226 protein-coding genes, 1 tRNA gene and 5 pseudogenes (2 of these 232 running past the window's edge) are annotated in these 228541 nt (G+C 58.9%); 99 read left to right on the forward strand and 133 right to left on the reverse strand.

The window, feature by feature from the left end; translation table 11 throughout:
• The 3 genes in view from ACOERD_RS21205 to ACOERD_RS21215 are tightly spaced (at most 10 nt apart) and all read right to left on the reverse strand, a layout consistent with a single transcriptional unit that may run on beyond the window.
• Positions 1–770, reverse strand: the 5' portion of a protein-coding gene (locus ACOERD_RS21205; protein WP_419740356.1) for a hypothetical protein. It extends 322 nt beyond the left edge of the window; 770 of the gene's 1092 nt are visible here — the first part of the coding sequence; the start codon lies at positions 768–770; its stop codon lies beyond the left edge, outside the window.
• Between the two features lie 10 nt (positions 771–780).
• The gene (locus ACOERD_RS21210; RefSeq protein WP_419740357.1) at positions 781–1350 is read right to left on the reverse strand and encodes a hypothetical protein; all 570 of its coding nucleotides are present in this window, start codon (positions 1348–1350) and stop codon (positions 781–783) included.
• Complete coding sequence (locus ACOERD_RS21215; RefSeq protein ID WP_419740358.1) at positions 1347–2765, reverse strand: hypothetical protein; 1419 nt, start codon at positions 2763–2765, stop codon at positions 1347–1349. The genes ACOERD_RS21210 and ACOERD_RS21215 overlap by 4 nt, the downstream gene beginning before the upstream one ends.
• Before the next feature lie 192 nt (positions 2766–2957).
• On the opposite strand from ACOERD_RS21215, the gene ACOERD_RS21220 reads away from it, so the two are divergent.
• The 8 genes from ACOERD_RS21220 (at position 2958) to ACOERD_RS21255 (ending at position 8201) form a co-directional block, all read left to right on the forward strand.
• The gene (locus ACOERD_RS21220; RefSeq protein ID WP_419740359.1) at positions 2958–3602 is read left to right on the forward strand and encodes a holin-associated N-acetylmuramidase; all 645 of its coding nucleotides are present in this window, start codon (positions 2958–2960) and stop codon (positions 3600–3602) included.
• Between the two features lie 11 nt (positions 3603–3613).
• Positions 3614–3997: a 3TM-type holin gene (locus tag ACOERD_RS21225; RefSeq protein WP_419740360.1), complete on the forward strand. Its 384-nt coding sequence runs from the start codon at positions 3614–3616 to the stop codon at positions 3995–3997.
• Positions 3998–4046: 49 nt separating this feature from the next.
• Positions 4047–5015, forward strand: coding sequence for an IS1595 family transposase (locus tag ACOERD_RS21230; protein ID WP_419737678.1), 969 nt, complete (start codon positions 4047–4049; stop codon positions 5013–5015).
• Entirely contained in the window at positions 5012–5734 is a 723-nt protein-coding gene (locus ACOERD_RS21235; protein ID WP_419737677.1) for a DNA methyltransferase, read from the forward strand. Before ACOERD_RS21230 ends, ACOERD_RS21235 begins: the two co-directional genes overlap by 4 nt.
• Before the next feature lie 3 nt (positions 5735–5737).
• Positions 5738–6406, forward strand: a complete 669-nt coding sequence (locus ACOERD_RS21240) for a hypothetical protein (protein WP_419737676.1) — start codon at positions 5738–5740, stop codon at positions 6404–6406.
• Between the two features lie 28 nt (positions 6407–6434).
• Positions 6435–6611, forward strand: a complete 177-nt coding sequence (locus tag ACOERD_RS21245) for a hypothetical protein (RefSeq protein ID WP_419737675.1) — start codon at positions 6435–6437, stop codon at positions 6609–6611.
• A gap of 138 nt (positions 6612–6749) precedes the next feature.
• Positions 6750–6932, forward strand: coding sequence for a hypothetical protein (locus tag ACOERD_RS21250; protein WP_419740361.1), 183 nt, complete (start codon positions 6750–6752; stop codon positions 6930–6932).
• Between the two features lie 111 nt (positions 6933–7043).
• Positions 7044–8201: an adenylate/guanylate cyclase domain-containing protein gene (locus tag ACOERD_RS21255; protein ID WP_419740362.1), complete on the forward strand. Its 1158-nt coding sequence runs from the start codon at positions 7044–7046 to the stop codon at positions 8199–8201.
• A gap of 609 nt (positions 8202–8810) precedes the next feature.
• On the opposite strand, the gene ACOERD_RS21260 is transcribed toward ACOERD_RS21255, so the two are convergent.
• The 5 genes from ACOERD_RS21260 to ACOERD_RS21280 form a co-directional block, all read right to left on the reverse strand.
• Entirely contained in the window at positions 8811–9623 is an 813-nt protein-coding gene (locus ACOERD_RS21260) for an IclR family transcriptional regulator (protein ID WP_419740363.1), read from the reverse strand.
• A gap of 113 nt (positions 9624–9736) precedes the next feature.
• On the reverse strand, positions 9737–10693 hold the full coding sequence (locus tag ACOERD_RS21265; protein ID WP_419740364.1) for a substrate-binding domain-containing protein: 957 nt from the start codon (positions 10691–10693) through the stop codon (positions 9737–9739).
• Between the two features lie 193 nt (positions 10694–10886).
• Positions 10887–12062 (reverse strand): ABC transporter permease, encoded by a 1176-nt coding sequence (locus ACOERD_RS21270; RefSeq protein WP_419740365.1) that lies wholly within the window; start codon positions 12060–12062, stop codon positions 10887–10889.
• 28 nt (positions 12063–12090) lie between these two features.
• The gene (locus ACOERD_RS21275) at positions 12091–12369 is read right to left on the reverse strand and encodes a hypothetical protein (protein WP_419740366.1); all 279 of its coding nucleotides are present in this window, start codon (positions 12367–12369) and stop codon (positions 12091–12093) included.
• Positions 12370–12489: 120 nt separating this feature from the next.
• Positions 12490–14232 carry an IS1634 family transposase gene (locus tag ACOERD_RS21280; RefSeq protein WP_419737624.1) on the reverse strand — a complete coding sequence of 581 codons (1743 nt, stop codon included), beginning with the start codon at positions 14230–14232 and terminating at the stop codon, positions 12490–12492.
• Here ACOERD_RS21280 and ACOERD_RS21285 point away from each other — a divergent pair.
• Positions 14225–14464 carry a hypothetical protein gene (locus tag ACOERD_RS21285; RefSeq protein WP_419740367.1) on the forward strand — a complete coding sequence of 80 codons (240 nt, stop codon included), beginning with the start codon at positions 14225–14227 and terminating at the stop codon, positions 14462–14464. The two genes, ACOERD_RS21280 and ACOERD_RS21285, sit on opposite strands and share 8 nt — an antisense overlap.
• On the opposite strand, the gene ACOERD_RS21290 is transcribed toward ACOERD_RS21285, so the two are convergent.
• Entirely contained in the window at positions 14365–15084 is a 720-nt protein-coding gene (locus ACOERD_RS21290; RefSeq protein WP_419740368.1) for an ABC transporter permease, read from the reverse strand. The two genes, ACOERD_RS21285 and ACOERD_RS21290, sit on opposite strands and share 100 nt — an antisense overlap.
• Before the next feature lie 28 nt (positions 15085–15112).
• The gene (locus ACOERD_RS21295) at positions 15113–16714 is read right to left on the reverse strand and encodes a sugar ABC transporter ATP-binding protein (protein WP_419740369.1); all 1602 of its coding nucleotides are present in this window, start codon (positions 16712–16714) and stop codon (positions 15113–15115) included.
• A 696-nt stretch (positions 16715–17410) separates the two neighbouring features.
• Here ACOERD_RS21295 and ACOERD_RS21300 point away from each other — a divergent pair.
• The 6 genes from ACOERD_RS21300 to hemF all read left to right on the forward strand — a co-directional run bounded on the left by ACOERD_RS21300 (position 17411) and on the right by hemF (position 22973).
• The gene (locus tag ACOERD_RS21300) at positions 17411–17866 is read left to right on the forward strand and encodes an aldehyde dehydrogenase family protein (RefSeq protein ID WP_419740370.1); all 456 of its coding nucleotides are present in this window, start codon (positions 17411–17413) and stop codon (positions 17864–17866) included.
• 111 nt (positions 17867–17977) lie between these two features.
• Positions 17978–19486, forward strand: a complete 1509-nt coding sequence (istA, locus tag ACOERD_RS21305) for an IS21 family transposase (protein ID WP_419737605.1) — start codon at positions 17978–17980, stop codon at positions 19484–19486.
• A complete protein-coding gene (gene istB, locus ACOERD_RS21310) occupies positions 19473–20204 on the forward strand; it encodes an IS21-like element helper ATPase IstB (RefSeq protein WP_419737606.1) in 732 nt (243 codons plus the stop codon). The genes istA (ACOERD_RS21305) and istB (ACOERD_RS21310) overlap by 14 nt, the downstream gene beginning before the upstream one ends.
• A gap of 182 nt (positions 20205–20386) precedes the next feature.
• Complete coding sequence (locus ACOERD_RS21315; protein WP_419740371.1) at positions 20387–21250, forward strand: methyltransferase; 864 nt, start codon at positions 20387–20389, stop codon at positions 21248–21250.
• A 35-nt stretch (positions 21251–21285) separates the two neighbouring features.
• Entirely contained in the window at positions 21286–22086 is an 801-nt protein-coding gene (locus ACOERD_RS21320) for an SDR family NAD(P)-dependent oxidoreductase (RefSeq protein ID WP_419740372.1), read from the forward strand.
• Between the two features lie 2 nt (positions 22087–22088).
• Positions 22089–22973, forward strand: coding sequence for an oxygen-dependent coproporphyrinogen oxidase (hemF, locus tag ACOERD_RS21325; protein ID WP_419740373.1), 885 nt, complete (start codon positions 22089–22091; stop codon positions 22971–22973).
• Positions 22974–22976: 3 nt separating this feature from the next.
• Here hemF and ACOERD_RS21330 read toward each other — a convergent pair whose 3' ends face one another.
• Entirely contained in the window at positions 22977–23387 is a 411-nt protein-coding gene (locus tag ACOERD_RS21330; RefSeq protein ID WP_419740374.1) for a hypothetical protein, read from the reverse strand.
• A 226-nt stretch (positions 23388–23613) separates the two neighbouring features.
• Between ACOERD_RS21330 and ACOERD_RS21335 the strand changes: the two genes are divergently transcribed.
• Both ACOERD_RS21335 and ACOERD_RS21340 read left to right on the forward strand, forming a co-directional pair.
• Positions 23614–24060: a toxin-activating lysine-acyltransferase gene (locus tag ACOERD_RS21335; protein ID WP_419740563.1), complete on the forward strand. Its 447-nt coding sequence runs from the start codon at positions 23614–23616 to the stop codon at positions 24058–24060.
• Between the two features lies 1 nt (position 24061).
• A complete protein-coding gene (locus ACOERD_RS21340; protein ID WP_419740375.1) occupies positions 24062–24955 on the forward strand; it encodes a Hint domain-containing protein in 894 nt (297 codons plus the stop codon).
• A 2-nt stretch (positions 24956–24957) separates the two neighbouring features.
• Here the strand turns inward: ACOERD_RS21340 and modC are convergent.
• The 3 genes and pseudogenes from modC to modA form a co-directional block, all read right to left on the reverse strand.
• Positions 24958–26056, reverse strand: a pseudogene (gene modC, locus ACOERD_RS21345) (molybdenum ABC transporter ATP-binding protein).
• Entirely contained in the window at positions 26053–26745 is a 693-nt protein-coding gene (modB, locus tag ACOERD_RS21350) for a molybdate ABC transporter permease subunit (RefSeq protein ID WP_419740376.1), read from the reverse strand. Before modB ends, modC begins: the two are co-directional and overlap by 4 nt.
• A gap of 5 nt (positions 26746–26750) precedes the next feature.
• Complete coding sequence (gene modA / locus ACOERD_RS21355) at positions 26751–27530, reverse strand: molybdate ABC transporter substrate-binding protein (RefSeq protein WP_419740377.1); 780 nt, start codon at positions 27528–27530, stop codon at positions 26751–26753.
• 214 nt (positions 27531–27744) lie between these two features.
• Here modA and ACOERD_RS21360 point away from each other — a divergent pair.
• Positions 27745–27820: transfer RNA gene (locus ACOERD_RS21360), tRNA-Val, on the forward strand.
• Between the two features lie 253 nt (positions 27821–28073).
• Here the strand turns inward: ACOERD_RS21360 and ACOERD_RS21365 are convergent.
• On the reverse strand, positions 28074–29816 hold the full coding sequence (locus tag ACOERD_RS21365; RefSeq protein ID WP_419737624.1) for an IS1634 family transposase: 1743 nt from the start codon (positions 29814–29816) through the stop codon (positions 28074–28076).
• Here ACOERD_RS21365 and ACOERD_RS21370 point away from each other — a divergent pair.
• A complete protein-coding gene (locus ACOERD_RS21370; RefSeq protein WP_419740378.1) occupies positions 29809–30018 on the forward strand; it encodes a hypothetical protein in 210 nt (69 codons plus the stop codon). The two genes, ACOERD_RS21365 and ACOERD_RS21370, sit on opposite strands and share 8 nt — an antisense overlap.
• A gap of 497 nt (positions 30019–30515) precedes the next feature.
• On the opposite strand, the gene ACOERD_RS21375 is transcribed toward ACOERD_RS21370, so the two are convergent.
• Positions 30516–30725: a hypothetical protein gene (locus ACOERD_RS21375; protein WP_419740379.1), complete on the reverse strand. Its 210-nt coding sequence runs from the start codon at positions 30723–30725 to the stop codon at positions 30516–30518.
• Between ACOERD_RS21375 and ACOERD_RS21380 the strand changes: the two genes are divergently transcribed.
• On the forward strand, positions 30718–32460 hold the full coding sequence (locus tag ACOERD_RS21380) for an IS1634 family transposase (RefSeq protein WP_419737624.1): 1743 nt from the start codon (positions 30718–30720) through the stop codon (positions 32458–32460). The genes ACOERD_RS21375 and ACOERD_RS21380 overlap by 8 nt on opposite strands.
• 85 nt (positions 32461–32545) lie before the next feature.
• On the opposite strand, the gene ACOERD_RS21385 is transcribed toward ACOERD_RS21380, so the two are convergent.
• The 4 genes from ACOERD_RS21385 to ACOERD_RS21400 all read right to left on the reverse strand — a co-directional run bounded on the left by ACOERD_RS21385 (position 32546) and on the right by ACOERD_RS21400 (position 37711).
• Positions 32546–34279: an amidohydrolase family protein gene (locus ACOERD_RS21385; protein WP_419740380.1), complete on the reverse strand. Its 1734-nt coding sequence runs from the start codon at positions 34277–34279 to the stop codon at positions 32546–32548.
• 69 nt (positions 34280–34348) lie between these two features.
• Positions 34349–35527: a carbohydrate porin gene (locus tag ACOERD_RS21390; RefSeq protein WP_419740381.1), complete on the reverse strand. Its 1179-nt coding sequence runs from the start codon at positions 35525–35527 to the stop codon at positions 34349–34351.
• Entirely contained in the window at positions 35524–36201 is a 678-nt protein-coding gene (locus ACOERD_RS21395) for a DUF3299 domain-containing protein (RefSeq protein WP_419740382.1), read from the reverse strand. Before ACOERD_RS21395 ends, ACOERD_RS21390 begins: the two co-directional genes overlap by 4 nt.
• 112 nt (positions 36202–36313) lie before the next feature.
• Positions 36314–37711, reverse strand: coding sequence for an amidohydrolase family protein (locus tag ACOERD_RS21400; protein WP_419740564.1), 1398 nt, complete (start codon positions 37709–37711; stop codon positions 36314–36316).
• 98 nt (positions 37712–37809) lie between these two features.
• On the opposite strand from ACOERD_RS21400, the gene ACOERD_RS21405 reads away from it, so the two are divergent.
• From ACOERD_RS21405 to ACOERD_RS21420, 4 genes are all read left to right on the forward strand, one after another.
• Positions 37810–38538 (forward strand): AraC family transcriptional regulator ligand-binding domain-containing protein, encoded by a 729-nt coding sequence (locus ACOERD_RS21405; protein ID WP_419740383.1) that lies wholly within the window; start codon positions 37810–37812, stop codon positions 38536–38538.
• A 59-nt stretch (positions 38539–38597) separates the two neighbouring features.
• Positions 38598–40106: an IS21 family transposase gene (gene istA / locus ACOERD_RS21410; RefSeq protein ID WP_419737605.1), complete on the forward strand. Its 1509-nt coding sequence runs from the start codon at positions 38598–38600 to the stop codon at positions 40104–40106.
• The gene (gene istB, locus ACOERD_RS21415; protein ID WP_419737606.1) at positions 40093–40824 is read left to right on the forward strand and encodes an IS21-like element helper ATPase IstB; all 732 of its coding nucleotides are present in this window, start codon (positions 40093–40095) and stop codon (positions 40822–40824) included. The genes istA (ACOERD_RS21410) and istB (ACOERD_RS21415) overlap by 14 nt, the downstream gene beginning before the upstream one ends.
• A 195-nt stretch (positions 40825–41019) precedes the next feature.
• A complete protein-coding gene (locus ACOERD_RS21420; RefSeq protein ID WP_419740384.1) occupies positions 41020–41400 on the forward strand; it encodes a helix-turn-helix transcriptional regulator in 381 nt (126 codons plus the stop codon).
• A gap of 304 nt (positions 41401–41704) precedes the next feature.
• Here ACOERD_RS21420 and ACOERD_RS21425 read toward each other — a convergent pair whose 3' ends face one another.
• Both ACOERD_RS21425 and ACOERD_RS21430 read right to left on the reverse strand, forming a co-directional pair.
• The gene (locus ACOERD_RS21425; protein ID WP_419737631.1) at positions 41705–42886 is read right to left on the reverse strand and encodes an ISNCY family transposase; all 1182 of its coding nucleotides are present in this window, start codon (positions 42884–42886) and stop codon (positions 41705–41707) included.
• 273 nt (positions 42887–43159) lie between these two features.
• Positions 43160–44443 carry a cytochrome-c peroxidase gene (locus ACOERD_RS21430; RefSeq protein WP_419740385.1) on the reverse strand — a complete coding sequence of 428 codons (1284 nt, stop codon included), beginning with the start codon at positions 44441–44443 and terminating at the stop codon, positions 43160–43162.
• Positions 44444–44446: 3 nt separating this feature from the next.
• Between ACOERD_RS21430 and ACOERD_RS21435 the strand changes: the two genes are divergently transcribed.
• A complete protein-coding gene (locus ACOERD_RS21435; protein ID WP_419740386.1) occupies positions 44447–44917 on the forward strand; it encodes a tetratricopeptide repeat protein in 471 nt (156 codons plus the stop codon).
• Between the two features lie 29 nt (positions 44918–44946).
• Here ACOERD_RS21435 and dctP read toward each other — a convergent pair whose 3' ends face one another.
• Genes dctP through ACOERD_RS21465 form a run of 6 tightly spaced genes read right to left on the reverse strand, consistent with a single transcriptional unit; the run spans position 44947 to position 50523 of the window.
• Positions 44947–46008, reverse strand: a complete 1062-nt coding sequence (gene dctP, locus ACOERD_RS21440) for a TRAP transporter substrate-binding protein DctP (protein ID WP_419740387.1) — start codon at positions 46006–46008, stop codon at positions 44947–44949.
• 24 nt (positions 46009–46032) lie between these two features.
• Positions 46033–47322 (reverse strand): TRAP transporter large permease, encoded by a 1290-nt coding sequence (locus tag ACOERD_RS21445; RefSeq protein ID WP_170378746.1) that lies wholly within the window; start codon positions 47320–47322, stop codon positions 46033–46035.
• Complete coding sequence (locus ACOERD_RS21450) at positions 47323–47910, reverse strand: TRAP transporter small permease (RefSeq protein WP_419740388.1); 588 nt, start codon at positions 47908–47910, stop codon at positions 47323–47325.
• Between the two features lie 53 nt (positions 47911–47963).
• The gene (locus tag ACOERD_RS21455) at positions 47964–48479 is read right to left on the reverse strand and encodes a flavin reductase family protein (RefSeq protein WP_419740565.1); all 516 of its coding nucleotides are present in this window, start codon (positions 48477–48479) and stop codon (positions 47964–47966) included.
• Positions 48479–49369, reverse strand: coding sequence for an aldo/keto reductase (locus ACOERD_RS21460; RefSeq protein ID WP_419740389.1), 891 nt, complete (start codon positions 49367–49369; stop codon positions 48479–48481). Before ACOERD_RS21460 ends, ACOERD_RS21455 begins: the two co-directional genes overlap by 1 nt.
• Positions 49369–50523, reverse strand: coding sequence for an LLM class flavin-dependent oxidoreductase (locus ACOERD_RS21465; protein ID WP_419740390.1), 1155 nt, complete (start codon positions 50521–50523; stop codon positions 49369–49371). Before ACOERD_RS21465 ends, ACOERD_RS21460 begins: the two co-directional genes overlap by 1 nt.
• 105 nt (positions 50524–50628) lie before the next feature.
• On the opposite strand from ACOERD_RS21465, the gene ACOERD_RS21470 reads away from it, so the two are divergent.
• A complete protein-coding gene (locus tag ACOERD_RS21470; protein ID WP_419740391.1) occupies positions 50629–51339 on the forward strand; it encodes a GntR family transcriptional regulator in 711 nt (236 codons plus the stop codon).
• Between the two features lie 12 nt (positions 51340–51351).
• Positions 51352–52449, forward strand: a complete 1098-nt coding sequence (locus ACOERD_RS21475; RefSeq protein WP_419740392.1) for a Gfo/Idh/MocA family protein — start codon at positions 51352–51354, stop codon at positions 52447–52449.
• 149 nt (positions 52450–52598) lie between these two features.
• Here the strand turns inward: ACOERD_RS21475 and ACOERD_RS21480 are convergent, their stop codons facing one another.
• Positions 52599–52787 (reverse strand): hypothetical protein, encoded by a 189-nt coding sequence (locus ACOERD_RS21480; RefSeq protein ID WP_419740393.1) that lies wholly within the window; start codon positions 52785–52787, stop codon positions 52599–52601.
• On the opposite strand from ACOERD_RS21480, the gene ACOERD_RS21485 reads away from it, so the two are divergent.
• Positions 52780–54522 carry an IS1634 family transposase gene (locus tag ACOERD_RS21485; RefSeq protein ID WP_419737624.1) on the forward strand — a complete coding sequence of 581 codons (1743 nt, stop codon included), beginning with the start codon at positions 52780–52782 and terminating at the stop codon, positions 54520–54522. The genes ACOERD_RS21480 and ACOERD_RS21485 overlap by 8 nt on opposite strands.
• Positions 54523–55268: 746 nt before the next feature.
• A complete protein-coding gene (locus ACOERD_RS21490; protein WP_419740394.1) occupies positions 55269–56267 on the forward strand; it encodes a LacI family DNA-binding transcriptional regulator in 999 nt (332 codons plus the stop codon).
• On the opposite strand, the gene ACOERD_RS21495 is transcribed toward ACOERD_RS21490, so the two are convergent.
• Both ACOERD_RS21495 and ACOERD_RS21500 read right to left on the reverse strand, forming a co-directional pair.
• Positions 56268–57401: a Gfo/Idh/MocA family protein gene (locus tag ACOERD_RS21495; protein WP_419740395.1), complete on the reverse strand. Its 1134-nt coding sequence runs from the start codon at positions 57399–57401 to the stop codon at positions 56268–56270.
• 38 nt (positions 57402–57439) lie between these two features.
• Positions 57440–58543, reverse strand: coding sequence for a Gfo/Idh/MocA family protein (locus ACOERD_RS21500; RefSeq protein WP_419740396.1), 1104 nt, complete (start codon positions 58541–58543; stop codon positions 57440–57442).
• Between the two features lie 113 nt (positions 58544–58656).
• Here ACOERD_RS21500 and iolC point away from each other — a divergent pair, with 113 nt between their 5' ends.
• The 4 genes from iolC to ACOERD_RS21520 all read left to right on the forward strand — a co-directional run bounded on the left by iolC (position 58657) and on the right by ACOERD_RS21520 (position 62006).
• Positions 58657–59637 (forward strand): 5-dehydro-2-deoxygluconokinase, encoded by a 981-nt coding sequence (gene iolC, locus ACOERD_RS21505; RefSeq protein ID WP_419740397.1) that lies wholly within the window; start codon positions 58657–58659, stop codon positions 59635–59637.
• A gap of 9 nt (positions 59638–59646) precedes the next feature.
• Positions 59647–60483, forward strand: a complete 837-nt coding sequence (locus ACOERD_RS21510; RefSeq protein ID WP_419740398.1) for a 5-deoxy-glucuronate isomerase — start codon at positions 59647–59649, stop codon at positions 60481–60483.
• The gene (locus ACOERD_RS21515) at positions 60480–61319 is read left to right on the forward strand and encodes a class II fructose-bisphosphate aldolase (protein ID WP_419740399.1); all 840 of its coding nucleotides are present in this window, start codon (positions 60480–60482) and stop codon (positions 61317–61319) included. Before ACOERD_RS21510 ends, ACOERD_RS21515 begins: the two co-directional genes overlap by 4 nt.
• A gap of 72 nt (positions 61320–61391) precedes the next feature.
• Positions 61392–62006: a GNAT family N-acetyltransferase gene (locus tag ACOERD_RS21520; protein WP_419740400.1), complete on the forward strand. Its 615-nt coding sequence runs from the start codon at positions 61392–61394 to the stop codon at positions 62004–62006.
• A gap of 79 nt (positions 62007–62085) precedes the next feature.
• Here ACOERD_RS21520 and ACOERD_RS21525 read toward each other — a convergent pair whose 3' ends face one another.
• Positions 62086–63267, reverse strand: a complete 1182-nt coding sequence (locus ACOERD_RS21525; RefSeq protein WP_419737631.1) for an ISNCY family transposase — start codon at positions 63265–63267, stop codon at positions 62086–62088.
• A gap of 226 nt (positions 63268–63493) precedes the next feature.
• Positions 63494–64675 (reverse strand): ISNCY family transposase, encoded by a 1182-nt coding sequence (locus ACOERD_RS21530; RefSeq protein WP_419737631.1) that lies wholly within the window; start codon positions 64673–64675, stop codon positions 63494–63496.
• Between the two features lie 562 nt (positions 64676–65237).
• On the opposite strand from ACOERD_RS21530, the gene ACOERD_RS21535 reads away from it, so the two are divergent.
• The 3 genes from ACOERD_RS21535 to istB (ACOERD_RS21545) all read left to right on the forward strand — a co-directional run bounded on the left by ACOERD_RS21535 (position 65238) and on the right by istB (ACOERD_RS21545) (position 67774).
• Positions 65238–65462, forward strand: a complete 225-nt coding sequence (locus ACOERD_RS21535; RefSeq protein WP_419740401.1) for a hypothetical protein — start codon at positions 65238–65240, stop codon at positions 65460–65462.
• Positions 65463–65547: 85 nt separating this feature from the next.
• Complete coding sequence (istA, locus tag ACOERD_RS21540) at positions 65548–67056, forward strand: IS21 family transposase (protein WP_419738436.1); 1509 nt, start codon at positions 65548–65550, stop codon at positions 67054–67056.
• Entirely contained in the window at positions 67043–67774 is a 732-nt protein-coding gene (istB, locus tag ACOERD_RS21545) for an IS21-like element helper ATPase IstB (RefSeq protein WP_419737606.1), read from the forward strand. Before istA (ACOERD_RS21540) ends, istB (ACOERD_RS21545) begins: the two co-directional genes overlap by 14 nt.
• A gap of 265 nt (positions 67775–68039) precedes the next feature.
• On the opposite strand, the gene ACOERD_RS21550 is transcribed toward istB (ACOERD_RS21545), so the two are convergent.
• The 8 genes from ACOERD_RS21550 to ACOERD_RS21585 form a co-directional block, all read right to left on the reverse strand.
• The gene (locus ACOERD_RS21550) at positions 68040–68186 is read right to left on the reverse strand and encodes a hypothetical protein (RefSeq protein ID WP_419740402.1); all 147 of its coding nucleotides are present in this window, start codon (positions 68184–68186) and stop codon (positions 68040–68042) included.
• Positions 68187–68310: 124 nt separating this feature from the next.
• Entirely contained in the window at positions 68311–69090 is a 780-nt protein-coding gene (locus tag ACOERD_RS21555; protein ID WP_170462678.1) for a succinate dehydrogenase iron-sulfur subunit, read from the reverse strand.
• A gap of 13 nt (positions 69091–69103) precedes the next feature.
• Positions 69104–69730 (reverse strand): sulfotransferase, encoded by a 627-nt coding sequence (locus tag ACOERD_RS21560; RefSeq protein ID WP_419740403.1) that lies wholly within the window; start codon positions 69728–69730, stop codon positions 69104–69106.
• Between the two features lie 91 nt (positions 69731–69821).
• Positions 69822–71630 (reverse strand): succinate dehydrogenase flavoprotein subunit, encoded by a 1809-nt coding sequence (gene sdhA, locus ACOERD_RS21565; RefSeq protein WP_170691492.1) that lies wholly within the window; start codon positions 71628–71630, stop codon positions 69822–69824.
• Positions 71631–71652: 22 nt separating this feature from the next.
• Positions 71653–72024, reverse strand: coding sequence for a succinate dehydrogenase, hydrophobic membrane anchor protein (locus ACOERD_RS21570; RefSeq protein WP_170468973.1), 372 nt, complete (start codon positions 72022–72024; stop codon positions 71653–71655).
• 10 nt (positions 72025–72034) lie between these two features.
• Entirely contained in the window at positions 72035–72418 is a 384-nt protein-coding gene (sdhC, locus tag ACOERD_RS21575) for a succinate dehydrogenase, cytochrome b556 subunit (protein WP_170378960.1), read from the reverse strand.
• 213 nt (positions 72419–72631) lie between these two features.
• On the reverse strand, positions 72632–73291 hold the full coding sequence (locus ACOERD_RS21580; RefSeq protein ID WP_419740404.1) for a DUF1194 domain-containing protein: 660 nt from the start codon (positions 73289–73291) through the stop codon (positions 72632–72634).
• A 39-nt stretch (positions 73292–73330) separates the two neighbouring features.
• The gene (locus ACOERD_RS21585; protein ID WP_419740405.1) at positions 73331–73492 is read right to left on the reverse strand and encodes a hypothetical protein; all 162 of its coding nucleotides are present in this window, start codon (positions 73490–73492) and stop codon (positions 73331–73333) included.
• On the opposite strand from ACOERD_RS21585, the gene ACOERD_RS21590 reads away from it, so the two are divergent.
• The gene (locus ACOERD_RS21590; RefSeq protein ID WP_419737624.1) at positions 73485–75227 is read left to right on the forward strand and encodes an IS1634 family transposase; all 1743 of its coding nucleotides are present in this window, start codon (positions 73485–73487) and stop codon (positions 75225–75227) included. The genes ACOERD_RS21585 and ACOERD_RS21590 overlap by 8 nt on opposite strands.
• A 289-nt stretch (positions 75228–75516) precedes the next feature.
• On the opposite strand, the gene ACOERD_RS21595 is transcribed toward ACOERD_RS21590, so the two are convergent.
• The 4 genes from ACOERD_RS21595 to ACOERD_RS21610 are packed head-to-tail and all read right to left on the reverse strand — an operon-like array spanning position 75517 to position 78182.
• Positions 75517–76545 carry a MaoC family dehydratase gene (locus tag ACOERD_RS21595; protein WP_419740406.1) on the reverse strand — a complete coding sequence of 343 codons (1029 nt, stop codon included), beginning with the start codon at positions 76543–76545 and terminating at the stop codon, positions 75517–75519.
• Positions 76545–76751 carry a DUF1737 domain-containing protein gene (locus ACOERD_RS21600; protein ID WP_419740407.1) on the reverse strand — a complete coding sequence of 69 codons (207 nt, stop codon included), beginning with the start codon at positions 76749–76751 and terminating at the stop codon, positions 76545–76547. The genes ACOERD_RS21595 and ACOERD_RS21600 overlap by 1 nt, the downstream gene beginning before the upstream one ends.
• A gap of 15 nt (positions 76752–76766) precedes the next feature.
• On the reverse strand, positions 76767–77318 hold the full coding sequence (locus ACOERD_RS21605) for an NnrU family protein (protein ID WP_419740408.1): 552 nt from the start codon (positions 77316–77318) through the stop codon (positions 76767–76769).
• Between the two features lie 6 nt (positions 77319–77324).
• Positions 77325–78182, reverse strand: a complete 858-nt coding sequence (locus tag ACOERD_RS21610) for an HpcH/HpaI aldolase/citrate lyase family protein (RefSeq protein ID WP_419740409.1) — start codon at positions 78180–78182, stop codon at positions 77325–77327.
• A gap of 169 nt (positions 78183–78351) precedes the next feature.
• Here ACOERD_RS21610 and ACOERD_RS21615 point away from each other — a divergent pair, with 169 nt between their 5' ends.
• Positions 78352–78657 carry a hypothetical protein gene (locus ACOERD_RS21615; RefSeq protein WP_419740410.1) on the forward strand — a complete coding sequence of 102 codons (306 nt, stop codon included), beginning with the start codon at positions 78352–78354 and terminating at the stop codon, positions 78655–78657.
• On the opposite strand, the gene ACOERD_RS21620 is transcribed toward ACOERD_RS21615, so the two are convergent.
• Positions 78654–79409, reverse strand: a complete 756-nt coding sequence (locus tag ACOERD_RS21620) for a sulfite exporter TauE/SafE family protein (RefSeq protein WP_170661187.1) — start codon at positions 79407–79409, stop codon at positions 78654–78656. The genes ACOERD_RS21615 and ACOERD_RS21620 overlap by 4 nt on opposite strands.
• A gap of 161 nt (positions 79410–79570) precedes the next feature.
• On the opposite strand from ACOERD_RS21620, the gene mdh reads away from it, so the two are divergent.
• Entirely contained in the window at positions 79571–80533 is a 963-nt protein-coding gene (gene mdh, locus ACOERD_RS21625; RefSeq protein ID WP_170378975.1) for a malate dehydrogenase, read from the forward strand.
• A gap of 58 nt (positions 80534–80591) precedes the next feature.
• Here mdh and ACOERD_RS21630 read toward each other — a convergent pair whose 3' ends face one another.
• Entirely contained in the window at positions 80592–82172 is a 1581-nt protein-coding gene (locus ACOERD_RS21630; protein WP_419740411.1) for a hypothetical protein, read from the reverse strand.
• Positions 82173–82437: 265 nt separating this feature from the next.
• On the opposite strand from ACOERD_RS21630, the gene sucC reads away from it, so the two are divergent.
• From sucC to lpdA, 9 genes are all read left to right on the forward strand, one after another.
• Complete coding sequence (gene sucC / locus ACOERD_RS21635) at positions 82438–83631, forward strand: ADP-forming succinate--CoA ligase subunit beta (RefSeq protein WP_170378977.1); 1194 nt, start codon at positions 82438–82440, stop codon at positions 83629–83631.
• Positions 83632–83715: 84 nt separating this feature from the next.
• Positions 83716–84597 carry a succinate--CoA ligase subunit alpha gene (gene sucD, locus ACOERD_RS21640; protein WP_419740412.1) on the forward strand — a complete coding sequence of 294 codons (882 nt, stop codon included), beginning with the start codon at positions 83716–83718 and terminating at the stop codon, positions 84595–84597.
• Positions 84598–84708: 111 nt separating this feature from the next.
• Positions 84709–85038: a hypothetical protein gene (locus tag ACOERD_RS21645; RefSeq protein WP_419740413.1), complete on the forward strand. Its 330-nt coding sequence runs from the start codon at positions 84709–84711 to the stop codon at positions 85036–85038.
• A gap of 10 nt (positions 85039–85048) precedes the next feature.
• A complete protein-coding gene (locus ACOERD_RS21650) occupies positions 85049–85591 on the forward strand; it encodes a DUF805 domain-containing protein (RefSeq protein WP_419740414.1) in 543 nt (180 codons plus the stop codon).
• The gene (locus tag ACOERD_RS21655) at positions 85588–88545 is read left to right on the forward strand and encodes a 2-oxoglutarate dehydrogenase E1 component (protein WP_419740415.1); all 2958 of its coding nucleotides are present in this window, start codon (positions 85588–85590) and stop codon (positions 88543–88545) included. Before ACOERD_RS21650 ends, ACOERD_RS21655 begins: the two co-directional genes overlap by 4 nt.
• A 3-nt stretch (positions 88546–88548) precedes the next feature.
• A complete protein-coding gene (gene odhB / locus ACOERD_RS21660; RefSeq protein ID WP_419740416.1) occupies positions 88549–90054 on the forward strand; it encodes a 2-oxoglutarate dehydrogenase complex dihydrolipoyllysine-residue succinyltransferase in 1506 nt (501 codons plus the stop codon).
• A gap of 2 nt (positions 90055–90056) precedes the next feature.
• Positions 90057–90332 carry a hypothetical protein gene (locus tag ACOERD_RS21665; RefSeq protein ID WP_419740417.1) on the forward strand — a complete coding sequence of 92 codons (276 nt, stop codon included), beginning with the start codon at positions 90057–90059 and terminating at the stop codon, positions 90330–90332.
• Between the two features lie 123 nt (positions 90333–90455).
• Entirely contained in the window at positions 90456–90848 is a 393-nt protein-coding gene (locus tag ACOERD_RS21670) for an MAPEG family protein (protein ID WP_419740418.1), read from the forward strand.
• 51 nt (positions 90849–90899) lie between these two features.
• Positions 90900–92288, forward strand: coding sequence for a dihydrolipoyl dehydrogenase (gene lpdA / locus ACOERD_RS21675; protein ID WP_419740419.1), 1389 nt, complete (start codon positions 90900–90902; stop codon positions 92286–92288).
• A 22-nt stretch (positions 92289–92310) separates the two neighbouring features.
• Here lpdA and ACOERD_RS21680 read toward each other — a convergent pair whose 3' ends face one another.
• Complete coding sequence (locus tag ACOERD_RS21680; protein ID WP_419740420.1) at positions 92311–92889, reverse strand: TetR/AcrR family transcriptional regulator; 579 nt, start codon at positions 92887–92889, stop codon at positions 92311–92313.
• A 72-nt stretch (positions 92890–92961) separates the two neighbouring features.
• Here ACOERD_RS21680 and ACOERD_RS21685 point away from each other — a divergent pair, with 72 nt between their 5' ends.
• A complete protein-coding gene (locus tag ACOERD_RS21685) occupies positions 92962–93555 on the forward strand; it encodes an NAD(P)H-dependent oxidoreductase (RefSeq protein WP_419740421.1) in 594 nt (197 codons plus the stop codon).
• 9 nt (positions 93556–93564) lie between these two features.
• On the opposite strand, the gene ACOERD_RS21690 is transcribed toward ACOERD_RS21685, so the two are convergent.
• Genes ACOERD_RS21690 through ACOERD_RS21705 form a run of 4 tightly spaced genes read right to left on the reverse strand, consistent with a single transcriptional unit; the run spans position 93565 to position 96470 of the window.
• Positions 93565–94170 (reverse strand): pyridoxamine 5'-phosphate oxidase family protein, encoded by a 606-nt coding sequence (locus ACOERD_RS21690; protein ID WP_170379255.1) that lies wholly within the window; start codon positions 94168–94170, stop codon positions 93565–93567.
• Positions 94157–94897 (reverse strand): lysophospholipid acyltransferase family protein, encoded by a 741-nt coding sequence (locus tag ACOERD_RS21695; protein WP_419740422.1) that lies wholly within the window; start codon positions 94895–94897, stop codon positions 94157–94159. The genes ACOERD_RS21690 and ACOERD_RS21695 overlap by 14 nt, the downstream gene beginning before the upstream one ends.
• Positions 94897–95796 (reverse strand): FtsX-like permease family protein, encoded by a 900-nt coding sequence (locus ACOERD_RS21700; RefSeq protein ID WP_170661201.1) that lies wholly within the window; start codon positions 95794–95796, stop codon positions 94897–94899. The genes ACOERD_RS21695 and ACOERD_RS21700 overlap by 1 nt, the downstream gene beginning before the upstream one ends.
• Positions 95793–96470 carry a cell division ATP-binding protein FtsE gene (locus ACOERD_RS21705; protein ID WP_419740423.1) on the reverse strand — a complete coding sequence of 226 codons (678 nt, stop codon included), beginning with the start codon at positions 96468–96470 and terminating at the stop codon, positions 95793–95795. The genes ACOERD_RS21700 and ACOERD_RS21705 overlap by 4 nt, the downstream gene beginning before the upstream one ends.
• Positions 96471–96654: 184 nt before the next feature.
• On the opposite strand from ACOERD_RS21705, the gene ACOERD_RS21710 reads away from it, so the two are divergent.
• Entirely contained in the window at positions 96655–97365 is a 711-nt protein-coding gene (locus ACOERD_RS21710) for a zinc-ribbon domain-containing protein (protein ID WP_419740424.1), read from the forward strand.
• A 107-nt stretch (positions 97366–97472) separates the two neighbouring features.
• Here ACOERD_RS21710 and ACOERD_RS21715 read toward each other — a convergent pair whose 3' ends face one another.
• From ACOERD_RS21715 to ACOERD_RS21730, 4 genes are all read right to left on the reverse strand, one after another.
• Positions 97473–100016 carry a TIGR02302 family protein gene (locus tag ACOERD_RS21715; RefSeq protein WP_419740425.1) on the reverse strand — a complete coding sequence of 848 codons (2544 nt, stop codon included), beginning with the start codon at positions 100014–100016 and terminating at the stop codon, positions 97473–97475.
• Between the two features lie 36 nt (positions 100017–100052).
• Positions 100053–101318, reverse strand: coding sequence for a diaminopimelate decarboxylase (lysA, locus tag ACOERD_RS21720; RefSeq protein ID WP_419740426.1), 1266 nt, complete (start codon positions 101316–101318; stop codon positions 100053–100055).
• A 316-nt stretch (positions 101319–101634) separates the two neighbouring features.
• Positions 101635–101817, reverse strand: coding sequence for an argininosuccinate lyase (locus ACOERD_RS21725; RefSeq protein ID WP_170379008.1), 183 nt, complete (start codon positions 101815–101817; stop codon positions 101635–101637).
• Positions 101818–101951: 134 nt separating this feature from the next.
• A complete protein-coding gene (locus tag ACOERD_RS21730; protein ID WP_419737624.1) occupies positions 101952–103694 on the reverse strand; it encodes an IS1634 family transposase in 1743 nt (580 codons plus the stop codon).
• On the opposite strand from ACOERD_RS21730, the gene ACOERD_RS21735 reads away from it, so the two are divergent.
• Entirely contained in the window at positions 103687–103854 is a 168-nt protein-coding gene (locus ACOERD_RS21735; protein ID WP_419740427.1) for a hypothetical protein, read from the forward strand. The genes ACOERD_RS21730 and ACOERD_RS21735 overlap by 8 nt on opposite strands.
• Before the next feature lie 92 nt (positions 103855–103946).
• Here the strand turns inward: ACOERD_RS21735 and ACOERD_RS21740 are convergent, their stop codons facing one another.
• Positions 103947–104129, reverse strand: a complete 183-nt coding sequence (locus tag ACOERD_RS21740; RefSeq protein WP_170379008.1) for an argininosuccinate lyase — start codon at positions 104127–104129, stop codon at positions 103947–103949.
• A complete protein-coding gene (argH, locus tag ACOERD_RS21745; RefSeq protein ID WP_419740428.1) occupies positions 104129–105517 on the reverse strand; it encodes an argininosuccinate lyase in 1389 nt (462 codons plus the stop codon). Before argH ends, ACOERD_RS21740 begins: the two co-directional genes overlap by 1 nt.
• Before the next feature lie 21 nt (positions 105518–105538).
• Between argH and ACOERD_RS21750 the strand changes: the two genes are divergently transcribed.
• The 9 genes from ACOERD_RS21750 (at position 105539) to ACOERD_RS21790 (ending at position 113109) form a co-directional block, all read left to right on the forward strand.
• Entirely contained in the window at positions 105539–106105 is a 567-nt protein-coding gene (locus ACOERD_RS21750; protein WP_170462648.1) for a TlpA disulfide reductase family protein, read from the forward strand.
• A 64-nt stretch (positions 106106–106169) separates the two neighbouring features.
• The gene (locus ACOERD_RS21755) at positions 106170–106556 is read left to right on the forward strand and encodes a hypothetical protein (RefSeq protein ID WP_419740429.1); all 387 of its coding nucleotides are present in this window, start codon (positions 106170–106172) and stop codon (positions 106554–106556) included.
• Positions 106553–107524 carry a sterol desaturase family protein gene (locus ACOERD_RS21760; RefSeq protein WP_419740430.1) on the forward strand — a complete coding sequence of 324 codons (972 nt, stop codon included), beginning with the start codon at positions 106553–106555 and terminating at the stop codon, positions 107522–107524. The genes ACOERD_RS21755 and ACOERD_RS21760 overlap by 4 nt, the downstream gene beginning before the upstream one ends.
• A gap of 94 nt (positions 107525–107618) precedes the next feature.
• On the forward strand, positions 107619–107807 hold the full coding sequence (locus ACOERD_RS21765; RefSeq protein ID WP_170639893.1) for a hypothetical protein: 189 nt from the start codon (positions 107619–107621) through the stop codon (positions 107805–107807).
• A 76-nt stretch (positions 107808–107883) separates the two neighbouring features.
• Positions 107884–108717 carry an EAL domain-containing protein gene (locus ACOERD_RS21770; RefSeq protein WP_419740431.1) on the forward strand — a complete coding sequence of 278 codons (834 nt, stop codon included), beginning with the start codon at positions 107884–107886 and terminating at the stop codon, positions 108715–108717.
• 195 nt (positions 108718–108912) lie between these two features.
• On the forward strand, positions 108913–110088 hold the full coding sequence (locus ACOERD_RS21775) for an acetyl-CoA C-acetyltransferase (RefSeq protein ID WP_419740432.1): 1176 nt from the start codon (positions 108913–108915) through the stop codon (positions 110086–110088).
• A 187-nt stretch (positions 110089–110275) separates the two neighbouring features.
• Positions 110276–110998: an acetoacetyl-CoA reductase gene (gene phbB / locus ACOERD_RS21780; protein ID WP_419740433.1), complete on the forward strand. Its 723-nt coding sequence runs from the start codon at positions 110276–110278 to the stop codon at positions 110996–110998.
• 300 nt (positions 110999–111298) lie between these two features.
• Entirely contained in the window at positions 111299–112246 is a 948-nt protein-coding gene (locus ACOERD_RS21785) for a transcriptional regulator GcvA (protein WP_419740434.1), read from the forward strand.
• Entirely contained in the window at positions 112243–113109 is an 867-nt protein-coding gene (locus ACOERD_RS21790) for a DMT family transporter (RefSeq protein WP_419740435.1), read from the forward strand. Before ACOERD_RS21785 ends, ACOERD_RS21790 begins: the two co-directional genes overlap by 4 nt.
• Here the strand turns inward: ACOERD_RS21790 and ACOERD_RS21795 are convergent.
• From ACOERD_RS21795 to ACOERD_RS21805, 3 genes are all read right to left on the reverse strand, one after another.
• On the reverse strand, positions 113106–113270 hold the full coding sequence (locus tag ACOERD_RS21795) for a YdcH family protein (protein ID WP_170379030.1): 165 nt from the start codon (positions 113268–113270) through the stop codon (positions 113106–113108). The two genes, ACOERD_RS21790 and ACOERD_RS21795, sit on opposite strands and share 4 nt — an antisense overlap.
• Positions 113271–113385: 115 nt before the next feature.
• Positions 113386–114165, reverse strand: a complete 780-nt coding sequence (locus tag ACOERD_RS21800) for a tRNA1(Val) (adenine(37)-N6)-methyltransferase (protein WP_419740436.1) — start codon at positions 114163–114165, stop codon at positions 113386–113388.
• Entirely contained in the window at positions 114162–114377 is a 216-nt protein-coding gene (locus ACOERD_RS21805; protein WP_419740437.1) for a DUF2007 domain-containing protein, read from the reverse strand. The genes ACOERD_RS21800 and ACOERD_RS21805 overlap by 4 nt, the downstream gene beginning before the upstream one ends.
• 56 nt (positions 114378–114433) lie before the next feature.
• On the opposite strand from ACOERD_RS21805, the gene ACOERD_RS21810 reads away from it, so the two are divergent.
• Positions 114434–115432 (forward strand): polyprenyl synthetase family protein, encoded by a 999-nt coding sequence (locus tag ACOERD_RS21810; protein ID WP_170462638.1) that lies wholly within the window; start codon positions 114434–114436, stop codon positions 115430–115432.
• Here ACOERD_RS21810 and ACOERD_RS21815 read toward each other — a convergent pair.
• The 5 genes and pseudogenes from ACOERD_RS21815 to ACOERD_RS21835 form a co-directional block, all read right to left on the reverse strand.
• Positions 115425–115601: pseudogene (locus ACOERD_RS21815) on the reverse strand (4-(cytidine 5'-diphospho)-2-C-methyl-D-erythritol kinase); the annotation flags it as partial. The gene ACOERD_RS21810 and the pseudogene ACOERD_RS21815 sit on opposite strands and share 8 nt — an antisense overlap.
• Before the next feature lie 196 nt (positions 115602–115797).
• Entirely contained in the window at positions 115798–116529 is a 732-nt protein-coding gene (istB, locus tag ACOERD_RS21820) for an IS21-like element helper ATPase IstB (RefSeq protein WP_419737606.1), read from the reverse strand.
• Positions 116516–118024: an IS21 family transposase gene (gene istA, locus ACOERD_RS21825; RefSeq protein WP_419737605.1), complete on the reverse strand. Its 1509-nt coding sequence runs from the start codon at positions 118022–118024 to the stop codon at positions 116516–116518. Before istA (ACOERD_RS21825) ends, istB (ACOERD_RS21820) begins: the two co-directional genes overlap by 14 nt.
• Before the next feature lie 116 nt (positions 118025–118140).
• A pseudogene (locus tag ACOERD_RS21830) lies at positions 118141–118260 on the reverse strand (4-(cytidine 5'-diphospho)-2-C-methyl-D-erythritol kinase); the annotation flags it as partial.
• Positions 118206–118406: a hypothetical protein gene (locus ACOERD_RS21835; protein WP_419740438.1), complete on the reverse strand. Its 201-nt coding sequence runs from the start codon at positions 118404–118406 to the stop codon at positions 118206–118208. The pseudogene ACOERD_RS21830 and the gene ACOERD_RS21835, both read right to left, overlap by 55 nt.
• Here ACOERD_RS21835 and ACOERD_RS21840 point away from each other — a divergent pair.
• Complete coding sequence (locus ACOERD_RS21840; protein ID WP_419737624.1) at positions 118399–120141, forward strand: IS1634 family transposase; 1743 nt, start codon at positions 118399–118401, stop codon at positions 120139–120141. The two genes, ACOERD_RS21835 and ACOERD_RS21840, sit on opposite strands and share 8 nt — an antisense overlap.
• Positions 120142–120243: 102 nt before the next feature.
• Positions 120244–120672 (forward strand): annotated as a pseudogene (locus ACOERD_RS21845) (polyprenyl synthetase family protein); the annotation flags it as partial.
• On the opposite strand, the gene ACOERD_RS21850 reads toward ACOERD_RS21845, so the two are convergent.
• A complete protein-coding gene (locus ACOERD_RS21850) occupies positions 120665–121486 on the reverse strand; it encodes a 4-(cytidine 5'-diphospho)-2-C-methyl-D-erythritol kinase (protein ID WP_419740439.1) in 822 nt (273 codons plus the stop codon). The pseudogene ACOERD_RS21845 and the gene ACOERD_RS21850 overlap by 8 nt on opposite strands.
• On the reverse strand, positions 121476–123191 hold the full coding sequence (locus ACOERD_RS21855; protein WP_419740440.1) for a tetratricopeptide repeat protein: 1716 nt from the start codon (positions 123189–123191) through the stop codon (positions 121476–121478). The genes ACOERD_RS21850 and ACOERD_RS21855 overlap by 11 nt, the downstream gene beginning before the upstream one ends.
• A gap of 155 nt (positions 123192–123346) precedes the next feature.
• On the opposite strand from ACOERD_RS21855, the gene ACOERD_RS21860 reads away from it, so the two are divergent.
• The 3 genes from ACOERD_RS21860 to ACOERD_RS21870 all read left to right on the forward strand — a co-directional run bounded on the left by ACOERD_RS21860 (position 123347) and on the right by ACOERD_RS21870 (position 128489).
• Positions 123347–124528, forward strand: a complete 1182-nt coding sequence (locus tag ACOERD_RS21860) for an ISNCY family transposase (RefSeq protein WP_419737631.1) — start codon at positions 123347–123349, stop codon at positions 124526–124528.
• A 436-nt stretch (positions 124529–124964) separates the two neighbouring features.
• Entirely contained in the window at positions 124965–127418 is a 2454-nt protein-coding gene (locus ACOERD_RS21865; protein ID WP_419740441.1) for a GcvT family protein, read from the forward strand.
• Between the two features lie 57 nt (positions 127419–127475).
• Positions 127476–128489, forward strand: coding sequence for an Ldh family oxidoreductase (locus ACOERD_RS21870; protein ID WP_419740442.1), 1014 nt, complete (start codon positions 127476–127478; stop codon positions 128487–128489).
• A gap of 61 nt (positions 128490–128550) precedes the next feature.
• Here ACOERD_RS21870 and ACOERD_RS21875 read toward each other — a convergent pair whose 3' ends face one another.
• The 10 genes from ACOERD_RS21875 to soxR form a co-directional block, all read right to left on the reverse strand.
• The gene (locus ACOERD_RS21875) at positions 128551–129285 is read right to left on the reverse strand and encodes an SDR family NAD(P)-dependent oxidoreductase (RefSeq protein ID WP_419740443.1); all 735 of its coding nucleotides are present in this window, start codon (positions 129283–129285) and stop codon (positions 128551–128553) included.
• Positions 129282–130013, reverse strand: a complete 732-nt coding sequence (locus ACOERD_RS21880) for an SDR family NAD(P)-dependent oxidoreductase (protein WP_419740444.1) — start codon at positions 130011–130013, stop codon at positions 129282–129284. Before ACOERD_RS21880 ends, ACOERD_RS21875 begins: the two co-directional genes overlap by 4 nt.
• Before the next feature lie 2 nt (positions 130014–130015).
• Complete coding sequence (locus ACOERD_RS21885) at positions 130016–130273, reverse strand: hypothetical protein (RefSeq protein ID WP_419740445.1); 258 nt, start codon at positions 130271–130273, stop codon at positions 130016–130018.
• A 96-nt stretch (positions 130274–130369) separates the two neighbouring features.
• Positions 130370–131551, reverse strand: coding sequence for an ISNCY family transposase (locus tag ACOERD_RS21890; protein ID WP_419737631.1), 1182 nt, complete (start codon positions 131549–131551; stop codon positions 130370–130372).
• Between the two features lie 44 nt (positions 131552–131595).
• The gene (locus tag ACOERD_RS21895; protein ID WP_419740446.1) at positions 131596–132555 is read right to left on the reverse strand and encodes a mandelate racemase/muconate lactonizing enzyme family protein; all 960 of its coding nucleotides are present in this window, start codon (positions 132553–132555) and stop codon (positions 131596–131598) included.
• Positions 132552–133646 (reverse strand): alcohol dehydrogenase family protein, encoded by a 1095-nt coding sequence (locus ACOERD_RS21900; RefSeq protein WP_419740447.1) that lies wholly within the window; start codon positions 133644–133646, stop codon positions 132552–132554. The genes ACOERD_RS21895 and ACOERD_RS21900 overlap by 4 nt, the downstream gene beginning before the upstream one ends.
• Before the next feature lie 10 nt (positions 133647–133656).
• Positions 133657–134760 (reverse strand): mandelate racemase/muconate lactonizing enzyme family protein, encoded by a 1104-nt coding sequence (locus tag ACOERD_RS21905; protein WP_419740448.1) that lies wholly within the window; start codon positions 134758–134760, stop codon positions 133657–133659.
• A 34-nt stretch (positions 134761–134794) separates the two neighbouring features.
• Positions 134795–135346, reverse strand: a complete 552-nt coding sequence (locus ACOERD_RS21910; RefSeq protein ID WP_419740449.1) for a TetR/AcrR family transcriptional regulator — start codon at positions 135344–135346, stop codon at positions 134795–134797.
• Positions 135347–135498: 152 nt separating this feature from the next.
• A complete protein-coding gene (locus ACOERD_RS21915) occupies positions 135499–137145 on the reverse strand; it encodes a 4Fe-4S dicluster domain-containing protein (RefSeq protein WP_419740450.1) in 1647 nt (548 codons plus the stop codon).
• Positions 137146–137281: 136 nt separating this feature from the next.
• Positions 137282–137737 (reverse strand): redox-sensitive transcriptional activator SoxR, encoded by a 456-nt coding sequence (gene soxR, locus ACOERD_RS21920; protein ID WP_170379057.1) that lies wholly within the window; start codon positions 137735–137737, stop codon positions 137282–137284.
• 88 nt (positions 137738–137825) lie between these two features.
• On the opposite strand from soxR, the gene ACOERD_RS21925 reads away from it, so the two are divergent.
• From ACOERD_RS21925 to ACOERD_RS21935, 3 genes are all read left to right on the forward strand, one after another.
• Positions 137826–138206: a VOC family protein gene (locus ACOERD_RS21925; RefSeq protein WP_170480896.1), complete on the forward strand. Its 381-nt coding sequence runs from the start codon at positions 137826–137828 to the stop codon at positions 138204–138206.
• A 234-nt stretch (positions 138207–138440) separates the two neighbouring features.
• Complete coding sequence (gene greA / locus ACOERD_RS21930) at positions 138441–138911, forward strand: transcription elongation factor GreA (RefSeq protein ID WP_170379061.1); 471 nt, start codon at positions 138441–138443, stop codon at positions 138909–138911.
• A gap of 15 nt (positions 138912–138926) precedes the next feature.
• Positions 138927–139916: a hypothetical protein gene (locus tag ACOERD_RS21935; protein WP_419740451.1), complete on the forward strand. Its 990-nt coding sequence runs from the start codon at positions 138927–138929 to the stop codon at positions 139914–139916.
• On the opposite strand, the gene ACOERD_RS21940 is transcribed toward ACOERD_RS21935, so the two are convergent.
• The 5 genes from ACOERD_RS21940 to ACOERD_RS21960 are packed head-to-tail and all read right to left on the reverse strand — an operon-like array spanning position 139913 to position 144644.
• Positions 139913–140506 (reverse strand): GNAT family N-acetyltransferase, encoded by a 594-nt coding sequence (locus ACOERD_RS21940; RefSeq protein WP_419740452.1) that lies wholly within the window; start codon positions 140504–140506, stop codon positions 139913–139915. The genes ACOERD_RS21935 and ACOERD_RS21940 overlap by 4 nt on opposite strands.
• Positions 140503–142572 (reverse strand): gephyrin-like molybdotransferase Glp, encoded by a 2070-nt coding sequence (gene glp, locus ACOERD_RS21945; RefSeq protein WP_419740453.1) that lies wholly within the window; start codon positions 142570–142572, stop codon positions 140503–140505. Before glp ends, ACOERD_RS21940 begins: the two co-directional genes overlap by 4 nt.
• Complete coding sequence (gene mobB, locus ACOERD_RS21950; protein ID WP_419740454.1) at positions 142569–143060, reverse strand: molybdopterin-guanine dinucleotide biosynthesis protein B; 492 nt, start codon at positions 143058–143060, stop codon at positions 142569–142571. Before mobB ends, glp begins: the two co-directional genes overlap by 4 nt.
• Positions 143057–143698, reverse strand: coding sequence for a molybdenum cofactor guanylyltransferase MobA (gene mobA / locus ACOERD_RS21955; RefSeq protein WP_419740566.1), 642 nt, complete (start codon positions 143696–143698; stop codon positions 143057–143059). Before mobA ends, mobB begins: the two co-directional genes overlap by 4 nt.
• Positions 143699–143702: 4 nt before the next feature.
• The gene (locus tag ACOERD_RS21960; protein WP_419740455.1) at positions 143703–144644 is read right to left on the reverse strand and encodes a formate dehydrogenase accessory sulfurtransferase FdhD; all 942 of its coding nucleotides are present in this window, start codon (positions 144642–144644) and stop codon (positions 143703–143705) included.
• Between ACOERD_RS21960 and ACOERD_RS21965 the strand changes: the two genes are divergently transcribed.
• Together ACOERD_RS21965 and ACOERD_RS21970 are read left to right on the forward strand one after the other, a co-directional pair.
• On the forward strand, positions 144643–145359 hold the full coding sequence (locus ACOERD_RS21965) for an AzlC family ABC transporter permease (RefSeq protein WP_419740456.1): 717 nt from the start codon (positions 144643–144645) through the stop codon (positions 145357–145359). The genes ACOERD_RS21960 and ACOERD_RS21965 overlap by 2 nt on opposite strands.
• Positions 145356–145688 (forward strand): AzlD domain-containing protein, encoded by a 333-nt coding sequence (locus tag ACOERD_RS21970; protein WP_419740457.1) that lies wholly within the window; start codon positions 145356–145358, stop codon positions 145686–145688. The genes ACOERD_RS21965 and ACOERD_RS21970 overlap by 4 nt, the downstream gene beginning before the upstream one ends.
• On the opposite strand, the gene ACOERD_RS21975 is transcribed toward ACOERD_RS21970, so the two are convergent.
• From ACOERD_RS21975 to ACOERD_RS22005, 7 genes are all read right to left on the reverse strand, one after another.
• On the reverse strand, positions 145677–146309 hold the full coding sequence (locus ACOERD_RS21975) for a hypothetical protein (RefSeq protein WP_170379075.1): 633 nt from the start codon (positions 146307–146309) through the stop codon (positions 145677–145679). The two genes, ACOERD_RS21970 and ACOERD_RS21975, sit on opposite strands and share 12 nt — an antisense overlap.
• A gap of 17 nt (positions 146310–146326) precedes the next feature.
• On the reverse strand, positions 146327–146461 hold the full coding sequence (locus tag ACOERD_RS21980) for an aa3-type cytochrome c oxidase subunit IV (RefSeq protein WP_170379077.1): 135 nt from the start codon (positions 146459–146461) through the stop codon (positions 146327–146329).
• A gap of 67 nt (positions 146462–146528) precedes the next feature.
• Positions 146529–147089, reverse strand: coding sequence for a hypothetical protein (locus ACOERD_RS21985; protein WP_419740458.1), 561 nt, complete (start codon positions 147087–147089; stop codon positions 146529–146531).
• On the reverse strand, positions 147076–148914 hold the full coding sequence (locus ACOERD_RS21990; RefSeq protein WP_419740459.1) for a glycerophosphodiester phosphodiesterase family protein: 1839 nt from the start codon (positions 148912–148914) through the stop codon (positions 147076–147078). Before ACOERD_RS21990 ends, ACOERD_RS21985 begins: the two co-directional genes overlap by 14 nt.
• Positions 148915–148969: 55 nt before the next feature.
• On the reverse strand, positions 148970–149422 hold the full coding sequence (locus tag ACOERD_RS21995) for a DUF6173 family protein (protein ID WP_170379083.1): 453 nt from the start codon (positions 149420–149422) through the stop codon (positions 148970–148972).
• 3 nt (positions 149423–149425) lie between these two features.
• Positions 149426–150472, reverse strand: a complete 1047-nt coding sequence (locus tag ACOERD_RS22000) for an MBL fold metallo-hydrolase (RefSeq protein ID WP_419740567.1) — start codon at positions 150470–150472, stop codon at positions 149426–149428.
• Positions 150472–152175, reverse strand: a complete 1704-nt coding sequence (locus ACOERD_RS22005) for an acyl-CoA dehydrogenase (RefSeq protein WP_419740460.1) — start codon at positions 152173–152175, stop codon at positions 150472–150474. The genes ACOERD_RS22000 and ACOERD_RS22005 overlap by 1 nt, the downstream gene beginning before the upstream one ends.
• A 129-nt stretch (positions 152176–152304) precedes the next feature.
• Between ACOERD_RS22005 and ACOERD_RS22010 the strand changes: the two genes are divergently transcribed.
• Complete coding sequence (locus ACOERD_RS22010) at positions 152305–153252, forward strand: L-threonylcarbamoyladenylate synthase (RefSeq protein ID WP_419740461.1); 948 nt, start codon at positions 152305–152307, stop codon at positions 153250–153252.
• On the opposite strand, the gene ACOERD_RS22015 is transcribed toward ACOERD_RS22010, so the two are convergent.
• Positions 153253–153807 carry a YqgE/AlgH family protein gene (locus ACOERD_RS22015; protein WP_170379089.1) on the reverse strand — a complete coding sequence of 185 codons (555 nt, stop codon included), beginning with the start codon at positions 153805–153807 and terminating at the stop codon, positions 153253–153255.
• 145 nt (positions 153808–153952) lie between these two features.
• On the opposite strand from ACOERD_RS22015, the gene ACOERD_RS22020 reads away from it, so the two are divergent.
• Both ACOERD_RS22020 and ACOERD_RS22025 read left to right on the forward strand, forming a co-directional pair.
• A complete protein-coding gene (locus ACOERD_RS22020) occupies positions 153953–154765 on the forward strand; it encodes a protein-disulfide reductase DsbD domain-containing protein (RefSeq protein WP_419740462.1) in 813 nt (270 codons plus the stop codon).
• A 4-nt stretch (positions 154766–154769) separates the two neighbouring features.
• Positions 154770–155189 carry an NUDIX hydrolase gene (locus ACOERD_RS22025; protein WP_419740463.1) on the forward strand — a complete coding sequence of 140 codons (420 nt, stop codon included), beginning with the start codon at positions 154770–154772 and terminating at the stop codon, positions 155187–155189.
• On the opposite strand, the gene ACOERD_RS22030 is transcribed toward ACOERD_RS22025, so the two are convergent.
• The 6 genes from ACOERD_RS22030 to ACOERD_RS22055 form a co-directional block, all read right to left on the reverse strand.
• Complete coding sequence (locus ACOERD_RS22030) at positions 155186–158587, reverse strand: efflux RND transporter permease subunit (protein WP_419740464.1); 3402 nt, start codon at positions 158585–158587, stop codon at positions 155186–155188. The genes ACOERD_RS22025 and ACOERD_RS22030 overlap by 4 nt on opposite strands.
• A gap of 5 nt (positions 158588–158592) precedes the next feature.
• The gene (locus ACOERD_RS22035; RefSeq protein ID WP_419740465.1) at positions 158593–160041 is read right to left on the reverse strand and encodes an efflux RND transporter periplasmic adaptor subunit; all 1449 of its coding nucleotides are present in this window, start codon (positions 160039–160041) and stop codon (positions 158593–158595) included.
• A gap of 107 nt (positions 160042–160148) precedes the next feature.
• Positions 160149–160691, reverse strand: coding sequence for a molybdenum cofactor biosynthesis protein B (gene moaB / locus ACOERD_RS22040; protein ID WP_419740466.1), 543 nt, complete (start codon positions 160689–160691; stop codon positions 160149–160151).
• Between the two features lie 6 nt (positions 160692–160697).
• Positions 160698–161318: a LysE family translocator gene (locus ACOERD_RS22045; RefSeq protein ID WP_419740467.1), complete on the reverse strand. Its 621-nt coding sequence runs from the start codon at positions 161316–161318 to the stop codon at positions 160698–160700.
• The gene (locus ACOERD_RS22050; protein ID WP_419740468.1) at positions 161315–161914 is read right to left on the reverse strand and encodes a metallophosphoesterase family protein; all 600 of its coding nucleotides are present in this window, start codon (positions 161912–161914) and stop codon (positions 161315–161317) included. Before ACOERD_RS22050 ends, ACOERD_RS22045 begins: the two co-directional genes overlap by 4 nt.
• Positions 161914–162678, reverse strand: coding sequence for a uracil-DNA glycosylase (locus tag ACOERD_RS22055; RefSeq protein ID WP_419740568.1), 765 nt, complete (start codon positions 162676–162678; stop codon positions 161914–161916). The genes ACOERD_RS22050 and ACOERD_RS22055 overlap by 1 nt, the downstream gene beginning before the upstream one ends.
• An 880-nt stretch (positions 162679–163558) precedes the next feature.
• Between ACOERD_RS22055 and ACOERD_RS22060 the strand changes: the two genes are divergently transcribed.
• From ACOERD_RS22060 to ACOERD_RS22110, 11 genes are all read left to right on the forward strand, one after another.
• Positions 163559–164494, forward strand: a complete 936-nt coding sequence (locus tag ACOERD_RS22060; protein ID WP_170491099.1) for an aspartate carbamoyltransferase catalytic subunit — start codon at positions 163559–163561, stop codon at positions 164492–164494.
• Complete coding sequence (locus ACOERD_RS22065) at positions 164491–165009, forward strand: hypothetical protein (RefSeq protein ID WP_419740469.1); 519 nt, start codon at positions 164491–164493, stop codon at positions 165007–165009. The genes ACOERD_RS22060 and ACOERD_RS22065 overlap by 4 nt, the downstream gene beginning before the upstream one ends.
• Entirely contained in the window at positions 164994–165380 is a 387-nt protein-coding gene (locus ACOERD_RS22070; RefSeq protein ID WP_419740470.1) for a hypothetical protein, read from the forward strand. Before ACOERD_RS22065 ends, ACOERD_RS22070 begins: the two co-directional genes overlap by 16 nt.
• Complete coding sequence (locus tag ACOERD_RS22075; RefSeq protein ID WP_419740471.1) at positions 165377–165829, forward strand: hypothetical protein; 453 nt, start codon at positions 165377–165379, stop codon at positions 165827–165829. Before ACOERD_RS22070 ends, ACOERD_RS22075 begins: the two co-directional genes overlap by 4 nt.
• Complete coding sequence (pyrC, locus tag ACOERD_RS22080) at positions 165826–167106, forward strand: dihydroorotase (RefSeq protein WP_419740472.1); 1281 nt, start codon at positions 165826–165828, stop codon at positions 167104–167106. The genes ACOERD_RS22075 and pyrC overlap by 4 nt, the downstream gene beginning before the upstream one ends.
• Positions 167106–167711, forward strand: a complete 606-nt coding sequence (gene plsY, locus ACOERD_RS22085) for a glycerol-3-phosphate 1-O-acyltransferase PlsY (protein WP_170553752.1) — start codon at positions 167106–167108, stop codon at positions 167709–167711. Before pyrC ends, plsY begins: the two co-directional genes overlap by 1 nt.
• On the forward strand, positions 167708–167977 hold the full coding sequence (locus tag ACOERD_RS22090) for a hypothetical protein (protein ID WP_419740473.1): 270 nt from the start codon (positions 167708–167710) through the stop codon (positions 167975–167977). Before plsY ends, ACOERD_RS22090 begins: the two co-directional genes overlap by 4 nt.
• A gap of 191 nt (positions 167978–168168) precedes the next feature.
• Entirely contained in the window at positions 168169–168642 is a 474-nt protein-coding gene (locus ACOERD_RS22095; RefSeq protein WP_170553758.1) for a YHS domain-containing (seleno)protein, read from the forward strand.
• 227 nt (positions 168643–168869) lie between these two features.
• Positions 168870–170378: an IS21 family transposase gene (istA, locus tag ACOERD_RS22100; protein WP_419737605.1), complete on the forward strand. Its 1509-nt coding sequence runs from the start codon at positions 168870–168872 to the stop codon at positions 170376–170378.
• Positions 170365–171096 (forward strand): IS21-like element helper ATPase IstB, encoded by a 732-nt coding sequence (gene istB / locus ACOERD_RS22105; RefSeq protein ID WP_419737606.1) that lies wholly within the window; start codon positions 170365–170367, stop codon positions 171094–171096. The genes istA (ACOERD_RS22100) and istB (ACOERD_RS22105) overlap by 14 nt, the downstream gene beginning before the upstream one ends.
• Positions 171097–171453: 357 nt before the next feature.
• Positions 171454–171984, forward strand: a complete 531-nt coding sequence (locus tag ACOERD_RS22110; protein ID WP_170553761.1) for a porin family protein — start codon at positions 171454–171456, stop codon at positions 171982–171984.
• Between the two features lie 54 nt (positions 171985–172038).
• Here ACOERD_RS22110 and ACOERD_RS22115 read toward each other — a convergent pair whose 3' ends face one another.
• Positions 172039–173022: a quinone oxidoreductase family protein gene (locus tag ACOERD_RS22115; RefSeq protein WP_419740474.1), complete on the reverse strand. Its 984-nt coding sequence runs from the start codon at positions 173020–173022 to the stop codon at positions 172039–172041.
• A gap of 193 nt (positions 173023–173215) precedes the next feature.
• Here ACOERD_RS22115 and ACOERD_RS22120 point away from each other — a divergent pair, with 193 nt between their 5' ends.
• Entirely contained in the window at positions 173216–174073 is an 858-nt protein-coding gene (locus ACOERD_RS22120; protein WP_170379128.1) for a DUF2189 domain-containing protein, read from the forward strand.
• Between the two features lie 12 nt (positions 174074–174085).
• On the opposite strand, the gene ACOERD_RS22125 is transcribed toward ACOERD_RS22120, so the two are convergent.
• Both ACOERD_RS22125 and ACOERD_RS22130 read right to left on the reverse strand, forming a co-directional pair.
• A complete protein-coding gene (locus ACOERD_RS22125) occupies positions 174086–175084 on the reverse strand; it encodes an NAD(P)H-quinone oxidoreductase (protein ID WP_419740475.1) in 999 nt (332 codons plus the stop codon).
• Between the two features lie 55 nt (positions 175085–175139).
• Positions 175140–175832 carry a COQ9 family protein gene (locus tag ACOERD_RS22130; RefSeq protein ID WP_419740476.1) on the reverse strand — a complete coding sequence of 231 codons (693 nt, stop codon included), beginning with the start codon at positions 175830–175832 and terminating at the stop codon, positions 175140–175142.
• A 111-nt stretch (positions 175833–175943) separates the two neighbouring features.
• On the opposite strand from ACOERD_RS22130, the gene rpsU reads away from it, so the two are divergent.
• The 4 genes from rpsU to ACOERD_RS22150 all read left to right on the forward strand — a co-directional run bounded on the left by rpsU (position 175944) and on the right by ACOERD_RS22150 (position 179832).
• A complete protein-coding gene (rpsU, locus tag ACOERD_RS22135; protein WP_005614280.1) occupies positions 175944–176150 on the forward strand; it encodes a 30S ribosomal protein S21 in 207 nt (68 codons plus the stop codon).
• Between the two features lie 291 nt (positions 176151–176441).
• Entirely contained in the window at positions 176442–177437 is a 996-nt protein-coding gene (locus tag ACOERD_RS22140; protein ID WP_419740477.1) for a CAP domain-containing protein, read from the forward strand.
• A 58-nt stretch (positions 177438–177495) separates the two neighbouring features.
• A complete protein-coding gene (locus ACOERD_RS22145; RefSeq protein ID WP_419737624.1) occupies positions 177496–179238 on the forward strand; it encodes an IS1634 family transposase in 1743 nt (580 codons plus the stop codon).
• Positions 179239–179670: 432 nt separating this feature from the next.
• Positions 179671–179832, forward strand: a complete 162-nt coding sequence (locus tag ACOERD_RS22150) for a hypothetical protein (RefSeq protein WP_419740478.1) — start codon at positions 179671–179673, stop codon at positions 179830–179832.
• Between the two features lie 51 nt (positions 179833–179883).
• Here ACOERD_RS22150 and ppk2 read toward each other — a convergent pair whose 3' ends face one another.
• The gene (gene ppk2, locus ACOERD_RS22155) at positions 179884–180801 is read right to left on the reverse strand and encodes a polyphosphate kinase 2 (protein ID WP_170379135.1); all 918 of its coding nucleotides are present in this window, start codon (positions 180799–180801) and stop codon (positions 179884–179886) included.
• 220 nt (positions 180802–181021) lie between these two features.
• Positions 181022–181480: an Lrp/AsnC family transcriptional regulator gene (locus tag ACOERD_RS22160; protein ID WP_170553779.1), complete on the reverse strand. Its 459-nt coding sequence runs from the start codon at positions 181478–181480 to the stop codon at positions 181022–181024.
• Positions 181481–181618: 138 nt separating this feature from the next.
• Here ACOERD_RS22160 and ald point away from each other — a divergent pair, with 138 nt between their 5' ends.
• Entirely contained in the window at positions 181619–182737 is a 1119-nt protein-coding gene (ald, locus tag ACOERD_RS22165) for an alanine dehydrogenase (RefSeq protein ID WP_170469192.1), read from the forward strand.
• A gap of 195 nt (positions 182738–182932) precedes the next feature.
• On the opposite strand, the gene ACOERD_RS22170 is transcribed toward ald, so the two are convergent.
• Entirely contained in the window at positions 182933–183694 is a 762-nt protein-coding gene (locus ACOERD_RS22170; RefSeq protein WP_419740569.1) for a mechanosensitive ion channel family protein, read from the reverse strand.
• Positions 183695–183956: 262 nt separating this feature from the next.
• Here ACOERD_RS22170 and ACOERD_RS22175 point away from each other — a divergent pair, with 262 nt between their 5' ends.
• Positions 183957–184655, forward strand: coding sequence for a glutathione S-transferase N-terminal domain-containing protein (locus ACOERD_RS22175; protein WP_419740479.1), 699 nt, complete (start codon positions 183957–183959; stop codon positions 184653–184655).
• A 47-nt stretch (positions 184656–184702) separates the two neighbouring features.
• Here ACOERD_RS22175 and ACOERD_RS22180 read toward each other — a convergent pair whose 3' ends face one another.
• From ACOERD_RS22180 to ACOERD_RS22275, 20 genes and pseudogenes are all read right to left on the reverse strand, one after another.
• Complete coding sequence (locus ACOERD_RS22180; RefSeq protein WP_170379140.1) at positions 184703–185149, reverse strand: YtoQ family protein; 447 nt, start codon at positions 185147–185149, stop codon at positions 184703–184705.
• Positions 185150–185229: 80 nt separating this feature from the next.
• Positions 185230–187626: a phenylalanine--tRNA ligase subunit beta gene (pheT, locus tag ACOERD_RS22185; RefSeq protein WP_419740480.1), complete on the reverse strand. Its 2397-nt coding sequence runs from the start codon at positions 187624–187626 to the stop codon at positions 185230–185232.
• A gap of 78 nt (positions 187627–187704) precedes the next feature.
• Entirely contained in the window at positions 187705–188508 is an 804-nt protein-coding gene (locus tag ACOERD_RS22190) for an alpha/beta hydrolase family esterase (protein WP_419740481.1), read from the reverse strand.
• A gap of 208 nt (positions 188509–188716) precedes the next feature.
• Positions 188717–189031 carry a hypothetical protein gene (locus ACOERD_RS22195; protein ID WP_419740482.1) on the reverse strand — a complete coding sequence of 105 codons (315 nt, stop codon included), beginning with the start codon at positions 189029–189031 and terminating at the stop codon, positions 188717–188719.
• A complete protein-coding gene (gene pheS, locus ACOERD_RS22200) occupies positions 189032–190105 on the reverse strand; it encodes a phenylalanine--tRNA ligase subunit alpha (protein ID WP_419740483.1) in 1074 nt (357 codons plus the stop codon).
• Positions 190106–190175: 70 nt separating this feature from the next.
• Positions 190176–191546 (reverse strand): glutamate--cysteine ligase, encoded by a 1371-nt coding sequence (locus tag ACOERD_RS22205; RefSeq protein WP_419740484.1) that lies wholly within the window; start codon positions 191544–191546, stop codon positions 190176–190178.
• Positions 191547–191611: 65 nt separating this feature from the next.
• On the reverse strand, positions 191612–192139 hold the full coding sequence (locus ACOERD_RS22210; RefSeq protein ID WP_170661260.1) for a hypothetical protein: 528 nt from the start codon (positions 192137–192139) through the stop codon (positions 191612–191614).
• A 103-nt stretch (positions 192140–192242) separates the two neighbouring features.
• On the reverse strand, positions 192243–193544 hold the full coding sequence (locus ACOERD_RS22215; protein ID WP_419740485.1) for an HlyD family type I secretion periplasmic adaptor subunit: 1302 nt from the start codon (positions 193542–193544) through the stop codon (positions 192243–192245).
• A gap of 2 nt (positions 193545–193546) precedes the next feature.
• Positions 193547–195667, reverse strand: a pseudogene (locus ACOERD_RS22220) (type I secretion system permease/ATPase).
• Positions 195668–195674: 7 nt separating this feature from the next.
• Positions 195675–196991, reverse strand: a complete 1317-nt coding sequence (locus tag ACOERD_RS22225; RefSeq protein WP_419740486.1) for a TolC family protein — start codon at positions 196989–196991, stop codon at positions 195675–195677.
• Entirely contained in the window at positions 196988–197746 is a 759-nt protein-coding gene (locus ACOERD_RS22230; RefSeq protein WP_419740487.1) for a SapC family protein, read from the reverse strand. The genes ACOERD_RS22225 and ACOERD_RS22230 overlap by 4 nt, the downstream gene beginning before the upstream one ends.
• A gap of 17 nt (positions 197747–197763) precedes the next feature.
• Positions 197764–199575 (reverse strand): calcium-binding protein, encoded by a 1812-nt coding sequence (locus ACOERD_RS22235; RefSeq protein WP_419740488.1) that lies wholly within the window; start codon positions 199573–199575, stop codon positions 197764–197766.
• A 155-nt stretch (positions 199576–199730) separates the two neighbouring features.
• Positions 199731–200912: an ISNCY family transposase gene (locus ACOERD_RS22240; RefSeq protein ID WP_419737631.1), complete on the reverse strand. Its 1182-nt coding sequence runs from the start codon at positions 200910–200912 to the stop codon at positions 199731–199733.
• On the reverse strand, positions 200866–204276 hold the full coding sequence (locus ACOERD_RS22245) for an Ig-like domain-containing protein (protein ID WP_419740489.1): 3411 nt from the start codon (positions 204274–204276) through the stop codon (positions 200866–200868). Before ACOERD_RS22245 ends, ACOERD_RS22240 begins: the two co-directional genes overlap by 47 nt.
• A gap of 251 nt (positions 204277–204527) precedes the next feature.
• Entirely contained in the window at positions 204528–205709 is a 1182-nt protein-coding gene (locus ACOERD_RS22250; protein ID WP_419737631.1) for an ISNCY family transposase, read from the reverse strand.
• A 44-nt stretch (positions 205710–205753) separates the two neighbouring features.
• Complete coding sequence (locus tag ACOERD_RS22255) at positions 205754–206752, reverse strand: IS110 family transposase (RefSeq protein ID WP_419740490.1); 999 nt, start codon at positions 206750–206752, stop codon at positions 205754–205756.
• A gap of 233 nt (positions 206753–206985) precedes the next feature.
• Positions 206986–210348, reverse strand: a complete 3363-nt coding sequence (locus ACOERD_RS22260) for an Ig-like domain-containing protein (protein WP_419740491.1) — start codon at positions 210346–210348, stop codon at positions 206986–206988.
• Between the two features lie 96 nt (positions 210349–210444).
• A complete protein-coding gene (locus tag ACOERD_RS22265) occupies positions 210445–210627 on the reverse strand; it encodes a hypothetical protein (protein WP_419740492.1) in 183 nt (60 codons plus the stop codon).
• Positions 210628–210759: 132 nt separating this feature from the next.
• A complete protein-coding gene (locus ACOERD_RS22270) occupies positions 210760–211494 on the reverse strand; it encodes a response regulator transcription factor (protein ID WP_419740493.1) in 735 nt (244 codons plus the stop codon).
• 320 nt (positions 211495–211814) lie between these two features.
• Positions 211815–212540 carry a 16S rRNA (uracil(1498)-N(3))-methyltransferase gene (locus ACOERD_RS22275; RefSeq protein WP_419740494.1) on the reverse strand — a complete coding sequence of 242 codons (726 nt, stop codon included), beginning with the start codon at positions 212538–212540 and terminating at the stop codon, positions 211815–211817.
• Between the two features lie 12 nt (positions 212541–212552).
• Between ACOERD_RS22275 and ubiA the strand changes: the two genes are divergently transcribed.
• The 4 genes from ubiA (at position 212553) to ACOERD_RS22295 (ending at position 216680) form a co-directional block, all read left to right on the forward strand.
• A complete protein-coding gene (ubiA, locus tag ACOERD_RS22280; RefSeq protein ID WP_419740495.1) occupies positions 212553–213515 on the forward strand; it encodes a 4-hydroxybenzoate octaprenyltransferase in 963 nt (320 codons plus the stop codon).
• 64 nt (positions 213516–213579) lie between these two features.
• Positions 213580–215514 carry an OmpA family protein gene (locus tag ACOERD_RS22285; protein ID WP_419740496.1) on the forward strand — a complete coding sequence of 645 codons (1935 nt, stop codon included), beginning with the start codon at positions 213580–213582 and terminating at the stop codon, positions 215512–215514.
• Position 215515: 1 nt separating this feature from the next.
• Positions 215516–215836, forward strand: coding sequence for a hypothetical protein (locus ACOERD_RS22290; RefSeq protein ID WP_170379160.1), 321 nt, complete (start codon positions 215516–215518; stop codon positions 215834–215836).
• A 313-nt stretch (positions 215837–216149) separates the two neighbouring features.
• Positions 216150–216680 carry a hypothetical protein gene (locus ACOERD_RS22295; RefSeq protein WP_170462571.1) on the forward strand — a complete coding sequence of 177 codons (531 nt, stop codon included), beginning with the start codon at positions 216150–216152 and terminating at the stop codon, positions 216678–216680.
• A 48-nt stretch (positions 216681–216728) separates the two neighbouring features.
• Here the strand turns inward: ACOERD_RS22295 and ACOERD_RS22300 are convergent, their stop codons facing one another.
• Genes ACOERD_RS22300 through pgsA form a run of 3 tightly spaced genes read right to left on the reverse strand, consistent with a single transcriptional unit; the run spans position 216729 to position 218091 of the window.
• Positions 216729–217172 (reverse strand): molybdenum cofactor biosynthesis protein MoaE, encoded by a 444-nt coding sequence (locus tag ACOERD_RS22300; protein ID WP_419740497.1) that lies wholly within the window; start codon positions 217170–217172, stop codon positions 216729–216731.
• 1 nt (position 217173) lies between these two features.
• Positions 217174–217419, reverse strand: coding sequence for a molybdopterin converting factor subunit 1 (gene moaD / locus ACOERD_RS22305; protein WP_170379166.1), 246 nt, complete (start codon positions 217417–217419; stop codon positions 217174–217176).
• Between the two features lie 3 nt (positions 217420–217422).
• A complete protein-coding gene (gene pgsA / locus ACOERD_RS22310) occupies positions 217423–218091 on the reverse strand; it encodes a CDP-diacylglycerol--glycerol-3-phosphate 3-phosphatidyltransferase (protein WP_170379168.1) in 669 nt (222 codons plus the stop codon).
• Positions 218092–218274: 183 nt separating this feature from the next.
• On the opposite strand from pgsA, the gene ACOERD_RS22315 reads away from it, so the two are divergent.
• Entirely contained in the window at positions 218275–219159 is an 885-nt protein-coding gene (locus tag ACOERD_RS22315) for a DMT family transporter (protein ID WP_419740498.1), read from the forward strand.
• Here ACOERD_RS22315 and uvrC read toward each other — a convergent pair.
• From uvrC to ACOERD_RS22345, 6 genes are all read right to left on the reverse strand, one after another.
• Positions 219156–221030: an excinuclease ABC subunit UvrC gene (uvrC, locus tag ACOERD_RS22320; protein WP_419740499.1), complete on the reverse strand. Its 1875-nt coding sequence runs from the start codon at positions 221028–221030 to the stop codon at positions 219156–219158. The two genes, ACOERD_RS22315 and uvrC, sit on opposite strands and share 4 nt — an antisense overlap.
• 290 nt (positions 221031–221320) lie before the next feature.
• On the reverse strand, positions 221321–222100 hold the full coding sequence (locus tag ACOERD_RS22325) for an SDR family oxidoreductase (RefSeq protein ID WP_419740500.1): 780 nt from the start codon (positions 222098–222100) through the stop codon (positions 221321–221323).
• A gap of 20 nt (positions 222101–222120) precedes the next feature.
• On the reverse strand, positions 222121–223092 hold the full coding sequence (locus ACOERD_RS22330) for a calcium/sodium antiporter (protein ID WP_170681587.1): 972 nt from the start codon (positions 223090–223092) through the stop codon (positions 222121–222123).
• A 168-nt stretch (positions 223093–223260) separates the two neighbouring features.
• Positions 223261–224058 (reverse strand): S49 family peptidase, encoded by a 798-nt coding sequence (locus tag ACOERD_RS22335; RefSeq protein ID WP_419740501.1) that lies wholly within the window; start codon positions 224056–224058, stop codon positions 223261–223263.
• 104 nt (positions 224059–224162) lie between these two features.
• Entirely contained in the window at positions 224163–224924 is a 762-nt protein-coding gene (locus ACOERD_RS22340; protein WP_170379180.1) for an ABC transporter permease, read from the reverse strand.
• On the reverse strand, positions 224921–225850 hold the full coding sequence (locus ACOERD_RS22345; protein WP_170462560.1) for an ABC transporter ATP-binding protein: 930 nt from the start codon (positions 225848–225850) through the stop codon (positions 224921–224923). The genes ACOERD_RS22340 and ACOERD_RS22345 overlap by 4 nt, the downstream gene beginning before the upstream one ends.
• 126 nt (positions 225851–225976) lie before the next feature.
• Here ACOERD_RS22345 and ACOERD_RS22350 point away from each other — a divergent pair, with 126 nt between their 5' ends.
• Positions 225977–227086 carry a CaiB/BaiF CoA transferase family protein gene (locus tag ACOERD_RS22350; RefSeq protein WP_419740502.1) on the forward strand — a complete coding sequence of 370 codons (1110 nt, stop codon included), beginning with the start codon at positions 225977–225979 and terminating at the stop codon, positions 227084–227086.
• A 57-nt stretch (positions 227087–227143) separates the two neighbouring features.
• On the opposite strand, the gene hemE is transcribed toward ACOERD_RS22350, so the two are convergent.
• Complete coding sequence (hemE, locus tag ACOERD_RS22355; protein ID WP_419740503.1) at positions 227144–228178, reverse strand: uroporphyrinogen decarboxylase; 1035 nt, start codon at positions 228176–228178, stop codon at positions 227144–227146.
• 106 nt (positions 228179–228284) lie between these two features.
• Between hemE and hemC the strand changes: the two genes are divergently transcribed.
• Positions 228285–228541, forward strand: the 5' end (the start) of a protein-coding gene (hemC, locus tag ACOERD_RS22360; RefSeq protein ID WP_419740504.1) for a hydroxymethylbilane synthase. 721 nt of this gene lie beyond the right edge of the window; only the first 257 of its 978 coding nucleotides appear in the window; the start codon lies at positions 228285–228287; its stop codon lies beyond the right edge, outside the window.

The raw sequence follows: 228541 nt of genomic DNA on the forward strand, positions 1-228541 counted from the left end.
CTGGCAATGCCGGAATCCCCGTCATTGGCATGGGTGGCCTTGAGCATGCGCGGATGGGTGCGCAGGGCGGCAAAGACCTCCTCGCCCATGGCGATATCGGTGGGCTTGACGATCATGCCGGTCTGCGCCGCAACGATATCCCTGAGCGGGTTGCTGTCGGCATGGGTCCATTGCGAGCTGCCCGACAGGGTGATCTTGTTGGTGTCGGGGTAATGGGCCGGATTGAACACCAGTTCCGCCACGCGCAATTCGCGCGCGATCATCAGAAGATCGGTCAGCACCATCGACGCGCGGTCGATCGGGTTCATCGCGGTGGGGGCTGTGTTGGTCACGTCATCGGCCGGGATCGCGTCATCCAGCCCGTAATCCTCCACGGACCGGGTGTCCTCGGCCGAGCTCAGATGCACCATGGCAGGCGCGGAGCGGCGCCCCACCCGGGTGGGCGGCACCGTGAAATGCTCCTCAATGGGATAGCGGTTGAACCGGTATTCGCGGCGCATCAGGGCCGCGAGGCGCGGCAGGATCAGATCGGCGATATATTCATCATTGGCATAGCCCACGGCAATGCCCGAGCGATGAAAATCCACCGGATAGGGGCTGGGCGCGGGACCGGCGGCAAAGCGCGCGCCGGGCGGCAGGTTGCCCTGACCGGGCGGGGTCGCAAAGAGCGCGGGGCCCGGAAGGCCCCCGCCCTGAATGGGCTGCCCCTGCGCGCCCCCGGCCGCAACCGGCATCAGCTGCGCCGGATCGGGATGTTGAAACTGGAACATGACTGCCTCCTCAGATCTGTTGCGGCGCGATCAGAACCCGGACCAGGTCCCCCGGCGCGTGCGCGGCTTGCAGGGCGATGCCCACCGCATGCGCGCGGGCCTGCCAGCTCACCAGGAGCCGCTCCCCGGTGGTCGCCACCGATATGCTCAGGCCCGCATCATCCGTGAGGCTGGCCTGGCCCAGGCGGTCGGCATAGCCGTCTGCCAGTTCGATCACACCGACAAGCCTGTCAGAGGCCCCCAGACCCGGAACCGCAAGGGCTGCATTCGCCGCACCCCCGTCCACGACACGCTGATGCAGACCGCCGCGCGGGGCGCGAATGCCCCGGCCTTTCGCATCGCCGCTCACCAGGGTGCCGGCGCTGAACGCGCCCCCCGCCTCCAGCATCGCAATGCCCGCAAGATGAATGTCCACCGCCCCGCCGGCGCTTGCACCAAGATCGGCGCTGATCCCGAGCGGCAGGACAGCCGGACCGGCCGCCTGAACCGCTTCCGTGCCGGGATCGGTGATCCGGCAGACCCGGCGCGCGGCAACACCGGCACCGGCCTTGAAGCTCTTTGTGAGCAGATACTCCATCATTGCGCCGTCTCCCCGTTTGCGGCCCGGTGGATCGCTGTGGGCAGATCAAGCGCACCGCTCTTGTCCGCCGCCATCAGCGCCCGCGCCCGGTTGGCCAGATCCTGGGTGGCCGCCGTGAACTGTGCCTCCGGTGAAACCTGTGCACCCGGCCCGCCCACCTGCGCGAATGCGGGGGCAGGGACATGCGCGGGGTGCAGGGCTGTGCCCTGCCCCAGCGGCACCCGTTGCGGCAGGGCCGAGATCAGCCCATCCAGCACCTGGGACGGGCTGAGCGCCATCGGCCGCCCGTCCACACCCGCCATAGTGATCTGGCCGCCGCCCTGATCGAGCGCGCAGAACAGCGCCGCATAGGCCTGCGCTTCCGCCGGCAATACACGCCCGGCCTGCACATGCGCCGCCACACGCGCGCTTGCGCCCCGCTCGCGATCCATGCCTTCGCGCGCCAGGCGTTCGGCCGCGATCTGCTGGCGCTCGGCAAAAAGCAGCTGGCGTTCCGAGGCCAGCTCGGCCACTTCCGCCGCATCCCGGGTCTGGGGCCCCGTCACACCACTGGCCCCCGGCGGCAGCGCCCCGGCGGGCGGCGCGGCCGCAAAAAGCGGCGGGACCGCACCCTGCGGCTGTGAGACAGGCACAAACTGTAGAGCCGGCTGCCGGGCTTGCTGAGGGGTTTGTTGGGGGAGCTGGGCCGCCTGCACCGCAAATTGCGGCGCCACATCCTGTGAAAGGGGATGGGCCTCAAGCGCACCACCCGGCTGTGCTGGCATCTGTCCTGCGGGCTGTACTTGCATCTGTTCTGCAGGCTGGGCCGTGAACCGGGCCGCCCCCGGGTCCATCACGGGCTGCATCACGGGGCTGGGTTGCGCGTCAAGCGGCAGGGCCGCAGCCTGCGGCGGCACCCTTGCGCTGGTGAAAACGGGTTGGTTCATCACACCCTCCGGTTGGGGACAGGAAAAGACAAGCACGCCATCGGCGCGCGCGGAAAACTGCGAAGGTGACAGACCTTCAATGGCCGGGCGCGATGCGCCCAGAAAGCCCAGATGCCGCAGGCGCCAGCCCGTGGACAGGGGCGCAAGCGCCACCGAGCGCGGCCCATAACGCCCCGCCTCCACCGCCGCCCGAAACCCCGCATCCAGGCGGCTCAGACGCGCCTGCAGACGATCGCCTGTCACCCGCAACCCGCTGACCCAGCCCATGGCAGGCCCGTCCGTGTCCGGATGGCCCAGCACCACAGGGGCCGGGTCGGCCCCGGCATAATCACCCACGATCGCGGCCAGATCGCCTTGCGTCCAGGTCGCGCGCCGCCCATGGGCATCGGTATGGGTGCCCGCCCGGAAAATATCGATCCACCCGTCCAGCGCGGAAAAGGCGGCAGAGGTAGCGGCAGGGGCTGCGGCAGGGGCGGCGGAAACTCTCATGAGGCCCAGGCTATCAGCCACAGCCCTGCGCGTCAGCGGACCATGGTCCGCTGACGCAAGAGCCCAAACCGCGCTACCCTGAAGCGCAGACACATATACCCCGAGCGCGCCCGCCGACAGGCGCGACCATATCGGGGGGGGGGGCCGCTCGCGGCGGGGCGGCCCCTCCCTCCCATGTGACGAAAGCGCGCCATGCAACACCCGGAGCAACACCCGGAGCAGAGCACAGAGCAGACCCCGGAGGCCATCGCCCGCGAGATCGTGGCCCGCGAGGGCGGCTATGTGGATGACCCGGACGATCCCGGCGGGCCCACCAAATGGGGCGTGACGATCCACACCATGCGCACCCTCATGCTTGATCTTGACGGCGACGGCGATGTGGATGGCGAAGATGTCAGGTGCCTCACCCAGGAGATGGCCGTCGATATCTTCCTGCGGCACTATTTTCGCGCGCCCCGCATCGACTGGCTGCCGCAGGCGCTGCACGCCAGCGTCTTCGACATGCAGGTCAACGCGGGCTCAAACGCCATCAAGATCCTCCAGCGCCTGCTGCGGCTCTGCGGCCAGGACGTCAGCGTCGATGGCGCCATCGGACCCCAGACCGCGCGGGCAGCAGACGCGCTGGCCGCACAGGGCGCGCCGCTCGCGGACGCCTATGGCATCGCCCGGCGCGATTATTACTTCCGCCTCGCCGAGCGCCGGGCGCAGTTCCGCAAATACGTGCGCCGCCGCGATGGCGGCAAGGGCGGCTGGATCCGCCGCGCGGAAGACTTCATCGCCCCGCGCTTCCATCTCTCGCAGCGCCAGTTCGAAACCCGCATTGCCACCTGGACCTGAGGAGGCCCCACATGTTCCTGCGCATCCTCTCCGGCCTCTTCGGCGGCACCCGCAATGTCGCCACCGAGGTGATCGAAACCTTCCGCCCCAATGCGGAAAGTTCCGCACAGCGCGCCGCCGATGCCAAAGCCGCCGCCCTGGCGCAGTTTGCCGCCGAGTTCGCAAGCCCGCCCGCCGGAGCCTTCGACCGCGTCGTCAACGCGCTCAACCGCCTGCCACGCCCGGTCATGGCGCTCGGCACCATCGCGCTTTTTGCCTTCGCCATGTGGGACCCCCAGGGCTTTGCCATCCGCATGACCGCGCTCGAGCTTGTTCCCGACAATCTCTGGATCATCCTGGGCATGATCATGAGCTTTTATTTGGGAATTATATACTTAAGTAACATTTATGATTGACGGACTCCGACGCATTTGTTACATTTTAATAACATTCAGGAGTGTAAAAATGACAAAAGCACCGGGAAAATCAAACCGCAAGGGCCTGACCTTCCTACAGGTTGCTGCAATGTTCGGTAATGAAGAAAAGTCGCGTAAGTGGATTGAGGAACTACATTGGCCAGATGGTCCGTTTTGCCCGCATTGCGGTTCTTTCAACGTGCAGTCAGGCATCAGGCATCCAAGCATGACGCACAGGTGTCGTGAGTGCTCCAAAAAACCCATGTTTACGGTTCGGGTCGGCACGATCCTTGAGAATACCCGGCTACCATATCGCACATGGGCCATTGGTATTTACTTGTTCACAACTAACCTTAAGGGCGTATCTTCGATGAAGTTGCACCGTGAGCTTGGTGTTACGCAGAAGTCCGCGTGGTTCATGCTGCATCGTCTTCGGGCTGCAATGGAGGCAAACATGCCTTGGTTTAATGGCCCAGTCGAAGCAGATGAAACCTACATAGGCGGCAAGGAAGGCAACAAACACGCGAAGAAGAAACTCAAGGCTGGACGTGGCGCTGTTGGCAAGGCTGCTGTTGCTGGTATCAGGGATCGCGAAACGGGTCAGGTTGTTGCCAAAGTGGTAGAGAGCACAGACAAAGAGACCTTGCAGGGGTTTGTGAACGAGCATGCCGTCGAAGGAGCAACACTCTATACCGATGAGGCTAGTGCCTACAAGGGCATTGACAGGCCGCATGAGGTGGTAAAGCACTCAGTGGGTGAATATGTCCGCGATCAGGCGCACACCAACGGGCTGGAAAGCTTTTGGGCTCCTATGAAGCGGGGTTATAATGGCGTCTATCACAAGATGTCGCCCAAGCATCTGCAACGCTATGTGGACGAGTTTCAGCACCGTCACAACAACAGGCCAAAGGATACAATCGACCAAATGGGCGGCGTTGTGCATGGGATGGCTGGAAAGAACCTGCCTTACAAGAAGCTAATCGAGGATAACGGATTGAATAGCGGAGCGCGGTCATGAGCGTCGGAACTTCGCAAAGTACTGCCGGGGTATTTTCCAACACGCGCACGGTGACCGTGCCAAAGCTGGTGCTTCCCGATGTCCTTAAGCCCAACACGCGCCTTAAGATGGACGGTCTTGAGTTCCTTTCCGCTATACCTGCGGACGCAGTTCCAGTCGCATTCTTCGATCCCCAATACCGTGGCGTGCTTGAAAAGCTGGCATATGGGAACGAAGGCAAAGTTCGTGGAAAACGCCGCAGCGCCCTACAGCAAATGCCGGAGGAGGCCATCGCCAATTTTATTCGCGGAATAGATCGTACGCTTATCCCATCAGGCCATCTCTTTTTATGGGTGGATAAGTTTCACCTTTGCCAAGGTATTCACCCGTGGCTGGACGGAACGAGGCTGGACATTGTGGATCTTTTAACGTGGAACAAGGGTACATTTGGTATGGGCTATCGCACTCGGCGCAGAGGAGAATACTGCATAGTACTACAGAAACAGCCGCGTAAGGCAAAAGGCGTGTGGAAAATACATAACATTCCAGATGTAATTCAAGAACAAGTATCCCAGCGGGATCACCCACATTCCAAACCAATAGACATACAAGGTCAACTCATGGCCGCCGTGAGCCACGAAGGCGATTTTGTAATTGATCCGGCTGCCGGGTCGTTTTCGGTTCTGCAAGCGGCACGAAACCATGGCCGCACCTTCCTTGGTTGCGACTTGAACGGTTAGATTATGGCACGATTACGGGATGCCAAACCAAAGAACACATCTGGTTCTTACGCCCGGTTGTTTGGGAATGAAGCGTTAGGTGAATTGGCCAGCAAGATACAGTCAGCTGTAATCTCATCGGGGTCAGAACTGGAATCGATGATCGTGGAAGCTGTTCCCAACATCCCTAATCTGGACACCTTTTTGGAACAAGAAATCATGCCTGAGGGCGTGTTGCTTGCCCGAAAACGTGAAATTAAACGAAGTCGGACCTTGGATTTTTCGGGATCAGAGCCTGACTTTATGGTTTTCAAGCGCCGAAAAGGCGAGCAAAACTGCCATATAGTTGAGTTGAAGGACGGTCATGTGTTCGACACAAAAAAAGCTAGCGCAGAGAGGCAGTCAATGCACGGGTTCATTCAACGCAACGCCCAGCATATTCAATATCGGTTCCAGGCACACTTTTGTGCTTTCAATCAAGAAGACAAGCAAGCGATCTGGGAAGGATTCAAGAAGAGAATTTCAATCGATGAGGCAATGACAGGTCGGGAGTTTTGTGATTTGTTGGAAATTGATTACGACAGTATTGTGCGGGCGCGTCAGGCCGACGGCCCCGACAACGTAGAGTTTTTGTTGACCGAACTGGCTAAAATTGAACCAATCCAAACCCGCTTGCGAGAACTTCTCGGCTAAAACCAATGTATTCAATTTAGGAATTCGCATGACAAACCAACGTTACAATGCAGACCTGCCTGAACCCGCCGATCTGCACATCAGATCGAACAAATATCAACCGACCAAGGCTGAGTTGGAAGAAGAAATCGACATGCCTGAAATGTCATTGGATGAAATCAGGGCTGCATTCATGCGGCCAATGAGTATCAAGAAGCCTGATTAAAGAGAGCGCAGAGTGCTAAAATACCTTGCGCGGTTTTCGTTTTTATCGCGTCAATATGCGACAGTCCACTATAAAAATGTTACTTAAGTATATAATTCCCTTCTGAAACCGTTCCAACAGACGGCGAACCTGGCCGGAATGACGTATCTAAGGCCTTTCGTGGCCCATGGCATGGCGGTGGCAACTCGAGAGCAGAGTGAAGAGAACGTGCCCCATATGCTGGCCTATTTGAGCGATCCCGAATTGGACCCCAAGGTGAGACAGGCCCGTTTGCTCAAACAATTGGAAGACGACCCCTCACTGGCAGCGGCGGTAAGCTGAGGTCGACCGATCCTGCGCTGGACAGAAAACACAGGTTTTTCAGCCGGCGCGGGTTCTCCGATGCCCAATGAAAGGTAGACTATCAGCGCGGAACAAGAGTGTGAGACAACGATGGCCGAGACTGATCACCAGAACCACTGGTTGATTCCCGACGGTCGCCTGTTGGGCGACGAGAGGCTTATCGTCAAAGGCTATTGCGAAGGATTGGCCGCGCTTGGCGTCCCCCTCGCCCGCGCAAGGATCGCGCAGAATTATTCGAACCCTTTGCTCAGCGCTTGGGGGATCATCTGGACACCCGAGGAAACCCGCCGCTATACCGTACCGACCACGGTTTTATCCACCAGCGCGTGGCACGGCAGCCCGTTCGAATATGTCGTCACCCAGCGGCGCCCACTACGCAAACGCCTGACCGATCCGGACGTTCTGGCAGAGCATCCGGTCTATGCCGAGCTGGCCGAAGCAGGCGCCACCGATTTTCTGGCCATCCCGCTGGAGCACGGCAACGGCTCGGTTCAGGGCACCAGCTTTACTTCAAACGCAGATACTGGGTTTTCGGACGCACATATCCACTACATCGAAGACACGCGATACGCACCTGCCGCGGCTTTGGAACCCATTGCGATGCGCCAGTCGCACAAGAGCCTTCTTCAAACCTATCTGGGGCACGGCCCCGCCGAAGAAATTGATCAGGGGCACATAAAGCGCGGAGAACACAGAACAGTTTCTGCCGCAATCCTGTTTGCGGACCTGCGGGGCTTTACCCAAAAGGCCTCAACCTGGTCCGAGGGCGATTTGCTTGCCATGATGGGTAAGTATTTCGAGATGGTTGTGTCGCCCATCCAGGAAGAGGGCGGTGACGTTCTCAAATTCATGGGGGACGGCATACTAGCCGTTTTCAACATTGATGATGACGCAGAAGCCTCGTGCCGATCTGCGGTGCGGGCGGCAGAACACGCCCTGACCAACCTGCGCGACTACAACGAGACAGCCGCCGAAAAGGGAAACGAGCCCATCGAGTTCGTCGTCGGCATTGATTTCGGTCGCGTCACCTTTGGCAACATCGGCAGCCCTGATCGCTTGGATTTTACGGTCGTTGGTCAGGCTGTGAACGTGGCCAGTCGCGTTCAGGAACTGTGCAAGAAACTGGACGAAAAGATACTGGTGACTCGGAGCGTCGCAGAACATGTGACAGGCTACAAACACGCAGCTGGCTATCATGCTATCCGCGGCTTGCCGAAGAAAATCGAGGCTTTTGCGATCCGCGCATAGCTCTTCGAAGTCAACTTTTCGCCGAATAAAGTTGTTTGTGTCGAATCTATCGCAAGGATTTTTCGCTTATACAGCGCATATGGGGCACATGCCTATTGGCTTGGACAAAACGAGAATAGTTGTTGGTGAGGAATATAGCTGGGGTGGTAGGATTTTTTGTCAACATATTGAAAATTAACAAAATAAAGGAAATTGGGGTCAATGGGTAGTGTTAGGAAATTGGTTTGAGTCCAGCATTGTGCCTCACTTTCTGCTTTTGACTTTTTAGATGTTAGAGAGTTCGCGGGTCATACGACTTGCGCGGGATTTGGGAGGCCAGCCGAACTTCGCTGCTCTCGGCATCAAGGTCTGCTTAGCGGGTGTATGTTCAGGCATAACTTTGCACGCCGGCGCGAACGCTTGGAGTTCCAAGGCCATGGCAAAACTCAGGTTTATAGGAGCAGCAGGCGCAGCAGTGGCGAGTTTGGGCGGCAAAGCTGACTTTCGCTGCGCCTACAAAGAACAGGAGCCGTCGATCCGAAAATCTCGGCTGCTCTGTACGACTAAGTAGAACGATGTACTTTTTCCGGCCTGCCTTTTAGGTGGCCGGATAGTTTCATCTGAAGGTCGTCAGGTGAATTGATACCAAGGCGTGCGAGGCAGTGGCATTCGGGTCGCAACGCTGGCTTGCAACTGAGCCGCCGTAGTTTTTAGCGCATCGATAACAAATTCGCGCCGGTTGTCGATCAAAGCGGATGCGAAATGCGGAATCGTCAGCGACGCGATCACGGACTGCCCCATGCCATGACGGATAGGTGTTGAAATCTCGCTGATAGCATTGCTCTCCGGACTGCCAAGAGAGACATAGTTCTGGTCAGCGCAGACTGCCGCTTGATCAGAAAACTCTTGCAGAGACTCCGGGCTTTCACCCGATGCTATTTTGCGAAGATAGGCCAGCCGATCTTCGCGTGAGGCAATCTCTGAAAGAAAACACGCCCCGGCCGACGTCGGAAACACGGGCGTTGTGTAACCGACCTGCACCGTGACGCCGTAGTTCTGGGACGACGAGACACTGTTGATCACAATCAACTCGTCTTTGCCATTGGGCACCCAAAGGTGGTTGGACAGTTCGATCTCTTCAGCCAAACGGTTCATGTAGGGTTCAGCCAATTCTGCCAGTTTGCTGTTGTCTGAGCGGTTTCCACCCAGCAGAGCAAGTTTTCCGGTCAGTTTAAACAGGTCACCTTCCTGGCGGTCGATGTACCCGCGCTCCTCCAGCACGATCATCATGCGGAAGATTTCGTTCTTCGAACGGCCAATTCCCTGCGCAAGCTGAGACAGGGTCGGGGCAGTATCCGACAAAGACAGAAACTCAAGAATATCCAATCCCTTCTCCAAAGCGGGAGCGGAGTATTTTTGGAGTTTCGTTTTTTGCTCGGACATTAGCGGCACCTTTTTTCGAAGCTTTCTCAAAAAAGACCGCAGGGGCGCAAGCCCCTGCGTGTCCGACCGGCCACCCCGACAGGGAGGAGAAAGGAAACCGGCCTGATTGGTCCTTACAGGCCGTTCTTCTTCAGGATTTCTCCTGCGTTATCGGCAGTGATTGCCTCGGTGCCCATGACGACCGACTTTGGCACCTCTTCGCCTTTCAGGTGTTTCAGTGCCTGACGAAGACCTTCGGCACCAGGAGTTGGATACAAGAATGTGGCCGACAGTTCGCCATTGGCGACCCAGGTCACGCCTTCACCTGGCAGAGCGTCAACACCGATGAAGATGATATTATCCGCGCGGCCAGCGTCCTTGGCGGCCAGATATGCACCATAAGCCATCGGATCGTTGTGGCCGTAAACCATGGTGATATCTTCATAGTTGCGCAGGGCGGTCGACATGATGTCGTAAGCCTGATCCTGTTTCCAATCGCCCGACTGCTGATCAAGCAGGAAGGTCACGCCTTCTTCGCCTTCAAACGCCTCGTGGAAACCATTTGCGCGGTCATGGGCAGCTTGTGTTCCCAGGCCTCCCCAGATCTCAACGATGGTGCCTTTTGCTGCACCCGCACCGCCCAGCTGGTCCAGCGCAAACTTACCGGCTTCGCGGCCGATCAGTTCGTTGTCGCCGCCGACCCACTGAACGAACTTTTCGGTGTCCACGTTGCGGTCCAGAACAAAGACAGGGATGCCAGCGTCTGTTGCCTGCTCGACTACACCGGTCAGACCGGCAGATTCCTTGGGCGAGATCAGGATCGCGTCAACTTCCTGACGGATAAAGTTCTCCACATCCGCCACCTGCTTTTCGGTGCGGTCGTTGGCGTCCGCGATGATCAGCTCGACATTGTCGTGCTGGTCTGCTTCCGCACGCAGATCCTTGTTGAACTGGACACGCCAGGGCTCAACTGTGGTTACCTGCGAAAATCCGATCACATAGTTGTCAGCCGCCAGTACCATCGAGGCCGAAAACGAGGTTACGAGCGCGGTGGCGGCCATCAGGCCCTTGCCAAATACTCTTCTTTTCATAGTCTACTCCTTAGTCATGATGCGGGTTTCTCCAAATTCCCGCGTTCTGATTGCTCTGACCTTGGTCCGCCAAGATTTGAGGTCAGAGCCTCCTCCCTCTGCCGAGGCGCTCTTTCGCCATGACAAAGATCTCTTCCAATCGCCCTTCCTGAAGCAGGACGGCGACCACGATGATGATGCCTTTCAGCACCAGCTACGTGTTGCTGTCGATGTTGTTGAGTTGCAGGATGTTGCTGAGGAAGCCGAAGATCAGCACCCCGACGAATGTGCCCATGATCGCGCCACGACCGCCCATAAGGCTGGTGCCACCAATAACAACGGCTGCAATCGCATCCAGTTCCAGTCCCAATCCGGCATCCGGTTTGCCCTGCCGGAATTGCGCGACATAAAGGACGCCAGCCAGCGCTGAGAGGCCGCCGGCCAGCGCGTAGGTGATGATCTTGTTGCGCCCCACATTGATACCCGCCAGACGCGCGGCCTCTTCATTACCGCCGATGGCCATCAGGTAGCTGCCAAAGGTGGTGAACCGCGTGATCAGGAAAAAGACCAACAGGACACCAAGGAAGAAAAGCCCAGGTACGGGCAGGACGCCCCACAGCAATTCACGCAACATTTCGAAATTCTCGGTCGCGTTGCTTCCGGTGTAGACCGGATAAACAGCCGTATCTTGCCCGGCAATGACCCGCGCCAAACCCAGCGCACCCACCATCATCGCCAGCGTCACGATAAAGGGTTGCAGGCGGCCGTAGACGATCAGAGCGCCGTTCACCGTGCCCATGACAGCGCCGATGCAAGGCACCACGATCAGCACGGCCAGAACTCCGAATTTCGGCATGACCTGACCAGCCAACCAGACCATCACACCAATTGCGATTGCAGCAGCGACCAGACGGCTCAGCATCCGCGACGGCGCGCTCGTTGTAGCGGCTCTTTCTGAGGTTCGGTTCAGGTTACTTTGTACGAAGTAGATCAAGGCCGCGATGGTCACAAAAAGGACAATACCGGTTGCAGGCACGCCAAAGTAACTTGCAGCTGTCCAGCCTTCCTGTGTGAGCAGCATGGCACAAATCACCGTGCCCAGAGCCATGACAGACCCCACTGACAGATCAATGCCTGCGATGAAAATCACCATCGTCATCCCGACCGCGACAATTCCAGTCACCGACACCTGACGCAGGATGTCCGTCAGGTTACCCAGTGACAGAAAGATGTTGTTGCCCTTTGAAGAAAGGGGAGAGGTCAGCGCACCAAACAGGATCAGGGCGAACAGTCCCCAATATAGTTTGGTCTTGCTCAATAGCAGCATGAACATTGCCGCACCTGGGCGATCTTGTTTCACTGTCGGGCTGTTGGGTTCCATAACGGTCATGTCTTTTCTCATTTGTGGGCCGGGGCAGTTAGCGGAACTGCATCGCCAGGGCCTTGATTGAATCCACGGACATTTCTTTTCGGGAAAGTTCTCTGGCCATCTGGCCTTCGCACAGCACAATCATGCGGTCGCAGACGGCCATGAACTCAGACAACTCAGAACTTGCGAACAAAACCGAGATACCCTGATCCGCCAATCGTCCTACGAGGTCATAAATTTCGTCCTTGGCGCCGATGTCGATACCGCGTGTGGGCTCATCCAGCAGAAGGACACGGGGCTGCGTTGCCAGCCATTTGCCCAGAACCACCTTCTGCTCCTGACTTCCGACATTTTTTCGTATAAGTCATTGATATTATTATGCCTTGGTTGCCAAAAGGCACTACACGGACTTTTTTCGCCAGCGATTGTTTCGGAGTGTTGAGGGAGCTCAGGCTTTGGTCTGGCCAGTTTTTCGGGTGCGCCCGGGGGGTATCTTGAAAGGGGCTTCGTTCCAGGTCAGGCCGACGCAGGTGAGGATGCGTCTGGCATCGACCGTGGCATGGCTTGGCATGCCGTAGCGGTCAGGGGTGCCTTTGTGGCGCAGGATCGAGAGCTGCAATGCGTTCAACTCGTTGCGGATACGAGCCGGGCTCATCGGGTGTCCGAGCAGGTCCAGATGCTTGCGCAGGTGCTGCAGGCAGCAGAAGGCCATGTAGCAGATGGCGATATGGGCCCGGACCCGACGCGGCGACCAGTGATAGATGGGCCGGATTTTCAGATCGTGCTTGTTGGTGCGGAAGCAGGCTTCGATCTCCCACAACTGGTGATAGCGGGCAATGACGTCCTGTGCCTCCAGTTCGTCCGCACCATGAACAACAATGGCATGCAGCCCGTCCCATTGTGCCGCTGCCTTGATCTTTGCATCATCCAGCGTGACGTCCCCGCTGTCGGGGAAGGCCAGGAAGCGGCCATATCCCCGGCTGCTGAAGCTGCCGGGTTTGCGAGAGCGCTTGAGCTTCTTGTGCAGCTTTTCGATTGCCTTGTCGCGCTTGTGGGCATCATTGCGTGCCCGGGTGGGTGACCAGGTCACAATGACCCGCGCTCCCTCCTGGTCGATCACCTTGTACCAGCCCTTCTCGGTTGCCTCTTCAGAACCGTGTCCAGCCCAAGGCTGGCGTCCCTCCGGGCTCAAAATGTTCGCCTTCACGGCGGCCGGGGCGGACTTCATGCGATAGCCGAGGATGTAGGGCAGACCCTTGTTCTGCAACATCTGCTGGTTGTCCTTGCTGAGCATGGCGGCATCGGCCACGAACGTGACCCTGGCCACGTCGAAGCGTCCCTCCAACGCCTTCAGCGCAGCTTCCAGCGTATGACCTTCCCAGGTGTTTCCCGGGAAGAGTTCATAGCCCACAGGCAGCCCATCGGAGGTGACGATCAGCGCCAGCATGACCTGAGCGCGGTGATGCTTGCCATCCTTGCTGAAGCCCTTGGCCAGAAGATGATCCTGCTCGACCCCGTCCGCATCCTCGGCCGGGTCCTCGCGCTCGGTGTCAAAGGCCAGGGTCGTGCAATCGTAGAACAGCACGGTCACTGGCCCGCCCAGCAACTTCTCTGCCGCCGCGTGAGAGGTTTTGCAAATCCCGTCTATCACCGGCGTATTGATGTAATCCATGCTCCGATAGACCACGTCCAGATTGAGCGTGATGCCTGCCTGGTTCTCCAACGCCTCCACGGTCGCGCGCTTGCTCTCGGGCTGTGCGATCCGCGCCATAACCAGCTCTTTCACAATGCGATTGGCACTTTTACGCGCCGCCCCCAGAAGGGCCCCCCAACCCAGTTGGTCATACATCGTCCCCATGACATCCCGCAGACCCAGAGAGACCCGCGCCTCCTCACGGCACTCGGCAAGATCAACGCCAAGCTTGTCCGGCCGCGGAGCGCGGCGCACCAGCGCCTGCAGATCGGCATATTCCGTGGGCGTGAACAGTTCCATTTGCGGCGAGCGATCAATGCGTAATTGCTCCATCAAGCGGCCCGCCAGACGCTTGATATCCTCAATCTCGCTGTCGTTATGGGCCACACCCACATGGCGCAGGATCTTCTGGCGTACCTTGGAGCCGGTGCGGACGGATTCAACGATCTGGATCCGTGTGCGGTTGAGCTTTGCGTCATGTTTGGTGCGGATGAACATGGGCGAAGAGGTTAGCCATCTGAAGGCCCATGTCAATACTTTTTATAATAATGGGGCACTACAACGCGCCTCTGAGCAACCACACCTGAAAACAAACCAAAAACCCAGTCAGATCAACAAAAAGGTCGGAAGTCAGGAAACAGCCGTATCTTGCCCGGCAATGACCCGCGCCAAACCCAGCGCACCCACCATCATCGCCAGCGTCACGATAAAGGGTTGCAGGCGGCCGTAGACGATCAGAGCGCCGTTCACCGTGCCCATGACAGCGCCGATGCAAGGCACCACGATCAGCACGGCCAGAACTCCGAATTTCGGCATGACCTGACCAGCCAACCAGACCATCACACCAATTGCGATTGCAGCAGCGACCAGACGGCTCAGCATCCGCGACGGCGCGCTCGTTGTAGCGGCTCTTTCTGAGGTTCGGTTCAGGTTACTTTGTACGAAGTAGATCAAGGCCGCGATGGTCACAAAAAGGACAATACCGGTTGCAGGCACGCCAAAGTAACTTGCAGCTGTCCAGCCTTCCTGTGTGAGCAGCATGGCACAAATCACCGTGCCCAGAGCCATGACAGACCCCACTGACAGATCAATGCCTGCGATGAAAATCACCATCGTCATCCCGACCGCGACAATTCCAGTCACCGACACCTGACGCAGGATGTCCGTCAGGTTACCCAGTGACAGAAAGATGTTGTTGCCCTTTGAAGAAAGGGGAGAGGTCAGCGCACCAAACAGGATCAGGGCGAACAGTCCCCAATATAGTTTGGTCTTGCTCAATAGCAGCATGAACATTGCCGCACCTGGGCGATCTTGTTTCACTGTCGGGCTGTTGGGTTCCATAACGGTCATGTCTTTTCTCATTTGTGGGCCGGGGCAGTTAGCGGAACTGCATCGCCAGGGCCTTGATTGAATCCACGGACATTTCTTTTCGGGAAAGTTCTCTGGCCATCTGGCCTTCGCACAGCACAATCATGCGGTCGCAGACGGCCATGAACTCAGACAACTCAGAACTTGCGAACAAAACCGAGATACCCTGATCCGCCAATCGTCCTACGAGGTCATAAATTTCGTCCTTGGCGCCGATGTCGATACCGCGTGTGGGCTCATCCAGCAGAAGGACACGGGGCTGCGTTGCCAGCCATTTGCCCAGAACCACCTTCTGCTGATTGCCCCCGCTGAGCTTGCCAACCGGATGCTCGGGGCCGGTTGCCGCGACCTTGAGTGTTTCGATGGCCTTAAGCGCTTGTTTGCGCTGCTCGGCCTCGGAAAACCGCCCAAAACGGGACTGTAAAGGCATCAACGGCAATGCCACGTTTGATGAGATCGAGCGATCAAGGATCAGGCCGTTGCCCTTGCGATCTTCTGTGATCAGGGCCAGCCCACTGCGCACACCGTCCTGAGGCTTGACGGGTCGCATTTGTTTACCTTCCAACGTTATCTCACCCTGATAACTGGCACCTCTCGCGCCGAACAATGTCTCCAGCAACTCAGTCCGGCCCGCCCCCAAAAGGCCGCCGATACCCAGAATCTCTCCGCGCTTGAGATCGAATGAAACGTCGTCCAGCACTTTGCGTTTGCCGTCCCAGGCCGATAGGTTGGCGACCTGCAATACGGTTTCATCGGTCGCCGGGTTCTGACGTTCAACGGCGTTGATCTCGACGGTGCGACCGACCATCATACGGATCAGTTCGGCTGACGTCGTTTCGGTGGCCAGCCGCGTGCCGATCAGGTTGCCATCACGCAAAACCGTAACCCGGTCTGAGATTTCAAACACTTCATCCAATCGGTGCGAGATGTAGACTACGGCAACCCCCTGTAGGGCCAGATCGCGCACAACTTCCATCAGAATGTCAGCTTCAGCTTGCGACAGGGCTGAGGTAGGTTCGTCCATGATTAGCAGCCGCGCATTCATCAACAAAGCGCGAGCGATTTCGACAAGTTGCTGTTCGCCTACACGCAAATCTTTGACCGGGGTGTCGATGTCCAGCGTGAAGCCAAATCGAGCCAACGCCTTCTTTGCCTTCTCCCTCAGCGCTTTGCGGTCGATGAACGCGCCGAACTTCCGGGGCTCATGCCCAAGCAGGACATTTTCGGCCACTGTCATTTCCGGGATCAGGCTGAGTTCTTGATGCATGATGACGATGCCGTGTTTTTCGGCATCGCGCGGGGCATCGAATTCTACAGTTTCACCATCAATCTGGAATTTTCCAAATGTGGGTTTCTGTACGCCAGAGATGATTTTGACCAGCGTGCTTTTCCCGGCGCCATTCTCGCCCATCAAAGTATGGATTTCGTCACCGTCGAAAACGAGGTCGACATCCCTCAGAACAGATACGCCTGAAAATGACATGCCAATCCCGCTGAGGGACACTGTGATCTGGCTTTCGGTTCCTTGTTGCGCACGCAGTGCGGATTCTTGTTTCGCCATCACAGCGCCTCCCTTCGCCGATCTAAACGATTCTCTGTAAAACGGTTTCATATACGAAACAATAAGCGCTGGTGGAGCGTCAATAGGTTTTTTCCCTAGAGTAAAAGAGGAACTGCTTAAGTGCTTGATCCGACCTTGAAGTCGGCAAACATAGTGCGGGGTTCAGCCTTTGCAAAATCACGTAGTACATTGGTAATTAACAAAAATATTGAATCTTTGCGCTTGACCTTGCTAATTCAATGAGAGAACGGCCATCACTGAAATCCTACCCGCTTGCTTTGATCGTTCGACAGGCATTGCCCATTTTGAGTGTTTCACCAGTGAAAGTATATTGGGTGTCTTTATCAATGGCGCGAAGTTTGCCGAAAACACTGCAGTAGAGCTCGAAGGGAGCTTTCTTGCGTAATACTTTGCACTTCGGCGCGAACGCCTGGAGTCCCAAGGCAATGGCAAAACTCAGGTAGTACAAGCGGACGGCGCAGCGTTTGCGAGTAGGACGGACAGCGGAACTTCGCTGCAATCGGCATCAAGATCTGCCTAGCGGACCAAGTCGCAATTTGAAGCAGATACCTCAAAGTCCGCTTCAGCTCCATGATTGAGAGCGTGCCCATGAGCCTACTGGGCCAGCGCGTTGTCCGAAATTGTCAGGACCTTGTCCGGTGCGAACATGTCGGAATGGCCGTTCGGGCACCAAACTCTCTGCATCACGCGGCGGGTTCTCACCGCCAAGAAACAGAGGATGTAACAATGAACGCTCAAACAGAATTCACCGCCGTCGAAGATGAAATCCGCAGCATTGTAGACAAACAGAAAGCCTATTTCCGCTCCAAGGTGACGCTGCCCATCGAATTTCGACTGGAGCAGCTGAAAAAGTTCGAAGGCCTGCTGCGTGCCCATGAGCCAGAGCTATACGACGCCATTTACAACGACTGCGGCAAGTCGAAGCATCACACGCAGCTGACCGAGATGTTCCCTCTTTTCGAAGAGCTGGAGCTCGCCATCAAACACTTGAAACACTGGGCCAAGCCACGCAAGGTTTCGACAAACCTGCTGAACCAGCCCGGCAAAAGCTACATCGTCGCCGAACCGCTCGGCACCACGCTTGTCATCGGTGCGTGGAACTTCCCTTTCAACCTGTCCCTGATCCCGGTCGTAGGCTCCATGATGGCCGGTAACACCACCGTTCTGAAACCATCCGTGTAGAAAAGCGTGCAATTTTGACCCCCTAAGCGGGGAAATCGGCGTCCAAATTTGACCCCTCCCTATGGTTGTAGACATCCTTTTCATTGAGCAGTCGATGGAGAGGCAAGCGGGATGATTTGCGTGGAAACTATTAGAAAAGTGCGTCGCTTACACCTGATCGAAAAAAAGAGCATCAAGGAAATTTGCCGTTCGCTCAATTTGAGCCGTGCAACGGTTCGAAAGATAATCCGATCGGGAGTGACGGAGTTCAAATATGAGCGCAAATCGCAGCCATACCCGGTGCTCGGGCCTTGGCGCGCGCGTCTGGATGAAACGCTTGAGGAGAACGAGGCGCTTCCGAAGAAACACCGCAAGCGGATGACCAAAATCTGGAAGGAACTCTCCGATGATGGTTTTGGCGGCGGGTATGACAGTGTTCGACGCTACACAAAGAATTGGCGCATTGCGCACGGCCGACAACAGGCGCAGGCGTTCATCCCGCTGATCTTTGATCCTGGGGAGGCGTACCAGTTCGACTGGAGTGTGGAGACGGTTTTGATGGACGGTGCACTCACGACCGTGAAGGTTGCCCATTTCAAACTTTGCCATAGCCGCATGCCATTCTCCATTGCCTATCCGCGCGAGACGCAGGAGATGGTCTTTGATGCCCACGACGAGGCCTTCAAATTCTTTGGTGGAGGCTGCATCAACGGGATCTACGATAACATGACGACCGCCGTCGATGCGATCCTGTCGGGCAAGGAAAGAAAGTTCAACAAGGCATTCTCCCGGATGTGTTCTCATCATCTGGTGAACCCGATCGCCTGTACGCGCGCGGCCGGTTGGGAGAAGGGTCAGGTTGAGAATCTGGTCAAGGAGAGCCGCGCCTATAGTTTTACACCGCGTCTGGAGGTGGCCGACTTCGATGAATTGAATGCCCGGCTGCAAAAAGACGCGATCAAACGCGCAAAAGAACTGCGGCATCCGGAAAACCTGGAGGTGACGGTCTGGGAGGAGTTCCAGCAGGAAAAGCCGCTGCTGACGCATCTGCAGAAGCCCTTCGTCGGGTTCCGTGAAAAGACGGTCGCCGTGAGCCGAACCTGCCTGATCAACTTCGAAAGAAACAAATACAGCGTTGAGGCAAGAGCTGTTGGACGTCAGGTCCAGTTGCAGGTCTACGCCACGCGGATTGTCCTGCGCCAAGACGGTGAGATTGTCGGAGAGCACGAACGGTGCTTCGGCCGAGGAAAAACGATCTTCAACCCTTGGCACTATGTGCCCGTCCTCAAGCGCAAGCCTGGCGCTCTGCGCAATGGAGCACCGTTCCGTGACTGGGACCTACCACCGGCAATGACGCAGATCTGGACCCATCTGCGGGGCACATCCGACGGAGACCGGCAACTTGCCGATATTCTTTTCGCTGCTTACCAGCACGACATTGATGTGGTCGAGGCTGCCTGCGAAGAAGCTCTAAAATCTGGCCTGCGCAAGGCCGATGCGATCCTGAACATTGTCTCTCGGCGCACCAATCCCCCGCCGCCAAAGGCGATTGAGCCGCCTGCCCACCTGCAGCTGAAAATGGCACCGATCGCGGATTGCGCTCGCTATGACAGGCTTGGAGGCTCCCATGCAACTGCGTAAGGAAATTCTCGAACTTGCCCGTCAACTGAAGTTGCCAGGCATCGTCAACTGCTTTGACGAAGTGATGCAGGCCGCAGCCAAAAACAACTGGCGGCCCCAACAGGTCGTGGCCGAACTCCTCACGGCCGAACTGGCCGAAAAGACTGCGCGCTCGATCCGGTATCAGATGGGTGCCGCAAAGTTCCCGGTCTGCAAGTCCTTACCTGAGTTCGACTTCACGGTCAGCCCCGTCAACGAGGAAGTCGTGCGCAATCTTCATGACGGCGATTTTATGGACCAGGCCAGGAATGGCGTGCTGGTCGGTGGAACCGGATCGGGCAAAACGCATCTCGCAACAGCGATCGGGGGCCACGCGGTCAATAACCGCCGGCGGGTCAGGTTCTTCAGCGCTGTGGATCTCGCGAACAAGCTGGAGGCTGAACATCGCGAAGGCAACGCCGGGCGGCTCAGCGAGCAGCTGATCCGCGTCGACCTCGTGATTATAGACGAACTCGGTTATCTGCCGTTCGCAGAGTCTGGTGGACGATTACTCTTCCATCTCATCAGCAAACTGTACGAGCGAACGTCTATTCTGCTAACAACCAACCTCGCATTTGCTGAATGGCCGAGTGTGTTCACAGATGCCAAAATGACCACTGCTCTCCTGGATCGACTGACACACCATTGCGATATCATCGAAACCGGGAACGAAAGCTGGCGAATTAACCACCGCGACTAACCTCGAAATCGGGGAATAAATTCAAAACAGACAGCAGGTCAAACCTTCAGTCGAGCTACGCTCTCTTTTCGGTTTCACCTGCTGTCCACCCCCTCCTGAATCAACCTAAACACGACCCCCTCAACGCCCCTCTTAGCTCCAAGGGGGGTCAAATTTGGACGCCGATGGGGGGTCATTATTCAATGCCGATTGACATGATTCAGCCGTTCAAACCTTTCCATGCTCATTTCGCTGGTCAGGGCTTTGCCACCAAACCGGTGCTTGACGCCGCTTGCAGCGACGCGCTGGTGTTTCTGCCCCGCGCCAAGGCGCTGGCCCGGTCGCTGGTGCAGCAGGCGTGCAGCCATGCCAGCGGGACAATCGTTGTTGACGGTGCCAAAACCAACGGTGTTGACAGCATTCTGAAAGACATCCGCAAGCGTGTTGCCATCGAAGGCCCTATTTCCAAGGCCCATGGCAAGATCTTCTGGTTTCAGGCCGACGCCGAAGCCTTTACCGATTGGGCAGCACCCGAGAAGCAAAGCGTGGATGGTTACGTGACCGCTCCGGGTGTGTTTTCTGCCGATGGGATCGACCCGGCCTCGGCCCTTCTGGCACAGTCCTTGCCGGACAAGATTGGCCCCCGCGTGGCTGATTTGGGCGCAGGTTGGGGGTATCTGTCGGCGGGTCTGCTGCAGAGTGACCGCCTCAAAGCCCTTCATCTGGTTGAGGCGGATCACGCCGCGCTGACATGCGCGCAAGCAAACGTCCCCGATGCGCGTGCTCAGTTTCACTGGGCGGATGCGGTGACCTGGACCGCGCCCGAGCCTATCGACACCGTCATCATGAACCCGCCCTTTCACACCTCACGCAGTGCCGATCCGGCGTTGGGGCAGGGCTTCATCAAGTCCGCCGCGAAGAACCTGACCCGCAACGGCACCCTGTGGATGGTTGCCAACCGCCACCTGCCCTATGAGGCAACACTGGCCGAATCCTTCGCCCAAGTTCAGGAAGTGGCAGGCGACAATCGGTTCAAGGTATTTCAAGCCTCTCGCCCCCGGGCCTAAGCCCGGCTAACCTGCCCCAAATCAGGAGGATTCGGATGTCCTTTTCCATAGCTGGCAAGACAGCGATTGTAACCGGCGGGGCCAACGGGATTGGGTTGGCCATCGGGCGGCATTTTGCAGATGCCGGGGCCAATGTCGTCTTTGCAGATATGGATGAAAAACGGCTGGCCGAGGAATTGGGTGAGCAGGCCGACGATAGCAACATCCGCTATTTCGCCGGTGATCTGCGCGAAAAGCTGACCATCGCCAACCTGCTGTCGGCGACACTGGATGCGTTCGATCAGGTCGACATTCTGATCAACGGTGCGCGTCAGGTGATCCCGTCCGATCCGCTGGACCCCGATGACGACTCGGTCCGGACCTTGCTGAACCAGAACCTGATGCCCGCCCTGCGCCTCAGCCAGTTGGCGGCCAAGCGGATGATCAAACAATCCGGCGAGGAAGAGGAAAACCCGGCGGGCTCAATCATCAACCTGTCCTCGATCGCCGCGCGGCGCACCCATCCGGACCTGATGGCCTATTCCGTCTCGACCGCTGCATTGGATCAGATGACCCGCTCGCTGGCGGTTGCACTGGCCCCCAACCGTATCCGCGTGAACTCGATCGCGCTGGGGTCGGTGATGAGCGCATCTCTGCAATCGACACTGAAAGAAAACCGCGATTTCCGCAACGATATCGAGAAACACACCCCTCTGGCCCGGATCGCGGCCCCGACCGAACTGACGGAAACAGCGCAGTTTCTGGCCTCGGACGCGGCAGGGTTTATCACTGGCCAGATCCTGACAATTGACGGCGGCCGCACCTTGCTGGACCCCGTTGCAGCCCCGGCGCATTGACCATGTTTGATACCGAAAAGACCACCGCCTCAGCCTGGTTCCGACAATTGCGCGACGATATCGTTGCTGCTTTTGAAGCGCTGGAGGACAGCCACGACACCGGTCCGTTTGCTGACGCAACTCCCGGTCGTTTCGAAGTAAAAGAAACCAAACGCCAGTCCGAGGACGGCTCGGACGCGGGCGGCGGGCTGATGTCTGTGATGCGGGGCGGGCGCGTGTTCGAAAAGGTCGGCGTCAATGTCTCGACCGTCTACGGCACGTTGGGCGAACGCGCACAACAGGCCATGGCGGCACGAAAGGGCATCCCTGGCATGACCGAGGATCCACGGTTCTGGGCCTCCGGCATTTCTCTGGTCGCCCATATGCAAAACCCGCATGCCCCCGCCGTTCACATGAACACGCGCATGTTCTGGACACCGCATGCCTGGTGGTTTGGCGGCGGGTCAGACCTGAACCCTTGCATCGAATATGACGACGATACCGCCCACTTCCACGCGACCCAGAAGGCGCATCTGGACCCGCACGGACCAAGCCACTATCCGCGCCTTAAGGACTGGGCGGATGAGTATTTCTACATCCCCCACCGCAAACGCGCGCGCGGCGTTGGCGGTATCTTCATGGATGACTACTGCACCGATGACTGGCAGGCGGATTTCGCCCTGACGCAGGATATCGGTAGAGCCTTCTTGCCCGCTTTCCTGCCGCTGGTCGAAAAACGCCGGGTTCAGAGCTTCTCAGACGCTGACAAAGACACCCAGCTGGTGCATCGGGGCCTCTACGCCGAATACAATCTGGTCTATGATCGGGGCACCAAGTTCGGGCTTGAGACAGGCCACGATCCGGATGCGGTGCTGATGAGCTTGCCGCCCATGGCGAAATGGGTCTGAGGCTCAGAACCCAAAATCCATGAAGTTGTCAAAGCAATAGGCCTGTGCCGAGGTCGCCGACATATTCTCTCCGACCTTTCTGACCGTGATGGAATAGCCCGGATCGGTATCCGCGCCCGGAGGTGGGGTCAGTGAGAATTGCACCGTGCGTACGCCCGGCTCATAGGCACGGTAGATATAAATGCGCGTCGGGCCGGGTACGCCCAGCGTACGTATCGCGAAATCGCCGATCCCGCACCAGTAGTTCACTGGCGCCGATGATCCGATAGCCTTGACCTCATAGATGCCACCCTCCAACGGCGTTATCTGGGTCCGGTTTTGTGGCCCTACCCGGACACCGAAGCCGACAGCCTGCGCAAGCTGGGGTGCGAAAACAAAGGCTGAGACCGCAATGAGTTTGGCAACGCGCATCATCTGAACATCCTGAAATAAACTCTGTTCCATGAGAGTAACACAATTGGAGGTTGGGTCGAGAGGGCGCACGGCAACAGACCGCAAACACATCAAAATATTTATATGAAACCGGCACGGCGGCGCATATCATCATGATATTCATCGCAAGTCTGGTGTCCCCGTGAGCCAAACATTTCCAAAGGACTGGTTTGACCTCTCGCCCGAGAAATACGCTGATTTCGGGGCAATGTTCTATTTGGCAGGCCTAACCCCAACGCATCAGAAACGCAGTTTGGCGCAGGTTCTCTATGCCTTTGAAACGCCGTTGCGGCTGGGGCAATACCACATCTTCCGCCAGAACGGCTTTCCCCGAGGGTTCGTAACCTTTGCCGGCCTCAGCCGTGAGGCTGAAAATAGATATGCCATTCAGGAAAAGCCCCTGAAGGATGCGGATTTCACTAGCGGGTCCTCGTTCTGGATCGTCGATCTGGTTGCGCCGTTCGGGCAGACGAATGAAATTGTCGACATTCTCAAGGCAGAAATACCACACCCCCGCGTCCGAACGAACCGTCTGGTTGGTGACATGGGCCAGAACCGGATCGTAGAATGGAGCCGTGATGCCGCGGGCGAGGTCCATATGAAGCTCTATCGTAAGAAGGATTTCAAACGCCTGCTGGAAAAAGGCGAGGGCTAGCATGGTCTCGGTTCCGGTCACGGGTGATTTGACAGGGGATGTCACGGGCTCACCGCCAAACGTTGCCACCGGGCAGGTCATTCTCGGCACTACCCCGGGAACGTTTGATGTCGACAATTGGGCAATCGCGACCCCTCCGGCCAATGGGACAGCTACGATAGACGCAGATACCGGCGAATGGACCTATACGGTCGATCCCACGTTCTTTGACAGCCTCGACTTTAACCAGATTGCGACCGACACGTTCGTCATTCAGGGGTCCGATGGGATTTTCGTTGGTCAGGCGACCATCACCATTTCCATTCAGGGCGTCTGCTTCACCGCCGGAACGTTGATCGAAACCGGAACTGGACCAGAGCTCGTCGAGGCCCTGACAGTCGGCGATCTGGTCCAGACCAAAGATCACGGGCTGCAGCCTATTCGGTGGATTGAGGCCAGCCCGATCCCACCCGAGCGATTGCGTCGTGACCCTGATCTGCGGCCCGTGCGTATCCTGCGCGGCAGCCTTGGGCCCGACATACCCTCGCGCGATCTTCTGGTGTCGCAGCAACATCGCGTCCTGATTCAAGGACCGAAAGTCGAGCTGCTATTTGGCGCCGCCGAGGTTCTGGTCGCCGCAAAACACCTGTGTTCATGGCCGGGTATCTTCGTCGACACCTCAGACCAGCCGGTCGAATACCTGCATATCCTGCTGGATCAGCATGAGATTCTGACCGCCGAAGGCGCATTGGCAGAGAGCCTGTTTCTGGGCAACGAAGCGTTGCATTCCCTGTCCTCGGACGGGCTGCAGGAGCTGGCCTCGATCTTTCCCGATCGCACCCCGGATAAATCCACCGGCTTCGGACGCGCTGCTCGTATGATCCTGCGCGAGCATGAGGCCCGCGCCTTGGCCTAACTCTAACCTGTCGGGCCGATCCGCCCGCCCACATCCTGCGGCGCCAACGCAACCGTTTTGATCACGGCATAGCATCGCGCACCCGGTTGCAGGCCAAGCCCCGCGACAGAACGACGGGTGATCCGCGCCAGCACGATACCTGCCGAAGTGTCCATCGAGATAATCGCACCTGGCCCGTCCCCGGCGCGGATCGTCTCGACCGTGCCCGACAGAACGTTCAGCGCCGACAGTCCCGCCGGAGGCTGGTTGGACAAGATCACCTCTTGCGCGGGTATACGAATGCGAAGCTCTGCGCCGATCTGATGCGGGATACGCGGCAGAAACAGCGACTCTCCACCCGCGTCCAACTCGGTCAAACCGTCCCCGTGATGGGCCCGAACACGCACTTGCAGCACCGCGCCAACTGCGCGAACGCCCGCGGGTGTCACGGACGGATCGGCCAGAACCTCAGAGGCTGGGCCATGGCGCGCCACCTTGCCATCCTGCAGTGCAACAACCGAGGTCGCAAGTCGCGCGACCTCAGCCGCGGAATGCGTGACATAGAGAATTGGAACTGAGACCTCATCCCGAAGACGCTCAAAGTAAGGCAGGATCTCAGCCTTCCGGCCTTCATCTAACGCAGCCAGAGGTTCGTCAGCCAGAATTAGGCGTGGGCTGGCTAGCAAGGCGCGTCCGATCGCGACCCGCTGCTTCTCCCCCCCGGACAAACCAGCCGGACGACGGTCAAGCAAGTCCAATGCCCAGCATCTCGATCACTTTGTCCGGGTCCTCACGCTTTGCAGACCGCGGAGCAAACCAGCGCCCGAAAGACAGGTTCTGGCGCACGGTCAGGTGAGGGAACAGACGTCCTTCCTGAAAGATATAGCCGAGCCTGCGTTTGTGCGGCGGCAGCCAAAGCTTGGTGTCCGTGTCGAAAAGGACCCAATCATCCACGGCGACGCGCCCGGCCTCGGGTCGCAACAGACCCGCCACGGCGTTTACCACCGTTGTCTTGCCCGACCCTGAGCGCCCGAACAGAACCGTCACACCCGGCGGAGCCTCAAAGTTGAGGTCCAGATCCAGCCCCTCAAGGCTGTGACGCAGTCGAACGGACAGGCTCATGACCCGGCCACCCGTGCCGCCGCACGGCGCCCTACGTATTCTGACAACAATAAAGCCCCCATCGCAATGATGATCGAGATGACGACCAACCGGGTCGCCGCTGCCTCACCCCCCGGCACCTGCAGGAAGGCGTAGACGGCTGATGGCAGCGTTTGGGTCTGGCCCGGAATGTTCGACACAAAGGTGATCGTGGCACCGAATTCACCCATCGCCTTGGCAAAGGCCAGAATGGCCCCCGCGATGACGCCCGGCAGGATCATTGGTAATGTCACCGTCGCAAACACCCAAGGGCGCGAAGCCCCCAGCGTAGCCCCAGCCTGTTCAAGCCGAGGGTCGACGGCCTCGATTGACAGACGGATGGCCCGCACCATCAAAGGGAACGCCATAATCCCAGCCGCCATCGCAGCACCCGTCCACCGGAAAGCAACAACGATCCCGAACTCGCCCAATATGCGCTCGATAGGACCCTGAATGCCGAAAGTCAACAGCAGCAGGTAGCCAGTGACCACGGGCGGTAGGATCAGGGGCAAATGCACTAGACCATTCAACACCTGCCGTCCCGGAAAACGCCAGCGCGCCAAAGCGTAGGCCACGAGTATCCCAAATGGCAAAGTCGCCAGCGTTGCCCAAAACGACACCCGCAAGGATAGTTTCAACGCCTCAATCTCGGCAGGGCCCAACCAATCCATAAGGCTCACCGTTCAGGCAGAGAGAACCCCTGCCCCTTGAACACATCTGACGCGAATTCGCTCTGAAGAAAGGTCAGAAAATCCTGCGCCTCTGGCTTGGCAAAGGACGTCTCGGCGACCGGGTAAATGATGGGCGGGTGGCTGTCTTCTGTGAAGCTGCCAACAACACCAACCCGCGCGTCAGCCTGAGCGTCCGTCCGGTAGACAATGCCCATAGGTGCCGCGCCGGTCGCGACCAAAGCCAGTGCCGCACGCACATTGTCGGTTTGCGCGACCTGACGCTGCACCGCGTCCCACAGGCCAAGGCTCTGCAACGCGGCCTTTCCGTAGATCCCTGCGGGAACGGCATCGACCAACGCCATGGCAAGAAAGCCGCCCTCAAGATGTTCGGCCAGATCATAACCCGCTGAGACTTCGCCAATATGTGTCTGCGGCGCGGCTCCGATCAGTACCAATCCATTGCCCAAGAGGGCGACTCGGGTTTCGGGCTTGATCACGTCATCCTTCTGCAACACATCCATCCAATCCTTATTCGCGGAAATGAACAGATCAGCCGGAGCGCCTTGCTGCAACTGACGCGCAAGAACCGAGGACGCGGCATATGAAATCGTGACATCGTTGCCGGTTTCGCGCTGATACACGGTCGAGACCTCATCCAAAGCGGTTTTCAGACTGGCCGCCGCAAACACCAAAATCCCATCTGCCCCGGCCCGAAGCGGAGCCAGAAAACACGCGCCAAGCACCAGCGCTGCCACAAGAAAACGGCGAGGGGAGTGTCGGGCCATGTCCTCTCCAGCCTGAGGGGTTTCGGTCCCTAACGGAGATATCGGAGGCAACAGGCGTCGCGCAAGCGCCTTTCAGACTTTGCCTTCAATCGGGTGTGCAGTGATGCCTTTGGCGGAACAGGCAGCCATCGCTGACGCGACACCTGAAGAAAGGCAAGAAATTCGTGCGAACCCTCTTGCACCCGTCCTCAGGCTTGGCTACATGCAGCGTCACGGGTGATTAGCTCAGTTGGTAGAGCGCTTCGTTTACACCGAAGATGTCGGGAGTTCGAGTCTCTCATCACCCACCATCCTTTCCCCACGATGCATCAAGGTCTTACGCGACAAGCGCCTCTTGATACGTTGCGCATGAAACTATGTCCGCTGCGTCTCAGCTGAGCTTAAACGGAAAACAATACCTCCAACACTGGAGATAAACGCAGTACAACGCTCCTGACTTCCGACATTTTTTCGTATAAGTCATTGATATTATTATGCCTTGGTTGCCAAAAGGCACTACACGGACTTTTTTCGCCAGCGATTGTTTCGGAGTGTTGAGGGAGCTCAGGCTTTGGTCTGGCCAGTTTTTCGGGTGCGCCCGGGGGGTATCTTGAAAGGGGCTTCGTTCCAGGTCAGGCCGACGCAGGTGAGGATGCGTCTGGCATCGACCGTGGCATGGCTTGGCATGCCGTAGCGGTCAGGGGTGCCTTTGTGGCGCAGGATCGAGAGCTGCAATGCGTTCAACTCGTTGCGGATACGAGCCGGGCTCATCGGGTGTCCGAGCAGGTCCAGATGCTTGCGCAGGTGCTGCAGGCAGCAGAAGGCCATGTAGCAGATGGCGATATGGGCCCGGACCCGACGCGGCGACCAGTGATAGATGGGCCGGATTTTCAGATCGTGCTTGTTGGTGCGGAAGCAGGCTTCGATCTCCCACAACTGGTGATAGCGGGCAATGACGTCCTGTGCCTCCAGTTCGTCCGCACCATGAACAACAATGGCATGCAGCCCGTCCCATTGTGCCGCTGCCTTGATCTTTGCATCATCCAGCGTGACGTCCCCGCTGTCGGGGAAGGCCAGGAAGCGGCCATATCCCCGGCTGCTGAAGCTGCCGGGTTTGCGAGAGCGCTTGAGCTTCTTGTGCAGCTTTTCGATTGCCTTGTCGCGCTTGTGGGCATCATTGCGTGCCCGGGTGGGTGACCAGGTCACAATGACCCGCGCTCCCTCCTGGTCGATCACCTTGTACCAGCCCTTCTCGGTTGCCTCTTCAGAACCGTGTCCAGCCCAAGGCTGGCGTCCCTCCGGGCTCAAAATGTTCGCCTTCACGGCGGCCGGGGCGGACTTCATGCGATAGCCGAGGATGTAGGGCAGACCCTTGTTCTGCAACATCTGCTGGTTGTCCTTGCTGAGCATGGCGGCATCGGCCACGAACGTGACCCTGGCCACGTCGAAGCGTCCCTCCAACGCCTTCAGCGCAGCTTCCAGCGTATGACCTTCCCAGGTGTTTCCCGGGAAGAGTTCATAGCCCACAGGCAGCCCATCGGAGGTGACGATCAGCGCCAGCATGACCTGAGCGCGGTGATGCTTGCCATCCTTGCTGAAGCCCTTGGCCAGAAGATGATCCTGCTCGACCCCGTCCGCATCCTCGGCCGGGTCCTCGCGCTCGGTGTCAAAGGCCAGGGTCGTGCAATCGTAGAACAGCACGGTCACTGGCCCGCCCAGCAACTTCTCTGCCGCCGCGTGAGAGGTTTTGCAAATCCCGTCTATCACCGGCGTATTGATGTAATCCATGCTCCGATAGACCACGTCCAGATTGAGCGTGATGCCTGCCTGGTTCTCCAACGCCTCCACGGTCGCGCGCTTGCTCTCGGGCTGTGCGATCCGCGCCATAACCAGCTCTTTCACAATGCGATTGGCACTTTTACGCGCCGCCCCCAGAAGGGCCCCCCAACCCAGTTGGTCATACATCGTCCCCATGACATCCCGCAGACCCAGAGAGACCCGCGCCTCCTCACGGCACTCGGCAAGATCAACGCCAAGCTTGTCCGGCCGCGGAGCGCGGCGCACCAGCGCCTGCAGATCGGCATATTCCGTGGGCGTGAACAGTTCCATTTGCGGCGAGCGATCAATGCGTAATTGCTCCATCAAGCGGCCCGCCAGACGCTTGATATCCTCAATCTCGCTGTCGTTATGGGCCACACCCACATGGCGCAGGATCTTCTGGCGTACCTTGGAGCCGGTGCGGACGGATTCAACGATCTGGATCCGTGTGCGGTTGAGCTTTGCGTCATGTTTGGTGCGGATGAACATGGGCGAAGAGGTTAGCCATCTGAAGGCCCATGTCAATACTTTTTATAATAATGGGGCACTACAACGCGCCTCTGAGCAACCACACCTGAAAACAAACCAAAAACCCAGTCAGATCAACAAAAAGGTCGGAAGTCAGGAAACTATGTCCGCTGCGTCTCAGCTGAGCTTAAACGGAAAACAATACCTCCAACACTGGAGATAAACGCAGTACAACGCTCTACATGCCATCTCAGCTAATGCGGAGCCTACTGCAAAACTGGTTGCTGACGGGTCAGGTCAACTATGGACCGGTCATTGCAAAGTGGCCGCGTGAGACTGAGTTGCGCGACAAGGAGAGCGATTCGTGGAGACAAGCAAAGCTATCATTTAGCCTCGGCTCAGCTTTTAGCACTTTGAGGCTCGAAGGGGTCATTCTGATCCGATCTAAAGAACAGCTGCGATGCGGGCAAAGCAGCCCTAGGCTGACTGGTTGCTGATGATCGACCTCAGCCTAAAGAAGGCTTTCGATTTTCACTGCTCCAAGACTCTGCGTATTAGTTTGCTCTGCGTTGTTCCGACTGATTAGGCCTAGACCCTCCCATTTTTGACATCATGGCCTTCGCATAGTCGCGTTTTGCCTGCGCAGGGTCCTCGAAGCGAGCATGCACGACGCAAAAGAAAAGGGCACCGTCATCTAGACCGTTGCGAGGCGTAAACCAATCAAACGGGTCGGTTGGCTTTACCGATGCAAACTGATTTGTTGATGGCGCAGCGGGTGCGATATTCCTGACTTCCGACCTTTTTGTTGATCTGACTGGGTTTTTGGTTTGTTTTCAGGTGTGGTTGCTCAGAGGCGCGTTGTAGTGCCCCATTATTATAAAAAGTATTGACATGGGCCTTCAGATGGCTAACCTCTTCGCCCATGTTCATCCGCACCAAACATGACGCAAAGCTCAACCGCACACGGATCCAGATCGTTGAATCCGTCCGCACCGGCTCCAAGGTACGCCAGAAGATCCTGCGCCATGTGGGTGTGGCCCATAACGACAGCGAGATTGAGGATATCAAGCGTCTGGCGGGCCGCTTGATGGAGCAATTACGCATTGATCGCTCGCCGCAAATGGAACTGTTCACGCCCACGGAATATGCCGATCTGCAGGCGCTGGTGCGCCGCGCTCCGCGGCCGGACAAGCTTGGCGTTGATCTTGCCGAGTGCCGTGAGGAGGCGCGGGTCTCTCTGGGTCTGCGGGATGTCATGGGGACGATGTATGACCAACTGGGTTGGGGGGCCCTTCTGGGGGCGGCGCGTAAAAGTGCCAATCGCATTGTGAAAGAGCTGGTTATGGCGCGGATCGCACAGCCCGAGAGCAAGCGCGCGACCGTGGAGGCGTTGGAGAACCAGGCAGGCATCACGCTCAATCTGGACGTGGTCTATCGGAGCATGGATTACATCAATACGCCGGTGATAGACGGGATTTGCAAAACCTCTCACGCGGCGGCAGAGAAGTTGCTGGGCGGGCCAGTGACCGTGCTGTTCTACGATTGCACGACCCTGGCCTTTGACACCGAGCGCGAGGACCCGGCCGAGGATGCGGACGGGGTCGAGCAGGATCATCTTCTGGCCAAGGGCTTCAGCAAGGATGGCAAGCATCACCGCGCTCAGGTCATGCTGGCGCTGATCGTCACCTCCGATGGGCTGCCTGTGGGCTATGAACTCTTCCCGGGAAACACCTGGGAAGGTCATACGCTGGAAGCTGCGCTGAAGGCGTTGGAGGGACGCTTCGACGTGGCCAGGGTCACGTTCGTGGCCGATGCCGCCATGCTCAGCAAGGACAACCAGCAGATGTTGCAGAACAAGGGTCTGCCCTACATCCTCGGCTATCGCATGAAGTCCGCCCCGGCCGCCGTGAAGGCGAACATTTTGAGCCCGGAGGGACGCCAGCCTTGGGCTGGACACGGTTCTGAAGAGGCAACCGAGAAGGGCTGGTACAAGGTGATCGACCAGGAGGGAGCGCGGGTCATTGTGACCTGGTCACCCACCCGGGCACGCAATGATGCCCACAAGCGCGACAAGGCAATCGAAAAGCTGCACAAGAAGCTCAAGCGCTCTCGCAAACCCGGCAGCTTCAGCAGCCGGGGATATGGCCGCTTCCTGGCCTTCCCCGACAGCGGGGACGTCACGCTGGATGATGCAAAGATCAAGGCAGCGGCACAATGGGACGGGCTGCATGCCATTGTTGTTCATGGTGCGGACGAACTGGAGGCACAGGACGTCATTGCCCGCTATCACCAGTTGTGGGAGATCGAAGCCTGCTTCCGCACCAACAAGCACGATCTGAAAATCCGGCCCATCTATCACTGGTCGCCGCGTCGGGTCCGGGCCCATATCGCCATCTGCTACATGGCCTTCTGCTGCCTGCAGCACCTGCGCAAGCATCTGGACCTGCTCGGACACCCGATGAGCCCGGCTCGTATCCGCAACGAGTTGAACGCATTGCAGCTCTCGATCCTGCGCCACAAAGGCACCCCTGACCGCTACGGCATGCCAAGCCATGCCACGGTCGATGCCAGACGCATCCTCACCTGCGTCGGCCTGACCTGGAACGAAGCCCCTTTCAAGATACCCCCCGGGCGCACCCGAAAAACTGGCCAGACCAAAGCCTGAGCTCCCTCAACACTCCGAAACAATCGCTGGCGAAAAAAGTCCGTGTAGTGCCTTTTGGCAACCAAGGCATAATAATATCAATGACTTATACGAAAAAATGTCGGAAGTCAGGGGTTGGCTTTACCGATGCAAACTGATTTGTTGATGGCGCAGCGGGTGCGATATTGGCTTCATTGTCTGTTATATCGTCAAGCAGTGTTGGACGGGCCGTGCCGGTGTCCGGTGTGAGGATACCCATGATCTGCTCGCGACCAGCCGGAACAAAACGCCCACTTTCTTCGACTGGAAACCGGATCGGCCGCCCGGCATAAACATCCCGCTGCACTTCGCTGTTCCGGACAACAATCGTGCCATTAACCAGCACATACGGAATGCCTTCTGACGGCAGACCTTGCTGACCAAGGGTATAGTTTGCCTTTTCGGTCACAGTCTCCGGATCAAAAATCGTGATATCCGCGACCATGCCTTCTTGCATGCGCCCACGCACCTGCATTGCACGCAAGCCAGTGTCACCCAATCGCTTCGCATGTATGTAACTCAGCTGAGTGAGTGTGAGCATCAGCGGCACATCCGCTTCACGGGCCAGTCTCAGGACAAGCGCGTGACTGCCTGCGGACCGAGGGTGCCCGGCATAGTCTTCGTAAGGGGCATCCCAACTCATCAAGTTGCCCTCAATATCTAACCCGGCCATACCGTCGCCCGAGATGCCATAGCCCGCGATGGTGATCCAATCATTCAACCACTGCTCTCTTGGCGGGCTGAAAACAATGGCCGTCCGTCCCGGTTCATTCTCAGCGAAACTCAAAAACTCGTCTTTGGTCACAAAGCGATCAAGCTGGGGGTCAAAGATGGTGTCTTCGTATTTGTACCCCATCGACCCTTCCCAGTTTTCGGGGGCGATGATCGAAGCGCCGTAGTTTCCCGAACCGGCGGTCCAAGGATAGTAGCTGGACCAGACGTTGTAGCCTTGGTCGCGGGCCATCTGGAGTTTTTCCTGATTTTCCCACCATCCATAGTCATTGTCGTGGTGTATGTGCAGCGGGGCGTCCAGCACCATCGCGTTGACCAGGATTTCGTTGACCCCGGTCTGTGTCTCAGTAGGTGTGGAAGCACTTGGATGAAACCGGTGATGCACCGAAGTTAACCGCCCATAACGCGCAGCGGCCCGCTGTGCTTCGAACATCTCATAGGTTGTGATTCCTTCGCGGGCGTAGCCAATGGTAGATCCCACGCCGAGGGCTCCGAGACGTAGCCCTTCATCCAGTTGGGCGGTGATTTCGTTCATCTGCTCGCGGTTGCTTGGAACCGACGACCAACCCTCGACCCCGTCTTCCACGGATTGTGCCCGAAGTGCGAAGAAGTTCCGGAAGTCAATGTCGCCACCTTCCAGAACAAGGCCGTCATGCACCCGCATCCGTGCGAATTCTTGTCCAATGACTGTGCCGTAGTTCGCCTGCGTCACGCCTTGGCGCGCAGCGTACCACTCGTCGATATTCGCGGCTCCGACCTCAAAATCCATTTGAGTCGTAACCCCATCGCGAAGGTTAACCTTGATACCCCAAGGATCCAGCCCGTGTTGTTCAAGGTCGATAAACCCGGGCGCCACAACGTGCCCTGTCGCGTCGATTGCCTCTCTGCCGTCAATATCTTTGTCGGTAATCGCGGTGATCCAGCCGTTGCTTATTCCTACATTGGCGATCTGATCGAACCCGGTTTCCGGATCCATTACCCGACCGTTGAGGATGACCACATCGTATGTTTGCGCGACGCAGAAAGTGGAACACACGGACAACGTGCCAGCCAGAAACAGGGTACGCATGGATAGATTCTCCCTTTGATCAGCAGAATTGCATGTTTCAACGCTTTTGACGTCTGCTTTCGACCCACACTAGAAAACGATCCGGGTTCGTAGGCCGAACAGCGTAATGCTATCCTGAGAGGGGTTCAGCAGCGGGTTCGAAATGTATTGCAGGGACGGCGTGATCTGCAGCCCGGGTGAGATTGAAAACCGGTAGAAGGCTTCCAGAGTGAATTGATCGCCATCTATGCCTCGGGCCTCGGCCCAGTTCAGGCCGAGACCTGCCAGATCGGTATTGCGGCCATAGTAACCCAAACCAGCAGAAACCGACCGGTCATACAGCGCTGCGGTCCCTTTTGAGGCCCCTGCCCGAAAGAACGGCATCCACTTATTATCAACAAACCATGCGGCAGAAAACGCAGCACCGTAGTCTTCCGCCCGGCTGCCGTCTTCGGCCGCATCCGCATGCCAGAGGGTCAAATGGACATTGTCGAAATAGATGCGATCAAAGCCCGACGTGTACCCAAGTTCGAGTGACTTGAAGAGATTGCCATCGCTGAACACATCAAAGTTTGGATCAGACGGATCTGCATTTGCGTCTGCAACGCTCGCGACGGCGTAGAAGTTTTCGCTCAGCTTGATCCCACCGGCAATACCAAGGCCCGGGTTGGGCGCGTTGAGTGTCGGGTTGGTGTTGAATGACAGGTTTTGGAAGCCACTATAAGGGCTTACCAACCCATAGATATCTACAAAGTCCGTTACATCAATCTGGCCGAATTGCAGCGTCCACGAACCGTTTTCGGCCCTTTGGGTCCAGAACAGGTTGGTCAGCAGCAAACCGTTGTCATTGAAGGCTGTCCCGGTGATCGAAAGCGCTCCGCCATCCAGCCCAAGGAACTGCGGGGCGACATCGGTATAGCTATGCCGGTTTTCAATCTTGAATGTCAGGGAACCCCGTTCCGTTGCCTGCCAACTCCCGTAGAAACGTGCAATTCCGCTGGCCGCTTCGCCGGTTCCCAGATCAGCATTCGTGGTTTGGCCCAGCGCCAGGTAATCAATATTGAACCGAAACCCACCCTCAGCCAGCCGGTCTTTCCACTCAAACCAACCCGGTGCGATGTTGCGTGGAAAATCTGAACGGTATTGTGGGTCGGTGAGCCCATCTCCGGGGGTAAGATCAGCTTCGACCGAAGAGGGCCCGGACAGTCCTTGCGCCGAGGCAGCGCCAGCGACGGTAATACTCAATGTAGCAGCCAGAAGTCTTATCATTCAGACGCCCTTGCCCCACCGGTCTTGCGATTTCCCGCCGCACGGATGCGATCAGCGGCACGCTGCTTCCATTCCAGCCTGTCTGCCGTGGTTTCGAGCGTTTCGACACGTTCCGTTTCCAACTGGAAAGTCGCGTTCATCGGCATCTGGCCATCCACAACCATCATATTCTGAACAGACGGATCGATGGTCAGCATGCCCGTCAGCCGAACGGGTTCATGAAAATAGCTGGGCGCCCAGTCCCCGTTCAACCGCACACGGATCATCTGGTTGGGCGGAGGGGGAGGCATGTGACTGCACATCCCGCGTTCCGGAACCAAATACGCCACAGCCCGACCGTCTGGATCATTCGGAGCAGGAATGGCGAAACCAGCCAGTGTGATTGTTTGACCATCGAATTGCGGATTTCCGTTTGTCCCCGCCTTTCTCCGACGTTCCATCACAACTTCGCGCTGATCGAGCAGCCAGTCGATATCAATTCCATCAGCAGCCAAGGTATCCTCAGTCTCGGTCAAAAGTACTTGCCACTTTTGCCGCTCTTCTTCGCTGCCACCATCCTGCTGCAGCCTGCCGCGCAATCGAACGACGTAAAGAACATCGTCGAATTGTTCAGGGCTGAGCTCGCGATAGGGGTCTTCGAAGACCTGCGCAGATGGGTCTGGCAGGTCGCCCAATCTAATGCGGTTTCAGGCGCCGCCAGCGCAGAATGCCCACACCAAAATAACCCTGCGAATACTACCCAGCGGAACCAATGGTGCATAAATTCTCTCCGGCTACTTAGACAGGTCAATTCAGTGTGTTTTTGTAGATAACGCCATCTTTCATGATCAGTCGAATCGTATCAGGGCTTTCAGGCCTCGGGTCGGCGCCGAACCATTGATCACCCGTACCAACAACCGAGAAATCTTCGAGCGGGTTACCGTCGATCAACAGGATATCCGCATAGGCGCCTTCTTCGATCACACCGAGTTTTCCAGCGGTATACGGGTTCATGAAGTCACCTGACAAAGCGACCACCTCGCCACCTGTCGATGTCAACGTGACCATGGACGTGTAGGGCCCGAAAAACTCATTGTTCAGGTGCTTTTCATAGGCAATCTGGATATTGCACGCCTCAACCGAACCAACGCAGTCGGTCTGGAACCCTCGTTTCACCGGGCATTCCTTCATGTTGTCGATATAGCCTGCAAATGTGGCCGAGGCAGATTTGGCTTTGGCAAGGCTTGCGGGCACGCTGGCCACCGCCGGAATATCAAGCAAGCCGGGATCGAATGCCGTCAGGTTGGTGGTGATATACGCCCCTTTTTCGTTCATGACTTGGGCAATTTCACAGTCAAACGAGAAGCCGTGTTCGATCGACATCACACCTGCATCAAGCGCACTCAGGATCGCTTCCTTGCGATAGGAATGCGCCATGACATAGCTGCCATACTCATTGGCCACTTGTACGGCGGCCCTGATTTCCTCGGGCGATCCGGCCAGTAGTTGCCATGGGTCAAAGGCCGAAACGACACCGCCGGACTGCATGAACTTCAACTGGGTCGCACCCATGCGGAAATTGTTGCGCGCGAACCTGTAGACGTCGTCGACACCGCTCACCTCCTGCGCCAAATTCAGACGGCTCATGTTGGTCTCTGAGCCCGGTGGAGCGGTGAAATTCGCGAAATCAGCATGACCGCCGCGCGTTCCGATAAATGCACCGGAAGGAAAGTAACGCGGTCCTTCAATTTGGCCTGCGTCAATTGCGCGGCGCAGCCCGCCATTGGCGCCACCTGCATCCCTGACTGTGGTGAAGCCCTGCATCAAATACATCTCGGCCATCCGCGCACCGTGTATGGCAAAGTCTTCCCACGTTGTGTTGGCCTCCATCGCAGGCAGGGTCGGGCCCATCAGCATCAGGTGCGCGTGCAGTTCGATAAACCCGGGGGACAGTGTGCGTCCCTCTCCGTCAATGACCGTGGCATTTGGGGCATCAATCGCATCGGTTGAGACAGCCTTGATCAGGTTGCCCTCAACCAGAACGCTGGCATTTTCGATACGCTGTTCATTCACACCGTCGAAGACATGCACGTTGGTAAACAGCGTTTGGGGTTCTTCCTGATCCTGAGCTTGTGCGGGCGCTGAAACAGAGAAACCTGCGGCGACAATTGCCGCCGAGCAAAGAGACGTTCGCAGACCGGACATAAGTACTCCCTTCATATTCGTGTTTTGCTAACTGTAGCCCGGAAAGTTTTGCCTCGGTTGCCAGTTTCGCATTAGGATGTTCGAATGTGACTTAAAAAATGGCCACTGATCACAGCATTGGTCCTGAAAGGGTGACGAGATTGCCGTTCAACTCCACCTCTCAAGAGCATAGCGAAGGGTTCATTCGCCTCGCATTGGCGGCTCCGTTTCTGCAGTATCTCACCGACCGCGAGATCGATCCGCAACCCGCTTTGGATCAGGTCGGCTTGAAGCCCGAACTGTTGTCTGACCCTTCTGTCTATGTCCACTCAGAGCTGGTTTACGGTCTGCTAAATGCCTTCTCAGACGTGTCCGGGGACCGATACCTTGGCCTGAATGTAGGAGAAACTTTTGAACTGCAGGAATGGCCTCCGTTCGCTCAGGCGCTGCAATCAACAAACTCGCTGTTCGAGTTTTTTACCCGCTTTGTTGGGCTTGTCCCGCAGGAATCCAATTCCGTGCGGCACAGCCTTGTCATTGAAGCAGACAAAGCAACCTATCGTATCGAGAGGCAACAGGAACCCGCTGTCCCACCCATTCAAGTGACCGGTTTTGGTGCCGCGATCTATGTACGACTCCTAGAGACAGTCGTTGGAGAATCTTGGGATTCTTCGCGTGTGCGGTGGGAAAGCAGGTATATTACGGGTCTACCGGTCAACTACAAAGGTATCGAGGTTGGCTTGGGACCCGATCCCGGAATGCAAATCAGTTTTCCTGTGGAATGGTTGTTTTGTAGAAAAGCGTGCAATTTTGACCCCCTAAGCGGGGAAATCGGCGTCCAAATTTGACCCCTCCCTATGGTTGTAGACATCCTTTTCATTGAGCAGTCGATGGAGAGGCAAGCGGGATGATTTGCGTGGAAACTATTAGAAAAGTGCGTCGCTTACACCTGATCGAAAAAAAGAGCATCAAGGAAATTTGCCGTTCGCTCAATTTGAGCCGTGCAACGGTTCGAAAGATAATCCGATCGGGAGTGACGGAGTTCAAATATGAGCGCAAATCGCAGCCATACCCGGTGCTCGGGCCTTGGCGCGCGCGTCTGGATGAAACGCTTGAGGAGAACGAGGCGCTTCCGAAGAAACACCGCAAGCGGATGACCAAAATCTGGAAGGAACTCTCCGATGATGGTTTTGGCGGCGGGTATGACAGTGTTCGACGCTACACAAAGAATTGGCGCATTGCGCACGGCCGACAACAGGCGCAGGCGTTCATCCCGCTGATCTTTGATCCTGGGGAGGCGTACCAGTTCGACTGGAGTGTGGAGACGGTTTTGATGGACGGTGCACTCACGACCGTGAAGGTTGCCCATTTCAAACTTTGCCATAGCCGCATGCCATTCTCCATTGCCTATCCGCGCGAGACGCAGGAGATGGTCTTTGATGCCCACGACGAGGCCTTCAAATTCTTTGGTGGAGGCTGCATCAACGGGATCTACGATAACATGACGACCGCCGTCGATGCGATCCTGTCGGGCAAGGAAAGAAAGTTCAACAAGGCATTCTCCCGGATGTGTTCTCATCATCTGGTGAACCCGATCGCCTGTACGCGCGCGGCCGGTTGGGAGAAGGGTCAGGTTGAGAATCTGGTCAAGGAGAGCCGCGCCTATAGTTTTACACCGCGTCTGGAGGTGGCCGACTTCGATGAATTGAATGCCCGGCTGCAAAAAGACGCGATCAAACGCGCAAAAGAACTGCGGCATCCGGAAAACCTGGAGGTGACGGTCTGGGAGGAGTTCCAGCAGGAAAAGCCGCTGCTGACGCATCTGCAGAAGCCCTTCGTCGGGTTCCGTGAAAAGACGGTCGCCGTGAGCCGAACCTGCCTGATCAACTTCGAAAGAAACAAATACAGCGTTGAGGCAAGAGCTGTTGGACGTCAGGTCCAGTTGCAGGTCTACGCCACGCGGATTGTCCTGCGCCAAGACGGTGAGATTGTCGGAGAGCACGAACGGTGCTTCGGCCGAGGAAAAACGATCTTCAACCCTTGGCACTATGTGCCCGTCCTCAAGCGCAAGCCTGGCGCTCTGCGCAATGGAGCACCGTTCCGTGACTGGGACCTACCACCGGCAATGACGCAGATCTGGACCCATCTGCGGGGCACATCCGACGGAGACCGGCAACTTGCCGATATTCTTTTCGCTGCTTACCAGCACGACATTGATGTGGTCGAGGCTGCCTGCGAAGAAGCTCTAAAATCTGGCCTGCGCAAGGCCGATGCGATCCTGAACATTGTCTCTCGGCGCACCAATCCCCCGCCGCCAAAGGCGATTGAGCCGCCTGCCCACCTGCAGCTGAAAATGGCACCGATCGCGGATTGCGCTCGCTATGACAGGCTTGGAGGCTCCCATGCAACTGCGTAAGGAAATTCTCGAACTTGCCCGTCAACTGAAGTTGCCAGGCATCGTCAACTGCTTTGACGAAGTGATGCAGGCCGCAGCCAAAAACAACTGGCGGCCCCAACAGGTCGTGGCCGAACTCCTCACGGCCGAACTGGCCGAAAAGACTGCGCGCTCGATCCGGTATCAGATGGGTGCCGCAAAGTTCCCGGTCTGCAAGTCCTTACCTGAGTTCGACTTCACGGTCAGCCCCGTCAACGAGGAAGTCGTGCGCAATCTTCATGACGGCGATTTTATGGACCAGGCCAGGAATGGCGTGCTGGTCGGTGGAACCGGATCGGGCAAAACGCATCTCGCAACAGCGATCGGGGGCCACGCGGTCAATAACCGCCGGCGGGTCAGGTTCTTCAGCGCTGTGGATCTCGCGAACAAGCTGGAGGCTGAACATCGCGAAGGCAACGCCGGGCGGCTCAGCGAGCAGCTGATCCGCGTCGACCTCGTGATTATAGACGAACTCGGTTATCTGCCGTTCGCAGAGTCTGGTGGACGATTACTCTTCCATCTCATCAGCAAACTGTACGAGCGAACGTCTATTCTGCTAACAACCAACCTCGCATTTGCTGAATGGCCGAGTGTGTTCACAGATGCCAAAATGACCACTGCTCTCCTGGATCGACTGACACACCATTGCGATATCATCGAAACCGGGAACGAAAGCTGGCGAATTAACCACCGCGACTAACCTCGAAATCGGGGAATAAATTCAAAACAGACAGCAGGTCAAACCTTCAGTCGAGCTACGCTCTCTTTTCGGTTTGACCTGCTGTCCACCCCCTCCTGAATCAACCTAAACACGACCCCCTCAACGCCCCTCTTAGCTCCAAGGGGGGTCAAATTTGGACGCCGATGGGGGGTCATTATTCAATGCCGATTGACATTGTTTCTGCACCATGCCTCCGAGGGTTCTGCTAAACACATAGCCTCAGCTCGACAAAACGAAGAAGTAACGGTGGTGGCCGCTTTGCGATCCGTCTTACGCGACAAACTGGATGAAACCGATCTGGGACCAGAGGTTGTGGCTGGACTACTGGGAATACAGCCGGAACGGTTTCTGAAAGCGCTTCAAAGACAAGGCACAACACTCCCCCGCGAAATCAAACGGCTGCGTGTCGATGTCGCCAAAGAGCACCTCAGAGATGACAAGATGACAATTGCTGAGATCGGTCTACTCCTTGGCTACTCAGACAAGTCCCATTTCACGCGCTTTTTCCGTGGTCAAACCGGAATGACACCGACCAAGTTCCGTCTTGGTGCGTAGTTGCGTTGTAACTACTGGGACTGCTTGCCCCTTCATAGAAAGTGCGGATCGACAAGAATTTGCGACAGAATTTTGGAACCCTATTCAAGGATCGCAGTGGGACAATTGCCGTCGTACCGGAAGTATGTCACCCACAAGCACGGTGCGTCAGACTCTATGCAGGTCTGTCGAGAACATTCTGAATTGTCCGGTGTAGGTAACATGCCAATTGTCCGCTTCAGTTGATTGCGCGGTGGCCCAATTCGGAGGGAGCCGTAGGCGACCGTAGATTTGGGCCACCGCGTTCGCGCCACGTCGAAGCGGGTCACGCGACTTTGTGTTTGCTATCCTCCTGTGTGATGGGTGATCCGTCAGGCTGGTAGCGGCCAATGCATCTCGGGCCGTGGAAGATGACCAGTTGACCATCGGGGTATTCGTGGACCCTGACCTTCGCCTTGACGAAATGATGACGGTGCCTGTCTGCCGCGATCTGCATGACCAGGCCCTTGTAGCGCACCGTATTGTCGTTGCCGACGACGCGGTCTTCCTGCACACACAGGGTGTCGCGCACATTGCCTGTAAACGGCACGAAGGCCGAGGTCGTATCCTCCGGCTCCTTTGCAAACAGGGCATTGTGTTCGGGAAGATAGACCTCTTTCAGGAACTGATTGGCCTCTTCAATGGTTGTGATCCCATGGGACCGCAGTTCCTGCGGCAATCGGTTCTGGAACGTGCCAAACATGCGTTCAGACCGTCCACGGGCCTGCGGTGAATAGGCCGGGATCAGCTCAATGCCGAGTTGCTGCAAGGCGCGCCCGACCTGGGTCAGATTGTCCTTGTCCACTTTGCCGCCCGCTTCGGGCGTATGCCAGTAATGAGAGCCCCGATCGGCATAGAGCGAGCAAAACAGACCTTGCGCCTCGATCACCTCTGTCAGCCCCTGAAAACTGCTCATCGTCCCTTCTTCCTCGACAAAGAATGCCGAATAAACCCGGTTGGTGGCATCGTCCATGGTGACGATCAGATCCCACCACTGACCCGGAACCCATTCATGGCTGGAGCCGTCCTGATGCAACATCATGCCAACCATCGGACGGCGGGGCCGCTTGCGCCGATGGGCACCTCGTCGGGGTGCTGCCTGAACCCGGCCGTGGCGCTGCAGTGTAAGCCGCACCCAGTTGTAGCTCTGTGTGAAACCATGGTGGGCCACCAGCTTCTCGTGGAAATGCTTCGGCGTGTAATCCCAGTACTTGGTATCAAACAGTTCAAGCATCTCCATGACCTTATCCGTGGCAACACGATTGTTGGCCAGTTTGCCAAGCCGACGGTCGTACAGACCTTCTGCACCATCCGCCTCAAATCGATCCTCCCAACGCCTGACGGTGCGCACGGATACACCCAGTATCTCAGCCGCCTGTTCTTGCGTCAGCTTGTTCGCGCTTCGCCGCGAATACACATCTTCAAACTTCATCAGTCGAACTTCCTGTAACACTTCTGCTCGGTTCATAACGCCTCCTCTCAGAGACAGAATAGAACCGGACAGATCGCATGTTACATACACCGGACATATCGCGTGTTAGCGACACAGACTCTATGCAGGTCTTGTGAGGTTAAGTTGGTTTGATATCCTTTTAGGTGCCTGGATTGTTTTGTTTCGCGCCGCTCGTCAGAGTCTTTTTCCCTGCAGATCATTTCGGCCCAAGATCTCCTCGGAAGGGACAACCAAGAAGGACGGCAAAGTATGACTTCTCTGACAGTGCATTGCCGATGTGAGGTATGGCTAAGGCATAAATCCTTTCGGCACTCCGAACTTCAATGAACCTACGCTGATACCTGTCAACGAATGCAGAAAAGCAATCAGGTTTTGCACTTCCAACTCCGTGAGTTGGATCGGAACAATGTCGCTTTTATTGCGTTGACGCTCCATTTCATAATCGTCCTCCCAAACTATGAAATCGGTTTTTTGGAGCCATGGCACCTCGGGCAATGCAGCCATTTCAGGACTCCAGTTGTCCAGACTAGCCTGCGGATTCAAGTGATGGCGAATGACGCTTTCCAGATCGGGGAAGGCGCCATTGTGACCGTAAGGCGCGGTCAGGGCAACGTTGCGCAACATAGGGGTGCGGAACCTATAGGCATCCTCTAGGCGGTTGCTTTCTCCCATGCGGCCTACATCCCGAACGAAGGGATCCCACTGCCGGGTGCGGCCGGGCCCAAAGGGCGGTAGACCCAAAGCATGGAACTTCTGATCAGACATGAGAGGTCCGGCGTGGCAGCTGGAACAGCGGGCTTTGCCGTAGAAAAGCTCCATCCCATCCAATTGGGCCGGTGAAAGGGCATTCGTGTCACCCGCGAGGTAGTGGTCAAACGGGCTGTCGGTGCTACGCCACTCGATCGCCATGAAAGCGGCCAGAGCGTTGGCGACTTGCGTGATCGTTATGTCTTCGGCAATTTCGACCTCATCAAAGGCGGCGACGATGGCAGGGCCATAGCGTGGATCGGTGCGAACGCGCTTCGCTAGAATTGGCCAGCCTTTGTCTATCCGATCATGCACCGCGCCTGTAACCTCATTCTCGGCCACATTGCCCGCCATCTCGAATTGTGACGTCAGGGGAAACAGAGCCTGCGCCGCCAGCAGGGAATTCAGGCCCTCGGGCAGCCACTCCTGCGCTGGGGAATTGAAGCCGTTGCCGTAGACGTCTGAAATACTCAGCCTGCCGTCGTGAAAGACTGTGTGAATCTCCCTAGCCCCAAGGTTCCACAGGCCCGGAGAGTTGCGAGGGACGCGTTTGCGTATTATATCTGCCCCAGTGCCGGGTGTGCGGTCCGGTCCCAACCCTTGCCCGCCTTCTCCTATGCCCAGTGACAACCCGTCAGAGGTGCCGAAATCCGGGTGATGACAATGGGCGCAGCTGATGTTCTGGTTGCCCGACAGGATCGGGTCGTAAAACAGTTGATGACCAACGGCGGCCTGTTCCATATCAAATGGGATAAAGTCATCATCGGTGAGCGGGCGCGGCAAATCCTGTGCCGCAGCAGCCCCAACCCAGAAGAGAGCAACCAACCCATGCGTCAGCTTGTTTTCGCCCTTTGCATATTTGCGTCTCCGGCTCTGGCGGAACTGGAGCAAGCGCGCGACATGATGGAAGCCGGACAGTTTGAAGCCGCGCGCGAGGAGCTTCTTCCAGCCGCGCGATCCGGCAACGCCGAGGCTGAGGAGTTGATCGGCGTGATGTACTGGCTGGGCCTTGGGGTTGAGCAGGATTACGAGCGGGCCTTTGAATGGTATCTGCGCGCCTCGATGAAAGGCCACCCGGGGGCTCAGTCGGGCGTCGGCTGGTACTATGAATTGGGTCTGGGCATGCCCGCGCCCGATCTGGTGCGTGCCTATATGTGGTACACGCTCAGCGCCATTGGCGGCGACCCCGACGCGGCGATCAGCCTTGAGGAAGTGGTCAAGAAAATGTCGCCAGAGCAAATCGAAAGGGCGCATGTGCTGGTCAACGACTACAAAGGGTGGATGTACCCGTTTCGGTGAGGGCCGGGCCAAAAGCCCGGCCTACTTACTTAGTTCAAGTCCGCATCGCGCGAGGCGTTTACATCGGCCTCAGCGGCAGCAACCGCTTCGGTCAGCGCGCCAAAGATTTCGTCCCCACGGGCAACGTTGGACTGGAACCAGTCATACACCGGGGTTGCGGCCTCTTTGAACGCAGCCTTCTGATCTGGCGTCAGCACGTAGAGGTCTCCGCCACCGGCGACGAAATCCTCATAGGCCCGGATCGACTTGCGCTTGGGCGAGGCAAAGGTGGCCTGCTGCAGCGCATAGAAGCCGTCGACAACGACGCGGCGCATATCCTCAGGCATCTCCTGGAACTTGGCGTTATTCATCCACCACAGCGCTCCCATATAGGCATGGCCATCCAGCGTGACATATTGCAGACCCGCGTCGGGGAATTTCATGCCCATGATGTCGGTGATGCCGTTCTTGGAGCCTTCGACCACGCCGGTCTGAAAGCTTGTGAACAGTTCCGGCCACGGGATCGGAGTCGGCGACGCGCCCAGAGCTTTGACCAGTTCCTGCGGCAGGTCGGCGACCACGGTGCGGATTTTCAGACCTTCCATGTCCGCAGGCTCGGCAATGCGGCGTTGAGTGTTGGCGAAGTTGCGCCAGCCGCCGGTGTTACCGATGGTCATCAGACGGATCGCGCCGCCAGAGTCCTCTAGCGCCATATTGCGCATGGTGCGGGTGAAGTCTCCAGACAGGACATGCTCGGCGATGCGGTCATCGGCCATCAGGTAAGGCAGGTCAAGAACCTGCACGTAAGGGAAGATGCCCGAGGCCCCGCCCGAGGTGGAGATATAGATGTCGATGGTGCCATCAGCCACGCCCTGCAGGCATTCCGCGCCGTTCGAACACAGTTGCGTACCGATGAACAGCTCGACCTCGATCGCGCCGTTCGAGGCAGCCTCGACATAGTTCTTGAAGACGATCAGACCATCATAGTCTTCGTCATTTTCGTTCGAGTTTGCGGTAGCGCGTAGCGTGTAGTCAGCGGCCGTAGCAGCCATGGCGGATGCTGCCACAAGCGATGTGGCCACCGCTGCGGTTTTGATGAATTCTCTGAGCATGCGTTTCCTCCCTGTGGAACTCAGTTAGTTGGCAAATCCCGTTATCCTCGGGATCGTCATGGATAGTGCGGGGATATAGGTGATCAGGAAGATCACTATGATTTCAACGGCCAGGAACGGCAGGATCGCTTTGGCGATGGTTTCGACCCGCTCGCGCGATACGGCGGCGGCCACGAACAGCACCAAGCCCATTGGCGGTGTAGCAAGGCCTACGGTCAGGTTGACGCTCATGATGATGGCGAAGTGGATCGGGTCGACGCCGAGGCTGGTGAAGATCGGACCAAGGATCGGACCAAGGATGATGATCGCGGGTCCTGCATCCAAAAACATGCCGACGATGAACAGTAGCAGGTTGATCAGGAACAGCAGGATCAGCGGGTTCTCCGACAGGCTGAGAATCAGCGAGGCCAGTTGTTCCGGCGCATGGCTGAGGCTGACAACTGTCTTGAACGCCATCGCCGCGCCGACCAGCAGAAGGACGACGGCGGAGGTCATGCCTGCGTTGCTGAGCACTTCGGGCACCTCTTTCCACGTCAGCGTGCGCAGGACGAAGAAGCCGATGATAAAGGCGTAGCCCACGGCGACGGCGGCGGCTTCGGTTGGTGTGAAAATGCCGCCCAGAATACCGCCCAGAATGATCACCGGGGTCATCAGCGGGAAGAAGGCCTTCAGGCTGGCCTGACGCCGTTCGGGCCATGTGTATTTGCGGCTGGCGACGGGGAAGTCATAGCGGTCGGCCATGAGTTTGATCATCAGCATAAGGCCCACACCCACCATCACGCCCGGCACGATGCCCGCTAGGAACAGCGCGGCGACGCTTTCACCCATGACGTAGGCGTAAATGATCATGATGCCCGAAGGTGGGATAATCGGTCCGATCACAGAACTCGCCGCTGTGATCGCGGCAGCGAATTTGCGGGTGTAGCCTTGTTTCTCCATCGCCGGGATCAGCATCGACCCAAGCGCCGAAGTGTCCGCAACAGCGGACCCCGAGAGGCCCGCGAAGAGGATTGAACTCAGCACGTTCACATGCGCAAGGCCGCCCCGCAGGTGGCCCATCAGGGCCTGGCTGAACTCGACCAGACGGATGGTGATGCCGCCCCGGTTCATCAGCTCTCCGGCGAGCATGAAGAAGGGGATCGCCATCAGAGGGAAGCTGTCCATGCCATTATAGACATTGCGATAGAGCAGTGTGATGTCGTTGGTCTGTCCGTTCAGCCACAGCAGAATGCCGGGCGCGGCCAGAAGGGCGAAAAAGACAGGCAGGCCGATCAGCAGGAAAATCAGGAAGGTGGGCAGAAACCAGATCAGCATTTATTCGGCCCCCACTGCCGCATCAGGAATTTCAGGCAATAGGTGACCCCCGCCCAGCAGAGTGATGAAGGATCGCAGGATCAGTTCGATATTCACCGAAATCAGCAGAATGATCCCCACCAACAATGAGGCCATCATCCAACTGCGTGGGATGCGGTACCATTCGTCGAACCCGAGTGAGGTGGGTAGGTATAGCGCAGCGGTGGCGAATCTACCTCCAAAGCCAGTGACCTCGGACCAGCCGATATTGACGGCAACCAGCAAGACAGCGAGCGAAATCAGCAGCAGGAACAGGTTTAGCGTTTGGCCGATTATGCGAGGTAGGAAACGTTCCAGCATGTCGATGGCCACAAAGCCGCCTCGCCGGAACGCGGTGGGGGCCATAAGCCCGGTCATCCAGAGCATGCAAAACCGGGCAGCCTCATCCGGCCAAGGCAAAGCATTGCCTAGCACGTATCGGAAGAACACCTGTATCAGGATTGCTATCACCATGAGTGCAATCGCAACGACGCCAACCGCGCGGCCCAGACGCAGCACGGTTTCGTTCACGAATGCAATCGGCGCAAGCACCGATGCCAGTCCGCTCATGCGGATCCTCCCTTGTTCAGCCGCGGGTATGTCCCGCGGTCGTCAAATCGCGCTTAGTGCTGCGCGAATTGGCCGAGTTTCCCGGCGTAAAAGGTCAGCGCGTCTCCGTCCGCCATGCTGGCCTTAAGAACCTTTCCCACCACAATAACGTGATCGCCCGCATCGTGATACGCGTGTTGTTCACATTCGAACCGCGCCAGGCAGTCCGCCAACAGCGGCGTCCCGTTCTCACAACGCTCATGCTCGATGTCGCGCAGCGCAAAAGCATCTTTGGAACAGCCAAAGCACAGCTCGGCCTGTTCCGAGGACAGCACATGCACGCTGAAATGGCGGGCTTTGTGAAAATACGGGAAACGGCGCGAGTTGCGGTCGCCAGCCCACATGATCAATGGCGGGTCCAATGAAAGCGACGAAAAGCTGTTGGCTGTAATGCAAACAGGGCCATCGGCGCTGTCGCATGTGACGATGGTGACGCCGGTCGCAAAGCGCCCGAAGGCGTCGCGCAGGGTGCGGGTGTCATCCTTGTGCGGAACGAAAGTGTGGGTCATGTCCTTTGAGATTGCATTCATCATGGTACCTCATGCCCCAGTGCCGCCTCATAAAGGCGGTACCAGCTTTCGCGATCCAGTTTGACTTTCAACGCGTCCGAGGCGCGTTTGATCCGGTCCAGATTGTTGGTGCCCAAAACCGGCAGGATGTTGGCCGGATGCGCCAACAAGAAGGCCACGGCAACCGCGGCGCGATCCACGCCGAACTCGGCTGCGATTTCATCCGCGACAACGCCGGCCGGCGGGTTTCCGGCCATCAACAAACCGCCGCCCAGCGGCGACCACGCCATGATCGGGTGCCCATGCTGCTGATGAAATGCCAGATCGCCGTTGGTGAAGGGGCTGATCTCACCCAGAGACACCTCGATCTGGTTGGTGACCAGTTGGGTTTTCATCGCCGATTGTAGCAGGGACCAATCCCAAGGCCGGAAGTTCGACACGCCGACCGCGCCGACCTTGCCGCTCGCGACGACCTCGTCCAGAGCCGCTCCGGTCTCATGGTGGTCCATCATGGGATCAGGGCGGTGAATCAGCAGCAGGTCAATATGGTCAATCGCCATTTCGGACAGGGACGTGTCCACCGATTTCACGATATGCGCGCGCGAGGTGTCATAGTATTTCACCTTGGCGTCCGCGTAACGGCCACAGGGCGCGACGATGTCACATTTGGTGACGATTTCCATCCGCTGACGCAGACCGGGATTGGCGCGCAGGGCATTGCCCAGAACCGCCTCGGCCCCGTAGTCACCATAGATATCGGCCTGATCGAAGGTGGTGATACCCTGATCCAGACAGGCACGAATCTTGGCTTCGACATGCGCCGCCGATGTGTCTGCATCGTCGCCCAAGCGCCACATGCCATAGACAAGGCGGCTCATTTCCAGCGAGTCAGAAAGTTTCACACGTTGCATCAGCGACGAACTCCGTTGCCCAGCGGGGTCGCCGGGGTAGTTGCAGGCACGCGCCCATAAGCTTCGGGCAGCGAACAAGTTTTCAAGTTGGGCAGCACGCGGGCGCCGAAATGTTTGGCTTCATCCATGTGCGGATAGCCCGAAAAGATGAATGCTCGGATGCCCATCTTCTGATACTCTTCGATCTTGGACATAACCTGATCGGTCGAACCGACCAAAGCGGCTCCGCAGCCCGATCGCGCACGGCCAACGCCGGTCCAGAGACCGGGTTCAACATAGCAATATTCATCCGCCAGATCGCGGTTCTTGGCCTGATGCGCAACGCCCAGCGAAGTCGAGTCCAGCGCCCGTTCCCGGATTGCACGACCATATTCGTCATCCAGCTTCGAGACGATGTAATCCGCATATTCCTGCGCCTCGGCCTCGGTATCGCGAACGATCATGTGAACACGCAAACCGTAGTCCAGCGTGCGGTTGTAGTTCTCGGCGACCGCATGGACGGCCTTCATCCGCTCGGCCAGTTGGTCCTTGGTTTCGGGCCACATCAGGTAGACGTCGCAATGTTCCCCACACAGGTCCAGAGCCGACGGAGAATAGCCGCCGAAATAGAGCAGCGGCCCTCCAACCTGGTATGGCTTGGCCGGGTCAGTGGTCAGGCCTGAGAAGTTATAAACCTCGCCTGCATGATTGATCTCGTCCTGCGTCCAGGCCTGTTTCAGAATCTCTACCACTTCGCGCGAGCGCTGATAGCGGAACGCGCTGTCTGCTTTTTCACCGGGAAAGTCGGAGGAAATGATGTTGACCGTCAACCGCCCCTTCAGCATGTGATCCAGCGTCGCAATGGTGCGGGCCAGCATGATCGGCTGCATCTCGCCACAGCGTACAGCGGCCAACAGGTTGATCCGGTCCGTGATTGGGGCGCAGCCCGCGACAAAGCTCAGCGTGTCCTGACCGACCTGATAGGAGGACGGGCAGAGGATGTTGCGGAACCCCTGCGCTTCGGCCTCTTTTACAATGCCGGAACAATGCTCCCAACTCGACCGCAGGTCGCCATCGGGTACGCCAAGGAACTGGTAATCATCGGAACACAGCGCGGCAAACCACGAAACTTCGGCCGCATCCAGATCGGGGGATGTGATGGGGACGATGCTCATTTGATTCACGTTCCGTACATCTTTGACTTTCCTCTTGCGTAGCAATCGCTTTGATGTAGATCAATAGTGTATCAATTTTTCCTGCGACCGAGTGAAGCGTCCTCTGTGCCTGCCTCCAGCCGAAACCCAAATGCCCTGCCGGTATATATTCAGATCGCGGAACTCCTGATCCGCGACATCGCTGCCGGGCGCCTTATCGATGGCGAGCGTTTGCCACCCGAGCGAGAGATGGCGGCGGAGTTGAATGTCTCGGTCGGAACGCTCCGAAAATCACTCTCTGAGCTAGAAAAAAAGGGGATGTTGGAGCGTATCCAGGGCTCAGGCAATTACATCCGCGAGACCGGTACACAAAACAGCGTCTATGCAATGTTCAGGCTGGAACTACCTGAAGGGGGTGGCCTGCCACGTGCGGATATCCTGTCAGTTGACCATCTGAAAAAGCCAACCAATCTGCCGAAATTCGGGGCTTCTGATGCTGGTTCGCGTGTCCGGCGAATGCGCTACCTGAATGATACAATCATCGCAGTCGAAGAAATTTGGCTCGACGAAGCAGCAGGCCTGATCGACCAGAGCCTGCTGTCCGACTCACTCTATCGCTTCTATCAGCGCCAATTGGGCTTTTGGATCGCAAGAGCCGAAGACAGAGTCTCAGTCCAACCGCTACCGGACTGGACACCTCCTGACTTCACCAAACCAGCGGGCCAATCGGTAGGCTACATCGAACGGTTCAGCTGGTCGGAAAACGCCGAACCCGTTGAATTCTCAAAAACTTGGTTCGACCCAGATCGGGCCAACTACGTACAACGTTTGAAGTAAAAGGAATCGCACATGACCCGGACCATCAATTACGGGCTGATTGGATGCGGCATGATGGGGCAAGAGCACCTGCACAATATCGGATTGCTGGAAGGCACCAATGTGGCAGCGATCTTTGAGCCCGATCCAGAGATGGCAAAAGCTGCCAAGGAAATTGCGCCAAATGCGGCCATGGTGGGTTCCATGCAAGAGCTTCTGGCGATTGAAGAACTGGACTGCGTCGTCATTGTAAGCCCAAACCATCTTCATGTGGACCAGATTTGCGAAATTGCGGAAACACGTCCGCTACCGCTTTTGGTAGAAAAGCCACTATTTACCGACCCGCAAGACGGGGCTTGCCTCGAGCAGTTGCAGCGCGACTACCCCTGCCCGATTTGGGTTGCGATGGAATACCGGTACATGCCCCCTATTGCTGCTCTGATCGAGAAGGCTCAGGTGGCCGGTGGTATAAAAATGCTATCGATCCGCGAGCATCGTTTTCCGTTCCTAGACAAGGTCGGCCATTGGAACCGTTTCAACCGCAATACTGGCGGCACTTTTGTCGAAAAATGCTGCCACTTCTTCGACCTCATGCGTCTGATATTGCAATCCGACCCGATACGCATAACCGCAAGTGGCGGGCAGGCGGTGAACCATTTGGACGAGAGCTACGATGGTCAAACCCCAGATATTCTGGATCACGGCTATGTTCTTGTCGATTTTGCCTCGGGTGCGCGCGCGATGTTGGAACTGTGCATGTTTGCGGAAGGCTCTCGTTATCAGGAAGAAATATCAGCCGTCGGACCAAAAGCTAAAATCGAGGCTCTGGTTCCAGGACCGGTGCGCTTTTGGCAGGATCACTTGGGCGCCCCCCCGCCTCCGCGCGTAATCATTAGTCCGCGCAATCCCAAAGGCCCCGTATCAATGGACGTTCCAGTGGACCCAAACCTATTGGCGGCTGGGGATCACAATGGATCGACTTACTATCAGCACAAAGGTTTCTTGGCCGTGCTTCGTGGTGAAAAAGCTAAACCGGACGTAAGTTTGAACGACGGCCTCTGGGCTGTCAGAATGGGGCAAGCGGCGCAACAGGCAATAGAAACCGGCGAAACGGTGTACATGGTCGATTGAACGGGTTCAAAAACACGGGCGCGTGTTACAGCCCCTAAAAGACCCCATATCGCTCGCGTCAATGTCAGACATCGCCAATCGAGTTAGCACAGGGCCATTTCCAACGATTGTGCAAGCCTACGTTTGCGCAGTCCCACTGCGATGGCCCGCTATACTTTTTGTCTTGCCTTCCCGACTGCAAATGGCCGTCTTTCCTGACTTCCGACCTTTTTGTTGATCTGACTGGGTTTTTGGTTTGTTTTCAGGTGTGGTTGCTCAGAGGCGCGTTGTAGTGCCCCATTATTATAAAAAGTATTGACATGGGCCTTCAGATGGCTAACCTCTTCGCCCATGTTCATCCGCACCAAACATGACGCAAAGCTCAACCGCACACGGATCCAGATCGTTGAATCCGTCCGCACCGGCTCCAAGGTACGCCAGAAGATCCTGCGCCATGTGGGTGTGGCCCATAACGACAGCGAGATTGAGGATATCAAGCGTCTGGCGGGCCGCTTGATGGAGCAATTACGCATTGATCGCTCGCCGCAAATGGAACTGTTCACGCCCACGGAATATGCCGATCTGCAGGCGCTGGTGCGCCGCGCTCCGCGGCCGGACAAGCTTGGCGTTGATCTTGCCGAGTGCCGTGAGGAGGCGCGGGTCTCTCTGGGTCTGCGGGATGTCATGGGGACGATGTATGACCAACTGGGTTGGGGGGCCCTTCTGGGGGCGGCGCGTAAAAGTGCCAATCGCATTGTGAAAGAGCTGGTTATGGCGCGGATCGCACAGCCCGAGAGCAAGCGCGCGACCGTGGAGGCGTTGGAGAACCAGGCAGGCATCACGCTCAATCTGGACGTGGTCTATCGGAGCATGGATTACATCAATACGCCGGTGATAGACGGGATTTGCAAAACCTCTCACGCGGCGGCAGAGAAGTTGCTGGGCGGGCCAGTGACCGTGCTGTTCTACGATTGCACGACCCTGGCCTTTGACACCGAGCGCGAGGACCCGGCCGAGGATGCGGACGGGGTCGAGCAGGATCATCTTCTGGCCAAGGGCTTCAGCAAGGATGGCAAGCATCACCGCGCTCAGGTCATGCTGGCGCTGATCGTCACCTCCGATGGGCTGCCTGTGGGCTATGAACTCTTCCCGGGAAACACCTGGGAAGGTCATACGCTGGAAGCTGCGCTGAAGGCGTTGGAGGGACGCTTCGACGTGGCCAGGGTCACGTTCGTGGCCGATGCCGCCATGCTCAGCAAGGACAACCAGCAGATGTTGCAGAACAAGGGTCTGCCCTACATCCTCGGCTATCGCATGAAGTCCGCCCCGGCCGCCGTGAAGGCGAACATTTTGAGCCCGGAGGGACGCCAGCCTTGGGCTGGACACGGTTCTGAAGAGGCAACCGAGAAGGGCTGGTACAAGGTGATCGACCAGGAGGGAGCGCGGGTCATTGTGACCTGGTCACCCACCCGGGCACGCAATGATGCCCACAAGCGCGACAAGGCAATCGAAAAGCTGCACAAGAAGCTCAAGCGCTCTCGCAAACCCGGCAGCTTCAGCAGCCGGGGATATGGCCGCTTCCTGGCCTTCCCCGACAGCGGGGACGTCACGCTGGATGATGCAAAGATCAAGGCAGCGGCACAATGGGACGGGCTGCATGCCATTGTTGTTCATGGTGCGGACGAACTGGAGGCACAGGACGTCATTGCCCGCTATCACCAGTTGTGGGAGATCGAAGCCTGCTTCCGCACCAACAAGCACGATCTGAAAATCCGGCCCATCTATCACTGGTCGCCGCGTCGGGTCCGGGCCCATATCGCCATCTGCTACATGGCCTTCTGCTGCCTGCAGCACCTGCGCAAGCATCTGGACCTGCTCGGACACCCGATGAGCCCGGCTCGTATCCGCAACGAGTTGAACGCATTGCAGCTCTCGATCCTGCGCCACAAAGGCACCCCTGACCGCTACGGCATGCCAAGCCATGCCACGGTCGATGCCAGACGCATCCTCACCTGCGTCGGCCTGACCTGGAACGAAGCCCCTTTCAAGATACCCCCCGGGCGCACCCGAAAAACTGGCCAGACCAAAGCCTGAGCTCCCTCAACACTCCGAAACAATCGCTGGCGAAAAAAGTCCGTGTAGTGCCTTTTGGCAACCAAGGCATAATAATATCAATGACTTATACGAAAAAATGTCGGAAGTCAGGAGTTAGCACAGGGCCATTTCCAACGATTGTGCAAGCCTACGTTTGCGCAGTCCCACTGCGATGGCCCGCTATACTTTTTGTCTTGCCTTCCCGACTGCAAATGGCCGTCTTTCGTGATCGAGCTAGATGCTCTTACGGATACAGCTAAAACCCGCTTAACCCGGGCAAACCGAGACACCTTTCTTCCGTGTTGACGTTCAGGCGCCAATCAGCCCAACGACCCAGCTTGATGGCGATGTCGCGCAACTTGCGATACCGCCGACAGACCTGCTCAATCATCCAATGGCCCTGCCGGTAACACCCACGAAACGAGCATCGGGATCGAGATTAAATGTCGCGCTCTGAACCAGGATACGGAATGGTTGGATACATAGCCTGATCTTCGGTCACTAGAACCATTGTGTAGTCGGTTGCACAACTACAGTACCCTACTTAAGCAATGCGCTCGCATAGATTCGTTGGGGGTTCGTGTCTCTCATCACCTAAGATACCTCTTTAGAAAGATGCGACTCCTCGCCCGACCTTCCTGTGGCATTGTTGCAACCGGTTGCAGCAATGCGGTCTTGGTGCATAATACTGACACCATGACACTACCCAGCGCCCTCCCCGCCCAATTGCCCGCATGGCACCTGCCATGAGCGTCACCCTCAAAGATGTTGCCGCGCTGGCGGGTGTGTCGCGATCAGCCGTTTCGCGTACCTTTACCGAAGGGGCATCGGTCTCGGCCAAAACCCGCAGCAAGGTGGAAAAAGCTGCGAAAGAGCTGGGGTATAGCCCCAATGCGCTGGCCTCGTCGCTGACAACGGGGCGGACCAAGCTGATCGGGCTGATCTCGAACAACTTCCACAACCCGATCTTTTTGGAGGTATTCGACCAGTTCACTCGCGCCCTGCAGGAACGCGGGCTGCGTCCTTTGATCGTGAACCTGACCGACGAGACCGAGCCCGCCAATTCCGTCAGGATGTTGCGGCAATACTCGGTCGATGCGGCCATCGTCGCTTCATCGACCTTGCCGCCGAGCTTCGCCAAGGCGTTCCACGATGCCGGGGTTCCGGTGGTGCATACATTTGGCCGGTCCGCCACCTCGCCCGAGGTGCATGTAGTAGGGATCGACAATGTGGAATGCGGGCGTATGGCCGCGCGAGAGCTGGTGGCCCGGGGGTACACACGCGTCGGGTATCTGGGGGGGCCGAAGGATGCGACGTCGGCCATGGACCGTTATCGCGGGTTCATCGAGGAAACCGCGCAATACGCGAACCTCGAGGTATCCTATTCCTTCGCGCAGAACTACTCGTTCGATGCTGGCAGGGCCGAGATGCTGCGACTGTTGGGCGGCACTCCGGCCGAGGGGTATTTTTGCGGCGATGACATCCTTTCGATTGGCGCGCTATCGGCCCTTAAGGATCATGGGCTGACGCCGGGGCGCGACATCGGTATTATCGGCCTGAACGATATGGAAATGTCCCGTTGGGAAAGCGTCGACCTGACCACCATTCACCAGCCGATCAAGCAGATTATCAACGCCTCGGTGGATCTGGTCGAGGAGATGTTGAAAGAGCCTCAGAGATACCCTGAGGCCCGTATCTTCCCCTGCCGGGTGATCGAGAGGGGTACGCTGCGCCCCCGACAGTGATTACCGGAACATTGGCGGACGCGCGTCTTTCCACGCGCCGTCCTCTTTGCCTGACGCGACGGCGGCATGAACGGCGGCGATCGAGCGCACACCGTCTGAAGCGCCGGGCAGACCGTCGCGGGCCTCACCTCGGATTGCATCGGCCAGATCGCAATAGATATTGGCCACGGCCAGCGGGAAGCCCTCGGGGTGGGCGATGGCCACGCGCGACAGTCGTTGCACTTCGTCATGCAGACCACCTTCGCCCTTTTCGATGATCTGGGTGCGCCCTCCGACTGGGGTGTAGATCAATTGGTTGGGCTGCTCGGACGCCCAGCGCAAACCGCCGGTTTCACCAAACACTTGAATGTCGAACCCGTGTTGCCGCCCGATCGCCACGGACGACGTCCACAGGCGACCAACCGTGCCGCCTTCGGTGCGGAAATTGATCATCGCGTCATCCTCTAGCTCGCGGCTGGAAATGGTCGAGGCCATATCGGCGGACAGCGATTTCACCTGATCATCGCAGACAAAACTGGCCATATGCAGCGCATGGATACCGCAATCCGCAAACTGGCCAGAGACACCCGCCATCGCCGGGTCATAGCGCCAGCGGACCCGAGGGTTTTCGGCATCCGTCGCATCGCCGTGATGACCGTGGCTGAAATTGGTCACCACCAACCGCACCTTTCCGATATCTCCTGCCCGCACCATCGCACGGGCCTGCCGGATCATCGGATAGGCCGAGTAGCAGTAGTTCACCGCGCAGATCTTGCCCGAGGTCTCGGCCACGCGCACGATCTCTTCGCCTTCTTCGACAGTCATGGTCATGGGCTTTTCGCACAGGACGTTGAAGCCAGCCTCAAGAAACGCCTTGGCGATTTCGAAATGGGTGGAGTTCGGCGTGGCAATCGTGACCAGGTCAATACGGTCTGGGCGGTCTTTTTCGCCTGCCAGCATGTCCTGCCAGCTGCCATAGGCGCGGTCGGCATTGATTCCCAACCGCTGAGCATATTCACGGCCGACCTCGGGCCGGTGATCCAGAGCGCCTGCCGCGAACTCGAACATCCCGTCCGCCTGCGCGCCCAACCGATGGGCAGGTCCGATCTGGCTGCCTTCTCCGCCACCAATCATGCCCCATTTCAGCTTTGCCATGGTCTTTGTCTCTCTTCAATTTTACGCAGCTAGAGCGCTCAGAAATCGCTGATATCTTTCCACTGCCGCTGGTCCGACGAAGCCAGCGCAGCCGCCAGCACCCGGTTGACCTCATGCCCGTCGCGGAAGGTCGGCCAGATCGGATTGCCGGTGTGAATGGCCTGCAGGAAATCCTTGGCCTCGATGATGATCTGATCCTGATAGCCGGTTCCGTGGCCGGGGCCCTGACAGAAGGGCTCATAATCCGGATGGGCGGGGCCGGTCAGAATTTTTGTGAACCCGCGCTGCCCTTCCGGCCCTTCGCGGCGATAGAGCCAGAGGGCGTTCTGATCTTCCTGATCGAACCGGATTGCGCCCTTGGTGCCCGAAATCTCATAGGCATAACCCATCTTGCGACCCGTCGCGACGCGGCTGAAGTAGAGGTTGCCCATCACACCGTTTTCAAAGCGGCACATCATCTGGGCGTGATCGTCATTCGTGACCTCTCCGCCTGGGCGCGTGCGGTGAACGGTTTCGACCTCAGCCATGACCTGCGCAATCGGGCCGATAAGCGCCAGCGCGCCGTTCACCATATGCGGTGCCAGATCTCCGATCGTGCCGTTGGCCATGCCGGTCGTGCGCCACGTGGCGGGGGCGTCGGGGTCAGCATAGAAATCCTCGGTATGCTCACCGCGAAACCAGGTGATGTCGCCGATCTCACCTTCGGCAATCAGTTTGCGCGCATACTGACTGGCAGGGGTGCGGATATAGTTGAAACCCACCATATTGACGACGCCGGCTTCCTCGGCCGAGCGCGTCATCGCCTGACTGTCCTCCAGTGACGCCCCAAGAGGTTTCTCGCACAGGACCGGCTTGCCCAAGGCAAAGGCCGCCTCGGCGATCTGGCGGTGCGTTTCCTGAGGCGACGCGATGACAATCGCTTCAACCTTCGGATCCTCAAGCAGAGCGCGCCAATCATCGGTCGCGCGCTGGAACCCATAGGCCGCACGGTATCGTTCGGCACTTTCAGGGGACGAGGCGCAAATCACCTCGAGCTGCGGACGCAGAGCAGTGTTGAACACAGCGCCCACGGCGGACATGGCAACAGAATGCGCCTTGCCCATATAGCCGCCACCAACAATTCCAATTCCGATTTCAGGCATCTGTCGCGGCTCCGAACATACTATTTGCAACCGGTTGCAAAATCAGTATCGTGTGAATCGATTCAACGCAAGGTCCAAACTTTGCCGACGACGTTACGCCGGAGGAACATCACGTGAGCGCTTTGGTCGAGGGCATCAAAGGAAATCGGTTTGCGGTTTTCGGTCGTGCCGGAATGGATATGTTTGCCGATCCAATCGGCGTCAAAAGCGAGGATGCCGACACGTTCCATGCCGATCTCGGCGGATCCTCGGCCAATATTTGCGCGGGTCTGGTCAAGCTCGGCAGTCAGGCATCATTGGTTACCTCGGTCTCGGACGATGCAGTTGGTCGATTCTGTCTGAACCGCCTGCGGCACTACGGTGTCGACACCTCTTACATCCGCGTTGTCGGCGGTGAGTTCCGCATATCCCTGGCGATTTATGAAAGCCGGATCGAGAATTTTCAGAACGTCATCTACCGCAATGGTGCGGTCGATTTCCAAGTCACCGAAGAGGACATGGACCGGATCGACTATGCGACATTCTCAGCCGTGATATCCGCCGGAACTGTCTTTGCAGCGGAACCGTCACGCGGCGCCACGTTTAGGGCTTTTGACAACGCGCGCGCCGCAGGGTTGCCGGTGGTTTTCGATATCGACTATCGCCCTTATAGCTGGCCGTCGCCCGAAGTTGCGGCCGATGTCCTGTCCCGGGCCGGAGAGGCCAGTGATCTGATTGTCGGCAATGACGAGGAATTCGGCTTCATGGCCGGCGGCATCGAAAAAGGGTTCGCAAAGGCCAAGGAATTGGCCGAAAAGCCGGGCCGCATCGTCATATACAAGATGGGTGAAAAAGGTGCGGTCACGATGATGGACGGTCAGGAGATTCACACGGGCATCTACCCCGTTACCGCAGTCAAACCCAACGGAGCAGGTGACAGCTTTATGGCAGGCTTGCTGGCCTCTGTCGCAGCTGGCTATTCGTTGGAAGAAGCCGTCATGCGCGGTTCGGCCTGCGCATCCATCGTGGTTTCGAAACCCGGATGCGCCCCCGCCATGCCCACAACGCCCGAGCTGGATGCGTTTCTGGCCGACCATCCCGGCCCGACCATATAGGAGGCTCCCATGCACATCGCGCCCTATGATAACAAGAACAAAGCCATCGTCGATGTCGACGATCCGCTGGTCCCGCTGAACTATTTCAACATCGTCAAGCTCAAGCGCGGCGAGGCGTTCGAATACCAGGTACCGGGCTATGAGACCTGCATCGCCCCCGCCACCGGCTCGGTGGATGTAGACATCGAAGGCGTGCAATTCGCCAAGATGGGCAACCGAGGCGAGGACGTGTGGGATGGTGAGCCAGAGGGCGTCTATGTCCCGGTTGGCGCCAAAACGCAGCTGGTCTGTGTGTCGGAAGAGGCCGAGGTTTTCATCGCCGGGGCCAAGTATGACAAGGTTCTGGACCCGTTCGATGTCCGCGAGCATGACCTTGTGCAATACGGCAGCGACGACACCAAAACGCATCGCAAGATCAAACATATCCTCGGGCAAAAACAACAGGATAAGGTCGGCCGCCTTTTGGTGAGTGAGCTGTTCACCGTCGGCCAAGGCGGCTGGTCGGGCTTTCCCAGCCACAAACACGACACCAACCGTCTGCCGGATGAGACGCGCCACGACGAGACCTATAACTTCCGCTTCAAACCCAATTGGGGCTCGGGCCTGCAGATGTTGCAGCGCGAAGACAATGAACCGGGTGATGCCTATCACATCGTCGATGGCTCGACCGTTTGTATCGACAAGGGCTATCATCCCTGCTGCGTGCTGCCAGGTTATGAGATGTATTACTTCACCATCCTCGGCGGGCTGACGCAGCGATCGCTGGTGCAGTATTTCCAACCCACCCATGCCTATCAGGTCGAGACGATCCCGGGCATCAAAGACATGATCGCGAAGTTTAAATGACGCTCGTCACCCTGAAAGACGTCCTGCAACCGGCCTATGAACAGGGCTATGCCGTCGGTGGTCTGGTTACCCTCGGCTGGGAGGACATGCGCGCCTATGTGGCCGCTGCCGAGGCTGAAAACGCGCCCGTCATCCTGCAGGCAGGTCCCAGCTGTCGCGAACACACGCCCCTGCCCATCCTTGGTAAAATGTTCCGCCATCTGGCCGAGGGGGTCTCGGTCCCCGTAGTGGCACATCTGGACCATGGTTACACATATGAGGACTGCAAGATCGCGTTGGACAGCGGTTTTACGTCATTGATGTTCGACGGGTCGCGCAAACCGTTGCAACAGAATATCGACGAGACCGCCGCCATTGCTGAAATGGCCCACGCAGCCGGGATTTCCTGTGAAGGTGAGATCGGGTTCGTCGGCTATTCCGGCGGTGAAGGCTCGAACGGAACTGACCCCGAGGAGGCCGCGCAATTCGCCCGTGAAACAGGCGTGGATGCGATGGCGATCTCGGTCGGGAATGTCCACCTGCAACAGAACAAGGAAGGCGGTCTGGACGAAGACCGCATCGCTCGGATCGACGCGCTGACCGAGGTTCCGCTGGTGATCCACGGAGGCTCGGGCGTACCGGTCGAACAGCGCACGCGTTTGGCCAAAGGCACCTCGATCTGCAAATTCAACATCGGGACCGAACTGCGCATGGCCTTCGGCAACGCCCTACGCGACGCTGTGAAAAGCGACCCCGAACGGTTCGACCGCGTGACCATCCTGAAAGAGACCCACGACCCGGTCGAAGCCGCCGCCCGCACCGTCATCAGCGCCTTTGGGGCACCGCCTCAAAGATAGCGAGATCGGGATGTAATTGGCTATGTAGTTTAACCCTGCGACTAGATAGATTGTCTTTCTCAGGCAACGTTTGTGTATCTGGGGGAAAAGTGGTCCTTCGGTCAGCGAGCGGAGAAAAAGGAAAAAAGAGCCCAGAGAGATCGATGCTGCGCTGCGCACCAATGTCTGCTTCAATGGTTCTTGGTTTTGCGCTATGAACGTAAGCACTTCGAGCAAACCCGACCTATGGCAACAATTTTGGCGACTCAAAATCCGATCATACGCCCCGCGCAGGCGGCGGACGCCAATGCCTTGGCGACCTGTATCGACGCAGCATATGGAAAATACGCCGAGCGCATCTCCGATCTCCCCGCTGTTTCCAACGGATGCGCGCAAGACATTGCCGACAATCAGGTTTGGGTCGTCGTGCAAAGCAACGAGATCATAGCTGGTCTCGTTCTTGTCGCCGGTGATGGTTTCATGAAACTTGCGAACCTTGCGGTTCATCCCGACCATGTCGGTGAGGGTCTGGGACGTAAACTGATCGAACTTTCAGAGCGCGAAGCAAAACGGCTAAGATTCAGTGAAATGCGTCTGAATACCCACGTCGACATGCCCGAGAATGTTCGACTTTACCAGCACTTGGGGTGTCGAGAACATTCTGAATTGTCCGGTGTAGGTAACATGCCAATTGTCCGCTTCAGTTGATTGCGCGGTGGCCCAATTCGGAGGGAGCCGTAGGCGACCGTAGATTTGGGCCACCGCGTTCGCGCCACGTCGAAGCGGGTCACGCGACTTTGTGTTTGCTATCCTCCTGTGTGATGGGTGATCCGTCAGGCTGGTAGCGGCCAATGCATCTCGGGCCGTGGAAGATGACCAGTTGACCATCGGGGTATTCGTGGACCCTGACCTTCGCCTTGACGAAATGATGACGGTGCCTGTCTGCCGCGATCTGCATGACCAGGCCCTTGTAGCGCACCGTATTGTCGTTGCCGACGACGCGGTCTTCCTGCACACACAGGGTGTCGCGCACATTGCCTGTAAACGGCACGAAGGCCGAGGTCGTATCCTCCGGCTCCTTTGCAAACAGGGCATTGTGTTCGGGAAGATAGACCTCTTTCAGGAACTGATTGGCCTCTTCAATGGTTGTGATCCCATGGGACCGCAGTTCCTGCGGCAATCGGTTCTGGAACGTGCCAAACATGCGTTCAGACCGTCCACGGGCCTGCGGTGAATAGGCCGGGATCAGCTCAATGCCGAGTTGCTGCAAGGCGCGCCCGACCTGGGTCAGATTGTCCTTGTCCACTTTGCCGCCCGCTTCGGGCGTATGCCAGTAATGAGAGCCCCGATCGGCATAGAGCGAGCAAAACAGACCTTGCGCCTCGATCACCTCTGTCAGCCCCTGAAAACTGCTCATCGTCCCTTCTTCCTCGACAAAGAATGCCGAATAAACCCGGTTGGTGGCATCGTCCATGGTGACGATCAGATCCCACCACTGACCCGGAACCCATTCATGGCTGGAGCCGTCCTGATGCAACATCATGCCAACCATCGGACGGCGGGGCCGCTTGCGCCGATGGGCACCTCGTCGGGGTGCTGCCTGAACCCGGCCGTGGCGCTGCAGTGTAAGCCGCACCCAGTTGTAGCTCTGTGTGAAACCATGGTGGGCCACCAGCTTCTCGTGGAAATGCTTCGGCGTGTAATCCCAGTACTTGGTATCAAACAGTTCAAGCATCTCCATGACCTTATCCGTGGCAACACGATTGTTGGCCAGTTTGCCAAGCCGACGGTCGTACAGACCTTCTGCACCATCCGCCTCAAATCGATCCTCCCAACGCCTGACGGTGCGCACGGATACACCCAGTATCTCAGCCGCCTGTTCTTGCGTCAGCTTGTTCGCGCTTCGCCGCGAATACACATCTTCAAACTTCATCAGTCGAACTTCCTGTAACACTTCTGCTCGGTTCATAACGCCTCCTCTCAGAGACAGAATAGAACCGGACAGATCGCATGTTACATACACCGGACATATCGCGTGTTAGCGACACACTTGGGGTGTCGAGAACATTCTGAATTGTCCGGTGTAGGTAACATGCCAATTGTCCGCTTCAGTTGATTGCGCGGTGGCCCAATTCGGAGGGAGCCGTAGGCGACCGTAGATTTGGGCCACCGCGTTCGCGCCACGTCGAAGCGGGTCACGCGACTTTGTGTTTGCTATCCTCCTGTGTGATGGGTGATCCGTCAGGCTGGTAGCGGCCAATGCATCTCGGGCCGTGGAAGATGACCAGTTGACCATCGGGGTATTCGTGGACCCTGACCTTCGCCTTGACGAAATGATGACGGTGCCTGTCTGCCGCGATCTGCATGACCAGGCCCTTGTAGCGCACCGTATTGTCGTTGCCGACGACGCGGTCTTCCTGCACACACAGGGTGTCGCGCACATTGCCTGTAAACGGCACGAAGGCCGAGGTCGTATCCTCCGGCTCCTTTGCAAACAGGGCATTGTGTTCGGGAAGATAGACCTCTTTCAGGAACTGATTGGCCTCTTCAATGGTTGTGATCCCATGGGACCGCAGTTCCTGCGGCAATCGGTTCTGGAACGTGCCAAACATGCGTTCAGACCGTCCACGGGCCTGCGGTGAATAGGCCGGGATCAGCTCAATGCCGAGTTGCTGCAAGGCGCGCCCGACCTGGGTCAGATTGTCCTTGTCCACTTTGCCGCCCGCTTCGGGCGTATGCCAGTAATGAGAGCCCCGATCGGCATAGAGCGAGCAAAACAGACCTTGCGCCTCGATCACCTCTGTCAGCCCCTGAAAACTGCTCATCGTCCCTTCTTCCTCGACAAAGAATGCCGAATAAACCCGGTTGGTGGCATCGTCCATGGTGACGATCAGATCCCACCACTGACCCGGAACCCATTCATGGCTGGAGCCGTCCTGATGCAACATCATGCCAACCATCGGACGGCGGGGCCGCTTGCGCCGATGGGCACCTCGTCGGGGTGCTGCCTGAACCCGGCCGTGGCGCTGCAGTGTAAGCCGCACCCAGTTGTAGCTCTGTGTGAAACCATGGTGGGCCACCAGCTTCTCGTGGAAATGCTTCGGCGTGTAATCCCAGTACTTGGTATCAAACAGTTCAAGCATCTCCATGACCTTATCCGTGGCAACACGATTGTTGGCCAGTTTGCCAAGCCGACGGTCGTACAGACCTTCTGCACCATCCGCCTCAAATCGATCCTCCCAACGCCTGACGGTGCGCACGGATACACCCAGTATCTCAGCCGCCTGTTCTTGCGTCAGCTTGTTCGCGCTTCGCCGCGAATACACATCTTCAAACTTCATCAGTCGAACTTCCTGTAACACTTCTGCTCGGTTCATAACGCCTCCTCTCAGAGACAGAATAGAACCGGACAGATCGCATGTTACATACACCGGACATATCGCGTGTTAGCGACACTTGGGGTGGGCTGAGGTTAGTCGAAGTGGTAACATAGTCTCGATGCGAAAGCACGTGGCCAGTGACTGACTAAAGCGTGCTTGCCCTGATGGTTGCCGCAATGGTCCTAGCTGCGCTGGAAATAAGAAGCGGCCGTTCACACGGAGTTCTTGATTGGCAGTTTTATCCGCCTCTCGTCACCTGATGGATTCGTTTTGAATGACAGCCTTCTGCAAAGCTGCGTTCAGGTGCCGAACTATCGGCCAAAATAAGTCAAGCCGGTGCTTCATTGACATATCCTGCGACGGGAAATCAATTGCTTGGCCCATGCCGGACGATCAAACTAAGCCTAGATCGAGCCGCCCTCGACCATGAAGTTCCCGGCGCTGCACATGGCGGCGTCGTCCGAGGCCAGAAATACCACCATCCGCGCCACGTAGACCGGGTCGATCGGGTCCGGCAGACATCAGCGGCAATCGTCGCCTTGCCATTCTGGCCACCTGCGTGGTGGAGTGGTCGGCCTCCATCGCAGATACCGTTGTCGACACCCATGACCGGATCGTAGTCAAGATGTGGCGGGAGGCGAAGAAACTCAGCACGCTACACTTCGAACAGGCGCAGGCAGATATCGCCAACACACTGGTCGGGTTCCAATCATTGGGAACGACCTTGCTGATGGCCCGGGGCGATGAGGCGGCTGTAGAAAAGCGTGCAATTTTGACCCCCTAAGCGGGGAAATCGGCGTCCAAATTTGACCCCTCCCTATGGTTGTAGACATCCTTTTCATTGAGCAGTCGATGGAGAGGCAAGCGGGATGATTTGCGTGGAAACTATTAGAAAAGTGCGTCGCTTACACCTGATCGAAAAAAAGAGCATCAAGGAAATTTGCCGTTCGCTCAATTTGAGCCGTGCAACGGTTCGAAAGATAATCCGATCGGGAGTGACGGAGTTCAAATATGAGCGCAAATCGCAGCCATACCCGGTGCTCGGGCCTTGGCGCGCGCGTCTGGATGAAACGCTTGAGGAGAACGAGGCGCTTCCGAAGAAACACCGCAAGCGGATGACCAAAATCTGGAAGGAACTCTCCGATGATGGTTTTGGCGGCGGGTATGACAGTGTTCGACGCTACACAAAGAATTGGCGCATTGCGCACGGCCGACAACAGGCGCAGGCGTTCATCCCGCTGATCTTTGATCCTGGGGAGGCGTACCAGTTCGACTGGAGTGTGGAGACGGCTTTGATGGACGGTGCACTCACGACCGTGAAGGTTGCCCATTTCAAACTTTGCCATAGCCGCATGCCATTCTCCATTGCCTATCCGCGCGAGACGCAGGAGATGGTCTTTGATGCCCACGACGAGGCCTTCAAATTCTTTGGTGGAGGCTGCATCAACGGGATCTACGATAACATGACGACCGCCGTCGATGCGATCCTGTCGGGCAAGGAAAGAAAGTTCAACAAGGCATTCTCCCGGATGTGTTCTCATCATCTGGTGAACCCGATCGCCTGTACGCGCGCGGCCGGTTGGGAGAAGGGTCAGGTTGAGAATCTGGTCAAGGAGAGCCGCGCCTATAGTTTTACACCGCGTCTGGAGGTGGCCGACTTCGATGAATTGAATGCCCGGCTGCAAAAAGACGCGATCAAACGCGCAAAAGAACTGCGGCATCCGGAAAACCTGGAGGTGACGGTCTGGGAGGAGTTCCAGCAGGAAAAGCCGCTGCTGACGCATCTGCAGAAGCCCTTCGTCGGGTTCCGTGAAAAGACGGTCGCCGTGAGCCGAACCTGCCTGATCAACTTCGAAAGAAACAAATACAGCGTTGAGGCAAGAGCTGTTGGACGTCAGGTCCAGTTGCAGGTCTACGCCACGCGGATTGTCCTGCGCCAAGACGGTGAGATTGTCGGAGAGCACGAACGGTGCTTCGGCCGAGGAAAAACGATCTTCAACCCTTGGCACTATGTGCCCGTCCTCAAGCGCAAGCCTGGCGCTCTGCGCAATGGAGCACCGTTCCGTGACTGGGACCTACCACCGGCAATGACGCAGATCTGGACCCATCTGCGGGGCACATCCGACGGAGACCGGCAACTTGCCGATATTCTTTTCGCTGCTTACCAGCACGACATTGATGTGGTCGAGGCTGCCTGCGAAGAAGCTCTAAAATCTGGCCTGCGCAAGGCCGATGCGATCCTGAACATTGTCTCTCGGCGCACCAATCCCCCGCCGCCAAAGGCGATTGAGCCGCCTGCCCACCTGCAGCTGAAAATGGCACCGATCGCGGATTGCGCTCGCTATGACAGGCTTGGAGGCTCCCATGCAACTGCGTAAGGAAATTCTCGAACTTGCCCGTCAACTGAAGTTGCCAGGCATCGTCAACTGCTTTGACGAAGTGATGCAGGCCGCAGCCAAAAACAACTGGCGGCCCCAACAGGTCGTGGCCGAACTCCTCACGGCCGAACTGGCCGAAAAGACTGCGCGCTCGATCCGGTATCAGATGGGTGCCGCAAAGTTCCCGGTCTGCAAGTCCTTACCTGAGTTCGACTTCACGGTCAGCCCCGTCAACGAGGAAGTCGTGCGCAATCTTCATGACGGCGATTTTATGGACCAGGCCAGGAATGGCGTGCTGGTCGGTGGAACCGGATCGGGCAAAACGCATCTCGCAACAGCGATCGGGGGCCACGCGGTCAATAACCGCCGGCGGGTCAGGTTCTTCAGCGCTGTGGATCTCGCGAACAAGCTGGAGGCTGAACATCGCGAAGGCAACGCCGGGCGGCTCAGCGAGCAGCTGATCCGCGTCGACCTCGTGATTATAGACGAACTCGGTTATCTGCCGTTCGCAGAGTCTGGTGGACGATTACTCTTCCATCTCATCAGCAAACTGTACGAGCGAACGTCTATTCTGCTAACAACCAACCTCGCATTTGCTGAATGGCCGAGTGTGTTCACAGATGCCAAAATGACCACTGCTCTCCTGGATCGACTGACACACCATTGCGATATCATCGAAACCGGGAACGAAAGCTGGCGAATTAACCACCGCGACTAACCTCGAAATCGGGGAATAAATTCAAAACAGACAGCAGGTCAAACCTTCAGTCGAGCTACGCTCTCTTTTCGGTTTGACCTGCTGTCCACCCCCTCCTGAATCAACCTAAACACGACCCCCTCAACGCCCCTCTTAGCTCCAAGGGGGGTCAAATTTGGACGCCGATGGGGGGTCATTATTCAATGCCGATTGACAGGCCAGAAGAAGCAGAAGAACAGGCATAGATCTGTTTGGCCCGTTCCAGCCGCAAATGGCAAGGCTGGTGTTACGCTGCGTTTTCGTATTCGAACAACTCAGGCTCTCGTTGATCCTCGGCGGCAACAGGTTCAGGCGTGTAGTAGGCCCAAGCTTGCTCCAACAAGGTCAATGCTTCCTTGGCGTCGGTTTTCGGTGTGTTTGTTTGTGTACTCATCGGAGTGATCCTGATTTCATCACTCCTCCCTACTGCAAATATACCGCCTCGGTGGTCTGACGACATCGGACGTTTTTGCAAAGGGGACATGCGCTTGCCGCAGCACGGCAAGCGCATCGGTCAATCAGACAGAGCGTTCGACCATCATCTTTTTGATCTGCGCGATCGCTGCCGCCGGGTTCAGACCCTTTGGGCAAGTCTTGGCACAGTTCATGATCGTGTGGCAGCGATACAGCTTGAAGGGATCTTCCAGCTCATCCAGACGCTCACCCGTGGCTTCATCACGGCTGTCGATGATCCAGCGGTAGGCATGCAGCAAAGCTGCGGGGCCGAGGTAGCGATCGCCGTTCCACCAGTAGCTCGGGCAGGAGGTCGAGCAGCTGGCGCACATCACGCATTCATACAAGCCGTCCAGTTTCTTGCGGTCTTCGATGGACTGCTTCCACTCTTTCGCGGGACGGTTGGTCTTGGTTTCCAGCCATGGCATGATCGAAGCATGCTGCGCGTAGAAATGCGTCAGATCGGGGATCAGGTCCTTGACCACCGGCATATGCGGCAGCGGATAGATTTTCACGTCGCCCTTGATCTCATCCATGCCGTAGATACAGGCCAGCGTGTTGATCCCGTCGATATTCATCGCGCAGGAGCCACAGATACCTTCCCGGCACGAACGGCGGAAGGTCAGGGTCGGATCGATCTCGTTCTTGATCTTGATCAGCGCGTCCAAAATCATCGGGCCGCAGGTGTCCATATCGACGAAATACGTGTCGACACGCGGGTTCTGGCCGTCATCAGGGTTCCAGCGATAGATTTGGAACTTGCGCAGGTTCTTCGCGCCGTCCGGTTTGGGCCATGTCTTACCGGTGGTGATCCGGGAATTCTTGGGCAGGGTCAGTTGAACCATGTCAATTCTCCATTCAGCCTGTCCGGGCGCGGTCAGACGCGCCTCGATTGTAGTGCCCCCAATGGGCAATGTTCACGTCAAAATCCGCAGATAACCAGTCGGCAATCGCCTGAGGGTCATCGCGGTCGATATCAAAGCGCAGGAACCTTGGGTTCCCGTCGAAATGGGCCTGCACCTCGTCGTGGTGTACGTCATACATCCGGCGCCAGCCCTGTTTCACCTCGTCTGCGCCCATCCCGTTGGCCTTGCAGCAGCGTTCGAGATAGCCGCCATTGCTGTGCAGCGCGCGCGACGAAATCCAATCCTCGCGATCGCGTGTGTTCAGCAGAAAATAGGCATCCGGATAAGCCGCGTGCAATTCGCGGAAGAACCGCGTGCCATCCAGCATGAACCGTGCATTCACAAAGGCGATGTCGGTAAAGGCCCGGACCGAGCCGAACCCATCCAGAGGCTTCCGACCCATGGCGATATTCGTCACCATTTTCTGAGCCAGATTGTCCCCTTGATCATCCATCCAGTGCACCGACGCGATGCCGCTGTTCTGAAACAGCTTGTGCAGCGACGTGGTGGCGCAGCGGTTCAGGCCAATCAGGATGATCTTGGGGTCTTGCGGACCCGAGGGCAGCTGTTCAACCGTCATGGCAAGCACCCCTCACCGCGCCCGAAAGGGGCGTTGGTCGTGTCGGTGGGTATGTGGCGCTTGCACCGCATTGCCTGATGTCTGCTCCTACCTAAAAAGTCCGCGCTTTAGGCGCGATTTTCTTGAGGCTGATGCCGCCCTGATCCTCGTTGGTCAGAGGATCAACGATCACCGGACGGTAACTGAGTTCAACCTTGTTACCCTCGACCCGGCTGACGGTGTGGACACGCCAGTTCTCGTCATCGCGCTCTGCGAAATCCTCATGCGCATGTGCGCCACGGGACTCTTTGCGTGCTTCGGCCCCCACTATGGTGGCCAGAGCGCTTGGCATCAGGTTGGTCAGTTCCAGTGACTCCATCAGGTCACTGTTCCAAACCAGAGACCGGTCCGAAACCTTCAGATCGTCCATCTTAGCCGCGATCGTCGTCATCTTTTCGACGCCTTCCGCCATGGTCTTTGCGGTCCGGAACACGGCCGCGTCCTGCTGCATGGTCTTTTGCATTTCAAGCCGAAGGTCAGCGGTCGGGACTGCGCCCGAGGCGTTCCGTACGGCGTCAAACCGATCAAATGCCTTGTCAACCGATGCCTGATTCAGCACAGGGTTCGGCGCGTCTGCGTCCACTACTTTACCGGCCCGGATGGCCGCCGCGCGACCAAAGACGACCAGATCGATCAGAGAGTTAGATCCCAGACGGTTGGCACCGTGGACCGAAGCACAGCCCGCTTCGCCCACTGCCATCAGGCCGGGAACAACTGCGGTTGGGTTGTCTGCAGTTGGGTTGAGAACCTCACCCCAATAATTCGTCGGAATACCGCCCATATTATAGTGCACGGTCGGCAGAACCGGGATGGGTTCCTTGGTAACGTCAACACCAGCAAAGACACGCGCCGATTCCGAGATTCCAGGCAGCCGTTCCGCCAGCGCCTCGGCTGGCAGGTGGCTCAGGTTCAAATGAATATGGTCCCCGTCATCGCCATGACCACGTCCTTCGCGGATCTCCATCGTCATTGAACGCGAGACATAGTCGCGCGGCGCCAAGTCCTTATACTGGGGCGCATAGCGCTCCATGAATCGCTCGCCTTCGGAGTTGGTCAGGTAACCGCCCTCACCCCTCGCACCTTCGGTGATCAGGCAACCCGAGCCGTAGATTCCAGTCGGGTGAAACTGAACGAACTCCATATCCTGCAGGGCCAGACCGGCACGGGCCACCATGCCGCCACCGTCGCCGGTGCAGGTATGGGCCGAGGTCGCGCTGAAATATGCACGACCGTAACCGCCGGTCGCCAGTACAACCATCTTGGCGTTGAAGACATGCATCGTGCCGTCGTCCAGCTTCCAGCAGACGACGCCCTGACACTGCCCGTCCTCGGACATGATCAGGTCGATGGCGAAATATTCGATGTAGAATTCAGCGTTGTTTTTCAGCGATTGTCCATAAAGCGTATGCAGGATCGCGTGACCGGTCCGGTCTGCGGCCGCGCAGGTACGCTGCACGGCAGGGCCTTCGCCAAACTCGGTGGTGTGACCGCCGAAGGGACGCTGATAGATTTTACCCTCTTCCGTACGGCTGAAGGGCACGCCGTAGTGTTCCAGCTCATAAACTGCCTTGGGAGCCTCGCGCGCTAGGTACTCCATCGCATCGGTGTCACCCAGCCAGTCCGAACCCTTTACGGTGTCGTACATGTGCCATTGCCAATGGTCAGGCCCCATGTTGGACAGGGACGCGGCAATACCACCTTGCGCGGCAACCGTATGTGAGCGCGTCGGGAACACTTTGGTGACACAGGCTGTGCGCAAGCCCTGCTCGGCCATGCCCAGTGTTGCCCGCAGACCGGCCCCACCTGCACCTACGACGACCACGTCGTATTCGTGGGTTTCATATTCATATGCTGCTGTCATTGTTCTTGTTCCTTATCGCGCGTCACAGGGCCAGCTTGACCAAGGCAAACAGCCCCGCAGCCATCAGCGTGTAACCAAGCGCCCACATCGCAACGAGAGAGATTTTCTCAAGAATGCCATGGATATAGTCTTCGATGGTTTCCTGCGCCTCATACATAAGCTGCTGCAGGCCCACGACCAGCGTCAGGGCGGTGACAATCGCAGGGAAGGGACGGCTGAAATAGGCCAGAACCTCTTCATACGTGCCGCCGAGGCCCATTCCGAAGGTGATGATAAATATGGGAACCAGCACGGTCAGGATCATCGCGCGCACCATGGTACGCCAATGGGTTTGTGTTCCCGATTTCCCTGCGCCCAGGCCCTGCGCGCGTTTGCGGTCGGTCAGATATCGCATGTCCGTCTCCTTAAACCACAAGCACGGTGAGAATGGTCAGGACGGTGGCCCCGATGAACATGCCCATCCCCAGCTTTTCCGAGGTGTTCACGTCGAGGCAGTAGCCGAAGTCCCAGAACACGTGACGCAGGCGGCCCAGCGTGTGATACCAAAGTGCCCAGGTCGCGACGATGAGGATCAGCTTACCGAACCAGCTGGTCAGGAACCCGTCGATCAGCGCAAATGCACTTTCCGAAGTTGACGCGGCCAGCAGCCACCAGACGACCAGAATGGCAACGGCAAACACCCCGAGGCCGGAAAACCGAACCATGATGGACGACATGGAAGTCATCTGCGGGCGATAGATCATAATATGTGGCGAGAGCGGGCGGTTGCCCCGATTGACATCGGCCATGGCGGCTCCTCTTACTTTGGCTACCAGACTTTTTACTTGTTTTTGCGCTTCTGTCACGTGCTGCACCTGCAAAAACAGGTAAAATTGCCTCAAAAACGGTGATTTTGACCAATTGTGATCACGCACTTTAAAAGTGTGATCACAAAATACAATACGATCATTCTATGTTAGCGTTTTCAACGTCGAAGCATTGTGATCACGAATCCCTGTAGATCAGCGAAAACCGGCAGATTGCTGCGTCACCTCGCGTAGCAGCTTTTTTCGTATGCGCTCCGGGTAATCTGCAAAACCCGAAGCCGACACGACAAAAGCCCCCTCTCCGAAAATAACGTTCTCAAAGAAATAGGCCGTCAGATCCGGTTCGCTTTCTTCGATGGCAATTGCGTTTACCGTCACACCTCGATCCTTCAGAAGGGTGTGAATCTGTGTCGGCTCAACCCCTTCGTTGGAAACCCCATCGCCCGAGATATCGATCAGCAGTCGCCTGCACTCTGCCACGTCGTCAAACCGCAGCAGGGTGGCTTCCAAAGCCTCTCCGATCGCAGTCGAGAAATTGCGCCAGACCCTTGGGTCCTGTGCAACTTGATCAGCGAACTTCTCCAGAGCAATAAAGCTGTCGATTTTCGTCCACGGGATCGTCACCCGCTGGCGGGATTCGCCTGTCCATTGCACCAACATCAATTGCGCATGACCGCGCACCAAGGCCTCGGACACCACGGGGTCGCGCAGCCCAGCGGCGAGGCCATCCATCTGAATGCGATATTCGCTGCTATCGACAGAGCCAGAGACATCCACTGCCAAGGCCAGCGCCAGATCGCACGCCCAGGCGGGGCGTGTAAGGCACAGGAAAAGGGTGAGAAAACGTAGAAACATGCCGCCACCCTAGCACGGATTGCGGTTGCTGTGTTCACATCACTGTAACCCGATTTCCTGACTTCCGACCTTTTTGTTGATCTGACTGGGTTTTTGGTTTGTTTTCAGGTGTGGTTGCTCAGAGGCGCGTTGTAGTGCCCCATTATTATAAAAAGTATTGACATGGGCCTTCAGATGGCTAACCTCTTCGCCCATGTTCATCCGCACCAAACATGACGCAAAGCTCAACCGCACACGGATCCAGATCGTTGAATCCGTCCGCACCGGCTCCAAGGTACGCCAGAAGATCCTGCGCCATGTGGGTGTGGCCCATAACGACAGCGAGATTGAGGATATCAAGCGTCTGGCGGGCCGCTTGATGGAGCAATTACGCATTGATCGCTCGCCGCAAATGGAACTGTTCACGCCCACGGAATATGCCGATCTGCAGGCGCTGGTGCGCCGCGCTCCGCGGCCGGACAAGCTTGGCGTTGATCTTGCCGAGTGCCGTGAGGAGGCGCGGGTCTCTCTGGGTCTGCGGGATGTCATGGGGACGATGTATGACCAACTGGGTTGGGGGGCCCTTCTGGGGGCGGCGCGTAAAAGTGCCAATCGCATTGTGAAAGAGCTGGTTATGGCGCGGATCGCACAGCCCGAGAGCAAGCGCGCGACCGTGGAGGCGTTGGAGAACCAGGCAGGCATCACGCTCAATCTGGACGTGGTCTATCGGAGCATGGATTACATCAATACGCCGGTGATAGACGGGATTTGCAAAACCTCTCACGCGGCGGCAGAGAAGTTGCTGGGCGGGCCAGTGACCGTGCTGTTCTACGATTGCACGACCCTGGCCTTTGACACCGAGCGCGAGGACCCGGCCGAGGATGCGGACGGGGTCGAGCAGGATCATCTTCTGGCCAAGGGCTTCAGCAAGGATGGCAAGCATCACCGCGCTCAGGTCATGCTGGCGCTGATCGTCACCTCCGATGGGCTGCCTGTGGGCTATGAACTCTTCCCGGGAAACACCTGGGAAGGTCATACGCTGGAAGCTGCGCTGAAGGCGTTGGAGGGACGCTTCGACGTGGCCAGGGTCACGTTCGTGGCCGATGCCGCCATGCTCAGCAAGGACAACCAGCAGATGTTGCAGAACAAGGGTCTGCCCTACATCCTCGGCTATCGCATGAAGTCCGCCCCGGCCGCCGTGAAGGCGAACATTTTGAGCCCGGAGGGACGCCAGCCTTGGGCTGGACACGGTTCTGAAGAGGCAACCGAGAAGGGCTGGTACAAGGTGATCGACCAGGAGGGAGCGCGGGTCATTGTGACCTGGTCACCCACCCGGGCACGCAATGATGCCCACAAGCGCGACAAGGCAATCGAAAAGCTGCACAAGAAGCTCAAGCGCTCTCGCAAACCCGGCAGCTTCAGCAGCCGGGGATATGGCCGCTTCCTGGCCTTCCCCGACAGCGGGGACGTCACGCTGGATGATGCAAAGATCAAGGCAGCGGCACAATGGGACGGGCTGCATGCCATTGTTGTTCATGGTGCGGACGAACTGGAGGCACAGGACGTCATTGCCCGCTATCACCAGTTGTGGGAGATCGAAGCCTGCTTCCGCACCAACAAGCACGATCTGAAAATCCGGCCCATCTATCACTGGTCGCCGCGTCGGGTCCGGGCCCATATCGCCATCTGCTACATGGCCTTCTGCTGCCTGCAGCACCTGCGCAAGCATCTGGACCTGCTCGGACACCCGATGAGCCCGGCTCGTATCCGCAACGAGTTGAACGCATTGCAGCTCTCGATCCTGCGCCACAAAGGCACCCCTGACCGCTACGGCATGCCAAGCCATGCCACGGTCGATGCCAGACGCATCCTCACCTGCGTCGGCCTGACCTGGAACGAAGCCCCTTTCAAGATACCCCCCGGGCGCACCCGAAAAACTGGCCAGACCAAAGCCTGAGCTCCCTCAACACTCCGAAACAATCGCTGGCGAAAAAAGTCCGTGTAGTGCCTTTTGGCAACCAAGGCATAATAATATCAATGACTTATACGAAAAAATGTCGGAAGTCAGGGGTGAGAAAACGTAGAAACATGCCGCCACCCTAGCACGGATTGCGGTTGCTGTGTTCACATCACTGTAACCCGATTTTAGCGTTTCGGGTTAAACCTGTGACACGAATACCCTGCCACGCTTGCAGCGTTCTCGGGACATTCGTGTCACTTGATGATTCAGGTAAACCCGAAACGCTTTAGATCGGCATCAAGGCCCAATAGTCGAGGTCCAGCAGCACATCCGACGTGTATTTTCCGTCTTCGCCGCGCAGCTCGAACGGCGCGCCGCCCTTGGTCGCCACCAGACGCAGACGGATCGCTCCTACCCCGGGTACGTCGGTTTCGGCCTTGTCCAAAACCTCGGACCACGCCTTGATCGTGTCTCCTGCGAAACAGGGGTTGGCATGTGCGCCGCCATTCAGACCCACGATCATCTGCGCATTGGCGAGGCCGTTGAACGACAAGGCCCGCGCCATCGAGATCACGTGGCCCCCATAGATCAGGCGGCCTTCAGGGCGGAAGGTCAGGTCGAAATGCACCTTGGCCGTGTTCTGCCATAGGCGTGTGGCCAACATATGCTCAGCTTCTTCCACCGTCACGCCGTCCACGTGGTCAATGGTCTCGCCGATCTCATAGTCGCCCCAACGATGCGGCTCACCCGCCAGAGTGAAATCGTAGTTCGAGAAATCCAGCCCCTCGGGGATGACCAGATCGCTCGGCTCCAACACTTTCTTCAGATCGGGCACGAGTGTTTCTGGTGCTGGCGCATCCGGGTTTGCCTTGCGCACCATCACCCAGCGGACATACTCTATCACCACTTCGTCCAACTGGTTCAGACCGCGCGTCCGCACCCAGACCACACCGGTCTTGCCGTTCGAGTTCTGCTTGACCCCGATCACCTCGGACACCGACCGCAGCGTGTCGCCCGCATGAACCGGCAGCAGCCAGCGCCCCTCGGCATAGCCCAGATTGGCCACTGCGTTCAGCGAGATATCGGGCACCGTTTTGCCGAACACCACGTGGAATGCCACCAGATCATCAATCGGGCTTTCCTGCAAACCACAGGCCCTCGCAAACTCATCCGAGGAATACAGCGCATGACGCGCAGGGTAGAGCGCATGGTAGAGGGCGCGCTCTCCTTCCGTCACGGTGCGAGGGACGGCGTGCGGCAGCACCTGCCCGACGGAATAATCCTCGAAAAATCGGCCCGGATTGGTTTTTGCCATTATTGCTGTCCCAGTTTCATCTCAGGTGAATAGTCCGCGTCGACCTCTTTAGTCACAGCCTGCGCGCACCGCATGACGTTTTTGGCCTGATCGAAGGCGTAGGAGGGATCGCCATAGAGCTCCCACCCTTTTGCCAAGGCGTCCGACACCTTGTGACAGAAGGCCGAGGTGTCCTCCTCGGTCAGCAGGCGATAGAGTTTTGCCATTCTTTCAGGTCCTTATCATCCGAATGGAGACGGGCCGACCAGCCCATGGATATAGCCGATCACACCCAGCAGAACGATCGAGGCAAAAAAGAACATCGCGTCCATGCCATAGGTGCCGAGTTCGCCAGGGGTCCAGTCGGGTTCGGATTTGTTGATCACGATCACCTCGACCACGGCCCAAGCCAGCAGACCACCGAATAGGATGATCGACGCCAGATCGCCATTCACCAGAAGATGCGCGAAGGCCCACAGCTTGAACCCGCCCAGCATCGGATGGCGCAGCTTGTGCAGCAGACGGCCTTTCTTAGGGGCCGGGCTCATCATGTAGATCGCGATCAGCACCAACAGGTTGTTGATATGGGTCATGAAGCTTGGCGGTGCCCAGACATAGATGAACTCGGTCATGCGATAGCCGAAGATCATCAGCAGGATCGCGGCCACCAGCGCCAGCGCCACAGCCCCTTTGCCGCCATCGCCCATAGCCGCGCGCTGCGCAGGCATGATGCGTTTGAACAGGTGTGCGGCCCACCATAGCGCCACACCAAGGATCAGAAGAACAAAGCCCATGCTGGCTTACCCCGCTTGCAAAGCTGAAATCGCCTCCGCTTTTGCCAGAATTTCGCGGGCAGTTACAACATGCAGGTTTTCGACGATCTTGCCGTCAACCACTGCAACACCCTGTCCTTGCGCCTCGGTTTCCTCAAACGCGCTGATCTGACGGCGTGCGAGGTCGATCTCGTCATCCGACGGGGCGAAGGCTGCATTGGTGACCTCGATCTGCGCCGGGTGAATCAGCGTCTTGCCATCAAAGCCCATATCGCGGCCCTGTTCGCATTCCGCCGCCAAACCTTCTATGTCTTTGAACGCGTTGTAGACGCCATCAACAATGATCAGCCCTTCGGCCTTGGCTGCAAGCAGGCAAAGACCAAGTGAGGTCATCAGCGGCAGACGGTCCGGACGGAAACGCGTTTGCAGGTCCTTTGCCAAATCGTTGGTCCCCATCACGAAACCCGCCATAAGCGGATGCGCTGCAATCTCGGCTGCATTCAGCATACCGCGCGGGGTCTCCATCATGGCCCAGATCGGCAAATCCCCGGTGATCGCGGCCAAAGCATCCACATCCGCCGCCGAGTTCACCTTGGGCAACAGAACAGCATCGGCGTCCATCTCGCGCACGGCCTTGGCGTCATCTGCACCCCACGGAGTATCCAGCCCATTGATGCGCACGATCTTGACCCGAGGGCCGTATCCGCCAGCGGCCAGCGCTGCCTTGAGGGTTTCGCGTGCATTGGCCTTTTCGTCGGCAGACACCGCGTCTTCGAGATCGAAGATGATGGCGTCAACTGGCAAGGTGCGGGCCTTGACCAACGCCCGGTCACGCGAACCGGGAATGTAAAGAACCGAGCGATATGGGCGCTGACGCGGGTGCATTGGCCTCTCCCGTTGAAATAATGTTGCGCAGAAAGGGGCATTTTTCTCAGGAAAGTTCAAGGTAAAAATCGCCGCAACGCAGCATTAATGACGCAACGCTCTTTACTTTAACGCAATATCGCCCTCTTGACCGCAGGCTTTGGGCGACTGGTGACAGATGGGGTCAGAGATGAAAAAGACAGTTTTGAAGATGACAATCGGGCTGGGAATCATGGTCCTCGCGGCGCAACAGGTTCAGGCGCAGGCCCGCAATTGCGCCCCTCGGGCCGATGTGTTGCAACGCCTTGCGGAAACCTATGGTGAAACGCGCCGGGGGATCGGCATTACCCGTCAGGGTGCGGTGATGGAGCTGTTCGCCTCGGACCAATCCGACAGTTGGACGATCACGGTGACCCTGCCGGACGGGATGACCTGCCTTGTGGCCTCGGGGCGGGCCTATGAGCAGATGGCCGATGTCCTGCCGCCAAACACCTAAGTCAGTGCGTCCCAGATCAGCTTGCCTCCGGTCAGGGTCAGCAACACATAGGCGATACCAAAGAACAGGCGTTCGGACAGCATGAAATGCGCCCGGACGCCCAACCAGGCCCCCAATATGGCGAACGGGGTCAGTAGAAGATCCGCCAGCGCCGTGTGCCAGGTGAACAGGCCGAGATAGGCGTAGGGCACGAATTTCGCCGCGTTGATCACCCAGAACACCAAAACTGTCGAGGCCTGAAACTCGGTCTTCGACAGGCGCTGGGACAACAGATAGACAGCTGCCGGGGGACCTCCGGCATGGCTGACAAAGCTGGTAAACCCGGCCACAAGCCCCGCGAACAGACCGGCAGAGGCAGGTAACCGGCGGGTGAAACCGCGTATCCAGCCTTTGCTTTGGGCGACGTGCCAGATCACGAACCCGATCGAGATCCCTCCGATTAGCAGGCGCAGAAGGTCGTCATCTGTCACGCGGTATAGCCAGGTGCCCAGCAGAACACCCGGAACCGCGCCCAGGATCAGCAGACGTGAATCCGGCCAGCTCCAGCGTTTCCAATAGGGTCCCAGCGTGGCCACGTCGATCACCATCAGGATCGGCAGCATCAGCGCCAACGCCTGCCCCGGAGTCAGTATCAGAGCCAGAATCGACGACGATGCAAAGGCAACGCCCGAGCCGAACCCACCCTTCGAGATGCCCGCAAAGATCACCGCCGGGATCGCGACTGCAAAAAACATCAGGTTCAATTCAAACATGCAGCGTCCCGGGAATTGGCTTGATTCACAGGCGGTTTAGCGCAACCGGATTGGGGATGGCAAACGGTATGCGGTGGCATGCCGCGCCGCAGGACCCTTGCGCAAAAGCCATTTAACGACTAGCAAACCCGCGATTTCAATACCGACCGGAGATATTCCAAATGGCCAGACCCAAGATTGCGCTGATCGGCGCTGGGAACATCGGCGGCACGCTTGCGCATCTTGCAGCTGTCAAAGAACTCGGTGACGTCGTCCTGTTTGACATCGCTGACGGACTGCCTCAGGGCAAGGCGCTCGACATCGCCGAGTCCGGCCCGTCCGAAGGCTTTGACGCCGCAATGTCAGGTTCTAGCGACTATGCGGACATCGCAGGCGCAGACGTGTGCATCGTAACCGCAGGTGTCGCCCGCAAACCGGGGATGAGCCGCGATGACCTACTGGGCATCAACCTGAAAGTCATGAAGTCGGTCGGCGAAGGCATCGCAGCCCACGCGCCGGACGCGTTCGTGATCTGCATCACCAACCCGCTGGACGCGATGGTCTGGGCTCTGCGCGAATTCTCGGGCCTGCCGCACAACAAGGTCTGCGGCATGGCGGGCGTTCTGGATTCGGCCCGTTTCGCACATTTCCTGTCGGAAGAGTTCAACGTCTCGATGCGCGACGTCACCGCCTTTGTTCTGGGCGGCCACGGCGACACAATGGTGCCGTCGGTGCGCTATTCGACCGTCGCCGGCATCCCGCTGCCCGATCTGGTCGAGATGGGCTGGACCACGCAAGAGAAACTGGACGCCATCGTTCAGCGTACCCGTGACGGCGGCGCCGAGATCGTTGGCCTGCTGAAAACCGGCTCGGCCTTCTATGCGCCTGCGACCTCGGCAATCGAAATGGCCGAAGCCTACCTGAAAGACCAGAAGCGCGTTCTGCCTTGCGCGGCCTATTGCAACGGCGAGTTCGGCGTTGACGGCATGTATGTCGGCGTTCCTACCGTCATCGGCGCCGGCGGCATCGAGCGTATCGTCGACATCAAACTGAACGAAGACGAACAAGCGGGCTTTGAAAACTCGGTCAACGCCGTGAAGGGCTTGATTGAGGCTTGCAAGGGCATCGACGGCTCGCTGGCTTAAAAGCAGGACTTGAGACACAATCGGGCGGGCCTTTCGGTCCGCCCGTATTAATTCGACGCTACCTGCCCTCACCCGCGATTGCTTCGACTTGGGGCAACCCACCATAGTGCGCGGCAAGTCGTTGCTCGGTGCTGATGACTCGCTGCTGGGAAAGCGGCTCATAGTCTGATGGTTGGTTCATTTCGAAAAAATGTGTGCCGCCTTCCCCTAAAAATGGCACCTTTGCGCAATTAGCCGATGCCTTTTGGACAATGTCAAAAACAGGCAGGCAACCTCTGCGTTCGGCCTCATCGAACCGCAAAGACAATTCTATAAGCCGTCGACTGTTGAAAGGTGAAAGATAGAAGTGCTGCCACAAGGCGGGAAAAGATGCTCCGACTGTCGAATTATAGTAGACTTCCAGAAACATAAAGTCGGCTGCTTTTTCCATGGCATTGTATGGGAGAGTCGCTTGCCAAGCAAAAAAATCTCCTTCGAAATGCGCACAGATATCTGAATTGTACGATCGCCGAGGCACAATGAGCATCCGTTCAATCTGCCATTCCGCGTCACTCCACATGGCCTTGGGCTTAAACACATAAACAGCACGTAAAAGGTCGGTTTGATGCCCCCTCAAGATAAGGTGATCGGACGGAATAGCGTTGGTTGCTCCGGTCACATACTCTTTTGGAGGGGCGGTATCGGACCCGTGCGAAATCTGATAAGCTTGCGCCAGAAATCTCTGCTCCCAGCGCTTAGTTTCCTTCCCAAAACGCGTTCCCAAAACGACATGCGGAGTGTTTAGGCTTTTGGCAACCGCAGCACCGACATGGGCGTCTACTTTGGAATTGTAGTTTTTCACATGCGTGTAGAAAAAAGGAATTTTGTGCAAACTTTCGCGGCCAACTGCCGCCAAAATTCGACTATCTCTTCCTCCCGTAATCGGCATGGCGCATTTGTGGCGTTCGGCGATCTTATCAATGTTGAAAGCCAGTCGCTCGGTGATTTCGTCGTAGGTTTCGGCATGGTTCGAATTTTCAAGCGAGAACACCTCATCCCTAGGCCAGAACCTTTCAACGTCAAATGTGTTTAGGTTCAGGTAGAAATTTGGGTTCAACCGCTTCACCTTTTCATCACAAGTGTGAAATAGCGAATACCGCGTGGGAAGTTCGGCTAAACAGTCCGCTTGATATCGAATATTTGGAACAACCTCTCGGTCAATCGCGAGCAGCGGTGAACTTGCGACGCGCCGCGCGTCGCGTTCGTAAACCGCGCCAATCATTCCAACTGGATCGGTATGCAGGCGCTCCTCACCGCCGATCTGCAGGAAAAAGGCGAACCGGCCTGCACACTCGTTCAAGTATCGCTCGAATTTTCTCCATGCATCGCCGTCTCGGGTCGTAAACGGCAGCATTTCATCGCCATCGATCAAACCTTCCGGACCAACAGCGACCCCCAGCAAATAGCCAACCACGAGCCCATCCGAATCCTCTAGTTCGCAAACTGGAAGATCCTGCCCGACATGCAGTTGTGACGCACCAAATTTCAAGCTCTTCAAAAAGCCGACCCTAAGTCCGGTTTTGTCCAGAACATATTGGAACCTGAATACCTCGGGCAGGTAACGTCGCTTAAGTCTCCAAAGCCGTTCCGCCTCAAGCATTGATCACTCCAAAATCAGGTACACTATTCGCATATCCTCTATAGGCAATGCCAACTGGCCAAGAAAGTGATTTTGCGCCAAAGCTGCGAAGGTCCAAAAAATGTAGATAGAATCAGTCTGAATGTTTGTGATCACACCTTAAAATACTGTGATCACAAATCGGAAAAATCTTCACTAAAAAACGCTCTACGGTCAAAAAAGCCTTTATAATTGCGCCCTAGACACCTCTATATCGGTTTAATCGTAGTCAGACGGGACAATTTCGATGAACATTCACGAATACCAAGCCAAGGCGCTTCTTCGCAGCTATGGCGCTCCGGTCTCCGACGGTCGCGCGGTTCTGCGCGCCGAGGAAGCCAAAACCGCAGCCGGTGAACTGGACGGCCCTCTTTGGGTTGTGAAGGCGCAGATCCACGCAGGTGGACGTGGTAAAGGCAGCTTTAAAGAGGCCGACGCAGGTGAAAAGGGCGGTGTCCGTCTGACCAAGTCGGTTGAAGAAGCGGCCGAGGAAGCAAAGAAGATGCTGGGTCGCACTCTGGTCACCCACCAGACCGGCCCCGCGGGCAAGCAGGTCAACCGCATCTATATCGAAGCCGGTTCCGGCATCGAGCGCGAACTGTACCTGGCTCTGCTGGTGGATCGCCAGACCAGCCGCATCTCTTTTGTCTGCTCGACCGAAGGCGGCATGGATATCGAAGAAGTGGCCGCGTCCACGCCCGAAAAAATCCTCTCCTTCTCGGTGGACCCTGTGACCGGTTATCAGGCCTATCACGGCCGCCGCATCGCGTTCTCGCTGGGTCTGGAAGGCGCTCAGGTCAAGCAATGTGTGCGCCTGATGGGCATCCTCTACAAAGCCTTCGTCGAGAAGGACATGGAGATGCTGGAGATCAACCCGCTGATCGTCTCAGACAGCGGCGAGCTCAAAGTACTGGACGCCAAGCTGGGCTTTGACGGCAACGCGGTTTACCGCCACCCCGACATCGCGGAGCTGCGCGACGAGACCGAGGAAGACCCCAAGGAACTCGAAGCCTCCAAGTACGATCTGAACTACATCGCGCTGGACGGTGAGATCGGCTGCATGGTCAATGGTGCTGGTCTGGCGATGGCAACGATGGACATCATCAAGCTCTACGGTGCCGAGCCTGCCAACTTCCTCGACGTGGGCGGCGGTGCGACCAAAGAGAAAGTAACAGAGGCGTTCAAGATCATCACCTCGGACCCGAACGTCAAAGGCATTCTGGTCAACATCTTCGGCGGCATCATGCGTTGTGACGTCATCGCCGAGGGCGTTGTTGCCGCGGTGAAAGAGGTCGGCCTGCAGGTTCCGCTGGTCGTACGTCTGGAAGGCACCAATGTCGAGAAGGGCAAAGAGATCATCAACACCTCTGGCCTGGATGTAATCGCGGCCGACAACCTGAAAGACGGTGCCGAGAAGATCGTGAAAGCCGTGAAAGGCTAAGCCCAATTCCGTGGAGTGGGTTTCGCCCCACTTTTCCGAAGAATTCTGGCAGGCCCTGGCCCGCCTTAAATAGGAGAACGCCAAATGGCAGTCCTCATCGACGAAAATACCAAAGTGATCTGTCAGGGCTTTACTGGCTCGCAGGGCACATTCCACTCTGAACAAGCCATTGCTTATGGCACTAAAATGGTCGGCGGCGTGACCCCCGGCAAAGGCGGGATGGAGCATTTGGGCCTGCCCGTGTTCAACTCGGTCCACGAAGCCAAGCACGTGACCGAAGCCAATGCCTCGGTGATCTATGTTCCACCGCCCTTCGCGGCTGACTCGATCCTCGAAGCAATTGACGCCGAGATGGAAGTGATCGTCTGCATCACCGAAGGCATCCCGGTTCTGGACATGATGAAGGTGAAGCGCGCACTGGAAGGTAGCAAATCGCGCCTGATCGGCCCGAACTGCCCCGGCGTCATCACAACTGACGCCTGCAAGATCGGCATCATGCCCGGCCACATCCACAAGCGTGGCTCGGTCGGCGTTGTGTCCCGTTCGGGCACTCTTACCTATGAGGCCGTCAAGCAGACCACCGATGTGGGTCTGGGCCAGTCCACGTGCGTTGGTATCGGCGGCGACCCGATCAAAGGCACCGAGCATATCGACGTGCTGGAATGGTTCTTGGCGGATGACGAGACCCACTCGATCATCATGATCGGTGAGATCGGTGGCTCGGCCGAAGAAGAAGCCGCACAGTTCCTGGCGGATGAGGCCAAGAAGGGCCGCAAGAAGCCGGTTGCCGGTTTCATCGCAGGCCGCACAGCCCCTCCGGGACGCCGCATGGGCCACGCGGGCGCGATTGTCGCCGGCGGCAAAGGCGGTGCCGAAGACAAGATCGAAGCCATGCGCTCGGCCGGTATCGTTGTGGCAGAAAGCCCTGCGACGCTGGGTGAGGCCGTGCTGGAAGCGATTGGGTAAATGATCAACTGCCGGGCATACGCTCTAAGGGCGGCGCCCGAAAAAAGGGTGGGCGCGTTGCGTCCATCCTTTTCATCTTTAGCTTGGCTGTGGTCTTTGTTCGCGACTGCGATGTTCGCATTTTCTACCGCTGGGCAAGCCAAAGCAATGGAATGTGAAGTTCGAATTGGCTGGTCCAGCGAGGGTCAGTTTATTCAGGACGAGGCTTGCGGCATACACAACGTTGCCAAGGCAAAAGGTTTTTTTGACCTCGAGCTCTCGGGCAGCAAAAAATACCAGTTCCGCTTTCGCGCAAACAAAGAATCCACCAAGGATGAAATAGTGCAACGCGTTGGTTATATTTGCGATTTGATAGGCAGCGAACGGGCCGTTTTCTCAGCCAATCGCGGAAGGGAGCGTGCGCTGATCGTTTCTTTTTCATGTGACGACGCAAGGGGGTGAATTGACTGCCATGACCTTCTCTGACGCGATCCGCACTTGTTTTTCCAAGTTCTTCACCTTCTCGGGTCGCGCCTCACGGCCCGAATACTGGTTCTTTTTCCTGTTCATCGTGATCTGGAGCATCATCGCCGGGATCATTGATGCGCAGTTCTTCACTCAGGTCTCCGTGACCGAGGGAGATGGCGTGAAATCCGTCACCGCCACATCCCGTCAACCGGTGCAAAGCATTGTCAGCCTGATCGTGTTCTTCCCGCATCTGGCCGTCGCGTGGCGGCGGATGCACGATACCGGGCGCAGTGGGCTTTACGCTCTGTTGCCGATCCTGCTGATCCTCGGGGCCTTCGCGGTTCTGATTTTCGGCATCGGCCTTGCCTCGAGTTTCCGGCATGGCGGCAATCTGGACATTCTGTTCACACGTGCCACTCTGCTTATCGTCATTCCGACACTGCTTGTTTTGTTTGTGTCGCCCCTCCTGGTTCTGTGGTGGCTGACCCGCCCGTCTCAACCAGGCACCAACCAATACGGTCCCAACCCATATGAGGTAGCCCAATGACCGAACACACGCCCAATTCCGCGTTCCATGCCTCAAGCTTTATGCAAGGCCACAATGCCGAGTATCTGGAGCAGCTCTATGCCCAGTACACCAAGAACCCCGGTGCGGTGGATGCCGCCTGGGCCGAGTTCTTCAAGGCGATGGGGGACGCTTCTCCGGACGTTCAGCGCGAGGCCGAGGGGCCATCCTGGGCGCGAACCGACTGGCCTCCGATGCCTGCGGATGATCTGACTGGGGCGCTGACCGGTGAGTGGGCCGAGATCGATGCCAAGGCGGCGGGTAAGAAAATCAAGGAAAAAGCGGCAGACAAGGGCGTAGAGGTCAGCGATGACCAGATCAAGCGCGCCGTGCTGGACAGCTTGCGAGCGCTGATGCTTGTCCGGGCCTACCGGATCCGGGGCCATCTGGCCGCCGATCTGGACCCGCTGGGGATGCGCGCGGCCAGCACACATCCGGAACTCGATCCGAAGACCTATGGCTTTACCGAAGCCGACATGGACCGGCCGATCTTTATCGACAATGTTTTGGGCCTGCAGATGGCTTCGATGCGGCAGATCGTCGAGATCGTGAAGCGGACCTATTGCGGCACCTTCGCGCTGCAATACATGCATATCTCAGACCCGGAGCAAGCCGCCTGGCTGAAGGAGCGGATCGAAGGTTACGGCAAGGAAATCGCCTTTACCAAGGAAGGCCGTAAGGCGATCCTGAACAAGATGGTCGAGGCCGAGGGTTTCGAGAAATTCCTGCATGTCAAATACATGGGCACCAAACGGTTCGGTCTGGATGGTGGCGAAAGCCTGATCCCGGCAATGGAGCAGATTATTAAACGCGGTGGTGCACTGGGCGTCAGCGACATTGTCATCGGCATGCCGCACAGAGGCCGCCTGAATATTCTGGCCAACGTGATGGGCAAACCCTACCGCGCGATTTTCAATGAATTTCAGGGCGGCAGCTTCAAGCCAGAAGATGTGGATGGCTCTGGGGATGTGAAATATCACCTCGGCGCCTCCAGCGACCGTGAGTTTGACGGCAACAGTGTCCACCTGTCGCTAACCGCCAACCCCTCACACCTTGAGGCGGTGAACCCGGTGGTTCTGGGCAAGGTCCGCGCCAAGCAGGATCAGTTGAACGACACCGACCGCACCAAGGTTATGGGCATCCTGCTGCACGGGGATGCGGCCTTTGCCGGTCAGGGTGTGGTCGCCGAAGGGTTTGGCCTGTCCGGCCTCAAGGGCCACAAAACCGGCGGCACTATGCATATCGTCGTAAACAACCAGATCGGCTTTACCACCGCGCCACACTTCTCGCGCTCCAGCCCGTATCCCACGGATATCGCGCTGATGGTCGAAGCGCCGATCTTCCACGTCAACGGCGACGACCCCGAGGCGGTTGTTCACGCCGCCAAGGTCGCGACCGAGTTTCGGCAGAAGTTCCACAAGGACGTGGTCATCGATATCTTCTGCTATCGTCGCTTTGGTCACAACGAGGGCGATGAGCCCATGTTCACCAACCCGATCATGTACAAGAAGATCAAGACGCATAAGACCACTCTGTCGCTCTACACCGAACGTCTGGTCAAAGACGGCCTGATCCCCGAAGGTGAGATCGAGGATATGAAGGCCGCCTTCCAGGCCCATCTGAATGATGAGTTCGAGGCCGGCAAAGACTACAAACCCAACAAGGCCGACTGGCTGGATGGGCGCTGGTCGCATCTGGACAAAAACAAAGAGGACTATGTGCGCGGTGAAACCGCCATCGCCCCGGCGACTCTGGCCGAGATCGGCAACGCGCTGACCCACGCCCCTGCGGATATTGCGGTACACAAAACCGTTGCGCGTCTGCTGGACCACAAGAAACAGATGTTCGACAGTGGCAAGGGCTTTGACTGGGCCACAGGTGAAGCGCTGGCCTTTGGCTCGTTGCTGACCGAGGGCTTTCCGGTTCGACTGTCCGGTCAGGACGCGACGCGCGGGACATTCAGTCAACGTCACTCGGGCTTTGTCCATCAGGAAACGGAAGAGCGGTATTATCCGCTGAACAACATCCGCGAGGGTCAGTCGCACTACGAAGTGATCGACTCGATGCTGTCTGAATATGCGGTTCTGGGTTTTGAGTACGGCTATTCGCTGGCCGAACCGAACGCCCTTGTCCTGTGGGAGGCGCAGTTTGGCGACTTCGCCAACGGTGCTCAGATCATGTTCGATCAGTTCATCAGCTCGGGTGAAAGCAAATGGCTGCGGATGTCCGGTCTGGTGACGCTGCTGCCCCACGGGTTCGAAGGGCAAGGCCCCGAACACAGCTCGGCGCGGTTAGAGCGGTTCCTGCAGATGTGTGGTCAGGACAACTGGATCGTGGCGAACTGCACGACACCGGCGAACTACTTCCACATCCTGCGCCGCCAGCTGCACCGCACCTTCCGTAAACCGCTGATCCTGGTGACCCCGAAATCGCTGCTGCGCCACAAGCTGGCTGTCAGCACGGCCGAGGATTTCACCACTGGCTCCAGCTTCCACCGGGTGCTGTGGGACGATGCGCAACAGGGCAACTCGGACACCAAGCTGGCCGCGGACGACAAGATCAAGCGCGTGGTTCTGTGTTCCGGCAAGGTCTACTACGACCTGCTGGAGGAACGCGACGCCCGTGGTATCGACGACGTCTACCTGATGCGGATCGAGCAGTATTACCCGTTCCCGGCGCATTCGCTGATCAACGAGCTTGAGCGTTTCAAAGGGGCTGAGATCGTCTGGTGCCAGGAAGAGCCCAAGAACCAAGGTGCCTGGACCTTCATTGAGCCAAATATCGAATGGGTGCTGACCCGTATCGGCGCCAAACATACACGGCCGCTCTATGTCGGCCGCGCAACCTCGGCCTCGCCTGCGACGGGTCTGGCCAGCCAACACAAAGCTCAACAAGAAGCGCTCGTAAACGAAGCGCTGAGCCTCGAAGGAAAGTAAACGATGACCATTGAAGTTCGTGTTCCCACGTTAGGCGAGTCTGTTACCGAAGCCACGGTTGCGACCTGGTTCAAGAAACCCGGTGATGCCGTGGCCGTGGATGAGATGCTCTGCGAGCTTGAAACCGATAAGGTGACGGTCGAAGTGCCCGCCCCCGCCGCTGGCGTCATGGGCGAGATCGTAGCCGCAGAAGGTGAAACCGTGGGCGTCGACGCTCTGCTGGCGACCATCGCCGCAGGCGAAGGCGCAGCCCCTGCTCCGGCCGCAGCAGCGCCCGCCCCTGCGGCCGCTCCGGCGGCGTCGGGTGGCAGTGTTGATGTGATGGTACCCACGCTGGGTGAATCGGTCACCGAAGCCACCGTCTCGACATGGTTCAAACAGGTTGGTGACGCGGTCGCGCAGGACGAGATGCTGTGTGAGCTGGAGACCGACAAGGTCTCGGTCGAGGTTCCCGCCCCTGCCGCTGGCGTTCTGGCGGAAATCGTCGCACCAGAAGGCACAACCGTGGACGCATCGGCCAAGCTGGCTGTGATCACGGGCTCCGGTGCAGGCGCTGCCGCAGCACCTGCTCCTGCCGCCGCAGCCCCGGCTGCAGCCGCAACCGGCAAGGATGTCGCCAACGCTCCATCTGCAGAAAAAGCCATGGCCGAGGCCGGTCTGTCCGCAGCTCAAGTCTCTGGCACCGGACGTGATGGCCGCATCATGAAAGAAGACGTGGCCCGCGCCGTGGCAACGGCTGCTGCACCCGCGCCTGCTGCCGCTCCGGCTCCGGCCCCTGCGCCACGCGCGCCTGTGGCCGCCGATGACGCCGCGCGCGAAGAGCGGGTCAAGATGACCCGCCTGCGCCAGACCATCGCCAAGCGTCTGAAAGACAGCCAGAACACCGCTGCCATGCTGACCACCTATAACGAGGTGGACATGACCGAGGTGATGGCCCTGCGCAGCCAGTACAAGGACCAGTTCGAAAAGAAGCACGGCGTGCGTCTGGGCTTTATGTCCTTCTTCACCAAGGCCTGCTGCCATGCGCTGAAAGAAGTGCCCGAGGTGAATGCCGAGATCGACGGCACCGACATCGTCTACAAGAACTTCGTCCACATGGGTGTCGCCGCCGGTACACCCACAGGTCTGGTTGTTCCGGTCATCCGCGATGCAGACTCGATGTCTTTTGCAGCAATCGAAAAGGCCATCGCCGAGAAAGGCAAACGCGCCCGTGACGGCAAGCTAAGCATGGCCGAGATGCAAGGCGGCACCTTCACCATCTCGAATGGTGGTGTCTATGGCTCGCTGATGTCCTCGCCGATCCTGAACCCCCCGCAATCTGGTATTCTGGGCATGCACAAGATCCAGGACCGCCCGATGGCGATCAACGGTCAGGTTGTGATCCGTCCGATGATGTATCTGGCGCTGTCTTATGACCACCGGATCGTTGACGGCAAAGGCGCGGTGACCTTCCTTGTCCGCGTGAAAGAGGCGCTGGAAGACCCGCGCCGCCTACTGATGGATCTGTAATCATGGCAACGCATGTTCTGTGGCAAGCCGATGTTGCCGACTTTGATGCCTGGCTGAAGGTGTTTAGAGAAGACATCGCGATGCGCCAGGCCGCCGGTATCCACGACCTGCATGTCTGGCGTGACCCCGATCAAAAGGATCACGCCATCGCCATGTTCGACGTGGATGACGTACAAAAAGCCCGCGCATTCTTCGACTCGGAAGAACTGGCCATGCATCTCGAACGCGGTGGGGTCGCCCATATTCAAGTGAAACTTCTGGACCCGGTCTTACCGTGAAAACTCTGCTGTGTGCGGGACCGCCCTGCACACAGCCCCGCAAATACACGTGAAGCGCGCCTGCTATTGATGTCAGAGAATGCTAACCGACAAACGGACTCTGGTTGAAAAAGGATACTCGTCATGTCTTCCGAACTTTCCATTCTCGTTCTGTACGGCCTTCTGATCGTCGTAGTAGTTCTGTTGAATGTGCTGACAGCCATGTCGCAGGTCGGGTTGATGACATTGGGTGGCGCACGAGATGATATGCCCGCCCTGACCGGCGTTGCGGGCCGGGTCGAGCGGGCTCTGACCAATTCAGTCGTCGCCATGGCCTTGTTTGCACCTGCCATTCTGATCCTGTCCGCCAAGGACGCTTTCACCTCCGGATCGCTGCTGGCCGCGCAGATTTTTCTGATCGCGCGTGTCGTTTTCGTTCCGGTCTACGCCTTCGCAATCCCGGTTCCCTTCCTGCGCACGATCGTGTGGATGGCTGGGTTTCTTGCGACGATCTATCTTTACCTGCTAGCCCTATAACTTAGTACGCCGCACCAGGATGCGGCCAAGACACACCAAGGAGTGCCCTCAATGTCCAGCTATGACGTTATCGTAATCGGAGCCGGTCCCGGCGGCTATGTCTGTGCCATCCGCTGCGCCCAGCTGGGTCTGAAAACCGCCGTTGTCGAAGGGCGTGAGACGCTGGGCGGCACCTGCCTGAACGTGGGCTGCATCCCATCGAAGGCGCTGTTGCATGCATCTCATCAACTGCACGAGGCCGAGCATAACTTTGCCAAGATGGGCCTGAAGGGCAAATCTCCGTCCGTCGATTGGAAACAGATGCAGGCCTACAAGGAAGAGGTGATCGAGGGCAACACAAAGGGCATCGAGTTCCTGTTCAAGAAGAACAAGATCGACTGGCTGAAAGGTTGGGGCTCGATCCCGTCTGCCGGTAAGGTCAAAGTGGGTGATGAGGTTCACGACACCAAGAACATCATCATCGCGTCAGGGTCCGAGCCGTCGGCCCTGCCGGGTGTTGAGGTTGACGAGAAGGTCGTCGTGACCTCAACCGGGGCGCTGTCGCTGGGCAAGATCCCGAAAAAGATGGTGGTGATTGGTGCCGGTGTGATCGGTCTGGAACTGGGGTCGGTCTACAGCCGTCTGGGTGCTGAAGTGACGGTGATCGAATTCCTCAAGGAAATCACCCCGGGCATGGACCCCGAGGTACAGAAGACCTTCCAGCGGATCCTCAAGAAACAGGGCCTCAACTTTGTGATGGGCGCGGCGGTACAAAAGACCGAAGCGTCGAAAACAAAAGCGAAAGTCACCTACAAGCTGCTCAAGGATGACAGCGAGCATGTGATCGAAGCCGATACCGTTCTGGTCGCCACCGGTCGCAAGCCATACTCGGACGGGCTGGGGCTGGATGCGCTGGGTGTTGAGATGACGCCGCGCGGTCAGATCAAGGTCGGCTCGGACTGGCAGACCAACGTGCCGGGTATCTACGCGATCGGCGACGTCACCGAAGGCCCGATGCTGGCCCACAAGGCCGAAGACGAAGGCATGGCCGCCGCCGAGCAGGTGGCCGGCAAGCACGGCCACGTGAACTACGGCGTCATCCCCGGCGTGATCTACACCTGGCCCGAAGTTGCCAATGTGGGTGAAACCGAGGCGACACTGAAAGAACAGGGCCGCGCCTACAAGGTCGGCAAGTTCATGTTCATGGGCAATGGCCGGGCCAAGGCCAACTTTGCCTCTGACGGATTCGTCAAGATTCTGGCCGACAAGGAAACCGACCGGATTCTGGGTGCCCATATCATCGGCCCCGCTGCGGGTGATCTGATCCACGAGGTTTGCGTCGCGATGGAATTCGGTGCCTCAGCCGAAGATCTGGCGCTGACCTGCCACGCCCACCCGACCTATTCGGAAGCCGTGCGTGAGGCCGCTCTGGCCTGTGGTGACGGCCCAATTCATAGCTAAAGCTTTCTGACCCCGGCAGCGATCAGCCTGTCGGGGTCAACCAGGCATCCAGATAAGTTTCCAACCTGTCGGTGAACGTTGTTGCCGAATGCAACGCGCAGAACCTGAGAGACATGGCCTGAATTGCAAAGGCCTGCACGCCTTCGGCCAAAAGTTCGGACGGCACATCCTTGCGCGTCTCAGCCGCTTCAAGCCACATCATCACCACCCGGAAATACCGCTCAAAGCAATAAGCGATCGGCCCAACATCCGCGATGGCAGTTGCGCCGGAATACCGGATCAGCAGATCAAATACATACCGTTCGGACATCATGAAGCTGTGGACGGGTTCCAAGGCAGCGACAAGCTGTTTGACGGTTTTGGGTTGTGGCTCTGCCTCGGCCTGATCCAGACACGCATTCAATCTGTCCGCGATTAGGATCTCCATTAACGCGTCCTTGTCGCGGAAATGCGCAAAGAAGGTGCCCTTAGCGACACCGGCCGTTTGCACCACCTCTTCCACCCGAAGGCCCTCATACCCGCTTTTCTGAATCAACTCTTCCGATACCGCCATCAGGCGGGCGTGGGTTTTCAACGTGCGTTTCTGAACTGTCTTTTGCATGAGGTCAGATTGCATGTTTTTTGACCGTGGTCAAATTTTATATTGACCGCGGTCATTTTTAGGAGACATCCCATGCATGCCAAGAAAATCCTGATTCTCGACGGACACCCTGCCGAAAGCAGCCTGTCCCGTACTTTTGCGAAAACCTACGGCGACGCTGCGCGCCAGAACGGTCATGACGTCCGCCTGATCCATCTGAGCGACCTTCAGTTCGATCTCGATTTTGGACAGGGCAACTATCACGAGTTCAAACCCCTCGAACCCGAGCTTGAGAAGCTGTTGCAGAATTTCGAATGGAGCGACCATCTCGTTATGACCGCGCCGATGTGGTGGGGTGGTCTGCCCGCAAAGCTGAAAGGCCTGATCGATCGCATGTTCATCCCAGGACGAACATTTGATACGCGAAACACCACCAAGCTGGGCTTTCCAGCACCGATGCTGACCGGTCGCACAGCGCGCGTCATCCTGACCTCGGACACACCTGGCTGGTTCATGCGCCTGATCTACCGTCAAGCACTGATCCGGCAAGTCCGCGATCAGATACTCGGCTTCGTCGGCTTCAAGCCAACGCGGTTTACATATTTCGCAGGGGCCAGTGAGCCAAAGCCGGGAAGCGTCGATCGCTGGATATCAAAGGTCGCCAGAATTGGCGCAGAGGCTATCTAGGAGCCGTGCCTACCACATCGTCTTTGCGGCGCGCGCGCCCCATTGGGAGTCGTATTGCGCGCCGCCTTCCTCACCGGATGAGGCTTCTGCAAGGATCTCGCCAACCGTGGGCAATCCTTCGCTTTGATCGCCGCTGGTCCATGTACCAGCCCGCATCAAGGCCCGGGCGCATTGGGTGTAGATCTCGGCAATCGAAATAACGATCACGGTAGCCGGTTGCTTGCCTTGTTTTTCGAACCTGGCCTTCAACCCTTCGTCCGCGGATACGCGTGCAGTCCCGTTCAGGCGGACCACAGTGTTGGAGCCGGGCACGATGAACATCACCGAAACCCTCGGGTCGCGAACGATGTTGCGCAACGAATCCAGACGATTGTTCCCCCGCCAATCCGGCATTGCCAGCGTGTTGGGATCAAGCTCCAAAACAACGGGCCCATCGTCACCACGCGGGCTACCATCGACGCCTTCGGGGCCAACGGTGCTGAGGACACATAGGCGCGATGCCATGATCCATTGCCGGTAGAGCGGTGTCAGGTTGTGCGCGACCTTGCGCAATGACGGAGCTGCGGGCGTGCCATAGAGCGCCTCCAGGCTCGGGATGTCTTCAATGAACTCCATCCGGATCAAACCCCACTTCCTTCATCAAAGCGTCCGAGCGTGTCTCGATCACATCTTCCAAACGGCTTAGAAACGCGTCCCGTTCGACGCCCGGTTCAATCGGGTCGAGGAAATCGACAATCGCCAGCCCCGGTTTGCGCAAGATACCAGTGCGCGGCCAGAATACGCCGGCATTGGTCGCAACCGGCACACACGGAAAGCCCAGCCCACTGTAGAGGATCGCCGTACCGACCTTATAGGGCTTGGACACACCGGGCGCGACGCGGGTGCCCTGAGGGTAAATCACCAGTTGGCCGGGTTCGGCGAATTCCTTGGCGACGTCTTTGACCATCTTGGCCACTGCCGCACCCTTCTTGCCGCGATTGACCGGGATGCAGCCCAAACGACGCGCATACATTCCGATGACCGGGGTCCAGAGAAGCTCTCGCTTCATGATGAATTTACCATGCGGGATGGCGTCGAAGATCATGATGATATCAAGGAAAGACTGGTGCTTGGCCCCGATGACAACCTCGCCGGTTGGTACCGTGCCACGCACCTCGCACCTTATGCCGACCATCCATCCTGCCAACCACATCGTGCTGCGCGCGTAAGTTTTGCATGCGCGCAATGCGCCCTGTTTCGTGAAGATCGCGTATGGCAGATAGGCGATTCCAAGGATCAACATCCAAACGTAAATCACAATCATGAAGATCAGGGAACGGATCCATTGAAAGCCCTGTGACATCAGGAAAGCTCCTTCAACTTGCGGCGGGCGGCGGTCCAGGTGGCGAAGAAGGCAACCACAGCGCCCAGAACGGGGATCAGCAAAGGCAAAACCCAGCCAAGCCCCTGAAACCCTACTCCGGTCAGAAATCCGCCCTCGTCCGAGGGGTCGGGCAAGAGCAAAACGCCCGTCATCCCCAACATCGTTCCGACAAATGCGCCAAAGAAGGCGCGGTAGGTAAAGCGGCGGACAAATGCGCCTGCGATGAACCGATCCCGCGCGCCCACCTGCCGCAGCACTGCGATGATACTGGCATTCGCGGCAAGCGAGGCATTTGCCGCCAGTGTGATCATGGCTGCTGTCGCGCCTCCGATCAGTAGGATCGAGACCCAGCCCAGCCGTCGCAGGGACATCGCCGCATCCACCAAAGGCTCGCGCCAACGGGTATGGTCATCCAGAACCGCTCCGGGCACTTCGGCGCCCAATCGCAGACGGAGACCAGCCGTATCCAGACCGGGTTCACCTTCAACGATTTCAATCAGTTGCGGGATCGGCAGTGTCTCAATCGGCAAATCAGGCCCAAACCATGGCGACAGCAGCGCGGCCTGTTCCTCGGCCGTCAGTGCACGGGCTGAGGCGACGCCGGGTGTCTGGCCAAGAACGGTCAGGGCGGTTTCCGTCTGTGCCGCCATCTGCTCGGCCGGGGCGTTGATGCGCAAGGTGGCAGCCCCCGCCAGCTCCGAGGCCCAGCGATCTGCGATCCGACCCGAAGCAAGCGAAAGCGCCAGTGCAAACACCGCCAGAAACGCCATTGCACCCGAAACAAACAGAGTCAGATGCGCGGTATATCCGGTCGGAGGGACAACGCGATCCGCGCGTGTATCCCGGCGCAACAGGTTCCGGATGTCACCGTTGCTCATAGGTCCGCTCCGGCCAGATGCAGTTTGCGCTGCGAGATGCGCAACACGCGGGCTTGAACTTGGCTTTTGGCCGCGCGGATCAAACTCAGGTCGTGGGTGGCAATCAAGACGGTCTTGCCCATGCGGTTCAACTCGATCAGCAGGCGCAGCAGTCGTTGCGACATCTCCCAATCGACGTTGCCGGTTGGCTCATCCGCCAGCACCACATCGGGCGACAAGATCACGGCACGAGCCAAAGCCGCGCGTTGGCGTTCGCCACCCGACAATTCGGGCGGATGGGCGTCAAGCCGGGCCCCTAGCCCAACCCAGGACAAAAGCTCGGTCAGGTTGTCCTGCTCTTCCGACTCGGCCCGACCCGACACCATCAGAGGCAGGGCCACGTTTTCAGCCAGCGTCATGTGGTCCAGAAACTGGCAGTCCTGATGCACCACACCGACCCGGCGCCGCAGCAGGGCCATCTGATCCCGATCCAGACGCGCGATATCTTCGTCAAACACGCTCAACCGACCCGAGGTCGGCAACAACGCGCCATAGCACAGCTTCAGCAACGTGGTTTTGCCTGCGCCCGAAGGTCCGGTCAGGAAATGGAACGAGCCGGGCAGCAATTTGACTGAGACATCGCTCAGCAATGCGCCGTCGCCATAGGTATAGCTGACATTTTCCAGCTCGATCACAGGTGTCCCCAGTTCTTTTGCCGATCTTCTTGCCCGAGCTTGCCTGCGGTTTCAATGCCTGCACCGAGTCCAATTGGCGACACTTGCCCCGTGAAACCGAAAACGCCCTTTGCTGTTGGGTCTTAACGGAATATCATCCCTGAAAAAACTACTATCGGGCCGAACGTCAGGCCGGGGAGGCAGTATGAGACTTACATGTCCGAATTGCGGCGCTCAGTACGAAGTGCCGGACGAGGTTATCCCCGAAGAGGGGCGCGATGTGCAGTGCTCCGCCTGTGACCAGACGTGGTTTCAGCCCAAGCACCCGGAAGACGCAGCACCCACTGCCGACGCGCCTGAAGCCACCGCCGAGCCGGACGCTAAGCCAGAGCCGACCCCTGAACCCGATACAAAAGTAGAGGTCGTTGATGAGCCGCCGTCCGATACTGGCAAAACCGGCAATGTCGACCCGGCCGTTGCGAGCATTCTGAAGGAAGAAGCCGCGCGTGAGGCGGAGCTGCGCTCTCAAGAAGGCAGCAGCCTTGAGACGCAACCAGATCTGGCGCTGGAGGATTCTGTCGAACCCGAGTTTCAGATCAAGCACCCAACTGCGACCGAGACCGCCGAGGATGCGGGCCAAAAGGATGAGCTTCCTGACGTTGAGACCATCAATTCAGGCATGATGAGCGACGAGGGCGACGACACGCCCCCGGCCAAACAATCCCGTGGCTTCGTGCGCGGTTTTGCCGTGATGCTGATCATCGGCGTGATCCTCTATTTGATCTACGGCAATGCGCAACAAATCAGCGAGGCCGTGCCGCAAGCAGATCCGGTGCTGGACTCCTACGTCTCTTTGATTGATCAGGCCCGTATCTGGCTTGAGACGCAGGCCGGGGCAGGCGGGCCGCAGGAATAATGCGTTCGGGTTTTACCTTAGTCATCAAGTGACACGAATGTCCCGATAACGCTGAAAGCGTGGCAGGGTATTTGTGTCTCAGGTTTAAGCCGAAACGATATAGCGGCTCAGAACCGTTCCAACAGACGCTTGAGGTATTCCAGCTCGATCTCGGGCCGGTCGGTTTCTCCGGTCCGACGGCGGATTTCGTCCAGCAACTCACGCGCGCGGCGGTAAACGTCTTCACCCTGCAACAGGTTGTCATCGGTGGAGATCGACCCGGCCGCACCGGGATTGCGGCCCAGCGGGTCGCGGCTGTTGGCTTGCGCCTCACCTTCCTCGGTGCCTTGTCCGGATTGGTTCTGCTGGTTCTGCGCCATGGCCTCACCCAAGGACCGCATGCCTTCGCGTAGGGCCTCCATCGCTTCGGACTGACGGTCGATCGCTTCGGCCAGATCATTGCCGCGCAGCGCCTCCTCCGCCTCTTCCATGGCACCTTCTGCGCGGCCCAACGCATCGCGCGCCGCGTCGCCTTCGGGGGTGCCTGCACCGGGCAAACCCTGTTGCTGTCGGTTCAGTTCTTGCCGCAGGGCCTGCTGCCGATCCGCCAAAGACCCCTCACCCGGTTGGCCTTCGCCCGCCTGATCCGAGCCCTGACCCTGACCGCCCTGACCCTCGTGGCTTTCGCCGCGGCCCTGACCGCCATTGCGGCCTTCATTGCCCTGATTTTCTCCGGCCTGAGCGCCGGGGTTGAACTGTTCCTGCAGATCGCGGAATGCCTGATCGCTCAGGCCTTGCTGTTCACGCAGGGTCTCGGCCAGGCCTTCCATGGCCTGTTGCCCCTCGGATTGACCACCCTGCCCCTGGCCTTGGGTGACGCGCATGTTCTCCATCATCTGCTGGAACTCTTCCAGCGCCTGCTGCGCCTCGGCCATGCGGCCCTGTTCCATCAATTCCTGAATGCGATCCATCATGGCCTGAAGATCGTCCTGCGTCATCTGCATGCTTTCGCCGTTCTGACCGGACTGGCGCTCATCACTATCGCCGTTTTCCTGGGCAAGACGCTGCAACTGGTTCAGGTAATCCTGCGTGGCTTCGCGCAGTTCCTGCATCAGCTCGGCGATTTCCTCATCGCTGGCACCATTTTGCATCGCTTCGGTCAGGCGCTCCTGCGCCCGGCGCATCCGCTCCAACGCGTCTGCCAGAGTACCGTCTTCGATCAAAACCGCCAGATCCCAAAGGGCCTGCGCGATCTCGGCCTGTTGCTTATCCTTCAAACCGTAGTCGTTGAAGGTTTCCAACCGCCGCAGCGTGACCCGCAGCCGCAGATAGGCGGTGTCGGAGCGAAACAATTCCTCGGGCCGGTGCGAGATCGCCCGCAGCACCTGAGCCACTCGCGGTGCATTGGTCCGCGACCAGAGCAGATCGCGGCGCTGTTCGATCACCGCAGCGACCAAAGGATCAAAAAACCGGCGCGCGGGCAGATCGGTCAAATACGGGTCGGAGGTGCTTTCCTGATCCGAAGCGTCGCGCGCCATCAACGTGATACGAACCGGCAGATGCGCCCATGGGTGCTGCGAGAAATCCTCGATTAGGTCTTCGGTGAAATCCGCGCGGTCGCCGGTAATTGGCATTGGCAATTCGACCTCGATCACCTCGCGAGGTTCCGGATCAGTCGTCAGACCATAGCGACGGTCGACCGAGGCCATGTCCAACTCGATAACCGCCGAGCCAGAGACGATCCCGTAGTCATCCGAGGCCGCAAAGGGCAGCTTCATCTGTCCGCCCGCCTCGGCCTCGGCCTTATCAGCAACCGCTATGCTGGGAGGGGTGTCGGGGATGACATCCACCATCCAGTCCCGCCCAGCCGGGCCGTCAATACGCATCTGGCCTGAACGGGCGACGGTGAAATCCTGCTCGGTTTCGGTCGCGGCCTCGGCACCAAGCGGAGAGCTTGTTTCTGTCAGGCTGTGCGCGCCAACCTCACCATAGAAGCGCAGTGTAACGCGACTGCCTTGTGGGATCGACAGCGTGGGGCCGGTCTGGTCGGCCAGATAGAGCGTCGGTAGCCCGGTATAGCGTGGTGGTTCGACCCAGCCTTCCCATGTAGGCCCTTGCCCTGCTACCGCCGTGCCGGGGGCCATCTCGGCCACCGAGCCAATCCGCCAGAACGAACCGAACAGGACCGCGACCACCAGCGCCAACAAAGCCGCGTAGCGCAGGGCATAAGGATCGCGCGACGCCAGTCTGAGGTTGGGTTTGGCAACGCGCGCTTGCGCCGCGCGGTCCGCCATCCGCGCCTTGTGCGCCTGCCAGAGGGCAACCGAATCCGCATCCCCCGCACCAATCGCCTGATCATCCATCAATGCCTGAATCGGACGCCCGGGCAGGGTTTCATCCAATCGGGCCAGCGCTTCGGCTCGTGATGGCAGGTGGATTTGCCGAATCCCCCAGATCGCGCTGACCAGCAGCGCAATGGCTACGACGACAGCCGCGCCCCACACGATCTCAACCCGCACAAGATCATGCAGACCCAGCATCAACGCGGCCAAAACAGCCATCAAAACCGAGAAAAACGGCCAAAACGCGCGCAAAACCTGCTCGGCCAGCAATCCGGCATGTGTCATCCACACGGACAGGCGGGGAATGGGCAGGTTTTGTTTGTCGCTCAAAGCGGGCCTCCAGAGTTGGCCCGCGCGCCTATCGCGTCAAAGCCACTCAGGTATGGTATCGCGGTTTATGATTTCGTCAAAGCTTGGCCGTTCACGAATTACGGCAAATTGATCCCCATTCACCAAAACCTCGGGGATCAGGGGGCGCGTGTTGTATTCGCTGGCCATCACCGCACCATAGGCCCCGGCGCTGCGGAAGGCGATTAGATCACCCGGCGCAAGCGGCGGCATGTTGCGCTGTTTGGCAAAAGTATCACCGGATTCGCAGACGGGCCCCACGATGTCATAGGGCTGTTGTTCGACCCCCGCTGCGGGTTCCTGTACCGCAACGATATCGTGATGCGCCTCATACATGGCCGGGCGGATCAGATCGTTCATCGCGCCGTCAAGGATGAGGAAATCACGCCCTTCGCCGGATTTCACATAGATCACCTTGCTGACCATCAGACCGGCATTGCCTGAAATCAGGCGACCGGGTTCGATTTCGATCTCGCAGCCCAGATGACCCAGCGTTTTCTTGATCAGCGCACCATATTCCAACGGCAGAGGTGGCGCGTCGTTCGAGCGCGTGTAGGGAATGCCAAGCCCACCGCCTAGATCGAGGCGGCGGATGTTGTGGCCCTCTGCACGCAACTGCTCGGTCAGTTCGGCGACCTTGGTGTAGGCCAGCTCAAACGGCTCCAGCTCGGTCAGTTGCGAGCCGATATGGACGTCGATGCCGATCACCTCCAACCCCGGCAGAGATGCCGCGTGGGCATAGACCTCGGACGCGCGCGAGATCGGGATGCCAAACTTGTTCTCGGATTTGCCGGTGGCGATTTTGGCATGGGTCTTGGCGTCCACATCCGGGTTCACCCGAACGGTGATCGGCGCAACCACGCCCAGCTCCGTGGCAACCGCGTTAATAACTTCCATCTCGGGCTCGGATTCGACGTTGAACTGGCGGATGCCGCCAGTCAGAGCAGTACGAATCTCATCCGCCGTCTTGCCAACGCCCGAAAAGACGATTTTGTCGCCCGGTACACCGGCGGCCTTGGCCCGCAGGTACTCCCCGCCCGAGACCACATCCATTCCAGCACCCGCTTGCGCCAGCGTTTTCAGGATCGCCTGATTGCTGGCGGCCTTCATCGCATAGCAGACAAGGTGATCAGTGCCTTGAAGCGCGTCATCGAACAGCTTGAAATGCCGCAACAGAGTCGCAGTGGAATAGACATAGAACGGGGTTCCGACCGCGGCTGCGATTTCGGAGATCGGGACATCCTCGGCGTAAAGCGCGCCGTCGCGGTAGAGAAAGTGATCCATAGCAGCGCGATTAGACCAAAACCGCCCTATGGATCAATGGATTCGCAGTGAAACGATACGCCGCAGGGGCGTTCAGAAATCGTTCGACACGCCGACACGCGCATAGCCGGACACTGAGACTCCGGTTGAACTGGGCTCTTTTTGCGGTGCAGGCCGTTGGCTGGAGGTTGGTTCGCAGGCCGCAAGCGCGACGAGCGCCAGAAAAAATCCGAAAAGTCGCATGACGTCAGTCTCTGAGTACTAGAACGAAGGGCCGCGCCTTGGCGAGCCAGACCTTAATTGGGTGTTTTACACGAAATTACAACGAGATCAGCGATTAAACGCCTAGGTAGAGTCCAAAACCCCCGCGGCGGAAGCCGATGCCTCCGCCCACATGCGTTCCGCTCGAGCCGACGCCAACACCCACGCTTGCCGTTGGCTGAACCGGCTCACCATCCGCGCCACATCCGGCCAGCGCGAACCCAGCCGCCAAAATCACCGCTATGCGTAGAACTGTCATCACACCAGCGCCTTCCATCGCTCCTGACTTCCGACATTTTTTCGTATAAGTCATTGATATTATTATGCCTTGGTTGCCAAAAGGCACTACACGGACTTTTTTCGCCAGCGATTGTTTCGGAGTGTTGAGGGAGCTCAGGCTTTGGTCTGGCCAGTTTTTCGGGTGCGCCCGGGGGGTATCTTGAAAGGGGCTTCGTTCCAGGTCAGGCCGACGCAGGTGAGGATGCGTCTGGCATCGACCGTGGCATGGCTTGGCATGCCGTAGCGGTCAGGGGTGCCTTTGTGGCGCAGGATCGAGAGCTGCAATGCGTTCAACTCGTTGCGGATACGAGCCGGGCTCATCGGGTGTCCGAGCAGGTCCAGATGCTTGCGCAGGTGCTGCAGGCAGCAGAAGGCCATGTAGCAGATGGCGATATGGGCCCGGACCCGACGCGGCGACCAGTGATAGATGGGCCGGATTTTCAGATCGTGCTTGTTGGTGCGGAAGCAGGCTTCGATCTCCCACAACTGGTGATAGCGGGCAATGACGTCCTGTGCCTCCAGTTCGTCCGCACCATGAACAACAATGGCATGCAGCCCGTCCCATTGTGCCGCTGCCTTGATCTTTGCATCATCCAGCGTGACGTCCCCGCTGTCGGGGAAGGCCAGGAAGCGGCCATATCCCCGGCTGCTGAAGCTGCCGGGTTTGCGAGAGCGCTTGAGCTTCTTGTGCAGCTTTTCGATTGCCTTGTCGCGCTTGTGGGCATCATTGCGTGCCCGGGTGGGTGACCAGGTCACAATGACCCGCGCTCCCTCCTGGTCGATCACCTTGTACCAGCCCTTCTCGGTTGCCTCTTCAGAACCGTGTCCAGCCCAAGGCTGGCGTCCCTCCGGGCTCAAAATGTTCGCCTTCACGGCGGCCGGGGCGGACTTCATGCGATAGCCGAGGATGTAGGGCAGACCCTTGTTCTGCAACATCTGCTGGTTGTCCTTGCTGAGCATGGCGGCATCGGCCACGAACGTGACCCTGGCCACGTCGAAGCGTCCCTCCAACGCCTTCAGCGCAGCTTCCAGCGTATGACCTTCCCAGGTGTTTCCCGGGAAGAGTTCATAGCCCACAGGCAGCCCATCGGAGGTGACGATCAGCGCCAGCATGACCTGAGCGCGGTGATGCTTGCCATCCTTGCTGAAGCCCTTGGCCAGAAGATGATCCTGCTCGACCCCGTCCGCATCCTCGGCCGGGTCCTCGCGCTCGGTGTCAAAGGCCAGGGTCGTGCAATCGTAGAACAGCACGGTCACTGGCCCGCCCAGCAACTTCTCTGCCGCCGCGTGAGAGGTTTTGCAAATCCCGTCTATCACCGGCGTATTGATGTAATCCATGCTCCGATAGACCACGTCCAGATTGAGCGTGATGCCTGCCTGGTTCTCCAACGCCTCCACGGTCGCGCGCTTGCTCTCGGGCTGTGCGATCCGCGCCATAACCAGCTCTTTCACAATGCGATTGGCACTTTTACGCGCCGCCCCCAGAAGGGCCCCCCAACCCAGTTGGTCATACATCGTCCCCATGACATCCCGCAGACCCAGAGAGACCCGCGCCTCCTCACGGCACTCGGCAAGATCAACGCCAAGCTTGTCCGGCCGCGGAGCGCGGCGCACCAGCGCCTGCAGATCGGCATATTCCGTGGGCGTGAACAGTTCCATTTGCGGCGAGCGATCAATGCGTAATTGCTCCATCAAGCGGCCCGCCAGACGCTTGATATCCTCAATCTCGCTGTCGTTATGGGCCACACCCACATGGCGCAGGATCTTCTGGCGTACCTTGGAGCCGGTGCGGACGGATTCAACGATCTGGATCCGTGTGCGGTTGAGCTTTGCGTCATGTTTGGTGCGGATGAACATGGGCGAAGAGGTTAGCCATCTGAAGGCCCATGTCAATACTTTTTATAATAATGGGGCACTACAACGCGCCTCTGAGCAACCACACCTGAAAACAAACCAAAAACCCAGTCAGATCAACAAAAAGGTCGGAAGTCAGGAAAAAATCCGAAAAGTCGCATGACGTCAGTCTCTGAGTACTAGAACGAAGGGCCGCGCCTTGGCGAGCCAGACCTTAATTGGGTGTTTTACACGAAATTACAACGAGATCAGCGATTAAACGCCTAGGTAGAGTCCAAAACCCCCGCGGCGGAAGCCGATGCCTCCGCCCACATGCGTTCCGCTCGAGCCGACGCCAACACCCACGCTTGCCGTTGGCTGAACCGGCTCACCATCCGCGCCACATCCGGCCAGCGCGAACCCAGCCGCCAAAATCACCGCTATGCGTAGAACTGTCATCACACCAGCGCCTTCCATCGCTCAACCTGCGCCCGCACCTGATCGGGGGCGGTGCCACCATAGGACTGACGTGAGTTTACAGAGTTTTGGACAGTAAGAACAGAATAGACGTCATCGGAGATATCCGCATGGACCGACTGCATGTCTTCCAAGGTCAGATCAGGGAGGTCACAGCCCTTGTTTTCAGCCATCGCCACTAGCGAACCGGTGACATGGTGAGCATCGCGGAACGGCAGGCCCAGAACCCTCACCAGCCAGTCAGCAAGGTCGGTCGCGGTCGAGAACCCCGACCCCGCAGCGGCAGCAAGGCTGTCGCGGTTGGCGGTCATGTCCTCAATCATGCCTTCCATCGCGGCCAGAGCCAGCATCCAGTTGTCAGCGGCGTCAAAGACCTGCTCTTTATCTTCTTGCATATCCTTGGAATAGGCCAGCGGCAGGCCTTTCATCACCATCATCAGCGCGGTGTTCGCGCCGTATATGCGGCCGACTTTGGCCCGGATCAGCTCCGCCGCGTCGGGGTTCTTTTTCTGCGGCATGATCGAGGACCCGGTCGAGAAGCGATCCGAGAGCGTCACAAACCGGAACTGAGCCGAGGACCAGATCACCAGCTCTTCGGCAAAGCGCGACAGGTGAACGGCGCAGATCGAGGCAGTGGACAGGAACTCCAGCGCGAAGTCGCGGTCGCTGACGGCATCCAGCGAGTTTGCGGCGGGGCGGTCAAAGCCCAGCGCCTCGGCCGTCATGTGCCGGTCGATGGGAAAGGATGTCCCGGCCAGCGCGGCGGCACCAAGGGGGGATTCGTTCATCCGGGCGCGCGCATCGCGCACACGGCTGAGATCGCGGCCAAACATCTCGACATAGGCCATCATGTGGTGGCCCCATGTCACTGGCTGTGCGGTTTGCAGGTGGGTAAAGCCCGGCATGACCCAATCCGCCCCCGCCTCGGCCTGCGCCAAAAGCGCGCGGATGAGGGCCAGTAGGCCGGTTTCTGCCGCGTCCAACTGGTCACGTACCCAAAGTTTGAAATCGGTTGCCACCTGATCATTACGCGACCGACCCGTGTGCAGACGGCCTGCGGGTTCACCGATCACCTCTTTCAGGCGCGCTTCGACGTTCATGTGGATGTCTTCCAGCGCGGTCGAGAACTGAAATTCTCCCTTCTGGATTTCTGACAAGACTGTGAGTAGCCCTTCCCGAATGGCTTGCGCGTCACTATCACTAATAACGCCTGTCGCCGCCAGCATAGCGGCATGGGCGCGCGAGCCTGCGATGTCCTGGGCTGCCATCCGCTGATCGAACCCGATCGAGGCGTTGATCGCCTCCATGATCGCGTCTGGACCGGCGGCAAAGCGGCCGCCCCACATCTGGTTCGAGGATTGATCGGTCATGTAAGAAAACCCGGAGTTGATATGCGCCTATTTCGTCTGATCCCCCTTTATATGGCCCTTGCGCTGGGTGCAAATGCCGCTTTGGCGACCGATGCCGAAACGCTCGGCCCCTTGCGTGAAGACAGCCTGAAACGACTGATCCTACACAAAGAACCCAAACCGGTGACGCCGGTTGATTTCCAGCTGGAAGATGACGGCGGCACGGCCTCACTTGCGGACTACAAGGGCAAATACGTCCTGTTGAACTTCTGGGCCACCTGGTGCGCGCCCTGCCGCAAGGAAATGCCCCAGATCGCCGAGCTGCAAGACGAGTTCGGAGGCGACAAGTTCGAGGTTCTGACACTGGCGACCGGGCGCAACTCACCTGCCGGGATCAAGAAGTTCTTCGAGGAAAACGGCATCGACAACCTGCCCCGCCATCAGGATCCGTCACAAGCCGTGGCGCGTGAGATGGGCGTTATCGGTCTGCCGATCACGGTCATCATCGACCCGGACGGCAATGAAATCGCCCGCCTGATCGGCGATGCCGAATGGAACTCGGACAGCGCGAAGGCGATCATTTCGACTCTGGTCGAGGCCAACAGCTAAACTGACGCTACGCCACCTTTGACAGCCCATCCTCCGATCCGCACTCTGTGCGCAGGAGGATGGAATGCCACTGGAAATTCTGTTGGTGCTTGTGGTCGGCGGGATCGCCGGGGTCACTCTGTTGCTGCATCTGACCGGCAGATCGCAGCGGTGCGTTCTGTCTCCTGAAACCGCGCGGGATCAATGGCTTCGGCATTTCCCGGATGATACCATCGTCGATGTCACGATTGCCCATGATCGTCACGCCGCGCTGGTGCGGACGGAAAAAGGGCCGGGTCTCCTCTGGTCCTTTGGGGCGGATACTGTGGCGCAACATCTGCTGGACTATGACTTGCTGGATCGCACCGACGGGTTCGAGGTTATGTTCCACGATTTCGGCACCCCCAAAGCCATCATCCATCTGGATGAGCTTGAGCGCGCCCACTGGCGCAACGTGATGGAGCCCGCATGACCGATCAGATCACCTTTCCCGACGCCGTCCAATGGGCCGTCCCGTTCTTCATAGCCGCGATTCTGGCCGAGTTCGTCTGGATTGCTGTCAAAGGTAGCGGCGGGCGGTACGAGACGCGCGATGCCGTGACCTCTCTGATCATGGGGGCGGGCAATATTGCGTCAGGTTTTCTGCTGGGGTTCATCGCCTATGGGTTCTTCATGTGGCTGTGGCGGATCACGCCACTCGATCTGGGCACGTCGATCCCGATCATCATCCTTTGCTTTGTGCTGGATGATCTGCGGTATTACTGGGTGCACCGGTTCGGTCACCGTATCCGCTGGGTCTGGGCCAGCCATGTGAACCACCACAGTTCGCAGCACTACAACCTGACCACCGCGCTGCGACAGACATGGACCTATACGTTTACCTTCATGATGGTGGTGCGCGCGCCGCTGATCCTGCTGGGCTTTCACCCGGCGATGGTGCTGTTCGTGGGCGGGCTGAACCTGATCTACCAGTTTTGGATTCACACAGAAGCCATCGGCAAAATGCCCCGTTGGTTCGAAGCGGTCATGAACACCCCTAGCCATCACCGGGCGCATCACGGCCGCAACGCGCGCTATCTGGATTGCAACTATGCTGGCGTTTTCATCATCTGGGACAAGATGTTCGGCACTTTTGTCCCCGAGCAAGAGAACGACCGCGTAGACTATGGGCTGGTTCACAACATCGCCACCTTCAACCCGCTGCGCGTAGCCTTTCACGAATGGGTCGGCATCTGGCGCGATGCGACCCAACCGGGGCTGACGCTGAAGCAACGCCTCGCCTATTGTTTTGCCCCGCCCGGCTATAGCCATGATGGAAGCCGGGACAGCTCAGCGCAAATCAAGGCAAAGCATCTGACCCGCCACCCTGAAGATCTCGGAACGCCCGGATTCGAGCAGACTCGCGAAAACCTGCCTAATTCCGCAGCAAAACAGGCCTGATCCCGGCGCGGCACCACGCCACTTTGGTTGAATTCTGGCCTGAACGGTCCATATGGAGCGTCAGGCGTGACGTAACCAGTGACCGGAGGCCGGAATGACCCGAGTGACAACCGTATCAACCACAGTCGGACTGCTGGGTGTGCTTCTGGCCATGTTCGCCGCCATCGCAACGGCAGCATCAGCGCTTGTCCTGATCGGGTTCTCCATGATGATCCTTGGCGTGATGGGCGCGGTGTTCGGAGCAGCGGCCTCGCTCAGTCATGCGTGGCAATCTGCGCGCTGAACGTCTCCTGCATTAACCACAGATTCATCTGTTTCCTGCGACACTGCAACCGAAGAGCCATTCGGGATCAGCGCGCATGCGGGACAAGACAGTTGCAGAGTCAGGGGAAGGGCCAGACAGCCCTTTGACCTCGGCAGTTTCCGGTCGGGATCAATCAGTACTGCAGATGGCCTCGGATGCAGTTCGGCACAAACAATGCAAACTGGCCTTTCAGCCGGTGGTGCAGGCACAGGCCCCCCACAACGTTGCCTTCTACGAAGGTCTGATCCGTGTGTTGGACGAAACCCGGCGGGTCATCCCTGCACGGGAATTCATGCCTCAAGTGGAAAACACGCCCATCGGGCGTGAGCTGGATTGCATCGCGCTTGAGATGGGGTTGCAGACACTGGTCAGGAACCCTCAGATCCGGCTATCGATCAATATGTCGGCGCGTTCGATCGGGTATTCGCACTGGTCCCGTATTCTGGATCGCTTCCTCAAACGGGATAGCAATCTGGGCGAACGGCTGATTTTGGAGATATCCGAGAAATCGGCGATGCAGGTGCCCGAGCTGGTGATCGACCTGATGGACAGGTTGCAGGAGCGTGGTATTGCCTTTGCTCTGGATGACTTCGGCGCAAGCAATTTCAGCTTTCGGCATTTCCGGGAATTCTTGTTTGATGCCGCCAAGATCGACGGTCAGTTCATTCGCGGCATCAGCACCGACCCCGACAACCAGGCCCTCGTCCGCGCATTGATCGCAGTCGCGCGCGAGTTCGAAATTCTGGTCACAGCCGAATCAGTCGAAAATCCGCAAGACGCAGCTTTTCTGAGCGCAAGCGGTGTCGATTGCATGCAGGGTTTTCTGTTTGGCGCACCGGCGCTGTCGCCGCCGTGGAAGGCAGAAAGAAATCCCAAAACAGGGACTTAGTTGACCCACCGCCGCGCGAATACCTGCCTGATTGCCGCCTGAGGCAAGCTGTCCGTTGCTGCAAGTGCAGCATTGCGCTATTGCAGAAGGCACTAGAGGGGGGAGAAATTGGCGCTCTGGTACGGGCAGAGGAGGCCCTCTGCGGTCCGCGTCGTCACATTTCCCGCTGGACCACGACGGTAAAGGACAAATTATATGACCAATGTAGTAATCGCATCCGCCGCACGTACAGGTGTGGGCAGCTTTGGCGGCTCGTTCGCCAATACCCCCGCACATGATCTGGGCGCTGCCGTCCTCGAAGCCGTCGTCGAACGCGCCGGCGTCGACAAAGGCGAAGTCAGCGAAACCATCATGGGTCAGGTCCTGACCGCCGCTCAGGGCCAGAACCCAGCACGTCAAGCGCATATCAACGCCGGGCTGCCGCAGGAAAGCGCGGCTTGGGGCATTAATCAGGTTTGTGGTTCGGGCCTGCGCGCTGTTGCGCTGGGTGCTCAGCACATCCAACTGGGCGATGCGGATATCGTCGCCGCTGGTGGCCAAGAAAACATGACCCTGTCTCCCCACGCCGCTGCCCTGCGCGCGGGTCACAAGATGGGCGACATGAAATACATCGACACCATGATCCGCGACGGTCTGTGGGATGCGTTCAACGGCTACCATATGGGTCAAACCGCCGAGAACGTCGCCGAGAAATGGCAGATCAGCCGCGACATGCAGGACGAATTCGCCGTTGCCTCTCAGAACAAAGCCGAAGCCGCGCAAAACGCGGGCAAGTTCGCCGACGAGATCGTTCCCTTCACCATCAAAACCCGCAAGGGCGACATCGTGATGGATAAGGACGAATACATCCGTCACGGCGCGACAATGGAAGCAATGGCCAAACTGCGCCCGGCCTTCACCAAGGACGGTTCGGTCACGGCCGCCAACGCTTCGGGCCTGAATGACGGTGCCGCCGCGACCCTGCTGATTTCTGCTGAAAACGCCGAAAAGCGCGGGATTGAACCTCTGGCCCGTATCGCATCCTACGCGACTGCCGGTCTCGACCCGTCGATCATGGGCGTTGGCCCGATCTATGCGTCGCGTAAAGCGTTGGAGAAAGCAGGTTGGTCGGTTGACGATCTGGATCTGGTCGAAGCCAACGAAGCCTTTGCCGCGCAGGCCTGCGCCGTGAACAAAGACATGGGTTGGGACCCATCGATCGTAAACGTGAACGGGGGCGCAATTGCCATCGGCCACCCGATCGGAGCATCCGGCTGCCGGGTTCTGAACACGCTGCTATTCGAAATGAAGCGCCGTGATGCCAAGAAGGGGCTGGCCACCCTCTGCATCGGTGGCGGCATGGGTGTCGCCCTCTGCGTGGAGCGCGACTAAGTGCGTTGACATCTAAATAAAAAAGGGCGTCCAATGGGCGCCCTTTTTTGTTACAATCAAGCTTTACACAACCGCTGCGACAATATCGCCAGACAGAAAGACAAGATCGAACACGAAACGATATTGCGCAACACTCCCTCTCAGAGTAACAGAATTACCAAGACGACCAAAATTGGAGGAGTCATCCATGGCACGTACAGCACTCGTAACCGGCGGATCTCGCGGCATCGGCGCAGCAATTTCCAAGGCGCTCAAGGCCGAAGGATACAATGTTGCCGCCACCTATGCGGGGAATGACGAAGCCGCTGCAAAATTCACCAAGGAAACCGGCATCGCCACTTACAAGTGGAACGTGGCCGACTATGACGAATCCAAAGCGGGTATCGAAAAGGTCGAGGCCGAAGTCGGCCCCATCGACATCGTCGTAGCTAATGCGGGCATCACACGCGACGCGCCCTTCCACAAGATGACGCCTGAACAGTGGCATCAGGTCATCGACACCAACCTGACCGGCGTTTTCAACACCGTACACCCCGTCTGGCCCGGCATGCGCGAGCGCAAGTTTGGCCGCGTCATCGTCATAAGCTCGATCAACGGTCAGAAAGGCCAGTTCGCTCAGGTGAACTATGCGGCGACCAAAGCGGGCGATCTGGGTATCGTGAAGTCGCTGGCGCAGGAAGGCGCGCGTGCCGGTATCACCGCCAACGCGATCTGCCCCGGCTATATCGCCACCGAAATGGTTATGGCCGTGCCTGAGAAGGTCCGCGAGTCGATCATCGGCCAGATTCCTGCCGGCCGGTTGGGTGAGCCAGAAGAAATCGCGCGCTGCGTCGCCTTCCTGGCCTCGGACGATTCGCAGTTCATCAATGGGTCGACCATCTCGGCCAACGGCGCTCAGTTCTTCGTCTGATTTCAGAGCACAGGACGAAAACGGGCCGGTCCTTTTGGACCGGCCCTTCTTTATCCCGTAAGTCCGCGCGCGCTGCGGTCAGCGGGAACCAAACACCCATCCCAGAACTTTGTGAACAAGCTTGCTGCGCTCTTCATGGGCACGACGAATTGCAATCTGGACAGACGGGTTTGTTGACATCTCGATCATGGCGGATCCCCTTTGCTAAAGCTGAACTTGACTTGCCCTAAACATGACCCTTGATTGAAAAAGGCACAAACGAGAGTTTTCAAGCATTCAGATAAGTATTACTTAAGTGACATGAGTGATCGCCTTCCCCCTCTCACCGCTTTGCGCGCCTTTGACGCTGCCGCGCGGCACATGTCCTTTGCCAAAGCCGCAGAAGAGTTGAACGTCACGCCCGCGGCGCTGTCTTTCCAGATCAAGTCGCTCGAGGACCATTTGGGCCATCCGCTGTTTCGCCGCTTGAATCGCGCAGTCGAGCTTACCGAGGCGGGCAAAGCCCTCGCCCCAGGGGCTGTCGAGGGGTTTACGTCACTCAAAGCGGCGTGGGCCGCAACACGAAGGCTTCAGGACAACACCTCCCTCACCGTGACGGCCGGACCTGCGCTGACGGCCAAATGGCTGGCTCCGCGTCTTTACGATTTTGCCCGCGCACATCCCGAAATTGACCTGAGGTTTTCGGCCACCCTGCGCAATATGGACCTTGAGAGGGATGACGTGGATGTCGCGATCCGGTTTGGCTATGGCGGGGATGATGGCCTCTATTGCCTGCCGGTTCGCAAGGAATGGCTGACCCCCGTTATGACGCCCGAACTGGCCGCCGAGTTCACAACTCCCGAAAGCCTTCGCGAAGCGCCTCTGATACATGACGATTCGATTGCGTTTCTGAAGCCTCCGGCAGATTGGCCGACTTGGTTTAGGGCTGTTGGCGTCGAGTTCACGCCGACCCACGGGGCGCATTTTTCCAACGCAGACCACGCGATTGACGCGGCTGTCGCCGGAGTGGGCGTGGCCTTAGGGCGACGGGCGATGATCATCAAGGACATGATGGAGGGGCGGCTTGTCGCGCCGTTCAAAACCGCCATCGAGACCAAAGGCCGCTTTCGCTTTCTTTGCCTGCCCGGCGCGGAGAACCGGCCTCAAGTCGCAGCATTTCGCGATTGGTTTGTTGCAGAGATTGAAAAAACCGCTCATATCTCGGACGAATTCACCATCGTTCCTGTAGAAGACGTCTCATCCACATGACCAGACAACGCGCCACCGCCACTGGCTTCATTGCGGTTTTGCTTTGGTCGCTGCTGGCCCTATTCACAGTCGGGTCAGCCCCAACACCGCCGCTGCTGCTGAATGCGATCTGCTTCAGTATCGGCGGTACTTTGGGGCTTGTCTGGACGTGGCGATCGGGCGGATTGGCCCAGCTGCGCCGCATCAGCTGGAAAGTCTACGCCTTTGGAACGGTGGGCCTGTTTGGCTACCACGCGCTTTATTTCTCGGCCCTTCGGATCGCCCCGGCGGCCGAGGCGGGGCTGATCGCCTATCTCTGGCCACTGCTTATCGTCCTGTTCTCGGGCCTGTTGCCCGGAGAGAATCTGCGCGCTGGCCACCTGATCGGGGCCTGTTTGGGCTTTGCCGGGGCTGCGCTGATCATCACCGGTGGCGGCAGCGCAGGGTTTCAAGCCGACCACCTACCGGGATACGCGCTGGCGTTCCTATGCGCACTGACATGGTCAGGCTACTCCGTGTTGTCGCGGAAACTGGGTGAAACGCCCACGAGCTCGGTCGCGGTGTTCTGCGTGTTCACGGCCATCGCCTCATGGGGCCTGCATTTCGCGCTTGAGGCACCGGTCTGGCCGGACACCACGCTCAGCTGGATATCGACACTGGCCCTTGGCCTTGGGCCGGTCGGTCTGGCGTTCTATGTCTGGGATATCGGGGTCAAGCAGGGCGACATTCAGATGCTGGGTACGAGCTCATATGCTGCACCTTTGCTGTCTACCGTGGTTCTGGTTTTTGCCGGGATCGCCATGCCGACATGGACATTGGCGATCGCGGCGGTCTTGATCACCGGCGGGGCCGTGGTTGCGGCGCGCGCCAGTCTTAAAGGTTAGGTCGATAAGCGCTCGATCTCTTCCTTCAGCCTTAGCTTCTGTTTCTTTAGCTGGGCGATATGAAGATCATCAATGCCTGGCGCGCGTTGAGCTTGTTCCACTTCGAGACCGAGAGATTCGTGCTTCTTCTTCAGTTCCGTCAGATGTGCGCTCACGCTCATGGCGATCCTCCTTGTTTACGTGTCTAGATGTCACGTAAGAAGTTGAGCATATCGTTTCCACCCTGTCACGCCGCAGACGCGAAGAAAACGTGATAAATCCGACAAATTCGGCTGGTCATTGCCGATTGACGTGAAACGGCCCCAAAGCCGCGCCTTGCCGCAGCACATCCGAGAGTTCCGGCGTATAACTGTCACCGTCGCGCTCATGCCGTTGACCCACATGCAGGATGACCGGCGCATGCAGTCGAAACGTCGCCCGCCCACCTTTGCGGGCCCGTAGAATCACAAGCTCGGCCTCTCGCCCCACGCGGGCCGCAAGCGGCAGCGCTTCGATCGAGCCCAGACGTCCCCGACAGGCCAAAAGCATGTCGTGCAGGCGATCCGCCTTTTGGATCATGTGCAGATAGCCGCGCGGGGCCAGCCGTTTGGCCGCGACATCAATCCAATCGGCAATAGGCGTCTGCTCCCCCAAAGCCACACTGCGCCCCCTGTCCGTAGCTGCGCTATGGGCCCCGGCGCGATAGTAGGGCGGGTTGGCGATCACATGGTCGAACTGGCGCTGCTTCAGATCGGAGGGCAACTCGGTCAGATCTGCGGAAAAGACCTCCAAAGCGATATTGTTTTCTTCGGCATTGCGGCGCGCTAGGTCCGCATAGGCCGCTTGCAGTTCAACACCGCACAGGTCCAATCCGGGGACTCGTGTCGCAAGGCACAGGATTGCCGCCCCTGCCCCGCAGCCAAGCTCCAGCACCGACTGACTAGAGGTTGCGGGCACGCTGGCCGCCAGCAAAACAGGATCGACCCCCGCGCGATAGCCAGACACGGGTTGCCATAGACGCAACCGCCCGCCGAGGAAATCGTTCCGGCTTAGCTCATCCTCCTTGAACCCGGTCATCGCCCCAGCGGGATCTCGTTGTCGCGCATCACACGCTCTGCCCGGGTCAGGTCATCGGCCCGAACCATCAGGCGGCGGGGGAAAATTCCGATACCGCATTCAAGGATGCTCATATTTACGTCCATCTGAAAGCAGTCTATATCCTCGCCCTCAAGAAGAGCGGATGCAAAGGCCAGGATTGTCGGATCGGTACTGCGCAATAGTTCTTTCATGGGGATGGATGTAAGGGCAAGGCAGGGCGAAAGTCGAGCCTTGTATCAGGAGTGTGATGGGCATCAGCACAATCTCGAAGCCGCACGAACGGCTGGCCGAAATGTTGACCGGCGAAATGGAGGCGGTGAATACGCTGATCCGGACCCGGATGGCGTCCGAACACGCACCCCGTATCCCCGAGGTAACCGCGCATCTGGTCGAAGCGGGCGGCAAGCGCCTGCGCCCGATGCTGACATTGGCGGCGGCGCGGTTGTTTGGCTATTCGGGCGAGCATCACGTGCGTCTGGCCGCGACGGTCGAGTTCATTCACACCGCGACCCTGTTGCATGACGATGTGGTCGACGAAAGCGCCCAGCGACGCGGGCGGCCCACAGCGAACCTGTTGTGGGACAACAAATCCAGCGTGTTGGTGGGCGACTATCTGTTTTCTCGCAGCTTCCAGTTGATGGTTGAAACCGGGTCACTGCGCGTTTTGGACATCCTCGCCAATGCCTCGGCAACGATTGCCGAAGGCGAGGTACTGCAGATGACCGCCGCCACCGATTTGAACACGGATGAGAGCATCTATCTGCAGGTCGTGCGCGGCAAGACTGCGGCCCTGTTTTCCGCAGCGACCGAAGTTGGCGGCGTGATTGCGGAAGCCTCGGACGCACAGGTCAAAGCTCTGTTCGACTATGGAGATGCCCTGGGCATTGCCTTCCAAATCGCCGACGATCTGCTGGATTATCAGGGCGATAGCAAGGCAACCGGCAAGAATGTGGGCGACGATTTCCGCGAACGCAAACTGACCCTGCCTGTGATCAAAGCCGTTGCGCAGGCCACCGCGGATGAGCGTATCTTCTGGGAGCGCACGATCGAAAAAGGCCGCCAGCAGGACGGCGATCTGGAACATGCGCTTGGGCTGATGAACAAGTACCAGACGCTCGAGGCGACCCGTCAGGATGCGCTGGGTTGGGCGAATAAGGCCAAAGCCTCGCTCGAGGTTTTGCCTGATCACGAAATCCGCACTCTGCTACGCGATCTGGCTGACTACGTGGTCTCGCGCCTCAACTGAGGCTGGTTGCGCGGCACCACCAATCGGGCTGGGCCGCGCTGATCTCATAGGCTGCGAAATGCGCGGCCTTCATCGACGGGTAGAGCGCAAAACAGGTCGAGCCTGACCCCGACATTCGGGCCAGCAGCACATCCCTTGTTTCCGCGAATCCCTCCAACACACGCCCGATTTGTCAATCGGCATTGAATAATGACCCCCCATCGGCGTCCAAATTTGACCCCCCTTGGAGCTAAGAGGGGCGTTGAGGGGGTCGTGTTTAGGTTGATTCAGGAGGGGGTGTACAGCAGGTCAAACCGAAAAGAGAGCGTAGCTCGACTGAAGGTTTGACCTGCTGTCTGTTTTGAATTTATTCCCCGATTTCGAGGTTAGTCGCGGTGGTTAATTCGCCAGCTTTCGTTCCCGGTTTCGATGATATCGCAATGGTGTGTCAGTCGATCCAGGAGAGCAGTGGTCATTTTGGCATCTGTGAACACACTCGGCCATTCAGCAAATGCGAGGTTGGTTGTTAGCAGAATAGACGTTCGCTCGTACAGTTTGCTGATGAGATGGAAGAGTAATCGTCCACCAGACTCTGCGAACGGCAGATAACCGAGTTCGTCTATAATCACGAGGTCGACGCGGATCAGCTGCTCGCTGAGCCGCCCGGCGTTGCCTTCGCGATGTTCAGCCTCCAGCTTGTTCGCGAGATCCACAGCGCTGAAGAACCTGACCCGCCGGCGGTTATTGACCGCGTGGCCCCCGATCGCTGTTGCGAGATGCGTTTTGCCCGATCCGGTTCCACCGACCAGCACGCCATTCCTGGCCTGGTCCATAAAATCGCCGTCATGAAGATTGCGCACGACTTCCTCGTTGACGGGGCTGACCGTGAAGTCGAACTCAGGTAAGGACTTGCAGACCGGGAACTTTGCGGCACCCATCTGATACCGGATCGAGCGCGCAGTCTTTTCGGCCAGTTCGGCCGTGAGGAGTTCGGCCACGACCTGTTGGGGCCGCCAGTTGTTTTTGGCTGCGGCCTGCATCACTTCGTCAAAGCAGTTGACGATGCCTGGCAACTTCAGTTGACGGGCAAGTTCGAGAATTTCCTTACGCAGTTGCATGGGAGCCTCCAAGCCTGTCATAGCGAGCGCAATCCGCGATCGGTGCCATTTTCAGCTGCAGGTGGGCAGGCGGCTCAATCGCCTTTGGCGGCGGGGGATTGGTGCGCCGAGAGACAATGTTCAGGATCGCATCGGCCTTGCGCAGGCCAGATTTTAGAGCTTCTTCGCAGGCAGCCTCGACCACATCAATGTCGTGCTGGTAAGCAGCGAAAAGAATATCGGCAAGTTGCCGGTCTCCGTCGGATGTGCCCCGCAGATGGGTCCAGATCTGCGTCATTGCCGGTGGTAGGTCCCAGTCACGGAACGGTGCTCCATTGCGCAGAGCGCCAGGCTTGCGCTTGAGGACGGGCACATAGTGCCAAGGGTTGAAGATCGTTTTTCCTCGGCCGAAGCACCGTTCGTGCTCTCCGACAATCTCACCGTCTTGGCGCAGGACAATCCGCGTGGCGTAGACCTGCAACTGGACCTGACGTCCAACAGCTCTTGCCTCAACGCTGTATTTGTTTCTTTCGAAGTTGATCAGGCAGGTTCGGCTCACGGCGACCGTCTTTTCACGGAACCCGACGAAGGGCTTCTGCAGATGCGTCAGCAGCGGCTTTTCCTGCTGGAACTCCTCCCAGACCGTCACCTCCAGGTTTTCCGGATGCCGCAGTTCTTTTGCGCGTTTGATCGCGTCTTTTTGCAGCCGGGCATTCAATTCATCGAAGTCGGCCACCTCCAGACGCGGTGTAAAACTATAGGCGCGGCTCTCCTTGACCAGATTCTCAACCTGACCCTTCTCCCAACCGGCCGCGCGCGTACAGGCGATCGGGTTCACCAGATGATGAGAACACATCCGGGAGAATGCCTTGTTGAACTTTCTTTCCTTGCCCGACAGGATCGCATCGACGGCGGTCGTCATGTTATCGTAGATCCCGTTGATGCAGCCTCCACCAAAGAATTTGAAGGCCTCGTCGTGGGCATCAAAGACCATCTCCTGCGTCTCGCGCGGATAGGCAATGGAGAATGGCATGCGGCTATGGCAAAGTTTGAAATGGGCAACCTTCACGGTCGTGAGTGCACCGTCCATCAAAACCGTCTCCACACTCCAGTCGAACTGGTACGCCTCCCCAGGATCAAAGATCAGCGGGATGAACGCCTGCGCCTGTTGTCGGCCGTGCGCAATGCGCCAATTCTTTGTGTAGCGTCGAACACTGTCATACCCGCCGCCAAAACCATCATCGGAGAGTTCCTTCCAGATTTTGGTCATCCGCTTGCGGTGTTTCTTCGGAAGCGCCTCGTTCTCCTCAAGCGTTTCATCCAGACGCGCGCGCCAAGGCCCGAGCACCGGGTATGGCTGCGATTTGCGCTCATATTTGAACTCCGTCACTCCCGATCGGATTATCTTTCGAACCGTTGCACGGCTCAAATTGAGCGAACGGCAAATTTCCTTGATGCTCTTTTTTTCGATCAGGTGTAAGCGACGCACTTTTCTAATAGTTTCCACGCAAATCATCCCGCTTGCCTCTCCATCGACTGCTCAATGAAAAGGATGTCTACAACCATAGGGAGGGGTCAAATTTGGACGCCGATTTCCCCGCTTAGGGGGTCAAAATTGCACGCTTTTCTACAGCGCAGAACGGCCGCCGCGTCCGAGGACCCTCCACCGATGCCTCCACCATGGGGTAGCACCTTGTTCAACATGACATGACCCGTCCACCCAGTGCCCTCGGCCGCTTTCCAGACCAGATTTCCTGACTTCCGACCTTTTTGTTGATCTGACTGGGTTTTTGGTTTGTTTTCAGGTGTGGTTGCTCAGAGGCGCGTTGTAGTGCCCCATTATTATAAAAAGTATTGACATGGGCCTTCAGATGGCTAACCTCTTCGCCCATGTTCATCCGCACCAAACATGACGCAAAGCTCAACCGCACACGGATCCAGATCGTTGAATCCGTCCGCACCGGCTCCAAGGTACGCCAGAAGATCCTGCGCCATGTGGGTGTGGCCCATAACGACAGCGAGATTGAGGATATCAAGCGTCTGGCGGGCCGCTTGATGGAGCAATTACGCATTGATCGCTCGCCGCAAATGGAACTGTTCACGCCCACGGAATATGCCGATCTGCAGGCGCTGGTGCGCCGCGCTCCGCGGCCGGACAAGCTTGGCGTTGATCTTGCCGAGTGCCGTGAGGAGGCGCGGGTCTCTCTGGGTCTGCGGGATGTCATGGGGACGATGTATGACCAACTGGGTTGGGGGGCCCTTCTGGGGGCGGCGCGTAAAAGTGCCAATCGCATTGTGAAAGAGCTGGTTATGGCGCGGATCGCACAGCCCGAGAGCAAGCGCGCGACCGTGGAGGCGTTGGAGAACCAGGCAGGCATCACGCTCAATCTGGACGTGGTCTATCGGAGCATGGATTACATCAATACGCCGGTGATAGACGGGATTTGCAAAACCTCTCACGCGGCGGCAGAGAAGTTGCTGGGCGGGCCAGTGACCGTGCTGTTCTACGATTGCACGACCCTGGCCTTTGACACCGAGCGCGAGGACCCGGCCGAGGATGCGGACGGGGTCGAGCAGGATCATCTTCTGGCCAAGGGCTTCAGCAAGGATGGCAAGCATCACCGCGCTCAGGTCATGCTGGCGCTGATCGTCACCTCCGATGGGCTGCCTGTGGGCTATGAACTCTTCCCGGGAAACACCTGGGAAGGTCATACGCTGGAAGCTGCGCTGAAGGCGTTGGAGGGACGCTTCGACGTGGCCAGGGTCACGTTCGTGGCCGATGCCGCCATGCTCAGCAAGGACAACCAGCAGATGTTGCAGAACAAGGGTCTGCCCTACATCCTCGGCTATCGCATGAAGTCCGCCCCGGCCGCCGTGAAGGCGAACATTTTGAGCCCGGAGGGACGCCAGCCTTGGGCTGGACACGGTTCTGAAGAGGCAACCGAGAAGGGCTGGTACAAGGTGATCGACCAGGAGGGAGCGCGGGTCATTGTGACCTGGTCACCCACCCGGGCACGCAATGATGCCCACAAGCGCGACAAGGCAATCGAAAAGCTGCACAAGAAGCTCAAGCGCTCTCGCAAACCCGGCAGCTTCAGCAGCCGGGGATATGGCCGCTTCCTGGCCTTCCCCGACAGCGGGGACGTCACGCTGGATGATGCAAAGATCAAGGCAGCGGCACAATGGGACGGGCTGCATGCCATTGTTGTTCATGGTGCGGACGAACTGGAGGCACAGGACGTCATTGCCCGCTATCACCAGTTGTGGGAGATCGAAGCCTGCTTCCGCACCAACAAGCACGATCTGAAAATCCGGCCCATCTATCACTGGTCGCCGCGTCGGGTCCGGGCCCATATCGCCATCTGCTACATGGCCTTCTGCTGCCTGCAGCACCTGCGCAAGCATCTGGACCTGCTCGGACACCCGATGAGCCCGGCTCGTATCCGCAACGAGTTGAACGCATTGCAGCTCTCGATCCTGCGCCACAAAGGCACCCCTGACCGCTACGGCATGCCAAGCCATGCCACGGTCGATGCCAGACGCATCCTCACCTGCGTCGGCCTGACCTGGAACGAAGCCCCTTTCAAGATACCCCCCGGGCGCACCCGAAAAACTGGCCAGACCAAAGCCTGAGCTCCCTCAACACTCCGAAACAATCGCTGGCGAAAAAAGTCCGTGTAGTGCCTTTTGGCAACCAAGGCATAATAATATCAATGACTTATACGAAAAAATGTCGGAAGTCAGGCGGAAGCCTCGGACGCACAGGTCAAAGCTCTGTTCGACTATGGAGATGCCCTGGGCATTGCCTTCCAAATCGCCGACGATCTGCTGGATTATCAGGGCGATAGCAAGGCAACCGGCAAGAATGTGGGCGACGATTTCCGCGAACGCAAACTGACCCTGCCTGTGATCAAAGCCGTTGCGCAGGCCACCGCGGATGAGCGTATCTTCTGGGAGCGCACGATCGAAAAAGGCCGCCAGCAGGACGGCGATCTGGAACATGCGCTTGGGCTGATGAACAAGTACCAGACGCTCGAGGCGACCCGTCAGGATGCGCTGGGTTGGGCGAATAAGGCCAAAGCCTCGCTCGAGGTTTTGCCTGATCACGAAATCCGCACTCTGCTACGCGATCTGGCTGACTACGTGGTCTCGCGCCTCAACTGAGGCTGGTTGCGCGGCACCACCAATCGGGCTGGGCCGCGCTGATCTCATAGGCTGCGAAATGCGCGGCCTTCATCGACGGGTAGAGCGCAAAACAGGTCGAGCCTGACCCCGACATTCGGGCCAGCAGCACATCCCTTGTTTCCGCGAATCCCTCCAACACACGCCCGATTTGCGGGGCCTGGCTTATGGCGGGCTGTTCAAGGTCGTTTCTTTGGACGGCAAGCCAAGCGGCGCAATCTTCCACGCCTGCGAATGAAGGGATTTGATCCGGCAAGCCCGGATTGTCCCGCGAAGACATAGCGCCGAAGACCGATCCGGTCGGAACCTCAACCCCAGGATTGACCAGAAGGGCGGGCAATGGGGGCAAAGTGATCCGATCCACCTGTTCGCCAATCCCACGCATCCGCGCAGCCTCGGCCACCATGCAGACCGGTACATCAGCCCCTAACGCGGTCGGAAGATGCGGCGGGATATCAAACCCTAGCGCCGCCGCGTGGCGCAGAACGGCCGCCGCGTCCGAGGACCCTCCACCGATGCCTCCACCATGGGGTAGCACCTTGTTCAACATGACATGACCCGTCCACCCAGTGCCCTCGGCCGCTTTCCAGACCAGATTTCGGCTGTCTTTGGGAACCCCGTCGGCATGCTCTCCGCTCACCGAGATCGACAGGCCTGCGCCCGGCTCAAACGCCAGCTGATCGCCAATGTCGGCAAAGGCCACCAGCGAATCCAGCAGATGATAGCCATCCGCGCGCTGGCCGGTTACATGCAGGGTTAGATTGACCTTGGCGGGCGCAAAGGCGCTAGTTGCCATTGGCAACCTTCAACGGATCCGCGCCCTCTTCGGACAGAACCGTATCCAGACCGACCTCGAGTTTGCGTCGGATGCGTTCGGGATCAGCCTCACCATCGGTGTCTTCGGGATCAACAAAGGACAGAGCCCGTTTCCACTGGAACTCAGCTTCGCGGGCGCGTCCGACGGCCCAGTAGACATCGCCCAGATGGTCGTTGACCACCGGATCAACCGGCATCAACTCAACCGCACGCTCCATGTGCTCGACCGCTTCGTCATAGCGACCAAGGCGGAACAGGACCCAGCCCAGGCTGTCGACGATATAACCACTGTCGGGGCGAGCCGCGACGGCGCGTTCGATCATGTCCAGCGCCTCATCGAGTTTTTCGCGACGTTCGACAAGCGAATAGCCCAGATAGTTCAGAACCTGCGGCTGATCCGGGTTCAGCTCAAGCGCGCGACGGAAATCGGCTTCGGCCTGATCCCATTGCTTGAGGCGCTCATGAGAAATCCCGCGCGCGTAGTGCAGGAACCAATTCGCGGCCGAGACACCCTCCGCCAGATCAATTGCGGTGTTGTAGGAATCAACCGCGGCGGCATAGTTTTCCTCGCGGCGCTGCAGATCGGCCAAAGCGACATGGACACTGGGAAGATCAGGTTTTTCCGCAGCCAGCGATTGCAGAACCTCAACCGCCGCATCGGTTTTGCCGGATTGCCCCAGAACATCAGCCCGGCCCAGTTCGGCCACGTGGTGATCGGTGCTTTCCTTGGGAACCGCGCGATACGCTTCGACCGCAAGATCAAGCTGGTTGAGTTCCGACAGAAGCTCAGCGCTCATCAGAAGGGCGTCGACGTGATCGGGCCGCAGGAAGCTGGCCGTGCGGGCATAGAGCAGAACGTAGTCCGGCGCGGCCTCGTCATTCAACGCGGCACCCACCGAAAAGAAGATCTCGGACATGCCGTCTTGCGCCGTTCTGACATGAGTGAAGGGCAGCGTTTCTCCGTCTGACAATCGGCTTGTGTAATCTGCGATCGACGGGTCGCTTCCGGCCTGAAACACATCGGCCAGGAAGGTCAGAGCGTCCTCATTCCGGTCAAGCTGCGACAGAACCTCAGTACGGGCCAGCGCGGCGCGGCGGGTGAACCGGGCTACGACCCCGTCATCGGCTGCGAAAATCGCCTCAGCCCCTTCGAAATCACCGATCGAGGCTAGGGCCATCGCTTTGTGATACAGAGCAAACTCGCGCAGTCCCTCCTGAGTTGTGACTGTGTCGAACTGCTCCATCGCCTTGGTCATCTCACCCTGACCAAGATAGGCCCAGGCAATCATCAACCCATCGACCAAAGGACCCACGCCCTGCGTTTCGGGATCACGTGACAGCAGCGTTTCCCAATCGCCCTCTGCGATCAGGTTTGCGGCGATGGCAATCCGGGCTGCTTGGCTCGGCAGGCCATTCTCTTCAATGGTCTCAGCGATGGGCAGTGCGCGCTCAACTTCGCCCAGCGCCAGCCGCGCGACGACGACGCTTTCCAACAGCAATGCATTCTGCGGATCAGACCGCAACGCCTGCGCATAATAGCTTTCGGCGGCGGCATAGTCGTTTTCGTAGATTGCCTGACGTCCGGCCAAATAGGCCCCGGACCCGGTATCCGAAAATGCCGGGATTGCGACCGAGGATGAAAGCAGCGCGGCCAGTGCCACGCGACGAACCAGGGAAACCACCAAAATCCTGCCTTGCTATCGTTGACTGCACGTTAAGCTAGGGCCTCGGCCCGCAAGAGGCAATGGCTCAAGGTTCACGATGTCGCTAACACGCGATATGTCCGGTGTATGTAACATGCGATCTGTCCGGTTCTATTCTGTCTCTGAGAGGAGGCGTTATGAACCGAGCAGAAGTGTTACAGGAAGTTCGACTGATGAAGTTTGAAGATGTGTATTCGCGGCGAAGCGCGAACAAGCTGACGCAAGAACAGGCGGCTGAGATACTGGGTGTATCCGTGCGCACCGTCAGGCGTTGGGAGGATCGATTTGAGGCGGATGGTGCAGAAGGTCTGTACGACCGTCGGCTTGGCAAACTGGCCAACAATCGTGTTGCCACGGATAAGGTCATGGAGATGCTTGAACTGTTTGATACCAAGTACTGGGATTACACGCCGAAGCATTTCCACGAGAAGCTGGTGGCCCACCATGGTTTCACACAGAGCTACAACTGGGTGCGGCTTACACTGCAGCGCCACGGCCGGGTTCAGGCAGCACCCCGACGAGGTGCCCATCGGCGCAAGCGGCCCCGCCGTCCGATGGTTGGCATGATGTTGCATCAGGACGGCTCCAGCCATGAATGGGTTCCGGGTCAGTGGTGGGATCTGATCGTCACCATGGACGATGCCACCAACCGGGTTTATTCGGCATTCTTTGTCGAGGAAGAAGGGACGATGAGCAGTTTTCAGGGGCTGACAGAGGTGATCGAGGCGCAAGGTCTGTTTTGCTCGCTCTATGCCGATCGGGGCTCTCATTACTGGCATACGCCCGAAGCGGGCGGCAAAGTGGACAAGGACAATCTGACCCAGGTCGGGCGCGCCTTGCAGCAACTCGGCATTGAGCTGATCCCGGCCTATTCACCGCAGGCCCGTGGACGGTCTGAACGCATGTTTGGCACGTTCCAGAACCGATTGCCGCAGGAACTGCGGTCCCATGGGATCACAACCATTGAAGAGGCCAATCAGTTCCTGAAAGAGGTCTATCTTCCCGAACACAATGCCCTGTTTGCAAAGGAGCCGGAGGATACGACCTCGGCCTTCGTGCCGTTTACAGGCAATGTGCGCGACACCCTGTGTGTGCAGGAAGACCGCGTCGTCGGCAACGACAATACGGTGCGCTACAAGGGCCTGGTCATGCAGATCGCGGCAGACAGGCACCGTCATCATTTCGTCAAGGCGAAGGTCAGGGTCCACGAATACCCCGATGGTCAACTGGTCATCTTCCACGGCCCGAGATGCATTGGCCGCTACCAGCCTGACGGATCACCCATCACACAGGAGGATAGCAAACACAAAGTCGCGTGACCCGCTTCGACGTGGCGCGAACGCGGTGGCCCAAATCTACGGTCGCCTACGGCTCCCTCCGAATTGGGCCACCGCGCAATCAACTGAAGCGGACAATTGGCATGTTACCTACACCGGACAATTCAGAATGTTCTCGACATGGCTCAAGGTTCACGACGCCGCCATTGCACCGGTTTTCGCCTAAGAACTGGCCGCCCTGTTGCACGGATCAAGCAGGAGCGCCGTCCAACACTCAGTGGCAGCTCATCAATAGGGCATTTGGTTGGCTCACCCTGGCGAAGGATTTGGGTACCCTTCGCGTTTCAAAAGGCACATGTTCGGTTTGAGTGACTTCAACTCATTCAGAGTGAAATATTTTTGCGATTGCGCAAAAGACCGACTGACGGAATGGTGCTTCCAAGCACTGTTGGCAAACCAGACACGGTATGAACATACGATGAAGTCACATGCAAAAGTTGTAGTGGTCGGGGGCGGCTGCGTTGGCGCCTCGATCCTGTATGGCCTGACCGAACATGGCTGCACGGATGCGGTGATGTTGGAGCGGACGACGCTGACGTCAGGGTCCACCTGGCACGCCGCCGGTTTGCTTGTGACCTTTGTTCGGTCGCGAAACGTGTCGAAAATGACCATGGAAACCATCCGCATCTATACCGAGGTTGAGGAAAAGTTGGGCGCCTCGGTGGGCCTTCGCAAAGTGGGTCAGCTGCGCGTTGCCAATACCGAAAAGCGCTGGGATGAGTTCCAGTCCTATATCTCGATCGCCGAAGCCGCCGGGGTGCCGTGCAAGCTGCTAACACCGGAAGAGATTGCCGAGGTGCACCCCCTGCTGAACCAAAGCCCGGATATTCGTGGCGGCATCCTGCATACCGAAGACGGCTATGTGAACCCCGCAGACATCACCATGGCGCTGGCCAAGCTGGCGCGCGATGCCGGGGCCAAGGTCTATCAGAACACCGAAGCCACCGCTTATGAAAAGCTCGAGAACGGCCACTGGAAAGTGACCACCAATCAGGGTGAGATCACTTGTGAGCATCTGATCTTTGCCACCGGTAACTATGCGCGCGAAAACGCGCGCCGGGTGGGTCTGGACCTGCCCTGTATCCCGATCGTTCACCAATATTGGACAACCGAGACCGTGCCCTTGCTGAAAGAACGCAAGGCACAGGGCCTGCCGGAATTCCCGATCCTGCGGGACGAGGATTATGGTGCCTATCTGCGCGAAGACGTGGGCGGCATCCAGTTTGGCCCCTATGAATTCACCAAGGACCTCAAGCTGTTCGCCGAAGATCGCGTGCCACCGGATTTCGGCGCCGACCTTCTGCCCGAAGATTTCGACGCCGTGGAAACCCAGTGGGAACGCGCCATCGAACGGGTTCCGACGCTGGGCGAGGTTGGCATCAAGGCTAACACCCGCGGCCCGTTCCAGATGACCCCGGACGAGCTGCCTCTGGCCGGCCCTGCACCCGGGCACGAGAACCTGTGGCTGGCCGAAGGGATGCCCGGAGGTATCCTGTGGGGCGGCACGGTAGGGAACCGTCTGGCCAAGTGGATCGTGGATGGCGATCCGGGCATGGACATGTCGGAACTCGACCCGCGCCGGTTCTCGGACTATGCCTCGAAACGGTGGACCATGGACAAGGTGCGCGAGACATGGGGAACCCATATGGATGCGCACATCCCAGGTGAGGATTTCCCCGAGGCTCGCCCGATGAAAACCGCGGGCTCATACGATCTGTTGACTGCACATGGCGCCGTCTGGACCAGCTTCAACGGCTATGAATTCCCGCGCTGGTTCGCCAAATCACCCAAGGAGGCGATCCCCGAACACTCCTTCCGCCGCACCAATCATATGGAGCTGGTACAGGAAGAAGTGCGCCGCACGCGGGAAGAGGCAGGCTTCATCGAGATGTCTCCGATGACCAAATTCACCGTGCGCGGGCTAGGCGCGGCCAAATGGCTGGATGGTCTGATGGCGAACAAACTGCCCAAGGTGGGGCGAATGACCCTGTCTCTGATGCTGAACGACAACGGTGGGATGGATGCGGAATACACCATCGCACGCAAGGCGCAGGATGATTTCTATCTGATCTCGACCCCGAATTGGCAGGCCTATAACTGGGACCAGATGCAGCGTCTGCTGCCCAAAGACGGCTCGGTCGTGATGGAGGATATCTCGGAACAGCTAGGCGTGATCGCTCTGGCTGGTCCGAAATCGCGCGAGATCCTGTCGAAACTGACCGACAATGATCTGTCGAACGAGGCCTTCCCCTGGCTTTCGGCGCAGATGGGTGAGGTGGGCTATGCCAAGGGCGTTCACCTGCTGCGCGTCTCCTACACCGGTGAGCTGGGATGGGAGCTGCACCATCCGGCGGGCTACAACCGTCACCTCGTGGATCTGCTGCTGAAGGCGGGCGTGAAACCGTTCGGTCTTGAGGCGCTGGAGTCTATGCGGCTCGAGAAATCCTACCGCGCCATCAACCGCGAGATCTGCAAGGACCTGACCCCTTATGAGGCCGATCTGGGCCGGTTCGTCGCTATGACCGAGAAGATCGACGGGCAAGTGGTCGAGCGGGACTTCATCGGCAAACCCGCTCTGCTGAAACAGCGGGACGCGGGGGGATACAACACTCTGGTCACGTTGAAACTGCCCTATTGCGATACCTCGGTGATGTTTGACGAGGGTGTCTATTCCGACGGCAAACTGATCGGGCGTGTCACCTCGGGCGGGTTCTCATATTATTGCAACCATGACATCGCAATGGCGCTGGTGCCGCAGAACATGACGGCGCAGGGCACCAGAATGCAGGTGTTGGTCCATAACGAGATGCGCGAGGCCGAGGTCATCGACACCTGCGTCGTGGACCCCACCAGCGCCCGCGCACGCGCCTGACAAGAACAACAAGGGGGCTGCGGTCCCTTTCACGAACACAAGGACCGGATTTAGCCAATGACCGATATCTCGACGAAAACGCTCTCACTCCAAGAGGTTAGGGAATTGGCGAAATCCGTCCTTGTGGCTGCGGGCATGGATGATCCGGGCAGCGACATGATTGCTGAGATCGTCGTCAAATCCGAACGTGACGGCCCACGCAGCCACGGTTTGCGCATGCTGCCGGTCTACGCCCAGAGCTTTACCTCGGGTTATGCCAACCCCGCTGCGCACCCCAAATTCGAGCGTATCGCACCGGGCGTTCTGCGTGGTGACGCAGACAATGGATACTACCAGATCGCCGCGGCCGCAGCCCGGGACGAGCTGATTGCTATGGCGCGCGAAAACGGGATCGCTGCCTTCACCTGCGCAAATAGTCACCACCTAGGCGCGTTGCGCTTTGACACCGAACCGCTTGCCGAGGCGGGCTTGGTGGCTTTGGCCGTCGTGAACTCACTGTCGATGGTGGTGCCGCAGGGCGGTGTGCGCCCGGTCTTTGGCACCAACCCGATGTCATTTGCCTGCCCGCGCGACGGCATGGAGCCGATCGTTTGGGATCAGGCGTCCTCGACAGTGGCCTTGATGGATATCCGCATGGCCGCCGCCGAAGGGCATGACCTGCCGCGCCCTGCAGGTCTGGCCCCGGACGGCCAGCCCAGCGCTGATCCCAACGCCATCCTCGAAACTCGCAGCCTTTTGCCGTTCGGCGAACACAAAGGGGCCGCGATCGCCTTCCTGATCGAGGTCATGGGCGCTGCGCTGGCCGGGGGCACCCTCTCGGTCGACAATGCCGAGCGCGAGGCGCATGGCGCGTTGAACGTCAAGGGCGGCGCGACCCTGATCGCGATTGATCCGACACGGTTCGGAAACGCTGCCTTCAGCGACTATGTCACGCGCATCTGCGCCGAGATCGAAGGCAACGGTACCGCGCGCATACCCGGCGATGGACGGCTAAAGAACCGCGCCGCGTCAAAGGCCGGAGGCGTCAACGTCAGCACCGAAGTGCTGTCGCAGTTGCAAGACTTGCAGTAAGGTTTTCGACTGATCGCACAGGGGTCGTGTGGTTCACGAACACCCCGAAGCGGCTCTCAGGTCAGGGCAGGCTCAGCTTTGCCATCCGCCCGCCATCGACCGTGTAGACCTGCCCGGTGATAAAGCCGCTTTCCTCGGCAGCCAGAAACGCCGCCAAGGCAGCCACTTCTTCGGGCCTACCGGTGCGCGCGACCGGGTGAATCTGGCCGATATCCCGGCGAAACGCATCCGGGTTGGGCATCGAGTCGATAAAGTCGAGGTTCAACTCGGTATCGATCCAGCCCGGAGCGATGGCGTTGCAACGGATACCTTCGGCCCCGTGATCCACCGCCACGGCACGGGTCAACCCGTGCAGCCCAGCCTTGGACGCACAATAGGCCGCGTGGCCGGGATTGCTGCCCAGCCCCTCGATCGAGCCGGTATTGACGATGCTACCCTTTGTTTTGCGCAGATGGGGCAAAGCGGCTTGGATCATCAGGAAAGGCGCGGTCAGATTGACGGTCAGGTTTTTCTGCCAGTCATCCAACGTCATCTCTTCAACGCGGGCCTCCTGCATCATCCCGGCATTGTTAACCAGAACGTCCAACTGCCCGGCGCGGGCGACGACCTCGGCTATCACCTGTGCAGGCGCGGAGGGGTCGGTGAACTCGGCCGCGATTCCTTCGAAGTGATCATCGCCACCGCGCTGGGCGGTGAAGACGCGCGCGCCCTCCTCCGTCAGCCGTGCTGCGATGGCTTGCCCTATCCCCGAGCGACCGCCGGTGACCAGCGCAACCTTGCCCTCAAACCGCCTCATGCGACCGGCTTCCCGCCATTGACCTCAACCAGCGTGCCACACATGTAGCGCGCCGCGTCCGAGGCGAGGAACAGGACCACATCAGCAATATCCTCAGGCTCGGCGATCCGCCCAAGAGGCACGGTCTTACCCAGTTCAGTCACGGCCTCGTCAGGATCAAACCCGCGCTTGGCAAAGCCCGAGCGCAGCATCGGCGTGTTAACCTCATTCGGGCAAACGGCGTTGATGCGGATGCCCTGATGTGCGTGATCCATCCCCATGCATTCGGTCAGCGAGGCGATCGCCGCCTTGGTCATGCAATAGAGCGCATGGTTTGGCCCCGGCGCCTTGCCGCCCCAGCAGGACGCCGTGTTGACGATGGCGCCACCGCCCGCCTCGGCCATCAGCGGAATAGCGGCGCGGCAAATCCGAAACGGAGCCTCGACATTCACGCCCAAGGATAGGGTCCAGTCGGCGTCCGAGGTCTCGGTCACCGGGCCGCGGGTGATGACGCCGGCATTGTTGATCACGATATCGAGGCCGCCCAAAGCCTGTTGCGCGTTGGCAGCCAGTTGGTCGCAATAGGCTGGGTCCAGAAGATCGCCGGGCAGATGCGCCTCGGCTTCGATCCCATCGGTCGCGCGATCCGCAACCGCGACCCGAGCGCCCTGCGCGCGCAGCTGTTTGACGATGGCTTGCCCGATCCCTCCGGCCGCGCCGGTGACAAGGGCGTTTTTGTCCTTAAACATGTCTAGTCTTCCCAGATTGCGACGGCCTGACCCAGCAGGTCCCGGTTCATTGTCACGCCGAGGCCCGGCGCATCGGACGGCAGAACGCCACCGTTTTCGATTGGAGCGTTGAACGCCCCGGTCTGGATCGTCACCATGTCGCGCGGGTCCAAAACACAGCGCAGCAACCGTTCGGGCACAGTCGCACCCATATGGAAGATCGACGCGGCAGACAGGGTGTCGAGAACATTCTGAATTGTCCGGTGTAGGTAACATGCCAATTGTCCGCTTCAGTTGATTGCGCGGTGGCCCAATTCGGAGGGAGCCGTAGGCGACCGTAGATTTGGGCCACCGCGTTCGCGCCACGTCGAAGCGGGTCACGCGACTTTGTGTTTGCTATCCTCCTGTGTGATGGGTGATCCGTCAGGCTGGTAGCGGCCAATGCATCTCGGGCCGTGGAAGATGACCAGTTGACCATCGGGGTATTCGTGGACCCTGACCTTCGCCTTGACGAAATGATGACGGTGCCTGTCTGCCGCGATCTGCATGACCAGGCCCTTGTAGCGCACCGTATTGTCGTTGCCGACGACGCGGTCTTCCTGCACACACAGGGTGTCGCGCACATTGCCTGTAAACGGCACGAAGGCCGAGGTCGTATCCTCCGGCTCCTTTGCAAACAGGGCATTGTGTTCGGGAAGATAGACCTCTTTCAGGAACTGATTGGCCTCTTCAATGGTTGTGATCCCATGGGACCGCAGTTCCTGCGGCAATCGGTTCTGGAACGTGCCAAACATGCGTTCAGACCGTCCACGGGCCTGCGGTGAATAGGCCGGGATCAGCTCAATGCCGAGTTGCTGCAAGGCGCGCCCGACCTGGGTCAGATTGTCCTTGTCCACTTTGCCGCCCGCTTCGGGCGTATGCCAGTAATGAGAGCCCCGATCGGCATAGAGCGAGCAAAACAGACCTTGCGCCTCGATCACCTCTGTCAGCCCCTGAAAACTGCTCATCGTCCCTTCTTCCTCGACAAAGAATGCCGAATAAACCCGGTTGGTGGCATCGTCCATGGTGACGATCAGATCCCACCACTGACCCGGAACCCATTCATGGCTGGAGCCGTCCTGATGCAACATCATGCCAACCATCGGACGGCGGGGCCGCTTGCGCCGATGGGCACCTCGTCGGGGTGCTGCCTGAACCCGGCCGTGGCGCTGCAGTGTAAGCCGCACCCAGTTGTAGCTCTGTGTGAAACCATGGTGGGCCACCAGCTTCTCGTGGAAATGCTTCGGCGTGTAATCCCAGTACTTGGTATCAAACAGTTCAAGCATCTCCATGACCTTATCCGTGGCAACACGATTGTTGGCCAGTTTGCCAAGCCGACGGTCGTACAGACCTTCTGCACCATCCGCCTCAAATCGATCCTCCCAACGCCTGACGGTGCGCACGGATACACCCAGTATCTCAGCCGCCTGTTCTTGCGTCAGCTTGTTCGCGCTTCGCCGCGAATACACATCTTCAAACTTCATCAGTCGAACTTCCTGTAACACTTCTGCTCGGTTCATAACGCCTCCTCTCAGAGACAGAATAGAACCGGACAGATCGCATGTTACATACACCGGACATATCGCGTGTTAGCGACAGACGCGGCAGACAGGGTTGACCCCACCGTGTCCTGCACACTGATCGTCAGCCCTGCAGCGCGGCAGATGTCGCGGTGACGGCGGGCATGGGTCAGCCCCCCGGCTTTCGAGATCTTCAGCCCGATGCCATCGGCCAAATCCAGCGCCACCAGCTTGGCGATATCGCCATCCTCTTGCGCCAACTCGTCCAGAATGATCGGCACGTCGCAACGCTGGCGCAGGGAAAGCGTCTCGCGCCATGTGGCACAGGGGGCCTCCAGCACGAAATCCAGCCCATCCGGCAGGGCGCGGAGCATCCGCAGCGCGGTTTCCGGGATCAGGCCGCCATTGGCGTCAACGATGAAGTACTCACCCGGTTGCCGATCCGCCAATGAGGCCGCGATGCGTTCGGCGTCCAGCGCCGGGCCGCCTTCGGAATCCATCGCGCCGACCTTTACCGAATGGCCCATATAGCCCATCGCGCGGTGTTCCGCTACGCGGGCGCGCATATCCTCGGGCGTGCCCGCGTAGATCGAGCTAATTGCGGGCAGGCGATTGCCTGTCGCGCCACCCAGCAGTTTATAGACCGGTAGGCCAACCGATTTGCCGAAAAGGTCCCAGCAGGCCAGATCAAGCGCCGATTTCGCGTGGTTATGGCCCAGAAGAGCCTCATCCATCGCATCATTGATCCGGTCCACATCACGTGGGTCACGACCGATCAGATAGGGGGCGATTTCTTCAACTCCGGCGCGGGCACCCCGTGCATGGGCGGCGATGTAGTTCGGGCCGAAGGGCGTGGATTCACCCCATCCCTCGGTCCCGTCATCGGCGGTGATACAGACGATGACACTGTCAAACCCGGTGTAAATGCGCCCGCCCGACAGCTCGTAAGACCCGCCTGCATAGGGCAGATGCAGTTCAAAAAGCTCGATCTTGCGGATTTTCATGAGGCCACCTGCGGCGGGATCAGCACCAGCTGCCCGGTATGTGTTTTGGTCAGAAACTCTTCCTGCGCCGTCGCGATCTCGCTGAGCGGATAGGTCTTGGCGACGATGGGGCGAATTTCTCCGGCCTCGATGTATTTCACGAGGTTTTCGAACACGATGTCCTCCTGAAAGGTGCAGCCAAACAAGGTGAGGTCTTTGAGGTAGAGCGTCCGCACGTCAATTTGACAGATCGGTCCGGCGATGGCTCCGGCAGTCGCATAGCGCCCGCCCCGGCGCAGCACGTCCAGCAAGCTGGGCCATTGCGGGCCGGCCACCAGATCGACCACCACATCGATTGAACCCTCACCCAGTTCAGCCACCAGATCGGCGTTGCGGTCCAGCACGCGATCTGCACCCAAAGCTAGAACAGCCTCGGCCTTCGCGGGCGCGCACAGCGCGATTACATACGCGCCGCGCCGTTTCGCCAGTTGCACCGCAGCCGAACCAACACCGCCCGAGGCGCCGGTGACCAGAACAGTCTCGGCCCCGACGCTGGCGCGGTGCAGCATGCCCTCAGCCGTGGAATAGGCGCAGGGGATGGCGGCCAGTTCCACATCATCCCAGTCGCAATTCACCGCGTGGGTTTCCTGAGAAGGTGCGATGCAGAACTGGGCAAAACCCCCATCGCATTCGTTGCCGATGGTCCAGCATTCATAAGGGCGGTAGTCGACATAAGTCCGCAGCATGTTGCGCACGATCACACGCTCGCCAATGCGTGCCGGGTCGACCCCATCTCCTACGGCAGCAACATAGCCGCAGACATCGGCGCCCTGAACGCGGGGGAAGGTCAAGGGCGTACCCGACCAGCTGGCATCGTCATCGTCTACAGTCTCAAAACCCGAGGCACCACCGGTATTGGTGTCCTCGGTGACAGCCTTGGAGTACCAGCCGATCCGCGTGTTGATGTCGGTGTTGTTCACTCCCGCGGCAGCGACCCGGATCAGCACCTCTCCGCACCCCGGCGTCGGGACCGGCACGTCCGAGCGGTAGTCCAGCATCTCAATACCGCCATGGCCGGTCAGTTGGACCGCATGCATGGTCTCGGGGATCATTGTGTTCTCCTTAATATGAGGCGACAGGCGCGCCGAACAGCGTTTCGTCGGGGCTGACGCCCAGACCCGGCCCGGTCGGGCGCTGAATGTGACCGCCTTGGATGGTGATACCATTTTCGGGATCGTAGTTGCCTTCGATATAGGGGGCGGCGAGCCACGCGCCCTCCATCAGTGTTGGACGCACGGTGGATGCAATCTGCGTGCAGGCGGCGGCGATGATGTCCCCGCCCCAGCTGTCATCACAGGTATGAGGCAGGTTGCGCGCCTCGCAAATGTCGCGGAAGGTGCGCATGTTCTGAAGGCCGCCGATTCGGGTCACTTTCATGCCAAACCCATCCACCAGCCCGGTCCCGGCGGCCGAGATCACGGTATTCAGATCGACGCTGTTTTCATCCATGTAGATGCCATGGCTCACCTGAGGGCGGATCTTTTCCAGGTCCTGATGGGTGTTGCAGGGCTGTTCCATGATGAAGGGCACATCCGGGCATTCACGACTGACGCGCAACGCATCGCGCGTGGTCCACCCGCGATTGCCATCGACTGCAAGGCGCATGCCTGTTCCGCCGACGACCTCCCAGACTTTGCGGATGGTTTCGATATCAATCTCGACCGGACGGCCACCCACTTTGATTTGCAGGCGAGGATACCCCTCGGCTAGCTTCTCTTTGGCAAGGCGCGCGATATCGTCCGGCGCGCCCACACCCGTCGCGTAGTAGGAGGGCACGCGATCGGTCTGCGCGCCGCCCAGCAGGTCGGCGACATTCACGCCCAGTTTCTTGCCAATCAGGTCATGGGCCGCGATATCGATTGCGGCTTTGGCATAGTTGTGCCCATTGAGCAGCCCGTTCATCCGGTGGTGCAGTACCACGGGCCACAGATCCGCGCCAATCAGACCTTTTGCCATCGCCTTCAACGCAGCCCGCGCGCCCTCTGCATGCGCTTCGGCATAAGTGGGGCCGACCGGGCAGGTCTCTCCCCAGCCGGTCGTGCCATCGTCGGCCACCAGCTTAACCAGCGTGGTGTCCAGCGCCCAGACTTCGGCATTGGCCATGGTGTAGGGGCCGTTTTTGACCGGCAGATCATGGGCGTAAATGTGGATTTCCTTGATCTTCATATCCGTCTCTTTTGTCGTTTGCCGGAGGCCCGGCCTAGTGAATATCGGCAGCGGCCAGCAACGCGCGGGCACAGCGCATCGTGGCCGAGGTTGCGGCCTCGGCACCCATCAAACGTGCGCTTTCGGTCAGGCCTTCGTGCAGGATGAACAGAGCCTCGGCCAAAGCCTCGACATCGCAATCGGGGGCCACGTGGATCAGCCGGGCGCGGAACATGTCGCGGACATGCTGTTTGTGCGTCGTGACGGCATCGCGGATCGCGTCACTTTCAGGGTAGGCCGCCAGCGCATTGCGGAACAGGCATCCGGTGTTTGAAACCTCGCGCAGCCAGTCCGCTAGGCGGGTCAGAACAAGCAACACATGATCCGCACCCTGGAGTTGATCCGTGCCGATCCAATCGCAATAGGCGGCGTCTCGATGATCCAACGCGCCTATGACCATCGCTTCGCGGCTGGGAAAATACTTGTAGAGCGTGCGCAGGGAAACATTCGCTCCCTCTCGCAAGGCTTCGACGCCTTGGGTGGCAAATCCCATCTCTGAAAACTGCCGGTCAAGATTCTCTGCGATTTTCTGCTGTGTCTCAGTCATGTCTCGGTGGTAGAGCGATCATTCTACCTGTACATCACCGTTTGCGACACAGACTTTCTTGCCAACGACAAAAAATGCCACCGGCGGGACCGGTGGCATGGAACAAGGGCGCGATGGCGGCAGGGTCGCGCCGCCAGTGCCGAAGATTTCAGTTACATGTTGGGATAGTTCGGGCCGTCGCCACCCTGCGGCGTGGTCCATGTGATGTTCTGACTCGGGTCCTTGATATCGCAGGTCTTGCAGTGGACGCAGTTCTGGAAGTTGATCACGAACCGTGGGCCGTCGTCATCCTCGACCATTTCATAGACGCCAGCCGGGCAATAGCGTTGCGCGGGCTCGGCGAATTTGGGCAAGTTGACGGCGACCGGGATCGATGGATCGCCCAATTTCAGGTGGCAGGGCTGGCTTTCCTCGTGGTTGGTCATTGCGAAGGACACGTTGGTCAGACGGTCAAAGGACAGAGTGCCATCCGGCTTGGGATAGTCGATCGGCTTGTGCTTGCTGGCCTCTTCGGTCGACTCGGCGTCGTTCTTGCCGTGACCCATTGTGCCGAACAGCGAAAAGCCCAGCGTGTTGGTCCACATGTCCAGCCCGCCCAGCGCCAGCGAGGGCATGAGGCCCCATTTCGACCACATCGGCTTGACGTTGCGCACTTTCTTGAGGTCCTGGCCAATGGCACCTTCGCGAACATCGGTCTCGTAGGCCGTCAGCTCATCACCGGAACGGTCTGCCTTGATGGCGTCAAAGGCGGCCTCGGCTGCGGCTTTGCCCGAAAGCATCGCGTTGTGGTTGCCCTTGATGCGCGGCACGTTGACCATACCCGCTGAGCAGCCCAGCAGCGCCACGCCCGGAGCGACCAGCTTCGGCATCGACTGATAGCCACCCTCGGTGATCGCGCGGGCGCCATAAGCCACGCGCTTGCCGCCTTTCAGCAGCTCAGCGACCATCGGGTGGTGCTTGAAGCGCTGGAATTCCATGTACGGATACAGGTGCGGGTTCTTGTAGTTCAGGTGAACCACGAAACCGACATAGACCTGGTTGTTTTCCAAGTGATAGATGAACGAGCCACCACCTGCGTTGCTGCCCAGAGGCCAGCCCATCGTGTGCGTGACCGAGCCTTCTTTGTGCTTGGCCGGGTCGATTTCCCAGATCTCTTTCATGCCGACGCCGTATTTCTGCGGCTCTTTACCGGCAGAAAGGTCGTATTTGGCGATGACTTCCTTGGACAGCGAGCCGCGCACGCCTTCCGACAGGAACACGTATTTACCGTGCAGCTCCATGCCCGGTTCGGTGCCGGGACCGTAAGAGCCGTCTGCCTCCAGACCGAAGACACCGGCAACCACGCCTTTGACTTCGCCGTTTTCGCCATAGACCAGTTCGGAACAGGCCATGCCGGGGAAGATTTCCACGCCCAGCTCTTCAGCTTGCTCGGCCATCCAGCGGCAGACATTGCCCATCGAGACGATGTAGTTGCCGTGGTTGTTCATCAGCGGTGGCATCGGAGCATTGGGGATGCGCAGCTTTCCGGCCTCGCCCAGCATATAGAAGTTATCTTCGTTCACCGGTGTGTTCAGCGGTGCGCCTTTTTCTTTCCAATCCGGGATCAGAGCGTACAGCCCGCAGGGATCAAGCACCGCGCCCGAAAGGATATGTGCGCCCACTTCCGAGCCCTTTTCCAGAACCACGACATTCAGGTCGGCATCCAGCTGTTTCAGACGGATGGCCGCCGACAGGCCCGCGGGGCCTGCGCCCACGATCACCACATCGTATTCCATCGCTTCGCGTTCAATCTCGGCCATCGCGGGCTCCTTAGCTAACTTTCCGAATTGGCGCTTTTCTCATGCGGTCGGCGCAATTTTGTTTCACGGCTGATTACATGGTGAGAAAGACTCAGGTCAATCGAAACACGGCGTAACAATGCCGCTATTCGACACTTCAGGTGTTTGGCGAGTCGCCCATAAGGTATCTGGGACCGCTACCATGTGATTTGGCACGGTCATCGGGGTTGTAAAGGGCGCATTTTGGCAGGCTGAGGCACCCGCAGCCGATGCAGCCGTCCAGATTGTCGCGCAATCGCGTCAGGGTATTGATTCGCTGATCCAGATGGGCGCGCAGCGTGACGCTGATGTCTTTCCAGTCCTGCGGCGTAGGGGTTCGGTTGCCGGGCAGGCCCGATAGCACCTCACGGATCTCGGGCAGGGTCAAGCCGAATTGCTGGGCGATCATCACAAAGCTCAACCGCCTGATATCGGCCCGTTGATACCGCCGCTGCCCGCCTGCATTGCGCCAGGGCGAGATCAACCCCTGCGCCTCATAGTACCGGATCGCCGACACCGCCAACCCGGTACGCCGTGCCAAAGCGCCAATTGCCAGACCTTCGGAAGCTGCCATTTCACCCTCGCAAGAAATACCTTGACCTAAAGTTAGGTTTAGAAATTACGCTGAGTCGTGACAAGCCTGAAAAAGGAAAGGACCTGCCATGATGGCCACGCTTGAACACACCAACTTCACCGTCAACGATCCCAAAGCCTCGGCCGCGTGGATGCACAAAGTGTTTGGATGGGATATCCGCTGGGAAGGCGCCGCGATGGCGGGCGGCTATACGGTGCATGTCGGCACAAAACACACCTACCTTGCCCTCTACCGCCCCGAACACCCCGAGCCATCTAACGAAAGCAGCTATGACGTGGTCGGTGGCCTGAACCATGTGGGCGTTCTGGTCGAGGATATCGATGCGACCGAGGCCAAGGTGCGCGCGGCAGGTTTCACACCGCATAACCACGCCGATTATGAGCCGGGCAAGCGGTTCTATTTCGACGATGACAACGGGATCGAGTTCGAGGTGGTGCAATATGATTGAGATGTTGTGGCTCTGCACCCCGTCACAGCGGTGGCGCAGGGACAAGCCCCCGGATCACCGCCACAGGCGTGAACCGCATCAGCGGAACGGCGTTAAGTCGCAAATCGACGTGTGACGCCCTCTTGGCCTCTTGCATTTCACGCTCCATTTGGGTCAGGTACTGAACGACCCATCATTCGCCCCGACGCTTTCCCCGCGGCGGGGCGGCTCAATTTATGCGTGGACAACAAGATTATGGAAAAGATTCCAATGACGCCTGCGGGCAATGCCGCGCTCGAGGCGGAGCTGAAAAACCTCAAATCCGTCGAGCGACCGGCGATCATCGAAGCGATCGCTTCGGCCCGCGAACTGGGTGATTTGAAGGAAAACGCCGAATACCACTCGGCCCGGGAAAAGCAGGGCTTCATCGAAGGCCGCATCAAGGAGCTTGAGGGCATCCTGTCGCTGGCCGATGTGATTGATCCGGCCAAACTGTCGGGTGCGATCAAGTTCGGCGCCAAGGTCACGCTGGTCGATGAAGACACCGATGAGGAAAAGACCTGGCAGATCGTTGGTGAGTACGAGGCCAATATCGAAAAAGGCCTGCTGAACATCAAATCGCCCATGGCCCGCGCCCTGATTGGTAAGGACGAAGGTGACAGTGTCGAGGTTCGCACCCCCGGCGGTGTCCGCTCTTACGAAGTTCTCAACATCGAATTCGCCTGACCCGGAGGGTCTGTCATGTCGGGGCCACAACCTGACCAGGAAAGCGAACGGCCGATCCCTCTGGGCATCTATGATCGCCCTCAGCGCCCGTCTGTGACCTCGATCGAGATTGCGGCCGGGGTGCTGAGCGTCATCTGGCTGGTGGTCTCGGTCCTGTTCCTTGTGCTGCCCGACCAGACACAAGGCGGCGGGTTCATTGTGACCCTGTTGGCGGTTTTCCTGCCGGTGGCGATGATCTGGGTTGCCGCAACGGCGATGCGTGCCAGCCGCGTCATGCGCGAGGAAAGCGCACGGTTGCAAACCGCGATTGATGCAATCCGTCAGGCCTATGTCGTCCAGCAACAGCGCGCCGCCAGCTCGTATGAGCCGACGGTGTCCAAGAAGCTGGACGAAATCGCCGCTGTGACCAAAAAGGCCGAGGACGCGCTGGCCACCTTCTCAAGCAAGCGGCGTGAACCCTTGCAGGTCGCCCCACCTGCGCCGGGCGGGCAGACCTCTCTGGCGCTGGGCACTACCGCCGAAGAGATCACACCGCCGCTGACCACCGATAACTTCATCCGTGCGCTGAACTTCCCGGAGACCGAGAAAGACACCGAAGGCTTCACCGCGCTTCGGATGGCGTTGAAGGATCGAAAAGCCTCCAAACTGGTGCAGGCCTCGCAGGATGTTCTGACCCTGCTCAGCCAAGAGGGCATCTATATGGATGACCTCCGACCCGATATGGCGCGGCCCGAGGTCTGGCGTCAGTTTGCGCAGGGCGCACGCGGACGCTCGGTCGCGGCTTTGGGCGGGATTCGGGATCGTTCGTCGCTGGCGCTGACGGCAGCGCGGATGAAACAGGATCCGATCTTCCGGGATGCGGCGCACCATTTCCTGCGCCGGTTCGACAACATGATCGTCGAATTCGAAGCCAATGCCAGCGACGCGGAACTGACCGCCCTTGGTGATACAAGAACCGCAAGGGCCTTCATGCTGCTGGGGCGTGTGGCCGGAACCTTCGACTAGGCGGCAGGCACAGGCCAGCTCATCTTGGTGGCGCGGCTGAAGCCGAACAGGTGCCGAAATGGGCCGGTCTTCTCAATACCCACGGGTTTGAATCCTTCGCGCTCGTACAAGGCCTGCGCGCGTGGGTTGGTATCGATCACATCCAATTGCACCTCGGCCATACCGCGGCGCTGCGCCTCAGCCTTGATGGCAGAGAGCAGCGTTGTGCCGATGCCCTGCCCGCGGGCCTCAGCCGCGACAAAGATGCCGTCCATCTGGAACACCCCGGGCTGCAGGTCGCGCTCCAACACGCTCAGAACCACTCCGCGCCAGATCGCCCCGAACCAGCCATAGACGCGGGCGAGGTCCGACAGGCTGCCGCCCGCCAAGCCGCCTTTGTTGGTCTTGAAACCCGCTAGGCCCAGCATCCGGCCTTCATCATCACGCGCAACCAGCGCGAATTCCGGGTCGAGGGCCGTTTCAAAGAAGGCCAACCCTTTTTCCTCCGGTCCCATCACCTTGTGCAGCTTGGCCGCAAAGGCCTGCCAGAACAGGGCTGCGGCTTGGGGCCTTTCAACCTCGCTAAAGCCTTTGGAAACCGTGACCGTCACAGCCCAAAACTGCCGTAAGGGATAAAGCGCACCAGATCGCCCGGCTGGATGTGGCGCGCGCCGTCTTCGATCTCGACCAGCCCCTCGGCCCAGCTTAGCCCGCTGATCCGGCCGGAGCCTTCCGAGTGGAAAACCTCGACCCGCCCCTTGCGAATACGCGCGCGCAGGTATTCGCGGCGACCGGGCTTCTTGCGTTTCTCAAAAGCTGCGGGCACCTCGAAACCCTGTGGCTCTGCCCACCCCTGCCCTGACATCTGGCACAGGGCAGGGCGGGCGAAGATCAAAGTGCAGACCTTGGCGGCCACCGGGTTGCCGGGTAGGCCAAAGACCGGTGTGCCCGACCACATGCCCAACGCCAGAGGGCGACCGGGTTTAAGAGCAATCCGCCATTCCTGCATCGCACCCGCCTCACGCAGAAGGGCTGAGACATGGTCCTCATCTCCCGCCGAAGCGCCGCCGCTGGTCAGGATTACATCAGCCTGCTTTGAGGCCTCATCCAACCTCGCCTTTAGGGTTTCGCGGTCGTCGGCGACACGTCCCAGATCGACCGGCACAAATCCCATGCGGTCGATCAAAGACAGTAGCATGGGCCGGTTCGCGTCAAATATCTGCCCGATGCCAGCAGTATCGCCCGGCTCTACAAGCTCATCCCCGGTGGACAGAACGGCCACGCGCAGAGGTTTGCGCACGGGCACCTCGGAAATACCGACCGCCGACAAAAGCGCCATGTCTGCCGATGTCAGCTTGCGACCGGCTGTCAGGGCCACTTCTCCTGCTGAAACATCCTCACCCGCACGGCGCGTGTTTGCGCCCAGCTTCAACGGGCCGTGAAAGGCAATGTGGCCGTCCCGAACCGTCACGTCCTCTTCCAGAATGACCGTGTCCACGCCTTCTGGCAGAGCCGCGCCGGTCAGGATGCGCAACGCGTGGCCTGAGGGAACCGTGCCATCGAACGGAATACCCGCCGCGGCGCGCCCCTCGGTCAGTGGCATCACCTGCGCGCCCTCAGCCGCGGGGCCAGCGAACCCATAACCATCCACCGCCGTGTTGGGCTGCGGCGGGTTCGAGCGCTGCGCTACCACGTCCTCGGCCAGAACACGGCCCATCGACTGCGCAAGCGGCACAACCTCGGCCCCTGTGACGGGGCGCAACCGATCCTGAAGCAATGCGAGCGCATCATCTACGGGCGTCCAGTTCACCCCGGCGGGCAAGGCAAAACAATCGTTTCGCAATGGCGGAGGCGATATGTTCGGTTTGTCCTGCGCTACACCCAAGATCCACCCCTCCTCTGAGGCTGAAACGTTCAACTGTCTGTCCAATTCCTGATCCGTCATCCGCGACAGAGTCAAGGCAACCTGTTCGACCTGCCACGCATCCTTGATCCGATCCGGAGGGGCTGCACCAAGGTTGAGCGAGGGCCAGATCTCGACAACCGCCACCGGTTTGTCCAGCGGCTGAAAGGGCCAAATTGCGATCTTGCCGCCGAAAGCGTGGCGAAGCCGGTTCAACACGGGCAGGCCCATCATCACCTGCCCACCGACGGCCCCGGTCCCTGCCATTTGCCAGCAGGTAAAACTGCCCTTGGCCAAATGCTCAACCGCGCGTCGATCCGGAAACGGGTTGTGATAGTCCTGTTTCGTGCGCGGCAGGCCAGCGATGTCGCGCCGCAGGCCATTCATCCAGAACGGGCCTTTGCCACCAAAACCCGAATTGATCTGCCCTGCGAGATCAAATCGGTTGTTGGCGGTCGGAGAATCCTCGATCTGGTCTTCGAACCAGTCCCAAAGAGCAAGCGGATCATGTGTTCCGGTGATCGCTTTGGCAAAGCCTGAGGGATAGCCGAAGGGGAAATCAAACCCCAGCATCAGGCGGCGACCTGCAGACAGTTCAGTTCCGATCAGGCTGCGCAACCACTCCTCGGCGACCACCCGGTTGCGCAGATAGTCCACCGTCTGTACGGTGCCGTCGCGCACCACACAGGCCCAGATGGCATCTTTGCGAGGGCGCGGTCCAGTGTCATTGCCACCGGACCAATCGACCATCACAAAGCTGTCGAAAAGGCTCACAAACCGACCTCGGAGAGGATGAAATCCGCAATCGTCGCCGTGTCGTTCAGATCGAACACGGGTCGGTCCAGATCCAGCGGAGTGTCACTGGCCACAGCGCGGATCGTGTCATCCGACGGGGCGATCAGATCATTACCCGGCTCGGCGCGGAAGGCCTCGACCTTGTGGTGGCGTTCGCGTTTATAACCCTCGATCAATACCAGATCGACCGGCGAGAGGCGGGCCAGCAGACAGGCCAGCGTAGGCTCCTCCGCGCCACGCAATTCCTGCATCAGGGCAACGCGTTGGCCAGAGGCCAGCAGAACCTCGCTCGCGCCTGCCATTCTGTGGCGATGGCTGTCGCGGCCCGGCTGGTCGACGTCAAAGGAATGATGCGCATGTTTGACGGTCGAGACGGTGTAACCGCGCCCGGTGATCTCGGCTACCAGCCGCTCCATCAGTCCGGTTTTACCTGCGTTCTTCCAGCCGGTGACGCCGTAAATCCTCATGCCTGCTCCAACAGTTTTTCGGCGCGCACAAGGTCGTCCGGTGTGTTGACATTGAAGAACGGATCGAACGGGTCGGCGGGAAACAGCGCCTCGCGCCCGTCATGCTTGTCGGTCCACAGTACGACCTTGCGCAGCCCATCGTTCAAAGCGGCACGCAGATCATCGCGCAGCGCCACAGGCCAGAGGCCGAACGTTGGGTGCCGGTTGACCTTCTTGCCGCCTGACTTCAAAGCCCCATCTCCAGTGCGGGGCGTCGTGGCAAGGACGAGCGGGTGTGTTTGCCCCTGAGCCACCTCGGTCAGCCGCGCCACCAGATCACGCGGGAAGAACGGCGTGTCTGCGGCGGCGGTGACGATTCTGTCTGCCCCCTGCTCTGCCGCCCAATCCAGCCCGGCCAGAACCCCGGCCAAGGGGCCAGCATACCCCTCAATCGAGTCCGGCAGAACGGGCAGATCCCATTCCGCAAACCGCGCTGCGTCACCATTCGCGTTTAACGCGAGGCTATCCACCTGCGGGCAGAGCCGTTCGATGACATGAGACAACAAGCTTTGCCCGCCGATCTGCAAAAGCCCTTTGTCGCCACCGCCCATCCGGGTCGCAAGGCCACCTGCGAGGATCACTCCGAGGGGCTTGGTCATACCATCAGCCATTGGCACTTTTCCGGCGATGTTTCTTGTCCTCGACGGCCACGCTCGCTGGGTCCACGTCGCGTAGCAGGCGATCCTCGCCTGACAGGCACACAAAGCGCTGCCCGCGCATGCGGCCGATCAGGGTCAAGCCGACTTCGCGGGCGATCTCGACGCCCCAGGCGGTGAAACCGGACCGGGACACCAGAACCGGAATGCCCATCATCGCCGTTTTGATCACCATTTCAGAGGTCAAACGCCCGGTGGTGTAGAGGATCTTGTCCTCCGCCGTCTCGTTCTCGGACAGCATCCAGCCGGCGATTTTGTCGACGGCGTTGTGGCGGCCCACATCCTCCATATACACAAGCGGCCGGTTTTCACGGCAGAGAACCGTGCCATGGATCGCACCGGCCTCAAGGTACAAAGACGGCGTGCGGTTGATCTTGGCAGCCAGATCATAGAGCCACGAGGTCCGGACCGACACTTGCGACAGGCGCACGTCCTCCAACCCCTCCATCATGTCCCCAAAGACCGTGCCCACGGCGCAGCCACTAGTGCGAGTCTTTTTCTTCAGCTTGTCCTCATAGGAGGTTTCGCGGGCCGTTCGCACCACTACGGTTTCGAGGTCATCATCATAGTCGACCCGTGTGATTTCATCATCAGCCAGCAACATCCCCTGATTGCGCAGGAAGCCCAGCGCCAGATACTCGGGATAGTCGCCAATGGTCATCGCCGTCACGATTTCCTGGGAATTGAGGAAAATCGTCAGCGGGCGCTCCTCGACCACCGAAATCTGGCTGACCTCGCCATTCTGGTCCACGCCTTCAACGGCGCGCGTCAAACGCGCGGAGCCGGGATCGGGGGCGATGATATAGTCCGAGACATCCAGTTCTGTCACCAATTGCAACCCCTTCCCAAGACCGCTACTGCTGCTGCGAGTACCATAGGGTTTAGCCATGGCAGACGCCACATCCAAGTCGTACTTCTGGAAAGGGTTTCGCGACGGGACACCCTTCATTTTTGTCGCGATTCCATTTGGCACCCTGTTCGGGGTTTTCGCCGCCGAGGCCGGGCTGGATATCGTTCAGGTCGTCGCCTTCTCGGCCACGGTTTTCGCCGGAGCAGCGCAATTCACCGCCCTGCAATTGCTGCAGGAGAACGCGCCGACAGCCATTGTGCTGACCTCGGCTCTTGCGGTGAATTTGAGAGTGGCGATGTATTCAGCCTCACTGACGCCGTTTCTGGGGGCTGCCCCCATGTGGCAGAGGGCCTGCGCCGCCTATCTGACGGTTGACCAATCCTATGCCTGCTCGATCGTACAGTTCGAGAAAGAGCCAAAGATGACCGTGCCGCAGCGCATGGCCTATTTCATCGGGTCGGTCACTCCGATCACGCCGTGCTGGATTCTGGCGACCTATGTGGGCGCCGTTCTGGGCACCCGAATTCCCGAAAGCTGGGCTTTGGATTTCGCCCTGCCGATTACCTTTCTGGCCATGCTGGGGCCGATGATGCGGACGCTGCCCCATGTCATTGCGGCCCTAGTAGCGCTGGTCGTGTCGTTGCTGGCCGTGAGCGTGCCGTTCAACCTGGGCCTGCTGATCGCCGGAACCGCAGGCATGATCGCAGGTGCTCAGGCCGAGGTGATCTTGGATCGTAGAAAGGCGCACGCATGACGCAGATCGACCCCACCACCATGTGGACCGTCATTGTCGGCCTGGCCATCGGCAGCTTTGCCCTGCGCTTTGTGTTCATCGGCTTTGTCGGAGACCGCCCGATGCCACCCTGGCTGCTGCGCCACCTGCGCTACACCGCCATGGCGATCCTGCCCGCGCTGATCGCGCCGCTGGTCGTGTGGCCTGCCGCGACCGAAGGCCAACCCGATGCGGCCCGAATGGCAGCTGCGGCAGTGACGCTGTCTGTTGGAGTATTCACCAAAAACGTGCTGGCCGCGATCTTTTCAGGCGCGGCCACACTTTACGGTCTGCTATATCTACTGGCTTGAAGCTGCGTCCAGCTGGTTCAGAGCGGCATTATTGGCCGCCAGACCTTTTTGCAGATCGGCATCGTCATTCTCGCGATATTCTTCAGTGATGACACCGGGAATTTCGGCGAACTGTTCCGATAGCTTGATCGGAAAGAAGGTCACTTCGATCTGCTCGAATCCGGGCACCTGCTGCAACAGCCGCGCGGTCGAATTGGCGCAAAAAGACCCTGCGACAGGGCCGGTCTGCTTGGCCAATTGCAGCGCGATCTCGGCCTGTTGCGGCGTCACCTGAATGGTCTGGATACGGGCAAAATGCGTCTCGCGCGCGTGAGAGCTGCGATAGGCGCGCTCGACCGCCGGGGTGATGCCATAGAGAACATCATCCCGGACCGGAACGATATCCGCCCGGAACGAGCCTGCTGGGTCAAAAATAACCCTCTCGCTGGCACCAATCATCAACGAGGTATGCGCCCCCGAACCGGAGCGCGTGTTGATCATCGTGTAAAGAGTCAGGGTTGACGGCCCCGGATCTCGGTAGGACCGCGATACGATCTCAGCCTGATCTGCCTGAGGGCGTTTAGAATTCGCGCAGCCAGCCACTGTTGCCGCCAGCAGGCAGGCGATCAAAATTCTGAACACGGTCGACCCCGAAAGATTTAGGACGCGTAAAGCGCCAGCAGGAAGGCCAGTATCGCGATGGCGACGCAGCACCAGACGGTAGCCTTGATGAAGCCCTCAAAGGTTTTGGTTTGAACGGTGATGTCCATTTCGCCGTGCTTGTGTTCAGCCATGAGTCTCAGATTCCCAGTTCGCGTGTTTTATCGCTGGATAATCGAAAATTTCAGGCCTGTCACCACGTCATTCCAGCGCAGGGGTCCTGTCACCCAACACAAAACACCCCGGATAGCCAAATCCCCAGCGCCACGGCAGTCCGCTGCAGGGGCCGCCACCGAATCGGACCGCGCCGTAGAGGGCGTCTGAGGTCAGCGAATGGACCGAGCGGATCTGCTCGGGCGTCATGTCATAGCGTTCCGCATAGGCCTGCGCGTGGGTCTCGCCATGGGTTTCGACACAGAGCTGCAAAGCCTGATCGGCAGCAAGGCGCGCATCATAGCTTTCAGCGGCCGTCTGCGCGCCACCGGCGTTGTGATAGGCGCGGTCATGGGTCACACAGCAGTACTCCCAGGGCGGATGTTCCTGATACAACTCGCCGATCTGAGGGAACGTATCGGCCACCCAGCGCCAACTGGCCGACAGGCCGCCCGAGCATCCGTCAGTTTCGAACGGGATCAATTCTGCATCGCCGCGTTGTGCGATCATGGCACGGTGCGAGGGCATCTCGACCGCGCGCATCAGGTCTTGAGCCGTCGCCGGGCTGACCATTAGGAAAAGACCCAGCACCAGTTTACGGGCTGTCATCGCGCATCGCCTCGGTATCGACTGTCATGCCGAAAGTTGTGGCCAGCCAAAGCAGCACGCGTTCCGCCGGGCCCATCTCGGCGCGGACGCGTAGAACTTCGCGCGCCATGGCCGGGCGGTCCGTGATCAGCCCGTCCACCCCCATCGAGGCCATTGCGGACATCTGCAGCGGGTCATTCACCGTCCAGACATAGATCTCCTTCCCCGCCGCGTGGACCGAGCGGATCAGTCCCGGGGACACTGTTGCCGCGTTCACAGCAACAAAATCGCCTTCCAGCCCCGCCAGATTGCCCACAGCCGTCGCAGCCAGCACACCCGCGCGCCAATCCGGGCGCAGCGCCTTCATCTTTTGCACTGCCGGATATTTGAGCGACATGGTGGCGATGTCGTCCTGCATTTCGAACTCTTCGACCAACGCGGCGACCCGGTTTTCCAGGTCAACGTCGTGGCCGTAATATTTCAGCTCGATAATGACTTTGGATTTGCCTTTTGTCGCCTCCAGCACCTCACGCAGGGTTGGGGTGCGTTGGTCGGCATATTCAGGGCCAAACCAGCTGCCGATGTCGATGGTTTCCACATCCTCCATCGTGGCGTCCCAGATCTTGGTCGGGACCCCGGCCAGTTTCATGAAGTCACTGTCATGGGCCACGATGACAACGCCATCGGCTGTTTCCTGTACGTCGATCTCAACCCAATCCGCTCCATCTTCGATTGCCTTAAGAACCGAGGCCATGGTGTTTTCGGGCCGCAGCGCCGCAGCCCCCCGGTGGCCGATCACATCGGCATGATCCTCGGCTTGAACGCGTTCCAGCAGGTTGTGGCCGAACCAGCCCCCCAGCAGAAGAGCGGCGGCCGCCAGCCCGACCGCTGTGAACAGCGAGGCCTGAATGCGGCGCGGCTCGGGGTGGGGCGGCTCATCCGCCTGAGGTTCAAAGAACTTGTCCAGCAGAACCGCCAATGCGCCCAGCGCAGAGGCTGCCAGCACCAGCCCGGCCAGAGACCACAGCCCTGCAATCGCGAGGCTATAGGTCAGCGCCAATTTTAGGTTGCTGCTGCCTTGCAACGGCACCAGTCCAAACAAAAGCCCGGCCACCCATGCAATCGCCGCTGCAATCGCAAGGCGCATCGCCAGCCATGCAACCAAGGCCAGTTTCAAGCGCCCGCGTTTGCCCTCCATCCGGGACGTGCTGATATTGAACACATGCGCCGGGTGGACGTTTTCAAACAGCACCAGATGAAGTGACAGAGCCCAGCCCGACAGCTTGCGGATCAGCGCCCACGCCATGGCCAGAGCCACCGCGCCGATCAGGGCCACAGCCACCATAAAGGCGGGCGGGTGGAAGGTCAGGTAGTAGTTGATGTCGTATTCGGTCAGCGTCCACCATGCGATCAACGCGGCAACCGCCAGAAACGGCAGCGCCAACAGCAAAACCCGCAGAATGAACCGGGCCGCAAAGCCGAATAGCGATGGCAGGCGCGACAGGACCAGACCGATCGCCGCACTGCCCGCGCGCCACGGATCGGCCTCTCCCATCCTCAAAGAGGCTGCCATGACCGCGAAGACAAACACCTCGGCCAATAGAAAAAGGCTCAGCACCACGATGGCCGCGATGAAACCGGCGGGCGAGAGGATGAAGGCCGCGATATCCTGATCCGTCAGCGCGGTTTGATCGGACAGCGAAACCGCCAGATTGACCGCCAGAGCGACACCGGGTGCGACCAGCGCGATCAGCAGCAGCCGTACCGCAAGATAGATGGGCACAAAGACCCTGCGTCTTGCCCAGGCGCCGGAATAGGCATTTGCAACGGTTGAAAAAATGGACATGTAAACACCCTTGAATGATGCATGCATTCAAGGGTGTGCAGGCATGAATTGCAAGTCAGCTGTCTTCGAGATCCGCAGCCAGACGGAACCCGATGCGGTTGGCGGGCTTGTCCTCGACCGATTTGGGCAAAGCACGCAGCATCACGTTCAACTGGCTGACATGCTGCACCAGCTGCGTTCGCGCGCCCGTTCCGTCCGAGCCGAAAAACGTGATGATATCTGGGTCGAAATAGCCCATCCCCTGAATCCGCATCACACCCGCGTCACCTCCGGTGAAACCCATTGCGACCTCGTGATCGCCATCGAGTGTTTTCTCGAAGTTCTGGATATAAAGGATCAGACGTTCATATGCCCATTGCGCGGCGCTCTTGGTTTCAACAGGTTTTTTCAGCTGCCCCGGTAGGGGCTGGGTGCCGGACTCGGCCTCGGAATCCGCGTGAACCTCATAGCACCGCGGCAGGGCATCCGCTTCGGCGGCTTCAGCCGAGGTTTCAATCTTGTCCTGCATTTATCACCCTTTGCGCTGAAACGTCCACGCCCCGTCCGCGCGTCGCGTCCGGGTAACAGCTCCACTGTGATGAAGATGGTTCATATGTGCAACCGCTTCAACCAGCGCCAGCCCGTATTCGCCTTCGCGAATGGAGCGTTTGAACAGCGGCGCAAAACACTCGGCAGCGGCTTTGGGTTGGTCCAGATATTCCAGCAGACGCTCCAACGCGCCGTGGTGGTTCTCGATCAGCTGACGCATACGCAGCGGCAGACCAGTAAAGGGCAATTTGTGGCCACCCAGAACCAGATGATCCGTGCGGGCCAGCTTTTGCAGCCGTTCGCAGGCCTCGATCCAATCGGAGACCGGATCGGCCATGGGTTCGGTCGCGTAGACCCCCAGATTGGGGCTGATCGAGCCAAGGATCTGATCGCCACTCAGCACCAGATGATCATCGCGGCTCCAGAGTGTTACATGTTCGGGCGCGTGACCGTTGCCCATATGCACATCCCAGTCGCGCCCGCCGATGCGGATCACGTCGCCCTGTCTAATCCGTGTGAAGCCGAGGGGCATGGGGTAGACCGTATCGGCAAAGTTGAACGGACGATCGGCCTTGCGCTTTTCCAGAAAGTCAGGATCCATTCCGGCGCTTTGGTAGAAATCCAGCGTCTCCTGCGGCCAGTTTTCCTGCACGTCCAGCGTCAGCATCCGCGAAAACAGCCATGCCGTGCGGCTGGTGACCAGCTCGACCCCATGTTCGGCCTGAAACCAACCGGCATTGCCCACGTGGTCGGGGTGGTGATGGGTGACAACAGCGCGACGAATGGGCTTTTCTGCCAGAGGACCCGACATCAGCTCAGCCCAGATGCGGCGGGTTTTGTTCGAGGACATACCGGTATCAATAACCGTCCACCCGTCGCCGTCATCCAGCGCGTAAATATTCACATGGTCCAGCGCCATCGGCAGCGGCAGGCGCATCCACAACACGCCCTCGGCAATCTCGATGGCTTCACCGGAGGCGGGCGGCTCGGGCCAAGGGTATCTGATGCCCGAAGGCTCTACGCCGTCCATCACGCGCCCAGATCTTCGGCGCTGAGAGCAAAGAGGTCATCCGCCCCGTTCTGCGCCTGCGCCAGCAGACCGAGATATTCGGGCAGCAAGGCGTTGATGTAGTAGCGCGCCAGTCGCGCCCGCGGGCCATCCGGATCGGCAAGGGCTGCGGCCAGATGGTAGTGCCCGCCCAAAACCCGCGCAAAGGCGCGCAGATAGGCGGCAGCACCCGCAAAGCGCGCGTTCATGTTGTCCTGCGCCACCATCCACTCGGTCGCTTCGCGCAGGGATTCCGTGGCCTCCCACACCGGACCGGCGAGATCGGGCATCTTGGAGCGGGCCTGTTCGGCGTGATCTTCGATCTCATCGAGCAAGCTGGCAGCAGCGTCCCCACCGTCCATCATCTTGCGGGCGACCAGATCCATTGCTTGGATGCCGTTGGTGCCCTCATAAATCGCGGTCACGCGGACGTCGCGGTAATACTGGGCCGCCCCTGTCTCTTCAACGAAGCCCATGCCGCCATGAACCTGCACACCGGTCTCGGCGACGCGCATCCCGGTCTGGGTGCCAAAGGCCTTGCCAATCGGGGTCAGCAGAGCAGCCCATGCGGCCCAGTCGGCATCTCCGGTCGCGTGAGCCATATCAATCGCTGCGGCATTCGCCAGCATGATCGCCCGCGCTGCAAATACATCCGCCCGCATTTCGGTCAGCATCCGACGCACATCCGCGTGGTCGATGATCGTGCCCGAAGGCGTCTTGCCCTGCTTCCGCTCCATCGCGTAGGCCAGCGCGTGCTGATACGCGCCCTCGGCCACGCCGACGCCTTCGCCGCCTACACCCAGACGTGCGTTGTTCATCATGGTGAACATGGCTGCCATACCGCCATGCTCTTTCCCAACCAGCCAACCCGTGGCCCCGTCATACTGCATGACACAGGTCGGAGAACCATGGAGGCCCAACTTGTGTTCCAGCGACACAACGCTCAGGTCATTGGCCGCGCCGGGGTTGCCCTGTGGGTCAGGCAGGTATTTCGGCACCAGAAACAGCGAAATCCCTTTGGTGCCCGGAACCGCGTCGGGCAGACGGGCCAAAACCAGATGGCAGATATTCTCGCAGAAATCGTTGTCGCCCCAAGAGATATAGATCTTCTGCCCGGTGACCGCATAAGTGCCGTCACCATTGGGTTCTGCCGGTGTCGTCAAGGCACCCACATCCGACCCGGCCTGCGGCTCGGTCAGGTTCATCGTGCCCGAATAGGCGCCAGACATCAGCTTGGGCAGGTACAGCGCCTTGAGCTCGTCACTGGCATGCGCCTCGAGCGCTTCGATCTGACCCTGCGACATCAAGGGGGCCACCTGCAGCGACAGGCAGGCCGCGCTCATCATCTCATTGACCGCCGACGTGACGGCCATGGGCAGACCCATCCCACCATAGTCGGGGCTGCCGCTCATTCCAATCCAGCCGCCTTCGGAAATCGCTTTCCAACCCTCCGAGTATCCGGGTGAGGTCCGCACGACGCCATTTTCCAAATGCGCCGGTTCCAGATCACCGGGGCGTTGCAGCGGGGCGAGAACCTCTTCGCACATCTTGCCCGCTTCCGTAAGGATCGCGCTGACCACATCCGGGGTTGCGTCAGCGAATCTCTCGGTGGCCGTGATCTGATCAAGACCCACCACATGGCGGAACAGGAATTCATAGTCAGAAACTGGGGCGCGGTATGGCATGGCTTCCCTTGCGGTCTGTCGGTACAGCCGCACTTGGAATCTGCGATCCGCACCGGTATGCATCTTTGCTTATTGGGATTACCTAATCTTCCCCATGTTGCAAGCAACCAAAACGCGGCGTCACCAGATATGATCCCCACCACCCTTGAGCTGACAGCCGACCCCAACGGCATCGCCCGCGCCGCTGATCTTTTGCGTCAGGGCCTGCTGGTCGCCTTCCCGACCGAGACGGTCTATGGACTGGGAGGTGATGCTAGAGACGGTGAGGCCGTGGCCGGGATTTACGAGGCCAAGGGTCGGCCCAGTTTCAACCCGCTGATCGCCCATGTCGCCTCGGTCGAGGCCGCACAGCGGTTTGTGCAATGGTCGGATCAGGCCGAGCGTTTGGCGAATGCGTTCTGGCCCGGTCCGCTGACCTTGGTTCTGCCGCTGAAGCCGGGGCACGGAGTGTCGTCACTGGTCACTGCAGGGTTGGATACTCTGGCGGTGCGCGTGCCTGCGCATCCCACGGCGCGCGCTTTGCTGGGGGCGGTTGATGGGCCAGTTGCGGCGCCGTCGGCCAATCCTTCGGGTCAGATCAGCCCAACGACTGCGGCCCATGTGCATGCGGGATTGGGGGGGCGGATCGCCGCCGTTCTGGATGACGGTCCCTGCGGTGTCGGGTTGGAATCCACCATTGTCGGACTGGCCGGAGAGCCCAGCTTGCTGCGCCCCGGAGGCGTCGCGCTGGAACAGATCGAGACCGTCCTGAACACCCGCCTTCACCTGCACAAAGCGGGGGATATGCTGACCGCTCCGGGGCAGCTGCAATCGCACTACGCGCCGGATGCACCCGTCCGACTGAATGCTGAGACTGTGCAGGGGGACGAGGTTCTTCTGGGATTCGGCCCGATCGTCTGTGACATGAACCTGTCTGAAACAAGCAATCTGACCGAGGCTGCGGCCAATCTGTTCGCCGCGCTACACAGCCTGAATGAAACCGGGCGTCCGATCGCCGTCACTCCGATCCCCGATCATGGGCTGGGGGCTGCGATCAATGACCGTCTGCGCCGCGCCGCCGCACCGCGCGACAGTTAGCTAGGCGCGGCCTGCGCTGGCCGAAAGGGTCAGCGGGTCGACGCCGAGCGTGGCCAAGGCCTTTTCCCATTTATCGTCATCGGGCACATCGAACACCAGCTCCGACGACGCATCTGCTGTCAGCCAGCCATTCATCGCGATCTCATCCTCCAGCTGACCGGGGCCCCACCCGGAATAGCCCAGCGTCAGCATCGCATTCAGCGGGCCACGCCCCGCGGCCATATCCTCCAGAACGTCCAGCGTGGCCGTCATGCTGAAGTCATCCGAAATCTGCATCGAGTGCAGGTTGGCGTCATAGTCGGAACTGTGCAGTACAAAGCCACGCGACATCTCGACCGGGCCTCCGAAATGCACCAGACGCTCGCCTATGATGGGAATACGACACGGGATGTTGAGCTGCCCCAGCAGAGTTTTGAACCGCAGATCAGAGGGTTTGTTGATGATCAACCCCATCGCCCCATCGTCGCCGTAGCTGCAGATATACACCACCGAGTGGTCGAAGCGCGGATCGCCCATCCCCGGCATCGCAATCAACAGTTTTCCGGTCAGGTCCATGCGAGGTTTCTCTTGCTCGTTACCCCTCAACAATGGCCCTGCGGAACTGGTATTGGCAAGGGAGCAAAGCTGATTTCAGCAGATTTCACACAGGTGACCCGAACGTGACTTGGATTTCAGGTCCGCACGGCGCATGTAATAGGGTATGATGACTCGCATGAAATCCTCGGTTGCCTTTCTGATCGCTTGTCTGGGCCTGTCCGCACCTGCCTCAGCGCAGGGTTTGGATGGGGTTGTTGCGCTGGATGTTCTTGATGGCGGGCGCACGGCCAATGGGACCTATCTGGGCGCGCTGCGTCTGACCCTCAAAGAGGGGTGGAAGACCTATTGGCGCGCGCCGGGCGACGCCGGGATCCCGCCGCAATTCGATTGGAGCGGGTCCGGAAACGTGGGCGACGTGCGTATCACCTGGCCCGCGCCCGAGATTTTCGACCAGAACGGCCTGAAATCCATCGGCTACGAGGATCAACTGGTGCTTCCGGTCGAGATTACGCCCAAGAACCCAGCCAAACCTGTGCGCTTGCGTGGTGAGATGGATTTGGGGGTCTGCAAGGACGTATGTATCCCGCAGCGTCTGGATTTCGACCACAAGGTTGACTCCGATGCCGGGCGCAACCCCGCAATCGCGGCCGCGTTGGCGCAGCGCCCCTACTCGGCCCGCGAAGCGCGTGTGGCAAAGGCCAGCTGCCATCTGACCCCAACCTCGGACGGAATGCAGATCGAGGCGCGGGTGACCATGCCTTCGGCCGGAGGGCAAGAGGTTGCGGTGATCGAGCCGGGGAACCCGGTCCTTTGGGCCTCGCAACCCGAAACGCAGCGGCAGGGTGGCACGCTGATTGCCCGATCCGAGGTGATCAGCGCCTCGGGCGCACCTTTTGCGCTGGATCGGTCCGAGATTCGGATCACGGTTCTGGGCGCCAACCACGCTGTGGACATTCAGGGATGCTCTGCAGGCTGACCCTATGACGCAATCCCCCAAGATCGGTGCGCTGGCCGTTGTCCTGCATCAGGAAAACGTTCTGCTAGTGCAACGCAGCAAGGAACCGGATCGAGGCTTGTGGGGGTTTCCCGGCGGCCATGTGGAATGGGGTGAAACCGTCCTTCAGGCCGCAGAACGGGAATTGCTTGAGGAAACATCGGTCGCGGCTGAACCGCTGCACTATCTGGACAATCTAGACCTGCTGCGGCGGGATACGGATGGGCAGGTCCTGTCGCACTATTTGCTGGTCGGGGTGGCCTGCCGGTACCAATCGGGTACGCCTTTGGCCGGGGATGACGCGCTAAACGCGCAATGGTTTCCTATCGAACAGATTCTTAGAGGCGACCTACCGATGAGCAACCGTGTAGCCAGCCTGTTGCAGCTTGCGCTGAAGGAGCGTTAGGCCCCGACCCGGTTTTTGAACCGGGCATAGAACATCCCGGACAGCAGCACGCTCAGGATCACGATGGGGATCGCTCCGGCCACAAACGCTCCCAGCCCCATGCGCAGAATCTCGGGGGCCTCTGCGCCTCCGTAAAGACCGGCCAGTGGAGCCGCAGGCGCACCTGAGACCATCGGCCAGATCAGCGTCACAGCAAACCAGAGCATCAGAGCCAAAGCGGTCGCGCCAAGTGCGGCCTGCACCACGCGGTCCCGCGCATAGATCGCCCGCCGCATCGCGGTCATTGGGCGCGCGAAATCGTTCAGGATCGCCAGCAGAGCGGGCACCAGAACCAGCACCAGGACCATTCCAAAACCCAGCCCATAAACCAGCGTGATCACCGTTGGCTTGAGGAACTGTGCCTGTTGCGAACCCTCATACAGAAGCGGCGTCAGACCCAGCACCGTCGTCAGCGTGGTCAGCATCACCGGACGCAACCGGTCTGCTGTGCCTTCGATGATCGAGGGTACCAACCCCCTCTCCTGCTGGTAGCCATCAATGGTGGTCACCAGCACAATCGAGTCGTTGACGATAATGCCCGTCATGCCCAGAAGCCCGACAACGGTGAACATACTCAGCGGCACGTCCCAGATATAGTGCCCCCAGATCGCGCCCACCAATCCGAACGGAATGATCGACATCACCACCAGAGGTCGCGACCAGCTGGCGAACACCCAGGCCAGAACAAGATAGATGCCGGTCAGGCAAAGGATCAGACCGGTGCGCGCCTCAGAAAGGAACTCGTCCTCTTGCTCGCTCAAGCCCGCCATACGCCAGTCGACCTGATACTCGCCCGCAATGCGCGGCAGAATCTCTTCGTTCATTGCGCGCCCGATTTCGGCCGCGCGGGCGGGATCATCCTCGGAGATGTCGCCATTCACCGAAATCACCCGCAACCCGTTCTCGCGCCGGACGGTTGAGAAGCCTGATTTACGCTCGACCGAGACAATGTCGGCCAGCGGGACATAGACCCCGTCTGGCGTGCGCATCAGGGTGCGTTCCAGGAAATCGGCGGTCAGCTCGCCCTCGGGCAGTTCCACGCGGATCTCAGCACTGCGGGGGCCATCGGGGAAGGTTGCGGCCTCGATACCATTCAACCGGTTGCGCAGCACCCGACCCAGCATTTCGATGCGGAAGCCCAGCGCCTGACCCTGTGCCGTCAGGTCGAGGATGTACTCCTCTTTGTCATAGGCCAGATTGTCCTCAAGCGCCGAGACCTCGGGGTATTTTGAAAGTTCGGTCTGCAAGTCCTCGGAGGCGGATTTCAGCGTGTCTACATCCGCGCCGTAGAACTGCACGTCAATCGCGTCCCCTCCGGGACCCGAGCGCCAGCCCCGGAAGCTCAGCAGCTCAACCTTGGGATGGCGGGGGACGAAATCCTGAAGCTCACCCACAAATTCAAAGCTGGAATAGGGGCGCAGGTCGGCGTCGATCAGCTCGATCGAGATACCGCCCAATAGGTCGTCATCCTTGCCCTCGGCAGCAGACAGACCGAACCCTGCACTGCCGCCAACCTCGGCCAGAACATATTCAAGAGGATTGCGCCCGTGGCGCTCCTCGTAGATCTGGCCCAACTCTTCGGTGGCGCGCTGCAATTCGCGCATCATGGCGATCGTGTCAGCACGCGTTGCGCCTTCAGCCATAATGAAATTGCCGGTGACCGAGCCGCGTTCGGGCGCGTTGAAGAACCGCCAGTTCACATCGCCGCGAATGAACAAGGCGGCCTGGGTCGCCAGGATCACCAACATCAATGCAACCACGACATAGCGTGCCCAGATGACCCAAGCGATTAGTGGGCGAAACAGCGTGTCCCGTACCCAGCGGAAGCCTCGGTTCACCACCCGGTTGGGCAGGTCATACCAGTGTTCCTTGGCCGAATGCGCAATGGCGTGGGACATGTGGTTGGGCAGGATCAGGAAGCATTCGATAAGTGAGGCCGCCAGCACCGCGATCACCGTAAAGGGGATATCACGGATCAACTCTCCGAACCGGCCACCCACAAGGGTCAGGCCGAAAAAGGCGATCACGGTGGTGATCGTGGCCGCAAAAACCGGCATAGCCATCCGGCGGGCAGCGCGTTCGGCGGCCACGATGGGCCGTTCCCCCAGTCGACGGGCTCGGAAATCAGCGTGTTCACCCACAACAATGGCGTCATCCACGACGATCCCAAGGGTGATGATCAGGCCGAACAGAGACACCATGTTCAGCGACAAGCCACCGATATACATCAATGCAATCGCCGCCGACATCGCAACCGGAATACCCGCCGCAACCCAGAAAGCAATGCGTGCGTTCAGGAACAGGAACAGCAGACACACGACAAGGCCAAGGCCAACCAGACCGTTGTCGATCAGAATATCCAGACGGTCGGTAATGGCCTGCGCGCGGGTACGGATCATCTCGACCGAGACACCTTCGGGCAGGCTGGCCTGCATCTCGCTCACCACATCCTCGACCGTGTGCTGGATCGCGATAGCATCCCCCAGATTGGAACGGTCCACCCGAACCGACATGGCCGGATTTTCCCCGACAAAGTAACTGCGGTTGCGATTGACCCCTTCCACCCGGATCTGCGCCACGTCGCCGACAAACAGTTTCGATCCGTCTGCAAAGGTCCGCAGAGCGATGGTCTCAATCTCTTCCGGCGTGCGCTTTTCTGCGCCGGTCCGGATGCGCGCGTTGGCGCCCGTCACATCCCCCGCAGGGCTGGCATTGACCTCAGCCGAGATGGCCGAGGCGATGTCGGCCAAAGCCACATCATTGGCAATCAGCTGCGCGGTTGGCACCTCGACCACCACACGCGGGGCGGCCAGACCGCGGATCGTGGTGCGGGTCACGCCAGCGGCAAACAGGCGGTTGATCAGCTCATCGGTGAATTTGGCCAGCTGGTCTGGATCAACCGGGCCGGTTACGACCACATCTGTCACCCGATCGCGCCAGGCCCCACGCCGGATCGTAGGTTCTTCGGAATCCTCGGGCAGGTTGGTAACGCTGTCTACGGCGGTGCGCACCTCTTCCACCGCGCGGGACATGTCCCAGTTCGGCTCAAACTCCAGCCGGATACTGGCAGAGCCTTCGCGAGAGGTCGCCGTGGTGCTTGCCACACCTTCGACCGCCAGCAATTCGGGTTCGAGCAGTTGGACGATGCCATTGTCGACATCTTCGGGACCGGCCCCTTCCCATTCGACATTCACGTCGACCCGTTCCAGAACCACATCCGGAAAGAACTGCGCCCGCATATTCGGGATGGCCGCAGCGCCCAACACCAGCATCACCAGCAACAACAGATTGGCCACGGTTCTGTGCCGGGTGAAATAGCTCAGGATACCACCGGCAGCGCTAGGGATGTCCCGCATCATGGCGCTTAGCCCCCGGCCAGGTTTTCAATGCGGCGCACCAGCGAGGCCGGAACTTTTGCCTCTTCCAACTGGCCGAGCATGCGTGTTTTCTCGGTCTCGGGCATATCCTCGCTGGCCTCGACATGGGTGATCAGTTCGGCCCGTTTCGCGTCGGTCAATTCCACCAGATCAGGATCGGCTCTGGCCTCGGGAGGCAAGGGGCGCACGCGAACCCCGGACCCTAGCAGAGGCGTGCGGCCTATCACGACCTCGCGCCCTTCCAGCCCTTCTCCGCGCAGCAGAACCTCATCGCCCTGACGGCGGATCAGTTGCACAGGCAGGACTTCCAGACGATCATCCGCACCCAAAACCAGAACGGTTCCAGCTGCGTCCAGAACCGAAGACGGAAGGCGTGCGACCTGTTCCAAGGGCTGTTCCTGCACCGTCACGGTCACGAAGTCGCCGGGCTTGAACCCCGAGGCATCGTCGAGCCGGGCATAGATCAGACGCCCGGTTTGCCCCTCACCAGCCGAGCCGCTGTCACGGCTGATCCGGCCCCTCGCGGTCAGGTCGGCCCCCGTGACCTCAAGCGAGATGGTGAAGGGGGCGTTGATCAGCGCTCCGTCTTTGTCCAGCAAACGCACGAATTGCGCGGTTGAAACGCGGAAGGCCACCTCCAATGCGTTGGGGTCCACCAGTTCGGCCAGCTTCTCGTTTGCTGAAACCAAACGCCCTTCGACCAGCGTGACATCTGTCAGCGTGCCTCCGAACCGGGCGCGGATGGTCATGTCCTCCAGGTCACGCTCTGCCGCTTCCTGCGCGATCCGCGCGCGGGCCAGCAGGGTCGTAGCCTGATCCACCCGCGATTCCGCCTGCGCAAGGGCAATGCGGCGCGCCAGAACCGATTGTTGTGCGGCGGCGGCGATCAATTCGGCCTCTTCCACACTGGCGGGTGCCCCCACACCGCGGGATTCAAGATCGCGCTGACGCTGCAGGGCTCTCTCACGCAGCTCGGCCTGCGCCTCGGCTGATTTCAATTCATCCTGCGCCAGCAACAATGACCGTTCAGCATCACGTTCTTCGAACTGCGCATCCAGAACGTCCGACTTGGCACGATCCAGTGCCGATTGCGCATCCGCCGGATCAAGTTCAACCAAGACCTCACCCGTGGTCACGGTGCCGCCATCCTCGAAATCATCCGCCAATGCGATCACGCGACCCCCCAGCGCCGCGCGCAACTCCAGACGGCGACGGCTTTGCACCTCGCCGAAGGCTTCGAGATTGGGCGTGACGGTCTCAAAAACAGCCGGGCGAACGGTCACCGCAAAGACCCGCTCGCGCGCTTTGGGTTGTTCATTCTCGCGGGTCAGGACCTCTCGCACGGCCCCTGTGACGATCTGAACGGCGACAAACAGCAAGGCCAGCGTCAGCGACGCCAGAAACACACCGACCAGACTCTGCCTTAAGAAACGCATCTACTATTCATCCCGGTTGCAAATGGGCTGCCCTGCGGAAAATGTAGCGGAGGCACGAAATATGCCAAGCCACAAAGCGGTTATAAGGTGTTGAACGTGCGACCAGTCTACTTCCGTCGCAGATGTTCGTCCAATCTGGGCATTATTTCCACGAAATTGCAGGGGCGGTGGCGATAGTCGAGCTGTTTCTCGAGGATACCGTCCCAAGCGTCCTTGCAGGCCCCGGGGCTGCCCGGAAGTGCAAAAAGGTAGGTTCCGCCCGCCACGCCACCCGTGGCGCGCGACTGCACCGCTGAGGTTCCGATCTTCTCCATCGAAATGATGGTGAAAACGGTCCCGAAGGCGTCGATTTCTTTCTCGTAGACGTCGCGATGCGCCTCGACCGTCACGTCCCGCCCGGTCAGCCCGGTGCCACCAGTCGAGATCACCACGTCGATTCCGGTATCCGCAACCCAGGCGCGCAGTTGATCGACGATTTGGGCGCGTTCGTCCTGAATGATCTTGCGATCCGCAACCACATGCCCCGCCTTTTCGATGCGCTCCACCAGTGTCTGGCCCGAACGATCCTCATCAACCGAGCGCGTGTCCGAGACGGTCAGAACAGCGATGCGAATAGGAATGAACTCAATCGTTTCGTCGATACGTGACATCAGGCGTCAAGCCCTTTCCATGATAGCAAGCCGCAGCGCCAGCGTGGTGAAAATCCCGCCCGTCACCCATCCCATAATGCGCGAGGCGCGTGGATTTCCGATCAGCAACCGGCCGGCACCGCCTGCGAACACGCCAACCAATCCGTTCACGACAAAACCACCCAATGCGATGATCGCGCCAAAGATCAGGAATTGCCCAAGGATCGGGCCCGCCGCAGGATCAACAAATTGAGGGATAAAGGCCAGAACGAACAGAATGATCTTGGGGTTTGTCAGGTTCACCACCATCCCATCCCGAAACGCCATGTGCGTCGGCCTTGCTGGCCCTTCGGTCGAGACCGCTCCGTTGCGGATCGCGCCCCAGGCCAGAAAAAGTAGATAAGCAACACCCATCCAGCGGATGACATCAAACAGCCATGGCATCGAGTTGACCAAGGCCCCAAGGCCCAGCCCCGCCAGCAGGACATGCACCATCAGACCCAGTGATATCCCGGCGCTTGCCACCAGTGCCGGTCGGGGCCCGGATTTCAGGCCCTGCCCGAAGCAAAACATCATATCCGCGCCGGGCGTGAAATTCAGCACCATCGCAGCAGGGATGAAGGCCAGCAAAGTAACGGTCTCGATCATATCGCAACCTCAAACCAATTTGTTCTGGGGCCAAGATTGGCGACTTCTGAACGACCCAATGACCCGCGATAGCCCCAGCTATCGTGGATATGCCCGCAAAAGACCAGATCCGGTTGCAGACGTTCGACCGCGTCGCGCACCGCAACCGATCCGACGGACACACCTTGCGACGTCGTATCGCCAAACCCTTTGGGCGGAGAGTGAACAACCAGCACATCTGTTCCATCGCAACGGTCCAGCATCTCTGCGGCTTCGGCCTCGCTCAGGTCACAGGACCAGTCGCCAAACGGCGTGACCGGCACGCCGTAGCCCAAGCCAAACAAGCGCAACCCGTCGACCGTCATCCCGGTTCCGTGCAGCACATGGACGCCCTCAGGAGCCGCGTACGTCAACTCAGCGACACTTTCGGCATTGCCGGGGACCAGAACCAGCGGTGCCGCTATGTCCGAGAGCATCTGCATCGCTTCATCCAACCCCTGTCGCATGTTGCAATAGTCTCCGGCCCCGATCACCAAATCCGCATCAGTGCTGGCGGCGACGAGATCAGCCGCCCGGTTGCGTGCCATATGAAGGTCCGAGAACGCCAGGATACGCATCACCCGCCCCCCAGTCGCGCCTTCAGCTCAAGCAGATCCGCCCAGGCCTGTCGTTTCATCTGCGGCTGTCGCAGTAGGTAGGCGGGGTGGAACATCGGGATGACGGGCAGGTCCAGCGCCTGATCCCAATTCCCGCGCAAGCGCGTGATGCCGCGTTTGCCCAAAACCGCCTGACAGCTGATATTGCCCATCACCACCAGCACCTCGGGCTTGGCCAGCGCCACGTGACGCTCCAGAAACGGCTTCATCATGCCGATCTCTTCGGGTTTTGGGTCGCGGTTCTGCGGGGGGCGCCAGGGCAGCACATTGGTGATGTAGACATCCCTAGCGCGGTCCAGATCAATCGCCGCTAGCATACGGTCCAATAGCTGCCCGGCCCGACCAACAAAGGGTTTGCCTTCGCGATCTTCATCCCTGCCCGGAGCCTCGCCAATGATCATCACCCGCGCTCCCGGCGTACCATCGGCAAAGACCAACTGCCGGGCGCCGCGCTTCAGCTCACAATGATCGAACGCCTCCATCACCGCGCGCAGCTGGTCGAGGGACCCGGCGCCTTGAGCGGCCGCTTTGGCAATCGCAACCGGATCGACCTGTTTGGACTTTTCCGGCGCGGCTTGCGGAGTTGCAGGCTTCTTCGCCTTGGGCGTCGTATCCGGCAAGGCATAGCGGTCCACCGGCGCGTCCCCGATCGCCTCGGTCGCGCCCAGTTCGATCTGCCATTCCAGCAGCGCCTTTGCAGTATGATAGTCCAAGCCCGATTCCATGCCCCTCAATCTAACCAGCTTTTGCGTGATGGAAAGCGAATAGACCTTGCCTCGGCACCGGGACAGACCGACCATGCGGGCGTCATGCTGTCTTTTCTGCGATTCCTTCTGGTTGCTCTGGCGCTTGCCCTCGGCGGCGAGCCCGCCTCGGCCCAGTTGCATGGCGGGGCGGATCAATGCCGGGCGGGTCAGTTTGCCTGCGGCAGCCGCTGCTGCTCGGGCGGGCAGAGGTGCAGCTTTGATGGTCACTGCATTCCCTTGGGCGGAACCTATTGCGGCGGCGGTCGCAGCTGTGGCGCGTTCGAGCGCTGCGTCGCGGGTGGCACACGCTGCGCGCCTGCCGCGGCAAACGCTTGCACCTCAAGTCTCGATTGTCCCTCAGGCAGCTTTTGCAGCGCGCGTGGCCAATGTGAAAAAACCATACCAGATTTCAACCCCAGCGCGCCTGAGGCCCTTGACCCACCGCAGATATGCGACGATGGCCTGACCTGCGCGCGCGGGTCGTCGTGCCTGCCGGGGGGCGGATGCACGCGTCCCGGATGGTTCTTATGCGAGGAAACCGGATCGCAATGCCGCCCCGGCTTCAAATGCTCGGAACATCAGGGATGCGTTCCGATCAAGGCCATCGACTGCGGCTATGGCAAGTGGTGCAAACCCGACGAGCAATGCCTGCCCGAAGGCGGGTGCGAGAAACTGCCCGAAGGGTCGGAACCATAGAGCGTTTCGGGTTTAACTTGAGACACGAATACCCTGCCACGCCTGCGGCGTTCGGGGGCACATTCGTGTCGCAGAGTGATTCAGGTAAAACCCGAAACGCTTTAGGTTGCCTCTGCCCGCGTGGCTTTCTATAAGCGGTCCGATTGTCAGACAGGAGCCCGCCATGCGTTTTGCCCATCGTCACCTTCTTGGCATCGAGCATCTGTCGCAATCCGATATCACCGCCATTCTGGATCTGGCCGAAAAATACGTCGACCTGAACCGCCAGTCGACCAAGCATTCGGACGTTCTGTCGGGGCTGACGCAGATCAACATGTTTTTTGAGAACTCGACCCGCACACAGGCCAGTTTCGAACTGGCGGGAAAGCGATTGGGCGCGGATGTGATGAATATGGCGATGCAGGCCAGCTCGATCAAAAAGGGCGAGACGCTGATCGACACAGCCATGACACTGAATGCGATGCATCCTGACCTGCTGGTGGTGCGGCATCCGCATTCCGGGGCCGTGGACCTGCTGGCACAGAAGGTGAATTGTGCGGTTCTGAACGCGGGCGACGGCCGACACGAACACCCGACGCAGGCCTTGCTGGACGCGCTAACCATCCGCCGGGCCAAGGGCCGGTTGCATCGCCTGAATATCGCGATCTGCGGCGACGTTGCACATTCCCGCGTGGCGCGATCGAACCTGATCCTGCTGGGCAAGATGGAGAACCGCATTCGCCTGATCGGCCCGCCGACGCTGGTCCCCTCGCAATTCGCCGAGTTCGGAGCCGAGATCTATGACGACATGAACGAGGGCCTCAAAGACGTCGACGTGGTGATGATGCTGCGTCTTCAGAAAGAACGGATGGACGGCGGCTTCATCCCTTCAGAACGCGAATATTATCACCGCTACGGTTTGGATGCCGCCAAACTGGCGCAGGCCAAGCCAGATGCCATCGTCATGCACCCCGGACCGATGAACCGCGGGGTTGAGATCGACGGCACCCTGGCCGATGACATCAACCGTTCGGTCATTCAGGAACAGGTCGAAATGGGCGTCGCCGTCCGCATGGCCGCGATGGAGCTTTTGGCCCGCAACCTGCGTGAGGTCGCATGAGCGATCTGACCGTCGCCCCCCACGAACACGGCGTGATCCGCCTGTTCGCGCTGGACATGCGCCCGGAAGAGGCCAAATTCCTGCGCGAGCCCGGTGCGGCCGATCAGATTCTGGGTGTCGATGGTCTGGGTGCCGATCAAATCGATATCTTCCCGGTCTCCGACCTCGAAGACCTTGGGCTTTATGGTTACCTGCACGAGGGCGGTGGCGTGTCCGAGGATCAACTGGATCGCAGCATGCTCGAAGCCGTCGAGGGCTGGGTCATGGTCGTCCGCAGCGCAGCCTTTGGCGGGCGCGCGGCACAGCTGAACCCTGATCCTCGCCTGCATTTGCTGGGGCTGTTCACCGAAGAGGCCACAAACTGGACCGGCGGTGCAATTGAAACCGAAAGTGCCAAGCCGTTCTCGGCCCCGCAACCCCCCATCGACAATGATGCCCCCCGCCGTGTTGGATCGGCCCTGATGGCGGTGATCGCTCTGCTTGTTATCGGAGGTGCCCTATGGCTGATCCTGTGACCTTCACCCCGGACAAACGCGCCTATATCCAGACCAACCTGACCCTCGCCGCTATTGCGATGGCGGGTGCGATGCTGGTGCTGTGGCTGATCGGCAACCCCTATGTCTGGACTGGCGCGCCCGCCGGGTTGGCCGCTATCGGTTTTCGCGCCTGGTATCTGGCCTCGGAAGAGCTGAACAATACGTGGGAATTGTCTGACACCACCCTCACCGGCCCCGGCCCTCGGGTCGTCGCGCTGAACCAGATCGAAGCCGTCAATGTGATGGGCAGCTTTGTTCAGGTTGTGACACGGGGCGGTGACAAGCACCTCATCAAATACCAAGCGAACCCCGCCGCCACCAAGGCCGCCATTGAAAGGGCCGCGGGATGAGCGACGAGTGGTGGCGAACCCATATCCCTGAGGGCGAAGAGGTCCTCTGGACCGGGCAACCGCATCAGGGGTATTTTCCGCCCCATGTGGGGTGGGCTTACCGGATTTTGATCCTCAGCCTCGGTCTGGCTTGGCTGGCCAGCCCGTGGTTCGCAGATACCCTGCGCGACTATTGGAAACTGATCGGGTCCACGGGGTTCGTTGCGTTCCTCATGTGGTACGACCGCCTGCTGCGCACGTGTCGTATCTATGTGGTGACCACCCGGAACGCATGGTGGATCAGCAAGATCTTCAAACCCAAACACGTCCCGATCGACCACGCGTTGAACTACCATCGCAGCGGTCAGAACGTGGTGTTTTCGCGCCGCCTGTTTCTTGTATTCGAATATTTGTCCGACCCTGATGCCGCTTTGGCGGCTTTGAACCAAGCCCGAGAGGCCTCAGCATGACTTCTGTCGTTTTCACCAATGCCCGCTTGATCAACCCGGAAACCGGCACGGACAGCCTGGGCTGGTTACATGCCGAAAACGGACATATTGTGGCGCTGGGGGGTGGGGACGCCCCGGCCATCGTCGGAGACGTCATCGATTGCAACGGCAAATGCCTGGCCCCCGGTATCGTGGATATCGGCGTCAAAGTGTGCGAACCGGGAGAGCGGCACAAGGAAAGCTACAAATCCGCCGGTCTGGCAGCTGCGGCGGGTGGGGTGACCACCATCGTCACCCGACCCGATACGCTGCCCGCCGTCGACACGCCCGAAACGCTGGAATTCGCCACAAGGCGGGCGCAAGCGGATGCGCCTGTCAACGTCCTGCCCATGGCCGCCCTCACCAAAGGGCGCGAAGGGCGTGAGATGACCGAGATCGGATTTCTACAGGACGCCGGTGCGGTCGCCTTCACCGATTGCGATCACGTCATCACCAACACCAAGGTATTTTCCCGCGCGCTGACCTATGCAAAATCCTGCGGCGCGTTGGTCATCGCGCACCCTCAGGAACCGGGGTTGAGTAAAGGGGCCGCCGCCACGAGCGGTAAGTTTGCTGCTTTGCGCGGGTTGCCAGCCGTCTCGCCCATGGCGGAACGAATGGGGCTGGACCGTGACATCGCCCTGCTAGAGATGACCGGGGCCGCCTATCACGCCGACCAGATCACCACCGCCCGCGCCCTGCCTGCGCTGGAGCGCGCCAAGCGCAACGGGCTGGACATCACTGCCGGGACCTCGATCCACCATCTGACGCTGAATGAGCTGGACGTGGCCGACTATCGCACCTTCTTCAAGGTCAAGCCGCCCCTGCGGTCTGAGGATGACCGGCAAGCCGTGATCGAAGCGGTGCGCACCGGCCTGATCGACATCATCAGCTCGATGCACACGCCGCAGGACGAAGAAAGCAAACGTCTGCCGTTCGAAGAGGCTGCCTCGGGCGCGGTCGCGTTGGAAACCTTCCTGCCCGCAGCCCTGCGCCTCTATCATGCGGGGCAGCTGGATCTGCCCAGTCTGTTCCGGGCCATGGCGCTGAATCCGGCGAAACGATTGGGGTTGGACAGCGGGCGTATGGAGCCGGGCGCGCCTGCCGATCTGGTCCTGTTCGACCCGGATGTGCCCTTTGTGCTGGACCGGTTTGCCCTGAAATCGAAATCGCAGAACACACCGTTTGACGGTCAGCGCATGCAAGGTAAGGTCCTTGCGACCTATGTGGCCGGCAAAGACGTGTACCGGAGAACCTGATGCCCGAATTCGACAGCTCAATGAATGTACTCGCCCTGTGGGCGGCCTTGGGATACCTGATCGGATCGATCCCTTTCGGCCTGATCATCGCGCGCGTCATGGGGCTGGGTAATCTGCGGCAGATTGGATCAGGCAATATCGGCGCAACAAATGTTCTGCGTACCGGCAGCAAACCCGCCGCCGCGCTGACGCTGCTGCTGGATGGCGGCAAAGGAGCGCTGGCAGTCCTGTTGGCACGCGCCTATGCAGGTGAGGACGCGGCGCAGATTGCCGCCCTGATGGCCTTTCTCGGCCATTGCATGCCCGTTTGGCTTGCCTTCAAGGGCGGCAAGGGCGTTGCAACCTTCATCGGCCTCTGGCTTGCGCTGGACTGGCGCGTCGGCGTTGCTTGCTGTCTGACCTGGCTGGTCTCCGTCGCGATCTGGCGTATGTCCTCGGCCGGAGCGCTGGCCGCAGCAGCCTTGTCGACCACCTGGATCATCACTCTGACAGACGGCACGACATTCATCCTCGGGATTGCCCTGACCTTCCTGATCTACTGGCGTCACAAGGACAACGTGGCACGCATCAAATCCCGGACCGAGCCGAAAATCGGGAAATCGTGACCCCGCCAGAAGACTTTCTGACGGCATTTTTCGCCCTGCCCACCGGTACGTTCACTGGCCGAGCAGATACCAAGCGCTATGTCCTGTCACGTCAGGTTTTGGCGGGGGGAAAATCCCATAAGCTTGTCGCGAATGAATTGGGCGGGACGGACTATATCAGCCTGAACCTCTATCAGACACGAAACAGCGGCGCGCTGCTGCGTCCCTGTGAAATGCCCGCCCGCAAAGTGGTGGATTTCGTGTTGGCGCTGATCCCGGATATCTGATTGATATTCCGCATTTTTGCACAGCGCCTCTGTGCCTCAGCACAATCACAATTCATTGTTTTGAACGTGATCAACCCGCCTCCCATCTGCATTCCGTGGCGGCCAATTACCGGCCTCACAAGATAAAATCCCCGGGTCCGCAAATCGCAATTCAGGCGAGATCGCGCGGCCCTTTCACGAAAGGTGAAGCTATGAACACGTTTAAATCTCTGATCGGCGGCGTTGCCCTGTCTGTTGCTTTAGCCACTTCGACCCTGGCGGCTGGTGTTGAACTCAACGCAAGCTCGACTGGTCTGGCGATGCAAGGCTATGACCCGGTTGCCTATTTCACCGCTGGCGAAGCAACCAAAGGCGACTACCGCATCACCACCCTGCACAACGACGCTCTGTACCGCTTCTCGTCGGAAGAAAACAAAGTGGCATTTGAAGCCAATCCCGAGGCTTACCTGCCTGCATATGGCGGATACTGCGCCTTCGGTGCGGCCATGGGCTTCAAGTTCGACGGTGACCCGAACCACTGGAAAATCGTCGACAACAAACTGTACCTGAACCTGTCGCAAGACATCCAGGAACGTTGGGAAGGCGACATCCCGGGCTTCATCGAGCAAGCCAGCACCAACTGGGAAACCATCGCAGACAAAAGCCCAGCTGAACTGCAGCAATAATCCGCTGAAATTGACAGCATGCGTCGGCGGCAGAGTGATCTGCCGCCGCATTTTATTTGAAGCTTTGAAAACACTAACTATCTTATTGAGACAGACCCGGATTTAGCGGGCTGTAGAAAAGCGTGCAATTTTGACCCCCTAAGCGGGGAAATCGGCGTCCAAATTTGACCCCTCCCTATGGTTGTAGACATCCTTTTCATTGAGCAGTCGATGGAGAGGCAAGCGGGATGATTTGCGTGGAAACTATTAGAAAAGTGCGTCGCTTACACCTGATCGAAAAAAAGAGCATCAAGGAAATTTGCCGTTCGCTCAATTTGAGCCGTGCAACGGTTCGAAAGATAATCCGATCGGGAGTGACGGAGTTCAAATATGAGCGCAAATCGCAGCCATACCCGGTGCTCGGGCCTTGGCGCGCGCGTCTGGATGAAACGCTTGAGGAGAACGAGGCGCTTCCGAAGAAACACCGCAAGCGGATGACCAAAATCTGGAAGGAACTCTCCGATGATGGTTTTGGCGGCGGGTATGACAGTGTTCGACGCTACACAAAGAATTGGCGCATTGCGCACGGCCGACAACAGGCGCAGGCGTTCATCCCGCTGATCTTTGATCCTGGGGAGGCGTACCAGTTCGACTGGAGTGTGGAGACGGTTTTGATGGACGGTGCACTCACGACCGTGAAGGTTGCCCATTTCAAACTTTGCCATAGCCGCATGCCATTCTCCATTGCCTATCCGCGCGAGACGCAGGAGATGGTCTTTGATGCCCACGACGAGGCCTTCAAATTCTTTGGTGGAGGCTGCATCAACGGGATCTACGATAACATGACGACCGCCGTCGATGCGATCCTGTCGGGCAAGGAAAGAAAGTTCAACAAGGCATTCTCCCGGATGTGTTCTCATCATCTGGTGAACCCGATCGCCTGTACGCGCGCGGCCGGTTGGGAGAAGGGTCAGGTTGAGAATCTGGTCAAGGAGAGCCGCGCCTATAGTTTTACACCGCGTCTGGAGGTGGCCGACTTCGATGAATTGAATGCCCGGCTGCAAAAAGACGCGATCAAACGCGCAAAAGAACTGCGGCATCCGGAAAACCTGGAGGTGACGGTCTGGGAGGAGTTCCAGCAGGAAAAGCCGCTGCTGACGCATCTGCAGAAGCCCTTCGTCGGGTTCCGTGAAAAGACGGTCGCCGTGAGCCGAACCTGCCTGATCAACTTCGAAAGAAACAAATACAGCGTTGAGGCAAGAGCTGTTGGACGTCAGGTCCAGTTGCAGGTCTACGCCACGCGGATTGTCCTGCGCCAAGACGGTGAGATTGTCGGAGAGCACGAACGGTGCTTCGGCCGAGGAAAAACGATCTTCAACCCTTGGCACTATGTGCCCGTCCTCAAGCGCAAGCCTGGCGCTCTGCGCAATGGAGCACCGTTCCGTGACTGGGACCTACCACCGGCAATGACGCAGATCTGGACCCATCTGCGGGGCACATCCGACGGAGACCGGCAACTTGCCGATATTCTTTTCGCTGCTTACCAGCACGACATTGATGTGGTCGAGGCTGCCTGCGAAGAAGCTCTAAAATCTGGCCTGCGCAAGGCCGATGCGATCCTGAACATTGTCTCTCGGCGCACCAATCCCCCGCCGCCAAAGGCGATTGAGCCGCCTGCCCACCTGCAGCTGAAAATGGCACCGATCGCGGATTGCGCTCGCTATGACAGGCTTGGAGGCTCCCATGCAACTGCGTAAGGAAATTCTCGAACTTGCCCGTCAACTGAAGTTGCCAGGCATCGTCAACTGCTTTGACGAAGTGATGCAGGCCGCAGCCAAAAACAACTGGCGGCCCCAACAGGTCGTGGCCGAACTCCTCACGGCCGAACTGGCCGAAAAGACTGCGCGCTCGATCCGGTATCAGATGGGTGCCGCAAAGTTCCCGGTCTGCAAGTCCTTACCTGAGTTCGACTTCACGGTCAGCCCCGTCAACGAGGAAGTCGTGCGCAATCTTCATGACGGCGATTTTATGGACCAGGCCAGGAATGGCGTGCTGGTCGGTGGAACCGGATCGGGCAAAACGCATCTCGCAACAGCGATCGGGGGCCACGCGGTCAATAACCGCCGGCGGGTCAGGTTCTTCAGCGCTGTGGATCTCGCGAACAAGCTGGAGGCTGAACATCGCGAAGGCAACGCCGGGCGGCTCAGCGAGCAGCTGATCCGCGTCGACCTCGTGATTATAGACGAACTCGGTTATCTGCCGTTCGCAGAGTCTGGTGGACGATTACTCTTCCATCTCATCAGCAAACTGTACGAGCGAACGTCTATTCTGCTAACAACCAACCTCGCATTTGCTGAATGGCCGAGTGTGTTCACAGATGCCAAAATGACCACTGCTCTCCTGGATCGACTGACACACCATTGCGATATCATCGAAACCGGGAACGAAAGCTGGCGAATTAACCACCGCGACTAACCTCGAAATCGGGGAATAAATTCAAAACAGACAGCAGGTCAAACCTTCAGTCGAGCTACGCTCTCTTTTCGGTTTGACCTGCTGTCCACCCCCTCCTGAATCAACCTAAACACGACCCCCTCAACGCCCCTCTTAGCTCCAAGGGGGGTCAAATTTGGACGCCGATGGGGGGTCATTATTCAATGCCGATTGACAGCGGGCGGACATCGGGCCAAACGGCCTGAACGATCCAAGACCTAGTACGGAATATGCCACAAACGATGATCCGGTCCTGAGGCAGGGCCGTATTTGAGTATGGATATGCGTAGCCAGACCCACAAATTGGCGCGCGGTTATTTGGAATGAAAGGATCAAGACATGATAGGCAGATTGGCACTTGTGACAGCGGCGTCCACCCTGGCGGCGGGGGCCGCGATGGCCCAATCCTCGGGCAACTGGACAGGGTTCTACGGCGGTCTGCAATTGGGCTATATCGACGTGGACACCAGCGTCTCCGGCGTCGATGGCGATGGCGCGATTGGCGGTATCATCCTTGGATATGACTATGATCTGGGCGACTGGGTCGTGGGCGGCGGCTTTGACTATGACTGGACCAATATCGATCTCGGCCCCGCGACGGTCGAGGACGTCTGGCGGATCAAAGTGCGCGCTGGCTACAAGGTGAACCCTCAGGGTCTTCTATACGGCGTTGGCGGCTATGCGGATGCAGGCACCGACAATCTGGGCAGCGACGACGGCTGGTTCATAGGCGCAGGCTATGAGCAGATCGTGGCCCCGAATGTCAGCATCGCAGGCGAGTTGCTTTATCACGAGTTTGACAACTTCAATTCGTCCAGCGTGGATGTCGACGCCACAACGCTTCAGATCCGAGCGGCCTACCGCTTCTGATTTTTCCGGTTTTGTACTGGAACAGACCCGGCGTCCTGCGCCGGGTCTTTGCGTTTACAAGTCCAGAATTGTGCTGCCGGTGGTTTGCCGCGCCTCTAGCGCGCGGTGCGCTTCGGCAATCTGATCCAGAGGGAAGCGTTGGTCGATATGGATCTTGACCTCTCCGCCCTGAACCTTGCCAAACAACCGCCGCGCCATGGCCTGACAGACCGCATGGTCCGCAATATGCGTGAACAGGGTCGGGCGGGTGATCTTGAGCGAGCCTTTCTGCCCGAGAATTCCGATATTCACCGGCGGCACCGGCCCGGATGCATTGCCGAAGGATATCATCATCCCCAAAGGCTTCAGGCAGTCCAATGAGCCGTCAAACGTATCGGCCCCAACGGAATCCATGACCACATCGACACCTTTGCCGCCGGTCAGTTCGGCCACGCGTCCGGCAAAGTTCTCGGTTCGGTAGTTGATGCAATGGGCCGCGCCGTTAAATTGCGCCAGACTGCATTTTTCATCTGTCCCTGCGGTTCCGATCAGCTTGATGCCTTCGGATTTCGCCCATTGGCAGGCGATCAGCCCAACACCGCCCGCAGCCGCGTGAAACAGAACCGTGTCGCCGCGCTTCAAGGGGGTGGTGCGATGGAACAGATATTCGACCGTCAGACCTTTCAACATCATCCCGGCGGCTATTTCGAAGGGGATGCCATCCGGCAGTGGGCATACCTGTGCCGCGGGCATCACCCGCGCCTCGCAATAGGCGCCGGACGGAGCGCTGGCATAGGCCGCGCCTTGGCCCGGCTGCAAATGCGTCACGCCTTCGCCGACAGCCTCGATCACACCCGCAGCCTCCATGCCCAAGGCATGTGGTAATTCAAGAGGATAGAGTCCTGTTCGTTGATAGACATCAATGAAGTTCAACCCGCACGCCTCGTGGCGAATGCGAACCTCGCCGGGGCCGGGATCGCCCAAAGGTTGGTCCGTGATCTGTAGGACCTCGGGCCCGCCGAATTCCTTAATGACAACTGTACGCGCAGTTTGCTGCATTCTGACCTCCTCTTGCCTTTGCTCAAGCTAACACGCCTGCGCGGCAAGACAATCCGGGCGATGCGGCGGCGGCAATTCGGGAATTTCCAAAACTGTGCTATACTGCGCCCAGGCGTTGCCGGCTGGTCCGGCCACGAGCAACCCTCAGCCGGACCCATTCTGCGGCGCACCACTCGCCAAGGAAGGGAACAAAATGGCAAAAACTATCGGTAATCCGATCAGCTGGGCGGCCCAAAGCCTTGGAGCAACCAGCGATCACGTCTCGGAAAGCGTCTCGCACCTGGGCAGCTCGGACGTGCGCCACCTGCCCATGGTGCAGCCACTCACATTCGACGACCTGAAATACTGCCTCAGGGCCGGATACACGGACTTTCTGGAAACCCGCGCGGATGCGATCTTTATTGTGCTGATCTACCCGATTGCCGGGCTGTTGATGGTGGGCTTTGCAATGAACATGGACTTGGTGCCGTTACTGGCCCCCCTGATCGCAGGCTTTGCTCTGATCGGCCCAATCGCAGCCGTTGGTCTTTATGAAATCAGCCGCAAGCGCGAACAAGGCGGAGAGGTCCATTGGCTGGACGCGTTCGGCGTATTCCGCTCGCCCTCCTTCGGGGCCATTCTGGCGCTTGGGTTCTATCTGGTCCTGCTGCTGCTTGTCTGGCTGATGGTCGCCCAGAGCGTCTATGCGCAGACGCTCGGCCCCGAACCGCCTGCCTCGCTGGGCGCATTTGCGACCGAGGTCCTGACCACAGGTGCGGGGTGGACAATGGTCATCTTCGGCACCGCTGCGGGGTTCTTTTTCGCGCTGATTGCGCTGGCGGTCAGCGTAGTCAGCTTCCCACTTCTGCTGGACCGTAAGGTCGGGCTGCCCGTGGCCGTTGTGACATCCGTTCGCGTGCTGCGCCACAATCCCGGCGTCATCATGGGCTGGGGCTTCATCGTCGCGACGCTGCTGGTGCTGGGCGCGATCCCGATGCTGCTGGGGCTGATCATAGTAATGCCCGTTCTGGGCCACGCAACATGGCACCTCTACCGGCGTGCTGTTGCATGACCCAAAAGGTGTCTAGCCTGCGACGTTCAGAACGATCTTGCCAATATGCTGCGAGCTTTCCATGAGCGCGTGTGCCGCAGCAGCCTCGGCCAGAGGGAATTCGCTGTGCATCACCGGCGCGACCTTGCCTGCGGAGAGCAGCGGCCAGACGGCCTCGTGCAGGTCCTGAGCGATCTTTGCCTTGGCCAGATCGCTTTGCGGACGCAGGGTGCTGCCGGTCAGCGTCAGGCGTTTCACCATCATCAGGGCAAAGTTCAGCTCGGTCACGGGTCCTTGCAAAAAGGCGATCTGAACCAAACGTCCATCCTCGGCCAGCGCTTTCACGTTGCGCGGGATATAGTCGCCGCCAACCATATCGAGGATCAGGTTCGCGCCACCTTCGGCCCGCATGACCCCGACAAAATCCTCATCCCGATAATTGATCGCTTTTTCGGCCCCCAAGTTCACACAGGCCTCGCACTTCTCAGCCGAGCCCGCCGTCGCAAAGACACGCGCGCCAAACGCGTTCGCCAATTGGATCGCCGTCGTCCCAATACCGCTGGAGCCACCATGGACAAGGAACCGCTCACCCGCTTTCAAGCCGCCGCGCGTGAAGACATTCGACCAGACGGTGAAAAAGGTTTCTGGCAGGCAGGCGGCTTGCTTTAGGTCCATGCCATCGGGGACGGGCAAGCAATGCGCGGCGGGCGTGGCGACATATTCAGCATATCCGCCGCCCGGAAGCAGCGCGCAGACTTTGTCACCGATCGAGAGCCCCTCAACACCCGCGCCAAGCGCAACCACTTCGCCCGAGGCCTCAAGCCCCGGCAGATCGCTTGCACCGGGAGGGGGATCATAGGCCCCGGCGCGCTGCAGCGCGTCCGGTCGGTTCACGCCAGCATAGGCCACTTTCAAAACAACCTGCCCGGCCGCCGGCTCAGGAATCGGTCGTTCGGTTAGTTGCAGGACATCAGGGCCGCCGGGCTCGGTGATTTCGACGGCACGCATTGTCTGGGTTTCGGGCGAAGTCATGGGCAAATCTCCTTTGCCCAATGCCTAGCAGGCCAAAAAGCAAAGGCCCAGATGCTTACTTGCGCGGGTTCAGCATACCCGGCAGATCAGCCCGCATCTTCATCGGCGGTTTCACCTGAGCTGCAAACCAATTGGGAACGGCCAGCAAGGGCTTGAGCAGCGGGTTACCGTTCACCTGCGCCTTGAGCTTTTCGAACTGCATCACGTTTTCGATCCGGCGGTCCAGAAAGGCCCAACTGTTCTGGTGATCCGGCGAATCATCCCCCAGCCAGAACAGAAGCGTCGACGAATAGACCCCCGACAGGGTGGCGCGCTTGGTATACCAGTTCACATCGTCCGACGTATCGCCCAGCGCGTCCCAAATCAGATCGCAAGTCCCCCAAACGGCCTTGGCCCCGTCTGCCGCGTGGTTGGGCAGTGAAAACAGGGTCATGCCCCGGCGCACCAGCTCCTTGTCCTCGACCGCCTCAAGCCGGAACCGAACGGCGGCGGCAACCTTTTCGCGAAACTTCAGCTCGCTCATGTCAGTGGACTTGATTCTGTCCAGCATGACCTGATCGCCCCGCGCGTGGTAGGCCAGCGCCAGATCGACCGCGCCGCGCGGGCAGATCGCACGGGCCAGACCGTCATCCAGATCGCAATCGAAGACGGCCGCGCGAAAACTGGCCTCAGACCAGCCATCGAACGGGACATGCATCAAGATCGCGTCCAGCAGCTGTTGCTTGGTGTCTTCATATGTGACGGTCATGGTGGGTCTCCGGTGCTTGGGCACAGTACTAGACAAGATAGAGCTGCTTTGCTATACGGCCAACTCCTGCAATTTCCTTGCAACTCTATCTAGAAAGGTGGTGACAACCACATGCAGGTTAGTGTTCGCGACAATAACGTCGATCAGGCGCTTCGTGCCCTGAAGAAAAAGCTGCAGCGCGAAGGCGTGTTCCGTGAAATGAAGCTGAAGCAACATTTCGAGAAACCGTCCGAGAAAAAAGCGCGCGAGAAGGCTGAAGCGATCCGTCGTGCCCGTAAACTGGCACGTAAGAAAGCACAGCGCGAAGGTTTGCTCTAAGCACCTGACGCTCGTCCAGCTTTGGATGACACTATTTGACGACCCCCGAGGCATCGCCCGGGGGTTTGTCGTTTCTAAGTGCGTTTTTGCCCGCACCCCCGCACAACCAGTGCGATAACTCGCCGAGTCTTAGTCTCGCCCCTTTCTCGGCGTTTTCCAGCGCAGCGAATCTGCGTCCAACTGCGTCGTCTCGCCGAAAAGTGCCGATTTTCATCGCCTCTCTGTTCATGTGTTTGGAGGCCCCGATAACTGGGCTCGTCCACTCAGACAAAACATAAAACGGAGGCAAAAATGTCTACAGCAAGTGAAGTAGAACGAGAGATGCTGGCGCTCATCAACCAAGAGCGCACATCCCGCGGTCTGGACCCCCTGCAACTTGAAAGACAGCTTAACGAGTCATCAGAAGACCACAGCGCATGGATGCTGAATACGGACCGGTTCAGCCACACCGGATCGGGCGGATCCAGCGCAACCCAGCGCATGCAGTCGGCCGGTTTCGATCTGGAAGGCAGCTGGCGCACGGGCGAGAATATCGCCTGGCAATCCGAGCGCGGCGCCCCAGGCATCAGCGATGATGTCGCGCAACTTCATCAGAACCTGATGAACAGCCCTGGCCACAGGGCCAACATTCTGAACCCCGAATTCAAATACATCGGGATCGGCGTTGAGACGGGCGACATGCAGGGCTTTGACGCGGTCATGGTGACGCAGAACTTTGCCACCACTGACGCAGAGGTCATTCTGGACAGCGAAGACACCGCGATGACCCCGCCCCCGGCTGAAGATCCTGTTCCCGAGGAACCGGAAACAGATGTGACCGAAACCGAAGACCCAACTCCGGAACAACCGGTGACTGATGTGACCGAGACGGAAGATCCGGAACCGGAACAGCCTGAGACTGATGTCACAGAGACAGAGGACCCGGAACCCGAGCAGCCCGAAACTGACGTCACAGAGACAGAGGACCCGGAACCCGAGCAGCCCGAAACTGACGTCACAGAGACGGAAGACCCAGAGCCCGAGCAGCCTGAAACTGACGTCACCGAGACCGAAGACCCGGAACCGGAACAGCCCGAAACCGATGTCACCGAGACCGAGGACCCGGAACCCGAACAGCCCGAAACTTACGTCACAGAGACCGAAGATCCGGAACCTGAGCAGCCAGAGACCGATGTCACCGAGACCGAGGACCCTGATAGCGGTTGTTTCCTGACTTCCGACCTTTTTGTTGATCTGACTGGGTTTTTGGTTTGTTTTCAGGTGTGGTTGCTCAGAGGCGCGTTGTAGTGCCCCATTAATATAAAAAGTATTGACATGGGCCTTCAGATGGCTAACCTCTTCGCCCATGTTCATCCGCACCAAACATGACGCAAAGCTCAACCGCACACGGATCCAGATCGTTGAATCCGTCCGCACCGGCTCCAAGGTACGCCAGAAGATCCTGCGCCATGTGGGTGTGGCCCATAACGACAGCGAGATTGAGGATATCAAGCGTCTGGCGGGCCGCTTGATGGAGCAATTACGCATTGATCGCTCGCCGCAAATGGAACTGTTCACGCCCACGGAATATGCCGATCTGCAGGCGCTGGTGCGCCGCGCTCCGCGGCCGGACAAGCTTGGCGTTGATCTTGCCGAGTGCCGTGAGGAGGCGCGGGTCTCTCTGGGTCTGCGGGATGTCATGGGGACGATGTATGACCAACTGGGTTGGGGGGCCCTTCTGGGGGCGGCGCGTAAAAGTGCCAATCGCATTGTGAAAGAGCTGGTTATGGCGCGGATCGCACAGCCCGAGAGCAAGCGCGCGACCGTGGAGGCGTTGGAGAACCAGGCAGGCATCACGCTCAATCTGGACGTGGTCTATCGGAGCATGGATTACATCAATACGCCGGTGATAGACGGGATTTGCAAAACCTCTCACGCGGCGGCAGAGAAGTTGCTGGGCGGGCCAGTGACCGTGCTGTTCTACGATTGCACGACCCTGGCCTTTGACACCGAGCGCGAGGACCCGGCCGAGGATGCGGACGGGGTCGAGCAGGATCATCTTCTGGCCAAGGGCTTCAGCAAGGATGGCAAGCATCACCGCGCTCAGGTCATGCTGGCGCTGATCGTCACCTCCGATGGGCTGCCTGTGGGCTATGAACTCTTCCCGGGAAACACCTGGGAAGGTCATACGCTGGAAGCTGCGCTGAAGGCGTTGGAGGGACGCTTCGACGTGGCCAGGGTCACGTTCGTGGCCGATGCCGCCATGCTCAGCAAGGACAACCAGCAGATGTTGCAGAACAAGGGTCTGCCCTACATCCTCGGCTATCGCATGAAGTCCGCCCCGGCCGCCGTGAAGGCGAACATTTTGAGCCCGGAGGGACGCCAGCCTTGGGCTGGACACGGTTCTGAAGAGGCAACCGAGAAGGGCTGGTACAAGGTGATCGACCAGGAGGGAGCGCGGGTCATTGTGACCTGGTCACCCACCCGGGCACGCAATGATGCCCACAAGCGCGACAAGGCAATCGAAAAGCTGCACAAGAAGCTCAAGCGCTCTCGCAAACCCGGCAGCTTCAGCAGCCGGGGATATGGCCGCTTCCTGGCCTTCCCCGACAGCGGGGACGTCACGCTGGATGATGCAAAGATCAAGGCAGCGGCACAATGGGACGGGCTGCATGCCATTGTTGTTCATGGTGCGGACGAACTGGAGGCACAGGACGTCATTGCCCGCTATCACCAGTTGTGGGAGATCGAAGCCTGCTTCCGCACCAACAAGCACGATCTGAAAATCCGGCCCATCTATCACTGGTCGCCGCGTCGGGTCCGGGCCCATATCGCCATCTGCTACATGGCCTTCTGCTGCCTGCAGCACCTGCGCAAGCATCTGGACCTGCTCGGACACCCGATGAGCCCGGCTCGTATCCGCAACGAGTTGAACGCATTGCAGCTCTCGATCCTGCGCCACAAAGGCACCCCTGACCGCTACGGCATGCCAAGCCATGCCACGGTCGATGCCAGACGCATCCTCACCTGCGTCGGCCTGACCTGGAACGAAGCCCCTTTCAAGATACCCCCCGGGCGCACCCGAAAAACTGGCCAGACCAAAGCCTGAGCTCCCTCAACACTCCGAAACAATCGCTGGCGAAAAAAGTCCGTGTAGTGCCTTTTGGCAACCAAGGCATAATAATATCAATGACTTATACGAAAAAATGTCGGAAGTCAGGAGCAGCCCGAAACTGACGTCACAGAGACGGAAGACCCAGAGCCCGAGCAGCCTGAAACTGACGTCACCGAGACCGAAGACCCGGAACCGGAACAGCCCGAAACCGATGTCACCGAGACCGAGGACCCGGAACCCGAACAGCCCGAAACTTACGTCACAGAGACCGAAGATCCGGAACCTGAGCAGCCAGAGACCGATGTCACCGAGACCGAGGACCCTGATAGCGGTTGTTTCGACGTCGCAGCTTTCCTCGCCGAAATTGAGGCGTTCATTCAACAGCTGCAGACGCAGTTGGATCAATTCGCTTGGAATGGTGACGTCATGACTCCGGACGAACCCGCGGACGACTTGGATCTGGTGATGGTCGACGATATGGATCCATCTCAGGACGACACGTCGTGCCCGGAGATGGCGTCTGACGACTCCGGAGACGTCTTCTTAGTCAACTTCTTCAATTTCGATTGCATGATGGACGTCGCCTGACGGCCAAACATGATGCGAGGCAGTCCGCTGCCTCGCATCTACACAGCGCGATTAGTAGATCTTGGGTACGTGTAGCTCGTCGGGCAGAACGCGGCGTTCGTAGTCCGGATTGTAGCGGCGATCGGGCAGATTGACCCTTTCATGCGGAACATCTGTATAGGGGATCATGGTCAGAAGATGCTCGATACAGTTCAGACGCTCGCGTTTCTTGTCATTACCTTCCACAATGTACCACGGCGCCTCGGGGATATTTGTGCGGAAAAACATATCCTCTTTCGCCTTGGTATAGGATTCCCAGCGGATGCGGGATTCCAGGTCCATCGGCGACAGCTTCCACTGTTTCATCGGATCATGGATGCGCATGAGGAATCGCAGTTGCTGTTCTTCATCCGTGATCGAGAACCAGTATTTCAGCAAGATGATCCCCGAGCGCACCAGCATACGTTCGAATTCCGGAACGTCCTGAAAGAACTGCTCAACCTGATCTTCGGTCGCAAAGCCCATCACCCTTTCCACGCCTGCACGGTTGTACCAAGACCGATCGAACAAAACGATCTCACCGGCCGCAGGCAGGTGCGGTACGTAACGCTGGAAATACCACTGGCTTTGTTCCCGGCGGCTGGGGGCAGGTAGGGCGACCACACGCGCCACCCGCGGATTGAGGCGCTGGGTGATCCGCTTGATCACACCACCCTTGCCCGCACTGTCACGGCCTTCGAACAGGATACAGACCTTGGCACCCGTGTGCTGAACCCAGTCCTGCACCTTGATCAACTCGGCCTGAAGGCGTAGCAGGTTTCGAAAATAGACCTTTCGGTCCAGCATGTCCGGATGCTGTTCCCGATAGATCTTGCGAACTTCCATCGACAGCATCGGCTCGCTGAATTCGATCTCGAAGTCTTCATCCAGCGTATCTTCCAGCTCAGCCTCCAACCAGTCTTTGGGGGCGCCATCGTTTTCGTAGGCCAAGGTCAACTCCTTATTATTCTTCGGGTTCCCACCCTGGCAGGTTTGTGTAACCGCCTGATGTCATCAGATGAATTGATGACATCGCACTGCCGGGATCAGGGGGAGGCGCAGCGCGAGGGTCTCGTCGTCTCAATTTTGGACGCCCTGCCCCGGGGATACAAGCCGTAGAATTGACGCAAGGCAGTCCTTTGACTTTCTGCGCGCAGAAAATAGGCGCCGTTCACACCGGTAGGGCGGTTGTCTTGAACACCGTGCGCAAAGCGAACGAACTTTGCATCTGCGCCACTTTGGGCAGCCGTGACAGGTATTGGCGGTGGATCCGCGCGAAATCCTCGGTATCTTCGGCCACCACTTTCAGGATGTAGTCAGCGGTTCCGGCCATCAGGTGGCATTCCAGAACGTCCGGGATGCGCGAAACCGCTTTTTCGAACGCGTCCAGAACTTCTTCGGCCTGGCCCTGCAATGTGATCTCGACAAAGACAGTTGTCGGCACATTCATCTTGCGCGCATCCAGCAAAGCCACGTAATTGCGGATATAGCCGTCAGCCTCAAGCCTTTGTACCCGGCGATGGCAGGCCGAGGGGGACAGATTCACCTGCTCTGACAGCTCGGCATTCGACATCCGGCCATTGCGCTGCAGCGCAGAAAGTATCTTCCGATCCGTCGTGTCTAGGCTCATTACTGCAAGTCCTTTGCGAGATTTTAGCAGTTTACGCGAAAATCTTCCGACAAAAAACACTAAGCCCCGTCTTGTTTCACAAAAATTGCGCCTTGAATTGCACATAATTTAGGCAGTTTATGAACGGAGACGGTGCAGATGAAAATCGGTTGCCCCAAGGAAATCAAACCCCAGGAATTTCGCGTCGGCATGACGCCCAACGCCGCTCAGGAAGCTGTTGCGCGCGGACACGACGTGCTGATCGAATCTGGTGCCGGCATTGGCGCTGGATTTGACGATGCCGCCTATGTCGCCGCTGGCGCGGGCATCGTGGACACCGCAGAAGAGGTTTTTGCCACGGCCGACATGATCGTGAAGGTCAAAGAACCTCAGGCCGGTGAGCGCAAGATGCTGCGCGAAGGCCAGTTGCTGTTCACCTACCTTCACCTCGCCCCGGACCCGGATCAGACCCACGACCTGCTGGCCTCGGGTTGTACCGCAATCGCCTATGAGACCGTCACGGACGCAAGCGGTGGTCTTCCTCTGCTGGCGCCCATGTCCGAGGTTGCCGGCCGTCTGGCGCCTCAGGTCGGGTCGTGGACCCTGCAGAAGGCCAATGGTGGCCGAGGCGTGCTGATGGGCGGCGTTCCCGGCGTAGGTCCGGCCAAAGTCGTCGTGATTGGTGGTGGGGTCGTTGGTACCCACGCGGCCAAGATCGCTGCAGGTATGGGCGCAGATGTGACAGTTCTTGATCGCTCGCTGCCTCGGCTGCGCTATCTGGATGACGTATTTGGCGGGCAATTCAAGAACCAATATTCGACGGCTGGCGCGACGGCTGAACTGATCCAGGACGCCGATATGGTGATCGGAGCCGTTCTGATCCCAGGCGCAGCTGCTCCGAAACTGATCAGCCGCGAGCAACTGTCGACGATGAAGCCCGGTGCGGTGCTGGTGGACGTGGCTATCGACCAGGGCGGCTGCTTTGAAACCTCACGCGCAACGACCCATGCCGATCCGATTTATGAAGTCGATGGTGTGATGCATTATTGCGTCGCCAACATGCCGGGCGCGGTGGCCCGAACCTCGACCATCGCTTTGGGTAACGCGACGATGCCGTTCATGCTGGCACTGGCGGACAAAGGTTGGAAACAGGCGTGTCAGGACGACCCCCACCTGCTGGCGGGTCTGAACGTTCACGCCGGGCAACTGACCTACTATGCGGTGGGCAAAGCCCTTGGCATCGACGTTGTCTCCCCGAATGTGGTGATCAAGTCCTAACAACTCCCGCCCCTGAAATCGCCTTTTTACCAAAAGGCGATTTACAGCGTTGGGCATAGCGCCGCGCCTATCGGCGCGGCGCGGTTGGTTTTGAATGACACCCCATCCGCAAAAACGAAAGCGCCGCACGAAAGTGCGGCGCTTGGCCCAACGGGAGGAGGGCATTTCCAATGCCCGCGCGACGGGCGGGAGCGTTCAGCCCTCTTTGTGGATCTCAACCGAATGTGGGTAGGGGATCGAGACGCCCTTCGCATCGAAGGCTTCTTTCACAGCTTTGGTCAGCTCGAATTTCACATCCCAATAGTCCGCCGCTGAGCACCACAGACGTGCGGTCAGATCGACCGAGCTATCGCCGAGATTGGTCACACGCACCCAAGGCTCGGGGTCTTTGTGAATACGCTCATCCGCGTTCGCCACGTCCAGAATGATCTTCATCGCCTCATCCGCACTGTCGCCGTAGTCGATACCGAACACCAAATCCACACGGCGCGTGTCATGCGCCGAGTAGTTGGTGATGATCGACCCCCAGGATTGCCCGTTTGGCACGATGATCTGCACATTATCCGGCGTCACCAATTCGGTCGTGAACAGGTTGAGGTCTTTCACCGTCCCTGCTGTCCCGCCGATGTCGACAAACTGGCCCAGTTTATACGGCCGGAACACGACCAGCATCACACCTGCTGCCAGGTCGCTGAGTGTCCCCTGCAGCGCCAAACCAATCGCCAGAGACGCGGCACCCAGAATGGCCACAATGCTTGTCGCCTGGATCCCAAAAATCCCGAGAACAGCAACCAGAACCATGGCCAGGATCGCCCATTTGACAAGGCTGGCCATGAAGTTCCCTAGTGTCGGGTCGATCTGCGGCGTTGCGTTGATGCGCCGCCGCACCATGCCAGCGATTGCTCCAGCAAGGATCCAGCCCAAAATCAGTACGATCAACGCCTTGACCGCGCTCATGATCAGAGGCGCAAAAGCACCCACCTGTGTTGCAACTTCATCCACGCGCATTTCCTTTCTCAAACATCAATCCCGCGGCTTTCGCGCGGGACTCGCTGAATTGTGAGTGAAAAACGCAAATCGGTCTAGGTGCGAGTTGCGGCAGTTTTCCCCATTGTTCGCCAGCAAACAACGGGTGACCTACACTGCACAGCTTGGGGGGCTGACAAATAAACGACTCCGTGCCTAACTCGAATGGAACCGCCCGAACAGGAGCTTTCGCATGCTGGACACCGCCTCTTTCCCGATCATGGCCAAATGGCCGCCGCAACACCCCGATCGCCTTCAGCTTTATTCCTTCCCGACACCCAACGGGGTCAAAGCCTCGATCATGTTGGAAGAAACCAGCCTGCCTTATGAGGCACACAAGGTCACCCTGGCCGATGCCGATGTCAAAAGCCCCGAGTTTCTATCGCTGAACCCCAACAACAAGATCCCCGCGATCATTGACCCCAATGGTCCTGATGGCTCCCCCATCGGCGTGTTCGAGAGTGGCGCGATCCTGCTCTATCTGGCCGAGAAAACCGGGCAGTTCATCGGCCAATCCGCCACCGACAAACATCGCATTACCCAATGGCTGATGTTCCAGATGGGTGGCCTTGGGCCGATGCTCGGACAATTGGGCTTTTTCTACAAATTCGCCGGCAGCGAGATCGAAGACCCCCGCCCGCGCGAGCGCTATATCAACGAAGCCAAGCGCCTGCTAAACGTCCTGAACCAGGAACTCGAGGGTCAGGACTGGATCGCCGGAGACTACTCGATCGCCGATATGGCTATCGCACCCTGGCTGCGCGGGCTGGATTTCTATGGCGCTAAAGAGGTCGTTGGGTGGGATGACCACGCCAATCTCACCGCCTATCTAGATCGGTTCCTTGACCGCCCCGCCGTGCAAAAAGGCTTGGTGACACCTGCCCGCGATTGACACCAAAAGGGCTTGCGACCATCCCGGCGCGCAAGCCCTTTGGCAACCTAGCCCGGCAGTGCGCCGGTCAGAACATAGCGCAGGATCTCCACCACCTGGCGCGGTTCCTCCGCAACTGCCAGCGCGGCGGCATCGACCTCTTTCAACGCGTGCTGATGATCGGGGCCGTGCAGCACAATGATCGACTTGCCCAACGCAGCCGCGTAGCCTGCGTCAAAGGCAGCGTTCCACTGCTTGTATTTGTCACCGAACCGGACAACCACAACATCCGCATCCGAGATTCCCTTACGCGTCCGGATCGCGTTCACCATCGCTCCCTTGTGGTCGTGCCAATACTTGTTCGGCTCTGCGCCCAAGACGGCGACACCACAATCATCACTGGCCGCGTGATCGGTCACTGGGCTACTGAACGTGACATCCAGCCCCTCAGCACCCGAAATGATCTGCTCGCGCCAATCGGTGTGAATCTCACCAGAAAGATAAACTTTCAACATCTTGCGTTTCCTCCCATGAAAAAGGGGCGCATTCGCCCCTTCATCTTTCTAAAAATCTTGTGACCGAGGGTGGATCACCCTTAGCCGCGCAGAACGCCGCCTGTGGCTTTTGACACCTTGGCAATGATCTTCTCTGCCACGGCCTCGATATCCTTTTCCTTCAACGTCGCCTCTTTTGGCTGCAAACGTACAGTGATGGCCAGAGATTTCTTGCCCTCACCCAGGCTACCTCCGATGAACTCATCAAAAACGCGAACGTCTTCGATCAGGGCCTTATCGGCCCCCGCCGCAGCGTTCACCAAAGTCAGAGCTTCGACAGTATCATCGACCACAAAGGCAAAGTCACGCTCGACGGCTTGCAGATCGCGCAGTTCCAGCGCGGCGCGGGTTGCGCCGGATTTACGAGGCAGCGGCACCTCATCCGGCCAGATGGTGAATGCCATCGCCGGGCCTTTGATATCCATCGCCTGCAGGATGCGCGGGTGCAACTCACCAAACACGCCCAGAACCTTTTTCGGGCCGAGGCAGATCTTGCCGTGACGACCCGGATGCCACCAGGTGTCTCCGTCGCGCAGGATCTGAACCTTCGCCGGAGCGCCGATTGCGGCCAGAACTGCCTCGGCATCCGCTTTGGCGTCAAAGAGGTCAACCGGCCGGGACGCCCCGTGAACATCCTTTGGACCGCTACGGCCGACCAGCAGGCCGGAAATCTGTGTCTTTTGATCACCGGGCTCGCCGTCATGGAAGACAGGGCCGACCTCGAACAAGGCCACGTCAGCATAACCGCGTGCCTGATTGCGCGCCGCCGCTTGCAACATGCTTGGCAGCAGGTCCGGGCGCATATGGCTCATCTCGGATGAGATCGGGTTTTCCAGACGCGTCGCATCATCTCCGCCGCCGAACAGCGCAGCCGAGGCCTGATCAATGAAGGTATATGAGACGCATTCGTTATACCCCAACGCGGCACAGGTACGTCGCGCCATCGACTGACGACGCTGTGTCGGGGTCATTACGGGCTTGGGAATGCCATCGGTCACGCGCGGCAAGGGCTTGCCCTGCAGCTTGGTCAAAGACGCGATCCGCGCGACCTCTTCCACCAGATCGGCCTCACCCATGACATCTGGACGCCAGCTGGGCACATGCGCCATCTCGCCTTCCAGACGGAAGCCCAGACGCGTCAGGGTCTGGCGCTGCTCGCTTTCAGGAATATCCATCCCGACCAAAGACTGCACACGCGCCGCGTCCAGCTTGTAGGCTCGTGCATGGTTCGGAGCCTTGCCAGCCTCAACCACTTTGGACACCTCACCGCCGCAGATATCCAGGATCATCTGCGTCGCCTGCTCCAAACCTTCCAGAGTATATTCCGGATCGATCCCACGCTCGAACCGATAGCGCGCGTCCGAGTTGATCTTGAGTGCACGACCGGTCAGTGCGATTTGCACGTGATCCCAGAACGCGCTTTCGAGGAAGACGTTCACGGTCTCGTCAGTACAACCAGTTTCCTCACCGCCCATGATACCGGCGATGGATTCAGGCCCGTTGTCGTCCGAGATCACCATCATGCCGGGTTGCAGCGTGTATTCTTTCTCATCCAGTGCCACCAGTTTCTCACCGCCCTTGGCACGATGAACGCGCAGGTTGCCCTGTACCTTGTCCGCGTCAAACACGTGCAGCGGGCGGTTCTGGTCGTAGGTCATGTAGTTTGTGATATCGACTAGGGCCGAGATCGGACGCAGACCAATTGCCTTCAACTGATCCTGCAACCACTGGGGGCTGGGACCATTCTTCACGCCACGGATCAGACGGCCGGTGAAATGCGGCGCGCCGTCCAGCGTATCCTCGTCAATTGTCACTTTGATTGGGCTGTCGAAATCGCCCGGCACTGGCGCATAGGCGCGCTCTTTCAGCGTGCCAACGCCGCGCGCAGCCAGATCCCGCGCAATACCTGCAACTCCCAACGCATCCGGGCGGTTCGGGGTGATCGCAATCTCGATCATCGGGTCGACTTTCGAGGGTTCATTCTCGGCCAGCCAGTCGACGAACCTGTCGCCAACCTCGCCTGAGGGCAGCTCGATGATGCCGTCATGTTCATCCGACAGCTCCAGCTCGCGCTCCGAGGCCATCATGCCAAAGCTCTCAACGCCTCGGATCTTGCCGACGCTGATGGTGATATCCAGACCGGGGATATACATGCCCGGCTTGCAGACCACGACGGTGATGCCTTCGCGCGCGTTTGGGGCACCGCAAATGATCTGCAAATCGCCCTCATCCGTCGCCACCGTGCAGACGCGCAGCTTGTCGGCGTCGGGGTGTTTCTCGGCATGTTTCACATGGCCCAAGGTAAAGCCCGCCAGACGGTCCGCCGGGTTCACGATCTCTTCGACCTCAAGGCCAAGATCGGTCAGCGCCTCAGTGATCTCTTCAACCGACGCATCGGTGTCGAGGTGGTCTTTCAGCCAGGACAGAGTGAATTTCATTGCTCGGGGCCTTTTTTGGCAAACATCCAGTCGGCACAGGCAATGGCAAAGATTGCGCCAAGGTGCAAGCGCTGCGGGTCACGGATAGGTGGGGGTGCGGCCCAAAAGCTCGTCCAATTGCCGTCCGATCCAGCCATGGGGGATGAAATGCCCGCCGGGATGGGTATCCAGCACCACCTGCCCCTGCGCGCAATCGGTCCATTCCACCCGGCTGAGGGTCAGGATCGGTACCACGCTCCAATCGTCGCGCGGGGTTGCGTCGTGGCAGTCGTATTTCGCGCGCCAAAGGGCCACTGGATAGGTCGTGTCGCCATTCGCGCCATAGGGAAAATCCATCACCGTATCGCTGAGGCCGTGGACATGGCGCGCCTCACTCGGGGCTTCGGGACAATCCTCGGTCTGGCGAATGCTGCCGGCGACGGCCAGCAAAGCGGCGACGTCATTGCCCGACTGGCACACATAGCGCCACGCCATCGCGCCGCCGAACGAATAGCCCGAGACATAGATACGTTCTGGGTCAACTGGATAGCGCTTGGCGACATCCTCCAACACGCGGTCGGCAAAGGGCACATCACCCGTGCCCGAGGTCCAGAAATCCCAGCTTTTGCCCAGCCCGTTCGGGGCCACCAGTAAAACGCCCCGCAGCTTGGTCGCGCCTGCGATCCGTTCATGGTTCACCACCACGGTCCCCTGCCGCGCCCAGCCGTGGAAATGCAGCAATACGGGCAAAGGGGTTTCGCCATCCCACCCCTCAGGCTCCAGCACATGGTATGAGCGGTCGCCGACCTCACAGGCCGTATCGCCATGGCAATCGGATTTCCAAGGCCCCATGGCGAGTGCCGGGGTTGCGACCAGCAAAAAAAGAAGCAGTCGATAGATCATAGGCCGGAGCCTAGCCGCCTGACGCCAACTGTCACGTCACAACCCTGTGGGAACCTGTAACAAGCCGCGCTGTCGCCAGACCGCGGGATGGCGATCCTTGGTCTGTGCTAGGCACTTTATGCCCGCCAAATCCGAGTGCTGTTTGAGCGTTGCGCGGGCGGAGACAAATCGCCAGCCCGTCCGGGCGGTCTGGCGATAGAGCGGCGGCCTATCGGCCTTTGCCCCGCGCCTTTTTGTCCAGTTTTTTCACCGCATCTTGCACATTTGAAATACGGTTTACTTTTTCGCGCTTGTCTAAGAACTGAATTCCCAGCCGTATGTAGCCGACAAACAAACCTGGAATAGCGGCCAACAATATGATGAAGCCAAGAATGACGGACAACGGTCCAAACAGTGCCATTGCAATATGGGTCAATGCAATCGGTCCAAAGAGCAAGCCCAGCACCCACAAAAAGGGCGCATTTTTGACTCGATCACTCCACCAATCGAAGTAGCGCGCGAGATATACACCCAGTGGGTACATCTATCTCGACAAACCACCATGCAGGTTCGGCATATCCAGCGCTGCAAACCCGTAATGCCGCAGCCAGCGCAGGTCGGAATCAAAGAACGCCCGCAAATCCGGAATACCGTATTTCAGCATCGCCAGACGGTCGATCCCGATGCCGAACGCGAAGCCCTGATAGACCTCAGGATCAATCCCTCCGGCGGCGATCACCTTGGGGTGGACCATGCCGGAGCCCAGAATCTCCATCCAGTCGTCGCCCTCGCCGATCTTCAGCTGACCGTTATCCCATGAACAGCGGATATCGACCTCGGCCGACGGCTCGGTGAAGGGGAAGTGCGAGGCGCGGAAGCGCAGCTCGACATCGTCAACCTCGAAGAAGGCTTTCACGAACTCTTCCAGAACCCATTTCAGGTTCGCCATCGAGATGTCTTTATCAATAGCCAGCCCCTCGACCTGATGGAACATCGGCGTATGGGTCTGGTCATAGTCGGCACGGTACACACCACCCGGACAGATCACGCGGATCGGCGCGCCCTGTTTCTCCATCGAGCGGATCTGCACCGGAGACGTATGGGTCCGCAGCACATGCGGCGGGCGATCATCGCCCTCGCCGCGATGCATATAGAACGTGTCCATCTCGGCCCGCGCGGGGTGGTGACCGGGGATGTTCAGCGCGTCAAAATTATACCAGTCGTCCTCGATCCGAGGTCCTTCAGCCACGGCAAAGCCCAGTTCGGCAAAAATCGCGGTCAATTCCTCGGTCGCCTGGCTGATCGGATGGATCGAGCCCTCACGGCGCGCGCGGGTCGGCAGGGTGACGTCCAGCCATTCGGTGCGCAGACGCTCATCCAGCGCGGCATCGGCCAGAGCGGCCTTTTTAGCGACCAGCGCCGAGTTGATCTCATCCTTCAGGGCGTTCAGCGCCGGGCCTGCGACCTGACGTTCTTCGGGCGTCATCTTGCCCAGCTCGCGCATCTTCAGCGCGACCTCGCCTTTTTTGCCCACGGCAGCGACGCGGATCGCCTCAAGCGCGTTCTCGTCGCCGGCCTCGGCGATTTGGCCCAGATATTTTGCCTTAAGATCGTCCATGACGCCCTCTGAATTTGGTCGCCAACCTGCTATCGGGCCAGCCCCGCGAATGCAAGCGGGACCGGGTGGATCAATAGCTGTATTCGGGGAAAATCCGGGTCAGGTCGCCGTTCCAGTCGCCATTGTAGTGTTCCAGCAACTCATCGGCGGGCACCTTGCCGCTGTCGATGCTTTCCTTCAACGCGTTCAGGAAATGCGTTTCATCCGGGACCAGACCGCCAGCACCGGGGAAAGCACGGGCTTTCAGACCGGCCTCGGAGATCGCCACGACCTCACGCGCCAGATCGTGCATGTTGATATCCCCGACCTGGGCCTGCAACCCGTTTACTGCGGCCTGAACACGCAGCCCCTCGCGGGTTTCAGCATCCCAGCCTTTGACCAGATCCCACGCCGCATCCAGCGCGGTTTGGTCATAGGTCAGGCCGACCCAGAAGGCGGGCAACGCGCACAGACGACGCCACGGGCCACCATCGGCACCGCGCATCTCCATGAATTTCTTGATCCGCGCTTCGGGGAAAGCCGTGGTCAGGTGGTCGGCCCAATCGGACAGGGTCGGTGTCTCACCCGGCAGAGCGGGCAGCTCGCCCTTCAGGAAGTCGCGGAAGGACATGCCCAGCGCGTTGATATACTGGCCGTCGCGATAGACGAAATACATCGGCACATCGAGCGCGTATTGCACGTAGCGCTCGAACCCGAAGCCCTCTTCGAACACGAAAGGCAGCATGCCGGTGCGCGCATCGTCCAGATGCCGCCAGATGTGGCTGCGCCAACTTTTCTGGCCGTTCACCTTGCCCTCAAAGAACGGGGAGTTCGCGAACAGCGCCGTCGCCACCGGTTGCAGCGCCAGCGCAACGCGCAGTTTCTGCACCATGTCGGCCTCGGATCCGAAGTCGATATTGACCTGAACCGTGCAGGTCCGGCGCATCATGGCGCGGCCCATGGTGCCAACTTCTTCCATGTAGTCGTTCATCAGCCGATAGCGCCCCTTGGGCATCAGCGGCATCTCTTCATGGGTCCAGATCGGAGCCGCGCCCAGACCGATGAACCCCACGCCGATCTCATCGGCGATATCCTTCACCTCGCGTAGGTGGGTGTTAACCTCATCGCATGTCTCGTGGATCGTCTCGAGCGGAGCGCCTGACAATTCCAGCGCGCCGCCGGGTTCAAGGCTGACATTCGCGCCGTCTTTTTCAAGACCGATCAGGTGGCCCGCTTCGCGCACCTCGGCCCAGCCATGGCGGTCGCGCAGCCCTTCAAGCACCGCAACAATGGACCGTTTGCCTTCGAAAGGCAGCGGTTTGAGGGTGTCTTTGCAATAGCCGAACTTCTCATGCTCGGTCCCGATACGCCAATCGGCCTTGGGCTTGCAGCCCGATTCCAGATATTCGGCCAATTGCTCGTGGCGCTCGATCGGACCGCCGCCGGACTGAGGGATGGACATGAACCGATCTCCGATCCTGATGTGTCTGTCTTATCGGTCAGTCCTGAGCGCAAACCGCGCCAGTGTCAATGCAGCCGAAGGTGGGCCGGGCGTGAGGAGGTTTTTTCCCAGATCACCACCGGATGGCGTGACCCGCCGTGGAGTTCGGCCAGCATCTGTTGCGTTTTCAACCCCGGCAGCGCCGAGAACACATCGAACAGCGCCTCGGCCCCTTCTGCATTCACAGGAATGTGAAGCGTCGGTTGCCCCGGTTGGTCCAATACCCAATGCGCCGGGCTTGAGGTCGGATCAAGCGCGAGTCGCTCGATCTCGCGCGTTGCCACCATGCCGCCATCCAGCGGGCCGAGATAGGTGATCTGCCCCTCGTCGACGCTGACCACGCCCTGCCCGCCTGCGTCGGTGCGGAACCGGGCACGCTGCACGCCGATCACGGCCAGAGCGACTGCGACAGCCACCAATACCCAGCCCAGAACACCCAGCAGACCGCCGGGTCCACTGACCCAGCTGAGGCCCAGAACCAGAACAAAACCGGCAGCGACAACCTCGCGCCAGCGCCATAGGGCCAATTTGGCTTCGGGTCGAATGAAACTCATATCGGTGTTCCTGTTTCAGCGCTTGGACGTGATGGGCGATCCCCAGTCCCCTCAAAATCGGCCCGAGCGGAGCATAGTTCAAGAGGGTTCTTCGTATCTCGGACTAGTCCCGGAAGGCGCGATCTTTGACGCGGATCACCGGTTTGGTCAGATACTCCAGCACCGTCTTCGGCTCAGACAGCATATCGACCTGCGCAACCATGCCGGGGATCACTTCCAGTTTCTGCCCATCCGCATCGGTCAGAGAGCCGTCCAACTGGATTTCGACCACATAGACCGAGGTTTCCCCATCCGGTGCCAGAATCGTATCCGCGCCGATCCGTGTCACCCTCCCATCCAGCGCGCCATAGCGCGAGGCATCATAGGCCGTGATACGGACCTTCACATCCTGATCGGGCCGGATGAAGGCAATGTCATCGGGGGCCACATAGGCCTCGACCGTGACGGTGTCGCCAAAGGGCACGATCTCGGCCACGGTCTGGCCTTGCTGCGCCACTCCGCCCAGCGTCGAAATCAACACCTGGTTGACCACACCTCGCGCCGGGGCCCGGATTTCCGCACGCGCCAGTCGGGCCTGAAGCGCAGGAATGCGGGTTTCAAGCGCAGCCAGCCCGGCCTGCGTTTCGGTCAACTCCCGGTTCGCGATCGAGCGAAATTCACGCTTGCGGGCGACAATCTGGCTGTCGATCTCGGTCAGGGCAGCCTGCGCCATCAGGATGCGGTTTCCGGCGTCACTTAACTGCCCGTTCTGGCGGCTGAGTTCCCGGCGCAGGTCGATCATGGCGATGGGGCTTTCGATCCGACGCTCGACCAGAGGCTGGATCACGCTGATCTCTTCTTCGAGCAGGCCGATGGTCTCATTGTTCACATCCTTGCTGATCCGGGCGGCCTCGATCTCGGCCAGCTTGATCTCACGCCGGGCGTCCAGAACCTCAAGATCGGCGGTCAGATGTGCTGCCATAGCCAGGAACAGATCCCGTTCCGCGTCGAGCAGTTTGCCCTCGACTCCCTCACGATCAGGCATGTCGAACGGCTCTCCGGCAATCTGCGCCTCAAGCCGGGCGCGGCGCAGGCGCAGGGCGGTGGCCTCGGATACGGCGGTGTCCAGCTCGGCCCGCAACAGCGCAGGGTCGAAGCGCATCAGAACGTCCCCGGCCTCAACCGTGTCGCCCACGCGGATGTTGATCTCGGTTATGGTGCCGGTTTCCGCTGCCTGAACCACCTGCACAAGCTGCGAGGGCACCACGCGCGCCTCGGCCCGCGTTACATCGTCGATCTCGGTGAAATAGGCCCAGGTCAGCACGACGGCCAGCAAAGTCACGACCGACAGCAGGATCAGGCCACCGGCGGCACCACGCCTGCCGCGCAGCTCGCGCGCTGTTGCGGTGAAATCTGCCCCGGCCATCCTTACGCCTCCTTCACGGCGCGTGCCGCCGGGCGGTTGCGGACCAGCATATCGTCTTTGCTGCCGTCATAAGTGACTTTGCCGCCGTTCAGGACAATCACCCGGTCCACCAATTGCAACAGGCTGGTTCTGTGCGTCACCAGCACCAGCGTCCGGTCATCGGACAGCCAGCCTTTCAGGTTTTCGATCACCTGCGATTCCGTCTGCACATCCATGCCCGAGGTCGGCTCGTCCATCACGAGCGTCGGCGGATCACCAATCAGCGCCCGCGCGATGGCCACCGCTTGACGCTGCCCGCCGGACACGCCAGCGCCGCCCTCATGCACCTGCATGTCGTAGCCATGCGGATGCGCCGCCGCGATGCGGTCGGCCAGAGAGATAGCGGCCTTGCTGTGAACCTCATCATCCGTCACGCCAAAGCGCCCGGCGATGATGTTCTCGCGCAGCTTACCCGAGAACAGCCAGCAATCCTACAACACCGCCCCGATATTGCGCGTCTTGTCTGCCGGATCCACGGCGCGGGCATCCAGACCGTCCAGCAGCACCGCGCCGTCATCGGGTTCGTAGAGGCCCAGAATAAGGCGCGCCAGTGTGCTTTTGCCCGACCCGACCGGGCCGAGAATAGCGACCTTCTCACCGGGTTTGATCGACAGGTCGATATCCTTGAGGATCGAGCCCAACGCCTCATCATAGGCAAAGCTGACGCCTTTGAACTCGATCTGTCCCGCAATCGTGCGGCGCGAAAGATAGCGGCGACCGGCCTCACGCTCGACCTCCTGCTGCATCAGCGCGTCGATCTGGCCATAGGCGACCCGCGCCTGATTCAGCCGCGTCAGCACCTGCGCCAATTGCGACAGAGGGGCCAGCGTCTTGCCCGTCAGGATCACGCAGGCGATCAGCGCGCCCATCGAGATCACGCCGTCCCGGATCAGGAATACGCCGTAGAATACAATGGCAACCTGCGCGATCTGCTGCACCAGAAGCGTCAGGTTCACCGTGCCCTGAGACACCAGCCGCGTCTTGCCGGAACTATCCGCCTGCGCCCGCACCGTATCGTCCCAGCGCGCGCGCATGACCGGTTCCGCCCCGGTGGTCTTGAGCGTCTCCATCCCTGTCAGGGTTTCCATCAGAACGGATTGCTTGGTCTGCCCATCGACACTGGATTCGCGCGCATAGCGGCTAAGGAACGGCTGCGCGAGCAAGCCGGAAAGCAAAGTAATCGGCACCGCAATCGCCGGGACCAGCGCCAGCGGGCCGCCGATGGCCCAGATCACACCGATAAACACCAGCAGGAACGGCAGATCAACCAGCGCGACCAGAGAAGCCGAGGTGAAAAAATCCCGCACCACCTCAAAATCCCGCAGGATCGAGGCCATGCGCCCGTTCTGCCCGCCCCGCGCCTTCATCTTCAGCGCCATGAGTTGATTGAACAGACGCTCAGCAATCTTCATATCCGCGCGCTTGCCCGCCGTGTCGATAAAGCGCGACCGCAGGTTCTTAATCAGAAAGTCGAACAGCAGCGCGAACCCGACCCCGGCGACCAGCGCCAACAGGCTGTCCACCGCGTCATTCGGCAGGATGCGGTCATAAACCACCATGGTAAACAACGACGTCGCCAGCCCCAGAATACTGGTCACCATCGCCGCGAGGATGATCTGAACATACACGCCACGCAAATCGCTGAACGCCGACCAGAACCAATGGCCTTGCGGGGTCGTTCGATCCTCGTCCGAGCGGCGGGCGCGTGAGGCGCGCAGAATCCAGCGCGCTTTTGCAATACGCTGGTCCTTGCGTCGCCAGATCTGAGGCTCAGCGGATCCGCTACTGGCGTCAATGACCAGAAAACGGTCCTTGTCTTCACGGTCGAGAACCACAAACGGCACCCCATCCGCGTCGAAGGCCACAACCGGGAACAGGATCGGGTCCAGCTTGGTCAACCGCGCCTTGCCGAAATCGGCCTTGTACCCTGCGGCCTCAAGCGCGCTGACCGCGTCTTTGACTGCGTAAGTCTCGTTGTTGCCTTTGAAAACGCGAAACAAATCCGCCTCGGACAGCCCGTGGCCCAACCGCTCTGTCAAAAGCTGAAGATGTGTGATCAGCGGGTCTGTCGCGGTTGGGGTCATGGGGATATCACAAGGTTGGATCAGTCGGTTGTGCGACGCCCAGCGCGTCCAGAATATCGCCTGTCACCGCAAGCACCGCATATTCAGCCCGGCGCGCCTGTGCCTCAAGCTGGATGACCCGGACCTGCGCCAGGTTCAGCTCGCGCAGAGCGTCCAGAATTTGCACGATGGTCGAACGCCCGATGTTGAACTGCCCCCGCGCCGCATCAAGCGCCTGTTCGTTGATCTCAACCGCCCGGCGGGCCGTCGCAAGACGCCGCTGGATCGAGTTCGTCTCTTCCAGTGCCTGAGACAGATTGCGCTGCAACTCGCGGCGCAGCTCTTCTGCATCGGCCTCACTCTGCTGCAGATTGGCCCGTGCCGTTTCTACATTGGCGCGAGCCGATCCGCCCTGATAGATCGGGACATTGACGCCCAGACGGGCCTGCGCCCCGTTGTCGATACTGCCTTCGTTAAAGTCGGTCTCAAGGATCGCGGACAGGGTCGGGCGAGTGGCGCGCTCGGCCACGACAACCTCTTGCTGACGCACCTCACTGACGGCGACCTGTGTGCGCAGACGCGGGCTGCGTTCGACCATAGCCTGCGAGGTTGTGCCCGCCAGAACCGGGGCCGGAGGGATCGTTGGAATAGCACTCGGGCGGCTGCCGAACACTTCGATCCAGGTGGCGGTTGCCAGTTCGACATCTGTTTCGGCCTGCGCCAGCTCGGTTTCTGCATTGGACTGACGGCCCTGACCCGCCAGCAGATCCGCCACCGATCCGGCACCGGCATCGAACCGGGATTGCAAATCGCTAACCAACGCCTCGGTGCGTTCAAGGTTTTGTCGGGCCTGATCTTCAAGACGACGGTTGCGGTCAAGGTCAATGATGGCCTCAATCGCCTCAAAGCTTTGGGCGCTGAGCTCAGACAATTCGCTCAACCAGGTCTGGCGCGCCTCGATCTGGCGCAGCCCGACACGGCCTGAAACCTTGCCGCCGTCATAGATGATCTGGCTTAGGCGCAGGATCGGAACCGTATCCCCATCGGACGTTAGAGAAGTTTCGGCGTTCAGCTGGGGTCGGAACGCGCCCTTTTCAGCCTCGATACGAGACTGCGAGGCCAGAACATTGGCGGTGCCTGCTGCGGTCGTTGGCGACGTCGCTACGGATCTGCGCACAAGCTCCGCAAATTCCGTGCGTGCGACACTACCCTTAAGGTTGCTTTGCGCCGCCGCAGGCTTCGCGGCGGGTTCGGCTGCAGGGTCAAACGATTGCGTGCCCTGCAAATCCTCACTGCACCCCGCCAAAACGAGTGTGGTCATCACAACCGACAACCAAGTCTTCATGGTGCCAACGCTCCTGGTTTTAGTTCAGCACCCTCCAGAAGATCATCGGTCAATGCATCCAGAAAGGCGCGGTCCTCCTCTCGCGTTACAGGAGTATTTTGCGGTTGGGAAGCAACCTTGGGCCTTGCCGTTCTTTTTAATTGAGTGCGTGACAATAACTGCGCATATGCCGCCCCCAGCGCACCTGATTTCGCAAGCTCAGACAGGGTATCTGCTGGCAGAGCGCGCAGGGCGTCCTCATCCGTTTGGAACAGCTGGCCCGTGTCACTGGCTTGCTGTGGGGTCGGTTGCAGAATACCCGCCTCATGCAACGCAGCACCAATTTTACGCAGCGCATCCAAGCCTTTGACAAAACGAGAGAACGCGTTGGCAACCGGCTCTAACCTCGGGTGCAATTGCGCACCATCGTAAATCGGGTGCCCGGTTTCGCCGATACAGTCAGGGTCTTGCCAGATGCCAAGCACGAAACTGCCCGTGTCCGGCAGAAGGGTGAACGGATACATGCGTAGCAAGAACGGCACATGGTTGAATTTCAGCCCGGCGTCCGAACACAAGGGCGCAAGCGCGTGCCACTTGCCGTTGGCCTGCGCAAAATACCATGGCATCTCAAGCGTTACCGAGGACAGTTCCGACGCTCCGACCAGAACCGAGGGCACATGATCCACAAAACCAAAATCGGAAGGACTGCGCCAGTGCAAACCGGCGCAGTCCTTGTGAGTCAGAGGTCGCGGCATGATCGCGACGGGTGAAGTCATAGGCACCCTCCTGGGCGTTAAACCAACTCGGACGCGGGCGGCAGGTCGATCTCGGAATAGACCAGGAAGCCGTCGAGGTTGTATCCACCCAGATTGCTGCCCGAAAGTCCGCTGACATCCGCGTTGGTTAAGCTCGCGATTGTGTCGCCAAGAGTATAGTTCGCCCCCGGTGCGCCACCTTCGATCAGATCCTGCAACACCGCGTTGCCGCTTTGATCGAAGAACAGAGCGTATTCGCCCGGTCCAATCGGATCAAATGTTGCCGCAATCGAGTCCAGATCCCCCTGATTGGTCGCATCGTCGACCTCCCAAGCGATCGAGAACACCGCCAGATCTTCTTCGACCACAATGCGGTCACCGGAATCTTCGCTATCGGTGAAGCGGAAGCCGTTGATCACATTGGTACCCGAGTCGGCTGGGTCGATATAGATGAACGCACGGTCCTCTGCTGGGGTGCTTCCCGCGATATCAACCGTGTCATCGTCACCCCCGAGGATGATGGCTGCGTTGCCGCCACCATTGAAGGTCACGGCATCATCGCCGCCGCCCGCCTCAATCCAATGATCGACGCCTTCGATACGGATATCCTGCGCCGCATCGTCTGAGACAACGATTAGATCACGATCTCCGATGCCGAGCGAGTAGTCGATCGCCCCTTCATTCGTGGCGCTGTCGAGCATTGCAGCAAAGTCGGCAAACGGAATTCCAAGATCCGTCAGTGACCAAACCGGGCTGCCATCCAAGGTCAGGGTAGCTGCGTCGACCGTGCCGAACAGAACCTCGTTGCCGGGCGTACCTGACAAGGACAACCCGCTGCCAGTGACCGACAAGGCGTAGTTTTCCGCCGCACCGACTTCGAAGAATGTAAACTCGGTCGTCGATTGCGTCTGCAGGAATTCGGTGATGTCCGACGCGATCAGGGCAAGGTTCCCCGCGCCGGTGATCGTCAGCGTGGCCGGATTGTTCATCCGCCCCGGTGTCAGCGACAGAAGCTCCTCCGCGATCGAGTTTTCAAGGTCCTGTGCGCGCCATCCGACCAGTGTTACAGAGTCGTCAGGGCTGAGGTTGAAGCGCAGGGACGGCTGACCGTCGAAGATGACATCCTCATAGTCCGGTAGCCCGAATTCAAAGGCACCATTCCGAGCTTGCAGTTGATCGACGTCGATGTCGAAATTGTAGACGACATCATGACCCTCACCCACAATGAAGATGTCCTCGGACGCACCGCCCGTATAGGTATCGACACCGCCGCGCCCTTCGAGGACCGAGCCGGTATCCGCCGCCGTCAGTGTGTCGTCGCCGGTACGTGAGCCGCGAACTTCTTCCACATTCGACAGGGTGTGAGTAAATGCCTGACCGTCCCATGTACCGGTCGCGATCCCTGTTGCCAGGTTCACGGTCACGCCGGTGGTGACATCGCCGCGGTCATAACGCACGACGTCATACCCGCCAGCCGCATCCAGAACATCGGTGCCCGCACCCAGAATGAAACGCTCATCCCGGTCCGAGCCGGTCACGTTGTCATCCTCGTCAAAGGTCCGCAGTTCAATCCGGCCACCCGAACCAGTCACGTTCAGGTCAATGGACCCACCTGCAAAGGTGATGTCGCCGGTATCGAGGTTTGCAGTCGTCGCGCCACCGCCCGTATCAATGCGGATGATGCCCGAGTTCAGATTGGCGTTAATGGTGTCATTGCCGCCCGCATAAAATGCTCCGAACCACGAGAAACCGCTGCCCTGAGTGATGTTGATCGTGTCATCCCCAGAGGTGCTCGAGATCCCCAGACCAAAGGCTTCGCCAGCTGCAAGCGGATCGGTGATGGTATCCACGCCATCGCCGCCCTTGTGTCGAGAACATTCTGAATTGTCCGGTGTAGGTAACATGCCAATTGTCCGCTTCAGTTGATTGCGCGGTGGCCCAATTCGGAGGGAGCCGTAGGCGACCGTAGATTTGGGCCACCGCGTTCGCGCCACGTCGAAGCGGGTCACGCGACTTTGTGTTTGCTATCCTCCTGTGTGATGGGTGATCCGTCAGGCTGGTAGCGGCCAATGCATCTCGGGCCGTGGAAGATGACCAGTTGACCATCGGGGTATTCGTGGACCCTGACCTTCGCCTTGACGAAATGATGACGGTGCCTGTCTGCCGCGATCTGCATGACCAGGCCCTTGTAGCGCACCGTATTGTCGTTGCCGACGACGCGGTCTTCCTGCACACACAGGGTGTCGCGCACATTGCCTGTAAACGGCACGAAGGCCGAGGTCGTATCCTCCGGCTCCTTTGCAAACAGGGCATTGTGTTCGGGAAGATAGACCTCTTTCAGGAACTGATTGGCCTCTTCAATGGTTGTGATCCCATGGGACCGCAGTTCCTGCGGCAATCGGTTCTGGAACGTGCCAAACATGCGTTCAGACCGTCCACGGGCCTGCGGTGAATAGGCCGGGATCAGCTCAATGCCGAGTTGCTGCAAGGCGCGCCCGACCTGGGTCAGATTGTCCTTGTCCACTTTGCCGCCCGCTTCGGGCGTATGCCAGTAATGAGAGCCCCGATCGGCATAGAGCGAGCAAAACAGACCTTGCGCCTCGATCACCTCTGTCAGCCCCTGAAAACTGCTCATCGTCCCTTCTTCCTCGACAAAGAATGCCGAATAAACCCGGTTGGTGGCATCGTCCATGGTGACGATCAGATCCCACCACTGACCCGGAACCCATTCATGGCTGGAGCCGTCCTGATGCAACATCATGCCAACCATCGGACGGCGGGGCCGCTTGCGCCGATGGGCACCTCGTCGGGGTGCTGCCTGAACCCGGCCGTGGCGCTGCAGTGTAAGCCGCACCCAGTTGTAGCTCTGTGTGAAACCATGGTGGGCCACCAGCTTCTCGTGGAAATGCTTCGGCGTGTAATCCCAGTACTTGGTATCAAACAGTTCAAGCATCTCCATGACCTTATCCGTGGCAACACGATTGTTGGCCAGTTTGCCAAGCCGACGGTCGTACAGACCTTCTGCACCATCCGCCTCAAATCGATCCTCCCAACGCCTGACGGTGCGCACGGATACACCCAGTATCTCAGCCGCCTGTTCTTGCGTCAGCTTGTTCGCGCTTCGCCGCGAATACACATCTTCAAACTTCATCAGTCGAACTTCCTGTAACACTTCTGCTCGGTTCATAACGCCTCCTCTCAGAGACAGAATAGAACCGGACAGATCGCATGTTACATACACCGGACATATCGCGTGTTAGCGACACGCCATCGCCGCCCTTGTTGACCACACCATTATTGTTGGCAAAATCAACGAAGGCCTCGATCGGTCCGGTCAGCCCGTCATAGCGCAGCTCGACAAAGCTCTCACTGTCCACGTTTGAAAGAAAAAACTCATCATCCCCGAGCGAGCCGTTGATGACGTCATCTCCATCACCGCTAGACAGCGGGTTGATGAAGTCATTGCCATCGGTTCCATCGATAACATCCGGACCGTCCGTTCCGATGATCGGATTGACTGCAAAGCGGTCCGCGTATTCCTGCTGGAAATTCGCAACTGTCCAGTCTTCGAACAGGATCGTCGCGCCATCTGGCAAGGTAATCCGGACATCATCCCCGATCTGTTCGGCGTTTTGCACGGCCAGAGCGACCTCTTCATCTGTGGCATTGTTGTCCAGTTCGATGTCGTCGATCCCGGCTTCAAAGTCGCGAATTATGTCATTTCCACGTCCAACGATGAACAGGTCTTCGCCAGCGTTACCCTGCAACGTATCATCACCCTCGCCGCCAATGAGGATATCCTCACCCGCACCGCCAGTGATCGTGTCATTGCCACCCCGACCATCCAGGAACGCGTCCGTATCCGCTGCAGTCAGGGTGTCATCTCCCGTCCGAGAACCGCGCACTGCTTCGACATTGGACAAGCTGTGTTCAAAGGCCTGACCATCCCACAAGCCGGTCGCGATGCCGGTTGCAAGGTTCACGGTCACGCCCGTCGTAACATCCCCACGGTCATAGCGCACGGTATCAAAACCTGCGCCACCATCCAGCGTGTCGGTCCCTGCCCCCAGAATAAATCGCTCATCCGCGTCCGAACCGGTGATTGAATCGTCTTCGTCAAATGTCCGAAGCTCTATCCGACCGCCAGAGCCTGTCGCATTCAATTGGATGCTTCCGCTGGCAAAGTTGATCTGGCCGGTCGAAAGATCGGCCGTGGTCGCCTCACCACTTGTATCGACACGGACGATACCTTCGTTCAGGCTGGCATTGATCACGTCATTGCCACCGGCATAAACAATTCCGGCCCACGAAAAGCCAGTACCCTGCGTGATATTGTAGGTGTCATTGCCAGCGGTTCCGACAAGCCCGATACCAAGAGATTCCCCGGTTGTGTTAGGGTTGGTCAGCGAGTCGAACCCGTCCGCGCCCTTGTCGACAAAACCCGTATTGTTGGCATAGTCGATCGAGGCCGTGATCGGGCCGTCTAGCACTGAATAATTCAGCTCGACAAAGCTTTCACCACCCGAGTTCGAGAAGTCGATCTCATCATCTCCAGTCGAGGCGTTGATGAGGTCAAACCCATCATCATTGCCCTGCGGGTCGATGAAGTCATCACCAGCGGTACCGTCCAGAACATCATCACCAAACGTGCCGATAATGTCGGAACCACTACCCCCGATTTCATCTTGTAGATCCGCTACAGTCCAACCCTCGAACCGCACAGTCGCACCGGTTGAGACAAAGGTGACAACTACTGCGTCGCCATCTTGCACTGCGTCTGCAATGGCTTGATCGATTTCGGCCTCGGTATAGGCAGGGTCCAGCTCGATTGTGTCGATGGCGTCGCCCTGATAGTCCTGAATGGTGTCGTTGCCACGTCCGACAAAGAACGTATCCGCACCATCACCACCGATCAGCAGATCATCGCCAGCACCGCCGACGAGCGTATCGTCGCCGCCACGCCCCTCAAGCCGCGAACCGGTATCAGCCGCCGTCAGCATGTCGTCGCCCGTGCGTGAACCGCGCACGCGCTCAACGTTAGACAGACTATGGGTAAAGGCCTGACCGTCCCAAATACCGGTTGCGACCCCGGTTTGCAGGTTGACTGTCACACCATCGGTCACGACAGCACGGTCATAGCGCACAAGGTCGAACCCACCGCCCGCATCCAGCGTGTCAGTGCCTGCGCCCAGAATGAAACGCTCATCCGCATCAGAGCCGGTTACGTCATCATCACCATCGCCGGTTTCCAATTCAATCTGGCCGCCGGAGCCGGTCACGTTCAGATCAATCGAGCCGCTGGCGAAAGTGATATCGCCCGTAGTCAGGTCCGCCGTGACATTTTCATCCACGGCGCCGGGGGTCACTGCATTCACACGCACGATGCCGGTGTCCAATGTCACGTTGACCGTGTCATCGCCGCCTTCGTAGAAGATGCCCGCCCATGTCTCGACACCGTCCTGAACGACGGTAAACGTGTCATCGCCCTGCGTGCCGAAAAGGCCGATCCCGAACGCCTCGCCCGGAGTTTCCGGGCTGATCAGCGTGTCGGTACCATCGGCACCTTTATCCACCGAGCCTGTGTTGTTGGCATAGTCCAGTGTCACGTTGATCGGGCCATCTAGCACGGCGTAGTTCAACTCAACAAAGCTGGTGCCGCCGGACGTACTCAGGTCAATTTCGTCATCCCCCAGAGAGCCGTTGATGATATCGAGACCACCAGCCTCGCCATCATTGCCTTCGGGGTTGATCGTGTCGTCACCGGGTGTGCCCGACAGCTCATCATCGCCGTTGGTGCCGGTGATCGTCTGACCAACCGCACCCACCAGAACCGACCGATCTGTTGCCACGCTGGTATTGCCCAGCGCATCTACGGCGACCGCAGTGACCTGGAAATTCGAGGTTGGAACATCCGCAGCGGCGAAAGTAACCGAGAAATCACCATTCACGTCAGCCGTCGCCTGCTCGGAGTCCGCGCCGATTGTGACGGTGACGGTGCTGAACGCCTCGGCCGTGCCCGAGATGACCAGATCATCGGCTTGCTCGGACGGGTCGATGAAATTGTCACCAGCGACCGCGTCCAGAAGCGGCGCGTCAGGTGCGGTTACGTCAACCGAGAAACCGCCGCCATCAACCGACCCGCTGGACAGAGAGGTCGGCGGCAGAGTTGCCACGGCAGACACCGAATAGTCACCGCTGGCGTCTGGCAGGTCTGCCTCAGCGAAGGTGACGCTCCAGCTGCCATCGGGGGCAACGACGGCCTCTTGTTCCTGACCATCAATCGTCACAGTAACCGTGCTGCCCAAACGGCCCATGCCGGATACCACCAGCCCGGCGGCCAGTTCGGTCGGGCCAAACGTGCCCGAGACCGGGGTGATTGTGGGCGTCAGGGTCGAAATCGGCTCAACCGTCACGGCCTGAGTGGCCTCGTCACCGGTATTGCCTGCCGCGTCCGTGGCCGTTGCGCTGACCGAGAAATCCGCGCCCGGTACATCCGCCGCTGCAAAGGTTACCGAGAACACGCCACCATCATCGGCGACGGTAATTTCCACGACCCCATTGATCTCCTATGATGATTGTCAAGCATGACATTGATTTTGTTTGATTTTAAATTCGACAAAATCGTCGAAGACCCAGCCGTTCTTGAGCGTGTCATAGATGATCTGTCGAGAACATTCTGAATTGTCCGGTGTAGGTAACATGCCAATTGTCCGCTTCAGTTGATTGCGCGGTGGCCCAATTCGGAGGGAGCCGTAGGCGACCGTAGATTTGGGCCACCGCGTTCGCGCCACGTCGAAGCGGGTCACGCGACTTTGTGTTTGCTATCCTCCTGTGTGATGGGTGATCCGTCAGGCTGGTAGCGGCCAATGCATCTCGGGCCGTGGAAGATGACCAGTTGACCATCGGGGTATTCGTGGACCCTGACCTTCGCCTTGACGAAATGATGACGGTGCCTGTCTGCCGCGATCTGCATGACCAGGCCCTTGTAGCGCACCGTATTGTCGTTGCCGACGACGCGGTCTTCCTGCACACACAGGGTGTCGCGCACATTGCCTGTAAACGGCACGAAGGCCGAGGTCGTATCCTCCGGCTCCTTTGCAAACAGGGCATTGTGTTCGGGAAGATAGACCTCTTTCAGGAACTGATTGGCCTCTTCAATGGTTGTGATCCCATGGGACCGCAGTTCCTGCGGCAATCGGTTCTGGAACGTGCCAAACATGCGTTCAGACCGTCCACGGGCCTGCGGTGAATAGGCCGGGATCAGCTCAATGCCGAGTTGCTGCAAGGCGCGCCCGACCTGGGTCAGATTGTCCTTGTCCACTTTGCCGCCCGCTTCGGGCGTATGCCAGTAATGAGAGCCCCGATCGGCATAGAGCGAGCAAAACAGACCTTGCGCCTCGATCACCTCTGTCAGCCCCTGAAAACTGCTCATCGTCCCTTCTTCCTCGACAAAGAATGCCGAATAAACCCGGTTGGTGGCATCGTCCATGGTGACGATCAGATCCCACCACTGACCCGGAACCCATTCATGGCTGGAGCCGTCCTGATGCAACATCATGCCAACCATCGGACGGCGGGGCCGCTTGCGCCGATGGGCACCTCGTCGGGGTGCTGCCTGAACCCGGCCGTGGCGCTGCAGTGTAAGCCGCACCCAGTTGTAGCTCTGTGTGAAACCATGGTGGGCCACCAGCTTCTCGTGGAAATGCTTCGGCGTGTAATCCCAGTACTTGGTATCAAACAGTTCAAGCATCTCCATGACCTTATCCGTGGCAACACGATTGTTGGCCAGTTTGCCAAGCCGACGGTCGTACAGACCTTCTGCACCATCCGCCTCAAATCGATCCTCCCAACGCCTGACGGTGCGCACGGATACACCCAGTATCTCAGCCGCCTGTTCTTGCGTCAGCTTGTTCGCGCTTCGCCGCGAATACACATCTTCAAACTTCATCAGTCGAACTTCCTGTAACACTTCTGCTCGGTTCATAACGCCTCCTCTCAGAGACAGAATAGAACCGGACAGATCGCATGTTACATACACCGGACATATCGCGTGTTAGCGACAAGCGTGTCATAGATGATCTTGAGCAGCTTGCGGGCAGTGGCTATGATCGCCTTGCCCGCGCCACGGCGTTCCTTGATGCGCCGATAATGGCTGTTGAGATATCCCGAATAGCGGATCGCGATGAGCGTACATTGCACCAGCGTGGTGCGCATGAGCTTGTTGCCGCGCTTCGTGATCCGCCCGTGATGTTCGGTTTCGTTTGAGTTGCTCACCTTGGGCACGATGCCGACATAGGCGGCCAGCTTGTCCGCGTCGGAGAAGTCTTCAACCCTGCCGATCCCCGCCAGCAGGACCGCGGCAGATCGCGCACCGATCCCCTTGATGCTGGTGAGCCCCTCAAAGCCTTTCATGGCCGAGGCGGCCTCCTCGATGGCCTTGTCGAGACGGCTCAGGGTTTCGGTCAGGCCGAGCGCCTGGTCCCGCAATGCCGCCAGTTCGACCTGCTCAAGCGGTGTGAAGCGGCTGAGATCCAGGTCGCGCAGGCGCTTCTTGCTGGACAACCCTTCCTTCTTCAGCTTCATGCCGTGGCGGACAAACATCGCGTGGATGCCGTTCAGCAGCATGGTGCGCTGTTTGACCAGCATGTCACGCGTCCGGGTCAGCGAGGCCAGTTCGCTTTCCTGAGTGGACTTGAGCCGGGTTTCCGGCAGCATGTCCTTCGACAGGAAAAACGCCAGGGCGCGGGCATCGTTGCGATCGGTTTTCTTCACCGATGTGCGGATCACTTTAAACTGGCGCGGGTTGACCACAACGATCCGGCCGACACAGGGTTCCACCTCACCGCAGAACCAGGCCGTGTTGCCGGTGGCCTCGACCGCCAGTTCGTCATCCGCATCAAGGCTCTGACAGAACTGCTCAAGCGCCTGCGCGGACAGTTGAAAGGTTTGGAATGTTTCCGATCCGTCCGTCTCACGCCGACAGATCGTGAAGGAATTCGTATGAAGATCGACACCTATGTAAGCCATGGCTATACTCCCTGCTCAAGGAGGCGGAGCCCCCAATGGGGCGTGAACGGCCAAACCAAGCTCCTATGCAGGATCACCGGCCAAAACCGGGCCCTATGGGGGCTGTTCGGAAACAGGCGAAGGCTAAGCTCCACTACAGGGTCACAATGCCCTACGAAAACATCCAGCCTGAGACCTATCCGCCTCCCCGAATCCTCTAACAGATTCAGGGCGTTTGGCCGATCACAAATCATTCATACCCCCTCCACTTCAACGGAGGCGAAGGCCTCGGCGGAACCGGTGATGGTCAGGTCTGCGCCCTGCTCTTCCAGGTCCAGAGCGTTGTCGCCCGCGACGCTGTCAATCACCGGCGCATCGGGCGCGGTCACATCGACCGAGAACCCGCCGCCATCGACCGATCCGCTGGTGAACGCGGTTGGAGGCAAGGTCGCCACGGCAGACACCGGGTAGTCGCCCGTCGTTGCAGGCAGGTCTGCCTCGGCGAAGGTCACGCTCCAGTTGCCGTCGCCGTCCACGACGGCCTCTTGATCCTCGCCATCAATCGACACGGTGACCGTGCTGCCGATGCGGCCTGTCCCGGTGACCGTCAGGCCTGCTGCCAAATCGTCCGCACTCAAAACGCCCGAGACCGGATCAACGGTCGGGGTTAGGGCCGATTCCGGCTCGACCGAGATCGACTGCGTCGCCGAGGCGCTGGAATTGCCCAGATCATCCGATGCAACTGCGCTAATGGAAAAGTCCGAGGTTGGAACGTCTGTGGCATCGAAGGTGACGCTGAACACTCCCCCCACACCGGCCACGTCTGTCAGGGTGACGCCCCCGATTGTAACCTCAACCGTCGCACCTTCATCGGTGGTGCCGGTTACGGTCAGGTCCAAGCCACTTTCTTCCAACTCGATGGCATTGTTGCCTGCGACCACATCGAGAACAGGCGCGGCGGCGGCGTCCAGATCGACCGAGAACCCACCGCCCGAGACCGAACCGCTGGAGAAAGAAGTACCCGCCAAGGTCGCCGTAGCAGAGACCGTGTAGTCCCCCGTCGCGTCCGGCAAATCGGCCTCAGCAAAGGTGGCTGTCCAGTTGCCGTCGCCATCAACGGTTGCGTCCTGCGTGACACCGTCGATATCGACGGTCACGGTGCTACCCACGCGGCCCGTACCGGACACCACCAGCCCTGCGGCCAGTTCGGTCGGACCGAACGTGCCCGAGACCGGCGTGATTGTTGGGGTCAGGGCCGAGACCGGCTCAACCATGATGGGTTGTGTGGCCGCGCTGCTTGCATTGCCCAGAGGGTCCGTCGCCGTGGCGCTGACTGAGAAATCCGTACCGGGAACATCGGCCGCGCTGAAGGTGACCGAGAACGCGCCGCCCGCATCCGCAACCACAGTTTCAACCACGCCGTTGAGGGTGACCTCAACCGTCGCGCCGGCCTCGGCAGTTCCGGTGATGGTCAGGTCTGCGCCCTGCTCCTCAAGCTCCAGCGCGTTGTTGCCCGCGATGGTGTCGAGCGACGGCGAATCGGGGGCTGTCAGATCGACCGAGAACCCTCCGCCGTCAACCGGCCCGCTGGTGAACGAGGTCGGCGGCAAGGTTGCCACGGCAGAAACCGTGTAGTTGCCGCTTGCATCCGGTAGATCTGCCTCGGCAAATGTAACACTCCACGTACCGTCACCGCCAACGGTTGCGCTCTGATACTCGCCGTCGATGGACACGGTGATCGTGCTGCCTGCGCGGCCTGTGCCGGTGACCGTCAGGCCCGATGCCAGTTCCGCAGACCCTAGGGTACCAGAGACTGGATCAATGGTCGGGTCCAGATTCACCTCAGGCTCAACCATGATGTCACGATCAGAAGCGTCACTGGTGTTTCCCAGGCTGTCAACCGCCTCCGCTGTGATGGTAAAGTCGCTATCAGGGATGTCGCTTGCATCGAACGTGACGCTGAACGAACCATCGGCGGCGGCGTTATCCGTTCGAGTGACCCCACCGATCGTCACGGCCACAGTGGCGCCCACCTCGGCCGTGCCTGAAACTGTCAGATCCGACTCGCGTTCCTCCAATGCCAGAGCGTCATCGCTGGACACCGTGCCCAGGACAGGTGCAGCCGGTGGTGTCAGATCAACATCAAAGCTGCCACCCGAGACGGCCGGAACGGTGAACACAGACGACCCAGAGGGCGCGGCCGCAACCTCAACCGTGTAAGCCCCACTTGCAGCGGGGAAATCAGCGGCGTCGAACATGAACAACCAATTGCCAGCGCCATCAACCGTCGTGGTCCGGCTGGCGTCAGGTGTCGCATCATCGCCATCGCTGAAGGTCACACGAACGATGCTGCCAGGGCGGCCAGTGCCGGACATGACCGGAGCGCTATCCAAGTTTGACGGGCCGTAGGTACTCAAGAAGTCCTCAGACAGGACAACCGGTTCCAGCGGAACGATATTGTCCGCCTCATCGGCAAGATCGGCAGGATCAGTCGTGGCGATATCACCCGACTCAACCAAATCGACCAATGTACCCTGTGCAACTTCCTGGTTGGCGACGATCTCGTTTTGCAGGGCATCAAGATCACCGGGATCCGCATTCTCTACGGCTTCATCAATATTCTCGTTCAGGGCCTGAACACCATTTGCGATCGCGCTGGCCTCGCCCGCTTCAACCTCAGCCTCTTCCAACGCTTCTGCAATCGCATCGGCGTCACTCAGAACCGAAGACGGATCGGGATCACCGGGGCCAGCCGCCGCGTCCAGCAATTGTTGAGCGAGCGATGCGGCCACGGCCTCGGAGGCGTCTGAACTGCCCTGAGCATCGGATTGCGTTGCCGCCGCTGCCGAGATGATTGCGGCAACCTGAGCGGCAGCCGCAAAAGCTGCAGCATCAGAGGGGTCGCTGGCGTTTTCGATCTCTTCGACCGGGTCAAGCTCCAACAGGTTGGTGTCGCTGCCCAGACCCAGCGCGGCGGCCAGTTGCTCATTCGCTTCGGCTGCGGTCAGCGGCGTGTCGCTGTCAGCGCTCGCTTCGACAAGGCTCTGGACAAGTGTGGTCAGCGGGGTGATGACGGTTGAACCCGCCGGGGCAGTCAGAGTGCCCGTGAACGCTTGGCCCGTCGAGGAATCCGTACCACCAATCGACACGATCTTGGCCGTCGGGTTTGAGGGATCCAAGGTGATCGAATAGTTGCCCTGCGCATCGGTGGTTGTATTTGGCTCACCTGCGTCAAAAATCGCGTTGCCGTTCAAATCCTGAAAGACGGTGGCGTTGACCAGATAGCCATCAACAACCGTACCCGTGGTAGGGGCGGTTGTCGATCCCGAGCCACCTCCATCGCTGCTGCCACCGCCGCCTCCGCCACCACCGGCGGCTCCGGCCAAGGCAAGCCCTCCGCCGACTGCGGCCAGCGTTCCCCCGGACACACCTCCGCCCGCTGCTGCGGCTTCTGTCATCTGCAGCGCGACCGCCTCAGAGACCAGAACCTCGCTGCCAGAAACGGTGAAGCTACCCGCAGGCAGGCGCATAACGGCCCCGTTTTCCAGCGTGACCTCGGCGGTTCCGTCGGGCAGAACTTCAATGGACTTCACACCGTCCAATGTACGCAGAGACACGTCCGATGTTTGCGCCTGGGCTGTCTCTGCACTCAGCAACACAAGGATCAGCGCGGTACCACCCGCAGCCAGCTTCGCGGCTGATTTTGCCGCCAGTTACTTGAGAAAGTCGCCCCGCCCCTTGGTATCAGTCGGAACCCGCACAGGTTGCACCAACGACGCAGGCAGCGCTTTGATGGACTGATCGAATTCGGCTGAGACACCGCGCAGCTCAACGGTAGATAGGGAGAACGAAGGCGTGCGGGCCAGACGGCCTGTCAATTGCGACTGCATATTCATGTGAGAGGTGGCTCCATCGAAAATACTGGTAAAGCGGGGCCAAAAACGGACCCCGACTATTCGTCGGCGAAAATTTGCTACCTCACTCTAGGAAACAGGCGGCGTTCGCCCAAGGTAGAGATATTTATACCTTCACAGGTTAATTAGGTTTTCTTTCAAAGCTATGGCGAGCGCCTGTTCACGGGTAGACGCGCCCAACGCCTTGCGCGCTAGTGAGAAATGTTTGTTAACTGCCGCTTCGCTGATGTTGAGGCGTTCAGCGATGCGGGCCGTCTGACACCCGTTGGCCAGCAACTCCAATACTTCTTGTTGACGTTGTGAAAGGACCTGGGTCATTGCTTTTAACCTCAGATTTGCTGGTGAGTGAATGGGTTCTGTAATGGCAGTGGCCAGCAAGGCCGACAGCATCGTCAAATCGACGGAACTGTTGTTATGCGCGGCTTTCATACTGTCGCTAGAACACAGCGTCACATAGACCCCGCGCCGCCCAGGCTCGCCAAAGCGAGACCCGATCAATGAGGCCAGGCCGGCAGATTTCAACCCGTGATCCAGGGCGTATTCCTTGTCAGATCGCGCATCAATGCGTTTCATCTGGCCGGATTCAACAATGTGGTATTCGTTCTGCCAGGCCAAATTCTCAAGCATGGCGTCCACCGACATGTAGTCTTCTTCGAGATACTCGGTGATCCAGTCTTCTGGCATGTTGGTGTTCATCCAAAAGATCTGCTTTTTGATCCCGTCGGCCTCACCGACCAGGATCGCCTCAATACCCTGTTTCTGAGACTGCGCGACAGCTTCATTCCATCGGTCTTCTGAAGAGGTGAGTCCGGCCAAAGCATCAACGAAATCAATCAGCTCGTTTTTCATGACGACCAGCGGCGTCCACTTCACTTGTTAAGTTCACATTAAATCAAGAAATAGAGAAATTAAAATTTAGTCAACATTTTGATGCTTTTCGGACCCTGAAGAGGCAGTTTACTTACAAGGGCTTGGCCTGCGATCCAGCCCTTCAAACATTCATATAATTGATGTCGTATTGATAGCAGCCTCTCAACACTTGAAAACGGCCGGAACAAGCACTCTTCGGCGGTCACTTTTTTCTTGGACAGTATTTCATTGAGGTTCAATTTCACCCAACTGGACCTATTGTTCTCAATCCTTAGAGAATAGCCGAAATTAAGCTTGGGCTAAAACCAATCTCCTAAGGCCTGTTGCCACATGGTCAGCGCGGCTACCGCCGCTGTATCAGCACGCAGAATGCGCGGGCCGAGGCTGACTACGTGGGAAAAGGGCAGCGTGGTCAAACGGGAGCGCTCTTGGTCCGAGAACCCGCCTTCGGGACCAATCAGAATGGCCAAAGGTTGGCCTTTTTCCTGCGCGGCCAGCCGCAGGGTTGAACCGACCTCGGCCTCATTGCAGAACATCAAATGCCGTTCCTGAGGCCAAGTATCCAGCACGCGGTCCAGTTTTTGCAGATCCGCGACCTCGGGCACAAAGGTACCGCCGCATTGTTCGGCGGCCTCGACCGCATGCGCCTGAAGTCGGTCCTGCCGGATACGCTCGGAGTTTGTGTAGTCTGTCTGCACAGGTAGAATGCGCGCGGCCCCCATTTCTGCGGCCTTCTCGACAATGAAATCCGTGCGCGCCTTTTTGATTGGCGCAAAAAGGAACCACAAATCCGGCGGCAGTTGCAAAGGCTTGGTCTGCTGCAGGCAGGACAGAACGCCGCCGCGCTTGCCTGCCTCAGAGACTTCGGCCAACCATTCGCCATCCCGGCCATTAAACAGCGCAATCTGCGCGCCGACGGATTGCCGCATCACGCCGAACAGGTAATGCGCCTGCTCACGCGTCAAAGGAACCGATTGCCCCTGACCCAAGGGCTGCTCTACATACAGTCTGATCTTCGCACTCATGAGACCCTACATATGCAAGGCAATGCTCCAACACCAGACGGTCAGGTCGCTGATGCTGTCACCGGCAATTGGGTGGACACCCGCGCGCCCGCCTTCACCCGCCCCTACCTGCGGCTGAGCCGGGCGGACCGGCCGATCGGAACGTGGCTGTTGCTGATCCCTTGCTGGTGGGGGCTGGTGCTTGCGATCCTGGGCGATGGCACGCCGCGGCTGGAGGATGCATGGATCGCGATCGGCTGTGCTATTGGCGCCTTTTTGATGCGCGGCGCGGGATGCACGTGGAACGACATCACCGACCGCCATTTCGACGCGCAGGTCGAACGCACAAAATCCCGCCCGATCCCCTCGGGTCAGGTTAGTGTGCGGCAAGCCGTGATCTGGATGGGTCTGCAGGCGCTTATATCGCTGGGGATTCTGCTTAGTTTCAATACTGGAGCTATCCTCATGGGCGTTCTGTCACTGTTGCCAGTTGCCCTCTATCCCTTTGCCAAACGCTTCACATGGTGGCCGCAGGTGTTTCTGGGACTGGCCTTCAACTGGGGGGCGCTGCTGGCCTGGGTTGCCCATACCGGATCGCTGGGCTGGCCTGCGGTGATGCTGTATCTGGCGGGTATCGCGTGGACGCTGTTCTACGACACGATTTATGCGCATCAGGATACCGAGGACGACGCGCTGATCGGCGTCAAATCCACCGCGCGGTTGTTTGGGGCGGATACGGCCAGATGGCTCAAGTATTTTCTGATCGCCACAGTCTCGCTGATGGGGCTGGCGATCATCGACGCAGGTGTGCCGGAGTCGCCGTTCTGGATTGTCACGATTGCATTGGGCGGGCCATGGGCCATGGGCTGGCACATGTTGTGGCAGCTGCGCAATCTGAACATCGAGGACAATGCCAAACTTCTGATGCTGTTCCGGTCGAACCGGGATACCGGCCTAATTCCGCTGATCTTCCTCTGCGTCGCGCTGCTGCTCTGATTGCACCTGCGCGCCGGGGCCTGTACAACCCCGCCCAAACGCCCGAGGAGTCTGAAGCCCGCATATGCGTCTGCCCTATTTTGTAGCTGTTTGCCTGATCTTTCTCGTCTCTGCCGGACTGTCCCTTTTGGCTGCGGGCTTTGCCGTGACAAAGGTCGAAGACGCCTCGGAATTCGCCGTCCGACGTGCGCTGGACCTGAAAGGTCACAACTGGGCCGAGGTCGAATCCGACGGCTTGCGCGTCATACTCACAGGCACCGCGCCGGATGAGGCGATCCGCTTCAATGCCCTGACCGCTGCCGGAACCGAGGTCGATACCTCCAGGGTCATTGATGAGATGGACGTAGCCGCCACCTCGGCACTGGCCGCCCCCAGGTTTTCCGTGGAAATCCTGCGCAATGACAGCGGTGTCTCGGTGATCGGCCTGATCCCGGCCAGCGAGGACCGCGAGTCCCTTATGGACGGGTTACAGGCGCTGGACAGCGACCATTCCGTCTCGGATCTGGTCGAAACCGCCGACTACCCGAAACCCGATGGCTGGGATGATGCGCTGGCCTATGCCGTGCTGGCCCTGTCCGATCTGCCGCGCGCCAAGATATCGGCCAGTCCCGGCCTTGTCCGTATCACCGCGATCGCCAACAGCCAGCAGGAAAAAGACCGGCTTGAGCAAGACCTGACTCGCGCTGCGCCGCCAAGTGTCCGTATCGGTCTGTCCATATCGGCCCCGCGCCCGGTGATCACGCCATTTACCCTGCGCTACCTGATTGATGAGGCCGGAGGGCAGTTCGACGCCTGTTCTGCCCAGGATGAAGACGCCCGCGATCAGATCATCGCAGCGGCGGAGGAGGCCGGTCTTGCCGGACCCTCCTTCTGCACCATTGGTCTGGGTGTGCCCTCCCCCCGCTGGGCGGAAGCCGCAGAACAGAGCATTGCTGCGCTTGCCGAAATCGGGCAAGGATCGGTGACGATGTCGGATGCGGATATCACTCTGGTCGCAGCACAAGGCACGAACCCGGCGCTGTTCGACCGCGTCGTGGGTGAGCTGGAAAACGCGTTGCCCGAGGTATTCGCCTTGCATGCCGTGCTGCCTGAACCCGAAGTAGCGGATGAGACCGGACCCGTCGAGTTCTCTGCCACCCGCAGCCCCGAGGGTCTGATCCAATTGCGCGGCCGCGTCGGTGACGACGTGCTGCGCGACATGGTCGACAGCTACGCCCGCGCGGCGTTTGGGTCCGACAATGTCTATACCGCGACCCGTATCACCTCGGACCTGCCAATGGATTGGCCCGTGCGCGTTCTGGCCGGGCTTGAGGCTCTGTCGCAGCTACATAACGGCGCACTGACCGTAACGCCTGAGCTGGTTGACTTGAACGGCATCAGCCATGATGAAGAGGCCAAGGCCCGGATCGCAGGTCTGTTGTCAGACAAGCTGGGCGATGCGCAGAACTTCACCCTGTCGATCACCTATGTCGCTCCGCCCGAACCCGATGACGCCCTGCCCGATCCTGAACTTTGTGAAGAAGGTATCGCTGAAATTCAGGCCACCAGCAAAATCGCGTTCGAGCCGGGCTCGGCCACCATCGCGGCTGAGTCGCGCGATACGGTCAATCAGATCGCCGACATCTTGCGTGATTGCGGTCCGATCCGGATGGAGATTCAAGGTCATACCGACAGTCAGGGCCGCGAAGAAATGAACCAGCAGCTCAGCCAGGCGCGGGCGCAGTCAATCCTGAACGAGCTGCGCGGACGGCGTATTCCGACCTCAAGCTATACAGCCGTCGGCTATGGCGAAACACAGCCCATCGCCGACAATGACACCGAAGAGGGCCGTGAAGAAAACCGCCGGATTGAGTTCCGCCTGATCCGGCCGGAACCCACTGAGGCCTCGGAAACGGGCCTTGAGGCGCTTGAGACCGGGGCGGAAGACGAGACCGAGACGTCCGCATCAGAAGACCAGACCGAGACGACCGCGCCGGATGCGGAAGCAGAGGACCAGTAAGTTGAACAGAGTAGAATTCATCATCGCCACCGCCGTCATCCTGTTCGCGGCTTTCTGTATGGGATGGTTTGCCAACTGGCTGGCCCATCGCCTGTCCCGCGTGCGCCAAAGCGACGTGGCCGATCTGGACCGTATGAGCCAGGAACTGCACGAGGCCGAGGAAACCCGCGATCAGGCCATCACCTATCTGCAGCAACGCGAGGCCGAGTTGACCAACCAGCTGACCCAAACCGAGGCAGAACTGGCCGCTGCCATGGACGGCCTCCGCGCCGCCCGGCAAGAGGCCGAAGAAATGCGCGGACGCATCAACAACGCGGACTAATACGACCCCCTGAGTCTTTTTCTCGCGCTCCGTTCAGACGACCAAACGGGAGCATTCGCCGCCGTGGGAGTTAGTGATGGCGTTTCGGATTTTTCCTGAGTCATCCGGCAACACGAACGTCCCAAGACTGCTGAAAGCGCGGCAGAGTCTTCGCATCCAGGGCTAAACCCAATGCGCCTGCGCGGCTTGGGTCGGCGGGTTTTAGCCGATCTGACTCCGGTTTCTTTAGTTTTTCAACAAATTCAACATAATGAATGAGTGTGTTTTTGCCTGCACACAGAACTGTCCTTTTTCTGTAAAACTGGAGTCTATCATGAATTTCCAAGTTACTTTGAAAACCGCCGCTACCCTTGCCGCATTTGGCGCAACTGCCGCCTTCGCCTCGAGCGATGTGATCCCTTCCGAGAATGACACGTTTTCGAAATGGGGCGAGGAATCCGGCTGGACCATCTACGTGGATGATACCCGCGGCTCTTGCCTGATTGAACGTGTCGACGAAAACAACAACGTCGTACAAATGGGCCTGACCAAGGATCAGGAAATGGGATACCTTGGTGTCTTCACTCAGAATGACATTGGCCTGAAAGGCAAAAAGGAAGACATCATCCTGTCGCTGGACGGCAATGTCTACGAAGCCAAAGCCTACAAGAAGACCAAGCACCTCGCGGAAGGGTATACAGGAGGCTACATTCTGGCCAACAACCCGCAATTCGTTGAGGACGTCATGAAAAAGTACGACATGACAGTCTTCCCGGAAAAAGAGAGCGGGTTTACCGTAAGTCTTGATGGTACCTTGAAAGCGATCGAGGCGGCGCGGACCTGCAATACGGAACAGAATAGCTAAGCTATCCCGTTTGGCCCGGCACTTGGAAACGGGTGCCGGCGCCGACCTTTACCACCGCGTCAGCGCGTCTTCATCTTCGTCCTTCGCGGCCACCCATTCGGCACCGGAATTGGTGATCTCTTTCTTCCAGAACGGTGCGCGGGATTTCAGGTAGTCCATCAGATATTCTGCCGCTTCAAACGCATCCTTGCGATGCGGTGCGGCTGTCGCGACCATCATGATCCGGTCGCCCGGAGCCAGCCTGCCGTGGCGGTGGATCACCAGAACATCACCCAAAGACCAACGCTCCTTGGCCTCTCCCGCGATCTTGGTCAGCGCGCGTTCGGTCATGCCCGGATAATGCTCGATCTCCATCACATCCAGATCGCCCGAGGCCAGATCGCGCACGACACCCGTAAATGTCACGATAGCCCCATTGGCGTCGTCGCCAGCTGCAAAGGCATTAGCTTCGGCCCCCAGATCAAACGCCTCTTCCTGAACAGCGATCCGCATCTCAGCCGCCCGTCATTGGTGGGAAGAACGCAACCTCACGCACTCCGGCCAGAGGGGCATCAAAATCCGACAGCTCCTGATCCAAGGCCACTCGAAGCGCTGAGAGATCTGCAAAGGCCGCGGCATAACGATCCTCGCGTGCGCTGAGTTCAGCTACCAGATCAGACACGGTCGCAGCTTGGGTTTCGACCTTTTCTTTCGGCAGGCCGATGCGTTCGCGGACCCAGGCGAAATACAGCACGTCCATCGGTTAGCTCTCCTTCAGATGCGGCATGGCTTTACGTAGGTAGTCATAGCCGCTGATCAATGTCAGCGTGGCGGCAATCCACAGCAGCCACAGGCCAATGCGCCCCGACCAGAACATCCCCTCAAGGTGCCAGCGGATGTTGTTAATGTCCTCAGCCTCTCCGGTCAGGACCTGATCTATGATCGTAGGGTCCATGCCAAACGTTGCCATGACGAAGTTGTGCTCGAATATCCCCTGCGAGAACAGGATGGCGATGGCAAACATCTGGGCCGTCGTCTTCCACTTGGCCAACTTCGTTACCTTGAGCGTTCCGGCGACATCACCCAGATATTCACGCAGGCCCGAGACGAACACTTCGCGAAACAGGATCACGGTGGCGGGCAGCACCAGCCACGGGGTCCAATGCTCGGTCGAATAGCCGACGAGGATCATCAGCGCGATCACGACCATGGCCTTGTCGGCAATCGGATCCAGCATCGCGCCCATCTTGGTTTCCTGTTTCCAGGCCCGCGCCAGATAGCCATCAAACCAGTCAGTGATCGCGGCGGACATGAACAGGATCAGGGCGAACCAGTCGGCATAAGGACGGGTGAAATACAAAAACATCACGGCCAGACCGGGCGCTGCCAGCAGGCGGAGCAAGGTCAGAATATTGGGCAAGTTCCACTTCATGAACCGACACTACATCGCCACCTACGGACAGAAAAGACAGACAAATGAAAAACTGACCGGTTCACAGAGGGTTGTGGGACAAAAAGTCAAAGGGTCGCAACCAGGAACTCTCGGCCAGATACAGCTTGGCCCGGGGCGCCTTTGCGGTCAGATTGGCGCACGGCTCAGCAGCGACGGAAGACCATGACCGCACATATTCGAACCGACCCCCGATCAAACCTGATCGGAAGCGCGTGGATGATCGCGGGCATGGCACTTTTCGCCCTCGAGGATGCGCTGTTGAAAGGCGCCTCGGCGCATTTGCCGATCTGGCAGATCCTGATCCTGTTCGGTGCGGGTGGCGCGTTGATCTTCGCCGCCGTCGCCCTGCTGCGTGGCGCCAGCTTGTTGCATCGGGATGTGCTGTCACGGCCCATGAAAGTGCGCGTTCTGTTCGAGATTCTTGGACGGATGTTCTACGTGCTGGCAATCACGCTGACGCCATTGTCAGCGGCGACCGTGATCCTGCAGGCGACCCCTCTCGTCGTGGTGGCAGGTGCCGCGCTGTTTTTCGGCGAAACCGTCGGTTGGCGACGGTGGAGCGCCATTCTGGTCGGTCTGATTGGCGTCGTGGTCATCATTCAACCGACCGGAGACAGCTTCTCGGCCCTGTCGATCCTGGCCGTTCTGGGCATGCTGGGCTTCGCCGGGCGCGATCTGGCCAGCCGCGCCGCACCCGCGACGCTGGGGACCGAGGTCTTAGGCTTCTACGGCTTCCTCTGCATCATCGTCGCCGGTCTGGCTTATCAGTTCTGGGAAGGGGTGCCGATGGCTCCGCTGGACCTGAACACGAGCCTGCACGTGGGCGGAGCGATCCTGATGGGCACTGCCGCCTATGCCTCGCTCATGAAAGCCATGCGAACCGGTGAGGTCTCGGCCGTGACGCCGTTCCGCTATTCCCGCCTGCTGTTTGGCGTCGGGCTGGGCGTAGTGATGTTTGGCGAGACGTTGGATCAGACCATGTGGATCGGCAGCGCACTGATCGTGGCCTCGGGGCTGTATATCCTGTGGCGCGGCCGAAAGGCCTAGCCCTTGTCATGGAAGAAATCATAGACCTTCTGCGCCAACCCGGCCGAGATCCCCTCGACCGCTGTCAGATCCGCAAGATTGGCGCGGCTGACCGCCTTGGCACTGCCGAAATGAGTGAGCAGCGCACGTTTGCGAGCGGCCCCTACACCGGGGATTTCATCCAATGGTGTCGCGCCCACGGCCTTGGCCCGTTTCGCACGATGTGTGCCGATGGCGAACCGGTGCGCCTCATCCCTCAAGCGCTGGATGAAATACAGCACGGGGTCATTGCGTTTCAGGGCAAAAGCACGCTGACCGATCCGGTGGAATTCCTCTTTGCCGTGATCCCGGTCCACGCCCTTTGCCACGCCGACCATCGGGATGTCTTCGACGCCATGCTCGACCATGATCTCATGGACGGCACTCACCTGCCCGGCCCCGCCATCGATCAGCAGGAGATCGGGCCACATGCCCTTTTCACGATCCGGGTCTTCCTTTTGCAGACGGGTGAAGCGGCGGGTCAGCACATCTTTCATCATCCCAAAGTCATCGCCGGGCGTGAGGTCATCACCGCGAATGTTGAACTTGCGATAGGCGTTCTTAATGAACCCCTCGGGGCCAGCGACGATCATGCCACCGACCGCATTGGTGCCCTGAATGTGAGAGTTGTCGTAGACTTCGATCCGACCCGGCGGACTATCCAGATCAAACGCCTCAGCCACACCACGCAGCAGCTTGGCCTGAGTCGCACTTTCAGACATGCGACGGGCTAGAGATTCACGCGCGTTACGCAGGGCACCCGCGACCAGCTCCTGTTTCTCACCGCGCTGGGGCACGAGGATTTCCACCTTGCGCCCGGCTTTCTCAGTCAGCGCTTGTTCCATCAGGTCAGCGTTTTCGATCCCGTCCGACAGGATCAGTTGACGCGGTGGTTCCTTATTATCGTAGAACTGGCCGAGGAACGCCTCCATCACCTCAGCCGAGGACACATCCGCGCCAACCCGAGGGTAGAAATCCTTGTTCCCCCAGTTCTGGTTCGCTCGGATGAAGAACACCTGCACACAGGCCTGCCCGCCATCCATATAGAGGCCAATCACATCCGCCTCGGTCACGCCGCGCGGGTTGATACCTTGGCTGGTCTGCACCTGCGTCAGCGCCCGGATACGATCCCGCAGACTGGCGGCGCGTTCGAACTCCATCGCCTCGGAGGCGGCCATCATCTGTTCGGCCAACTCCTCCTGCACCTTGGTGGACCGACCCGAGAGGAAGCGTTCGGCATCCTTGACGCTTTCACGATAGTCGGCTTCCGAGATCAGCCCGACGCATGGCCCCGAACACCGCTTGATCTGATAGAGAAGACAAGGGCGCGTCCGGCTGTCGAACATGGAATCCGAACAGTTGCGCAGAAGGAACGCTTTTTGCAGCTGGTTCAGCGTCCGGTTCACTGCACCTGCGCTGGCAAATGGGCCGAAATACGCGCCCTTCTCTTTCTTGGCACCGCGATGCTTTTTGATCTGCGGATAGGCATGATCCTTCGCGACCAGAATGTTCGGGAAACTCTTATCGTCTCGCAGCAGCACGTTGTACTTGGGCTTAAGCTGCTTGATCAGGTTCTGCTCTAGCAGCAGCGCCTCGGTCTCGGTCCTTGTGGTCAGAAACATCATGGAGGCGGTTGAAGCGATCATCTTCTCGATCCGTCCCGAATGCCCCGGGCGCGTGTAGTTCGACACCCGCGCCTTAAGGTTCCGCGCCTTACCCACATACAAAACCCGACTGTCCGCATCCAACATCCGGTACACACCGGGCGAGCTGTCCAGCGTTTTCACATAGCGCTGGATGCAGGCATAGCCGGTGGGCTGAAGCTCGGGTGTCGATTCGTCCTGGGTTGTCATGGGCCTGAGATATGATTCTCTGTCTATGGCTGCAATCTTGGGCGCTTCAGTTCAAGAGAAAACAAATCCACGGTTTCTGTGGATAAGTATGAAGATAAGTTTCCATGAGCGCAGATTCTTCCTTGTTTCCTTGCTTGTTCGTTAATTTGCACAAAAAACAGGCACATGTTTAAGTATTTGTTTTTTATAGTTATTTTTTTATGCACTTAGCAAGTGTATGAAAAATAAGACGTTTTTGTAACGAGTAAGTAACGCAAATGAGAGCGGTGCAAAACTTGCAGCAGATTTACTTATTCTACGCCCAGTACGTCCGGTGTTTGCCATCCCAGATGCTGACCACCATCCACACACAAAAGTTGCCCAGTGACGGCATGCGCATCCAGAAAATAGCCCAAAGCTGCGGTGATATCTGACGGGTTCGAGCCCCGCTCCAGCACTGTGTTGGCGCGCTGGGTTTTGAAGTGCTGTTCGCTCTGACGATGTCCCTGCATGGTCGGTCCGGGACCAATGGCGTTGACGCGGATTGCGGGTGTCAGCGCTTGGGCAGCCGTGCGCGTCAGCGCCCACAGGCCCATCTTGGCGATGGTGTAGCTCATGAATTCGGGCGTCAGTTTCCGCACCCGCATATCGATCATGTTGACGATCAAGCCAGAGGCCTGCGGCTCTCCCTGCGCATCCGTCTCAGGTAGCAACCCTTGTTCGGCCATGGCCTGAGTCAGAACGAAGGGAGCGCGCAGGTTGCTGTCGAGATGCCGGTCCCAGCTTTTGCGCGTGGCCGTGTGGATATTGTCATACTCAAATACCGACGCGTTATTGACCAGACAAGTGATCGGCCCGCCCAGAGCCTCAGCCGCGCGAGGCAGCAGGGCGGTCACCTGCGCCTCATCCAGAAGATCGGCCTGTAGCGCCACAGCTTTGCGGCCCAGCGCCTGAACTTCTGCAACCGTCTCAGCCGCGGGCTGTTCCGAGGTCGCATAGTGTACGGCGACATCATACCCGCGCCCTGCCAGATAAAGGGCCATAGCTCGGCCCAAGCGGATGCCGGCTCCGGTTACTAGCGCTCGGGACATGGATACCTCTTTCCGTCAGATCACATCAGCAATGTGGTGACATAAAGCGCATAAAGGAAAGTCAACACCAGACCCCAGATCCGCGAAATATCCTGTTTGAAGAACACAAACGGGATCAGCAGCAGCGAGGCGCCCAGCATGACCCACAGGTCGAATTCAAGGAATTCCGGGTCGACCGGGATGTTTCCGAACCACGTGGCAATACCGACGATTGCCAGCAGGTTGAACATGTTCGAGCCGATCACGTTGCCGAGCGCAACGTCCGCCTGACGCCGTAGCGCCGCCATAACGGTCGTTGCCAGTTCAGGCAGAGACGTTCCGACAGCCACAAGTGTCAAACCGATCACCGTTTCGGTGATCCCGTACATCAGGGCGATTTCGGTGGCGTTTTCGACCAATAGATGCGCGCCCATGGGCAGACCGATCAGGCCAAGGACCACGTAGATCGATATCTTCCAATAGGGCATGTTCGGGTCGGCCTCTTCCAAACCGTCCAGCTCTTCGTCGTCGCCACATGCCCCGGCTGCATCGGCGCAGGCTTTGCGATGAGCCTTGGCTTCGCGAAACGCGTTCCACAACACAAGCCCAAGGGCAGCCAGCAGAATGGCGCCGCTGATCAGATTGAATACCCCGCAGAAGGCCAGGCCGATGAAGAGGACGCTCGCCAACAGCATGAAGACATAGTTCTTGCGGCTATCGCATTCGCTGGTGTGCAGCGTTGCCAACAAGGCAGGCAAGCCCAGAACCAAAAGGATATTCGCGGTGTTGGAGCCGACGACGTTACCCAATGCGATGCCCGGTGCGTTCTCCTTCACCGCGCTGATCGCAATCAGCAACTCAGGTGCCGAAGTGCCAAAGGCAACGATCGTCAGGCTGACGATCAAGGCGGGGACACCCAGCCGCAGGCTTAGGTTCACCGCACCGCGTACAAGTGCATCGCCTGCCAGCAACAGGATCACCAATCCGAGGCCGGAGAGCAGCCATGCCGTCATGTCCGGCCTCCTTTTTCACAGGCGCAGGGGCCTTTGCCGATCTTGAACCGACCGCAACGCGGACATTTGGCAGAACTCAACCGGTTTTGGCCCGGAAAGCGCAGCTTTCCGAACATCGCCAATACACCCATGGCGACCAGAAACAGAGTGACGATCTTGATGATCACGCTACAGACCGAAACGCGCGAAGGCCGCCCGCTCCTCTAGCCCCGCTACGGCGACCTGCGCCAGCGCGGCCCCGAAACGTGACCAAAGTGGTTTACGCACGCCGTAGCGGCGGAACTTCACCTTGTCGCCGAAACGCTCCTGCATCTTGGGTTTCAGATGGGCGATGCCTTCGATCAAGCCCAGCTCCTGCGCGCGTCGCGCCAGCCAGATTTCGCCTGTGAACAGATCAGCATCTGCGTCCAGCTTGTCGCCACGTCGGGTTTTCACATGGGTGATGAAATTCTCGTGGATGTCTCCCAGCAGGCGTTCCAGCCGCGCGACATCCTCTTCCTTTTCCGGGCGGAACGGGTCGAGCATGGATTTCGACTTCCCAGCCGTGTGAACACGCCGCTCAAAACCCTGCTTCACCAGAAACTCATGTGCGCCAAACCCGGCCGAGATCACCCCAATCGACCCAAGCACCGAGCTGTCATCGGCCCAGATCTCATCCGCTGCCGCCGCCAGCCAATACCCGCCCGAGGCCGCAACGTCTTCGACAAAGGCCACGACCGGTATCTCAAGCTCTTCCGACAGCCGCCGGATACGCGCGCCGATCAGAGAGCTTTGCACAGGTGACCCGCCGGGCGAGTTGACCTCGAGCGCGACGGCCGCAGGTTTGCCTTTGCGAAAGGCCTTTTCCAGCACAGGCGCCAGAGAGGTATCATTCAAAGCGCCGCGTCCGGCCATGCCGATGGCACCGGACAGGCGAACGATGGCCACAACGGGCGGTTTTTTGACAAAAGGCAGGCTGAGTTTCATGGGTGCCGATGTAGAGTGCCCCCATCGGCTAAACAAGGGACTCGCCGAATGCAAAACGCGGCGTTAGACAATTTCCTCACACCGATGGGCAAAAATGCAACGCACTAGCTGCGGATGCGCCAGCCTGTTTTGAAGATCCACCAGATGATCGCAAGGCACAGTCCGGTGAAGGCCACGATGGCCAAAAGGCTGAACACGATCGGTACATCTGCCAGCCCATAAAACGACCAGCGGAAGCCCGAAATCAGGTAAACCACCGGGTTGAACAAGGTGATCGTCTGCCATAGCGGCGGCAGCATCGAGATCGAATAGAACGTGCCCCCTAGAAAGATCAGCGGTGTGACAACCAATTGCGGCACCAACGACATCTGCTCAAAGTTACTGGCCCATATCCCGATTATGAACCCCAACAGCGAAAAACTGAGGCATGAGAGCACCAGAAACGCGGCCATCGCCAGCGGATGCTCGATCCGGATGTCGACGAAGAATGTCGCCGTCGCAAGGATCACCAGACCCACGAACAGCGCCTTGGTGGCGGCCGCACCTACATAACCTATGACAATCTCGATGAAATTGACCGGGGCCGAGAGCAACTCATAGATCGTGCCCAGAAACTTTGGAAAATAGATCCCGAACGACGCGTTCGAGATCGCCAGCATGACCACCGACAACATGATCAGCCCCGGCACGATGAATGCCCCGTATGAGACGCCCTCAACCTCTTGAATCCGGCTGCCGATGGCCGTGCCAAAGACCACGAAATACAGCGAGGTCGACAGGACCGGCGACAGAAAGCTCTGGGCCAAGGTGCGGAAAAAGCGGGCCATCTCAAACCGGTAGATGGCGGCAATGGCGGTCCAGTTCATGCGGCCTCTCCTGATACCAGATTCACGAAGATCTCTTCCAGACTGGATTGTCTTGTCTGCACATCCCTCAGAACCAGCCCCGATTGGGCCACGTCATTCAGCAGCGTTGTGATCCCGGTCCGATCCGCATTGGTGTCATAGGTATAGATCAGCGCATCGCCATTGCCGTTCAGAACCAGATTATGCGCAGCCAACCCGTCCGGTATAGCCGAGATCGGCTCGGTCAGCATGACCTCAATCTGTTTCTTACCCATCTGCGCCATCAGGGTATCCTTGTCCTGCACCAGCAGCAGCTCACCTTTGTCGATGACACCCACACGGTCAGCGATGGCTTCGGCTTCTTCGATGTAGTGCGTTGTCAAAATGATGGTGACGCCCGCCTGCTTCAGCTCGGCGACGATCTCCCACATATCCTTGCGCAGCTCGACATCGACACCGGCTGTCGGCTCATCCAGAAACAGAATGCGCGGTTCATGGGCCAAGGCCTTGGCGATCAGAACGCGACGCTTCATGCCCCCGGACAGTTCCTTGATCGCGTTCTTGCGTTTATCCCACAACGACAGTTTGCGCAGGATCTCTTCGATCCGCGCGCTGTCATTGCCATAGCCAAACAAACCTCGGGAAAACCGGACCGTATTGTAGACCTTCTCGAACGGCTCCAACGCAATCTCCTGCGGCACCAGCCCGATCATTTTGCGGGCGGCGCGGAACTCGGCCTGTATATCATGCCCACCAACCGAGACACTGCCCGAGGTCGGCGTGGTAATCCCGCAAATGGTCGAGATCAGCGTCGTCTTCCCCGCCCCGTTCGGCCCGAGCAGAGCAAGGATTTCACCTTCCTCAATGTCCAGCGACACGCCTTTCAGCGCCTCAAACCCGTCTGCATAGGATTTGCGCAAATCCTTAATCGACAAAATGGTGGTCATGCCTGTTTCCCCGTTCTGGCAGAGACCCTATCGTTTCGCCTCCCGGTGGAACAGGCCAATTTCGCACAGAGCTCTGCGCAGAATTGCTGTAGGGTCCGGGGAACGCTGCACACACCGGAGAGATACATGCTGAACGGAATACGCATAATCGAGATCGAAGGCCTGGGCCCCGGCCCTTTCGCCGCCATGTTGCTGGCTGATCTCGGCGCGGATGTGATCACCATCCATCGCAAGGGCGGCAGTGTGACACCCGGCATGCCGGAACGCTCGGTGCTGAACCGGGGCAAACGGTCCATTGCGCTTGATCTCAAGGATGCAACCGACCTGAATACCGCCAAAGAACTCATCACCACCGCCGACGCACTGATCGAAGGCTTCCGACCCGGCGTGATGGAGAAACTGGGACTGGGGCCCGACATATGCCATGCGCTGAACCCCAAACTGGTCTACGGACGCATGACCGGTTGGGGCCAGGACAGCCCCTTGTCACACACCGCCGGGCATGACCTCAACTACATCGCCATTTCGGGCGCTCTCTGGTACGCGGCGCAACCTGAAACACCGCCGCAAACCCCAGCGACTCTCGTCGGAGACATTGGCGGCGGCGCGATGTATCTGGTTACCGGCCTCCTCGCCGGTTTGCTCAACGCCCAGCGCACCGGTCAGGGCACCGTCGTCGATGCGGCCATCTACGATGGTTCGGCGCATATGATGAACCTTCTGATGAGCATGCGCCAAACCGGCAACTTGTCAGAAACGCGCGGCCAAAGCCTGCTCGACGGTCCACATTGGAGCCGCACCTACCGCTGCGCCGATGATGGCTTCGTCACGGTCCAATGCCTTGAGCCAAAATTCTACGCCGAATTCCTGAACGTTCTGGGCCTCTCACAAAACCCCGACTTGCAGGAGCAATTCAACCCAAAGCTCTGGCAGGACCAAACGAAGAAACTGACAGACCTGTTCCTGAGCAAACCCCGCGACCACTGGGCCGCGCTGTTTCACGAAACCAATGCCTGCGTCGCCCCGGTCCTTGACCCGGTCGAGGCCCAAAACCACCCCATGAACACCGCCCGCCAAACCTGGCAAACCGTGGATGGCACCTTGCAAGCCGCCGCCGCGCCCCGCTTCCCGACCATGCACTGGAGTGCCAAACCCAGTCCGGCCCGAGGCGAACACACCCAAGACATTCTGAGCGAACTCTCCGCCCAGACCCGATTCGCCCCTTCATCTGGCTAAAAATATCCCGGGGGATGAATTGGCCAAAGGCCAAGAAGGGGGCTGGCCCCCTTCCCTTTACCGCCCGCGCACCGTGTCGATCATCAATTGCACGTTCTCAGGATCCGCATCCGGCGTAATCCCGTGACCGAGGTTGAAGATATGTGGACCTTTGGAGAACGCCTCAACAATCCGCCGCGTCTCATCCACCAGCGCCTGACCGCCCGTGACCATATGGGACGAGGCCAAGTTCCCCTGCACGCAGCCATCCACCTGCACATGCGCCGCCGCCCAGTCAGGCGCGACCGAGTTGTCCAGCGCCACACAATCCACACCGGTTGCCTTGGCAAACCCGACATAGCCCTCGCCCGCTTCACGCGGGAAGCCAATGACTGGAATACCGGGATGGCGTGTCTTAATGGCCTGCGTGATCACGCGGCACGGCTCAACCGCGTATTTCTGGAACGCGTCGCCTTTCAAAGACCCGGCCCAGCTGTCAAAGATCTTGACCACCTCGGCCCCGGCTTGGATCTGAGCCGACAGATACTCGATCGTTGCCAGTGTAATCCGCTCTAACAGAGCCTCGAAAAGGGCGTTATTCTCCTCGCGCAGCGCATGCGCAGGACCCTGATCAGGCGTGCCGCGCCCTGCGATCATATAGGTCGCGACAGTCCACGGCGCGCCTGCAAATCCGATCAAGGTGGTCTCGGACGGCAGTTCCTTCGATAGGATACGCACAGTTTCATAGACCGGGGACAGGGTCTCATGAATGTCCTCAACCGGCTTCAACACGTCAAAGTCGGATTGCTGCGTGATCGTCGAAAGGCGCGGGCCTTCGCCTGTCACAAACCACAAGTCCGCACCCAGCGCTTGAGGAACCAGAAGGATGTCAGCAAACAGGATCGCGGCGTCAAACCCATAGCGACGAATAGGCTGCAACGTGACCTCGGCCGCCAGTTCAGGATTGTAGCACAGCGACAGGAAATCCCCGGCTTGCGCGCGTGTTGCGCGATATTCCGGCAGATACCGCCCGGCCTGACGCATCATCCAGATCGGCGGAATGTCCTGAACCTCTCCGGCCAGTGCCCGCAGCAATTTCTTCGTCTCAGCCATCATCGCCCTCAATCTTGCGTTTCGTCCACGGGTCGGCGCTCAGTGGCAATTTGTCAAGCACCGCCCCCATTGTCAGGGCAATGTGACGCGACTAAAGCTGGTGTCCATGACACTGACTCTGCCCACCCCCGCATCGCCGCTGAAAATTGGCACCCGAGGCTCTCCGCTGGCTTTGGCACAAGCTTATGAGACCCGCCAGAGGCTGCGCGATACGTTCGGGCTGAGCGATGAGGCATTTGAGATCGTGGTCATCAAAACCACCGGCGACAACCGCGCCATGATCGATGCAGATCGCCCGTTGAAAGAGATCGGCAACAAGGGCCTTTTCACCAAGGAAATCGAAGAGGCGATGCTGCGCGGCGA

Origin of the sequence: Ruegeria sp. (assembly GCF_965199275.1) — a bacterium.
In the GTDB taxonomy this organism is placed as follows: domain Bacteria; phylum Pseudomonadota; class Alphaproteobacteria; order Rhodobacterales; family Rhodobacteraceae; genus Ruegeria.

Bases quoted from the DNA above. Each gene is read 5' to 3' on its own strand.
- ACOERD_RS21875 (WP_419740443.1), bottom strand. From the start codon at position 129,285: ATGAGGCGGTTTGAGGGCAAGGTTGCGCTGGTCACCGGCGGTCGCTCG.
- ACOERD_RS22095 (WP_170553758.1), top strand. From the start codon at position 168,169: ATGAACACGTTTAAATCTCTGATCGGCGGCGTTGCCCTGTCTGTTGCT.
- ACOERD_RS22060 (WP_170491099.1), top strand. From the start codon at position 163,559: ATGCGTTTTGCCCATCGTCACCTTCTTGGCATCGAGCATCTGTCGCAA.
- ACOERD_RS21480 (WP_419740393.1), bottom strand. From the start codon at position 52,787: ATGAACATGGGCGAAGAGGTTAGCCATCTGAAGGCCCATGTCAATACT.
- ACOERD_RS21385 (WP_419740380.1), bottom strand. From the start codon at position 34,279: ATGCGTACCCTGTTTCTGGCTGGCACGTTGTCCGTGTGTTCCACTTTC.
- ACOERD_RS22050 (WP_419740468.1), bottom strand. From the start codon at position 161,914: ATGCGTATCCTGGCGTTCTCGGACCTTCATATGGCACGCAACCGGGCG.
- ACOERD_RS22265 (WP_419740492.1), bottom strand. From the start codon at position 210,627: ATGAATATGCAGTCGCAATTGACAGGCCGTCTGGCCCGCACGCCTTCG.
- ACOERD_RS21685 (WP_419740421.1), top strand. From the start codon at position 92,962: ATGCATGCCAAGAAAATCCTGATTCTCGACGGACACCCTGCCGAAAGC.
- ACOERD_RS21215 (WP_419740358.1), bottom strand. From the start codon at position 2,765: ATGAGAGTTTCCGCCGCCCCTGCCGCAGCCCCTGCCGCTACCTCTGCC.
- ACOERD_RS21590 (WP_419737624.1), top strand. From the start codon at position 73,485: ATGTTCATCCGCACCAAACATGACGCAAAGCTCAACCGCACACGGATC.
- ACOERD_RS21730 (WP_419737624.1), bottom strand. From the start codon at position 103,694: ATGTTCATCCGCACCAAACATGACGCAAAGCTCAACCGCACACGGATC.
- ACOERD_RS22120 (WP_170379128.1), top strand. From the start codon at position 173,216: ATGGCAAAAACTATCGGTAATCCGATCAGCTGGGCGGCCCAAAGCCTT.
- istB (WP_419737606.1), bottom strand. From the start codon at position 116,529: ATGCAACTGCGTAAGGAAATTCTCGAACTTGCCCGTCAACTGAAGTTG.
- ACOERD_RS22115 (WP_419740474.1), bottom strand. From the start codon at position 173,022: ATGCAGCAAACTGCGCGTACAGTTGTCATTAAGGAATTCGGCGGGCCC.
- istA (WP_419737605.1), top strand. From the start codon at position 168,870: ATGATTTGCGTGGAAACTATTAGAAAAGTGCGTCGCTTACACCTGATC.
- ACOERD_RS21330 (WP_419740374.1), bottom strand. From the start codon at position 23,387: ATGATGCGCGTTGCCAAACTCATTGCGGTCTCAGCCTTTGTTTTCGCA.
- ACOERD_RS22190 (WP_419740481.1), bottom strand. From the start codon at position 188,508: ATGATCTATCGACTGCTTCTTTTTTTGCTGGTCGCAACCCCGGCACTC.
- ACOERD_RS22225 (WP_419740486.1), bottom strand. From the start codon at position 196,991: ATGAAGACTTGGTTGTCGGTTGTGATGACCACACTCGTTTTGGCGGGG.
- ACOERD_RS22145 (WP_419737624.1), top strand. From the start codon at position 177,496: ATGTTCATCCGCACCAAACATGACGCAAAGCTCAACCGCACACGGATC.
- ACOERD_RS21365 (WP_419737624.1), bottom strand. From the start codon at position 29,816: ATGTTCATCCGCACCAAACATGACGCAAAGCTCAACCGCACACGGATC.
- ACOERD_RS21680 (WP_419740420.1), bottom strand. From the start codon at position 92,889: ATGCAAAAGACAGTTCAGAAACGCACGTTGAAAACCCACGCCCGCCTG.
- ACOERD_RS21910 (WP_419740449.1), bottom strand. From the start codon at position 135,346: ATGACTGAGACACAGCAGAAAATCGCAGAGAATCTTGACCGGCAGTTT.
- pheT (WP_419740480.1), bottom strand. From the start codon at position 187,626: ATGAAATTCACTCTGTCCTGGCTGAAAGACCACCTCGACACCGATGCG.
- ACOERD_RS21210 (WP_419740357.1), bottom strand. From the start codon at position 1,350: ATGATGGAGTATCTGCTCACAAAGAGCTTCAAGGCCGGTGCCGGTGTT.
- ACOERD_RS22345 (WP_170462560.1), bottom strand. From the start codon at position 225,850: ATGACCACCATTTTGTCGATTAAGGATTTGCGCAAATCCTATGCAGAC.
- ACOERD_RS21735 (WP_419740427.1), top strand. From the start codon at position 103,687: ATGAACATGGGCGAAGAGGTTAGCCATCTGAAGGCCCATGTCAATACT.
- ACOERD_RS21495 (WP_419740395.1), bottom strand. From the start codon at position 57,401: ATGGCAAAGCTGAAATGGGGCATGATTGGTGGCGGAGAAGGCAGCCAG.
- ACOERD_RS21280 (WP_419737624.1), bottom strand. From the start codon at position 14,232: ATGTTCATCCGCACCAAACATGACGCAAAGCTCAACCGCACACGGATC.
- ACOERD_RS21460 (WP_419740389.1), bottom strand. From the start codon at position 49,369: ATGCAACGTGTGAAACTTTCTGACTCGCTGGAAATGAGCCGCCTTGTC.
- ACOERD_RS21775 (WP_419740432.1), top strand. From the start codon at position 108,913: ATGACCAATGTAGTAATCGCATCCGCCGCACGTACAGGTGTGGGCAGC.
- ACOERD_RS21570 (WP_170468973.1), bottom strand. From the start codon at position 72,024: ATGCGATATCTGACCGACCGCAAACGCGCGCAGGGCCTGGGCGCAGGG.
- ACOERD_RS21810 (WP_170462638.1), top strand. From the start codon at position 114,434: ATGGGCATCAGCACAATCTCGAAGCCGCACGAACGGCTGGCCGAAATG.
- ACOERD_RS22170 (WP_419740569.1), bottom strand. From the start codon at position 183,694: ATGAGCGCGGTCAAGGCGTTGATCGTACTGATTTTGGGCTGGATCCTT.
- pyrC (WP_419740472.1), top strand. From the start codon at position 165,826: ATGACTTCTGTCGTTTTCACCAATGCCCGCTTGATCAACCCGGAAACC.
- ACOERD_RS22140 (WP_419740477.1), top strand. From the start codon at position 176,442: ATGTCTACAGCAAGTGAAGTAGAACGAGAGATGCTGGCGCTCATCAAC.
- ACOERD_RS22160 (WP_170553779.1), bottom strand. From the start codon at position 181,480: ATGAGCCTAGACACGACGGATCGGAAGATACTTTCTGCGCTGCAGCGC.
- ACOERD_RS21835 (WP_419740438.1), bottom strand. From the start codon at position 118,406: ATGAACATGGGCGAAGAGGTTAGCCATCTGAAGGCCCATGTCAATACT.
- ACOERD_RS21605 (WP_419740408.1), bottom strand. From the start codon at position 77,318: ATGGGCTTTGTTCTTCTGATCCTTGGTGTGGCGCTATGGTGGGCCGCA.
- ACOERD_RS21580 (WP_419740404.1), bottom strand. From the start codon at position 73,291: ATGTTTCTACGTTTTCTCACCCTTTTCCTGTGCCTTACACGCCCCGCC.
- ACOERD_RS21455 (WP_419740565.1), bottom strand. From the start codon at position 48,479: ATGAATGCAATCTCAAAGGACATGACCCACACTTTCGTTCCGCACAAG.
- ACOERD_RS21490 (WP_419740394.1), top strand. From the start codon at position 55,269: ATGAGCGTCACCCTCAAAGATGTTGCCGCGCTGGCGGGTGTGTCGCGA.
- ACOERD_RS21510 (WP_419740398.1), top strand. From the start codon at position 59,647: ATGCACATCGCGCCCTATGATAACAAGAACAAAGCCATCGTCGATGTC.
- ACOERD_RS21295 (WP_419740369.1), bottom strand. From the start codon at position 16,714: ATGAAACCGTTTTACAGAGAATCGTTTAGATCGGCGAAGGGAGGCGCT.
- sucD (WP_419740412.1), top strand. From the start codon at position 83,716: ATGGCAGTCCTCATCGACGAAAATACCAAAGTGATCTGTCAGGGCTTT.
- ACOERD_RS21445 (WP_170378746.1), bottom strand. From the start codon at position 47,322: ATGCTGATCTGGTTTCTGCCCACCTTCCTGATTTTCCTGCTGATCGGC.
- ACOERD_RS21980 (WP_170379077.1), bottom strand. From the start codon at position 146,461: ATGGCTGAACACAAGCACGGCGAAATGGACATCACCGTTCAAACCAAA.
- pgsA (WP_170379168.1), bottom strand. From the start codon at position 218,091: ATGAAGTGGAACTTGCCCAATATTCTGACCTTGCTCCGCCTGCTGGCA.
- ACOERD_RS21665 (WP_419740417.1), top strand. From the start codon at position 90,057: ATGGCAACGCATGTTCTGTGGCAAGCCGATGTTGCCGACTTTGATGCC.
- ACOERD_RS22020 (WP_419740462.1), top strand. From the start codon at position 153,953: ATGATGACTCGCATGAAATCCTCGGTTGCCTTTCTGATCGCTTGTCTG.
- ACOERD_RS21925 (WP_170480896.1), top strand. From the start codon at position 137,826: ATGATGGCCACGCTTGAACACACCAACTTCACCGTCAACGATCCCAAA.
- ACOERD_RS21300 (WP_419740370.1), top strand. From the start codon at position 17,411: ATGAACGCTCAAACAGAATTCACCGCCGTCGAAGATGAAATCCGCAGC.
- ACOERD_RS21645 (WP_419740413.1), top strand. From the start codon at position 84,709: ATGTTCGCATTTTCTACCGCTGGGCAAGCCAAAGCAATGGAATGTGAA.
- ACOERD_RS21900 (WP_419740447.1), bottom strand. From the start codon at position 133,646: ATGATCCCCGAGACCATGCATGCGGTCCAACTGACCGGCCATGGCGGT.
- ACOERD_RS22175 (WP_419740479.1), top strand. From the start codon at position 183,957: ATGCTGGACACCGCCTCTTTCCCGATCATGGCCAAATGGCCGCCGCAA.
- ACOERD_RS21740 (WP_170379008.1), bottom strand. From the start codon at position 104,129: ATGACAGTTCTACGCATAGCGGTGATTTTGGCGGCTGGGTTCGCGCTG.
- ACOERD_RS22250 (WP_419737631.1), bottom strand. From the start codon at position 205,709: ATGAACCGAGCAGAAGTGTTACAGGAAGTTCGACTGATGAAGTTTGAA.
- ACOERD_RS21265 (WP_419740364.1), bottom strand. From the start codon at position 10,693: ATGAAAAGAAGAGTATTTGGCAAGGGCCTGATGGCCGCCACCGCGCTC.
- ACOERD_RS22010 (WP_419740461.1), top strand. From the start codon at position 152,305: ATGATCCCCACCACCCTTGAGCTGACAGCCGACCCCAACGGCATCGCC.
- ACOERD_RS21620 (WP_170661187.1), bottom strand. From the start codon at position 79,409: ATGTTTGAATTGAACCTGATGTTTTTTGCAGTCGCGATCCCGGCGGTG.
- ACOERD_RS21255 (WP_419740362.1), top strand. From the start codon at position 7,044: ATGGCCGAGACTGATCACCAGAACCACTGGTTGATTCCCGACGGTCGC.
- ACOERD_RS22330 (WP_170681587.1), bottom strand. From the start codon at position 223,092: ATGACGGCATGGCTGCTCTCCGGCCTCGGATTGGTGATCCTGTTGCTG.
- ACOERD_RS21990 (WP_419740459.1), bottom strand. From the start codon at position 148,914: ATGTCCATTTTTTCAACCGTTGCAAATGCCTATTCCGGCGCCTGGGCA.
- ACOERD_RS21585 (WP_419740405.1), bottom strand. From the start codon at position 73,492: ATGAACATGGGCGAAGAGGTTAGCCATCTGAAGGCCCATGTCAATACT.
- ACOERD_RS21450 (WP_419740388.1), bottom strand. From the start codon at position 47,910: ATGAGCGGACTGGCATCGGTGCTTGCGCCGATTGCATTCGTGAACGAA.
- ACOERD_RS21225 (WP_419740360.1), top strand. From the start codon at position 3,614: ATGTTCCTGCGCATCCTCTCCGGCCTCTTCGGCGGCACCCGCAATGTC.
- ACOERD_RS21695 (WP_419740422.1), bottom strand. From the start codon at position 94,897: ATGTCACAGGGCTTTCAATGGATCCGTTCCCTGATCTTCATGATTGTG.
- ACOERD_RS21870 (WP_419740442.1), top strand. From the start codon at position 127,476: ATGACCGATATCTCGACGAAAACGCTCTCACTCCAAGAGGTTAGGGAA.
- ACOERD_RS22340 (WP_170379180.1), bottom strand. From the start codon at position 224,924: ATGAACTGGACCGCCATTGCCGCCATCTACCGGTTTGAGATGGCCCGC.
- ACOERD_RS21235 (WP_419737677.1), top strand. From the start codon at position 5,012: ATGAGCGTCGGAACTTCGCAAAGTACTGCCGGGGTATTTTCCAACACG.
- ACOERD_RS21335 (WP_419740563.1), top strand. From the start codon at position 23,614: ATGTTCTATTTGGCAGGCCTAACCCCAACGCATCAGAAACGCAGTTTG.
- ACOERD_RS22285 (WP_419740496.1), top strand. From the start codon at position 213,580: ATGCGTCTGCCCTATTTTGTAGCTGTTTGCCTGATCTTTCTCGTCTCT.
- ACOERD_RS21220 (WP_419740359.1), top strand. From the start codon at position 2,958: ATGCAACACCCGGAGCAACACCCGGAGCAGAGCACAGAGCAGACCCCG.
- ACOERD_RS21760 (WP_419740430.1), top strand. From the start codon at position 106,553: ATGACCGATCAGATCACCTTTCCCGACGCCGTCCAATGGGCCGTCCCG.
- ACOERD_RS22195 (WP_419740482.1), bottom strand. From the start codon at position 189,031: ATGTACCCACTGGGTGTATATCTCGCGCGCTACTTCGATTGGTGGAGT.
- ACOERD_RS21850 (WP_419740439.1), bottom strand. From the start codon at position 121,486: ATGGCAACTAGCGCCTTTGCGCCCGCCAAGGTCAATCTAACCCTGCAT.
- ACOERD_RS21630 (WP_419740411.1), bottom strand. From the start codon at position 82,172: ATGCTTGAGGCGGAACGGCTTTGGAGACTTAAGCGACGTTACCTGCCC.
- ACOERD_RS21690 (WP_170379255.1), bottom strand. From the start codon at position 94,170: ATGGAGTTCATTGAAGACATCCCGAGCCTGGAGGCGCTCTATGGCACG.
- ACOERD_RS21375 (WP_419740379.1), bottom strand. From the start codon at position 30,725: ATGAACATGGGCGAAGAGGTTAGCCATCTGAAGGCCCATGTCAATACT.
- ACOERD_RS21795 (WP_170379030.1), bottom strand. From the start codon at position 113,270: ATGAGCGTGAGCGCACATCTGACGGAACTGAAGAAGAAGCACGAATCT.
- ACOERD_RS22315 (WP_419740498.1), top strand. From the start codon at position 218,275: ATGACCGCACATATTCGAACCGACCCCCGATCAAACCTGATCGGAAGC.
- ACOERD_RS22075 (WP_419740471.1), top strand. From the start codon at position 165,377: ATGAGCGACGAGTGGTGGCGAACCCATATCCCTGAGGGCGAAGAGGTC.
- ACOERD_RS21315 (WP_419740371.1), top strand. From the start codon at position 20,387: ATGCCGATTGACATGATTCAGCCGTTCAAACCTTTCCATGCTCATTTC.
- ACOERD_RS21270 (WP_419740365.1), bottom strand. From the start codon at position 12,062: ATGACCGTTATGGAACCCAACAGCCCGACAGTGAAACAAGATCGCCCA.
- ACOERD_RS22015 (WP_170379089.1), bottom strand. From the start codon at position 153,807: ATGGACCTGACCGGAAAACTGTTGATTGCGATGCCGGGGATGGGCGAT.
- lysA (WP_419740426.1), bottom strand. From the start codon at position 101,318: ATGGATCACTTTCTCTACCGCGACGGCGCGCTTTACGCCGAGGATGTC.
- ACOERD_RS21465 (WP_419740390.1), bottom strand. From the start codon at position 50,523: ATGAGCATCGTCCCCATCACATCCCCCGATCTGGATGCGGCCGAAGTT.
- odhB (WP_419740416.1), top strand. From the start codon at position 88,549: ATGACCATTGAAGTTCGTGTTCCCACGTTAGGCGAGTCTGTTACCGAA.
- ACOERD_RS21425 (WP_419737631.1), bottom strand. From the start codon at position 42,886: ATGAACCGAGCAGAAGTGTTACAGGAAGTTCGACTGATGAAGTTTGAA.
- sdhA (WP_170691492.1), bottom strand. From the start codon at position 71,630: ATGACAGCAGCATATGAATATGAAACCCACGAATACGACGTGGTCGTC.
- ACOERD_RS21485 (WP_419737624.1), top strand. From the start codon at position 52,780: ATGTTCATCCGCACCAAACATGACGCAAAGCTCAACCGCACACGGATC.
- istB (WP_419737606.1), top strand. From the start codon at position 19,473: ATGCAACTGCGTAAGGAAATTCTCGAACTTGCCCGTCAACTGAAGTTG.
- ACOERD_RS21560 (WP_419740403.1), bottom strand. From the start codon at position 69,730: ATGACGGTTGAACAGCTGCCCTCGGGTCCGCAAGACCCCAAGATCATC.
- rpsU (WP_005614280.1), top strand. From the start codon at position 175,944: ATGCAGGTTAGTGTTCGCGACAATAACGTCGATCAGGCGCTTCGTGCC.
- ACOERD_RS21260 (WP_419740363.1), bottom strand. From the start codon at position 9,623: ATGTCCGAGCAAAAAACGAAACTCCAAAAATACTCCGCTCCCGCTTTG.
- plsY (WP_170553752.1), top strand. From the start codon at position 167,106: ATGCCCGAATTCGACAGCTCAATGAATGTACTCGCCCTGTGGGCGGCC.
- pheS (WP_419740483.1), bottom strand. From the start codon at position 190,105: ATGGACGATCTTAAGGCAAAATATCTGGGCCAAATCGCCGAGGCCGGC.
- ACOERD_RS21960 (WP_419740455.1), bottom strand. From the start codon at position 144,644: ATGGCTAAACCCTATGGTACTCGCAGCAGCAGTAGCGGTCTTGGGAAG.
- ACOERD_RS22055 (WP_419740568.1), bottom strand. From the start codon at position 162,678: ATGGAATCGGGCTTGGACTATCATACTGCAAAGGCGCTGCTGGAATGG.
- ACOERD_RS21500 (WP_419740396.1), bottom strand. From the start codon at position 58,543: ATGCCTGAAATCGGAATTGGAATTGTTGGTGGCGGCTATATGGGCAAG.
- ACOERD_RS21710 (WP_419740424.1), top strand. From the start codon at position 96,655: ATGAGACTTACATGTCCGAATTGCGGCGCTCAGTACGAAGTGCCGGAC.
- istB (WP_419737606.1), top strand. From the start codon at position 40,093: ATGCAACTGCGTAAGGAAATTCTCGAACTTGCCCGTCAACTGAAGTTG.
- ACOERD_RS21995 (WP_170379083.1), bottom strand. From the start codon at position 149,422: ATGCAGGACAAGATTGAAACCTCGGCTGAAGCCGCCGAAGCGGATGCC.
- ACOERD_RS21400 (WP_419740564.1), bottom strand. From the start codon at position 37,711: ATGTCCGGTCTGCGAACGTCTCTTTGCTCGGCGGCAATTGTCGCCGCA.
- phbB (WP_419740433.1), top strand. From the start codon at position 110,276: ATGGCACGTACAGCACTCGTAACCGGCGGATCTCGCGGCATCGGCGCA.
- ACOERD_RS21755 (WP_419740429.1), top strand. From the start codon at position 106,170: ATGCCACTGGAAATTCTGTTGGTGCTTGTGGTCGGCGGGATCGCCGGG.
- sucC (WP_170378977.1), top strand. From the start codon at position 82,438: ATGAACATTCACGAATACCAAGCCAAGGCGCTTCTTCGCAGCTATGGC.
- ACOERD_RS22110 (WP_170553761.1), top strand. From the start codon at position 171,454: ATGATAGGCAGATTGGCACTTGTGACAGCGGCGTCCACCCTGGCGGCG.
- ACOERD_RS21525 (WP_419737631.1), bottom strand. From the start codon at position 63,267: ATGAACCGAGCAGAAGTGTTACAGGAAGTTCGACTGATGAAGTTTGAA.
- ACOERD_RS21790 (WP_419740435.1), top strand. From the start codon at position 112,243: ATGACCAGACAACGCGCCACCGCCACTGGCTTCATTGCGGTTTTGCTT.
- ACOERD_RS21610 (WP_419740409.1), bottom strand. From the start codon at position 78,182: ATGCACCCGCGTCAGCGCCCATATCGCTCGGTTCTTTACATTCCCGGT.
- ACOERD_RS22045 (WP_419740467.1), bottom strand. From the start codon at position 161,318: ATGATCGAGACCGTTACTTTGCTGGCCTTCATCCCTGCTGCGATGGTG.
- mobA (WP_419740566.1), bottom strand. From the start codon at position 143,698: ATGACCAAGCCCCTCGGAGTGATCCTCGCAGGTGGCCTTGCGACCCGG.
- ACOERD_RS21765 (WP_170639893.1), top strand. From the start codon at position 107,619: ATGACCCGAGTGACAACCGTATCAACCACAGTCGGACTGCTGGGTGTG.
- istA (WP_419738436.1), top strand. From the start codon at position 65,548: ATGATTTGCGTGGAAACTATTAGAAAAGTGCGTCGCTTACACCTGATC.
- ACOERD_RS22030 (WP_419740464.1), bottom strand. From the start codon at position 158,587: ATGATGCGGGACATCCCTAGCGCTGCCGGTGGTATCCTGAGCTATTTC.
- ACOERD_RS21285 (WP_419740367.1), top strand. From the start codon at position 14,225: ATGAACATGGGCGAAGAGGTTAGCCATCTGAAGGCCCATGTCAATACT.
- ACOERD_RS21600 (WP_419740407.1), bottom strand. From the start codon at position 76,751: ATGGCAAAACTCTATCGCCTGCTGACCGAGGAGGACACCTCGGCCTTC.
- ACOERD_RS22070 (WP_419740470.1), top strand. From the start codon at position 164,994: ATGGCTGATCCTGTGACCTTCACCCCGGACAAACGCGCCTATATCCAG.
- ACOERD_RS21860 (WP_419737631.1), top strand. From the start codon at position 123,347: ATGAACCGAGCAGAAGTGTTACAGGAAGTTCGACTGATGAAGTTTGAA.
- ACOERD_RS22065 (WP_419740469.1), top strand. From the start codon at position 164,491: ATGAGCGATCTGACCGTCGCCCCCCACGAACACGGCGTGATCCGCCTG.
- istA (WP_419737605.1), bottom strand. From the start codon at position 118,024: ATGATTTGCGTGGAAACTATTAGAAAAGTGCGTCGCTTACACCTGATC.
- ACOERD_RS22335 (WP_419740501.1), bottom strand. From the start codon at position 224,058: ATGAAACTCAGCCTGCCTTTTGTCAAAAAACCGCCCGTTGTGGCCATC.
- ACOERD_RS22150 (WP_419740478.1), top strand. From the start codon at position 179,671: ATGACTCCGGACGAACCCGCGGACGACTTGGATCTGGTGATGGTCGAC.
- modA (WP_419740377.1), bottom strand. From the start codon at position 27,530: ATGGCCCGACACTCCCCTCGCCGTTTTCTTGTGGCAGCGCTGGTGCTT.
- ACOERD_RS22275 (WP_419740494.1), bottom strand. From the start codon at position 212,540: ATGAGTGCGAAGATCAGACTGTATGTAGAGCAGCCCTTGGGTCAGGGG.
- ACOERD_RS22205 (WP_419740484.1), bottom strand. From the start codon at position 191,546: ATGTCCATCCCTCAGTCCGGCGGCGGTCCGATCGAGCGCCACGAGCAA.
- ACOERD_RS21970 (WP_419740457.1), top strand. From the start codon at position 145,356: ATGACGCAGATCGACCCCACCACCATGTGGACCGTCATTGTCGGCCTG.
- ACOERD_RS21800 (WP_419740436.1), bottom strand. From the start codon at position 114,165: ATGACCGGGTTCAAGGAGGATGAGCTAAGCCGGAACGATTTCCTCGGC.
- ACOERD_RS21670 (WP_419740418.1), top strand. From the start codon at position 90,456: ATGTCTTCCGAACTTTCCATTCTCGTTCTGTACGGCCTTCTGATCGTC.
- uvrC (WP_419740499.1), bottom strand. From the start codon at position 221,030: ATGACAACCCAGGACGAATCGACACCCGAGCTTCAGCCCACCGGCTAT.
- ACOERD_RS21515 (WP_419740399.1), top strand. From the start codon at position 60,480: ATGACGCTCGTCACCCTGAAAGACGTCCTGCAACCGGCCTATGAACAG.
- ACOERD_RS22210 (WP_170661260.1), bottom strand. From the start codon at position 192,139: ATGAGTTTCATTCGACCCGAAGCCAAATTGGCCCTATGGCGCTGGCGC.
- argH (WP_419740428.1), bottom strand. From the start codon at position 105,517: ATGACCGATCAATCCTCGAACCAGATGTGGGGCGGCCGCTTTGCCGCC.
- ACOERD_RS22125 (WP_419740475.1), bottom strand. From the start codon at position 175,084: ATGACTTCGCCCGAAACCCAGACAATGCGTGCCGTCGAAATCACCGAG.
- ACOERD_RS21840 (WP_419737624.1), top strand. From the start codon at position 118,399: ATGTTCATCCGCACCAAACATGACGCAAAGCTCAACCGCACACGGATC.
- ACOERD_RS21595 (WP_419740406.1), bottom strand. From the start codon at position 76,545: ATGGCAAAAACCAATCCGGGCCGATTTTTCGAGGATTATTCCGTCGGG.
- ACOERD_RS21245 (WP_419737675.1), top strand. From the start codon at position 6,435: ATGACAAACCAACGTTACAATGCAGACCTGCCTGAACCCGCCGATCTG.
- ACOERD_RS21405 (WP_419740383.1), top strand. From the start codon at position 37,810: ATGGCCACTGATCACAGCATTGGTCCTGAAAGGGTGACGAGATTGCCG.
- ACOERD_RS21390 (WP_419740381.1), bottom strand. From the start codon at position 35,527: ATGATAAGACTTCTGGCTGCTACATTGAGTATTACCGTCGCTGGCGCT.
- sdhC (WP_170378960.1), bottom strand. From the start codon at position 72,418: ATGGCCGATGTCAATCGGGGCAACCGCCCGCTCTCGCCACATATTATG.
- ACOERD_RS22025 (WP_419740463.1), top strand. From the start codon at position 154,770: ATGACGCAATCCCCCAAGATCGGTGCGCTGGCCGTTGTCCTGCATCAG.
- ACOERD_RS21555 (WP_170462678.1), bottom strand. From the start codon at position 69,090: ATGGTTCAACTGACCCTGCCCAAGAATTCCCGGATCACCACCGGTAAG.
- ACOERD_RS22350 (WP_419740502.1), top strand. From the start codon at position 225,977: ATGCTGAACGGAATACGCATAATCGAGATCGAAGGCCTGGGCCCCGGC.
- hemF (WP_419740373.1), top strand. From the start codon at position 22,089: ATGTTTGATACCGAAAAGACCACCGCCTCAGCCTGGTTCCGACAATTG.
- ACOERD_RS22005 (WP_419740460.1), bottom strand. From the start codon at position 152,175: ATGCCATACCGCGCCCCAGTTTCTGACTATGAATTCCTGTTCCGCCAT.
- mdh (WP_170378975.1), top strand. From the start codon at position 79,571: ATGGCCAGACCCAAGATTGCGCTGATCGGCGCTGGGAACATCGGCGGC.
- dctP (WP_419740387.1), bottom strand. From the start codon at position 46,008: ATGCTCAGAGAATTCATCAAAACCGCAGCGGTGGCCACATCGCTTGTG.
- ACOERD_RS21530 (WP_419737631.1), bottom strand. From the start codon at position 64,675: ATGAACCGAGCAGAAGTGTTACAGGAAGTTCGACTGATGAAGTTTGAA.
- greA (WP_170379061.1), top strand. From the start codon at position 138,441: ATGGAAAAGATTCCAATGACGCCTGCGGGCAATGCCGCGCTCGAGGCG.
- ubiA (WP_419740495.1), top strand. From the start codon at position 212,553: ATGCAAGGCAATGCTCCAACACCAGACGGTCAGGTCGCTGATGCTGTC.
- ACOERD_RS21320 (WP_419740372.1), top strand. From the start codon at position 21,286: ATGTCCTTTTCCATAGCTGGCAAGACAGCGATTGTAACCGGCGGGGCC.
- ACOERD_RS22000 (WP_419740567.1), bottom strand. From the start codon at position 150,472: ATGGACGGCGTAGAGCCTTCGGGCATCAGATACCCTTGGCCCGAGCCG.
- ACOERD_RS21340 (WP_419740375.1), top strand. From the start codon at position 24,062: ATGGTCTCGGTTCCGGTCACGGGTGATTTGACAGGGGATGTCACGGGC.
- ACOERD_RS21965 (WP_419740456.1), top strand. From the start codon at position 144,643: ATGGCAGACGCCACATCCAAGTCGTACTTCTGGAAAGGGTTTCGCGAC.
- ACOERD_RS21650 (WP_419740414.1), top strand. From the start codon at position 85,049: ATGACCTTCTCTGACGCGATCCGCACTTGTTTTTCCAAGTTCTTCACC.
- ald (WP_170469192.1), top strand. From the start codon at position 181,619: ATGAAAATCGGTTGCCCCAAGGAAATCAAACCCCAGGAATTTCGCGTC.
- ACOERD_RS22325 (WP_419740500.1), bottom strand. From the start codon at position 222,100: ATGTCCCGAGCGCTAGTAACCGGAGCCGGCATCCGCTTGGGCCGAGCT.
- ACOERD_RS21655 (WP_419740415.1), top strand. From the start codon at position 85,588: ATGACCGAACACACGCCCAATTCCGCGTTCCATGCCTCAAGCTTTATG.
- hemE (WP_419740503.1), bottom strand. From the start codon at position 228,178: ATGGCTGAGACGAAGAAATTGCTGCGGGCACTGGCCGGAGAGGTTCAG.
- ACOERD_RS21935 (WP_419740451.1), top strand. From the start codon at position 138,927: ATGTCGGGGCCACAACCTGACCAGGAAAGCGAACGGCCGATCCCTCTG.
- mobB (WP_419740454.1), bottom strand. From the start codon at position 143,060: ATGAGGATTTACGGCGTCACCGGCTGGAAGAACGCAGGTAAAACCGGA.
- ACOERD_RS21475 (WP_419740392.1), top strand. From the start codon at position 51,352: ATGACCCGGACCATCAATTACGGGCTGATTGGATGCGGCATGATGGGG.
- ACOERD_RS22300 (WP_419740497.1), bottom strand. From the start codon at position 217,172: ATGCGGATCGCTGTTCAGGAAGAGGCGTTTGATCTGGGGGCCGAAGCT.
- ACOERD_RS21700 (WP_170661201.1), bottom strand. From the start codon at position 95,796: ATGAGCAACGGTGACATCCGGAACCTGTTGCGCCGGGATACACGCGCG.
- lpdA (WP_419740419.1), top strand. From the start codon at position 90,900: ATGTCCAGCTATGACGTTATCGTAATCGGAGCCGGTCCCGGCGGCTAT.
- ACOERD_RS21785 (WP_419740434.1), top strand. From the start codon at position 111,299: ATGAGTGATCGCCTTCCCCCTCTCACCGCTTTGCGCGCCTTTGACGCT.
- istA (WP_419737605.1), top strand. From the start codon at position 38,598: ATGATTTGCGTGGAAACTATTAGAAAAGTGCGTCGCTTACACCTGATC.
- ACOERD_RS21240 (WP_419737676.1), top strand. From the start codon at position 5,738: ATGGCACGATTACGGGATGCCAAACCAAAGAACACATCTGGTTCTTAC.
- ACOERD_RS21380 (WP_419737624.1), top strand. From the start codon at position 30,718: ATGTTCATCCGCACCAAACATGACGCAAAGCTCAACCGCACACGGATC.
- istA (WP_419737605.1), top strand. From the start codon at position 17,978: ATGATTTGCGTGGAAACTATTAGAAAAGTGCGTCGCTTACACCTGATC.
- istB (WP_419737606.1), top strand. From the start codon at position 67,043: ATGCAACTGCGTAAGGAAATTCTCGAACTTGCCCGTCAACTGAAGTTG.
- ACOERD_RS22180 (WP_170379140.1), bottom strand. From the start codon at position 185,149: ATGTTGAAAGTTTATCTTTCTGGTGAGATTCACACCGATTGGCGCGAG.
- ACOERD_RS22240 (WP_419737631.1), bottom strand. From the start codon at position 200,912: ATGAACCGAGCAGAAGTGTTACAGGAAGTTCGACTGATGAAGTTTGAA.
- ACOERD_RS21890 (WP_419737631.1), bottom strand. From the start codon at position 131,551: ATGAACCGAGCAGAAGTGTTACAGGAAGTTCGACTGATGAAGTTTGAA.
- ACOERD_RS21615 (WP_419740410.1), top strand. From the start codon at position 78,352: ATGAAAAAGACAGTTTTGAAGATGACAATCGGGCTGGGAATCATGGTC.
- moaD (WP_170379166.1), bottom strand. From the start codon at position 217,419: ATGGACGTGCTGTATTTCGCCTGGGTCCGCGAACGCATCGGCCTGCCG.
- ACOERD_RS22035 (WP_419740465.1), bottom strand. From the start codon at position 160,041: ATGCGTTTCTTAAGGCAGAGTCTGGTCGGTGTGTTTCTGGCGTCGCTG.
- ACOERD_RS21230 (WP_419737678.1), top strand. From the start codon at position 4,047: ATGACAAAAGCACCGGGAAAATCAAACCGCAAGGGCCTGACCTTCCTA.
- ACOERD_RS21865 (WP_419740441.1), top strand. From the start codon at position 124,965: ATGAAGTCACATGCAAAAGTTGTAGTGGTCGGGGGCGGCTGCGTTGGC.
- ACOERD_RS21370 (WP_419740378.1), top strand. From the start codon at position 29,809: ATGAACATGGGCGAAGAGGTTAGCCATCTGAAGGCCCATGTCAATACT.
- ACOERD_RS21435 (WP_419740386.1), top strand. From the start codon at position 44,447: ATGCGTCAGCTTGTTTTCGCCCTTTGCATATTTGCGTCTCCGGCTCTG.
- ACOERD_RS21750 (WP_170462648.1), top strand. From the start codon at position 105,539: ATGCGCCTATTTCGTCTGATCCCCCTTTATATGGCCCTTGCGCTGGGT.
- ACOERD_RS22255 (WP_419740490.1), bottom strand. From the start codon at position 206,752: ATGGCTTACATAGGTGTCGATCTTCATACGAATTCCTTCACGATCTGT.
- ACOERD_RS21770 (WP_419740431.1), top strand. From the start codon at position 107,884: ATGCGGGACAAGACAGTTGCAGAGTCAGGGGAAGGGCCAGACAGCCCT.
- ACOERD_RS21915 (WP_419740450.1), bottom strand. From the start codon at position 137,145: ATGGCCGAGATTGAACGCGAAGCGATGGAATACGATGTGGTGATCGTG.
- modB (WP_419740376.1), bottom strand. From the start codon at position 26,745: ATGGATTGGTTGGGCCCTGCCGAGATTGAGGCGTTGAAACTATCCTTG.
- moaB (WP_419740466.1), bottom strand. From the start codon at position 160,691: ATGTCACGTATCGACGAAACGATTGAGTTCATTCCTATTCGCATCGCT.
- ACOERD_RS21550 (WP_419740402.1), bottom strand. From the start codon at position 68,186: ATGAGTACACAAACAAACACACCGAAAACCGACGCCAAGGAAGCATTG.
- ACOERD_RS21290 (WP_419740368.1), bottom strand. From the start codon at position 15,084: ATGACCGTTATGGAACCCAACAGCCCGACAGTGAAACAAGATCGCCCA.
- ACOERD_RS22295 (WP_170462571.1), top strand. From the start codon at position 216,150: ATGAATTTCCAAGTTACTTTGAAAACCGCCGCTACCCTTGCCGCATTT.
- ACOERD_RS22215 (WP_419740485.1), bottom strand. From the start codon at position 193,544: ATGGCCGGGGCAGATTTCACCGCAACAGCGCGCGAGCTGCGCGGCAGG.
- ACOERD_RS21895 (WP_419740446.1), bottom strand. From the start codon at position 132,555: ATGAAAATCCGCAAGATCGAGCTTTTTGAACTGCATCTGCCCTATGCA.
- ACOERD_RS21725 (WP_170379008.1), bottom strand. From the start codon at position 101,817: ATGACAGTTCTACGCATAGCGGTGATTTTGGCGGCTGGGTTCGCGCTG.
- ACOERD_RS21905 (WP_419740448.1), bottom strand. From the start codon at position 134,760: ATGAAGATCAAGGAAATCCACATTTACGCCCATGATCTGCCGGTCAAA.
- istB (WP_419737606.1), top strand. From the start codon at position 170,365: ATGCAACTGCGTAAGGAAATTCTCGAACTTGCCCGTCAACTGAAGTTG.
- ACOERD_RS22270 (WP_419740493.1), bottom strand. From the start codon at position 211,494: ATGAAAAACGAGCTGATTGATTTCGTTGATGCTTTGGCCGGACTCACC.
- ACOERD_RS22130 (WP_419740476.1), bottom strand. From the start codon at position 175,832: ATGACCGTCACATATGAAGACACCAAGCAACAGCTGCTGGACGCGATC.
- ACOERD_RS21250 (WP_419740361.1), top strand. From the start codon at position 6,750: ATGACGTATCTAAGGCCTTTCGTGGCCCATGGCATGGCGGTGGCAACT.
- ACOERD_RS21805 (WP_419740437.1), bottom strand. From the start codon at position 114,377: ATGAAAGAACTATTGCGCAGTACCGATCCGACAATCCTGGCCTTTGCA.
- soxR (WP_170379057.1), bottom strand. From the start codon at position 137,737: ATGGCAGCTTCCGAAGGTCTGGCAATTGGCGCTTTGGCACGGCGTACC.
- ACOERD_RS21985 (WP_419740458.1), bottom strand. From the start codon at position 147,089: ATGACAGCCCGTAAACTGGTGCTGGGTCTTTTCCTAATGGTCAGCCCG.
- ACOERD_RS22230 (WP_419740487.1), bottom strand. From the start codon at position 197,746: ATGACTTCACCCGTCGCGATCATGCCGCGACCTCTGACTCACAAGGAC.
- ACOERD_RS21880 (WP_419740444.1), bottom strand. From the start codon at position 130,013: ATGTTTAAGGACAAAAACGCCCTTGTCACCGGCGCGGCCGGAGGGATC.